Genomic DNA, 230,686 nt, shown 5'->3' on the forward strand with positions numbered 1-230,686 from the left:
TGTAACGGGGCTAAACACACCACCGAAGCTATGGCTTGCAACTATGTTGCAGGGGTAGGGGAGCGTTGTATGTAGGTTGAAGGTGTACCGTAAGGAGCGCTGGACAGCATACAAGTGAGAATGCCGGTATGAGTAACGAAAAGACAAGTGAGAATCTTGTCCGCCGAAAGCCTAAGGGTTCCTGAGGAAGGTTCGTCCGCTCAGGGTAAGTCGGGACCTAAGGCGAGGCCGAAAGGCGTAGTCGAAGGACAACAGGTTGAAATTCCTGTACCACCGTAAGCCGTTATGAGCAATGGGGTGACGCAGCAGGGTAGTGACGCGAGCTGATGGATGCTCGTCCAAGCAGTGAGGCTGATGTGTAGGCAAATCCGCACATCGATAAGGCTGGGCTGTGATGGGGAGGGAAAATTATAGTACCGAAGGTCATGATCTCACACTGCCAAGAAAAGCCTCTAGCCAGGTGATGGTGCCCGTACCGCAAACCGACACAGGTAGGCGAGAAGAGAATTCTAAGGCGCGCGGAAGAACTCTCGTTAAGGAACTCGGCAAAATGACCCCGTAACTTCGGGAGAAGGGGTGCCCCGGTAGTGTGAATAGCACGAGGGGGCCGCAGTGAAAAGGCCCAAGCGACTGTTTAGCAAAAACACAGGTCTGTGCGAAGCCGTAAGGCGAAGTATACGGGCTGACGCCTGCCCGGTGCTGGAAGGTTAAGGGGAGTGGTTAGGGAGTAATCCCGAAGCTGTGAACCGAAGCCCCAGTAAACGGCGGCCGTAACTATAACGGTCCTAAGGTAGCGAAATTCCTTGTCAGGTAAATTCTGACCCGCACGAATGGCGTAACGACTTGGGCGCTGTCTCAACGAGAGATCCGGTGAAATTTTAATACCTGTGAAGATGCAGGTTACCCGCGACAAGACGGAAAGACCCCATGGAGCTTTACTGCAGCTTGATATTGGACTTTGGTACGATCTGTACAGGATAGGTGGGAGCCTTAGAAGCCTGAGCGCCAGCTTAGGTGGAGGCGCCGTTGGGATACCACCCTGATCGTATCGGAGTTCTAACCTAGGACCGTAACCCGGTTCGGGGACAGTGTCAGGTGGGCAGTTTGACTGGGGCGGTCGCCTCCTAAAGAGTAACGGAGGCGCCCCAAGGTTCCCTCAGAATGGTTGGAAATCATTCGAAGAGTGCAAAGGCATAAGGGAGCTTGACTGCGAGACATACAGGTCGAGCAGGGACGAAAGTCGGGCTTAGTGATCCGGTGGTACCGCATGGAAGGGCCATCGCTCAACGGATAAAAGCTACCCTGGGGATAACAGGCTTATCTCCCCCAAGAGTCCACATCGACGGGGAGGTTTGGCACCTCGATGTCGGCTCATCGCATCCTGGGGCTGAAGTAGGTCCCAAGGGTTGGGCTGTTCGCCCATTAAAGCGGTACGCGAGCTGGGTTCAGAACGTCGTGAGACAGTTCGGTCCCTATCTGTCGTGGGCGTAGGAAATTTGAGAGGAGCTGTCCTTAGTACGAGAGGACCGGGATGGACGTACCGCTGGTGTACCAGTTGTTCCGCCAGGAGCACCGCTGGGTAGCCAAGTACGGACGGGATAAGCGCTGAAAGCATCTAAGCGTGAAGCCCCCCTCAAGATGAGATTTCCCAATTAGTAAGACCCCTTGAAGACGACGAGGTTGATAGGTTGGAGGTGGAAGCGCAGCAATGTGTGGAGCTGACCAATACTAATCGGTCGAGGGCTTATCCTAAAATTAAAACGCAAATTATCTCGTATCTAGTTTTCAGAGATCAAAATTCTCTGAAAAAACATGTTGCATATTACAAGTTAATGTGATATGATATAAAAGTTGCTTCGAAAAAATGAGAAGCAGACAACATGAATAAATATTCCCTGATAGCTCAGTTGGTAGAGCACTCGACTGTTAATCGAGTTGTCACAGGTTCGAGTCCTGTTCGGGGAGCCATGTGGAGAGGTGTCCGAGTTGGCCGAAGGAGCACGATTGGAAATCGTGTAGGCGTCACAAGCGTCTCGAGGGTTCGAATCCCTCTCTCTCCGCCACTAATTATTACTTGCATGGCCCGTTGGTCAAGGGGTTAAGACACCTCCCTTTCACGGAGGTAACAGGGGTTCGAATCCCCTACGGGTCACCATTTAAAACTTCGTAACTGGTAAAAATTGATGGTTGCAAAGTCGATAGAACATCTGATACAATAATAGATGTCGCTGTAAAATGGAGGCTTAGCTCAGCTGGGAGAGCATCTGCCTTACAAGCAGAGGGTCAGCGGTTCGATCCCGTTAGCCTCCACCATAATATTTTTTGTTTGATGACGCGGGGTGGAGCAGCCCGGTAGCTCGTCGGGCTCATAACCCGAAGGCCGCAGGTTCAAATCCTGCCCCCGCAACCAACTCTTAATTGAGCCGATAATATGGAGCTGTGGTGTAGAGGCCTAACATGCCTGCCTGTCACGCAGGAGACCGCGGGTTCGAATCCCGTCAGCTCCGCCATCTAGAATACGAATAAGGCTCGGTAGCTCAGTCGGTAGAGCAGAGGACTGAAAATCCTCGTGTCGGCGGTTCGATTCCGTCCCGAGCCACCATGAAAATCTAATATGCCGTTGTAGCTCAACTGGTAGAGCAACTGACTTGTAATCAGTAGGTTGGGGGTTCAAGTCCTCTCGACGGCACCATGTAATACATTGTGGAGGCTTAGTGAAGTGGCTAAACACGGCAGACTGTAAATCTGCTCTCTCCGAGTTCGGTGGTTCGAATCCATCAGCCTCCACCACAATATAGGGGCATAGTTTAAAGGTAGAACAAAGGTCTCCAAAACCTTTGGTGTGGGTTCAATTCCTGCTGCCCCTGCCAAGAGCATTACAATTGGATAAATTTTAATTATGGCGGTCGTGGCGAAGGGGTTAACGCACCGGTCTGTGGCTCCGGCATTCGTGGGTTCAAGTCCCATCGATCGCCCCATTAATTAAAAACAAAGCACCAACAAAATTGTTGGGGATTAGCCAAGCGGTAAGGCAACGGACTTTGACTCCGTCATTCCAAGGTTCGAATCCTTGATCCCCAGCCATTTATGCGGACGTGGCTCAGCGGTAGAGCATCGCCTTGCCAAGGCGAGGGTCGCGGGTTCGATTCCCGTCGTCCGCTCCATTTATATTTTGGCGCCATAGCCAAGTGGTAAGGCAGAGCTCTGCAAAAGCTTTACCCCCAGTTCGAGTCTGGGTGGCGCCTCCACCATTTTCACTCCGTGCCGGAGTGGCGGAATCGGCAGACGCACAGGACTTAAAATCCTGCGGTAGGTGACTACCGTACCAGTTCAAGTCTGGTCTTCGGCACCATATTTACCATAATGATTGCGCCCTTAGCTCAGCTGGATAGAGCGTTTGACTACGAATCAAAAGGTCAGGAGTTCGAATCTCTTAGGGCGCGCCATTACAAACAAGAAGTTTAATAAGCCGGTGTGGCGGAATTGGCAGACGCGCGCGACTCAAAATCGTGAGGGAAACCGTGGGGGTTCGAGTCCCTTCACCGGCACCACTTCTTCAAATGAAAATGAAATGTCAAACACCTTAAGGATTATTCCTTAAGGTGTTTTTGCTATTACCTGTCATGATCAAAAGAAAAAGACGCAGCATATCATTGCTAACGTCCATATCCTACATATGTATACTTCATTTTCATTTACCTACGCAAGAACTTCTTCAATCTGAATTGAGCATTTGCTCAAATCCACGAATGCATCACCGACACGAACTAACGGATGAATCGGATCATGTGAATTGATCATGACGATAATCGCTCTACGGCCGTCCGTAAGGAGCACCTCGTTTCCTACAAGCGCTTGCATTAATCGGTCTAAGAAAAGACGTACAATCTTGGCATCCAGCTTGCCAAAAGCAAATTGATATAGTTCATTCAATAAGGTGTAGAAGGGGGCTGCATTGCGATAGACGCGCTCGGAGGACATAGCATGAAATACATCGGCAACCGCAACGATACGGGAATACAGGTCAATATTATCGCTACGAAGACCAAGAGGATATCCACTGCCATCCTGGCGCTCATGATGTTGCAGTGCAACGAGTGCTTGGCGCATGGTCGTTCCGGATGTTGCTTTGACCAATTCATAGCCATCCTTCGTATGCTGTTTGACGATTTCGAATTCTTCTGGTGATAGAGCTCCTGGTTTATTGAGTATTTCTAGAGGAATATTGATTTTGCCGACATCATGCAAGATAGCAGCCATCGTAAGATCTTGAAGTTCTGTTTCATTTAATTGAAGCCATTTGCCGATTAACGTGGAGAGGATGGAGACAGCTACCATGTGGCGATAGGTGTAGTCATCTGAAGTTTTGAGCCATGAGAGTAAGGTGAACAAGTCCGTATGATTGACGGTATGCTGGATAATCGGAAGAATATGCTTCTTGATATCCTGCAATGGAATGGCCCTCTTATAACTTGCTTGTTCATATAAATCCTGAATAATAAGTACGCTGCGGTCAATTAATTGACAACCATCCGTTCCTTCGGCAATGGTTATCTCTTCTAGATCATGAATCGAAATAGGAATGTGGTGCATGGATACAATCTGCAAATGCTCTTCGGTGATGACTGTTTTTGCCGGGATGATGAGAACTCCCGAATGGTTAAACAGATCGTGTTTTAATCGCTGACCTAATAGAATATTCGCGAAATGCGATTGAAGATTAAGCATACGATATTCCTCCCGAGCCATCTATATACAAAGGGTTTGCTTCTTCTATATATTCCCAAATTCAATTCCTTCTATATCTTACAATGAAAATCGGAATTATACAATTGATATGAGGAATTCATCCGTTCCTTAGGTCTGTGAAGGGACTGGACCAAGGTCTAGGATCAAAAACCGCCGGGGGTCCGTTTTGGAAAAGGTTCAAACCGCCTAAAATAAAGACATAAGCAAGAGAGAAACGAAAGGCGGTGAACGACGATGAATCGCAATAACAAAACAGGATTTGCAGCCTTGCTGATCGGACTCGGGGTTGTCATCCTACTTGGGAAGTTCGCATTTGGTTTCTTAAGCGGATTGATGGCTTACTTGATTCCAGTATTGATGATCGCCCTTGGGTATTATGGCGTGAAGAATGGCAGCCGGTATTTTGGATGGATCATTATGGTCCTCGGAGCCATTATCCTTTTCAGTAAGCTCGCTTGGATCTTCGGTTTGTTACTCGCTCTAGGGTTGATAGTGGTTGGCGTGTCGATGCTTAGTAACAAGCGAAACAATAGAACTTACTAACACGAAACATTAAACGAATAAGGAGGTTCGAGAGAATCATGAGTGTGATGAAAAGAGTACGTGATATTACGGCAGCAACATTGAATGACCGTTTGGAACGTTCTGAGGATCCGGTAAGATTAATCGATCAATTCCTCATGTCGACCAAACATGAAATTGTAGAATCAGAGAAATTGTATCAACAAGTACTTATGCACGCTAACCAGCTGAAGAATCAAGTACAACAAGCGGAGAGCATGCGAGACAAACGTGAGCAGCAAGCATTATTAGCACTCAAAGCAGATGAAGAGCATGTTGCGAAGATGGCGCTTCAAGAGAAGATGATCCACGAAGAGAAGGCAGCCCAATATGGGGAGCTCTACGAACAGAGCAAGAGCACGATCATTGAACTTGAAGAGCAGTTGAGTGCACTGAAGCTCGAGTATCAGACGGTATACGATAAGCGTCAATATTATGTGGCGCGAATGGAAAACATTCGGATTCAACAACGAATGAACCAACGGACACAAGCATACGGAGCGAATTCGATTCCACGCATGTTCAATCGTCTCGAAGATCGCGTTTCGGACCTCGAGCTCGAGACACGCAGTCTGCGTGATCTGAAGCGCATGGGTCAAGATATGATGTACCAGGCAGGCACACAAATTCAAGGTGTCTTAGATCGAGAACTCGATCGTCTGAAGCAGAAATTGGACAATGACAGAAAGGAGTAATAAAGGATGAATAAGCTGTATCGCTCAATCTATGACAAGAAGGTATCCGGGCTATGCGGTGGGATCGCGCAATACATGAATATCGATTCCACATTCCTACGCTTAGCGCTCATCATCGTAACGGTCTGCACCGGTGGAACTGCATTGTTCATCTACATTATCGCAAGCTTGGTTGTACCCAAAGAGCCGATCGATCCGTTGAACCCTTATCATCAAGGCCCAAGGTATGGACATGGATCAAGCTACGGTCATCAAGGACCAACTTATGGTTCAGGACCTTCCTATACATCCGGCGGATATACTGACACGAACAAATACGGTGCTCCTCCAAAAACGAGCACAACATCATCCACATCTTCGTTCGACTCCATGATGGAGGATATCGAGAAGAAAGCTATGCAAAAAGAATTAGAACAATTACGCGCCAAAGTTGCGCAATTCGAGAAGGGAGATAAGTAAAATGGGAGTATTTAAAAGAATTAAGGACATGACAAAGGCATCGGTACATGAGTTGTTGGATAAGGTTGAAGATCCAGTAGTAATGTTGAATCAATATCTTCGTGATATGGAAAGTGAAATTCATGAAGCAGAGGTTACAGTAGCAAAGCAAATGGCGAACGAGCGCCGCGTGAAGCAGCGTCTTGAAGAATCCATCCGTCTAAGCGGCGAGCGTGAACGTCAAGCGGAGCATGCACTTCGTAACGGTCAAGAGGAAGTTGCTCGTAAATTGCTCGAAGAGAAATTGTACCACGATCAGAAAGTAACGGAATACACAGATCTGCATACGCAATCCAGCGAACAAGCGAAAGACTTGATGCAACAGCTTCATGAGATGAAGGATGAATTCTACAAATTGCGTAATAAGCGTAACGAGCTTGCATCCCGTGCTCAAATGGCTAAAGCGAAGAAACAAATGGCTACAATCAGCAGCCTGCATACGATCGAAGGCGGTAACGCATCCCGCGGATTCCACCGTATGGAAGAGAAAATTATGCAATTGGAAGCTGAAGCAGATGTAATGCGTGTACCGGGCGGCGCAGTAGGACGTTATCAAGCGCCGGTCGATCCAAGTAAAGAGCTTCAAGTGGATGAGCAGCTTCAAGCGCTTAAGAACAAATTGAATCAAAATTAGTATTTCGAAATAATGTCGAATTGTGATATGCTATGAAAGGTTAAGCCATACGACGCAAGGTTTGCGTTGTCATGGCTTTTCCATCCTTATACCAACAAGAGAGGAGGGCGGCACATGAAAGACAGGAATCGCAATATCGCATTTATTATGATCGGTATAGGTCTGTTTATGTTATTAGGCGATTGGATCAGCTTCTTCACGATTGCCGCACTCATTCTATTTTTCATAGGCGTAGATCAAATTCGTAAACGGGGAAATACACGCAGGGGCTATATGCTCTTTGTCATTGGCGGCATTCTGCTCTTGCTTGACCATTTTACACTATTACTCGGCGTCATCTTAATTTCGCTTGGTCTATTCTATGCCAAATCGAAGAAAGAGCAGCGGGATGAGCGATATATCCAGAAGCAGAATCTCATGAGCAGCATGAAATGGGATCGTGAACCTTGGGTATTGCGGAATATGAGCCTCTGGCATGTTGTCGGAGAAGTGAATATGGATCTCTCGCTTGCTATAATGGAGGAGAAAGAGTGTACTGTCATACTCCAAGGTGCCCTTGGGGATATTGATATATCAATTCCAGACGATATCGGTCTAGAACTCGAGACGAATGTCGTTTTGGGTCAGATTAATTTCAACCATGAAAAAGACGCGGGGTTTATGAACAAACGGGTGTGGAAGTCGCCCCATTATGATCTGTGTGATCAAAAAGTGAAACTCGTCATTTCCTATATCGTAGGAGATATTGATATTCGAATTAATTAACAGGAAGGGGATCGGTGCCATGGAAACGACCAAAACGACCAATATGGTGATGCGCAGTATGGGCCAGACGATCCTCTTCTCCATGTTGTTATTCGGAGCGTCGATCTATTTCTTACAATCTTATGGCTATATGAAACCGCTCAACACATGGTTGCAGGGTGTATGGATTAGTCTCACGGGCGTATCGATCTCCATAGGGCTTGGGGCCGTATTCGGGTTCTATCAGAGTTATCACGTACGTAAAAGATTGGAGACGCTCAGAGACTCCGTCCTCCAGATGGAGAAGGGGAATCTATCCAGACCGCTGCCGGATCTTGGTGAAGACGAAGTAGGACGGCTGGCCGAGCAGTTAGGCCGGATGAGTAAGAAGTGGGAAGAGCAGGTCAGCTCGCTGCAACGATTATCGACGAACAACGCGCAGTTGGCAGAGAAAGCACGATACACGGCGATCATTGAAGAGCGCCAGCGGCTAGCTAGGGAGCTTCATGATGCGGTAAGTCAGCAGCTCTTCGCTATTTCGATGACGGCAACCGCTGTAGGGCGAACACTCGAGAAGGAAGATTTCGACCGTGCGCTGCGGCAAGTGAACTTGATCGAAGAAATGGCCTCCGTTGCGCAATCGGAGATGAGAGCGCTGCTGCTTCATTTGAGGCCCGTACACCTCGAAGGCAAACCGCTAACTGAAGGGCTTAAAGAGCTGCTGCACGAGATGAAGGCGAAAGTTCCGATGGAGATTATGTACGAGATGGATGAGGACATCGCCTTGATGAAAGGCATTGAGAACCATCTCTTCCGAATCGTACAGGAAGCGCTATCGAATACATTAAGGCATTCGAAGGCTACGAAGATGGAGATTAAGCTGCATCAGCGTCAAGACGGCGTTCGCTTGTTGATGCGGGATAACGGGGTAGGGTTCGAGCTCGATGTGAAGAAGCAAACCTCTTATGGGTTATCGACAATGCAGGAGCGTGTAAATGAAATTGGTGGTTCATTGCAGTTAATAACTGCGCCAGGTAAAGGGACAAGAATAGAGATTCGTATTCCGGTATTAAACGAGGAAAGTGGATGGGGTGAAGGGATTGGAGACGCCGATTAAAGTATTGCTCGTGGATGATCATGAAATGGTTCGTATCGGTCTTGCCGCAGTTCTAGGTACAGAGGATGGCATCGAAGTTGTTGGTGAGGCCAGCAATGGGATCGAAGGCATTCGTCTTGCCCAAGAATACCGACCAAATGTCGTACTAATGGATTTGGTGATGGAAGGCATGGATGGAATCGAGACAACACGCAAGCTGCTTGAATTGTACCCAGAATGTAAGGTCATTGTGCTTACGAGCTTCTTGGATGATGAGAAGATGTATCCAGTGATTGAAGCGGGGGCGTTCAGCTATCTCTTGAAAACATCCCGTGCGACCGAGATTGCCGATGCGATTCGAGCGGCAGCTCGAGGGCAATCCGTACTGGAATCTCAGGTTGCATCGAAGATGATGAATCGTCTTCGTCAACCGAAGCAGCATGCGGCTGCACATGAAGATTTAACCGAACGTGAGATGGATGTGCTTCGTCTACTCGCGGAAGGCAAATCGAATCAAGATATTGCCGATGCGTTATTCATTGGGATTAAGACTGTGAAATTCCATGTCACGAATATTCTGGCGAAGCTTGGTGTGGACGATCGCACGCAAGCCGCCATTTATGCTTATAAGAACGGATTAGCTGAATAATAGACCAGAACATAGGAAGAACCCGAAATGCTCCTGTCGTGAGCATTTCGGGTTCTTTTGTGTTTGTTCTTACAGTACGAGCAAGAAGAGCAGGGAGATGAGAGAAAGATCGATTTCGAAAAATCTGCGACGATCGATGCCGGAGTTCGGTATGAATCCGGACGTTTTGACATTACGGCAGGAACATTTTTTGTGGCGCTTGTGTTTTTTATGCTTGTTGGGTTTGTGATCGCAGTGTTGTTTTTTGCGTTTCTTATGGTGTTTTTTATGTTTCTCATGATGCTCTTCTTCATGTTTAGAATGTTCATGATGATGTTCATGGTGCTCATGGTGATGTTCATGTGATGGGCTAAATGAATCATCTTCGTCATACAGCACAAGCTTGCCATTCCGACAGCCAGCGACCCGACCAATAAAACGCTGGCCATGGCATGTTACCACGCACACCATCCGATCTGTTAAATGACCGATACGTTCTTCAGTGACAGGATAAACCCGAATCATAAGGTTCAACACCTCCTATAATTAACGATCCGCTTCAAGTGAATACGGCATTTGTCTGTTGGTTCACAATAATCTATTCAGACAAGGATAATCGTGTATGGTTACTTACCTAGCGGTGATGTGCCTATTTTTACTGGGGACGTATAAGGAAGGGGGCGTGAGGATATCCTATTTACTAGATTCATAGAATCGAAAAAGTGAATGGGGGATCTGGTGATGATGCGGAAGTGGATGGTGGGTTGTGTATGTATGTGTCTTGTATGGCTTAGTGCCACGATATTAACCGGATTCATGCAGCGCAACGAAGATGCCACTGCAGAACACCGTCTCACTCAGTTATGGAAGTTAAGTGAATCGATGCAAGCGAAGCCGTCACACTTTGTTGTGAAGTTGAACGGTGAGCAAAAATTTACAGGCCATCAGTCGTTGCAAGTTCAAGTTACGGCGTGGAGCAAGGTGCTCCTAGGCGGAATCAAAAGCGAAGTAAAGACGAAGGATGGCAAAATTGTTGTGAGCGCGAATTGGCAAGCAAACGGTATGAATGTGCATTGGATGGCGGTGGAGCGAGAAGGAAATAAATTTTTCTGGGTCTATCAGATCGATGCGAACCGTGTGTCAGATGATACACAAGCCGTGATGAATTTATATACAGAAGTCCAGACAACGCAAGCGACGTTCGTGCGTCAATTGCATGAAATGGGATTAACGTATAACTGGAATGGCACCGTACAAGGTGAGAAAAAGCGACAAGAGCTGGGAACAGCCCAACAGACCGTTGAGCAGCTGCGGCAAAAAATCGCAAAGACGATGAAGCTTACCCCGATGGAAAATTATACAGACGGCGGGACTTATAGTGAATCTTATTCAGCGCCAGAACTGGGTCAGGGAATCGTAAGCGGTACACATACGCTGCATCTTCAAATGGCAGTTCATCAAATCAGCGGCACAGATCAAGAGCGTGTGTCGATCGGCTTGCCCCTTATCACCACAGAGTATTAGGCAACATTTCGTCAATAAATATATGTATAAATGTACAAAATTTTGGTCGTCTGAGAATAGCAACAACGAGACGGTTATGATAAAATGGCATAAGATACAGATGTGCAACACTAGGATGATGGGAGTCAATTTTTTGTATAAAAATACATAAGGAAGAGAATGAGGAGCCATGAACGAAATAGAGAACAACCTAATGAGTTTAGCATCTGGCGCTGTCTTTTTTATTTTTGGAGCGACAGGAGATTTGGCGCGCCGTAAGTTGTATCCAGCCATCTATAGTTTGTACCGTGAAGGCAAGCTGGGCAAGCGGTTTGCGGTCATCGGCGTTGCTCGTCGTCCGCGCACGAATGAACAATTCCGCGAGGATATTATTCAATCCATTAAGGAATTCTGCCGTTACAAGCCGGATGCGAATACGGATTGGAATGACTTTGTAAGACATTTTGAATATAAATCACTAGATATTAATAATGTAGATGGTTTCCGAGAACTTGATCAGCAGACGCGTGTACTCGAGCAAGAGTTCAATATCGAGGGCAACCGTCTATTCTATCTTGCGCTTGCGCCGGAGTTGTTCAGCGGTGTATCGCAGAACCTGCGTAAAGGCGGCATGCTCGACTCGCCAGGTTGGCATCGTCTCGTGATCGAGAAGCCATTCGGGTATGATCTGAAATCAGCGGAAGAGCTCAACAAGCAAATCAACGAAGTATTCCGTGAAGAAGAGATCTACCGTATCGATCACTATCTTGGCAAAGAGATGGTTCAGAACATCGAAGTCATTCGATTCGCGAACTCCTTCTTCGAGCCGTTATGGAACAACAAGCATATTGCCAATATCCAGATTACGCTTGGCGAGACGGTCGGCGTCGAAGAACGCGGCGGATACTACGATCATGCCGGTGCCCTGCGCGATATGGGGCAGAACCACATGCTGCAGCTGCTCACGATGATCGCAATGGAACCGCCTAGCCGGCTTGTTGCAGAGGATATTCGCGACGAGAAGGTGAAGGTGCTTCGTTCCTTGCGTGCGTATACGTCGAAGGAAGAAGTCGCAGCGAACGTCGTCCGTGGGCAATATACGAGCGGGTCGCTCAAAGGCAAAGACTTGCCTGGGTATCGGGAAGAGGAGTCCGTTAATCCGGAGTCCAATACCGAGACGTATTTCGCAGCCAAAGTATTCGTCGATAATTTCCGCTGGGCAGGCGTTCCGTTCTATATTCGTACGGGCAAACGTCTACCGGTGAAGACAACGGAAGTGGTCGTTGAATTCAAACGGATGCCGACGAATGTCTACCTCGGGCAGAAGCACAACCTGGAACCGAACTTGCTCGTCATTCGGGTGAATCCGATGGAAGGCATCTACGTGAAGATCAATGCAAAGAGACCGGGCTCGGAATCCGATATTCAACCGCTCGCTATGGACTTCTGTCAGAGCTGCCTAGTCGGCATTAACTCACCAGAAGCTTATGAACGTCTCATTTTCGATGCAGCACGAGGCGATTCAACGTATTTCACCCGCTGGGATGAGGTGTCCTCGGCTTGGGCATTCGTTGACCGCATTGCTGAAGCGTGGGCTGCGGATCCATCTGCAATCGAGTTCTATCCTGCAGGCTCATGGGGACCGGAGAAAGTAGATGAGCTGCTGGCTAAGGACGGGTTCCACTGGTGGCCTGTCAATGGACAAGATGAAGACGAAGTCATATGGAAAAATTCATAATTGATAGACATGAACGAGGCTCACTGAACCGCTCAGTGGGCCTTTACCCTTGTAGAATAAGGAAGAAGTTGAATTCCTACCTGTAAACTCGGAAAAAATAGTTGCTTTATGAAAAGATACTGGTATACTAGTTTTAATCAGAGACAATATTCGACACGATTTTACAGGGGGTAAAAGAAACATGAAGCGTAGAAATATGTGGATTGCTGCGATAATGGCACTCGTGATCCTAACGATGAGTGCATGCGGTAGTGCTTCAAGCGACAAGAAAGCAGAAGATCAAGGATCGACAGCACCAGCTGGAACAGCGAAAAATGGGGGAAGTCTCGTAATTGCCGTTCAAGATGATCCAAAAGTATTGAATCCAATCTATGCAGGGGATCGCGTAACATTAACGATCGACCAAGCGCTATACGCACCGCTCTTCAATGTGAATGGCGACAAGAAGACATTCGTATTGGCAGAGAGCTTGACGCCATCCACTGATAACTTGACGTATACGTTGAAATTGCGTGAAGGTTTAACTTGGCACGATGGGAAGCCTTTGACGGCTGACGATATTATTTTTACGATGAACAGTATTCTAGATGAGAAACAGCACAGCTTCTTCCGCGGTTCATTCGTCTATGACGGTAAGCCGTTAACGATGAAGAAAGTGGATGACCGTACGGTAGACTTCATTCTTCCGAAAGTATCCGCAGCATTCGAAGGCATGCTCGTTCAAATCTTCCCAATTCCGAAGCACATCTTCGAAGGGGAAGCGGATATCGAGAAGAGCCCTAAGAACAGCAATCCAATCGGTTCCGGTCCATTCAAATTCAAAGAGTACCGCGCCGGGGAATACGTAACACTAGAGCGCTTTGACCAATATGTTGGTGGCGCACCGAAATTGGATTCCGTAACCTACCGTGTTGCGAAAGATCCAAATGCAGCGAATCTTGCCCTTCAGAACGGTGAAATTCAAATGCGCATGATCGATACGCAAGATGTAAATACACTTAAGAATACAGGCAATTTCAACATCCTGACTTACCTAGAGGGCCGCTTGTCCTACATGGTATTCAACTTGAATGTGGATGTTATGAAGAAGAAGGAAGTTCGCCAAGCAATCGCTTATGCGCTCGATAAGAACGAAATGATTACAGCAGCTTACACGTCAGGTGAGTATGCAGAGCCAGCGGCATCGATCCTTACGCCAGATACGTTGTACCAGACAAATGATGTTGAGAAGTATGACTACAACCTGGATAAGGCCAAAGAATTGCTCGCACAAGCTGGCGTATCGAATTTGAAATTGAAACTTGCTTATACGAACTCGAACAAACCGCAGACAAGCCTAGCGCTGTATGTGCAGCAGAAGTTGAAAGAAATCGGTATCGAAGTTGAATTGATGCCGCTTGATGTTACGGCTTTCGGTAACAAATCCTTGGATATGAACAACAAAGAGTATGATCTCTCCTTCGGTGGGTATATCATGGGCTTTGAGCCGGATGCATACCGTACGCTCTACATGAGCAATGAAGCGTACAACTACTCGCATTATAAAAATGCAGACTTCGATAAATTATGGGATCAAGCAGCGGTTGAGACAGATGCAACCAAACGCGGTGAACTATACAAGCAAATTCAGCAAACGGTAGCGAATGAAATGACGGTCTTCCCAATCGCTTATACGAAAGGTGTTGTAGCTCTCGATAAACGCTATGGCGGTGTAGAGGAAGCTGTTACGAAACCGGTTGTTATGCTTGAAGATCTATCGAAATTGTATGTAACTGAATAGAACATTTCACGGGCACTCGGCGGCAACGCCGAGTGTTCAGTTCGGAGGGGACACCTTTGAAAAAAAACATCTTGCGACGGGTTCTTCAATCGATCCCGTTGCTTTGGTTTATCTCCCTCGTGTCATTCGCATTAATTAAGCTCGCACCGGGGGATCCGGTGAAGTCATTCGTCACACCGAATATGAGCGCGGAAGACGTCGAGAGAATTCGGCATAGTCTGGGTCTCGACCAGCCAGTCATTATGCAATATTTCATTTGGTTGAAGAACGTACTGCAAGGCAATTTCGGCTACTCTTTAACGAATCATCGTCCGGTGCTGGAACTCATTCTAGAGCGCCTGCCGGCAACAATTGGTCTGATGGGGTCAGCCTTATTCTTGTCATTAATTATTGCTATTCCACTTAGCATCGTTGCAGCCTCTCGTAAAAATAAGCTGCTCGATCGCGGGATTGGCATGATCTCGTATATCGGGATTTCGATTCCAAGTTTCTGGTTCGGTATTATGTTGATCTATATTTTCGCCGTAAAATTACACTGGTTGCCGAGTATGGGGATGCGGACGATCGGCGTGGACTCCTTCTGGGATATTGTGAAGCATGGCATCCTGCCATGTGCAGTCCTCACGTTCATCAATGTATCGATGTATTCGCGGTATATTCGCTCGCAAGCGATCAGTCAGTTGGAAGAAGATTATGTACAAATCCAGTATGCTTATGGTGCAACCAAACGCAGCGTTCTTTGGCGTCATGTCCTGAAGAATGTACTGCTTCCGATTATTACAATTCTGGGGATGTCCTTCGCTGATTTGATTGCAGGGGCTTTCATTACAGAGTCGGTATTCTCTTGGCCGGGCATGGGTTCCCTCGGGATCACTGCGGTATTCGGCCTGGATTACCCCGTCATTATGGGGATTACGATGTTCTCATCGTGTATGCTCGTGATAGGAAACTTGGTGGCGGATATCTTATATAGTGTCGTTGATCCGCGTATCAAGACGATGAGGTGATTAGACAGATGAATCGAATGAGATGGCGTAATGTAAAAGCACAATTCAAAGAGCAAAAGACGGGTATCGTAGCCCTTATTATTCTTACTATTTTCATCTTCGGGGCCGTGTTCGCGTTCTTATCCCCTTACGATCCGAACAAACTTGTCTCGGCAGAGCGGTTGCTGCCGCCTAGTGCGACGCATTGGTTCGGAACGGATGAACATGGACGGGATTACTTTGCGAGAGCACTATACGGGGGGCGTGTATCTTTAAGTGTCGGATTTATGGCGATGGCCATTTCCGTCATTGTAGGGACAGCCATTGGCGCGATCAGTGGTTATTTTGGCGGGTTCATTGATAACCTGTTAATGCGTATGGTCGATGTCCTGATGTCGATTCCGTCGTTCTTCTTAATGCTTATACTCAATGCTTATTTGAAACCAAGTATTCCGACGATTATCATCATTATTGGGCTGCTCAGCTGGATGAGTATTGCGCGGATTGTCCGTGCGGAGACACTGTCGGTGAAGGAGCGGGAATATGTGATGTATGCGCGTGTATCGGGTCAGAGCACGCTGCGAATTATTACGAAGCATATTGTACCAAGCATTCTGCCGACGATTATTGTATCGGCGTCCATTAATATCGCATCCGCGATTCTGATGGAGTCGTCACTCAGCTTCTTGGGCCTTGGTGTGCAGCAGCCGGACTCTTCGTGGGGCAGCATGCTGAATGATGCGCAGGGCTTTATCGGGGAAGCGCCGTATATGGCGATAATCCCAGGGATCTTTATTCTATTAACAGTACTTTCATTTAATTTTCTCGGGGATGTATTCCGCGTCGCATTCGAGCCTAAGGTGAATCGGCGTTAACCGTGAATTATGACTTAACGGAGTGAGACGTATGACACAATTATTATCCGTGCAAAATTTAAAAACGTCTTTTATGACGCGTGATGGCGAGGTTGAATCGGTCCGCGGGGTTAGCTTTGACGTGCAGCAAGGCGAGGTAATCGGCACTGTTGGCGAGTCAGGAAGCGGGAAGAGTATTACCGCAAAATCCATCTTGGGGCTAATTCCGCCTCCAGGTGTCATTAAAGACGGCAAGGTTCTCTTTCACGGCCAAGATATACGCCAGATGTCGGATCCCGAGCTGCGTCAAATTCGCGGGAACAGAATCGCGATGATCTTCCAAGATCCAATGACTTCGCTCAATCCGGTGAAGCGCGTGGGATCACAAATGATTGAAGTGATTCGTCGGCATCAGAAATTGAGTAAAGCTGAGAGCCGCCAGCGTGCGATTGAGCTGCTGCGTGAAGTTGGGATTCCTTCGCCGGAGCAACGGATTGATCAATATCCGCATGAGTTCAGCGGCGGGATGCGCCAGCGCGTTATGATCGCGATGGCCCTATCCTGTAAGCCTGAGCTCCTCATCGCCGATGAGCCGACGACGGCGCTCGACGTGACGATCCAAGCGCAAATTCTGGCTCTGATGAAAGATTTACGTGATAAGACCAAGACATCGATTTTGCTCATTACGCACGATCTGGGCGTCGTTGCTCAAGTATGTACACGTGTGATTGTCATGTACGGAGGCATGATTATGGAAGAGGGCACCGTGGAAGACATCTTCGAACGTCCAAGCCACCCGTATACACAAGGCTTGCTGCGTTCGATCCCACGGGTGAAGGAAGGACAGCGTGAGCGTCTCGTCTCGATCGAAGGAACGCCGCCGAACCTGCTTCATCCGCCGTCAGGCTGCCCCTTCATGGAACGTTGTCCGCATGCGATGGACAAATGCCGCGAGATGCCGCCATATTTCGTACCCGAAGAAGGGCATCGTTCTCTATGCTGGTTGCTCTCCGATGATATGCAGCATGAGGCTAAGGGCCGAGGGGAGGAAGTACAATGAGTAAGAAAGACGATGTGCTGCTCGATGTCCGACATCTGAAGAAATATTTCCCGGTAGGTTCAGGCGGCTTCGGACGCGATAAAAAGGTGCTTAAGGCCGTTGATAATATCAGCTTTCATATTAACCGAGGCGAGACCTTCGGTCTTGTCGGCGAATCCGGTTGCGGAAAGTCGACGACGGGCCGAAGCATTGTGCGGCTTCATGAGGTAACGGACGGCGAGATCTGGTTCGACGGCAAAGATGTCGCGAAGATGAAGGAGAAGGAGCTTAAGCCGTTCCGCAAACGGATGCAGGCGATCTTCCAAGATCCTTACTCTTCGCTGAATCCAAGCATGAACGTCTCGCAAATCATCAATGAACCGATGGAGATCCACGGATTCGGCAGCCGCAAGGAACGCGATGAGCGTGTTCTCGAGTTGCTGAATAAAGTAGGCCTGAAATCAGAACATATCGACCGCTATCCGCACGAATTCAGCGGCGGGCAGCGTCAGCGGATTAGTATCGCAAGGGCTTTGTCCGTGAACCCGGAATTCATTCTATGTGATGAGCCGATCTCGGCACTCGACGTATCCGTGCAGGCGCAGGTCGTGAATATGCTGGAAGATTTACAGGGCGAATTCGGCTTAACGTATCTGTTCATCGCCCATGATTTGTCGATGGTCCGCCATATTTCGAACCGGATCGGGGTTATGTATCTGGGCAAGCTGGTTGAACTCGCGCCGAGCGATGAGTTGTACACCCATCCGGCACACCCGTATACGCAAGCGTTGCTATCCGCAATTCCTGTACCGGATCCGAAAGCAGCTGCGGCGCCGTCGGAGTTATTGAAGGGGGATTTACCGAGCCCGCTGAACGATATGCAAGGTTGTAAGTTCGCCTCCCGGTGTCCCTTTGCGACAGATCATTGCCGTGCCGTGGAACCGGAATGGAAAGAAATATCGCCAGGCCATTATACCGCCTGTCATTTATATTAAGTGAAACTTGAATTATGGTGAAGGGATGTGCAAGGTATGAGTGCTATCGTAAAAATCTCGCAGAATACGGCGATTATGATGGAGCGGGCTCGCCGCTTCGGGATTACCGATGACGTGCTGCTTAACGTCGTTCTTACAGGCGATTTGTCGCCGCTCAAAGTCGCTGAAGAAGAGTATTATAGCTACGATGATTTCCTCTCTTATGCGGAGGAGAACGGCGAGCCGCTGGAACAAGCGATTCGTGACGGCTATAAGATTACCTTCAATACGAACAATGGGCTGAAAATCTGGCTCCGTGAGCGATTTGGCGTTGAAGCAGATCGTGACTTCAAGGCCAGCGAAGGACGAGTGGATGCGCTTCGTCTCTCCGTGGCGGATGTGGAAGCTTTAAAATCGGCACTTGCTGCGAACTGGGTCGTCATTGAACATGAACATCAAGGTGAAGATCAAGTCATTTCAGTTGTCATTCGTGCATTAGCAGCGCAATAAGGGATTCATAGAGACGCTTTCCTGCCAGCAAGGCAGACGAAGGCGTCTTTCTTTATGAAATGGGTGCGATCGCTTCCAATTCGAATACATTTTCACGCTTCAATATGTTACAATATAAGTTATGATTTTGTAGATGAAGGGACATGGGGCATGAGCAAAACATTAGCCGAAGAATTACAGATTGAAGTCAATAAACGACGCACGTTCGCGATCATTTCTCACCCGGATGCTGGTAAAACAACATTGACGGAGAAATTGCTCTTATTCGGGGGCGCGATTCGTGAAGCGGGATCGGTCAAAGCACGTAAGGCAAGCAAGCATGCAACATCAGACTGGATGGAGATCGAGAAGCAGCGCGGGATCTCGGTTACGTCATCTGTGATGCAATTTGATTATAAAGGTCATCGGATTAACATTCTGGATACACCGGGTCACCAAGACTTCAGTGAAGATACGTACCGTACGCTCACTGCTGCGGATAGCGCCGTCATGTTGATCGACGTTGCCAAAGGGGTCGAGGCGCAGACGGTGAAGCTATTCCAAGTCTGTGCGAAGCGCGGGATTCCGATCTTCACGTTCATTAACAAATTGGACCGTGAGGGCCGCAGCCCGTTCGAATTGATGGAAGAGTTGGAAGAAGTACTTGGCATCCGCTCGGTGCCAATGAACTGGCCAATCGGCACAGGCCGTGATCTCTGCGGCGTCTATGACCGTGTCCATAACCAAGTGGAATTGTTCCAAGGGAATGATCATTCCGAGATTCAGGTTCGTAAGGTAGAGAACTATGAAGATCCCATTATTCGTGAGATGGCAGGCGAGTTCCTGCATGATCAATTATGCCAGGAGCTTGAGCTGTTAGATGTTGCAGGCGATCCATTTGATCTGGAGAAAGTTAAACGCGGCGAATTAACGCCTGTCTTCTTCGGCAGTGCGATCAATAACTTTGGGGTGCAGACCTTCTTGGAGAACTTCCTTGAACTTGCACCAAAACCGACACCGCGCAACAGTACGGCAGGTCCGATCGATCCGCTTGAGAACGAGAAGTTCACGGGATACATTTTCAAAATCCAGGCCAATATGAATCCGGCTCACCGTGACCGGATTGCTTTCCTCCGTATCTGCTCCGGTAAGTTCCAGCGTGGGATGAGCGTTAAGCACGTGCGTGCAGGAAAAGAAATTAAGCTATCGCAGCCGCAGCAGTTCCTCGCGCAAGATCGGGATATTGTTGAATATGCGTACCCCGGGGATATTATCGGATTGTTCGATCCAGGGATCTTCCGTATCGGCGATTCACTTAGTCAGAGCAGTGAAGTCGTATTCGATGAGCTGCCGACGTTCTCGCCAGAGATCTTTGCCAAAGTGACCGTGAAAAATGCGCTTAAGCATAAGCAATATCAGAAGGGTGTCGATCAGCTGACAGAGGAAGGGACCATTCAGGTCTTCCAATCGGCCAGCGGCTTCGACGAGACAATCCTAGGCGTTGTTGGACAACTCCAATTCGAAGTATTCGAATACCGGATGAAGGGTGAATATGGCGTCGACGTGCAATTACAGCGAATGTCCTATCAATTTGCTCGTTGGATCGTGGATGAAGAGAACAAAATCGACCCAAGTAAGTTCCGTATCAATTCCCAGCTCGTAACGGATAAGAAGGGCAATTATGTTGTCCTCTTCGAGAACGAATATGCGATGCGGACGGCTATGGACAAGAACCCGACAGCCAAATTCCTTGAAACAGCACCGTAACAAAACGTTCATCAAAACTTAAGGTTATCGATTAGCTCTGGCTATCGATAACCTTGTTTTTTTATGATAAACTGTATCTAATTACCAATTGGAAGCGCATCCAAATAAAGAGGGTGAGGCAAAATCAGCGTAACAGCAGGTTCTTAGGATTGTAGCTAAGGGGGGATTTCGATGTATCGGTTATTCATCGTAAGTGATGAACCAGAGGAGTATGATAGGTTAGAGGAGCTCATTACTCGGTGTCTGCCGGGGATATTCCAGCTCTTTCACATAGAAAGTGAAGAAATGATGAAACGGTATATCGAGCAGAAAGGGGCAGATGTTCTAATATTCGGCTGCTCAGATACGATACGCTCTTACACGGTGAGGCAGCTTCACCCGAGATGCAGAATCGTGTATGTCATCCCCGGCGATCCATGCTCGAATGAAGATCTGCTAATGGCACTTCGTAGACAGGTGCAGGAATTAGATCTAGGGCAAATGAAGCGGATAGCACACCGCATTGAACTGAATAAGACGAAATCGATTATCCCAATGACCGAGAATCTACTGGCCATTCTGCTAATGATGGAGTCGATACCCGATGCGAAGTTTCAACAACTGACGGATATTCTCGGTCTTCCGTGGCATACAGGATATGCGATGATGATCGCTTTTCCCCAAATCGAAGGGATTAGCCCAACGGAGAATCATATGCGCTTAACCAGGTATTATGATGCTGTAAATCATTTTACGAAGCAGCTGGGACCATGCGTTACGAGTCCTATGATGAATCGATACATGACCGTGTTCTTCGTCGTAGAGGACGATTGGGATGTGTTAGGTAAAGCAGCATTATTACGTGCAGAACGACTGTATAAGCTGCTAGATTACGTATTTGGAACAAATATTACCCTGGGCATAGGTACGGTTAAACCCGTTCTAGAGCTCCGCCAATCGTATCGTCAGGCAGCGATCTCTGCGGCCTACGGGGAAGCACATGCGATCCCGATGGCAACCATTGAGGATGTACAGCGCAGCGCGGCAAGAAGGAATACAGCTTGGTTGAAACGGGACACGTCCATTGAATTCCAATTGCGTCCGGAACTCGGTACGATGGCGTATGAGCTGGAGCAACAGCATAATGAAGCACTTATGAAGCTGATGGGAGAGAGGGGGCCGTCGGCGGATTCGATTCAATTTGGATAGGCAGATATCAGTTTCTGTCACATCTTCTTCAAATGGGCATAGAGTAGGATGGAACAAGAAGAGGTGATTGAATATGCACTGGGTATCTGTCATAATGTTTGCCATTGCTTCGAATTTAGATAATTTGGGAATTGGCTTGTCCTTTGGCATGAAGCGAACGAGAATACCGTGGCTGCCGAATATCCTCATTGCGTGCATAACGATGATTGGTACGTATTTCTCGATGCGGATGGGGGAATGGCTCGTTCAGTTCGTCTCCAGTGCCCTGGCGAATTGGTTAGGAGCGATTGTCATTATTCTGATTGGTGTATGGACGTTATGGGGGAGTCTGCGATCCCCAGACGTGAAGGAGGAGCTTGAAGCTCCTACTTTATCTGAGGTGCTGCGAGATCCGATCCATGCGGATCAGGATCACAATCAAGTGATCTCTTGGAGAGAATCCTTAGCGCTGGGTATGGCCTTAACGCTGAATAATATTGCGACCGGCATCGGCGCCGGCGCGACAGGAATATCTGCTCTATGGACGACGGTCATCACTGGCGTACTGTCCGTCCTATTCATCGGCGTAGGCTCTGCTGTCGGCAGTAGAATCGCTAGAACATGGTTCGGGCGGTATTCGAGTGTAGTGGCAGGCGTCCTGCTGTGCCTCATCGGCCTGTATGAAATATTAATATAATAACGGTTAGTCCTCCGAATTATTTACTGCAATACGACGGTGTCTTTCTCCTTCAAGCCTTCCATTACTTCCGTCTTATCTGGTGTCTCAAGACCAATCTTAATATATTTCTTCTCTACGCCGTTGGCTGATTTCAACATCACATAATATTGATCTTTTTCCCGTTGTACGGCAATGGTCGGAATGACCAATACATCGGGTTTATTCGCAACCTCAATGGAACCGGTTAAGCTGAGACCCGCAATGAGGTTATCGTTTTTGGACAGACTGATATTGACTTGGAACTGAGCGGATTGGGAAGCATTCTGCTCGGTTCCCGTCTTCGCGAACTTCGATACGCTGACGACTTTCCCAGTAAGAACGACATTTTTGAGCGCATTGATTTTCACTTTGACAGGCATGCCTTCCTTGATCTGAAAGACGTCTTGTTCACCCACATACGATACGAGCTGAAGCTTATCGAGGTCAACGATTTTGCCGATTCGATCATTCTCGCGCACCGATTTTGGAATCGCGTTCGCGTCATCGAATAAGAAGATTCCAGAAGCTGGCGTCTTGAAATCCGCTTGCTGCAGCTTCTTCCGCTTCGAATCCAGCTCTGTCTTGCTGATCTGGTCATTCACTTGATTCAGCTCATTCATGATCTTATTCTTTTCGCGTTCGACGAATCCGCGCTTTGCATCCGCTTCGGACAGGCTTAATGTGGCATCTGCTTCCGCTGCATTGGCTTGTAGGTCGCTAAGTCTGGTTTCCAGCGCCGATTTTTGCAACTGTGCTTCGATCTGAGCGATTTCGTTATGTAATTTGGTCTGATCGAGGGAGAACAAAGTCGTTCCTTGCTTGATCTGCATGCCGTCTTTGACGTTCCACTTGAGGATAGATGCGTCATATGGAGCGTATATTACCGTCTCGTTCAGATAGGATGACTTGCCCTTTACGTCAATCGTCTTGGATAAGTCTTCTTTCGTTACTTCGAATTGCAATGCCGAGTCCAGGCTGTCTGCGACAACCGGCGGTTTCGGTGTACTTATGCTATAGAGACCGAAGCTGATCCCAATAATGATGAGGGCTGCGATCCCAAGCCATATTTTCTTCTTCATGATCGATTTCACTCTCCTGTATTCGTTCGTATTCTAGTCTCGTTTGATGGCTGTTAGAGCATCCGTTCTCGATGCGCTGATCGCAGGATAAATCCCCGATAAGACACCGGTTAGGACAGCGAAGAATATACCGACGCCCAGAATCCATGTGGAGATAAACAGGATGCTCCGGTCTCCGCCTTCGGTTGCCATGAGGAGCGCATTAATTCCCCAGACGACCCAATAGGAAAATAGAATGCCGAACACGCCGCCTACAAGGCCGAGGAGTGCTGATTCTACGATAAACATGTTGCGAATCTGCGCGAGGTTCGCCCCAAGCACCTTCATAATCCCGATTTGTCTGCGCCGCTGATAGGTCGACATGGTCATGGCTACGACAATGGATATCGATGCAATGAACAAGACGAATAACCCGACACCAAGCGCAACCGTACGTACAATGGCGAATTGTTCAGCGAGTCGATCCTGCTGATGCAAGTTGTTCTGCGGCGATAACCTTAATTTCTTGATGGTCTTATCGAGCGACTCGACATTTTTAATATCATCGACTTTGACGACGGCTTTGTTGAATTCCACGCTTAGCTCTGGAGGAAGTCCAGTACTAGGACGTGCTGCTTTCATTAAATCCGTAATCTGATCCGCTAGTGCATGCGAGATATAAGCATCCTTCATCCAGGAGACTTGGTTATCCGATACGCCAGACGGCTTATCAAGAACGCCAACGACCCGCAACGGGATTTCGACGATTTTGGGGTTATTGAGATCTTGGGTGACGTCGATCTTCAGTTTCAATTGCTTCTGGTAGAGCGGTGTCACAATTTTATCCATCTCACGGAACTGTTCCCAGAGCGCTTCATCATTCGGATTAGCCCGGATTTGCTTGTCCCGTGCTTCCATCGCTTCTTGATCCATCAGCCCCATCATCGCCCCATAACTAAGCACGACGGTATTTTCTTGTTCGGAGATGCCGCCTTGTTTGAACTTGTTATCGAACGCTTCGAGCGATTCCAGATTGGTCGCCGTTAATTCTAGACGCCCTTCTTTGTTCTCATCGACGCTGAATCCGAAATTACCGATGCTTTTATAGGTCCCAACGGCTTTGACATGCGGAAGCTGCGCAATAATATTGAGCTTTTGCTTCGTGATGACGCCACGGTCTGATTCGGAAGAACTGCTGTCTTGCGACTTGGAGTCCGTCTCATTCATGATCGTTATCTCATCGATCTTGAGAAAAGAATTCACCTGCTCTTGCGCATACTGCTGCGCCGATTCCCCTAGGGACAGGGCGACGATAATCGCAGCCGAACCGATGGCGATCCCGATGGTACACATCGCCGTAACGACCTTTCTTCGTTTGAGCTGATCCCAACCAATGCTAATATAATCGCGAATTCTCATGATGTGACTTGACCTCCCGTCTCCACCGACTGGTCGATCAAATAGCCATCCCGCAATTGAATGATTCGTTTCGTCCGATCTGCTACTTCCTTCTCATGCGTAACGATGACGAAGGTCAGCTGCAGCGATTGATTCAATTCAACGAGCAGGTCGATGATCTCGTTCTCTGTCTTCGTATCCAAGTTCCCCGTAGGTTCGTCTGCGAATACGATCGATGGCATCGTAATTAACGAACGCGCGATACTTACACGCTGCTGCTGTCCGCCGGAGAGCTGGGAAGGGAACATCTCCGTCTTGTCTTTGAGTCCGACTTTCTCGAGCAGCGAGAGCGCTCTTTCTTTGCGGCTGTTAGGCTTGACCCCCTGGAATACAAGAGGAAGCTCCACATTTTCGCGTACGGTCATATGCGAGATTAGCTCATACGCTTGAAAAATAAAGCCAATGTTCGTCCGCCGGAATTCAGCGAGTTTATTTTCGTTCATTTTCTCGATGGCTTGCCCCGCAATCAAAATGGTACCTTCCGTCGGTTTCATCAGACCTGCCATCAAGTTGAGCAGCGTGGACTTACCAGAACCGGAACTGCCGAGCAATGCGACGATCTCGCCTTTATGTATGGTGAAATTAATGTCTCTGAGGACTGGTGTGTCTTCGCTTCCATTGCGAAAGACGTGGGATAAATGTTCTACACGCAGCAAGATGCAGCCTCCTTTCTAGTATGGTGCTATAGGGTTAGACGATGAGTCTACCAATATCCCCTTCATCCCCCTATAAGGTTGTTCACAGAAGTATCCGTTGAACGTATAACTTAAACACTATACTAGAACGTATCAGAACGCTTTTCGTTTCTCTTTTCTTCCAATTTGAATCATAGAATTGTGATAAACATGTGAAAAAACAAAACCTTTCCCATCAAGGGAAAGGTTCGTGATGATCTACGAGTGAGCAGGGGCGTCGGAGGAGAGCTTTTCTTGCAGCGCATGAATAAGCTCATCATGTGTCTTGTCGTCGACTTGTTTCCAGATCAGTTCGAATAACACGCCAAGCCCCGGAAGTGCCTTCTCGTCATAATCAATGGAATCCTCAATCATGTCGGCAATCTCGGCATCGGTCTTATTCTGTACTTTACGGAGAATCGCTTGTCGCAAATCCAGTGTTATACCCATGTACTTGCACCTCCAGAGTGGATTCTTGAGTACTATGCCCAAGCCGCTTATGAATGATTCCCTAAGAAATTGTACAATTTGAGGTAGTTCATAACATGTTGAAAAGTTGACTTTTTGAACCCATACTTTCATGCGTTCCGAGGTTGTGTGGTATAATAATCACTATTGAGATTTCAACGGGGAAGGTGACAGGCGTGGCGAAGAAACAATTTGCAGTCATTGGCATGGGGCGTTTCGGTTCAAGTGTGGCTCGTGCTATTAGCGATATGGGGTTTGAGGTTCTAGCAATTGATAGTGATGAAGGCCGTGTTCAGGATATCGTCAATATCGTGACACATGCCGTATCTGCCGACTCGACGGATGAAGAAGCGTTGAAAGCGCTCGGGATACGTAATTTCGATGTGGTCGTCGTCTCGATTGGACAAGATATCCAATCCAGCATCCTGACTACTTTGATTCTAAAAGATCTTGGTGTACCAAGAATTATTGTGAAGGCGCAGAATGAATTGCACGGGAAAGTACTCAATAAAATCGGAGCGGATAAAGTCATTTATCCGGAGCGGGATATGGGATTGCGCGTTGCGCATCATCTCGTCTCTCCGAACATTATGGATTTCATTGAATTGTCCAGCGATCATAGTATTATCGAGATGCAGGCGGTACCGCAAATGATCGGCAAGAACTTGAAGCAATTGGACGTTCGTGCCAAATTCGGCTGTAACGTGATGGCGATCAAGAACAACGGGAAAATGAATATTTCCCCCAATGCGGATGATAACATTAAATCCGATGACATCCTCATAATCGTTGGGGCGAACAAGGATCTCCAGAAGATGGAGATTCATTATGCGAATGGGTGAGGGGAACATGGAGATCACATCTGTACAGAATCCGCGTGTCAAGCAATGGGCGCAGCTTCTGGAGAAAAAAACACGAGATAAAGAACACAAATATATTATTGAAGGCATTCACTTAGTTCAGGAAGCACTGATCTCAGACGCCCCTGTGGAATGCATTGTCTACAGCATGGAGCAGGGCATGCCTGCGGACATCGAAAAGCTCACGGCATCGCATCTGGATGTGGAGTGGATTGGCGTGACGGAAGCGATCATCGCCAAATGCAGCTCGACGGAGACGCCACAACCCGTCTTCGCCATCGTACACAAGCAAAGCTCAGACATGGGTGCATTAATGGAACAAGAGCATGCGCTCGTTGTTGTCGTCGATGGTGTCCAAGATCCGGGCAATCTGGGCACGATCATTCGCAGCGCGGATGCCGTGCTCGCCGATGCGGTCATCCTTGGGAAAGGCACCGTTGACCTCTACAATCCGAAGACGATTCGGGCGACGATGGGCTCGATGTTCCATCTGCCGGTACTCGAAGGCAATCTGCACGAGCTATTGCCTGCCGCGAAGCGGAGCGGGGCACGGATTGTCAGCACGAGCTTGCAGGCGGAGCACACCTGTTATGCGTACGATTTCCGTCCGTCGACATGGTTGCTCGTCGGGAATGAAGGCAAGGGCGTATCGGCTGCGGTCGAGGCTTATGTCGACGACCGAATTATTATTCCGATGCCGGGTCGCGCGGAATCGCTGAATGTGGCGATGGCGACGTCGGTATTGCTGTATGAGGCGCTGAGACAACGTCGGTATACATAGCACTTTCATATTGTGATCTTATCCAAGAGCGCTGCTGCCAGCCGCGCTCTTCTTCATGTGATGAAGTATCATAACAACACACATGAGAAACATAGATTTGCACCTACGATCAGCGGCCGAATGTGCTACAATGGATGCACAATTGCAGGAGGTGGGCCGTGTGAAATCACGGATGGTAAATCCGTTGACCAAGATGAAAGTCAAATACCAGCTCATCTTATTATTCCTCGTCATGGTAGGTCCGATCTTCCTGCTGCATGCTTATGGCAACACGAAGGCCGAGCAGATTCTAAAGCGGCATGTGACCAATGCCTATATCGAGCTGAACAAGATGAATGTGATGCTTATTGACCGCAACATTGAAAGCGTTAACAAAATCACAACAACCATTATTCAGAATCCAATCACCCAGCGGCTTGTGCCGGATGCGAGAGATGCTGTCATCGCGCGTGTAAATCAATACGATGAGATGGTGAAGCTGCTCGCCAGTTATTCGCTCGGACAGAACGGGGGCAGCAATGTGAACTATTCGCTCTACGTATATGATCCGGAGGATTTGTATTTTTTTGCGCCGAAATTTCAATATACGCTTAGCGGTGTGTATTTCTTCTCTGATCAGGATGAACCGCCGTGGTTCCAAGAAGCGATTCAGAAAAAAGGAAAAGGTTATATGCGGATCGTTGACGCAACTGAAATGCTGCAGCCTCGCAAGACGCTCGCGTATGTCCGTGCGGTTAATATGGTTACGAACGGCAAGAAAGTGATCGGGGTACTCGTAGCGACCCAGATGGATCATGAAATTGGCGCATCGCTGCAATCCATTTCCTTGCCGGGCGGGGAAATCTACTACCTGAACCGGGATAATGAGGTACTCGCTTCGACGGTACCTAGCCAGTTCGGCCATGTCATTCACGTACCGGAGCCGACGGATGAGACGTTCGACGTGAGTGAGCATACATATCATTTCATTGATGATCAGTTTATCTATGTTGTCAAAATTAGCGATACACTCGGGCAGAAGCTGCTCTACAAGGTTCCGGTGAACCTGCTCTTGCAACAGCAGAGCGAATTGAAGCAACTCATTCAATACATGTCCATCACGTACACCGTCGTGGTTTGTATTTTCATGATGTATTTCTGGCGCTCGATTATGAGGCCGCTGCAGAAGCTGGCGATTTTCGTACGCCGATACGAGCCAGGCAAACTCATCCCGTCGACGCCGTTCCGCGAACGCAAGGATGAGGTCGGTGTCTTGGTCCATGCCATGTATGAGATGGCGAACCGATTGAATACGCTCATTACTTATAAATATCAGATGGAGATCAAGCAGAAGGAAGCGCAGTTGCAAATCCTCTATCAGCAGATCAATCCGCACCTGCTCTACAATACGCTGGAGAGCATCTATTGGAAGTGCACGATGGAAGGTAACGCTGAATCGGCTGAGATGATCAAGGAATTGTCGAAGCTGATGAAAATCGGCTTAAGCCGCGGCCGGGAGCTCATCCGGTTCGAGGAGGAACTAGAGCATGTGGCAGCCTATATTCGCTTGCAGCAGAAACGGTACGACGACCAGTTCCAAGTACGCTGGGACATCGAACCGGGGCTTGCGCACCACCTGATCCCCAAAATTACGCTGCAGCCTTTAGTAGAGAATGCGATGATTCATGGTGTTCGTCAGATGGAAGAAGACGGCGAGATTAACATCATAGCTCGCGCGGAAGCAGACTATGTGGAGATTCGAGTCGAAGACAATGGCTACAAGACGGTCGATTTCGATGCAATCACGAGGCTCTTAACGTCGGAAGAATCGAATCCGAAGCTGGGCTTCGGCATCCGCAATATCCATCAGCGCATCCAGCTTCATTTCGGCGCAGCTTACGGCATTCACTACCGCGCTAGAGAAGGCGGCGGGACGACCGTGACGATTCGCATTCCTCTGACCCCAATCGAGATGGATGGTTCGATAGACAAGCAAGCATAAGGGAGGAGTCATCATGTATAACGTATTGATTGTTGACGATGAACCATTGATTTGCAAAGGGCTTAGCGGCTTGCTAGCCTCTACGGGACTACCTATTCAGAGCATTTATACGGCACATAGCGGGCACGAGGCATTGGATTATTTGCGGATGGAGGAGATTCATCTCTTAATTACCGACATTCAGATGGGCGCAATGAGCGGGATCGAGCTGATGCATCAAGCCAAAATGCTCAATCCTGCGATTGAAGCGATCATTATATCAGCCCATGAGACGTTCCAATATGCGCAGCAGGCGATTCGACTCGGCGCGAAGGATTACCTGGTCAAGCCGCTCAATGAGAACTTGCTGCTTGATTCCGTCCGAGATGCGCTGTTGAAATCTTCGCACAGACGGCCTTCCTTGGACGAGACGTTCTCACTGCTCGCCGATTCCGACCATTTCCATATGGAGGAGCCGCTGCAGGATCGAATGTCTTTGCTGGCCGAATTGATTAAGGAGCCGTCTACCTTCATAGAACCATTGGCACAAACGCTGCAACTGGAGGAGCTCAAGCTCCGAGGGCCTTATTTTGCGATTCTCACGATCCGGTTGGATCTATCGAAGCGTAAGGCGGAGCGTGAAGTCACCCCGGCTGATCTCGGCCTGCTGCATTATGCTTCGTTGAATATGATCGAGGAGCTGATGCGGGACGATTGGCAGCATATCGCCTTCTATACGGAACAGGAGATTCATGTCATCGTGCAATGGGATGAAGAGGCCTATCAAGATACTGGCATCCCAAAAATTCATCATCTGGAGATGCTGGGGCGCACCATTCATGCCAGCATTCTAAAATATTTGGGCTTGTCTTGCGTCGTAGGCATCAGCCAGATTCTACGCGGTGTATCTTTCCTTGGGGTATTAAGCGAACAAGCGCACAAGGCCATTAGCTGGAATCAGCAGCACCGGGATCATTACGTGTTCTATTACGGAAATTTTCATTGGTCGCAGTATGATCGCGAAGAACCGACGGAGGATGAACTGCATCAGCAGAACAACAGCATCGTGGAACAAGCAAAAGCTTTCATTGACGGGAATTATGCGCAGAAGGGGCTTACGCTGCATGAGGTTGCGCAGAAGAACCACGTCAGTCCGAATTATCTCAGTTACCTGTATAAGAAGTTCACGGGCTACAATCTCTGGGAGTATGTCATTAAACTGCGGATGGAGGAGAGCAAGCGACTGCTGCTCCAGACGGATTTGCGAAGATATGAAATTTCGGAGCGGGTAGGCTACGAATCCCCTGAGCATTTCAGCAAAATATTCAAAAAATATTATGGCATGAGTCCAAGCGAAGTGAAGAAGTAATATCAGCCATCATCTGCATAGTTCTGCACCTATCCCCGGGTCCGCTTCTTTCCTACAATGAGTGAAACGACACTACACGTAAGGGAGGAAGGGGACCCGTATGCGATTCACTGGCATGCTGCGCAAACATTTCTGGGGATATGCGTTTCTACTCCCAGCGGTGCTCCTATTTATCATTTTTCTATGGGTACCAATTATCAAAGGATTTGTGTATAGCTTCTATCACGTTGATTTTGTGAAAGGGAACACCTACGTCGGCTTCGACAATTACAAGACAGTCTTCTCTGATCCAGACGTCGGCAAGGCGATCAAGAACAGCTTCTATTATATGGTCTTGTGCCTTCTCTTCGGTTTCTGGGTACCGATTGTTTTCTCAATTGCCATCTCGGAGCTTAAGAAATTTCAGGGCGCGGTTCGCGTAGCGGCTTATCTACCCTATGTCGTACCCATCGTCGTATTGTACGGGCTATGGCGCTGGATGTACGATCCGGTCGGTCCGATCAATGCGCTCTTAACGACGCTTGGTCTCGATCAAATTGCCTTCATGACAGATACCAAGTGGTCGATGATTTCCCTCGTACTGATGGAGACTTGGCAGCAATTCGGATCGGCGATGCTCATCTATCTCGCAGCGGTGCTCAGTATTCCGCGGGACTGGTACGAAGCAGCCGAGATCGACGGGGCAGGCGTCTGGGCCCGGATTCGGCACATTACATTGCCTTCGATGCGCAATTTGATTCTCTTGATGTTAGTCCTTCAGCTCATCGGAACCTCTCAAGGCTATCAATCGCAGCTTGCGATGCTGGATGGCGGGCCGAATAATGCGACATTAACGTATGCGCTGCTCATTGTTAAGTACGCCTTCAACAAGCTCGATTATGGGGTAGCGACGGCATTAGGCGTATTGATGTTTATCGTGTTAGGGCTGCTCGCGACGTTGCAGTTCCGATTGCAGAATAAGGAGGAGAACTAAGATGAAGCAGATGGAGCGCGGGATCTTATCCTCTTACGATTTTAAACGAACCTCTACCAAAATAGGCTACGCGATCATGGTGCTCATGCTTGTGGGGATGGCGTTTACGATGCTCTACCCGATTGCGGTGACGATGCTGAACGGGTTCAAGACGAACGCGGAAGTGAACTCCTTCCCGCCGAAGTTTCTCCCGACGACATGGGAATTCGACAACTTCTCGAAAGGATGGAACTATATCGATCTCACCGTTTTCCTGAAGAATACGTTATTCATTTTCATCGGCAATATGGTTGTCACGGTTTTCGTGCTTGGGCTCGCTTCTTATAGCTTGTCGCGGCTACGCGTGCCGTATCAGCGGTACATTCAGTTCTTCTTCATGGTGACGTTATTCATCCCGGCGGCAAGCTATATGATTCCGAGCTTCGTGAACTTAAAAGAACTTGGGCTGCTGAACAGCTATGCGGCATTCTGGCTGCCAGCGGGCGCGAATGCGTTCTTCCTTCTACTGCTCAAGAGCTTCTTCGACGGCGTTCATATGGAGCTGCTCGAAGCGGCGCGGATCGATGGTGCTTCGGAGGTAGGGACCTTCGTCCGCATAGCGCTTCCGTTATCGATTCCGATCTTCGCAACGCTGGCGATCTTCGTCTTCTCGACGGCATGGAATGACTGGTTCTGGCCATCGCTTGTCATGCATTCTGAAGATAAATATCCACTTGCGACGGCGATGTACAAATACGTCATTAATGTGCGGCGGCTGGATACGAATATTAAGTTCGCGATCCTCTTCATGGTCATGGTTCCGCCGATCATCGTGTTCCTCGTATTTCAGAAGTACATCATGCGGGGACTTCATTTAGGCGGTGTCAAAGGATAGGCGGGTGTGCGCAGCATCGTAGAGTTGCACATGAACCTTCATAAGATCACACATCGGCAGGTGCGATCAGCTCGATTATGATGAAGGTGTTAACAATATCCATATAGGAAAGAAGGGGCGTTCCCATGCGAAAGGTTTCGTTATTATTGATGTGTCTCTTAGTCGTAAGTACGATGTTGGCAGCTTGCGGCAGCGGCAGTTCCACCAAAGTAGAGAGTAAGGATCCGGGTACGGCTTCCAACAATACGACAACAACGGATACAACGAAGACAGAGGATCCGGCAGCGCAGAAAGTGACGATCAAGATCCATTATCCAACACCGGATTTGGTCGAGAAACGGGCAGCAGAAGATGAGAAGATCAAGCGATTCCAAGAGAAGTATCCCAATGTGGATATCGTGAAGGATGACTGGCAGTACAATGTCAGCGAGATCGGCGTCAAAATGGCGGCGAATGAAGCGCCAACGTTCTTCAATACGTACGCGACAGAAGCTAAGTTCTTAATTGAAAAGGGCTGGGCGGCAGATATTACCGAGCTCTATAACCAGTACGCCCATAAAGATGAGATTAACCCGATTCTTCAGAACCAATTCATTATCGATGGCAAAGTGTACGGTGTTGCACAGCAAGGATATGTGAACACCACGATGATCAACAAGAAGCTGCTTGACGACAAGAAAGTAGCAGTCCCTCCATTCGACTGGACTTGGGACGATATGCTGAACACAGCGAAGGGCGTCGCCGATCCGAAGAAAGGCATTTCCGGTATCGCGCCAATGGGCAAAGGTAACGAAGCGGGCTGGAACTGGACGAATTTCTTGTTCGAAGCCGGCGGCGAAATCCAGAACGTCGATTCGAAAGTCAATGCGACATTTAATTCTGAAGCAGGTCTGAAAGCATTAGAATTCTATAAAAAATTACGCTGGGAAGCGAACGCCATCCCACAAGACTGGGCACTCGGTTGGGGGGATGCTGTAGGGTCCTTCGCGCAAGGCAGAACGGCGATGGTGATGGCTGGTTCGGATGGCGTTGTCGATCAAGCGTTGAACCAAGGCGGTCTGAAGCCGGAGGACGTCTTGACGTATCCAATGCCTGCAGCGGAGAAAGGCGGCAAGCATACAGGCGTTCTTGGCGGTGATTATCTCGTCGTCAATCCAAATGCGAGCAAGGAAGAGCAAGAAGCAGCGTTCAATTATATTACCTTCGATTATTTCTCTGACAAAGGGCTAGAGGCGCTTGAAGCAGATATTCAAGCACGGAAAAAAGACAACAAATTCTTCGTACCGCCGCTTATTAACTACTATGCAGCAGAATCTGAATATGGCAAGAAGGTCAAAGCTATCTATGATAAGTACGATAACGTCTACCAATACAATCCTGATATTCTAAGCGTGTTGGACGGCAAACCTGAAGCGCAGTACAATACGCAGGATTACTACGCGACGATGACGAACGTGATTCAGCAGGTATTCTCGGATAAGAACACGGATCTGAAGGCACAGCTTGATACCGCGGCGAAGCTCGTACAAGAGAAATATTTCGATCCAATCAAAGTACAATAAGGCATGACAGAAAGACTGGATATGACCGGCACGCGCCGTTCGTTATCCAGTCTTTTTATTATCAATTCCCGCGGACACGGGGATCGTATCGCAGCGAGATGCGTTGCCACGATTCTTGCCCGGTGTCGTTGTCTTGCATCAACGAGCGGATCTTCTCATGCATGGCCTGCGGAGCCTCGCCGTTCCGTTCGATATGCAGATCGATGGCAACGAGCAAAATTTTGGCTAAGTCTAATGCATCAGCTTGGATGGAATGTATGTCCGAAGGGAAAAATTTCTCTAACATCTTGCTCGAAATGCGAGGAAGTCCGGTTCGCGGGATTTTCCCTGTGGCGCTTTTCACATTCGAAGTCATTGGGCGCGTAATCCATTCCACGGTCTCGAACCCTAATTGTTCATAAAAGGCAACTTGTTCTTTGACTGACTGGCACGGCAGAATCGGAATGATTCGATTCATGACATTCCACCTTTCCTCTTGCAGAAGATTTCGCGTATACTCCAATCGTACAACATTCATGCAAATGGTAAGGTTTGACGTAGGAATGGTGGTTGTTCGCGAGGAAAAGAACAGGAACCCGCTATATACTTTAATCCGAGGAGGGAATCCGCCATGGGATATTATTACGAATTTATTGAACATCAGGACGACCTGCCGATTCGGCTGTTCGTGAACAGTGTGGCGCATGTACTTTTTCATTGGCATAAAGAAATCGAAATTATCTATGTGCTGCAAGGCGCAGTGACGATCCATCTGGATCAACGGCAATACGTACTGAACCAAGACGATGTCATTGTCGTTAATAGCATGTCGGTACATCAAATTGAACGGACAAGCCAAGATAATGTCCTATTGACGCTGCAGTTCAATCCAGAGCTGATGGATGATCACGCGGTCATCGAATGTAACTCGCTGCATCAGACCCCCGAGAATCTTCGGCATTATGACCGTATCCGCAGCGCGCTTGCGCAGATGGCTTGGGAATCCAGCAAAAAAGCGCAGGGCAGCCGCAATTATTCACTTGGTCTACTTCAGATTCTGGCAGGTCATTTGCTGCGTTATTTCTCTACGCTGCGCAGTGATACTTCACGGGAAGATGTGAAGGCTTATGATTATCAACGGTTGAATCGTATTTTGCAGTATGTGGACAAGCATTATTCAGAGAAAATCACGCTGCAATCGATGGCGGATCATGAGCATTTAAGTCTGCATTATTTCTCGCATTTTTTCAGCGACAAGATCGGGATTCCTTTTCAGAAATATTTGACGCAGGTTCGTCTCGAGAAGGCCGTTGCCGAATTATCGGATACGCACAAGAAGCTGACAGAGATCGCGCTTGATTGCGGGTTCGCGAACGTGAAGCTGTTCAATAAATATTTTAAAGAGAAATATGATTGTACGCCGGGTGCGTTCCGAGAAGCATTGTCGACGTCCGAACAGCGGGAGGATTCGAACCGAAAACCGCTTACTTATGAGGAGTCCTCCAGCGGGGATTATTATGAGACGGACACGATTCAGGCGATGGCGTCGCTGTACCGCTATTTGGAGCGGAACGAAGAAGGCGCAACGATGTTGGACACGACCGATGTCGTTCACGAACAGATCGATATTCATGTTCAGCAGGAGAAGGCCGGCCGGCCTTACCCAAGGCCGTGGAGTCGGGTCACGACAGCCGGACGGGCCATCGAAGGACTACGGGTCGATTGGCAGACGCAATTTACAGAGCTTCAGCGTAAACTCGCCTTTAGCCATATTCGGTTCCATGGCATCTTCAACGATGAGATGATGATCTATCGGGAGACGGAAGCGGGCGAGCCGGTCTATAACTGGGCGTATGTGGATAAACTCTATGATTTCCTCTTGCAGTCGGGGATTCGTCCGTTCGTGGAACTTAGCTTCATGCCGACGCCCTTGCGCAGATCGCAAGAGACGATCTTCTGGTGGAAGGGCAATATATCACCACCTGCGGATCAGGATAAATGGAATGCGCTCGTGCGCGAGTTCATTTATCATTGCTTGAATCGTTATGGGATCGATGAAGTGCGGCAGTGGTATTTCGAGGTCTGGAACGAGCCGGATCTGTCAGGTGTCTGCTGGGCCGGGACGAAGGAAGAGTATTTCGAATTCTATGAGGCAACGGCTCGCACTGTAAAAGAGGTCGCAAGCGACCTACGGGTCGGAGGGCCAGCGCTCGGCTATGGTTCGCTCTGGAATGATACATGGGCGGATGAGTTCCTGACCTATTGCCGAACGCGAGAAGTGCCTATCGATTTCTTCTCGTTCCACGTCTATTCGGAATACCCGAATCTGAAGGCAGAGACGGACAAGCTGACGACGATGATGCCTCCGTCCTTCTACACCGATTCCGTTGAACGGGTACGTGCGCTGCTTCAAGATCATCGCATGTCTGACTTGGAACTGCACATGACGGAGTGGAATTTCTCGCTCTATGATCGCAATTATGTGCACGATACGATGTTTATGGCGCCGTTCGTCATCTTGCATGCGCTTCGGATGATGAATCAACTCACCTCGATCGCCTTCTGGTCGTTCACCGATGTATTCGAGGAGAGCCAACTGCCGGTTCCACCCTTCTACGGCGGATTTGGATTAATTAATCGGAATGGGCTGAAGAAACCAAGTTATTATGCGTTCGAGTTGTTGTCAAAGCTTGGTGAACAGCTGGTGGAGCAGGGGGATGGCTATGTCGTTACGCGCAGCGCAAGCGGTGATCTGCAAATCCTGATGTATCATTACGCGCATGTCGATCCGCTGTTCGCGAGCGGGGATTGGTCAGGATTCTCGGAGACGAACCGATACAGTATTTTCGAAGAGAAGGGGAGCAGGGCTTATCATGTGAGGGTTGAGCTGCAGTTTCCGATGAAGGTGATGACCTATCGCATGGACCGTGAGCATGGCTCCGTTTTCGATGAATGGGTAAGACTCGGTACGCCGGCCTATCCAACGGAAGAAGAAATGGAGTATTTGCACAAACGCAGCGGACCGGAAATTCGATTGGAGTTGATCGATCCGCAGCAGTCAAGCTTTGACTATGACCAGATGTATACCGTTCCGCCGCATGGTGTGCTGCTCGTGACGTTTCAGCGACAGTATGGCACAGGCATGTAATCGGCTGATACAACACCTCTATGGAAGGAGGTGTTTTTTTTGCTGTTTCAGTTCCGCAAGCAGAGGTCATTCTATGACAAGGGAGATCGAGAGGGCAAAAAACGATCCCATGGAAGGCAAGGAACAACAAGAAAGCGTTATCATCATCTTCTATACTGAGATTGTAGCTCAGACGAGCTGGAATATCCCTTGGGAGGAATGACTATGGATCGTCTAATGAAGTGGATGACAGAGAAGTTCGCGCCACGATTGGAAGCGATTACGAAGAATGTGTGGGTGGACTCCATTCAGGAAGCCATTATGGTCGCACTGCCGATGATTTTCATTGGTTCATTAATAACCTTGGTGTCGATACTCAAAGATTTTATTCCCGGCATGCCGGATTTGACGCCGATTTCAACGTTTAGCTTTGGTTTGTTAGGGGTATTTATTGCTTTCTTAACGCCATATATGGTCATGCAGAAGAAGGGACGCGACAAGATCAAGCTGATCGCAGGAGCGACAGGTTTATCTTTGTTCTTGATGCTGCTGAAACCAACGTTCCAGGATGATGGTTCTGTGCAGTTCATGATGGAACGTTTCGGCCCATCGGGGATGATCACCGCATTGCTGGTCGGGATTTTGGTTGCCTTGGTGATGACGGCGTTCCATAAGTTCTCTTGGTTCAAGAAGGACACCACGCTGCCTGAATTTATCGTTGATTGGTTCGATTTCCTCGTTCCGATCGCCGTCCTGTTAACCTTCGGGTGGGTGCTGATCTATCAGCTGCACTTCGATATTTTCGAGATGATCGTGGCGGTGTTCAAACCGCTCAATGCCATCAGCCAGACGCTGGCCGGCTTCGTATTATTCAACTTCATCGGCGTTGTGCTCTATTCCTTCGGCGTGAGCCCGTGGGTGATGACACCGATCTTTTATTCGATCTGGATTCCTGCAATTGAGCAGAATGCTTCGCTCGTGTCGCAAGGGTTGGACCCGGTGAACATCAACACGTTCGAGACGTTCTTCTCCGGTTGGGTAGGCGTTGGGGGACTTGGTGCGACGCTGCCGCTCGTGATCTGGTTCCTGTTCGCCAGATCGAAGAAACTGAAGTCCATCGGGCGAGCGACGATCGTGCCATCCTTGTTCAATATTAACGAGCCCGTCGTCTATGGCGCGCCGATTGCCTTTAACCCGATTCTGATGGTACCGATGTGGATCAACGGTTTGATCACGCCGATTCTTGTCTATTTGGTGCTGGATGCCGGCTGGGTCGCAATTCCGAGCAAGGTGTTCCAGCTGTGGTATACGCCAATCGGTTTATCGACCTTTATTTTGACAGGGTTCAAAGGATTGCTGCTGCTTGTCGTTGTGCTGCTCATCATATTCGTCGTATGGTTCCCGTTCTTCAAGGCCTATGACATGCAGGAGCTCAAGAAAGAACAATCCGCGGAGTAAAAAGAGGGAGGAAATCAACATGATGCAATCAACGGAGAAACTATTGGAGCGTATGACGCTGGAGGAGAAATCCACTTTTGTAGCGGGGTTAAATATGTGGATGACGAAAGGCTATGATCATCACGGCATTCCACCAATTCATATGTATGACGGAACGAACGGCATCCGGAAGACGAGCAGCGATGAGGAGATGGGCATTACAACGGAAAATATGCCTGCGACCTGTTATCCGACGGGGTCTGCCATCGGTTCCTCCTGGAATGTGGAGCTGCTCCATGAGATCGGGGTAGCGCTTGGCGTTGAGGGACGCGAGATGGGCGTGGAGCTGCTGCTCGGCCCTGGGATCAACATGAAAAGAACGCCGCTTGGCGGCCGTAACTTCGAATACTATTCGGAAGACCCTGTATTGTCAGGAGAACTGGGCGCGGCATTCATCAACGGCTTGCAGAGCCAAGGCGTCGGGGCGTCGGTGAAGCATTTTGCATGTAACAACCAAGAATACGAGAAGATGGTCACGAGTTCCGAAGTCGATGAGCGGACGCTGCGCGAGATTTATCTGGCGGCCTTCGAACGGATTGTGAAGAAGTCGAAGCCCTGGACGCTCATGTGCTCCTACAACTTGCTGAACGGTACGTATGCGAGTGAGAACGAGCATCTGCTCCATGATATTCTGCGCCGAGAATGGGGCTATGACGGCGTCGTCATTTCCGACTGGACGGCCGTCAATGACCGCATTCGCGGCTTGAAGGCAGGGCTCGATCTCGAGATGCCGGGGCCGGCTGCCTATAACGCAAAAGCAATTGTCGAGGCGGTGCAGAACGGCAGCTTGGAGGAGTCGACGCTGAATGCTTCCGTCGCACGATTGCTTGAGCTTGTGCGGAAGACGACAACGAATACGGAAGCCGTACAGGAGCAAGTGTCAATCGATTATCATGCATTAGCGCGCCGAGCCGCGGCAGAGAGTATCGTACTGCTCAAGAACGATAACCAAATATTGCCGATTCAGACGGAACAGGTGGGCAGCATGGCTGTCATCGGACGGTTTGCGAAGCAGCCGCGTATTCAAGGCGCAGGCAGTGCGGAAGTGACACCGACGCAGATCGATATTCCATGGGACGAGATGCAGAAGATCGCGGGCGGCGCTATCGAGATGACGTATGCGGAAGGCTATCCGCAGGATGATCGCATCGACGAGCAGATGATTCAAGAGAGTGTTGCGCTAGCGGCGAAGGCGGACCTCGCGGTCTTGTTCGTAGGGCAGCCTGCCTATGCCGAATCGGAAATGCATGATCTCGAAGGCATCGACCTGCCAGCGCACCAGGTGAAGCTGATCCAAGCCGTTGCAGCGGTACAGCCGCGCGTGATCGTGCTAACGAGCAGTGGTACGGCGCTTGCGATGCGTCCATGGGTACAACATGTGCCAGCGGTCGTTCACTACTGGCTTACAGGACAAGGCAGCGGCAGCGCGATAGCAGACATCCTGTTCGGACGCGTGAACCCATCCGGTAAATTGTCGGAGACGTTCCCTGTGAAGCTATCGGATAATCCGTCGCATATGCGTATTCGCGGTGAGAACGGTAAGCTGTATTATCGTGAAGGTTTGTTCGTTGGCTATCGCTATTACGATCGGAAGGAGCTTGCGCCGCAATTCCCATTCGGACATGGTCTTTCCTATACGACATTCAGTTATTCGGGGCTCAAGGCTGTGCAGCAAGTAGATGGGCAAGTGGCGGTCACTTTTACGATCGAGAATACGGGAACTGTTCATGGTCAAGAGGTTGTACAGGTGTATGTTCATGATGAGGAATGCAAATGGGTTCGTCCGGAAAAAGAACTGAAGGCTTTCGCTAAGATAGCGCTGGCGCCGGGTGAGAAGAAGGAAGTGTCCTTCTTGCTCGAAGAACGGGATTTCGCTTACTACAATACGAAATATAATCGTTGGGTCGCAGAGACAGGCTACTTCCAGATTCTAATCGGCAGCTCTTCACGTGACATCCGACTTCGTGAACGCTTGAATTGCGATTTCGGTATGGAAGAGGTATCGTTCCATAAATTCAGCCTCCTGAGCGATTGGATCAGCCACCCGATAGCCCGGGCGATTCTGGAGACGTGCCTTGCGGAGATGAATGAACACGTCACGGATAAAGTCATTCTCAACGAAGATTTTATCGGCTTCTGGGGGGATTTCCCGACGATCAAGATCTTCCAGATGTTCGGACAGACATGGCTAGTCGACAAGTCGCCAGATCAATTGATGGAAGAGCTGATTGCCCAGTTCGATGCTCAGCAGCAATAATGTAATGATGCCCCCTTACGGCGAACCGTAAGGGGGTTTTTGATAGGGGTGATGAACTGGCGGTAAGCGCATAAGCATCATTTTCGCAAGAATAAGCTTCTACGAATCGTTAGAGAGTGGACGTTCCCGCTAACGAATCGAGGTGAGCTTATTCGGCCGAAATGGCTTGCTTGGTTTCGAGTTCTAACGAATCGTGGGATCGTTATTTCGGCGAAATGTGCCTATTGGCAGGGCGAATAGCCAAAATAACATACTGTCGATCCGTTAGCCTCGCGCAAGCACGATTATCGCCAGAATAAGCTCTTACGATTCGTTAGAGAGCGCCCCCCGCTAACGAATCGAGGTGAGCTTATTCGGTCGAAATGGCGTGCTTTTAAGTTCTAACGAATCGTGAGTTCGTTATTGTGCCGAAATGCGCCTATTGGCAGGGCGAATAGCCCAAATAACGTACTGTCGATCCGTTAGCCTCGCGCAAGCACGATTATCGCCAGAATAAGCTCTCTACGAATCGTTAGAGAGTGGACGTTCCCGCTAACGAATCGAGGTGAGCATATTCGGTCGAAATGGCGTGCTTTTAAGTTCTAACGAATCGTGAGTTCGTTATTGTGCCGAAATGCGCCTATTGGCAGGGCGAATAGCCCAAATAACGTACTGTCGATCCGTTAGCCTCGCCCAAACATCATTTTCGCCAGAATAAGCTCTCTACGGTTCGTTAGAGAGCGGACGTTCCCGCTAACGAATCGAGGTGAGCTTATTCGGTCGAAATGGCTTGGTTTCGAGTTCTAATGAATCGTGAGTTCGTTATTGTGCCGAAATGCGCCTATTGGCAGGGCGAATAGCCCAAATAACGTACTGTCGATCCGTTAGCCTCGCCCAAACATCATTTTCGCTAGAATAAGCTTTCTACGGTTCGTTAACCAGCGGACGTTCCCGCTAACGAATCGAGGTGAGCTTATTCGGTCGAAATGGCTTGGTTTCGAGTTCTAACGAATCGTGAGATCGTTATTTCGGAGAAATGTGCCTATTGGCAGGGCGAATAGAGCAAATAACGTACTGTCGATCCGTTAGCCTCGCGCAAGCACGATTATCGCCAGAATAAGCTCTCTACGATTCGTTAGAGAGCACTCCCCGCTAACGAATCGAGATACTTCCAAAACTACGCACAGCCTGTTCTTCTTTTTATGGGCCATGCCGCATAAGCTGATAGAGTTAACGGTACGATGTGTCCCATAGGAGGAAGGCCTATGCTAATCAGGAAAGGGTGGCGAAGCAAGCCTACCCGTAAGCCCGGGAGCAAACGCAAACTGTTCTTTATTGCGCTGGTCGTATTTACACTTTTATCGCTGCAATCCTTGGTATTCTTGGAGAAAAACTTGAAGCCTCCGATTATGTCGCTTGCTAAAATCCGGATTAAGCAAATTGCAACGCAGGCGATTAACCAAGCGATCTCAGAGCAAATAGCCAGCGGCAGCAACTTCCAGAATCTGATTGATTGGAAAACGGATCGTGATGGCAAGGTCGCAGGATTTATGATGAATTACGCGGAGAATATGCGGATCACCTCACGAACCAAAGAAGTGGTCGAGGGGACCTTGAAGGACATGAAGGATCTCAATGAACATATTCCACTGGGGCAAGCGCTAGGCAGTGCCGTCATAGCTTCTTTCGGTCCGCAAATTCCAATCCGTCTAGAACCGCAAGGCGCTGTCAAAGTAGAGCTCAACACAAAGCAGCAGGATGCAGGCATCAATATGGTGCTGGTCGAGGTGTATATTCGAATTGTGGCGGAGGTCGCTATCATTATCCCATTCGATACGGAACCGGAAGTGGTCGAATCGAATATTCCAATCTCCTATATGATGGTGGTGGGCAATGTTCCGCAGTATTACTATGATAACAAAGGCAAAGCGATCGGAGATAACAGCGCGGGGGCTCCTAGTCTGGCGTTACCAAGTCTAAATACCCCTTCTTCGGAACAAGATGCGTCGAAAAAAGCCCAAGGCACGACGACGACGGTGATTACTGATCCACATGAACAATCCTCCGGGGTCTCGGTCGATGTGAACACGAATCATGAAGGCAAAAACTAAAAAAAGGCAAGCGACCTTACTGGTTGCCTGCCTTTTTTAATGCACGTCGTTCATCGTTCTCCCACTTGCGAAGGAGTGGATACGGGTCGAAGGACCATTCCGTCCATCCTCGATCACGGTAAATGCCATAATGCAGATGCGGAGGGAACTTCCCTTGCGTTCCAGGCTTCCCGTACCCTGAACTGCCCACCCAGCCGACAACCTGACCGGGCTTCACGAGATCTCCGACCTTCAGCGCTTTTTCGAATCCAGACAAATGCGCATAGTAGTGGTAATAATTACTCAGATCGCGAATGCCGACACGCCAGCCTCCGAAGGGGTTCCAGCCCTTCGTCTCGACGATGCCATAGCAAGTGCTGCGTACCGGCACGCCATATCTCGCGAAAATATCGGTGCCTTCATGGATTCGGTATCCTCCCCAGCTGCGTGAAGTACCCCATGTGCTGCGATACGAATAATCCGCATGCAGCGGGACAGGGAACGCATGCTCATCGAGGGCGCCATAGCCGAATGTCGCGTAAATGCTGGCGAATTGATTAATTCGCGTGACGGCATTTGAGTTATGGTAATAATTCCAGAGCCCGATGCTGAAATCGTCCGGTGACGTACCATAGCTGCTCACATAAGATGCAACGCTATAGAGAAGATCGAGATCATTGTTCGGATCCGCCAGTCCATCCCCAGACCCGTCCTTACCGATTCCGGAATAGATGGAGATCGATTTCGGATTCTGGTCTGCATAATCGGGATTGAGCCACCCACTCCAGGCAGGCTCTTGTACAGCGATGGCCGTAATGCGATTCGAAGCCTGTTGCTGGATCGCCGTCTCCGTCGATTTTGATTTTTTCTGAGTCTTAGCAATCGTACGTTCATATTGGTCAATGGCAGCCAATTGGTTCAAAGATAGACGTGTCTTGGCTTGAATATTGTCATAAATGATTTTTCGTTTACGGAGAATCTCTTCCTTCGATTCTGGCGGCGATGCTTGTTCAGCCCTGCCTTCAGCGTACGCTGATATGCGATGGGAAGTGATGTCGATGAAGACAATCGACAGACTGATTGCGGTTGTCGCAGCCAGACAACGTAAGCCGATCTGTATCGTTCGATGGTTCCAGAGCACAAACAGTTCCCTCCAATGTTTTTAACATATCATTAGGTTGAATCAAGGATGTTCATTTTATCCAAGCTAATTATGTGGTATAATTACGAAGGTGTGGGCGAAAGCAAATGTGAGTTAAATGAAAGAAGGTAGCAGCATGACAACGGAACAACGAGAACGTAAACCAGAGTGGATCAAAATAAAATTGACAACCGGTGAGAACTACACCGAGATTAAAAATATGATGCGTTCCAAAACGTTGCATACAGTATGTGAGGAAGCGCGTTGTCCTAATATTTATGAGTGCTGGGCGAATCGTACAGCGACATTCATGATTCTGGGGGATATTTGCACACGGGCTTGCCGTTTCTGTGCGGTGAACACGGGTATGCCTACAGAACTTGATTTGAAAGAGCCGGAGCGGGTTGCAGAATCTGCGGAACAGATGGGACTCAAACACTGTGTCGTTACCTCTGTTGCACGTGATGACTTGCAGGATGGCGGTGCGATGATCTTCGCAGAGACTGTGAAGGCGATCCGCCGTAGATTGCCGTTCTGTAGTGTCGAGGTATTGATTCCAGACTTTATGGGGAACGAAGATGCGTTGCGTGTCGTCATGGATGCGAAGCCAGACATTCTGAATCATAATGTCGAGACGGTTGAACGTCTATCGGATCGTGTACGTGCCAAAGCCAAATATGACCGTACGTTAGAGCTGCTTCGCCGTGCGAAAGAAATGCAGCCACAGATCCCGACAAAATCTAGCATCATGCTCGGTGTCGGCGAGGAATGGGATGAAATTCTTAAGACGATGGATGACTTGCGTGCCGTGGATTGCAACATCTTAACGATTGGTCAATATTTGCAGCCGACGAAGAAGCATTTGAATGTTGAGAAATACTACCATCCAGATGAGTTCGCGAAGCTAAAAGAAGAAGGCATGAAGCGTGGATTTAGCCACGTGGAGTCCGGTCCTCTCGTTCGTAGTTCGTATCATGCGCATGAGCAAGTACAGTCTGCAACGAAGGCGACTGCAGCACAACAAGCATAAGCTTAACGATATTGTTAATCAGTTCATAGGGTCGAGGAGAGGGTAGGCTTGATTCATATCACCGGCAAGACGTATGAGGTAATTACGGATCACAAGAACGGATGGAATCCAGAAGCGTTCAAAGATCGATACAGTGATGTGCTCGACCGTTACGATTATATCATTGGCGACTGGGGATACAATCAACTTAGACTTAAAGGCTTCTTCCGAGATAATAATTCCAAGGCAACTAAGGATACGACGATCGCGAGTATGGTCGATTACATTAATGAATACTGCAACTTTGGCTGCGCTTATTTCGTGGTTGAGAAGATACGCGAGCAGAAGCCAGAGAAATCCGACAAGCCGGAGAAAACGGAGAAATCCGAAAAGGCGGACAAGCCGGATAAAGCTGAAAAGCCAGAGAAGCAGGAGAAAGGGCAACAGGATGGCAGCAGCCAGCCAGCACCTAAGCAGCAAGCGAAGAAATCGCAGCAGAATCAGCAGAAGGCTGAGAAGGCGGATATCAAGGCTGACAAAACGGATAAAGGCGAAAAAAACAATAAAGCTCAGCAGCAGCCACCAACAGAGCAGCCTTCAACCATCAGGGAGACTTCCGAATAGGAAGTCTCATTTTTGTATCCTATGTGTGACGCGATTGCTCAGCAATGCCAACCCAAAATAAATCAACGACCGCTCTGGCGAGTTCTTCTTGCGTAGTGATCTGTTCAAGCGCGTTTTCACTATTTCCTAACATTACGAGCGAAGAGAAGGCATGCGCTAAGAATATGGCATTGCCTTGACGGATCTGTCCTTGGTTCATCGCCATTTGAAAATACTCTGCCAGTGAGATGTGAATATCCATCTCGGCTTGACGGATGCGCCCATATTGTTCGTCCGTCAAATGAGGCCTCGCTTCACGGAGCATCGTCTCCATATCGACATGTGACTTCATCATTTTCGCCTTGGCGACACGCTCGAGCCTAAGGCGAAAATCGTCTTTTTCTTCGAGAATGCGAAGGGTGCTACGCCGAGCGATTTGCAGCATGAATACAACCGCAGCGGTGAATAATTCGGCTTTACTCGTAAAGTAATAATAGATGCTTGCTTTTGTCACTTCGCAGACTTTGGCGATCTGTTGAAGAGAGATCGGCTCGTAACCGTTTTCCATAAATAAATTGGCGGCTGTTCGCAGAATATGTTCTTGAAGCGGGATGCTTTGCTCGGTTTGCTTAGGTCTGCCTGGTGCCCGTTGCGGTTTTATGTTCTTCATGAAGCCTCCTAAAAGGGGAAAATAAACGAAATCTCTTGCAATAATTAACCTTCCGGTATATATAATATTATAACACGAAATACCAAATTAATCATGTGGAGGCGTAAAGATGGGCATAAGAGGATTTATAGGATGGGTATCCGGTTCAAAAGGAAGATGGATCACGTTAATCTTATGGGTTATCGTTGTTGCGTTGCTAAGCTTCCTATGGCCGGCTGTTAATTCGAAGGAGGCTAACAATGCGCCTAATTTAGCGGATTCGAAGCCGTCTGTTCAAGCTCAGATGATTGCAGAGCGCGAGTTCCCTAGCGGAGCGGATATTCCAGCTCTTCTGGTCTGGCAACGTTCAGACGGTCTAACTCAGAAAGATCTATTGCAATTGCAGCAATTAACCAAACGTTGGGAATCGTCTCCTGTTCTCCACCAGACTTCCGTCATTCCACTACATAAGTTTCCATTGCCAGCCCTTCAATCGCTTTTGTCGGAAGATAAAACCACCATTGTAGTCTCTGTACTATTCGATAAAGCGGCGGATGCTGACCAACTCAAGGAAGGCGTAACGCAACTGAAAGAGCAGGCAACTGCGGAGTTTGGAATCAATCCGTTTAACGAAGCTAAGGATTCTGCATTATTAGCGAGAGTTACGGGTCCTGTAGGGATATCCATTGATGCCACGGGATTATTCAGTAACGCGGACGTATCCCTCCTTATTGCTACGGTACTGTTAGTGTTAATTATTCTGCTTGTCATCTATAGATCCCCTATTTTAGCACTAATTCCGATTATTGCTGTTGGCTTCGCGTACGGGGTAGCAAGTCCCATCTTAGGATTTATGGCGGCACAAGGTTGGATTACCGTTGACGCGCAAGCCATATCGATTATGACCGTCCTGCTCTTCGGAGCCGGAACAGATTATTGTCTATTCCTGATCTCTCACTACAGGCATTTGCTGCAAGAAGAACAAGACAAACGCAAGGCCTTGATCTGTGCACTAAAAGGTTCTTCTGGGGCCATTGCGATGAGCGGGTTTACCGTCGTATTATCACTTCTGGTCTTGCTGGTAGCAGAGTATGGTGCTTATCAACGGTTTGCAGTCCCTTTCAGCTTATCGATTCTCATTATGGGCATTTCGAGCGTCACATTGGTGCCTGCTTTACTTGCCATTTTCGGTCGCGCGTCATTCTATCCATTCGTCCCTCGCACGCCGGAGATGCAAGCAGAACTGGTTCGGAAAAAAGGAAGAGCGGTTCGGACTACCCCAAGAGCTTCAAAGAATCGAATCGGTCATGCGGTCATCAAGCGCCCATGGACGATTATAGCAGTAACGGTTATGGTGTTAGGCGGGTTAGCCGCCTATGCTTCTCAGATTACATTCACGTATGATATCCTCTCATCGTTCCCCTCGAAGATGGAATCGAGAGAAGGATTCGCGATCATCGGTGATAAATTTACCGAAGGGGAGCTAGCTCCGGTACAGGTGCTAGCAGATACAGAAGGCAAGACGACCACGTTGTATAAGGATCTTACGTCTCTGCCTTATGTTGATACGGTATCTGAAGCCAAACAAGGCAGGGAAAATAGGAACATCACAGCTTATGAGGTCACGTTGAAGATGAACCCGTACTCCTTAGAGGCGATGGAGCATATCCCAGATCTGCACGCGGTGGCCGAGCAATCCTTGGCAGCCGCAGGAATTGCTCAGACCGAAGAGAAAGTATGGATCGGTGGGCAGACGGCAACGCAATACGACACGAAAGTGACAGGAGACAGGGATACGGCCGTCGTGTTGCCGATTGTGATCGGATTGATTTCGATCCTGCTGCTTGTATACTTGCGATCCGTTACTGCAATGCTGTATCTGATCGCAACGGTTGTTTTATCCTATTTCTCGGCGCTTGGTTTAGGGTGGATCATCTTGCACGTTGGTTTTGGTGTAGATGCCATTCAAGGCGCTATTCCTTTGTACGCTTTTGTTTTCCTTGTCGCTTTAGGTGAGGATTACAATATTTTCATGGTATCGCGGATTTGGCAGAAGCGTCATAAGATGTCGCTTAAGCAGGCGATTGCAGAAGGCGTAGGTGAGACGGGTTCGGTCATAACTTCGGCAGGTTTGATTCTAGCAGGTACATTCGCTGTCTTGGCTACGCTACCGATTCAAGTTCTTGTACAATTCGGCACCGTTACGGCCGTAGGCGTTCTTTTGGATACCTTCATCGTTCGTCCGTTTTTAGTTCCGGCGATTACGGCGGTATTCGGTAAAGCAGCTTTCTGGCCAGCAAAATTGTCGGATGTGGAGATACGCACGGAGGATTTTGAAGCTGTAAATCAATCGTAAACGAGCAAAAAAACCAGCTCCGCAGTTTCCGGAGCTGGTTTTTTAATGAAAATCCTGTCCGATAAAGGCTTGTTTGACGCGATGCCAAAAAGGAAATGGACGAAAGCGAGCAAAGCTAACCTTCTGGGGCGATACGGCACAGCGGATGGATTGTAATTGATCAACCGCGATCGTTAAATGATCAAGTGATAACATAAGGCGCTGCGTTTTGCTGGAGTAAATATCGCAGTGATGATGTTTTGGCAGGATCAGAGACGAACCTAACGTGCGATAAACCCGATTGTTAATGGAGGCAATCTCTGCGATTTGCAGCGCTTCAATGCTCGGATGGATGAGAGCGCCGCCAACACTCTTGTTATAAGCTGTACTTCCAGATGGGGTAGAGATACAGATGCCGTCCCCCCGGAACATCTCGAATGGTTGATCATTGATGTCGATTTGGGCGACGAGTGTTCCGTCTACTCCCTTTAGCGTAAATTCATTTAAAACCTGATATTTCTGAGCGCCGTGTTCACTGACAATCTCCAGTTCGATGACCGGATATTGGACGATGCGAGGGGTAATGGAATCAGGCAGCTTCGTACCTGCCATTAAGTTCACGAGCTGCTCCAGTTCATTGGCCTGCCAGTCTGCATAGAAGCCCAAATGCCCGGTATGTACCCCGACAAATGCAATCCGATCCAATTGATCGCTGTATTTATGGAAAGCATGCAGCATCGTGCCATCGCCGCCGATAGATACGACAACTTCAGGGGACTCCTCATCAAATTGCATACCGAGCTCAGCAGCCATGCGATGGAAGTTCTCTGTTAGTTGGTTGGATACTTCATCACTTCGATTTTGCACATTGTATCTCAATGGAATAAGAGCTCCTTTGTCTTGTGAAAATAATATGCTTGCTCATTAGATCATAATCAATCTGCAGAGAGAATACAATGTTTGTTTGTCAGGATTTGTAGAATAAGAAGACAAAGATCATGGCGAGCACCCCGTGCGTGAATCGTGCGACGAAAAAAGGCCAATAACGCAAGTTCGTTGCGTTCAGAATACTTGCAACTTGGGCATGTACAGATAGCCCTCCCCAGGAGAGGACAAAGGCAGCAACGGCTAGCTTGGTCACGAGCGGAATATCGATTCCTGCCGTTCCGGCAGATTTTGCACCTAGCGTTACTTCGAAGATCCCGTTCATAATCGACTTCGACATTTCAGGCGGCATACCGAATAACCCTAAGATCGACTGAATCAGATTGTACATCCCATTCATGACATGCGCGGAGGTAAGTAATTCGAGAATGACAGAGAAAAAAACAACAAGCCCACCGACGACCATCATGAGTTTGAGCGAGGATTGGAGGGATTCACTCAATAGCTTTCCGAGATCTCGACCATCACGAAGTCGTGCCTGATGCATTGCGCGAATGGCTAGTCGGATTCGGCTTTCTCGCGCAGATCCGGTTGAAGATAAAATGGGCTTCGTTGCAGATGAGCGCGCGCCATGAAATCGCATGAGGAAGCCGATGAGGATTCCCGCCCCGTAGTGCGCAAGTGCAAGAATGGGAGCGACGCGTGCGTCTTGGAAAAACCCCACAGATACAGCACCAATCAGGAAGATGGGGTCTGATGTGGTCGTAAAGGCGACAAGCCGTTCCCCTTCTTCCCGATTGACTAACTTTTGGTCCCAGAGCTGAGCGGTTAATTTGGCGCCTACTGGGTAGCCGGAGGCGAAGCTGATCGCAACGACGAACCCGCCTGTCCCAGGAATGCGGAATATCGGGCGCATCAAGGGATCGAGCAGGGTACCTACAAAATGGACAATCCCGAAACCAAGCAGCATCTCAGAGATGACAAAAAAGGGGAAGAGTGCAGGAAATAGAACATCCCACCAAATCGCAAGGCCGCGAACAGAGGAATCTAAGGTTGCGTGCGGGAAAATGATCATACATACGGCAATTGCGCATGCTATCAAAGCTAAAATGGGGGTCATCGTTAATCGTAATCGCAAATGGGTAAGCCTCCTGCACATCAGAATGTTAGGGTCCTCCTAGCAAATATATGAAAAAAGCTGGACAATCATGACCTCTGGATCGGACAAGGGTGAAAAAATAGTTAAGAAAACGTTTACAAAACACGTTTAATTTTGCGTATCCTATGCTACAATAGAACTATATACGAAAAAAGAGGGGTCAACGGCAGAAATACATTTTTTAGAAAGTGGTGGATGAAGATGAGTCTTGTGGCGGGCATTCTCGTATGTGCTTTTGTTTATGTTATTAGAGCGTCTTTAACACCCGGCGAAGAAGAGTGGGATAGCTAGCTAGACCTTTAGAACCATGAGTTAGGCTGTTATCTGACTGCCCGAGGCTATGAGGAAATCCGTATCTCTGAGATACGGATTTCTTTGCGTCGTCTACCCGAGTAACATTTAGCAGATATGCAGCGCGGTTATTTTTGTTATAATAATGAGGCAACGAAGATAAAGAAAGGATGGGTGGAACGTGAGATCGTATAATACAATTTACGAAACTTTGGGTGGTGAGGATACTGTTCGTCGCTTGGTGGCAGCTTTCTATCCACGAGTACAGCGAAATGCTCTGCTCGGACCGCTGTTTCCAGAAGATATTATGCCTGTGCAAGAGAAGCAGTATATGTTCTTGAGCCAGTTTTTTGGTGGACCTTCTTTATACTCTGATCAGTACGGACACCCGATGATGCGGGCAAGACATATGCATTTTCCGGTGACGAAGGAGCATGCGGATGCTTGGCTCCAATGTATGAATGAAGCACTCCAGGAGATTGAGATCGAGGATAGCTTGCGGAATTTTGTAATCGAGAGATTATCGGGTCCAGCTTATCATTTTGTAAATACACCTTAGATTGATTTGGAGGCAAGACACATGGCGCTCGAACCGCTTTATCAAATTAAAGTGAAATGTATTTTCTGTGAAATGGAATTTCGTACTTCACGTGTACGCCAAAGTCTGAAGAAACCGTACAAGACCGATACCGACTTCTGCTCGCATTATAAGGAAGCGAATCCGGACTATTATGTCGTACGGGTCTGTCCGAATTGCGGCTATGCTTCGACGGAGAACTCTACAGAAAAATTATCCGATAAGCAGCGTACGGCATTTGCCAAGCAAATTCAGCCGCGTTGGGTCCAGCGTGATTATGGCGGAGAACGTACGTGGGAGAAAGCGCTGGAGACTTACCAGCTTGCGCTTTTATGTGCACAGGCCATCGAAGATTCTGAACGTCTCATCGCCAGCCTGCTGCAGCATATTGCTTGGCTCTTCCGGTATCAAGGAAACAGAGATCAAGAGCAGCGATTCTTGAATTTCTCGCTAGAAGCGTACATACGTGTCTATGAACTGGATGGCGTTGGGGCGAATAACGCGAGGCTGTTGTACCTCATCGGTGAATTGTATCGTCGTGTAGGCAATAATCATGAGGCAGTGAAATGGTTCTCTCGTGTAATCAACGACAAGAATATTATGGACTCTGCAATGATCCATGCGTCGCGTGAACAATGGAAGCTTCTACGTGAAGAGATGCAGGCGCAAGGCGAGCACTTGGAACTCACGGAAGAAATGAAAGAAGCGAAGTAACCAGCTGCTGGCATACATAATGGACGCAACAAAAAGCCGCATTTGCACCAAGATAATGGGATATCCGGGTTTGGATTGCGGCTTTGTTGTGTCTATATCTTGAATTCGTGTCTAACGGCGACCTCGTAACGGTTCCGATGCGAGCAGGTAGTCATGATCCGTATCGACCAAGGTTACGCGATGCGAGCAGCAGGGGAAGACGAGGAGCTTCTTCTTCCCGTCATGAATGTCTTGGAGTTCACTCGGTTTCAGAGGTAAGAGGACATTTTCCTTGCTGCAGAACGGGCATGCGTGGATATAAATGTCGTTCATGATCTGTTCATAAGGCCATGTATTTTCGAACGGTATCATTGCTTATCCTCTTTAGCCGGGGTTTCGTCAGCGGCGTCAGCTTTAGCAAGCTCAGCGATTTTCTGCATCAGAATATGTTGGGGCATATGCATTAAATGCTCAAGCGGAACACCCAGCTTCTTAGACAATGCGATAGCGGTTTCCGGCGATATTTGTAAAGGTTTCATATGGTTCCTCCTTCATGGGACAATCATTCGGATTGACTTCATGCAATGAAATGCAATTCCAGTATACCATTCATCAGAAATGGACAAAAGGACAGGTGAAAAATTCATGCAACAACCATTACAACAAACGTGGGATTTAGAATCCATCTTTGCAGGGGGTTCTTCTTCGGATGCGTTTTCCCAATTTCTAATTCAGATTGAAAGTGATATTAAATCACTGCAAGAACAGCTTACTTCTGGTGCTGGCTCTATGGATGTGAATATATTCAAAACTTCACTTCAATCCCTTCAAGATATTACACTGCGTGTTCGTGAGGCCGGATCCTTCACTTCATGTCTAACAGCAGAGAACCAGAAGGATAAAAAAGCGACGATGCTCGTAGGGCGCGTAACAACAATCAATGCGCAGCTACTGTCCGTCATGACGGTATTCGATGAGCAGATTCGTTCCTTGGATGATGCGGTATGGGGCGAGTGGCTGAAACAGCCGGAAATCGCTGAAGTTGCATTCAATTTGAACGAGCGCCGTGAGTGGGCCAAAGAAAAGCTCTCTCCTGAACTCGAAGCGCTCGCAGGAGATCTTGCGGTTTCCGGTTATCATGCCTGGGGAGAATTGTATAACACGATCGTCGGCAGCGTACAGATTCCTTGGCAGGAAGGCGAGAAGACATTGCAGTTGTCCGCAGGTCAGGCCTACAATAAATTGTCCGATGGCAGCAGCGAAGTTCGTGCCGAGATGTTCAAGAAATGGGAAGAGGCTTGGGGTGAGAAAGCAGACTTCTGCGGCGATGCATTAAACCACTTGGCAGGGTTCCGTCTGAAATTATATGAGAAACGCGGATGGGATTCGATTCTTAAGGAACCGCTTGCCATTAACCGCATGTCTGAAGAGACATTGAATGTCATGTGGGATGTCATCATTAAGAATAAGCCGGTTTTCGTCGAATATCTGAATCGCAAAGCAAAGCTTCTCGGTACGGAACGCCTTAGCTGGGTAGATGTCGAGGCGCCAGTTGGAGCATCGAGCCAATTGATCTCTTATGATGAGGGTGCGAAGATCATTGAAGAGCAGTTCCGTAAATTCAGTCCTAAATTGGCGGATTTCACCGTCCAAGCATTCGAGAAGCGTTGGATTGAAGCCGAAGACCGCGCAGGCAAACGCCCTGGCGGATTCTGTACTTCGCTGCCAGTAAGCAAAGAGACACGGATCTTCATGACGTATGCAGGAACACCATCGAATGTATCGACTTTAGCACATGAGCTAGGACATGCGTATCATCAATATGTGACGGATGGCTTGCCGGCGATGGCGCAAGAATACGCAATGAATGTAGCGGAGACGGCTTCAACGTTCGCAGAATTGATCGTATCTGATTCAGTTGTGAAGATGGCGAAGAATAGCGATGAGAAGCTGGCATTGCTCGAGAATAAAATCCAGAACTCCATCGCATTCTTCATGAATATTCATGCACGATTCCTGTTCGAGACACGTTTCTATGCGAAGCGTAAAGAGGGACTCGTCGGGGTAGAGGAATTGAATGAGCTGATGGTGACGGCTCAGAAGGAAGCTTATTGTGATGCGTTGTCCGAATACCATCCACATTTCTGGGCGTCGAAGCTTCATTTCTACATTACGGATGTGCCGTTCTATAACTTCCCGTACACGTTCGGATATTTGTTCAGCGCGGGAATCTATGCTCAAGCATTGCAAGAAGGCGCAGCATTCGAGCAGCGTTATATCGACTTGCTTCGTGACACAGCACGTATGACCGTTGAAGAATTGGCTCAGAAGCATCTCGGGGTTGATCTGACGAAGCCGGATTTTTGGCAAAAAGCAGTTGATCTCGCAATCGCCGATGTTCGTGAATTCATGGCCATGACGGAGTAATGAGATGGACCATTCGATTGAAGTGATTCATCAAGCACCAGAGGTTGAAGAATATATAGCACTTAGGGCCGCGACTGGGTTAAGTCCGAAGAGCACCGAAGGTGCAAAGATCGGGTTGCAACATTCGTTCTTTGCCGTCACCTTGAGAAATGCGGATAGACAGCTCGTTGGGATGGGAAGGATCATTGGCGATGGCGGTTGTTTCTATCAAATCGTCGATATTGCCGTGGACCTTGCATACCAAGGGAAAGGGTTCGGCAAGACCATTATGACTGAGCTTATGATGTATCTGGATCATCATGCACCAGAAGGCTCCTATGTAAGCCTGATCGCGGATGTTCCAGCCGATCAGCTGTATCAGAAGTATGGTTTTGCCCCGACAGCACCGCGCTCAGTGGGCATGTATAAGAAGTATTAATGGTTAACGCAAAAGGAGGCAGCGAACGCTGCCTCCTTTTCTTATTCTAGTGAGCTATTGGGCATCAGAAAAAGAAGGGAGGGAGCTCGTGGAGAAGCCTGCGTTCGTCGGACAAGAAGCGACCGGAAGGAGTCACTCACTTTCCATACCTCCCACCACATAGGAGAAGAAATTAAAAAGTCTGTGAGCTAAAAGGAGGGGGTGGGGTCACACGGAAGAGTTTACGTCCGATCTTTGGAAGCCCATTGCATCCAACCTGTCTAATCAAAGCAATGGGCGGACAAGAATCGGCTGAAGAGAGACCCCAGCTTCTCCCACCTATGCTCACAACTCTTACTTCCCACCCTCCCTTGGGAGAAGAATTTATTCCTAGTGAGCAAATTGGAGTGGGTGGGGTCACACGGAAGAGTTCTGATCTTTGGAAGCCCATTGCATCCAACCTGTCTAATCAAAGCAATGGGCGGACAAGAATCGGCTGAAGAGAGACCCCAGCTCCTCCCACCTATGCTCACAACTCTTACTTCCCACCCTCCCTTGGGAGAAGAATTTAATCCTAGTGAGCTATTGGGCATAAAAAGAAGGGAGGGAGCTCGTGGAGGAGCCTGCGTTCGCTCTTTGGTAGCCATTTCCCACCAACTATCTCATCAAAGGAAATGGCGGACAAGAAGCAACCGGAAGGAGTCACTCACTTTCCATACCTCCCCCCACATAGGAGAAGAAATTAAAAAGTCTGTGAGCTAAAAGGAGGGGGTGGGGTCACACGGAAGAGTTTACGTCCGATCTTTGGAAGCCCATTGCATCCAACCTGTCTAATCAAAGCAATGGGCGGACAAGAATCGGCTGAAGAGAGACCCCAGTTCCTCCCACCTATGCTCACCTTCACACACCAGCGATTTAAATTCGTCTCCCCACAATCACCAGATCACGCTCAATCCCATCCAGATTCGCTACTCGCGGCAAAGTCCCCCAAGCTTCAAAGCCGAATTTGCGAAGCAATGCCAGGCTCGGCTCATTATGTCCGAATACGAAACCTAGCAACGTGTGGATCTGAAGGCCGGGACATGCCTCTATGGCTCTTTCAATGAGGAGACTGCCGATGCCCTGTCCACGATATGCCTCATCAATATAGATGCTGATCTCTGCGGTGGCATTGTAAGCAGGACGGCCGTAAAAGGATTGGAAGCTTAACCAAGCTGCAATACGATCATCCTGTTTCAAGACCCATAATGGCCTGAAATCAGGTGAATGCTCATCGAACCACTTCATACGACTTTGCACCGTAACAGGCTCTAGATCCGCTGTTACCATACGTCCCGCAATGGTGGAATTATAAATTTCAACAATGCGATCCATATCGGCTGGGGTGGCGTTAACAATCTCAAAAGGTGTTTTCATCTAAGATGCCTCATTTCTGCAAAGGATTGGATAAATTATTGAAAAAACAGGACTGAAGTTCAGCCCTGTTCATTCGTATGTATTAATTATAGTTTAAAGACAGATATCGTACGTTGCAATTGTACAACGACCTGCTGCATTTTCTCGGTTTGTTCGACCATCGCAAGGACAGAATGGATCTGCTCATTCATGGATGCCGATACTTGCTCCGTTCCCGCGGCAGATTGCTGGGTAATGGCAGAAATATTCTCGATCGTGCTTGAGATGCGCTGTGCGCCTTCGAGCATAACGTCACTTTCTTTGGAGAAGTTGTAAATCTCTTCTGTTATGAAACGGACGCTGCTTACGATTTCGGAGAATACGCGCTCCGTCTCACGAATTAGCTCCGTTTGAATTTTAACGATATCCTCGTTCGTCTGAATGTTCGTAATCGCTTTCTTAATTCCTTGTTCAATACCGCGAACGAGCAGGAAGACCTCTTTGGTCGATGCGGACGATTCTTCCGCCAATTTACGAACTTCTTGGGCGACGACTGCAAAACCTTTGCCATGCTCGCCAGCACGCGCTGCTTCTATGGAAGCGTTCAAGGACAGCAAGTTCGTCTGTTCAGCAATCTCAGAGATCGTCTTCGTAATCTTCGTAATGCCGTCAGCTTGCTTCGCTAACTCTTCAATCGTCATCGCAACATTTGCTGTCGCTTCAATATTCTTCTCCATACCTTGACTTTGGCGTTCAACTGCGCTGCGACCTTTCTCGACGAGATCAATCGTCTGTTCCGAGCGATTATTCATTGCTTTGGTGGAGTGAGCATAGGATTCAACACGCGTCTCGATTTCTTTGATCGATTCCGACACAGAGGAGACGTCCTCTGAAATTTCCGAAGCGCCGGTTGCCAGCTCATTCGCGGACGAAGCAACCTGTTCCATGACCAGCTTCATGTTGTTGTTCTTATAGTAGATATCTCGACTCGCGTCTGCGACGAGCCGGGAAATATTCGATGTATCATTTAAGATTTCCTTTAACTTATCGATCATGCTGTTGAATGAATGGCCTAATTGTCCTAGTGCATCATTGGATGTTACGGTGATTTTGGTGGAGAAGTCCCCTTTGGAAATGTTCAATGCCACACGGGAGATGTTCACAATCGGTTCTGTTAATAACTGTTCCAGCCAATTGATAAGCGGATAGCTGGCTGCAACCAACACAACAATAACGATCAATCCGGGAATAAATGAACCGCCCGCTGTTAGAAGTAGGATAATTGTCGCAAGTGAGAAAATTCCTACAAGCGTATAACAGCCAATTAGCAATTTAAGCTTAAAAGATAATGAATGGAACCAGTTCATGTGAACGCTCCTTTATCGGAAGATTAATCCATATTATATCAGCCAATTCTGAAATGGTCTATAAGAACGACTTGCACAATTTAAATTATATTCCAATATTTTGTATTAAAATGTTGTAAAAAGGAAAATCCTTCCGTATAATGAGAAATAAGTCCTACATAATGTGACTTAAACCGACATTAGAAATGGAGGGAATTAATTGAATTTAGAACAAATTTCTCTTGCTAGACAGACAGACATGGTGTTTAAAGAACTAGGTGAGGAGTTAGGTACCTTAACTTCGGGAACATTATTCCTTCAGATTCGTAACAATACAATTGGGAAATTCGGCATACGTCATAATCCGATTGACTGTATCGAAAGTACTGGGAATACACCTGCTAAGGGCCTAAATGCATCGCAGCAGAGAGCTTTCCGCAATATGGCGATCGAAGCGTTGAACTTCAAGAAGGGCTGGACCCACGGAGAAATTTGTTTCGACTTTACCATTCGACAACAGATGCTTATTGCAAGCGCACAATTTGAATCCCACTACAACATGGCAAATGTCATGATTCGAATGAACCAACGAAATGCGAATGCGTATGTAGGAACGAATTTGGACTCATAATTTTTATCCTATCCATCTTTCTCATGCGTGCCCAAATGAAAACACCTCCAGAATCAAACTTTCATTCTGGAGGTGTTTATTTTATTCTTCAACAGGGATCACTTGGACATGTACATCTGCGAATAACCGCTCGACATCCGTCGGCTGTACAGAACCTGCCCCGATCATGAGTGCATTGGCGCTGCCGCATGCCGAACCCAAACGGAGAGTATCTTCAATATTATAACCCCGTTCGAAAGCAATGATCATCCCACTGACCATCGAATCACCGCTACCGACTGGATTCACAATTTCAAGCGGAGGGAAGGTAACACGGTATAGCTTACCTTGATAACCCGCAATTGCACCGTCTTTACCGAGCGATACAACGACACAAGCGATGCCTTCAGCCATCAGATTGCGAATGCATGCATGCAGTTCTTCTGGCGACTGGACGGTTTTGCCGACAAGTTTCTCGATCTCATGTTCATTCGGCTTAATGAGGAAAGGCTTGGCCTCAAGTCCTGCGACGAGCGCGTCGCCGCTTGCATCGAGCACGATCCGAAGATCGGGATTACTAAGCTTCACATCACGAATGAGCCTTGCATAAGTATCCGTAGGGCAACCCATTGGCAAGCTCCCGGAGAAAGCCATGCAAGTAGAAGTCTTGGCGAGTTCTTGTAATTTCAACGACAAGGCATCCATTGCCTCAGGCGTGATCCGTGGACCTGGCTCCAGCAGCTCGGTCTGTTCATTCGGTTTAGCAGGATCTAGGATGGTGATACACACCCGAGATTCACCCGGAACCTGAACGAAATCATGTGCAATGCCTTCTCGGTTCAATCCTTCGGTGATGAATCGCCCTTGAGAGCCTGCGACAAAGCCGGATACGATGACAGGTTGCTGTAAGATCGAAGCTACCCTCGCCACATTAATACCTTTCCCGCCAGCCGTCGCAACCATATCGTTCACGCGATAAGCATGATTCAGATCAAATTGCGGCACCGTGTAGGTCTTATCGATTGCAGCATTCAATGTCACGGTTACGATGCGGGAATCGACCTTCGGATTAGAGGTAGACATCTTTCGCCCGTCCCACACATCCTGTGAGCTGCATTTTCTCGAGAGCCAGCTTTTTCACAGCCTCTTTTGCCGGTACCATATATTTACGAGGATCATTTTCATTTGGATTTTGTTCGAAAATGTGTTTGATTGCATCAGAGAATGCAATACGCAGCTCGGTAGCGACATTCATTTTCCCCATACCAAGTGCGACACAGCGCTTCACTTGTTCAGCCGGAATACCTGAACCGCCATGCAGGACAAGAGGAACTTGGACAAGGTTATAAATTTGCTCTAACTTATGGAATGCAATATTAGGTTCGCCCTTATAAATCCCGTGTGCTGTACCAATCGCTGGCGCAAAGGTAGGTACGCCCGTCCGCTCAATAAATTCCACACATTCGTTAGGATCCGCTAGGCGCGCATCTTCTTCGCTCACGATAATGTCATCTTCAACGCCGCCTACTTTACCTAGCTCAGCTTCAACATTCACACCAGCTGCACGAGCAACACGAACGACTTCCGCTGTACGACGAACATTTTCTTCGAATGGATGCATGGATGCATCGATCATCACGGAAGTGTAACCCGCGCGAATACATTGGACAAGCAATTCATAGTCCGTACAATGGTCCAAATGCAGTGCAATCGGGATGGAAGCTTGCTTGGCAGCAACTTGCGCCGCAGCGACGATATATTCCGGCCCTAAATGTTTAACTGTTCCTACCGTTGTCTGAAGAATGAGCGGAGCTTGTGCTTCCTCAGCTGCATCGACGACGGCTTGCAGCATCTCCAATGTGTGGACATTGAAGGCTGTAACACCGTAACCATTCGCCCGTGCGACTTCCAGCATTCTTGTTGATGAGATCAAATGACCCATTTCCTAAACCCTCCCAATAAAATGATTGAAACAATCAAAAATATGATTTATAATTTCATTAACTCGATTATAAAGGAGGACTTTAACAGTGTCAATTGGTGCAGGTGAACTTACGTATACGGAAATTAGTGCTCAAGCCGAAGCTTTAAATGCAGCATGGGAACAATTGCAACAGCAAAAAGATTGGGTGGCCCAATATATAGGAAATGAAAAATATGAGGAAGTTATTTTTATCGGATCTGGATCGTCTTACTATCAAGCGCTTACAATGGCGGCAACGTATCGCAAATGGACCGGCCGCAGCGCAGCGGCTTATCCATCTTCGGACATTTTCTTATTCCGCGAGCAGACGCTTAATGTGAATAAGAAGCTTCTCATTGTAGGGGTATCTCGTTCTGGTGAATCGCATGAGGTGATTATCGCATTAGATTCATTCAAGGATGTGGCGAATTGGGATCATTGCGGTATCACATGTCATGAGACAAGTAAAATGGCAAAAATGACGGACTGCCTTCTATCGCCACTCGGCAAAGAGAAGAGCACTGTGATGACGAAATCGCTTAGCAGCATGACATTCATGATGCAAGCTGCGATTGCGCTTGCGGCAGGTAAACCGGAATTGACGGCAGAGCTTGAGCAAGTGTTGGCTCTAGATGCTGCGCTGGTGCAAGAAGCTGATAAAGTAATGAAAAATTGGGTTCAGACGAACGAATTCTCTCGTACGGTGTTCCTCGGTATGGGCGCATTTGGCGGATTAGCACTGGAAGCTTGCTTGAAATTGAAAGAGATGACTTGCACTTGGACAGAGGCTTACGGCACGCTTGAATTCCGTCACGGTCCTAAATCCATTATTGAACCAGGCTCCCAAGTTGTATTGATGTTGTCGGAGTCTGCTCGTGAATTCGAGCTTAAAGTCGCTCGCGAAATGAAAGGCTACGGCGCAACCGTTGTGATTATTACTGCTGCTGCAGGAAATGACACAGCTTTTGCGGATCTTGTCCTGGAAACGGGTGGACAATCCCTTAGCGATGAAGCAAGAAGTGTGCTATACTTACCATGGATTCAGTATAATGGTTACTATACAGCGATGAAATTAGGTCTTAATCCGGATGATCCGAGAAATCTTACGCAATTTGTAGAAATATAAATAGTAGGTGTGATAATTGATGGCAGGCTTGAACCCTTCCAAAGGCGAGCAACGAAGACAACAAATGTTGCAATTGTTGAAGCAACAAGGTCGTATCACGATTCAGGAAATAATTGATCAGTTCGATTGCTCGGAGGCAACGGCGCGTCGAGATCTCGATCTGCTTGATCGCAAAGGTGAAATTATTCGTACCATCGGTGGTGCACTATTTGATGGAATATCGCCGATCCGTGAGATGCCCTTTGCCGAGAAGAAGCAGCATCTGTGGCTTGAGAAGGAAGCGATTGCCCGTAAAGCGGTTGAGCTTATTGAAGAAGGAGACAGCATTTGTCTGACTGGCGGAACGACGACATTCCTCATCGCAAGGGAATTGAAGCAGCGTCATGGCGTAACCGTCGTCACGAATGCTGTCAACATCGCGATGGAGCTTGCGGATAGCGAAGGGATTCAGGTCGTTGTCGTCGGAGGTGTGATGCGGAACAAGAGCTTTGAGCTGTGCGGTCCGCTTGCCGAGAAGACGATTGCGCATTTGAATATCGAGAAATTATTCATCGGCGTAGACGGCATCTCTGCTGAGCAGGGAATTACGACGTATTCGGAGTTAGAGGCTCAGACAGGGCGCATGCTCATGAGCCGCGCGAAGCATACGATTGCGGTATTCGACCGGACCAAAGTGAACAAAGCTTCCCTATTCTCCATTGCACCTCTGGATCAATTGCACGCTTGCGTGACAGATGCTCCCCTCGAACCAGCGATGGATGCCGTGTTCGATTCGTTAGGTATTCAACGGATTTACGGGATGTAAGTCGGAGTAAAAAAAAGCAATGCCTTGGTTTTGCGCTTGATGAGCGTGAACGGAGGGCATTGCTTTTTTTGATGAACATTACGGATGTTCGATATCTAAGGTAATCGTAAGTTCAATTTGCTCCTGTGGCTGCATGTCGATTAGGCCTGTCACGTCACTGCCGAATTTGGAGTTAGGGGCATCGGTTAACCACGTGTAAGGTTCAAGACATATAAATTGATCGGCTTCGCCTTTGGTATACAATACCCAATGCTTGAAGTAAGGCTGGTTCGCGCTATATTTGATCTGAAGTCCGTCATTGCGGGTCAGTCTAGCGGTGAAGGGTTGATCTGGCACACCGCGGAATACCGTATCGAGGTTCACGCCCGATAAATTCAATCCATGAGGCAATTCGCTGAATTCCCCGAGGGATACGACTTCACCTGTCGTGATCAATTCCTCATCCAAGGCATAGATGGCATCAACAGGGACTTGGACATTCCATTGATCCGGAGCTCCATCGATCATGAACCATGTGTGAACGCCATATCCGAACGGCGCAGCTTGCTCGCCAAGATTCTGCACAAGCAAGGTTTGCTTCAACTCAGTGCCCCGAAGCTCAAGAACAACTTCCAACTTCAAAGGCGTCGGGTATTGACGGATCCAATTCGGATCATCTTTGGTGTAGAAGGTTGTCGTAATGGAACAGTAGTCATCCTGCTCCTGCAGGTCTGTGACCTTCCATGATTGGGTACGGTGCAGACCGTGAATATGATTGTTGTTCGCTGTATTTTGATCGAATTGGTATTGTACGCCAGCGTAATCGAATTTGCCGCGGCGAATTCGGCCTGGCGGGATTAGGATCGGAATACCAAAGTGATAGGGCTTCTGCATGTAGAATTCATAATCCGATTCTTCGGGTTTACGAAGCACGTCGCGCTCTAATACTTTGTCCCAAATTCGAATAACATTATTACCAAGCCCAGGCAGCAGCGTAACGGCAAGCTGATCACTATGCAAAATATATGTATCATGTCCGCTCCACTGGCCTTTTGTCACTTGATACATGGTTGCTCAACTCCTTTAATGATAAGATCCGACATCTCACTACTTCATCATACCAGATGTTCTGTACAAAGTCATAAGTTCAACGCCTGCCCTATCTAGATTGACATTTAAAGATCAGATTGTTATGATTAGCGCAAATATCCGATTAAAGTCATGATAGGGATAAGTAAGTTGATGGTAGGATACTACAGAAAGCCGGTGTTCGCTGCGAACCGGTGTATCTCATGAACCGAATGGACCCTGGAGCGCTGTGCGCAGAACGATTGCGGGCTTACATTGATGTAGGCGTGATCCAGTATGCCGGCCGTTTATTTCCACGTTACGGAATAACTAAGATTTGCTGCCGAGGAATCACTCGCGGCGAATAAATTAGGGTGGCACCACGGTCTCTCGTCCCTTACGGCGGGAGGCCTTTTTTGTATGGTTTGATGAGGAATGAAGGAGGATGTTGGGAATGAAAAAAGTATTATCAGGCATTCAGCCGAGCGGTCAGCTAACCCTCGGGAATTACATTGGCGCAATGCAGAATTTCGTGAAATTGCAAAATGACCATGAATGTTACTTCATGGTGGTGGATTTGCACGCGATTACCGTACCGCAAGATCCAGCCGCGCTGCGCGAACAGTCCGAGGCAGTCGCAACCTTGTACGTGGCTGCAGGAATTGATCCAGCGAAAGCGAATATCTTCATGCAATCTCATGTACGAGGACATGCAGAGCTAGGATGGTTGTTAACGACATTAAGCTATATGGGCGAACTAGAGCGTATGACGCAGTTCAAAGATAAATCTGCCGGTAAAGAATCGATTGGTACAGGATTGTTCGTCTATCCGGCACTTATGGCTGCAGATATTCTGATCTATAACGCAGACTTGGTACCCGTAGGAGATGACCAGAAGCAGCATTTGGAATTGACGCGCGACCTCGCAGGGCGATTCAACAGCCGTTATGGAGACTACTTCACAGTACCAGAGCCGTATATTCCGAAGATTGGTGCACGTGTCATGTCGCTTGACGATGCATCGAAAAAAATGAGTAAGAGCAATCCGAACCCTGGCAGCTTCATTGCGCTTCTAGACCCACCGGATGTCGTTCGGAAGAAAATTAGCCGCGCAACGACAGATTCCGGACGTGAAGTGAAATTCGATCCTGCGAACAAACCGGAAGTCAGCAACTTGTTAGGCATTTACTCCCATTGTGCGGGGCTCTCTATTGAAGAGATTGAAGCAAAATATGAGGGACAAGGCTACGGGGCGTTCAAAAAGGATTTGGCAGAGGTTGTTGTGTCGGTGCTTGAACCATTACAGCAGCGTTACCATGAGATTCGCGCGTCGGGCGAGATTCGTGACATTCTGCGTCAAGGTGCGGAGCGGGCTGCAGCGGTTGCTGATCAGACCGTTCGTGATGTGAAGGAACGGATGGGCTTCTTGCTTCCATAATCCTGGCAACTTCAAATTCTATCGTCATGCAAAAGCGGAGTGAATCACTCCGCTTTTCTGCGATCAAGCCTTGCTTTCATAGCGAAGCTGAATCCCATGAATCCAATGAGGCATACGGTGAATAACAGAACCAACCATATACTGATGGCAATGGAGATTGCGATAGCTAGCATGAACAAGATATTAATGACGGCAAATAAGAGCGATAACGGCTTTGTCATTTGGAAATACCCTCCATCAAATTTGGCTGAATATCTAAGAATAACATTCTAGAAGAAGGTCATAATAAGTTTGCAAGCTTGCAAGCAAACATATTTTAGAAGCAGGGTGAAAGGAGTTTTTACGAATGGCAAATGGACGTAACTCTTTAGTTGTACCTCAATCTTCAGCAGCTCTTGAGCAATTGAAAATGGAAGCTGCACAAGAATTAGGTGTCTCAATCCCTTCCAGTGGATACTATGGCGATGTAACTTCTCGTGAAGCAGGTTCCCTTGGTGGATATATCACGAAGCGCCTTGTGCAAATCGCTGAGCAGTCTCTTGCAGGCTCCTCATCGAACCGCATTCGCTAAGCATCCATAAGAGAGAGGCTCAGAGCAATTGCTCTGGGTCTTTCTTTTTGGAAAGGTCCATTCGAACATAATATTGACGCATTCGAACGAATGCGTCAATAGAGGGTGTGCTTTGTCTACACTAAGATATCAAGAGGCTCCATTTTTTCTCGATCTGACTATCGCTAATCCAGCCGACATAAGAATCAATCGTATTGAACTCACGATCCATCATCACAATCGCTACGAAAGGGTACTGTTTGCGGTGCCTATAGCGGACATCGGACCAGCGTACGATATAGCCTGCCCGGATCTCTCGAACCTCAGCACAAGCATAATTTGTGAGATACAGAAATGATTGAACGGTTGGATCTGCTTTGGAACCTTCGACTGCCGCATGATTCGAGCACTTGGCGGTCTCCATAAATCGAATTCCTGTACGGTCGTAGTGTCCGAGGACGAAGCTCCCATCCCGTCTCGTCTTGACGATATGCCAATGGGCTAATGACACGGTTGGGATGGCAATATACGTATCGCCTTGTTCATGATCTGGATCCATTCCTGCTAATCGGCGTTCAAGATTCCAGTGTACGATGGTTCGCCACACATAATATAGTGCGATGAATGTGTAGAGGATCGGGAAGATGACCTCAGGCTTTGCAATCCCAAGCGCCCATAACAGAATCGCGAGGACATGGGTTCCGAAGATTGTCGGATCAAAGATATGGATGATGTTCCACGAGATCCATCTGGCAGAGAAGGGCCTTGCTCCTTGCGTACCGTAGGTGTTAAATAGATCGGAGAAAACATGGTAACAAGTCGATAATAGCACCCAGAACCCGAGATGGAAGATTGCACTGCTTCCCCATGGGAATCCCCATAAGAAGGAGAATAGTCCCGTAATCAGTACCGTCCATAAAAGGAGGAAGGGGAGGGAATGCGTTATGCCGCGATGGTGACGTATATACAAGGTGTTGCTCTTGAGCCGAAGAAATCCATCGAAATCAGGCGCTTGCCCTGCAATGATTGCGCCAAAAAATACGGCAGTTGCTAGAGCAGGATCCGCTGCGACAGCTGGATCGATATAGGATAGGCCTGCAATGCCAAGGCCCATGACAAGATGTGTGCCTGTGTCCAAATTTTTCTCTCCTTCATGATGATGTCCTGTTCAACACTTCCATATTTAAACTTATTATGAACGTAAATACATATTAATATGAGCATAATTGCACAATACTTCCTAAATCCTATCAATGTATTGTCAAATTGATGAACTGTGACAGCGAACATTGTCAAACAACGAATGCATTTGATATGATAAATCTCACAGTAGTGTAATTGTCATTATTAGAGGAGGATCTTCAAACGTGGATAAACAGTTGAGTTACCAAGCTCCTTCTTCCGACTCGGCACCCCTTTCTCAAGTTTCGATACAAGCAGGCTCCTGGAAAGATTTCATTAATGTGATTAAGCCCGGGATATTACGTTCGAATTTGATTGCTGCATTCGGCGGTTTCTGGCTTGCATCCAAGTGGGATATTAATTTTGTCAGTCTTGTCTGGATGCTGCTTGGTACAACGCTTGTTATGGCTTCTTCTTGTGCTTTTAACAATTATTACGATCGTGAAATGGATATGAAAATGACGCGTACGCGTGATCGCGCGCTTCCAACAGGCCGATTAACACCGACCGTTGTATTATGGTATTCCATTATCCTTGGAGTTCTCGGTCTTGCCGTACTCTTCGTATTCACGAACGTATTAGCAGGTGTGCTTGGTCTTGTCGGAATGCTTGTTTATGGTGGGATCTATACGTTATGGCTCAAACGTACTTCGACATGGAGTACATCTGTGGGCGCAATTTCGGGTGCGATGCCGCCTGTGATTGGGTATGTTGCAGTAACGAACGCAATTGACATGGGTGCGATTCTGTTATTCGCGCTGTTGTTCTTATGGCAGCCGCCGCATTTTTGGGCACTTGGCATTCGCAGAGTAGAAGAATATCGGGCAGCGGGCTTTCCATTACTGCCGGTAGTCAAAGGCATTCGACGCACGAAATTTCAGATGATTCCTTATGTCGCGTTGCTTGTGCTTGTATCCGTCTTGTTCTATGTATATGGATATGTTGGCTGGATCTTTTTGTGCGTCGCAACATTACTTTCCGCGGCATGGTTATTCATGACATTCAGCGGATTTAAGGCAAAGGTCGACGAAATATGGGCGAAGAAACATTTCTTCATGTCGATCAACTATCTCATGGTCGTATTCTTCATTATGATCATCGATACGGCGCATAAGTAAGGTTAGATTATAACTAAAAATAAGTGTTTTAAATCGTCTGGTTTTAGAACCGAGAAGGTTGGGCGAAACTAGAAAATGAGTAACGGAATTTTCGGTTGAAGTCCAAGATTCGATGTCGAATCGGCTTCTTGAGGATCTTCGTTATCAAAGCTGATGATTTAAAATTTCCTAAAATAAGAATTTAAAATATTCCGCGATAAGAACCGAGAAGGTTGGATGAAACTAGGGAATGAGGAAACGGAGCGTAGGCGAGACTACGTGAGTAACGGAATTCCTGGTTGAATTCAAGATTCGATGTCGAACTACTTCCTGAGTTCCTTCGTTATGATCGTGGGATATTTTAAAAACATTAACTAGAGCGGGGTTGGGTCGGGGTATTGTATATACTCCTCCAACCCCGCCTTTTCTAATTGCTGAATAATATATTCATCAGGTGTACCTTCAACCCCTGCATATCCCCGCCGAGTATAAATTTGTTCCGCATCAGGGAACGCGTCACGCAGGATGGCACGTATTTTTTTTCCAGATGCATCATTATCCATGAACAAATAGACCGCCTCATCGCGGACTTTGCGCTTCAGCTCCTCTAGTCGATCTGTGCTTAAGGTCCCATAGGTGCAGAGTATCGTAATGTCAGGCGACAATAACCGCTTCAGACGGCTGCGATCGTTCTTTCCTTCGACGATGATAATCGGATCCATGTATATCCCTCGATTCAAATAGTTATCTATGATGGACTGTATATATTCCCCGGGAAATGTCGATATTTAACAATCTACTCACGAGTTTTGTACCTTTAGTGTACAGCGTTAGACAAGCATTATGCAAAAGTATCCACAAAGTTACAGGAACACAAAAAAAAGGCCCGCACATAGCGAGCCCAAGGGTAGAGGAAAGAATCGCAAGTTCGCAAAATCGAGGAGTCACAAGACTATAAGCGTGTAGCGCGAAGAATAATAACGAGCAAGATGAACAGTACCAAGATCACACCGGTTGTCGTTCCGAATCCGCCACCGCATCCGACGCCGCCTACTACAGGACCAGGACCACAAGGAACGATTGGGGACACTACGCCGCAATTATCGAAACCCATTCAAAGTCACCTCTCTTTCAAGCTCTTGTTAGAGACAATGTTATAGTATGAATGGAGAGGGCTAACGTACTGTGCGAATACCTATGCCTAAAAAATTGGGTGAGTCCCTATTCATGCAGGGTTGGCGTTAATTGCGTGCGTGTTCGATGGTGTGCAGGCAGAATCACAAGGGCGGTCATCAGGATAAAGAAGGCAATGAAGTAAGGAGAGACGAAGGTGCGTAAATGCCCAGCTAACAACGGGCCAAAGAAATACCCAATCGACGATGCAATCGACATGGTGGAGAACATTTGTCCATACCGGGTACCGCCGCTTAGTTCAATGAGATAAGAGGACATCGCTGGGAAGATAATTCCTTTCGACATCCCGACAATGAAGAGCAGCACAATTAGAGGAAATGGCGTCGGGATCGCAATGACGAAAAACGAAATGGCAAGGGAAAGACTGCCGATCCACGTTCTGACATAAGGTGAAAACCGATTCAAGAATAATAAACTGAGCGTAAGCAGCGCGCCGAGACTGATAACGGAGAAGAATACGCCTGCCTTCATAATGGATTCGAGCGCTTCTTTCATGAGTGGTAGCTCGAAGAACAAGATCCCTTGAGAACAAGAGATGGCTAGAGGCAAGAAGAAGAATCGCCACGGCATTTGAAGCGCAGGTGCAAGGACAGGTGAATTACTGGCATCTTGGTCAGCGGTCACTGTCGCAGGCCGATCATGAATCGCGAAGACAGCAATGGCTGCAACGCCGATTAAGACCCACCCTAGAACACTAAAGGCTTGCGAGAAGCCGATCTTTGCTACGAGGAGCGCACCCGCGGCTGGAGAGACGACGGAAGCTAGAGTATGGACCAGACCATTGCCAGCCATGAGTTTTCCTTGCGTGATATGATCTTGGGCAAGCCTTGCGAGTAGTGACATACAGGCCGGAGAGAGGAAGGCGAGCACGAACCCGCTAATGGAACGGAGCACGAGCAGCTGCCAAGGATTCGTCACATGAGCCTGGAACAGCAGAATGAGGCCCGCGCCAAATAAACTGCCGAGAATGAAGATACGGCTGCCGTATCGGTCGACACCAATTCCGGCAAGAAAGTTGCCAGGCAGATGCGTGAATGAGTAGATGCCCATCATCAGTCCGATAAAAGAAGGGGCAGCGCCGAGAGAGATTGCAAAAGGCGTTAATATAGGATACTGCGCATGCAGATCAAAAAAAGCGACAAATAAGAACAAGTACAACCATATAGCAATCTTCAAGCCACTCACTCCTTAAAGGTAATTCAAAAAGTCAATGATTTGTTTATCTCCTCTGCTATCTACTTGTACGCCTGGCGGGACGAACTTATGCCCTTATTTTAATTTTGGAGTAAGATTTACGAATAAAATGGCTATCATGTATAATGTGAAGATGTGGAAAGGAGGGAATATCATGAGTCAAGAAGTAATCATGAAGTTTCTCGAAGAAAATTGGATGCTGCTGGCTGTTGCCGTTGTTGTCCTATTCGTTGTCGTCAGCTTCCTGAAAACTGTATTGAAATGGGTGCTTGTGATTGGAATCATCCTGGGCGTAGCCATCTATAGTGGATATACGATTGATGATCTCAGTAAGGTGGTTACGACGGTCAAAGATGACGCCTTGCAGACACTCAAAGATCAAGCGATGAACGCCATGCTGAAAGAAGCGGAAAACGCTGAATTTAAACAGAATGATGACGGTACTTATAGCATAAAGACAGATAACCTCGAAATTACGGGGAAAGCGAAAGAAGATAAAGTTAAGGTGTCATTCCGTGGTGTGTCACTCGGCGAAATGAGTCTAAATGACGCGACGGTCAAAGCCTTTATGGAACAGGCAACCAAAAAATAATCCAAAGGTTACATAGGAAGCGCTTCGATCGATGATCGGGGCGTTTTTCTATGGGAAGAATCCAAGGAAAGATGCAAGAGAGGGTGAAAATATGGTACACTACTTCTGGTAGTTTTACGGACAATTGGTAAAAAGAAAGGAATAACGAAGTATGAGCAATCATTCGATGGATGACCAGCAAAAACGGGAAGTTGCGAATCGACGGAACTTCTCACTGCGGCTTAATATATTTTTCTTCATTTCATTCGTCGTCTTCTCGGTACTTATTGTGCGACTTGCGATATTGCAATTCGTCGAAGGCCCGGAGTTGAAGGCGCTGGCAGATCGTATGGGGTATAAGGAAGTATCCATTCCGCCGATTCGCGGTTCAATCTATGATTCGAACATGGAGCCGATCGCATATTCCACCTCAACACAGTCTTTATATTTTACATTAAATAAGAACTATACCAAGGATGAGAACAAAGCAGAATTGAACCAGATCATCGCTAGCTTAAAAAAGGTATTTGATAAATACGGTGATCCGAATGTGCCTCAGATGACGGAGGAAGACATCCGATACCAGATGGACGTTGAATCGCGGCTTAATTATGGTTACGTTCCTCGGCGCATTAAATCAGGACTTACGCAGAAGGAAATTGCTTACTTCATGCAGCATAAGGAAGAGTTCAAGGGTATTGACATCGTAGAAGAGAGTATTCGGAATTATGACCCAGATACGGTAGCTGTTCAGCTTGTCGGTTATCTGAAGAAATATAAGTCTGCGATCAATCCGGAGGGTGGTCTCGATTTCTACCGGAAAATTGAAGAAGATAGCAGCAGTCTGGATGCCAAATCTGATGAGAAATATTTGCAGAATGAAGATGTAGGGTTTGACGGATTGGAGCTATTGTTCCAAAAGGAGCTGCGTGGTAAGAACGGGATCAAGAAGTTCCCGGTGAACAACGCAGGTCGCATTATCGGGCCAATGGAGCTGACGAAGCCGGTCAAAGGAAATAATCTCGTGTTAACATTGAACAAGAACGTTCAATTGAAGACGGAGCAAGCGATCATGGATGGCATCAAGCGCATCAATGAGAGAGCGCACTTATCGAGAGGATTCAAACCGAATCCGCGCGCCGGTTATGCCGTTGCGATGGAAGTGAAGACTGGCAATGTCGTTGCGATGGCGAGTATGCCGGATTATGATCCGAACATCTGGCGCGGGGGCAAGATTAGTACAGATGATTATAACGAAATCGAGAGTCGTTATGTGAACGGTACGATTCGTGCCGTTTCGCAGAAATATAAGAGCCAGAAAGAGCAGAACCGACATCCATCCTCCATCGTACCGCTAGGATCGGTCGTTAAGCCGTTGACGGTATTGATTGGGCTACAGGAACAATTGTTCACTTCACGAACGGTATTTAATGACCCAGGGTTTTTCGCATACGGTGCGAAGGGACATGAGACAAGGGTTAGAAATGCTTCGAACAAAGCGAATGGGTCTATCACGGCATCCAGAGCCATTGAAAAATCATCGAACGCCTTCATGGCTAAAATGGTTGGTAATGGCTTGTATATGCGAGACGGCAATGATGGTGTAGAATTGTGGGATAAATACATGAGAGAATTCGGTCTCGGTGTGACGACGGAAAGCGGGTTGTTGAACGAGAGCGCCGGAACGGTCGATTACTTTAACGAGATGAAAAAAGCTAGTGCTCAATCGGCTCTTATATTCGCCTCATTCGGACAACAAGGTCGTTATACGACGCTCCAACTTGCCCAATATGTTACGATGCTTGCGAACCATGGCAAACGGATGAAACCGCAGTTCGTCAAAGAGATTCGTGATGCAGATAATAAAGTTGTTCAGACATTTAAGCCAGAGATATTAAATGAAGTTAATTTTAATGATTCCTATTGGAAAACGATTGAAGCAGGGATGTCCAAAGTTAGTGTGCAAGGTTTTGAAGGCTTCCCTTATTCCTTCAATCGTAAGACAGGTACATCACAACAAGATGTAGGCACAAGTGTGAAAGTCGAGAACGCGGTATTTATCGCCTATGCTCCAGCTGAGGATCCTGTGCTCGCAGTCGCTGTCGTTGTGCCGGAAGGCGGATACGGCGGACAGGGGGCAGCCCCGATCGCGCGTCAGATTTTCGATGCCTATGATGCAGAAGTTGGACTTAACGGCGTGCCGAAGAATCCAACGAAGAAAACGACGGATACAACGACGAATGGTACGACAGGTACAGCGAAAAAAGGAACGAATGATTCAACGAGCAATACTGGACAATAATGCTATGAACACGAACCTATTCTAAGATCAAGAAATCCCGAGTGTGGGGTTTCTTTTTGTTTTTGAATTTTTCAGGCAGGAAATTGATTGTTATTGTCAAATTAGGTTGATAATCAATTCATTTTGAAGTGGTATAGGGGAGGTACATCGCATGGTAGAAATTCGACAATTAGAATCCAAGCAGGAATGGAATGAGGCGATCGCGCTATCGGATGCAACATTTCGTGATCATGATCATCGCTCGATGGGTGAAGCATACCCTTTTGTATTCTCCAGCAGTTTGGGGCAGTCATATGGAGCATTTGTAGATGGACAATTAGTTTCATTTATGGGACTTGTCCCAGCAGTTATACGTATTGGTCCTGCATCATTGCAAGTGTATAGTCTGGGCTCTGTATGTACGCATCCCGATTATCGCGGTCAAGGGATCGCTGGTGATATACTGAATGAGATTTTCACGCATATCGATCGTGCGGAGGCCTCATTGCTGTTCGTGTCAGGGGGCCGTTCGCTGTATTCTCGGGCAGGTTGTTATCCATTCGGAAGCGTAGTTGGATATCGTTATGATGCATCTCGATTAGTGGGAACTGAATGTGGGGTGCTACATCATCAGCTCATCGTTCGTGAAATCCAATCCACCGATTGGTTCCAACTACATCATCTAACGCAGGCGGAATCCATTCGTTACGAACAGAGTGTATGGGACTTGGCGCAACTGATCGAGGCTGGTGCGGTAGCAAGCAATATGAAACAGACAATGCACTCTTTGGTTGCTGAACGTGAAGGGAAGATCCATGCTTTTATCGTGTACAGTGTCCCTTCAGCAATCTCCCAAGAGGGCGGACCAGTCGTCCACCACTATGCAGGTGACCGTGCGATGATCCAATTGCTATTCGAGCAGGCGATCCGAACGCACGTATTGAGCGAGCTGAACATTACCGTCCCAGCGCATGACCATTCGATGCAAGAACAACTGAAGGATGTCCCTCATGAAGACAGAAAATGCGGTGGTACCTTAAAGATGATTCGCTCGGAGCGGCTACTCGAACAGATTCGTCCGTATCTTGTAGAACGATCGCAAGAGATTGCAGCAGCGCTTACCGTATCATCGCAAGAGAATGGCAATACATTGATTGCCATTGGTGAACAAGCGGTAGAGGTCACACCCGAAGAACTGATGGATGTTCTGTTTGGTTCAACTGCAGCCATCTCCATGGAGGAGGAAGTTAGAACCCTTTTCAGCAACGTATTTCCTATTCCGCTCCCGTTTAATGGTGGACTGAATTTTATATAATGCGCATATATGTTGTGAAGGGGCTGTCCCAGAAGCCATGAAATGGCTGCTTGGGACGCCCCTTTTATTTTGCTAGAACCGGTTACTCCACAGTGAATTGTAGCTCCGGTTTATGCGGTTCATGCATCTCTGTTTCTGCATTCCCTTCGGAGGATGTTGGCTCGGTTGTTTCAACAGAGGGTTCCTCAGATGGTTTTTCAGGTTCAGGCTTTTGTTGGAGCACGGATTGTTCAAATGTGGCATTTGCTTCGTATATCCATTGCTTACCAAGCCAAGTGTTGATTTGATACCAGTCCCCTTTTTTGGCAAGGGTACGAACGCTGGCTTGCTTAATCGTTCCTTTGGCAGGTTTTAAAATACTAGGAATGTCATAGAATACTTTTGCGTCTTGTAACAAGAGGACCTCGTCCCATACTTCGACCGTATTGCTCGTATTGAATTGAGAATACGTTAATTTATAGGCTTCTTCTGCGAGCCAGACGCCTGCTTTATTGTTCTGATTCCAAATCCCTCCGAAGTGCTTGACAGGTACATGTTGATTATTGACGGCATTTCCTACCTCAGGGGTGAAACCTGGTTTCTTGAATGTACTGATGAACCAATCCGTGTACCCGCCACCCGAAGGATTGGGTGAGGGTTTTACGAGACTATAGCCTGTAAGCTGTGAATAGGTGGATGCGAGTCGTTTATCTCGCTCCAGATTAGCTGGATCGGTATGAAAGTTCCAGAATAGAATTTCACCTGAAGAATGATAGGATACGGCAATTTCAGGTTGAATGCGATAAGTGAATTCTACCATGGCTTTTGTTTCATTCGCGTACACAGGTTTGGGGCCTTTATAGTTCCACCAATAAGGTCGACCTGAATTATTCTTAATATTGGACCAATCGGCGTCATACTGCCGATTTAGATCAATTCCTTGTGCGTTCGCTTTCCAACGGGTGAAGTTCAAACTTCCATCATTCATCTGAATGAGTTGCGCACGATCTTGCTGTGGAAAAGCGGAGGAACCGAATTGTTGTAAAGTCACGCCATCGGGATTAACCATCGGAACGAACCAAATACTGACATGGTCTAGTAATTCTTTTGTATGATATCCATTATATTTCGTAGTATTGGTATACGATTGCGCATACGTTTCAATCATCTTCATATTTAAAATGGAGGTAATCCATTCTCTAGCATGATGTGATCCATTGATGAATATGGACTTCGTACCTTGTCCAACACGGACGGCCCAAATATCCCGTTGGTAAGCCGTTTTTCCAATCGATTCAAGATGAATTGCGTCAGGGTATGCTTTTTGTAGTTGTTGCAACTGTCTGGCCATCATGTCATACGTATACAAATTTGAATACTGTACGATATTGCTCGAGGTCGCATGTGCAGCGCCAGTCGTACTACCTATCAAAATCAAGACTACGAGCAAGAGTGAAAGAAATTTCTTCATTGAAGTCCCCTATTATGTATATTTTCATAGCTGTTTGATACCAATAGACATAGCAAATAAGTCCTATCAGAACAATTACGATCGCTAGAATAGGTATATACTACCATGAATTTCTAAGAATTAGGACATGAATCGACAAATTCTTCTAAAGATATTAAGAGAGATGGTAGATAAATCCTTCCATTTATTACAGCTTGTAACCACTGCTTTAGCGAATTCAATCCATTCTTGAACGGCAATTTTTCGTGCATGAATGAACGCGATACTGGCTATTGGCATGTCTTTTAGTTTCCTATAACCAACTTTTTTGGAGAGACGGAACAATCGAATAAGGTCCTGCATTTAATGAAGGAAGAGGGGACAAATTAACCCTTCGCGAGAGGAGGGATGGTACGATGCGTAAAGGGCGCAAATGGAGTTCTTCTCTGAAACGGTTCCTGATGACGCTTGTCTTTTTAACTTTTTAGGCTGATCTATGGTAAAATGTCGATATGCAGCAAATGCGGAATAAGAGATAGAGAATTGGAGGAGACAATGGGAAGCTATAAATTGCTGGCACTCGACATGGATGGTACCGTATTAAATGATGATCAGAAGATTACGCCGGAGACAGCGTATTGGATTCAGGAAGCTATAAAAGCCGGCATTACTGTCAGCTTCTCGACAGGGCGTGGATTCGATTCCGCTATGCCCTATGCGAAGCAGCTAGGACTGGAATCGCCCATGATTACAGTGAATGGAGGCGAGGTATGGTCAGCGCCTTATCAGCTGCATCGCAGACATCTGATGGAAGCGAGCGTGATGAAGGAGCTGTTCAGCATCGCTAAGCGATATGATGTATGGTTCTGGGCCTATTCGGTGGGTCAAATTTATCTCCAATCGAGCTGGGATAACGAGATTATCTTCGAGGATAAAGAGTGGCTCAAATTTGGATATACCGTTGAAGATGATGGGATGCGTCATGAGATTTTATCCCAGCTTCGAGCGATGGGCGGTTTGGAGATTACGAACTCTTCACCGACCAATATTGAATTGAACCCAAAGGGTGTTTCTAAGGCATCAGGTCTTCTGGACGTATGTGATCTGCTCGGGATTGGAATGCATGAAGTGGTCGCCGTTGGCGATAGTATTAACGATCTTGCAGCCATTCAAGCCGTTGGTCTTGGGGTTGCCATGGGTAATGCGCAGGATACGGTAAAGGAAGCCGCTGATCAGATCGTAGCCTCGAATGAGGAAGATGGCGTTGCTGAAGTGATCCGTAAATTTTTGTTAAAATAGGAGGAGTTCGAGATGGCTATAGAGATCATCGGTTGGATCTTGGTTGTCGTCTTATTCGCGGTAGGCATGGCTGGCACGATTTACCCGATTCTTCCAGGGGCTGTGGCTATCTATGCAGCATACTTCGTTTACGGACTATGTATTAGCTTCGAGCCGTTCGGCGTATGGTTCTGGAGCATCCAGACGGCTATCGTCGTCGTGCTGTTCATTGCCGATTATGTGGTGAGCGCCTGGGGCGTCAAGAAATATGGCGGTTCACGCGCATCCATTATTGGGAGTACGATCGGGATTATTATTGGGCCATTTGTGATTCCGGTTGCAGGTCTATTGCTCGGGCCGCTGCTCGGCGCGATGATCGGGGAGATGATGACGGGCTCCGATATGAATCGGGCAATTAAGGTTGGTTTTGGCTCATTAGTGGGCTTATTTACAAGTACCCTCGTGAAGATTGTGTTGCAGCTTGCCATGATCGTCATCTTCATCATCTGGGTTGTAAATGCGTAAGTAGAGGAGAAGGGAAGATTGTTGTCGTGGCAAAAGAATCATTTATTAAAGGGACGCTCATCCTCGCAGCGGCGGCGCTGATTGCGCGCGTACTCGGTGTCGTGCAGCGGGTACCTCTAGAGCATCTGCTCGGAGTAAGCGGTGGCGCGTCCTTTGCACTAGCATCGAATGTGTATTTAATGCTGCTGACGTTCGCGACAGCTGGCATTCCGAGTACACTCGGGAAAATGGTGTCTGAGAAATATGCGCTGAATCGCCCGGAAGAAGCGCAGCGGATTTATTTTGCAGCTATCATATTCGGTTTAGGGATGGGGATACTCATTACTGCGCTGCTCTATATTTTCGCGCCGTACTACGCCGAGATGAGTTCCGTTCCAGAAGCGACGCTTGCCATTCGGGCACTTGCTCCAGCTCTTATTCTGTTCCCGGTTATTGCGATGATGCGTGGATATTTCCAGGGGCGTAATCAGATGGCACCTGGCGGTATATCGCAGATCATTGAGCAAATACTACGCGTGGTCACCGCTGTTGGTCTCGCTTATGTGTTCATGACATGGGGGTATAGTGAAGAAAAGATGGCCGCAGGCGCATCCTTTGGCGGTGTGCTAGGCAGTATCGGTGCCTTCCTCGTGATGCTGTATTATGCGCGGAAGCTGAAGAAGGCAGACCGTGAAGCAGGATTAGCCCGGAGCGGACAGCAGGGTGCCGTGACACCGCTGGGTCAGATCTATAAAGATATCTTCAAGCTATCGATTCCAATCGTGATTACATCGTTAGCTGTATCCATCATTTATTTCATTGATTCGAGTATCATCGTTCCGATCTTGAAGGGACAAATTGGTGAGCCTTTAGCCAAAGAAACACTGAAGATTTTAGGGATGAATGCGCAATCCATTGCAGGGATTCCGCCTATTCTGGCGATTGCACTAAGTACATCGATTATTCCGGTTATTTCAAGCGCATTTGCTCGTCAAGAGATGGATCATGTGAAGAAGCAGATTACACTGGCGCTTCGGATTGCGCTGCTCTCGGGGATGCCTATTGTGCTTATTCTGTGCACAGCAGCATACTCCGTGAACGGTCTGTTGTTCAGCAGCACGAACGGCAGTGAAATTATTTCGCTGTTAACCTTCTGTACCATTTTCCAGATTATTATGATGGTATCGGGTTCGATCCTCTTCGGCATGGGACGTCCGAAGACGCCTATGTTCCACGTTATGATCGGAATCGCCGTGAAGTTAGTTGGCAGCTTCACATTGGGATACGCTTTTGGCATCTATGGTATTGTCGGTTCGACGATGCTGTGCTTTGCGGTAACGATGGTATTGAATATACGTTCGCTGAAGCAAATCGTCGATTTCCAAATCCTTGGTTTACGTTGGACAGGCTTCTTGACATCTGTGATTGTACTGACCGGCATCGGCTATTTGATTGAATGGGCAGGCAATCAACTAACGCACGTCATGCATGCGCGTATTGCTTATTTTATTTCGTCCAGCCTCGTAGGCTTGGTCTTGATCGTGCTCTATCCGGTGCTGTTAATCGTATTCCGTGTGGTGACGCAGCAAGAGCTTAGCAGTTATCCGCGTCCACTTCGCAAGGTATTTCAGCCGCTCATGCGATTGCAGCGTGGACAAGCCGTTCAATCATCCGATTCATAATTCGGTATTCTAATTTCCTAGATAAGGAGTGTTCATCATGGAGAAATTATCGTCAGAAGCGCAATTCAACGAGGTGATCGCCTCATCAAAACCAACCATCGGCGTATTTAAAGCGGTATGGTGCAAAGACTGTCATTTTATCGATCCATTCATGCCGGAGGTTGAAGCGAAATATGCGGACCAACTCACTTTTGTCCATATTGACCGCGATGAGCTGCCGGACTTGTGCGAGCGGTATAACATTCTTGGGATCCCAAGCTTTATCGCCTATTCGAACGGCCAAGAGTTAATTCGGTTTGTTAGTAAGCTGCGCAAGTCGCGTGAAGAGATCGAAGAGTTCCTGGATCGTGCGATCGCGGTTGCAGAGACCATGAAGAAATCCGAATAAGTTAGAACAAGCCATGTCATCGGGATGATGATATGGCTTTTGTTTTCGTGCTTTTTGTCCAATTACAATGTGTTTTGTCACAATTCCGCCTTCGTTTTCATCATGAAATCAGTTATAATGAGAAATGGTGAAATTTAACTTCCTGAGAGAGTAAGTGGGTGAAGGATTGAGAGCGAATACATTAAAGTGGCTTGCATATATCACTTGTGTCGGAATGATGCTGGTTCTCTTGAATGGCGCATTAGTGACGAAGACGGGTTCTGGCCAAGGATGTGGGGCAGAATGGCCGCTATGCAATGGCAAATTTGTGCCTGCCTATACGATCGCTTCGATGATTGAATATTCGCACCGTGCGGTGAGCGGGCTTGTAGGAATTCTTGTCCTTGTCTTGTTCATTGCGGTATGGCGTCATGTGAAAGAACGCAAAGATGCTTGGTGGTATGCTTTTATTGCTTTTATATTTACATTTATTCAAGCGATTATGGGTGCGCTTGCAGTCGTGCTCGGGCAAGCTCCAGCCGTTATGGCGCTGCATTACGGGTTTTCGCTTATTGCTTTTGCAGGAACACTGCTGCTCTCGATTGTCTTGAACAAGTGGAGTCGCGGCCTGGATGACAACGCGCCGGCTGGCGTATTCGTATCCGAAAGATTCCGTACTGCAACGTGGATTGTGACGCTCTATGCTTATGTTGTTGTCTACGTAGGCGCATTCGTTCGGCATACTGAAGCCTATGGAGGCTGCCAAGGCTGGCCGCTCTGTAACGGAGCAATCATACCGGAGCTTCATGGTACCACCCTAATTGCATTTATCCATCGTGTCGCAGCACTCGTCCTATTCATCGCGGTTGCGGTGCTTGCGCATTTCGCTTATCACGGTCATAAGCAAATTCGTGAATTACGAATTATTGGGGTCTGTGCCTTAATATTATGTACTGCCCAGATCTTGAGCGGGGCATGGGTTGTCTTTACGTTAGGCGACGAGAATGCGGGCTTGTTCGCAGGATTATTCCATACGGTACTCATTGCTGGCTTATTCGGAGTCTTATGCTATATGAGTGTCAGGGTATGGCAAATGAGCAAACGATAAAATCGGATATACTAAAATGAACCGAAAGTTGTCGAGCATGTGAAGTTCGAGAACTTTTTGTTTTACCCCGGGTACATAGCACCGTCTTCATCAACATCAAAGGAGTGTGAACGATATGCTGAGAATCTTGTTAGGTCTGCCTCCTCGCGCGGAGCTCGGGGAAATGCAAGATGCTGTGGATGCCATGCAGTGTGTACTGCATCAGCTTCAGAGTCGTATTTCTAAGGGACATGATCCTGAACATATTTGGCGCAAACATGAGGTTTGGACGAAAGGTCTTATCGTCTCCTTGGATGAACTGGAGCAGAGCGTATTCTTATCAGGCCACTTTGCGGATCGCGTTCGCAAGACGTACCAAGAAGAAATGTCTCAGCAAGAGAATGCGAATTATCACCGTCATATCTACTTCTACAAAAATGGATTTATTCGGGTATTCTCTATTCTAGACAAACTTGGGACCCTCATGAATGATCTCTTTGAGCTTCATACGGAACGGGCAAAAGCCCATTTTTCTTTTTTTACGGTCTTGCGGCAATTTCGTTATTTAGGTGTACATCTGGCACTTATGGATAAGTTAAATACTTTGAAGGAACAATATAATGAGCCGCTTCGCCATCTTCGCAAATGGCGTAATATCGAAATTCACTACATGAACATGGAGATGCAGGATGATCTCTCACAGCGTGATCAGACATTGGATGGCAAGATTAAGCTAGAGGATATCCAGGAACGCCAGAAAGACCTGGAGCTTGGTTATCGAATGGCCTGTGAAACCTTGCAAGCTTCGTTTGAGTATATCGAGTTGATGCTTCGTAATAAATATCATCGATAAGATGTAAAATATTTCTATTTGACTTTTGGTATTATCAACACTATACTCAATTTAAATTTAATACAAACGATACTTTCTTATCGAGAGCGGCGGAGGGACAGGCCCTGTGAAGCCCGGCAACCGATTCCTGATCCAGCGTAATATGGACATGGAGTGTCATGGTGCTAAATCCTTCAGAATTCATGTTAGAATTCTGGTAGATGAGAAGAGGACTATAATGATGACTTGTTAGCCCTTTTCCGTTGTGCCGGAAAAGGGCTTTTCTATAGCTCGATTAGAAACGAGAGGGGACAATCATGATACAGCTTAAACAATTGTCGAAGACCTACGGCAATAAGCATAAACAGACCGTCGCGCTGACGGATATCGATGTAACCATTGACCGCGGCGAAATCTTCGGAATAATAGGACATTCGGGGGCCGGCAAGAGTACATTGCTGCGCAGCATCAACCTGCTGGAACGTCCCACGACAGGGGAAGTATGGATTGGGGACACGAATCTTACAGCACTGTCCGAGGTTGAACTGCAAGGTCAACGCCGCAAGATCGGAATGATCTTTCAGCATTTCAACCTATTATCGTCCGCGACGATTTTCGATAACATCGCATTTCCGCTGCGCTTAGTGAAGACGCCGAAAGCCGAAATCGAACAGAAAGTGGATAAACTTCTGAAGCTGGTTGGACTCGAAGAGCATCGTAACAAATACCCGTCTCAATTGTCCGGCGGTCAGAAACAACGTGTAGGCATCGCGCGTGCGTTGGCGAATGATCCAGAGGTGCTCTTATGCGATGAAGCGACATCTGCGCTGGATCCTCAGACGACGCAATCGATACTTCGATTGCTGCTGGATATCAACAAGCAATTCGGGATTACGATCGTGCTCATAACGCATGAGATGCATGTGATCCAGACGATATGCGATACGGTAGCCGTAATCCATGATGGACGTATTGTAGAGCAAGGTCCTGTAACCGAGGTATTCCTCAAGCCGCAGCATATTGTGACGCGGGAATTTATTCGGGAAGAGAATGAGAGCGCAGAACTGCTGGATCGAATCATCACCTCGCTGCCGTCGAATGATCATTCGGAGGTTGTGAAAATTAACTTCCTAGGAACAACGACATATCAGCCGATCCTGTCTGAGGCCGTTCAGTCGACAGGCGTAACCTTTGCAATTCTGCAAGGGACGATCGCGACGATGAAGGACATCCCCTATGGCCAACTCATCGTGCGGTTTGAAGGGAATAAAGAAGCGATTGTGAAGACGTGTGAAATGCTGCGTGCACATGTGCATGAATTGGAGGTGATCGGATGATTCTCCTATCTACGGGGTTTGATTTCTCAAAAATTTATTGGTCCGAAATTTGGACAGCAACGTGGGATACGCTGCGTATGTTGCTCTTCTCAGGACTATTCACATTTATTATCGGACTTCCGATTGGTATCTTGCTGTTTATGACAGCAAGAGGGAATTCAGCTTGGAGCCGGATGCTTTATCGGGTGATCTCGTTCATCGTCAATATTTTGCGCTCGGTACCGTTCGTCATTCTGATGATCTCGATTATTCCACTGACGAAAATAATTGTTGGGGTATCAATCGGCGTACTGGGCTCCATACCGCCGCTTGTACTCGCAGCGGCACCGTTCTTCGCTAGACTCGTGGAGACCTCGCTTCGTGAGGTGGACCGAGGCGTTATCGAAGCAGCTGAGGCAATGGGGGCTACGAAAGGCCAGATCGTCAGCCGGGTGTTGCTGCCCGAATCGATGCCAAGCCTAATTGCAGGCATCACCATTACGATTGTAACACTGGTCTCTTATACGGCGATGTCCGGGTTGATTGGCGGCGGCGGTCTAGGGGATCTAGCCATTCGATATGGCTACCAACGGTATGAGATCGAAGTGATGGTCGTAGCCGTGATCTTAATGATTGTGATCGTGCAGCTGATCCAGGTGCTTGGCGATCGTCTTGTTCATCGGTTTTCTAGAAAATAAATATAGATACTCAAAAAACAATGGATTATTGGAGGGGACTTACAATGAAAAAATGGTTGATTACATTAACAGCAGTACTCGCTTTTGCGGTTATCGCGGCAGGATGCGGCGGCAAGAATGAGACAAGCAGTGGTGAAGAGAGCAGTGGAAGCAAGCAAGAAACAACGACGTTAACGGTCGGCGCAACTGCCGTACCTCATGCAGAAATTCTGAACTTCTTGAAGCCAATGCTTGAGAAGGAAGGCGTTAAGCTGGAAGTGAAAGAATTTACAGATTACGTACAACCGAACGTACAAGTATTTGAGAAGCAGCTTGATGCGAACTTCTTCCAACATCAGCCGTATTTGGATCAAATGAATAAGGATCGCAGCATGGATCTAGTTAGCGTCGTAGGCGTTCACCTTGAGCCGATTGCAGCATACTCCAAGAAGATCAAATCCGCTGACGAATTGAAAGATGGCGCATCAATTGCTATCCCGAACGATCCATCGAATGGTGCTCGCGCATTGTTGCTTCTGCAAAAGCAAGGGCTCATTGAGCTGGCAGAAGGCAAAGTGGCGGACGCAACGATTCGCGATATTACAAAAAACCCGAAAAACTTGAAAATTCAAGAGCTTGAAGCAGCGATGCTGCCACGCGTTCTTGATGAGTTCGATGCTGCTATTATTAATACGAACTATGCATTGCAAGCTGAGTTGTCGCCTACGAAAGATTCGTTGTTCATCGAGGGAAGCGATTCTCCGTATACGAACATCCTTGTTTCCCGTCCGGACAACAAAGACTCTGACGCCATGAAGAAGCTCGCTGCAGCGCTTCATTCGCCAGAATTGAAGAAATTTATTGAAGAGAAATACGGTGAAGCGATATTGCCGGCATTTTAATTAAATAGAGCGAAAATGAAAAAGCTGATATCTGTCCTGACAGATATCAGCTTCTTTATTATGATGCTAGTATCAGGTTGTTCTATAATAATTACTGCATAACACCACTATCCAACATTTCGGTTTTTACAGAGAGGCGTATATCGGCTTCTGACAACGCATCTCCCCAATGATCTTTCGCTTTCTTCCATGCTTGGTACTGGTAGGCTTGCGCGAGAATTCCGAGCCCGATGGGATCAATGCGATTTTTCTGTATTTTATGGATCAGTGCCATCAGATCTCGCTGCAAGAGAGAATCCAACTGTTTCTGCAATTGTTGCTTATGCAGAGTCAGATTGAACGGGAATGTTCGCTCTGTAACGCGGGTTATCATCTTATAGTGAATGTCGAATCCGAATCGCCCTTGCTTGTAGGATGTTCGTATACGTGCAGATATCTTCACGATGTCAACGCTTAGCTTGTTCTTAACAATCGGATTAGGCTGACCTGTCGGCAGGTCAGTTACATTGGCCGTATAGGATCCGATCCCTGATAGATCCCGTTGAAGAATGCGAAGAAGTGTAGTTTCTTGCAGATTAAGGTTTGTGACGTATTTGCCCTGTTCACTCAGCAGAGCCGCGCCTTCGGCAACGATATCTTTATTCTTCCGAAGCAATGGCAACGCAGGCGTCATGGCCTGGTCGTACATTTGCCGGTGGAATTCTTGAAGCGTCGTATCCAGTGTTGCGTTTTTCTTAGCTGAAGAGCTGATTAATTTGGGGAGAAGCATTGTAAGCGGCGGCTTGCCATCAGACTGGTAATAAATAATCTCAGAGACAGGACCGTTTACTACAGCCACGTTTGCGTTAACCGTAGACTCTGCATTTCGGAACAGTGTATCCAGCATGGAGAACCAATTCTCCTGCTCGAGTAGCTTTTTCCCTATAAGAATGGTCTGGATTTTACCGGCACTCGGAATTCCCGAAGACATCGTGTCGAAATTGTTCTTGCTATGCCGGACAGAGACGGGTTTGTCGTCATAGAATTCTTCGGTTTTCTTCTTCGCATCCTTATTGAATACAGGACTCGAGCTGTAGACGATAAATTGATCCTCTTCCATATCGAATCCGAGAGCAAGGATGAGCGTGGCATCTTCCAAATACATTTTATCGTAGCATCCAGGCAGCAGTCCTAAGAGAAGCACGATCATACATAGCTTGAACCAATGCTTCATGATGAATTCCCTCCCTGGTTGCGGCGAATGCCTTCGAGCAGTTTCACATAACACCACAAACACAATGGCAGTACATACGCGATCATAAACCCGATATAACTTAATGTTCTCGTCATTTGAGTTACCTGGCTCTGGGAGAGGGCCAAGAAGATGGATAGAGCTAGCGTGATCAGGAGAATTGCCACGGTTGTGATGCTGGGCTTCGATTTTGGCAACACTTGTCTCATCCCGAAGACGGCTAAACTCATATATACTATCCAGGTTACGGAGATGACTACCATATACATCGCCAGGAAGATGACATCCCACCGATCCAAGAATTGTACCCGAATGACTTTCAACAGGCTGAGTGTCGGCCAGGTATATTGAAGAATCTCGAGCGAGCTGAAGTAAGAGAAGCAGACCAAGGTCGTTAAGATGTAGAAGAACATCGTCAGTGTATTCGCAACGATCACGGCGGAGGTCGCCTTCTTCTTTAGCATTAGGAACGGATAGAGAATGAATGTAATCTCAAATCCCAAATAGGATAGAATCGTTAGCTTCGTAGCGGATATGACGGGCATCCAGCCTTCTTTGATGAACGGTAGTAGATACAACCAGCGGCTATGATTCACGGGAAAGGCAAGCAGTAAAATGATCCAGAGTGAGAAATAGAAGATTAGCTCGGCATACCGTCCGATCATCTTAATCCCGTGATGCACGATCATATATGTCGGGATGGATAACAGTAGGATGAACATAAAATTCGGCGTTTTTGGCATGAGCCATATTCTAAGGATGGATACGATGGAGAACAAGACAGCTAGGGAACATCCGATTAAATATAACAGAAGGACGACGGAAGCTGGTTTTCCGATCCATTTGCCAAAGAAGAGGGAGAACAAATCAAATAATGTTGCATTAGGGTGTCTCTTCATTGCGTGAATGATGAATAGATTCGCTGTTACAGACAGCGCCCATCCAAAAAGAATGGATATCCAGCCATCCGACCCGGCGACTTGTGCCAGCTCACGCGGAAGCGTCAGGAAGCCGACGCCGACTTGCGTGCCATGAATCAGAAGTACAAATTGTAGCCACGTAATTTGAATGGATGGAGTATTCTGCATCAAGTGTTCTCCTCAGGTTGTGTGGGACCTTGCCGTTGTAGTTGAACCGGCACAGAACTCACTGGCCTTTTCTTCATGATCCATAACGGCGCTCTGATGAAAGTATCTTTCCAATCGACAAAACGAACAGGCGCGAGCGGACTGCCGTAAGGTGTATCGAGCGATTTGAGCGTGATCAGATGGATGATCAATGTCATTAACCCAACAGCGATCCCAACGATCCCGAAGATGGAGGCGATGATCATCATAGGGAATCGGAGGAAGCGAACCGCAGCCCCCATATCGTAATTCGGTAGAATGAAGGAGGCGATCGCTGTCGATGCGACGACAATGACCATGATATTGCTCACGATTCCAGCTTGCACGGCGGCTTGGCCAATGACAATCCCACCTACAATGCCTACCGTCTGTCCGATCGGTGCAGGCAATCGAATTCCTGCTTCACGCAGCATCTCGAGCGTAATCTCCATCAAAATCGCTTCGGCAAAAGGCGGAAAGGGTACGCGTTCTCTCGATTCACCAATTGAAATGATCAATTTGATCGGGATGACGACATAGTTGTAAGAGATGAGCGCGATATAGATGGCTGGAAGGAAGAGGGCAATAAAAAAAGCAAAATAACGCGTGACGCGAATAAAAGAAGCGATAAGCCACCGTGTGCTGTAATCGTCAATACTCTGGAAGAAAGAGACGAAGGTTGTCGGACCGATTAACACATTCGGCGAGCCATCTACGATCATGACAAAGCGTCCTTGCAAAAGTTGCGAGGCAGCAGAATCTGGCCGTTCTGTCGAAATGAACTGTGGGAATGGGGAAAAGGGGTTATCCTCGATGAACTCCCCAAGTTCTCCGGCATTAATAATCGCGTCCACATCAATCTTCCGGATCCGCTTCTCCAGCTCCTCTAATATTTTTGGTTGTGCAATATCCCCTAAGTACATAAGCGATACCGTGGTATTCCCGCGAGCCCCGACAGTGATCTCCTTGATCTTCAGATCAACGGTTGGGATGTAACGGCGAATGAGCGCTATATTCTGACTCCCTGTCTCTACAAAGCCTTGATGAGCTCCCTTGAGGGATGCTTCGATCTGCGGATCCTCAATGGAACGCTGTGGCCAACCTTGTGTATCCAAGATGGATGCTTCCGTATGTCCATTGACGAATAACACGCTGTTGCCTCCGAGGATCGCTGCCGTCAATGCATCCCAAGTATTCTCCGAAATAAAATGGCTAATCGATACCGTAGGGTTGATATTTAATTGGAACAGCAGGGGCTCAAGCACATTGTTGTTCACGGAATTCTTATCCGTAAGCCCGCCGAGGTAGACGAGTGCCGCGGCTTTGCGGGTCGATTGGATGGTGAACTCACGAATGACGAGATCAGGAAATCCCTCGAAAAGGGACGTAATCTGCATCAGATTGTCCGCTAAATTACTGCTAATGGTGGGCAGCTGCTTGGCTTCTTGTAATTGTTGTTCCTCTTGTGATGACATAGTGATCCTTCCTATATATCCATTTGGTGCACATAGTATTTCCTGTAGGATTTACTTTATTCTGGAATAAGAGGAAGCCCGCATACGCACAAAAAAAAGCAGCCAATCCGAGAGGATTGACTGCTTCACATTCAGCTTACTGGGCTTGTCATCGTATTCTTAGAATACTTGGACAACTTCTTGAACGCCTTCAACTTCTTCCACCAAAGCGCGCTCAATCCCTGCTTTCAACGTAATTGTGGAACTTGGGCAGCTGCCGCAAGCACCCATCAATTTTAATTTTACGATACCGTCTTCCACATCAACGAGCTCAACGTCGCCGCCGTCACGTTGTAGGAAAGGACGAAGTTTATCTAGAACTTCTAGAACTTCATCATACATTTGAGTTGTATTTTCACTCATTTGCTTCAACTCCTTTCTCACCTTATTATAGTATAAAGATGTTTAAATTAAAATGGCTCAAAGAAACGACTTCAGTAAAAGCGGGTGAATCACATGCGACCGATAATCGAGTTCTGCGTTAGTAATATGCACCACGGGACAGACCGGGTGATGAAGAAGCTGCAGCAGAATCCAGCCTATGATGTCATCGAATATGGCTGCCTAGGGAATTGCGGTGAATGCTACCTCTTCCCATTCGCCTATGTGAACGGCGACATTGTAGCAGCAGCGACCATCGATGAGTTAGAAGACAAAATAATACAAGAGATTCGCGCCGTCGAAGCCTTAGAGAGCAGCGGCTAGGATCAACCGAAATGATGCTTGGATCTCCACAGGACGCCCATCTTCAAGACACGCGGGACGCGTCCCATCATCGTTCGATTCCCTAATAATCCGAATCCGCTCTTCTTCCCTAAGGAACCAAGCACGCCTTTAAGTTTGATTTTACCCAGCTTCGGCTCTTCGCCCTTCCATGACGCTTGTATGACATCTGCAACTTGTTCTCCTTGTGCTCCGGCTGCTTGCGCGCTTGGAGAGAAGGAGAGGGAAGCGCAGTCCCCTACCACGAAGACGTCCTCATGGCCTGGAATTTGATAATGGAGGTTAAGCAGTACACGCCCTTGTGGATCCTTTGGAACGTCAAGATCCTGAACTGGTTTGACAGGTTGAATGCCTGCGGTCCATACCGTTACGTCGCTATAGATAACCCCATTCTGATGGATAATGCCGCCTTGCTCTAATTGTGTCGTTGAAATGTGAGAGCTTAAGTCCACATGATGCTCGTGGAACCATTCGGAGACGAACGCAGACAGCTTCTCTGGAAAAGCCGAGAGAACGCGTGGTCCACGGTCAATGATCCGAATGTTCAAGTCGGGCCGACTCTCACGGAGCTCTGCTGCGACTTCGACACCACTTAGGCCGCCGCCCATAATATTGACTTGGCCGTAGGGCTTCACATCATTCAGCGCTTGATAGGTGCGTCGTGTTCGTGATAAGGATTGAATGCTCTCTGCATATTGTTCTGCGCCGAGAATACCATGAAATTTATCTGTACATCCCAGTGCAATCACAAGTTGATCATAAGGAATAACTTCTTCTGCATTTAAGTAGACATGTTTGGCCTGCAAATCGATACGTGTAATGTCTCCGTATTTCAGTTCAATTCGCGGGTCTGTCGGAAAGGCAACGCGGATTTGAAGATCAGATGCTGTACCAGCTGCTAGTGCATAATATTCCGTCTTAAGTCCTTGATATGGCTGGCGATCAATTAACATCACCGATGTATCTACCGGGATTTCTCCTTCTAATAATCTATTCGCAACTGCAAGTCCACCATAGCCTCCGCCCAGGATGACCAATTTTTTCATGTGTAGCTCTCTCCCCGTATGCCTCGAATAATTGTGCTTCATTCAAAGATGATTCAATTATGATTCATAGACCTTCACTTCGTTATAGAAAGTATCGCGTTCTACAGGAATTCGTCCCGCGCCTTTAATGAGCCAGATTAGCTCTGCACGAGTTAAGCCTTCAGGTGTTAGAGCGCCCGCAGCATGGCTGATTCGCTCCTTCACGATGGTTCCGTGCGCATCGGATGCGCCGAAGGTTAATGCCATTTGTGTTAATTGTGTCCCAATATTAATAAAATAAGCTTTGATATGCTGAATATTGTCGAGCATCAAGCGGCTGATCGCGATGGTCTTAAGGTCTTCGTAAGCCGAGTTGCGGCGGCGAATATCAGCGGATTTGCTCTTCGGCTGCATGGACAATGGAATGAATACCATGAAACCATTCGTCTCATCTTGGAGCTCGCGAATTTGCAGCATATGGCGAATGCGATCTTCATGGCTCTCAATCGAACCATAGAGCATGGTTGTATGTGTGCGCAAACCAAGCTCATGAGCAACACGGTGTACTTCGAGATAACGATCCACATTCGCTTTATCTACATGCATTTTCTCACGATATTGATCGGATAGAATTTCAGCACCGCCCCCAGTTAGGGTCTTAAGTCCAGCTTTCATCAGTTCTTGAAGGACTTCGGCAATACTCAATCCACTAATCCGTGTGAAGAAATCAATTTCAGCGGCGGTGTAGGCCTTTAAGGTAATATCTGGATATTTCTCATGCAATGCACGAAGGGAATCTACGTAATATTGGAATGGAACATGCTGGTTATGTCCACCTACGATATGAAATTCACGCACACCTGGATTGATATGCTGTTCGACAAATTCGATCATTTCTGCGCCAGAGAGGGTATAGGCTCCTTCGTCGCCTTCATCCTTACGGAAGTTACAGAACGCACAGCGAGATTCACAGACGTTCGTGAAATAGAGGCTCATGTTCTCAATGAAATAGACTTTCTTCCCATTCTTCTTGAGGTTAACCTCATTCGCTAATTGACCGATGGTTAATATGTCGTCGCTTTGGTACAGATAGACGCCGTCTTCAAGGGTAAGACGTTCTCCTCGCTGTACTTTTTCGATGATTTCTGCCATCCGAGAGTCCGTGTGGCTTGTCACAAGTGTTGTCATGTCAGGCTCGTTCCTCCTTTGTAATTAGAGTTCCATTCGGGAACGCTTCATATTGCTTATTTGTATGTGAAATTTCTTACAAGATAAAACGATGAATAACAAAAAACTCATGAAAAAATGACCAATCAAACTCGGTCGTATCCCCATTATAAACCTCGTTGTGATGAGGAGCAATAGAATGTGACAAAAAAGGTAAACCTTTTGTTTCCACCGAGCTAGGTTCTTACACTTGTGACAAAATACATCGTTCATGTATACTGAAGATATAGTAACAGAAGGAGGGATTCAGATGATCAATATTACAGATGCAGCGATTGCTAAGATACAAGAAATGCTCGCCCAAGAGGAAATTCCAAACATGTTCTTGCGTTTAGGAGTTCAAGCCGGCGGATGCAGCGGGTTTCAATACGGCATGGGATTCGATGATGAGCAGCATTTCAATGATAAAGTATTTGATGTGAAAGGCCTTAAGGTTGTCGTTGAAGAAGACAGCATTAAATATTTGAATGGGCTTATTATTGACTTCAAAGAATCCGGTATGTCGGGTGGATTCACGATCGACAACCCAAATGCAAGCGCAACTTGCGGATGCGGTTCGTCTTTCCGAACGGCGACAGATGCAGGCACGCCTGCGCCAGAGCAATGCTAATTCACGAATGGCGCTGCCATTAGAAATGCTAAACCCCCTGGAGGAAGAATCCAGGGGGTTTTTTGGCGTATATGTACGCGAATGGTCTACAAGAACTTTAGATTGAGCATGACCGCGATCATCCCTGTTGCGATGATGGAGAAGGCAACAAAGGCACTGCCGATCCCGCGCTTGCGATCAATGAACATTTTGATCCCGACGACGAAGATGCAGAGGGTCACGAGGACAAGAATAACAGCCATCGCATAATAGCTGAGGGTATATAAATTCTGAACGAGTTGTTCCAAAGGAAGGCTCCTCCTTGCTTCAATTTGGTTGTTATCTTTCTATAATATATCGAATTCTTACAATTATCTATCCAAATTCAGGCATTTACCGGGGACAATGATACAGGAGGTTCTCCCTCTACTTGAGTATGTATAAGTATACTCTTAGAAAGGGGATGGCGGAATGGCTGGAAGACAACTGGCTAACAAATGGGTTAAGACCGCAGTATTACTGTCCAACGATAAAATCGTAGCCCACATTCCTCAGACCAAGAAATATAATGCTGCAAACCTACACTCCATGTTGTCCACATATGGTATGGTCGTAATTAAACCGGTTGTTGGTGGCGGAGGTTATGGCGTCATCAAGGTAACCAAGGAAGGGGAGACCTATTCCTATACAGCCATGGCGAAGCACCGGTCGTTCGGGAGTTTCGATAGTTTGTTTCGCTCCCTCAGCACTGTGAAGAAAAGACGCAGTTATATTATTCAACGTGGAATTCATTTGGCTCGAATAGATGGCCGACCGATCGATTATCGTGTCAAAGTCGTGAAGGTTGGTGCGTATTGGGAAATTCGTGCGATGGTCGGCCGATTGGCGCGGCGAGGGTTGTTCGTGACGAATTTGTGCAAAGGCGGGGCTAAGTTGTCAGCGTCTCAAGGAATTAGAAGATCATTTTCAGCGGGACAGGTAGCATCGAAGAAAAGTGAAATGCGCAGTTTGACGGTGTTGTCTACGACGATATTGGAGCGAAGATTTCCGGGAATAGGGCAGCTTGGATTTGACTATGGTATCGACACGAGTGGGAAGATTTGGATTTTTGAGGTGAATACTCGTCCGCAATAGAGAGGGGAAGATTCATCTTTTCTCTTTCTATTTCTATTTTATGATAGTTTTGATTTTTGGTGATAGGCAATGTAATAGAATTTTTTTATACAGCATTCCGGTTATTAGCCTGTGAATAACTATTATCCACATGTTATAGGGCGTAATCACGCTTAATTTGGGAGTTATTAACAATTAAATCACAGGATTTCCACAGCAAGTTGTGGATAACCGGAACGCTTGTTCTGTTTGAGGGGGCGTGATATAGTAAAATTCAAGTACAGGAAATAAAAGGGAAGGAAGTATGTGTGATGTCTATTCTATCCGATGAGCTATTGGTAGAATCGTATTATAAGGCGATAGAGTTGAAGTTAGAGGGAGAGTTTATCCGTCTGCTCTTAGCCGAGATACGATTGCGTCAGCTTCCGCTGCTGTAATTTTTACCTTTTATTCACCCAATGAAGGTCCCCATTCGATCACTTGGAGCGGGGATGATCGCTGACAAGCTTCACAGTAGAGAAGATGTGTACAGACCGGTGCACCTTGTTCATTGTGATTCATCGAGGAGAGCTCTGCATAGGTGGTATAATCTGCATATGGGCTATAGGGTCCCTCGTAATCCTCTAATTTGCCGTAGTCTGACGCGAGCTGGTGACAAGCTGGACAAGTCACATGGGGAGCGATGAAACCGTTACATAGCGGGCAGCGATAAGACAAGGGTATCCTCCTTTCAGATTTAAGTTCTGAGCGTAGGATACCCTTTATTGTTCTAACATATAATAAGAAACGTGGACTATACCTTCATGCTGCTGCTGTGGCCTGGGGACAGCTTCGCGCTAGGATCAACATAGACCTTCGCATTATTGATCGCCGTTGGCGCCTCACCAAAACCAACTGCAATCAGTTTCAATTTACCAGGGTATGTCGTGATATCGCCTGCAGCGAAAATACCTGGGATATTCGTCTCCATCCGTGTGTCAACAACGATCGAGCCGCCTTCAATGTTAATGCCCCAATCTGCAATGGGACCGAGTGAAGAGACAAAACCGAAAGTAACGATAACTGCATCGACGTCGATTTTCGTCTGTTCTTTGGATTTCACGTCTTGGATCGTAACTTGCTCGATAAGATCTTCACCGTGTAGGCTAATGATCTCTGTAGGTGTAATGACTTTGACTTTCGAAGCCATAAGACGCTCAACACTATGCTCGTGTGCACGGAACTTATCACGGCGATGGATAAGCGTAACTTCTTCAGCGATTGGCTCAAGCATAAGCGCCCAGTCAAGAGCAGAGTCGCCGCCGCCGCTGATCAATACTTTTTTACCTGCATATTGCTGTAGGTCGCTAACGAAGTACTTTAAGTTCTTCTTCTCGTACTGAGCAGCTTCAGGGAGTTCAAGACGGCGTGGTTCAAATGCGCCAACACCTGCGGTAATAATAATTGCTTTGGCATAATGAACGCCTTTATCTGTAGTGACTTCGAAGAGGCGCTCGTCTTTCTTCACGACATCGATAACTTTCTCTTCGAGTCGTACATCTGTCTGGAACATTTCCATCTGTTTGCTCAAGTTGTCGACGAGCTCTTGTGCAGTAACCTTCGGGAAGCCAGCGACATCATAAATGTATTTTTCAGGATATAATGCTGCCAATTGTCCGCCTAATTGTGGCATACTCTCGATCAATTTAACGGACGCTTGACGCATACCACCGTAAAATGCTGCAAACATACCGGCAGGTCCGCCACCGATGATCAGGATATCAGCGGGCTCTTGAGTCGTTAGATTTTGTTGGTCCACAGGGGCACCTCCGAAATTCAATATTATTTAATATACATCCTTATTTATTATAAGCTTCTCGGCAAGGGAATGAAACCTATTTTCATTTTTGATGCAACAAATAAAGTTAATCGGGATGCAAAGAAAATAAAATAAAAAATGTCGAATCTTTTTTGAATAAATGCTTGCTATTCTTGAGAAAAATCAGTATGATTTCATTTGGGTTAATAAACCAGTTGTCGAATCGTGCACAATTCTGCTACAGTTTGTTCATGAAATGTTCATCGAATTTCACATAGAGCATGTCTAATCACCATTTTTTTATTTTGTAAGTGTAATTTTTCACATATTGAAGTTTTATACTATATAATAAATCACAAGAAGGATTGGAAGGGATCAACCATGAGTAATATTCCTAAAATTGTTATCCTAGGTGCGGGATATGGCGGTATTCTAACAGCACAACGCCTGCAGAAAGAATTGAACTATAACGAAGCGGATGTCACGCTTGTGAATAAACATGATTACCATTATTTCACAACACATTTGCATATGCCTGCTGCAGGTACAGATCAAATGGAGAACGCGCGCGTAGCGATTTCTAAATTGATCGATGAGTTCAAAATTGATTTTGTGAAAGCAACTGTACAACAAATTCGTACGCAAGAGAAGAAAGTTCTTCTTGAAGACGGAAGTGCGCTTTCTTATGATTACCTGATCATTTCGGTGGGTGGCGAGACAGAAACATTCGGAATCCCAGGTATGAAAGAATATGCAATGAGCATTCGCAGTATTAACTCGGTTCGTATGATTCGTCAACACATCGAGTACCAATTTGCAGCATACAAACAGGATGAGACGCGTCTTGACCGTCTTACATTCGTCGTTGGTGGCGCAGGATTCACAGGGATCGAGTTCGTATCCGAGCTTGCAGACCGTATTCCTGAACTATGCAAACAATATGACGTAGATCCTTCCCTTGTGAAAATCTACAATGTTGAAGCAGCGCCTTCGGCATTGCCAGGCTTCGATCCTGAGCTTGTCGAGTATGCGATGAACGTGCTTCAGAACAAAGGTGTTACATTCAAAATCGGAACACCAATCAAAGAAGCGACACCAGAGGGTGTTATCGTTGGCGAAGGCGAATTGATTAAATCGGCTACGGTTGTATGGGCTGCCGGGGTTCGCGGTAACCGTATGATTGAAGAAGCTGGCATTGAGACGATGCGCGGCCGTGTGAAAGTAGATGAATTTTTGCGCGTTCCTGGCCAAGAGAATATCTTCGTTATTGGAGATAACTCCTTGATGTTCAACCCAGAAGGTCGTCCTTATCCGCCAACAGCACAAATTGCAATGCAACAAGGTGTGACTTGTGCGAACAACATCGTTGCAGCAATCCGTAACCAACAGCCTACGAAATTCGTATTCAGCAACAAAGGTACTGTGGCATCCCTTGGTAAAGGCGAAGCGATCGGTATCGTGGGTACGAAGAAATTGAAAGGTTTCACAGCTGCACAGTTGAAGAAAATTATCGATATTCGTTACCTGTTCATTATTGGCGGATTGTCGCTCGTATTGAAAAAAGGTAAATTCCTATAAGATGCGGCATTGCAGCGTTCAAGTTCGCGGGCTCTTAACCCGGGATGAATTGGATCGGTACAATGCGCTGATGGAAGTTGGTTCTTATCTTGAGTCGCAGACACGATATGACCTTGCCTACACCGTGCAGCGGGAAGTGGATCTCTTGATCCAGCCTGCGATTGAGCGGTTGAAGGATAAAGGGCGTGCACGTGATCGGGCGACGGAAGAGTTCCTAGAATCGATCAAACAATTGGATGATGAAGAGTAAAATGAGATCCGCTAAGCGATTTGCTTAGCGGGTTTTTTTGTGTTGATGGGGTTTGGGGCGAGGCGAGAGTGAGGGAATAAGTGCAAAAAGTCAGTTAATTGGGGCGAAGTGAGGTGGAACGGTGGGAATAAATGCAAAAAAGCAGTTAATTGGCTCGGATTGAGGCGGAACCGGCAGAATAACTGCAAAAAGGCAGTTAATTGGGGCGAAGTGAGGTGGAACGGGCGGAATAAGTGCAAAAAAGCAGTTAATTAGCTCGAAGTGAGATGGAACGAGCGAAATAACTGCAAAAAGGCAGTTATTTGGTGCGGAGTGATGTGGAACGAGTGAAATAACTGCAAAAAGGCAGTTATTTGGTGCGGAGTGAGGTGGAACGGGCTGGAATAAGTGCAAAAAGTTTATTGGCTTGATGTGAGGTGGTCTGAGGAAAATTGTAAAAATATCCAACGAAAGTTGTCATTTCTAAGCGAGAATGGTTAGGGAGGATCATTTTACAGAGCTCAGACTTGCCAAGGATGTACGAGAAGGGAAAATAAGGTAAAATAGAAAAGTGTCAAATTTTAGCGAGAGGATTCGATTGGTATGAAAATTTCTATTATTGCAGGCAGTAATCGAAAAGGTGCGTCCAGTACCCAAGTGGCCAAGGTTCTGGCTAGAACGATACAAGAGCAAGGTCATGAAGTCATTTTCATTGATCTCTATGAAAAGACGCTGCCCTTATACTCACCGGATTTATCTTATGCGAACGATACGAACGTCAGCGATATGAAAAAAGCCGTCTTGTCTTCCCAGGCTGTCGTGCTTGCAACGCCGGAATACCATGGGAGTGTGAGCGGTGTGCTGAAGAATGCCCTGGATTTTATGAACAAGGATCATTTCAGTATGAAGCCGGTTTTGGCTGTCAGCTCATCAGGCGGTGATGTTGGCGTAAGCTCGCTCCAGCAGATTCAGGCGATCGTACGGAATCTGCACGGCATTAATTGTCCGGAATGGCTATCTGTCGGCGGCGCACAGCGCAGCGTATTCGAACAGCCGCAGCTTGATCCTGAACATGAGATGAGCAAGCGTATTGCGCGTGTACTTGGTACATTCCTGGCTCTTGCTGATCAGCTATCATCGAAATCATGTGCACATTCTTAAATCGTATGTACAGAAATCCCCCCAGTGATGACGTCATCACTGGGGGGATTTCTGTTAGGAAGAAGAAGGGGGATCGAACTTCTTACGCAATCGCTCGACCGTCTCATCAGGGATATCCTGATCGCTATATCTTGACGCATTGTAGGCATCGGCTAAATCCGTGAAGTCGCTGGAGGAATCGTGCTGTTCCCATTCCTTGACCTTCATAAGTATTTCAGCAGGCGTTGCGCTCTCCTGTACAATGAAGCCCTTACGCATCGCTCGTTTCATTTTGAACCGGTACCAGTAGCGGACGCGATCTCGGTTATTCGTTAATTCGGCATATGCCGCTTCTTTTTGTCCGAACCGTGCCAAGATCTTCTCCCATGGCTGGGTGACGCGCTGGCGCAGCTTGTCCCACTCGAAGAGATTGGTTCGCTCATCGGAGTAGCTGGCTGCAGGGGTGTACTCTTGTTTTTGTGCGAAGAATCGTAATAGCGCCGCCCAGAACTTCGGGAAGAGTTTCTTGATCAGATACCTCAGTCCAATCCATAACAAGATGACCACCGCGATGATCATCGCACTCCAGAACAAGATTATTACGATCTGCTCCAACGCTTTCATGAAAGCGCTAGGTTCGCCAGGCTCGAGTCCCTCCATCGGCATCTGTGGCGTTACTGTGGGCTCTGCTCGCGGAGGCTCAACTTCAGTAGTCCGATTGTTGAACAACCAGGCCATAACCTGGCGGAACCATCCCATGAGGATATCCATCAGATTGCCGAAGATCATCGCTGCGAAGAGCAGTGTGATGCCGATTAGCGCGAATACATACTTCAGATTTTGACGGAGGATGCCAGCCGGCAGCTTCGTCGTCGTATCACGGGTCATATTCGCACGATGCAGAATATTCTGATTCATCATCATGAGCGTTGTAACGATCATCCATACCCCGCCGATGAAGAGTGGCAACTGGTATGCTTTCATTTCAGGCAAAAAATTCGTAAGCGCATAGATGACAAAATATACTGCAAGCGCACCCCAATACCAAGTGACCGAACCCCACATCGGCACTCCTCTTGAAGCCATGCGTACACCACGTGCAAATAAGGAGAAGCTGATCAATGGCGGAATGAAATGGGTTAGGGTTATCTGCCCTGTGATCACGACAACCGTCATGGTTAGGAAGAGCCCGCCAGTCAGCCATAAGGTATCCCGCTGCCAACGAATCCATGATTTGGCCTGCTGACCGCCCCAGTGACAGACAGGGTAGACAAGACTGAGCAAGATCGTGTGCGATGGCGACTCCGGAATGAGATAAATATGGAGCAGCAGGACGATCGGAAGCACCATGGCATATTCGGTCAAGCTGCGTATGATTCCGATGGGACGAAGGTAACGGCTAAGCATAGATCGTGTCCTCCTCTCCTGCATAACCCGATGTACTTGTACGCTGAAGCTCGACAACTTCAATCCCATTCCCCCGCAAGCGTATGCGAGATAACAACGGCTCCATATCGGTGAGCGGAATGGCCGATAGGATAATGAAATCCGTGCCTGACGCATCCTCCCAGTTCTCCATAAAGGTACGGAAGGATGCAGATAGCTCAAGTTCAAGCTTCGCCATATGCTCGAATAGATCGGTGAGATGATGCGTGCCCGCTGCGGGAGGGAGGACGACGGGCTGCCCTTTTGCGAGCGATTTCATCGTTCCATTGCAGGCGAAGCCTGTCTCAATGCCTTGCGGGATGGTCGTGTTAGCGATCGAAGCGGCATAAGATATCGCTTGTTCGATGATTTCCGGATGTGTGACTTTGGACCACATGCCCTTCGTTGTCTCGAAGTTCACGAGCATCATCAATTTACGGTCAGCGGTAAAATCGAGCTGATGCACTTGAAGCTGGTTCGTGCGTGCGGTCGCTTTCCAATGCACATTCTTCAGTGGATCGCCTGGTTGATAAGCTCGTACCCCGGATTTCCAGAACGGATCTTCAAGAATCCAGCGTCGCACCGTCATATCGCCTATCCAGCTCTTATTGGAGAACGGAATATCCTGCAATGGCACGATCTCCGGATAGACGATCAATTCCAGATCGAGAGGGATGGTGCGCACGGCATCGAACATGCCGAATAGATCACCAGCGGTCATCGTCGCACTGTTCAATCGGAAGACGCCGCGACGTGTGCACGTAATCTGATGCCTACGTACAATTTGCGTATAGGATTTCAAAGTGAACAAGCTTCGATGGTTCTGAAGCAGTTCTCCGGAATTGATCTCCAAGTTCGTCTGATTCCCAAAATGGAGCGAGCTGGGGAGCATCGATTCGAGACGCACCCACGGGAGCGGCAGCAGCTTATCATTGCGAATCGTCTCTGTCATCTCCACTTGATCTTTAACAAATAGGTGGTGCTTCGTAAATGTTCTAGTATAGCCTAGCTTGGATAATGCACGCAGCTTGAAGAGAAGGGCTTGCAGCCCGAGAATGATCACAGCAAATAATATGAACCAATGCAGCGGCATCGCGATTACCCCTTCATCAGCGGCTCGGAAGGTACAGGAACTTGATTCAGAATATGTCCCAGTACGTTCTCGGCTTGCTGGTCTCGAAGCTGCGAGGCATTCCGGAATAGCAGGCGATGCGCAAGGACAGGGATAGCCATCGCTTTCACATCATCGGGTGATACGAATTCTCGGCCGCGAATAACGGCATACGCTTGAACAGCGCGCAGTAGAGCTTGGCTCGCACGAGGGCTGGCACCGAGTGCAATATCTGGATGTTTGCGTGTCTGCTCCACGATTCGCAGTAGGTATTCCAGCATATCGTCGCTTATATGCACTTTGGTATAATCCGCTCGCGCTTGCATGATGTCGGCTTTGGAGGCGACAGGTTCCAGCTGTTCGAGCGGCTGCTGTTCCCGGAAACGGGACAATACGAGCAGTCCTTCCTCGAAGGTCGGGTAGCCCAGCTTCAGCTTCAGCATGAATCGATCGAGCTGCGCTTCGGGGAGCGGGAACGTCCCATAGTTATCTAGTGGATTCTGTGTTGCGAGCACGATAAAAGGTTCTTCCAGCAGCATTGTCTCACCGTCGATACTAACTTGGCGCTCCTCCATGCATTCGAGCAGACTGGATTGAGTTCTCGGTGTCGCCCGATTGATCTCGTCCGCGAGCAGCAGGTTTGTGAATAGGGGTCCCGAGCGGAATTGGAACTCGCTTGTCTTTTGATTATAAATATTCATGCCGCTTAGATCGGTAGGGAGTAAATCGGGCGTAAACTGAATGCGTTTGCAATTTCCATCGATGGATCGTGCGAGCGCCTTGGCGAGCAGGGTTTTGCCGGTGCCAGGCACGTCTTCGAGAAGCACATGTCCGCCTGTAAAAAGAGCGACGAAAATACGGTCGATCGTCTCTTCCTTGCCGACAATGACTTTCTGTACATTGTGCTTGATCTCTTGGGCTAGGTTATAGATTCGCTTTAATTCATTCACAGTAGAACACCTCGTTTCGATAGATGGGCTGGAACAATGATTCTTTGTTCTTCGACAAGGAGGGGGTGAATCCCTCTTGGTGCCTGTTCGAAAAGGAGTTCATGGGCGATGTATTTTATAACTTGCCCGCTTGAATGGTCAGCCATTGAGGGAGAGCTGCGAGGGGATTGTACTCCCAGTTGCATAATTGATGGAGCTCCCTCTCTGTCATCGTATCACCTTCATTCTGAGAGTCGTCTACCCAGAATAAACCGTCTTCCGCATACATTTCCTCTACCTGTCTGACATACAATCCGGATCTGATCATCGCATTCATGAGATCTTGGATTCGCCACTTGTACCGAGGTATTTCGCCGAAAGGACCGGTGAGATGATAGGGATGTACGATATGGATTTCTTTTCTCGCTTGAATCCCGAAAGGCCGCAAAAAGGGGTGAATATCGAACATCATATATATGCCTCTACGATCGAGTATGCGGTGTACATGATCATACATGGACTGTAAATTATTGATCCACACATGAACACCATTGGAGGTGTATACGAAATCATAGGCATTGTTGTGTAGTTTGTTAAGCTCCATGGTATCATCCCAGATGAATTCAATATCCCAGCCGTGTCGGTGAGCGATATTCGAGGCATGCTCTAACTGTCTCTCTGAGATATCGCATGAAGTTACGATGGCCCCCATCAGATGAAAGGCAAATACAGCATGGTTATCTCCGCTAGAAGGGACACAGATCCGTTTCCCTTCTAAACTTGGGAAGGCTTCTCGGATCATCGCATACGTCGTCTTATGAAAGGCGGATTCCGGTTCGGTGATGAGCTTCGCAATACGATCAGGCGACCGATATTTGGCAAAGTCTGTGTCTGACCATCGGTTCCAAGCTTCTTGAACATCTTTGATCTTGTTCATGTCTATACCTCATTTCTTAGTAACGGGATTAACCAAGAATAACAAGGAGAGAAGAACATACATACATCAAGAATTATTTTAAAAATTTTCATACCAAAAAGTCACGCTGGACAAAATGCCAACGTGACTCAATTAGGCTTTATTTGTTGGAATAAATGATTCTCCGGATACTATCATAGGAAAGGCTATATCGATCGGAGAGCTCATCGATTGAGGTCCCGTTAGCGTATTGAAGACGAATTTCTTCATTTCGGAGACGCAGATAGGTTCGGCTCCCTGAATTCTCTCCCCATTTCGTACGAGTTCCATTAGGCTTTGGAATGTAGACCAACCCACCTTGGACATATTTCTGAATTTCAATTAACAACTCTTCAGGAAATACAAGATCTGCTTTGACATATTTCATGGATACTCTACTCCTTAAAATGAATGATTTAAGGAAGCAAAGTCTATACGCCATGCACGAAAAAAGACGGTAGGGTAATACTCGCTCTATGCAAACAACCGCCGTTGTTTATGGTGTAGACTTTGCATAGAGCAAAATGAGATCGAGATACACGCTGGAGTCCTCCTTTCACTGCGTATCTATTTTATATAAATTATTGCATAACTTGATTCGTGTGTCATTGGTTCGAACAACATCGGAAACACCAAAAAACACCCCCGCCATTGGCAAGGGTGTTCCTTCTAACCACTTATAGTGCAAGCATCGCTTGGAATTTGTCCGCGTCGAGCAGGTTGCCCACGTAGAAGGAGCCAAATTCGCCGAAGCGCGCGCTCACTTCATCAAACCGCATTTCATAGACAAGCTTCTTGAACTGAAGCGCATCGTCGGAGAAGAGCGTTACGCCCCATTCCCAATCGTCCAGGCCAACGGAGCCGCAGATGATCTGTTTGACTTTGCCTGCATATTGGCGGCCGATCATGCCGTGGCTGCGCATCATGCCTTTGCGCTCGTCCATCGACAACATGTACCAGTTGTCCGCTAGATCACGTTTCTTGTTCATCGGGTAGAAGCAGATATGCTTGCTCTTCGGAAGCGTCGGCTTCAGTCTCGCCATCACCTCAGGACTCGCATACGGATCTCCACCGCCAGCCAAGTAGTTGCTAAGCTCTACGACGCTGACATAAGAGTAGACAGGAATCGTGAATTGCGCGAAAGATGTTTTGTTAAATGCGTTCTCAAGTTCATTCAATTCTTCGAGCGTCTCACGTAAATGCATGAAGACGAAGTCAGCCTTCTGTCCCACGATGGAGTAGACTGCCGTACTGCCTTGCTTGTAAGCTTCCACCGTCGCCCATTGCTGCAAAAATGTATGTAGCTCGTCCAGCGCTGCTGCACGTTCTGCTTCTGTTGCGCGTTTCCAGCTGTGCCAATCGACGGCTCTGAAATCATGCAATGAATACCAACCTTCTAAAGTAAGAGCTGCTTCGCTCATCATAATCACTCCTTCATCAATTTACCACCTACTTCCTTCATTGTACCCGAAAAGAGCCGCGCAGAACAAATGGAGAAGGTGTGACAATCCTCACATAAAACGTCACGGAAAGTTCGTTGCTTCCACCACATTTTTCTAGTACACTACAAGAAAAGACGCAAGGCACAAGCTGCAGGTTGTACATATAGGAGGTCGTTCAAGGCATGGATGGTGTGGTAGGTTCTATCATTCCGATCATTTTGTTCGTATTGTTTTTTGTCATGATGTTTGGGATCGGGTTTATTTTAAATATGCTAATGAAAACAACATGGTTCCCCGCGTATTTGTTCGTGATTGTCATTGTACCTGCGGTGATCATTTCCTATTGGAAGAAGGATCTATCGTTCTTTGGCAATATTGAAGCGTATAGTCTTGTCGATTTGCTCACAGCATGTGCAGGACTGGTCGGTGCGATCATCAGCGGTACCACGATTCGTATGCTTCGTCGCAGCGGATTCAAGATGTTCTAATGGAAGGGCAATACACATATTTATGTGTGTTGCCTTTTTTACGTCCATGGAATTGGGGAAGATTGACAACGATGAAAGTCCAACGGTATACTTTATTTAGATATTTGTCTAACAATTAAATTCTATATTATTTGTTTGGAGAGGAGTTCGGAATCATATGAAAAAAATGATCAGTGTGTTAACGATCGCAGGCTTGCTCTCAAGCGGTGCACAAGCTGTATTCGCAGAAGGGGCAAGCACGTCATCACCGGGGGGAGCGACAGCGGGGAATGGCATTGAACTTCGGCAAGCGGCCGAGTGGGTTGGTGCTTCTGTGAAATGGGACGCAGCGAAGCGGGCAGCCGTCGTGAAGTACGGAACGATCGAATGGGTGATTCAAGCAGGGCAGAGTCAATCGCTATTGAATGGTCAATCTTATGCACTGCAATCCGCAGCCATGACGAATGCAGCGCATCATCTGCAAGTCTCGATCGATGACGTGAATAAGGTATTGCAAGTCCAACTGTCAGTAGGCGAACAGGGGGAGATCGTGATCGATCAAGCGGATTTGAAGAGCCGAGCGACGCATCTATTGAAGCAGATCATCACGGGGCAATTCGATGATGTGCATGCATCGATGAGTGAAGGGCTGCAGGCGGCACTTCCTGTACCTGCACTGCAGATGCTGCAGCAGCAGCTTCTTGCGATGTACGGCAAACTAGTTAACGTTCAACAGGTCACGTTGACGACAAACGCCGTGCACCAAAACGTGCGCGTGACGTATGAAGGTCCGCAGGGCGCACCGGTAGCCGTTGATGTGCGATTTGATCTGAAGGGCAAGTTAGATGATTTCTTCTTCCCACCGTCGCTTGTTAATAATTATCAAGCGCCTTCTTATGATCACCCAGACCGTTACAAGGTTGAGGAAGTGAAGATCGGGGAAGGCAACACAGCGCTGCCAGGTACCTTAACCATACCGCAAGGGAATGGACCTTTTCCGGTTGTGGTTCTTGTTCACGGCTCCGGGATGAATGACCGGGACGAATCCATTGGCGGCAGTAAGTTCTTCCGTGATGTAGCGGTAGGTCTCGCGAATGAAGGTGTGGCGGTACTCCGCTATGACAAACGGACCTACGAGCATCTGTTCAAATCGCAATCGCCGTCGTTTACGGTGAAGGAAGAGACCAATGATGATGCCATTGCGGCGGTACAATTGCTGTCGCAGGATAAGCGATTCGATCCGAAGCAGATCTATGTGCTCGGGCATAGTCAAGGCGCGATGCTCGTACCGCGCATCATTGCGCAGGATACAAAGCAACAGATCGCTGGGGCAATGGTCTTCGCGGGACCTTCCAAGCCACTTGAAGATATATTGCTCTGGCAGTACCAGCAAGCGTTGGAACGTGCGAAGAAGGGCGGAGCTCCGAAAGAAGTGTTAGCGCAGGTTGAGGCGCAGCTCCATGTATGGGAGCAGAGCATGGCGCTGCTGAAGGATCCGAAATACTCCGTGACGAATTTGCCGAAGGCGTTCCCGGCTGGCCAAGCGGCATGGTGGTTCGATCTTCGGAACTATCGCGGCCAAGAGGTTGCGAAGTCGCAGAACGTGCCGTTGTTCATTGCCCAAGGGGATAATGACATACAGGTAGAGCCATCGAACCTAGACGGTTGGAAGTCCAGTCTTACTTCACGAACAAACGTGACGTATAAGCTGTATCCGAAGCTTAACCATGTGTTCGTCTCTTACGACAAGCCTTCAACAGGCCAAGAATATCTTCTTCCTGGGAATACGCCGCAAGAAGTAATCACCGATATTGCGAAATGGATGAAGGGTTCGAAATAAGAATGAAGAAGCTCATTGTAGTGATGATGGCGCTCATGCTGGGTATAGTAGGCTCGCCTCCAGCCTCTGCGGCAGGTGTGAAAGTTACGGATCGGCTGTCCGAAGCTAAACTCACCTTTGCTTATGCAGACTCGACAGGCACGCGATTACTTGGGTTCGATCAAGCGCATCCGAAGCAATACACACAGGCGATTGCTGCCCCTGGAAGAAGTCATCCCATTCAATATGGGAAGCACCAGAAGCTCTCTGAGAAGAGTAACGGGCGCAATAATATGTACAATTTCGATAACGATGAAGGTGAGATTTACAAGGTATTGAAAGGCAAAGTATCGCAAGACGAGGCCGTTGTGCTGGCGACGAAGGATGCTTTTCAAGGCCATACGTTTCTCGCTTATCGTTCGGTGAAGATCAAAGGCTTGGATAAGAAGACGGTGCAAGCGATCGAGAAGACGAAGAAGCGGAAGGTGCTGAAGCATTGGCAAATCGGCGAAGTGCCTTCGGAAGTGCAAGTGGGCATCATACAATTCGAGAACGTGAAGGGGAAGAAGCCGCTTGCGAGCTTCGTGCTCGTGACGAAGAATGGCGTGGTCTTCCAGGATTTCGAAGGGAACGATGATCCTGATCAATATTCGGTATGGCGCGTCGATGACGGCGGAGAAATGGACCCCTCCTTATTCCGAATCATGTTCTTAACTCGCTCTGCCTCGGGTTATGCCGTCGGATACGAGTGGTATGGTTCCGAGAGCAATGGATTATATGTATTGCAGCAGAAAGGGAAGAACCTGCTCGAGGTCGAGCATTCGTCTCGTTATATCGCCCCTCTGTGAAGCGATAGCGTTGATCAAGCGAGAGGTCCGTAGTTCCTAGGAACAGCGGGCCTTTCGCCATGTGATGGAAAAATGAGACGGTTTCCCGTCAGCATACGTAGTATGGTATAGTTGTAATAGATATCTATCGGACATGTGGGGGAGGTGAGACAATGGAAATATCGGTAGATTATGGCATGCTGCTATGGTCGATGATCGCGGTCGCCGCGGTATTGGTTGGTTACTTCTACCTGCAGTCGCCGGTCGGTGTTCCGATTCGCACGGCAGTGATCGCGTCGCTGCAACCGCATAGGGACGACGAACCGTCATATGCGCAGAGCATGGTGCTGCGATTAGGATGCATACGCCGCAAAATACCAAGCCGCAAGCCAAGAAAGAAGCCAACCGATGATGAAGCGCAATCCGCTGTAGGTGTACAACGTAGAACCGAACGAACACCTATAGGAGGAATCATCAATGATCTCATGGCTATCGCCTATCGTATCCGTATTCAACACATTGCTCACCGAACTCTTTCAACTTACGCATGATTGGGGCCTTGCGATTATCGTATTGACCTTGATCGTGAGATTCCTGCTAACGGGATTGAATCTGATGAATTATCGGCAAATGGTACGCCAGAAGGCCGTGCAGCCTATTCTTCAGCAAGTCCGTGAGAAATATAAAGACAAGCAGGAGCGTATGATCGAAGAGACGCTTCGTATTAATAAAGAACATGGCATTAAGCCGTTCAATATGTTATTGATTAGCTTCGCGCAAATTCCGATCTTTATGAGCCTGTTCGGCTTGTTCCGGACGCATGGCGGCGAGATGAGCTCGACGATTGTATCTTGGGTGGATACGTTGTCCCAAGCCGACCCGCTGCATGTACTGCCGATCCTGAGCACATTGCTGACACTGGTCGCTGCACTGATCCCTATTACGATGGAGCTCACGATTCTGCAGGCGGCCAAGAAGCAAGCGGGCCTGTCCATCGTGATGAATTTGTTCTATCTCTTCGTGCTATGGCGGTCTCCGATCGCAATCGGTTTATATTATACGTCGAGCGCCGTATTCGCCTTGATGGAGAAGCTCGTGTATCGTACGAGATGGGGGCAGAAGCTGCTCTACCGTGGTATGCAAATCCCTGTGGAGACAGCGGCCTAGCGCCTCGCATATGAATAAAATCCCCCATTCCTTGGCGATCGGCCATCGAATGGGGGATTTGTTTTTAGGTCTGTATTAACAATAAGATAATTGAAGATAATCCGAAGCATGTACCAATGAGACATAGGAACATGACCACTTGCTTGTGACTTAGACCGGAACGAAGCAGTCGGTAATGCGCTTGGCTGGCGTCGGCCTGATATATCGGCTTGCCTTGAATCATACGCTTCAATACGACGAAGATATTATCGAAGATCGGTACGCCGAGCGCAAGAATCGGAATGAAGAGCGATAAGATTGTCGCCTGCTTGAACGCGCCATCTAACGCGATTACGCCTAGGATGAACCCGATGAAGGTTGCGCCAGCGTCGCCCATGAATATTTTCGCCGGCGGCTTGTTGTATCGTAGATAGGCCACCGTCACACCAATCAAGATGATCGCCATCATCGCGGAGTTGGTCTGACCTTTCGTGAGCGCTACGATAAATAGAGTTACCGCGGAGATCGTTGCTAAGCCGCCTGCAAGACCATCCATCCCGTCGGAGAAGTTAATCACCGTCGTAACGCCGAAGATCCATAGAATCGTTAGTATAAATTGCAGCCACACAGGCAGCAGCACATATTCATTACTTAAGGGGTTATAGAACCCTGTAAAAGCGTTGCCCGAAAAAAAGACGAGCGCGGCTGCAGAGAGCTGAATAACCATTTTGGGTAATGCCGGGAAATCTTTCCCTTTCGTCTTATACCAATCATCAATGGTCCCGATCGTAAGTAAGAGAACACCGCCGATGAAGAGCGCCCCTGTCTCCCAATTGAATTCTCGAGTGACGAGCAAGTATGTAACGAAAAATCCGATGAAAATCGCGTAACTGGCTGTCAGTGGAATGGGCTCACGATGGATCTTGCGCTCCGTGTCTTTCCGAGGCTTGTCCACAAAGTCGATGCGGAATGCCATTTTGCCAAGTGGCGGAATGAGTACATACACAATAAGAAACGAAATGATAAATGAGAGCGCGTATAACAAAACGATCACCATCCATTAGTTTGTTGTCCAATACGTATTATACGCAATATGGATATCTCTGTCGAATTTCGGATAGAGGAAACTGTCGAGAAATTGATAATCTTCATGGTAGAGTTCACCAGGAACAGACTTGGCTCTTATTTTATGATAGAATAAAAGGATGCATGAAGAACGGATTTTTTGGACAAATGGGGTGTATGAGAAGGGTGCGTATTTCAAATCTATTGCAGTTTACCGAACATCATCGGTATTGTACGTTCAGGGACTTCTCGCTTAGCGGGATGGATTCGAAAATGCTCTCTTATATTTATCAGCCGATGGTTGGCGGGCTTGCCATTAGCTTCTATCATTTTCTCTATCAACATATTTCGAGTGATCGTGTCGGATATTCGCGTATTGAGCAGCAGCGCCGGCTTTTCCTTACCTTAGGCATCGACCCGAGTGAGAAGGGGCGTAAGCAGCTGATCGAGATTGCATCGAAGCTGGAAGCGGTAGGGTTACTGCATTCGTCGCGGATCTACATACCCGAACAGGATGATAGTATCTATGAATATGAGCTGTATGCGCCGTTGTCGCCGAATGAATTTTTCAAGACCCAGCACCTCACGCTGCTATTACGGGATAAGGTTGGGAAGTTCACGGTCCTATCGCTGCGCGAAGAATTCTGTACAGAAGAGCCCGCTGAGATCATTCACAAGGCGGTTCACAAAGAGGATCTGTCGATCCCCTTCTACGAGCTGTTCCAATTGAACACGCATGTCATTGATTATGAGCTGGAGCAGGCCCTATCCGAAGTGGCGCCATCAAGGCATCCAGGGTATCAAGCAGCGAGCGCAGAAGAGATGCTGAACTATGCGGATATTATTTCTCGGTTCCCGCGTATCTCGAAGAATCGCGCATTCGTCGAGCGGCTTCGATACGAGCATGAGCAAATGGGCATGATTAATTACATCGTTCGCAAATATCAGTTAAGTCTGCAAGATATCTGCGGACTTCTCGATGAAGAAGGCGTATTTTCGGATCAAGGCGAAATTCTGCTCGATGAGCTACAGCATCGTGCAAACTTGCAGTTCCGACAAGGAAAGAAACGAAGCGAGACGAGTGATCGCTATGCGAAGAAGGTCATCGCGCTTCGTGATTCAGTAGATAACGATCATGAGGACCAGGCACGCGAGGAATACCCTGTGGAGATGGAATTCTATCTGGACGTGCCGCCGCAATTCCAAGGCAAATGCGATATCCATCAATATAATATGATGCTGCGCAATGAACCTTATACGATGATGCTGAAGAAGTTTTTCCCAGGCTCCGTGCCAGATAATATGATGGACATGTTCGAGAAAATCGATTTGAACTATAAATTGCCGGAAGAGGTCATCAATGTCTTAATCCACTATCTGATGTCGCTGCTCGTATCGGGCACGGATCAACGCCTGAATCGGAATTTCGTGGATTCCATTGCATCGACGATGCTCATGAAGCAGATTACCAGCTATGAACAAGCGGTTCAGCATATCCGTGACCAGAGTCAATTCAAGCAGCGGCTCGAACAAGAGCGTGTGAGCAAGGCCGGCGCATCGGGTTCGCGTGGACGCAGCGGATCAGGGTACACAAGAGGTGGTACTGCTAAGCAGAAGCCAAGCATACCGATTATTCAAGATGTGCCGCAAGGCATGGCCGTCACGCCGGAAGAATTAGAAGAGATGCGCAAAGTCGCGCGGAAACTGGATGGCAAATCCTAAGACGAGAGGAGATGTAAAGTGTCATGGAATCACTCGGAGATCTACTAAAACGAATTCCAAGTCAAGATATGTGGCAGAGGGTGGAACAGAAGAAGGCTGAGCTGATCGCGAATCCGCTCATTGTGAAGCTGCGCGCCAAATACCCGGAGATGACGGATCAGGTCATTCAGCAGAACATGAATCGTTTGTACCAATATGTGACCGAGTACAACAATTGCTCGAACTGCCCAGGGCTCGATCAATGTCCGAATGATATGCAAGGGCACTATTCCAAAATCTCCTGCGATACCGTCAACGGATTGACCCAAGTCTATGATAGCAAAGTATCTTGCAAGAAATTCCTTGGACAACAGCGGCAAGATCAAATTCGAGATCGGATTCGTAGCTTCTACGTGGATGACCGAGCGTTGAAAGAAGGCTATTCAGCAGATGAAATCCTCGTCAAGGACTTGGAGCGGGCTTCCGCTGCGAACCAAGTGTTGACTTATATTTTGCGGACGAAGGAAGAGGGGCTTCAGACGAATGGTCTGTACTTGGTCGGTAAATTCGGAACAGGGAAGACTTTCTTGATGTGTTACTTGCTGTACGAGCTTGCGAAGGAAGGATTCACCGGTGCGATCGTCTATATGCCCGAATTCGTCGAGGATTTGAAATCGATGATGCTGGACGGGGCCAAATTGAAGGAGACGATGGAGGCCTTGAAGGAGACGGATATTCTGATCTTCGATGATGTAGGTGCGGAGAACATGAATCCTTGGGCGCGTGACCATGTGCTTGGCTCGATTCTGAACTATCGCATGAACCGCAAGCCGACATTCTATACCTCAAATTATGAGCTCGACGCACTCGAGAAGCACTTCAGCTTCACGAGCAAAGATGGCGAAGAAGCTTATAAAGGACAACGGCTTATGGACCGCATACGTCCGTTCGTCGATGTCATCGTGGTCAATGGCGAGAACAAACGGGGACGCCAGAAGAACTAATCGATAGATGGCAAGCCAGCCGGATTCCTACTCGGAATCTGCTGGCTTTTTTTGTTATTTCCATTTAAAAATAAAGATTGACATTTATCTGGGCAGTTGGTATATTACGATTAAACCGAGTAATTAAATAGGAATTATAAGTTTTCGACCGGACAGCCGGAGGAGACGAAGCGATTCGAAAAGGGATTGTAGCACCTTACAACCTTTATTTGCTCATCGCATTCGTTTCTTCCCGCTGTCCTTTTTTATTTTGCAATCTGCATATTGAGAGGGGAAAACCGTATGAAGAAGAGAGTAACCACCATCGTCGTCTTATTATTGTTAGCCGTGACTGCGGCTGCGTGCGGATCCAAAACGGCCGAAGCACCGAAGACGGAACCAGCCAAAGAAACAACAAGCCAGACAACGACAGAAGCGAAAAAGGAGCCGAGCAAAGAACCGGTCGAGCTGCTCAATGTCTCTTATGACCCGACACGTGAATTATATGCAGCTTATAACAAAGTATTCAGTGACTATTGGCAGAAAAAAACGGGTCAGACCGTAACGATTAAGCAATCGCATGGCGGTTCAGGGAAGCAGAGTCTCTCGGTCGTGAATGGGCTCAAGGCGGATGTGGTGACCCTCGCACTCGGTTATGATGTGGATGCGATTCAGAAGGCGGGCCTTATTCAAGAGGGGTGGCAGAAGAAATTCGAAGATAACAGTGCGCCATATACTTCAACGATTGTCTTCTTGGTGCGAAAAGGAAATCCCAAAGGTATTCATGATTGGAGCGATCTCGTTAAAGACGGCGTAGGCGTCATTACACCGAACCCGAAAACGTCCGGCGGCGCACGATGGAACTACCTTGCAGCATGGGGCTACGCGCTCGAACAGAACAGCGGCGATGAGAATAAAGCGAAAGAGTTCGTCTCGAAATTGTTCAAAAATGTACCGGTATTAGATTCAGGCGCACGGGGCTCGACGACGACTTTCGTGGAACGCGGCATCGGTGATGTACTGTTAGCTTGGGAGAACGAAGCCTTACTCTCAACGAACGAACTCGGAAAAGATAAGTTCGAAATCGTCTATCCATCTTTAAGCATTTTGGCTGAACCGCCAGTGGCTGTTGTCGATAAAGTCGTGGATGAGCGCGGCACGCGCGAAGTCGCGGAGGAATATCTGAAGTATCTCTACACCCCGGAAGCGCAAGACCTCGTTGCGAAGAATTTCTATCGTCCTATTCTGAAGGATGTAGCTGACAAGTATAAAGATCAATTCCCATCCCTCAAACTGCTTACGATCGATAAAGATTTCGGCGGCTGGACCGCGGCGCAAGAGAAGCATTTCGCTGATGGTGGATTGTTCGATCAAATTTATGCAGCGGGTAAATAACGATGACGCACATCAAGTCCAAACGTGTAAAAGTGCTGCCGGGATTCGGACTTACCCTTGGCTACGCCATCTTCTATTTAAGCATTATTGTCCTGATTCCGCTGGCGAGCCTGTTCGTCGAGACGGCGGGTGCGAGTTGGGATAAAATCTGGCAGACGATATCCGATCCACGTGTTATATCTTCCTACCGGGTTACATTTTTATCTGCCTTCTATGCGGCGGTCATTAATGTTATTTTCGGTCTCTTGCTTGCTTGGGTTCTCGTCCGATACAAGTTCCCAGGCAAAAAGCTGATCGATGGCATTATTGATCTTCCATTTGCCCTGCCGACGGCGGTAGCGGGGATCGCATTGACTGCGATCTATGCCGAGAATGGGATCATGGGGAAGCTGTTCGCACCGCTCGGGATCAAAATCGCTTATACTCAAATCGGGATTACGATTGCGCTTATATTTATCGGGCTCCCCTTCGTCGTAAGGACGGTTCAACCCGTCCTTCAGGAGCTGGACCGCGAGATTGAGGAAGCGGCGGTGACGCTTGGCGCTTATCGCTGGAGGACCTTCCGGAGCGTCATCTTGCCGGAGCTAACGCCTGCCTTGTGGACGGGATTCGCGCTAGCCTTCGCCAGAGCCATCGGCGAATATGGCTCCGTGGTTTTCATCGCCGGCAATATGCCGTTCAAGACGGAAATCACGCCGCTCCTGATTATGACGAAGCTGGAGCAATTCGATTATGTAGGCGCGACGGCCATTGCACTCGTGATGCTGCTCAGCTCATTTGTCATGCTACTAGTGATTAACTTCTTGCAATGGCGCAGTCAACATCGAGCTATTGCAGAATAGAGGAGGGGTGAAGTGTGGCAGGAACAGTTGCGATGAACAGCGCATCGGGTAACTCAGAAGTGAGGCCTAGGCATGCGACGGAGTCGCTGCCTTTTCGATGGCTGTGGATTACAATTGCTTTATTATTCATCGGGTTAGTGCTCATCTTGCCGTTAGTGACCGTCATCTATGAAGGGTTGAAGAAAGGCGTGGAGTTGTATCTAACGGCATTGATCGAACCCGATGCGATAGCGGCACTGCAATTAACGCTACTCGTTGCACTTATCGCAGTGCCGCTGAATACCCTATTTGGCATAGCGGCCGCGTGGGCGATCACGAAGTTCCAATTCCGCGGCAAGAATATATTGCTCACGCTGATCGATTTGCCTTTTGCCGTGTCGCCCGTGATCTCAGGGCTTGTGTTCGTATTACTATTCGGAGCAAGGGGGTGGTTCGGTCCATTCCTGGAAGCGAATCATCTGCAGATCGTCTATGCCGTTCCGGGAATTATCCTCGCGACGACCTTCGTAACATTCCCCTTCGTCGCGCGCGAGCTGATTCCGCTCATGCAAGCGCAAGGCAAGCAGGAGGAAGAAGCGGCCGCAAGTCTTGGGGCACGAGGATGGCATATCTTCTGGCATGTGACGATGCCGAATATCAAATGGGGACTGCTCTACGGCATCATTCTCTGCAACGCGCGAGCGATCGGCGAATTTGGTGCCGTCTCCGTCGTATCGGGACATATCCGCGGAGAGACGAACACGCTACCGCTTCATATCGAAATTCTGTATAACGAATATCAATTCTCCGCTGCGTTTGCCGTTGCTTCACTGCTCGTGGTCTTAGCGCTCGTGACGTTAGTCGCGAAGAGCCTGATTGAACGAAGGCAGCGGCATCTCGCTTCTCGCAATATGACCAATTGACGAGTCGCGAGCAAGGTGATATGATAATAATTACCAATTCATAGTAAATAGGTCGGAATGAAATGAATTTTCTTTCTTGGTGAATAAGGAGGATGAGTATGGGGAGAGCGTTGGAAATCGATGAGCGTTGGCGTGATCAGATTGTTGCGTTATTGAATGGCATGGAGTTTGGTTCCGTGCTGATTACAGTTCATGATGGCAAGATTGTGCAGATGGAGCGCACGGAGCGCAAGCGGTTTGAGCTGAATTATTCTCCCCCTCCGACTTCTTCTGAACGATTAACTTCGAATTAATCCGTAAATAATAAAAAAAGTCTGAACCCCATTGTCAGTGCAGACGGGTGGTTCAGACTTTATTCGTTTCTTGAATAAGGCTTGTATTAGCTTGCTAAGAACTTGATGATCACCATACCGAAGAATACAACAAACATGAATAAGAACATGAATGTAAATCCATTGAAGACGTCGGAGAAGTCGTTGCGGATCTCTTCATTTACATGTAGTGTTGGATCGTTCGTCGATAACTTGATGGTATCTTCCATCATGATCTGCCCCCTGACAATCGGTTCCGTCATTGCAATGATAAGCATCACAAATCACGAATCCAAATATTACTATTAGTATAACGAAAGAATCGTTTATTTGTAAAGTCGCCTAAAGTGACAAACTTTAGTCATATTTCACAAAATGAAGTTGGTTGTGGTATACTTTCAATTGATGAGTATCTAAAAAAAATTGGTTCTATATAAAGGAGGACATTGTCATGGCAATTGTAAACGTAACCGATCAATCATTCACAACTGAGGTCGAAGGTCAAGGCGTCGTTCTAGTTGATTTCTGGGCACCTTGGTGTGGTCCTTGTAAACGTCTTGCTCCAGAATTGGAAGCACTTGATGCAGAAATCGGCGATTCCCTCAAAATCGCAAAAGTGAACGTGGATGAGAACCCTGAGACGGCTTCCCGTTTCGGTGTAATGAGCATCCCAACGCTAATCGTATTCAAAGACGGTCAACCGGTGGATAAAGTGGTTGGTCTGAATTCGAAAGATGCGCTGAAAAGCATGGTTGGCAAACACCAATAAGATGCATGAAAGAGAAGCCTTTCCCGTGAGAACGGGAGGGCTTTTTTTGTTGTCTGGTAAGATTTTGAAACATTTTGGGCTGTCATCCGTCTATATCTATGATTAACATGATATGGAAAGAGGAGTGCAGAAATTTGCTACATACGAAATGGAAACAGGTATTGGTTGGCGGAATCGCGTTAACGTTGTGGGCCGGAACATTCGGCACGGCGCTAGCCGCAGGAACGGCGGGTCAGGTGGAGAAGCCCGTCATCTCGGAGAACGTGATGCAGAATAGTAGAGTCATGGGACAAGTGTCGGAGCTAAAGCCGGCATGGACATTTGCGGTCGATCGCAATGAAAATAGGCAGGCGATTACGACGGCGCAAGCGGTAGGGAATCAAGTATTCGCATTGAAGGATAAGAAGTTGGTGTCGATCGATGTAACGACGGGGAAGAAGCAGTGGACATATGGACAGAACCTGACTTCGACCATTAAAGTGAACCAAGGCGTTGTCTATGGCGTCTCTCAAGCAGGCCAAGTCTATGCCGTGAGCGCGGGCCAAGGCAAGACTAAATGGACGGCGAAATATACGGAAGTCGTGAACGTGATTCCGCAAGGGGATCGTGTCTACGTACTGCATCATGAGCGTAAAATCGATGCGTTGTCAGCTTCAACGGGGAAACTGTTATGGAGCACGGAGGAACCGGGTGCCATTTATGCCTTGGATGTGATGGAGGCGGACGGTGTTCTGTTAGCGACATTCACCGTCCAAGGCGCGCTGACCACCGTTCAATTGGATGCGTTCGACCTAAAGACGGGCAAGAAGAAATGGGGCCAATCTCGGCAGGATATGCCGATCCTCTTGAAGAACGGCATGGCTTTTTCGAAGACCGATGAGTTAAATATGGACGATGCGGTGGCGGATCGCGAGCTTACGATTCTAGGTTTGGATCTGCAGACGGGTAAAGCTCGCGAGACGAGAACCTATAGCTATAAGATGGCTGGACAGCCGCCGTATAGCCCTGGAAACGGTCGTATTTTGCTGGATGGCAACAATCTCTATATGGCCCAAGGGCAGCGGATTGCACAGTATGATTTCTCTTCGGAAGCTGGCGCGAGCAAACCGGTTAAGACATGGGCCGTCATGTACCCAGACGTGAGCTTCTTAGGCGCGATGCACCAAGGGAAGTTCTTGTTCCAAGATCGCAATACGCAAGAAATCAAAGGCATTAAGATGTCGGGCGGCCAAGAGATGGCTTGGACCGGTGACAATCCTGCGGCCCAAGTGGAGATTTACGGTAGCGTGATGTACCGTGCGCAGACCGATGGCGTCCTGTATGGGCTGGATGTCGATACGACGAAGGCACTGTTCAAGGTTCGCACGAATGCCCATTTCTACGGGCCGACCTTGAAGGCAGGCCGGACGGTCATCATTCAAGCGGAAGACCGGCTCATCGGTGTACGATTGCCAGCATCTGTGAAGTGAAATCTGTGATCCCGCATAGGCATGAAGCAACAGGTTTGATATAATGGATATCGAACTTATGTTTTCATATTGGGAGTTGAATACAGATGACGGAGCATCCGGATGATTACGAGAAAGCAATGGAGAATATACGCAACAAATTAGCACTTCTTCCGGACCAACCGGGATGTTATCTGATGAAGAACAGTGAAGGCACGATTATCTATGTCGGTAAGGCGAAGGTGCTTAAGAATCGTGTTCGATCCTATTTCACGGGTAGTCATGACGGCAAGACGCAGCGCCTGGTCGCGGATATCCGCGATTTCGAATATATCGTGACGGCGAGCAACATGGAGGCACTCATTCTGGAGTGCAACCTGATTAAGACGCATTATCCAAGATACAACGTTCTCTTGAAAGACGATAAGACTTATCCATATATCAAAATTACAAATGATACGCATCCGCGACTGGAAGTCACACGCCGTGTCCTTAAGGATAAAGCAAAATACTTTGGTCCTTATCCGAATGCCTTCGCGGCACAGCAGACGAAGAAGCTGCTCGATCGAATGTATCCCTTGCGCAAATGCGTGAACATTCCGAACCAAGCCTGCCTGTATTATCATATCGGCCAATGTCTTGGCCCTTGTGTGGAGGAAGTGACCGCAGCTCAGAATGAGGGGATGATCCAAGAGATTACGCGGTTTCTGAATGGCGGTCATGAAGAGATTAAGCGGGATTTGCAGCAGCGTATGGGTGAGGCGGCGGAAGCGCTGGAATTCGAGCGGGCGAAGGAGCTTCGCGATCAGATCCTAAGCATCGATGCATTAATGGAGAAGCAGAACATTACGACTGCCGATAACATGGACCGAGATGTCTTCGGTTATGCCGTCGACAAGGGCTGGATGTCCGTGCAGATTCTCTATATGCGCCAAGGCAAAATGATACAGCGGAACTCTTCGACGTTCCCTTACTATGGAACGGCATACGATGACTTCATGTCCTTCGTCAGTCAATATTATAGCGAGAACAGTGCTTTACCGCGTGAAATCTATTTGCCGGATGACGATGCTGCCGATCAAGCTGCTGAAGTGTCTGCAGAAAACGGTGCAGATGCATTAGAGGGCTGGCTCAAAGTGAAGGTGAACATTCCGAAGCGCGGATCGAAGAAGAAGCTCGTCGAGATGGCGATGCAGAACGCGAAGATCGCGCTCGATGAGAAGTTCAAATTGATCGAACGGGATGAGGAACGCAGCGTAAAGGCAGCGCAGAATCTTGGCGAATGGATCGGCCTTGACAGCCTGCATCGGATTGAAGCCTTCGATAACTCGAACATTCAAGGAACGGACCCGGTATCCGCGATGGTCGTGTTCATCGACGGGAAGCCTGCGCGGAAGGAATACCGCAAGTACAAGATTAAGACGGTCGTCGGCCCTGATGATTACGGTACGATGCGTGAGGTGATTCGCCGTCGTTATGAGCGGGTGCTCAAAGAGAACTTACCGATGCCTGATCTCGTCGTCGTCGATGGCGGACGGGGACAAATCTCCGCGGCCGTGGATGTGCTTGAGAATGAACTGGGTCTATTTATTCCGGTATGCGGCCTTGTGAAGGACGAGAAACACCGGACGGCGCAGCTGATGGTAGGTGATCCGGCAGAGGTGGTTCCGCTCAAGCGGGATAGCCAAGAATTCTATCTTTTGCAACGGATTCAGGATGAGGTCCATCGCTTCGCGATTACATTCCACCGGGAGCAACGGGGCAAGTCGATGATTACATCGAAATTGGATTCGATTCCGGGGATTGGCGAGAAGCGCCGAAAGGCCTTGCTGAAGCATTTTGGTTCCCTGAAAAAAATCAAAGAGGCCTCCATCGAAGATTTCAGGCCTCTGTCGATTGGCGAGAAGCTCGCCTCACAAATTATACAAGCGCTTCAGGAGGAGTCGTAATTTACGACTCCTTTTCTTGTGGCTGAATAGGTTCCTCAGGCTCTTGAGGATCATGCGGATACCTCATGCGGTAGAACCAGCGAATGACCCATGCGACGATGGCCGGTAAGATCATGTAGCCAAGTCCGATCAACGTGTAAGCCGCTCCATTCTTCATTAAGATGACGCTCATCCCCATGCCAATACTGTCGAAGATGACGTGAGCGAAGACCGCTGTAATGAATCCATACCGGAAGAAGATCCAAGAGAAGCCGAGGCCTAAGAAAATAAGCTCAATGGGACGCGAATACGTTGGATAGATCGGATATAACGTATGACCGAACGCCCAGATTAACGTGGAGATTAAGCATGCAATAAACGTGTTGCGAACAATTTTCTTCAACATGACAATGCCGAACAATCGGTAAGTCGCTTCCTCGCCGATTCCTGCAACCCAAGCCATAAGTGGGAAGAGCAGCGGATAGATCATGTTGTAGGTCGATTGGGTTGCATCGGTTGTCGACCATGTGCCGATCGTCAAGGATAGGACGATATAGATAATCACCTGCAATCCCAGAAGGATAAAGGCTGTAATATAGCCGACCCCCATGCTTCTAAATACATAATCGCCGTAGCCTGGTTCCCGGAAACGTGGCCAAGGATTCAATCCGCGTTCCCGCCAGAGTCCATCGCCGCCGACGAAAGAGAAGTAGGTTGCAATCCCCATTAGCACGGTGACAATACATTGAAAAATGGCTGAAGCGATGAGCAGCGTCTCATCGATGGGCATATCGCCAGACATGGCTCGCATGGCCGGCATGATATTGAAGAATGAGAAGATACTAAGGCCGGTATAGAGCATTGTAAGGAAGATACCGCGTTTGAATGACGTGTGGCGGCGTTTCAGAATACTGTAGATGACGGCTAAGACAGCAAGGACGAAGGTAAGCAGATAGTAACCGAGACCTGTCATCCAGTTGGCATTTCGCTGTTGCTGCTGCACGTAGAGCATGTGCGATTCCGGTACAGAGAACGCTGGCGTCACGGATGAAATCTCATCTTGAATGAACTGGACCGTGATCAGTAATCTGGCGTCGCCGATTTTACGAGTTGTATCTTCCAGAATAATGTTTTTGTGATTCGGATAATTCTGCTCTGAAGTCGTCTTGTTCACCGTTAGCATATTGATGTCATAGCCGGTTTGCGCTAAATGCTGTTTCGCTGCATCGATTAATTCATCGGTTGTACGAAGAGACGGCGTATCCTCTGGTGTGAACATTTTCCATGAGACGATGTCGCCAGATTGCATGTTTACATAGACGTAATAGGCTTTGCTCGGGACACCACGTTCCGGCAGCTCAACTCGATAATATTCATAAGGATATTTTTGGATGAACGATTTGTGATATTTATCTAATAGCTTGTTGGCAACAAGATAACCATAAAGGTTAGAATTGGTCGCGTATGATACATTACGATTCGTTACATCCGGTGTTGCTTGCGGCCAGTTTTTCTTCACGAATGCAAGCGCTTTGTCTGTCGCAGCTTCTTTGGAGATGGCGGCCTGCTCAGGCGCATCACTTGCTTGCGGCGAGAAGAACGCGGGCAGTACTTGCAGGAGTAAGAAGATGATGAGTCCGATGCTTCCTGCTGTCAGTAGTATTTTACGGTTGAATTGTAGTCGAAGGCGGTTGCCAAGATGATTCATTACATTCCTCCTAAACGTTTCAAAATGGATGATGTGTGCCGAAATTTGAGATCCACAGGATGATATTAGTAAAAATATCATAGTTCATTGGTATCGTACCAGCGTATGATCGAAACTGCCCTAAAAACATTGTATGACAAAACGATGGAGATCAAGTATACTTGCTTTGGTATTTTAGTGAAGGGAAGGGTAATTTTGAAGAAAAGATTTTTTAGGCTAACGCCTCCGCGTATCTTATCCCTTGGGTTCGCCTGCATTATCCTGTTGGGCGCTCTCCTGTTAATGCTCCCGATATCCAATAAAGATGGTGCGGAGCTGGATTTCATCGACGCCTTGTTCACGGCAACCTCAGCCACATGTGTTACGGGATTAGTCGTTGTGGATACGGGCACCCACTTCACCGTCTTTGGGCAGATTGTTCTTATGTGTCTCATCCAAATCGGCGGGTTAGGCTTCATGACGATGGCTACGTTATTCGCCCTTGTACTCAAGAAGAGAATCTCTTTATCTGAGCGATTAATTCTTCAAGAAGCGATGAACCAATCGAGTATGGAAGGCATTGTGCGATTAATTCGGCGGGTTCTTCTCTACTCGATCACGATTGAAGCTGTAGCAGCGGCGTTGTTCACAATCCGATGGTCCTTCGATATGCCGTTTACCCGTGCCCTCTACTTCGGGATATTCCATGCGGTATCCTTTTTCAACAATGCAGGGTTTGACCTATTCGGTCACTTCACAAGTTTAACGGCCTATGTTAGCGACCCACTTGTGAATATTGTCGCCATGCTCCTTATTATCTTCGGTGGGATCGGATTTATTGTCATGGCGGATGTGGTGGATTATAGAAATCGGAGAAAATTCTCTTTACATACGAAAGTTGTGTTATCCATGACCAGCTTCTTGATTGTGTTCGGGGCGATTGTTATTTTTGTCTTTGAATTTACGAATAATAAGACACTCGCTTCGCTGGATTGGCCCGGTAAAATACTCGCCTCCTTCTTCCAGTCCGTATCTCCGCGTACAGCGGGAGCGAACACCATTGATATCGGAAGCATGCGTCAAGCATCACAGTTCTTTACCATTATATTGATGTTTATCGGGGCCTCTCCCGGCTCGACCGGTGGCGGGATCAAGACGACGACCTTTACGATTCTGCTCGGGGCTGTCATATCCATGATTCGCGGTAAAGAAGATGTCGTTATGTTCCGTTATCGTCTTGCGAAGGAACGCATCTTCAAAGCATTAACGATCACCTTCCTTGCACTCATGCTGGTTGTAGTGGTCTCGATGCTGCTCTCGACGACGGAGGATCACAACTTCTTGATGATCCTGTTCGAGACGACGTCGGCTTTTGGTACCGTCGGATTAACGATGGGTCTAACTGCGCAATTGACGGTATTCGGTAAAATTATGATTAGCTTGATGATGTTCATCGGAAGGCTCGGACCATTGACTTTAGCTTATGCGATTGGACCGAAGACCGAAAAAGAGTTGTATCGTCATCCGGAAGGTAAAATGATTATTGGATAGGAGATCGAAAGAAAGACATGAAAACAGAACAATTTGCAGTGGTCGGATTAGGACGGTTTGGTTCAAGTCTTGCGAAGGAATTGATCGAACTTGGACATGAAGTGTTAGGGATTGATAAGGATGAAGAGGTTGTTGATGCGATGAATGGCAAGCTGACACATGCCGTCGTCGCGGATGCGACCGATGTGGACACCTTGCGCTCGCTGGGCGTTCGCAACTTCGATTGCGGCGTCGTCGCCATTGGGGATGATATTCAGACGAGCATACTGGCCACGATTCAGCTGAAGGAGCTAGGTGTGAAGAAAGTTGTCGCCAAAGCGATTACGGAGCTGCATGGCCGCGTATTGGAGCGGATCGGTGTAGACCGTGTGATATTCCCTGAGCGTGATATGGGGATTCGGGTGGCGCATCAGCTGGTGTCGCCGAATCTGCTCGACTATATTGAACTGTCCAAAGATTATTCGATTGCGGAGTTGACCGTTCCTAGCTGTCTTGACGGTGTCTCGCTCAAGGAGCTTAGCCCGCGATCGCGATTCGGCTGCAGCATTGTTGCGATCAACAAGAAGGAAGGGGTTATCGTTGTTCCGACAGCGGAACAAGTGCTCTCGGAGAAAGATATTATGGTCATTATCGGAACCAATGAGCAAATTGATGCCTTCGAAGAGCGGATGACCGACGGCGAAGTGTTGTCGTAATACAGCAGTGAATTGATCATTCAAGGATGTGATAGCTTGGGAACAGCAACGGGAGAAATTATTCAGCATTTGCTCGTTTTACTGGTATTAATCTTCGTAGCCGGCATGGCAGCTGGCAAAATCGCTTCATGGCTGAAGCTCCCGGATGTCGTTGTCTTTATTCTGATCGGTATGGTGCTCGGACAAGGATTGCACTGGATTCATGAGACGAGCAGTTCCGTACTGAATCAGACCATTCTAACAGCGGGTTCAACCTTAATTCTATTCGACGGCGGACGGAATATCGGTCTTCATGGGCTGCGCAAGGTTTGGGTCACCGTCTCCTTATTAAGCGTACCCGGTGTCTTGATTACAGTCGGTGTTGTGGGTGCAGCGGCGCATTATCTGTTCGGGCTTGAATGGATTCTATCGTTGTTAGTCGGTGCGGTGATTGCATCGACAGACCCAGCATCGATCATCCCCGTGTTCAGGCAGGTCAAGATTCAGGATAAGGTCCGTGAGACGGTGGAGAGCGAGTCGGCGTTTAACGATGCGACAGGGTCTATTATTACGTTTACCCTGCTTGCGGTGGTGTTAGGTCAAGGAAGCTTGGAAGCGGGACCGATGGTTGTCGATTTCTTAAAGACGGCGGTCGGCGGCATCTTGGTGGGTGTATTAGTCGCGTTTCCGTTTACGTATTTAACTGGGCATGCTCGATTCGCAATCTTGCGTGAATATACGACCATCGCGATGATCGTCGTTGCTCTTGCCGCATATTTAGTTGGTGATCTGCTCCACGTCAGCGGGTTCATGGCGACTTTCGTCGCAGGATTGATCTGGGGTAACGAGAAAACATTCGGTTTATCGATGCATGAGAAGCGGCAAGAGATGGATCATTTTGCTGATAATATCACGGTATTGATGCGGATGCTCATCTTCATTCTGCTCGGCAGCCAGGTGAATTTCAGCGTCTTGATCGAATATTTCTGGCCAAGCTTGATCGTGGTGCTTGTGCTGATGTTCATCGCGAGACCGCTCACGGTGATCGCATGTGCGCTACCTGACCGTAAGGCGAAATGGACGTGGCGAGAAATGGCGTTTATGGTCTGGGTGCGTGAGACCGGGGTTATCCCGGCTGCATTATCCGGGATGATTGCCGCTTCTGGCGTAGAGCATGCCGATATCATTGCGTCCGTGACCTTCATGGCCATTATGCTCACGATATTGGTGCAGGCTAGCTCTACAGCTTGGATGGCGAGGAAGCTAGGGCTTGAGGTACACCCCAATAAATAGGAAATAAGCAAAGACAAAGAGCCAAGGATTAATATCCATGGCTCTTTGCTTTCGCGGTGAAAGACTGCAGCTTGGCATAGGCAGCTGCTTCTTGGATAAGCATTTGCGCTGAACTGCTGAGCGAAGCGGGATCGGAATAGATCAATGATGTGGTGCGCTTGGTCTGCTCCAATTCGCGTAAGTGAACGACGGTGAGCTCGTTATCTGCGAGCAACTGAGGCCGTAAATAAGAGTGCGGGAGCAGCGTTGCCGATTTGCCTGTTGCCAGCAGCCGAATGATCGCTTCGAAGGAGTCGATCTCCATCCGAACATCCGGAATGACCCGGCAGCGATGGAACAGATCATCGGTCAAGATCCGGTACCATGTCCCTCTTGAGAACAGGATCATCGGAAGCCCGTTCAAGTCTTGAATATCGATCGATTTCTTGGCATGCAGGACATGATGCTTCGGCAATACGAGATCCAGGTGGTCCTCGAATAGCGGAAGGCACTGGAGTGGCGGTTCATTAATTAGGGAAGCAACAAGACCGATATCGACCTTCTTCTCCCGTACGAGCGTGACGATTTCATGGGTTTTGCCTGTGATCGCCTTCATCTCGGTCTCCGGATGCTTGGCCAAGAAGACATGAATAAGATCTGGCAGCGTAGATTGCAAGGTCGTCAGACTGGCGCCGATTGTAATCATACTCTTGTCCGTTGCTTTATATTCAGCGATCGTCTGCAATAAATCGCGTTCAATCTGGCGCATTTCGAGTGCGAATTCGTAGGTAAGCTGACCGATTCTCGTCAATTCGAGCTTTTTGCCAATTCGCGTGAAGAGCTGGACACCGAGCTGGTCTTCCAATTTGGTAATTTTCCGAGAAAGGGCTGGTTGTGATAAATTCAACAGCTGAGAAGCTTTGTTCAGACTTGACTGTTCGACGACAGCTGCAAAATATTGCATCATTTCCAACATTTCGACACCTCTTATGCGAATAAGTTATAAAAACTAATAAAAAATACGCATTTCCATTATAAGCGAAAAAGGAGTAACATGGTAGGTGATATAAACCATTCACAAGTTGTTCACATGAAAAATGGAAACCAATCTAGGCAATGATTGAAAGGGGAAACGCTTACTTATGAAAGGGACTTCTTTTTACTCACGGAAGTTGCACTCGCTACTCGGGATTATTCCGCTGGGCTTGTTTATCCTGGAGCACATGTTGACGAACTACTCCGCGTTCGAAGGAGGCAAAGAAGGGTTTAACAGCAGCGTTAAATTTCTGAATGATCTTCCATTAGTCATCTTCTTAGAAATTTTCGGTATCTTCTTGCCGCTGCTCTATCACGGCGTATACGGTCTCTATATTGCCTATCAAGCAAGAAATAACGTCAGCAATTACAGCTATGGTCGAAACATCATGTTCATGCTGCAGCGGGTAACGGGTGTAATTACATTTGTGTTCGTCGTATGGCATCTATACACGACACGTTTCCAAGTTACGCTTGGTAATTTGACGCATGAAGAATTGGGTCAGCATATGAATGAAATTTTATCACAACCGATCTACTTTATCATTTATGTCATTGGGGTCGTAGCAGCGGTATTCCACTTCAGCAACGGGCTATGGTCGTTCCTCGTGAGCTGGGGAATTACGGTTGGACCTCGTGCGCAACGCGTCTCTTCTTATATTTGCATGGGCTTATTCGTTCTAGTATCGCTCTTGTTCATTCTGTCACTGGTCGCATTCACAGGCAGTGAGTTTGAAGCAGCAGGGCTTGTAAACTTGATTAACGGTTAAGGGGTGGAATGAAATGTCGAAATCTAAAATCATCGTCGTCGGCGGCGGACTAGCAGGTCTGATGGCCACGATCAAAGCAGCAGAAGCAGATGTGCATGTTGAATTATTCTCACTCGTACCGGTTAAACGTTCTCACTCCGTATGTGCACAGGGCGGAATTAACGGTGCCGTCAATACGAAGGGTGAAGGCGACTCGACATGGGAGCACTTCGACGATACGGTATATGGGGGAGACTTCTTAGCGAATCAGCCTCCGATCAAAGCGATGTGTGATGCGGCGCCAGGGATTATCCATTTGATGGACCGGATGGGCGTTATGTTCAACCGTACACCGGAGGGATTACTCGACTTCCGCCGGTTCGGCGGAACGAAATACAGCCGTACAGCATTTGCCGGAGCAACAACGGGACAGCAGCTCTTGTACGCACTTGACGAGCAAGTTCGCCGTCATGAGGCAGCAGGTCTAGTCACGAAACGCGAGCATTGGGAATTCCTATCGGCCGTCATTGATGATGAAGGTGTCTGCCGCGGGATTACGGCGCAAGATCTACGTACGATGGAAGTCGTTACATTTGCAGCGGATGCGGTTATCTTGGCAACAGGCGGCCCTGGTATTATTTTCGGTAAAACAACGAACTCGGTTATTAATACAGGTACGGCAGCGAGCGCAGTTTACCAGCAAGGCGTTCACTATGCGAACGGAGAGTTCATTCAGATTCACCCGACAGCCATCCCTGGGGACGATAAGCTTCGGTTGATGTCGGAATCTGCTCGCGGTGAAGGCGGACGGATCTGGACATACAAAGACGGTAAGCCATGGTACTTCCTCGAAGAGAAATATCCGGCATATGGTAACCTTGTGCCACGGGATATCGCAACGCGCGAGATCTTCAGTGTCTGTGTGGATCAGAAGCTCGGCATCAATGGCGAGAACATGGTCTACCTTGACCTGTCGCACAAAGATCCGAAGGTCCTCGATGTGAAGCTCGGCGGTATCATTGAGATCTATGAGAAATTTATGGGTGACGATCCCCGTAAAATTCCAATGAAGATCTTCCCGGCTGTTCACTATTCGATGGGCGGCATGTGGGTTGACTACAATCAAATGACGAACATTCCTGGGCTATTCGCAGCCGGCGAATGTGAATATCAATATCATGGTGCGAATCGTCTGGGCGCGAATTCGCTCTTGTCCGCGATCTACGGCGGGATGGTATCTGGACCAAAAGCAGTGGAGTATATCCGCGGCCTGAAGAAATCGGCTGAAGACATTTCCTCTTCCGTGTTCGATCGCGAGAGCAAGAAGCAGACGAACAAGTATGAGAGCTTGCTTAAAATGGAAGGCAAAGAAAATGCGTATGTCCTCCACAAGGAACTCGGCGAATGGATGACGAATAACATGACGGTTGTTCGTTATAACAAGAAGCTCGAAGAGACGATTGGCAAGATCAAGGAATTGAAGCAGCGTTATCAGAACATTAACATGACCGATACAGCGCGTTGGAACAACCAAGGGGTAGCATTCACCCGCCAGCTATGGAATATGTTAGAGCTATCCGAAGCGATGACACTTGGCGCATTAATGCGTAACGAGAGCCGCGGTGCGCACTATAAACCGGAATTCCCGGATCGTAATGATGAAGATTTCTTGAAGACGACGAAAGCGGCTTGGACGCCGGATGGCCCGACCATTTCGTACGAAGAGGTAGATGTATCGCTTATTAAGCCGCGTAAACGCGACTACTCGACAGATAAGAAGAAAGGAGAATAACGATGGCGGAGACTACAGTAACATCCAAAACCGTTAAATTCATCGTCACGCGTCAGGACAAACCGGATGCGAAGTCTTATACAGAAGAATTCGAAGTGCCATACCGTCCAGGGATGAACGTGATCAGTGCGCTGATGGAAATCCAGCGGAACCCGAAGAACGCGAGTGGTCAAGCAACATCGCCGGTATGCTGGGAGTCCAACTGCTTGGAGGAAGTGTGCGGCGCATGTTCGATGGTCATCAATGGCAAACCGCGTCAAGCTTGCTCTGCGCTCGTCGATAAGCTCGAGCAGCCCGTTCGTATTGCGCCAATGAGTACTTTCCCTGTCGTTCGCGACCTTGTCATCGACCGCAGCCGGATGTTCAATGCTTTGAAGAAAGTGAAGGCATGGATTCCAATTGACGGGACGTACGATCTTGGTCCTGGACCGCGGATGGCAGAATCCAAACGTCAATGGGCTTATGAATTGTCGAAGTGTATGACATGCGGCGTCTGCTTAGAAGCTTGTCCGAATGTGAACGAGAAAACAAGCTTTATCGGTCCTGCGCCGATCTCGCAAGTCCGCTTGTTCAATGCGCATCCAACAGGTGAGATGAACAAGGATGAGCGTCTTGATGCGCTGATGGAAGAGGGGGGCATCGAGGGCTGCGGTAACTCGCAGAACTGCGTACGTTCCTGTCCGAAGGGCATTCCGCTTACAACATCGATCGCTGAGATGAATAAGGCGACAACGAAGCATATGTTCAAGAAATGGCTAGGCGTATAACACAACTTTAGCAAAAGTGAAATGAGCAAAAGCTGTGTTAAGAGCCGCGATATAATCAAAAGGCATACCATGAAGCACGGGATCGGTTGTTGATCAACCACCTATTGCTTCGAGGTATGCCTTTTCTTTTAGGTATAGAATTTATCGGAGTCCCCGCTAAGTACCTGAATCGCTTCGAGGTCAAAGCATCACTTTGTGGGGGGTTATTTATGCGTTGAACAATCCGGAAGACTTGACGCGGTGCCAGAAATCGTGGAATTGTTCGATATTAAGCTGCTGCTGCGCATCGGATAGTGCGGTTGCCGGGTCAGGATGAACCTCAACCATAATGCCGTCCGCCCCTGCTGCAAGAGCTGCCTTCGCGCAAGGAACGAGAATATCTTTGCGTCCTGTCGAGTGCGTGACGTCGACGAGCACAGGTAAATGCGTCTCTTGCTTCAAAATCGGAACAGCGGAGATATCAAGCGTATTCCGAGTCCATTTCTCATAGGTGCGAATTCCGCGTTCGATCAGAATAACATTCGGATTGCCCCCTGCGACGATGTATTCTGCACCGAGGATGAATTCTTCGATCGTGGCTGCTAATCCGCGCTTAAGGACGACGGGAACGCCGACTTGGCCAGCGGCCTTGAGGAGTTCGAAATTCTGCATATTCCGCGCGCCGATCTGAATGATGTCGATATAATTCGCTGCGAGTTCAATGTGTCCCGGATGTACAATTTCGCTGATCGTCACCATATCAAGCTCATCCGCTACTTGCTTGAGCAGCTTCAAGCCCTCAATGCCTAGACCTTGGAAGTCGTATGGGGATGTGCGTGGCTTAAAGGCGCCGCCGCGGAGGACCCGAATACCGGATTCTTTTAACGCCGTAGCAACGGTCTTAAGCTGATCGTAAGATTCCACGGAGCATGGCCCGGCAATCATCACTTGCGCAGAACCGCCAATCGGAACCCCTTTTACGTTAACGACCGTATTCTCTTGCTGCTTTTTGCGGCTGACGAGCAGAATTTTCTTATGGTCATCCTGCTGGAGATCAAGCGAAGCTTTGAAGATTTGTTTGAATAAATGCTTAATTGTTGCATCCTCGAAAGGACCATCGTTGCGTGCAACGAGCTCTTCGAGCATTTCACGTTCTCGTACTGGATCATATTTGGGAATCCCTTGTTTCTGCTTCACGATGCCGATTTCTTGGGCGATGACCGCGCGCTCGCTTAATAGGGATAATAATTTTAGGTTAATTTCATCTAATTGATTACGTAACTGGTCTAAATCTCTGTTCTGGCTCATCTCAAATCGCTCCTTTTATTCTCTACTCAGATTATCGCCGAATTCCATGCTCCTGTATTCTAGGGCCCTTAGAACGCAAAAAGACTGCCTAATCAAGGGACGGTGAAACTCCGTGGTACCACCCTTGTTAGACAGCCGTAAAATTCAGCTTTCTCGCTCAATGCATGGTAACGTCATGCGGACGGACCTCCCTACTGAAGGATGAGGGTATTCTTCCTCTCTTCCTCGTTCAGGTGTCAACTCTGGAGTGAACTTCAGCAAATCATGTCCTTCCGTGTGCTCTCAGTCGGGTCGGCACACAGTCCCTGTAAGGCTGTCTTTCGCTTACTTTTCTCCGTCATCGTCGTTCATAAGTATCATATTCCTCAAATTCAAACCGGTTAATAGAGATTGTAATCCCATGATTTGAAATTTGCAATAGACTCAGGTGAAGCTTTAACGATTTATCTTGATAAAGCGCGAAATTTCCCTTATTAGAAGCTATATTGCTCTATAAGTAAGGCAAATGCACGCATTTTACGTGGTCTACGAGCAGCAAATTGGATTCCCCATTCGCTTGAATCAACTCGATAAAACCCTCGTCCACGGATAGAAGCTGTCCAATTTTGTTATGGTTTTCACCGAGATCAAAGACAACAAACGATCCTTCGAATTTTTTGAGTTGCTGCTCAAACGTCCGGGCCATGGCCATATTCGTCGGCTGCAGTGGAAACTTATCAACGGTAAGGCGGTAAGGTGTCTCGTTGGAATTATAGGGTATTAAATATTTTAAATGCTGAAGCGGTATGAGGATCGTATGGAAAGCAGGAGAGAAGAATACAAAAAAATCATTCATAATGTTGGTGACATAGCCGTGAAGAGACTGGCTACCAGTAATATAAACCTCGGAGAAAGCCCCTTTTGCGAGCATCAATATTTTACGGTATGAGATTCGTTCTTTATGGTGATCGAGTAAGGGTGCCTCTGCTTGTACCGCATTGTCATCTGTTGTCGATAAGGGCATTAACATGTTCTGTAAATGGATCAGAGGGATGTAGAGGTGCTGATTGTTACGCTGAATAACGAGCACATCACTGCCATAGTCTACAAGAACTCCACGTAGGGGAGTACTTAATTCCGAAATTAGCAGCTGAACTTTTTTTCCTACAAATTTTTGTAACTCGCTCATTCTAACAACTCCTTTCAATGGGAGTGGAGGTACTCAAACCTATGAAGAGATTCGTACCCTATTTATATGTATCTCGCTACCGATTGGCACTGGATGAAGAACTATTTACGGATTAAATAGGTCAAATAGGGTTCCATGGACAAATGAAAACCGTACAAATCACATGACGGGACAAATTCAATAATTGGATGAATCTACTAGGACAAATATCGTGCCACATAAGAGAGGGCCCTAATATATTGTACTATCTTAACTGAAAGGGGCAGAGCCAATTGAGAAATATGAATGAAGCTTGCCATGAGAAATGTGCAGAAGAGGCAATGTTTGAATTCAAACTAGAACCACAATACGGTCAAGGCTTCTATATAAATGAGAACCCTCTAGGGTTAAACGCGCTCGTGATCGTAAAAAATGAAAGCAACAGCCCGGTTCGTCTAGATATTACGCGATACAATCGACCGACATCTAATTTCATAATCCTCGCAGGTGATGAATTTGGTGTGGAACTGGACAATATTCAAACTGTAGGGATTTTTAACCGTGGCCAAAAAGTGGCTAAAGGAAAAATCATCATTATCCCGAATTTCAGTTGCATCAACAAATGTTAGTAGAGTGAAAACGCAAAACGAGCCCCTAGAATTGTTCTAGAGGCTCGTTGTTTTTATTCGCTCTGCGTTTAGATCAATAGAATGATTACAGCAGTTTCTACTGGGAGGATTCGTAGTTTTCCTTAAGCTGCATTAAGTTAGACCACAACAGCAATATTAAGGGTGCCGCAAATCGGTCCATCAATCGCTAATAATCCAATCGTTAGCGTATTTTCGATTCTGGCAATAAAAGATTGACCTTTTTGGATGATGAAGACATGGGTTCCAGAGAGTGATGTTATAACGAGTTCAACAGGATTTCTCCCTGTATTAATAACCTCTGTTGCTGTGTTTGTCGCTGGAGTCGAACTGAAATATCCTTCTCCGACACCGGCATTTTGCTGGAAATGAATGCTTGGGAATAAAACTGCCATGAAAAATACCTCCCTTCTGACTCTTATGCTATATTCTATTGAAAAAGGAGATAACTGGAACGGTATAAGCACATAGACTAACATATATTTCTGAATAGATTCGGATAGTTAGAAGACTAGGATTATAGCAGCCTAGTAATTACATTGCTACGTTCTTTGAATTTGTGCCAGAGCCTACTTTTTTCCTTTGTATGGATGTAAATGATATAATGCTAGATTATGGAGCCTATTGTTTACATGAGGAGGTAGAATGAAGAACAAGCGCAAAATGACACGGCGAGCATTCTTGAAGCGGAGTGTGTTAACGCTCCTTGGGGTTGCGGTGGCCGGGGGTGCATATACACGATACATTGAACCAAATTGGTTAGAATGGAAGCGAATAATTCATCAGAGCACGCGTCTGCCGGAGGCATTTCATAACTTGCGGATCATTCATTTTAGCGATCTTCATTTTGGATATCATATGAATGCGGAGAGACTGGCAAGCATCGTGGAAAAGATGAATGGGGAGCGAGCGGATCTAATCCTGTTCACAGGTGATCTGATCGATAACGGGCTCGCGGATGTGGATCAGGTTATTCCGGAACTGAGGAAGCTTCATGCCCCATTAGGGAAGTTCGCGGTACTCGGGAATCACGATTTCCGCCATGCGCCTGAGTCCAAGTCGACAAATGCCTTAGAGCAAGCAGGATTTCGGGTGCTTAAAAATCAGCATGTCGAACTGGCGCGCGGTGATGCCCGCATCGCGGTTGCCGGACTTGAAGATTGGTTCGGCGGATTTCCGAATGTGAGGGAGACCGTGTCGGGGCTACCGACGGACCGTTATACGATATTGCTGGCGCATGAGCCCGATCTAGCGGATGAGGCGATGAACTATGCGATCGATCTACAGTTATCTGGGCATAGTCATGGGGGGCAAGTACGTATACCTGGTCTTCCTGTGAGGTGGAATCCAGAGATGGGGCAGAAGTATCCGGATGGACTCTACACGTTCCCGAATACCGAATTCAAACTATATACGAACCGCGGATTGGGAATGACCTTTCTTCCTGTTCGCTTCTTATGTCGACCGGAGATTACGGTCCATACGATACGACGTCAAGCTATCTCGACGTAAGCAGTAATCAAGGAGGACTTATCGTGCAACGAATCGCAATAATATCAGATATACATGGCAATATGCCTGCACTGGAAGCTGTGCTCGCAGATATTGATAAACGGGGGATTAACCGGATTATTTGTTTAGGTGACTTGGTAGGCAAAGGGCCTAATCCAGTTGAAGCCGTCGATCGGATTCGGGAACGCTGCGAGATTGTTATTCGAGGCAATTGGGATGAACTTATTGGGCGTCAGTTGACGGACAAAGAGATCTTTACGTGGCATGAGGAACGGCTCGGAACGGACAGGCTGCACTATTTGGCGACGCTCCCGTTCAGCTACGACATGGAGATGAGCGGGAAGCGAATTCGGCTTGTCCACGCTTCACCGCAGAGCGTCTACCATCGTGTGCAGCCCTGGGACAGCGAGGAGAGAAAACTCGGTATGTTCGCAAATACGCCCGAGACAGGCAAATCGGAGGAAGATCCGAAGCCGGAAGTGGTCGGCTATGGGGATGTTCATAATGTCTTTGTGCAGCATATGGAACGTCGAATGTTGTTCAATGTGGGGAGCGTCGGGAACGCGCTCGATATGATCCAAGCTTCTTACGCGATTATGGAAGGCGTGGAGGGTGGAAGCGCACTCGAATCGTTCTCCATTCAGCTCGTGCGCGTCCCTTATGATATTGAACTCGCGGCACAGCATGCCCTTGAAGCGAATGTGCCCGAAATGGAGATGTACATTCGAGAACTGCGGACGGGTGTCTACCGTGGACTACAACAATAGACTGAAAAATAATAGTTGATGATCATGCCGATTAGGAGCATAATGGGATACGTGTGTCTAGAAGTATAAGTTGAACAACCTCTAATGACACACCATGGATTAATTCAAAAAGGTGGCATACATCCTGTGAAAGCTAAAAGTTGGTTTACGCATCCCGTCGGCATTATCGTCAGCTCTGTTGCTGCAACATTACTGTGGGGTAGCGCTGTACCCTTTGTAAAATTAAGTTATGTAGAGCTTCAAATTTCGAAGCAAGATGTGTTCGAGCAGCTTATCTTCGCCGGCTATCGATTCGCTCTCGCAGGTTTTTTATTATATGTGCTGCTGAAGCTGGCAGCTCTAGGGAAGTCGTCAGGCAATCAGCAAGCAAATGAATATACCGGGAAGTTAAGTGTGTGGCGCCTCTCGCGTCTTGCCCTCGTACAGACCTTCTTGCAGTATTTATTTTTCTATATTGGTCTGATGCATTCGTCAGGCATTCAAGGCGCGATTATCTCTGGATCCGCATCCTTCTTCCAGATGTTATTTGCGCAGACGATGTATCGCAATGAGCCGTTTACAATGGCGAAAATTACAGGGCTGTTCCTAGGCTTCTTAGGCGTATTTGCCGTCGGTTTCACGCAGAGCGGATTGCATTTCCAATTCGGATTCGGTGAGATATGCTTGCTGTTGTCCGCAGCCTTTGGTGCCTTCGGGAATGTGCTTGCACGCCATGAATCCGGCAAAGTATCCGTCCTTGAGCTTACCGCTAAGCAAATGCTGATCGGGGGACTAGGCCTCGCAGCCATCGGTGTTGTACGTCGAGGTTTCATGCCATTCCATTTCGATGCGAAGACAGCAATTATCTTCGTCTATCTTGCATTCGTATCGGCTGCGGCCTTCGGACTCTGGAATTTGGTGATGAAGTACAATAAAGTCGGGAAGGTCTCGATGTATCTCTTCCTGATCCCTGTATTCGGCGTAATTCTGTCATCCATCATTCTTGGCGAGACAATTCACATTTGGGTTGTGCTGGCGCTGGCTAGTGTGGTCTCCGGCATTATTATTGTGAACCGATCACATGCGTCCACCAAGGCGGTCAAAGAAACAAGCCTGGAAGCAGCGCAATAATGCGGCATAAATCATAGGGTTACATGTTTTCGTCATTTGTTACACAAATGAAATAGTTCTGTGATGCGTTCATAATGTTAAGGGGGTATGATGTACTCAAGACCCCCTTTTAATAAATAAACTTAAGGACCTACCAACGTGGTAGGTCCTCTTTTTTTATTATTACGTCTTTAGGTTTCCTGAAAAGTACCTGAATCGCTTCTTTGCCAAAACACCACTTTATGGGGAATTTTAGAGCTGTACGATTTGCTTGTTCTTCTGTTTGTAATACACCCAGGACGTAAATCCAATTTCCTTCAGACGGTCGCGAACTTGTTCCCACTCATCGCCAACTCGGCTTGGGATATGTGCATCGGAACCGAAGGTAACGTCCACATGATGGAAGAGGGCTCGTTCCAGAATGTCATCCGATGGATACCAACCGCCACTCAGTTTCGTTTTTCCCGATGTATTAATCTCGATTGCAATGCCGCTTTCGCCGATCACGCGCAAGGTCTCGTCAATGGCCTCATGGGCTTGAATGGTAGAGAATTCAGGATAATTGCCTTTCATCGCATCAATATGCCCAAGAATTTGGAACATGCCGCTTGTTGCGGAGTCTCGGATCATCCCGTAATAAATGTTCTTCGCCTGAATCATCTGAGCGGACGTCAGACCTTTCCAACGCGATTTGTTGAAGATGCTTACGCCTTCCGTCTGATGAACCGAGCCGATTACATAGTCGAAGGGGTACTGCGCATATATTTGATGATAGAGGGAGGCATGTTCCGGGAAGAAATCCGACTCCACGCCGAGCAGAACATCGATCTGCCCCTCGTATTTTGCTTGCAGACGCAGCACTTCTTGAATATAGTTTGCAAATTCGCTCTTTGCCATCGCAATGCGAGGCTGAGCTTGATCTTCGGGGCTGCCGAAGTAAGGCGAGTGATCGGAAATGCCAATGACCTGAAGACCAGCCTGAATACCGGCCTTAATATAATCTTCAATGTTGCCGTCGGCATGTCCGCAGCGAAAATGATGTGTATGCAAATCAAATTTCGTGGTCATCTGGTAACAACTCCTTACTCTGAACTGATAAATTGGGTCTCAGGCATGCCTTTTAAGTCGCTTAAAAATTGCTGCATGGCTGAATTTAAGTATTTGCCGGATTTATAGACGACACCGACAGGGTGGGCGGTCTCGAATTCACTGACTTTGATCATTTTTAAGGTTCCGCGGCGCAGTTCATTGCCGATCGATAGCTTCGAGATCACGGCAGCACCAAGATTCAGCTCCACCATCCGTTTAATTTCCTCGCTACTGGACAATTCCATCACAATATGAGGTTCAATATTATATGTCTTGAACACTTGATCCGAGAATCTTCGGCCGACCGTATCAGGGGATAAGACGATGAACGGGACATCACGCAGCGCTTCAACCGTCGTGTGCTTTAGTGTACCCAAGGGGTGGCTGGGCGAAACGACAAGTTCGAAGGTGTCATAGTACAATACGCTGGACTCCAAATTCGGTGTACTCTCCGATAAGTAACCGATGCCAATATCGACGGTGCCATTCTCTACTTGCGCCATAATCTGGGCCGAAGACATCGTTAGGATGGAAGTTTTGATAAGCGGGTATTGGTTCTGAAAATACGAGAGAACGCGCGGTAAAATTTGAATCGCGATGGAGGTTGTGGTGCCGATCGTAATATGACCTTGTGGAATGTTGCTGAGGTCACTTAAGCGCTGCTTCAGTTCTGCGACGATCTTCAGAATTCGCTCTGCATGGTCAAGAAAGACATGGCCCTGATCCGTGAGCGTGACAGGCTGGTTCCGATCGATTAACACGGTCTTGAATTCATCTTCTAAGCTTTTGATTTGGGCGGACACAGCGGGCTGCGTTAAGTTCAGCATTTCCCCTGCTTTTCGAAAGCTCGTCGTCTTGGAAATGGTAATGAGTGTCTCAAGTTGACTGATGTTCACAGAATCCCTCCTTGGCTGAAAATTTATGTTCAACATTAGACGATCTAATAAAAGGTTTATCTCACATTATAGGTGAACTTTCAGCAATGATCAATATTTGGCGTGTCAACAAGGAGGAAAGTGAGGTATATTTGTCGAAAAAAAGTAGGTTTATGTTCCATGGCAGTGGAGGTACACATTTCAAAAGGAGGGTTCTTATTTGAATCGAAAAATGGTGCGCAGTTGGATGATGTATGATTGGGCGAATTCCGCATTTGCGACGACCATGATGGCCGCGGTGCTGCCGATCTATTATTTGACGGTCGCGGCTAGCAATCTGCCGGAACATCTTGCAACAAGCTATTGGGGCTTCACGCAGACGATTGCCATGATCATTGTAGCTGTCATCTCACCAATTCTTGGCGCGATTGCAGATTCCTCTCGCAGCAAGGCTAGGTTCCTGCGTGTATTCGCCTACATGGGCGTATTGGCATGTTTATTGATGGCTTTTACGGGAGAAGGGACGTATCTCTTCGTGTCGTTCTGCTATGTTCTCGGGGTGATCGGATTCTCTGGCGGGAATACGTTCTATGATTCGATCTTGACGGATGTCGCTCCGCTGGAACAGCGCGATGAAATTTCCGCAAAAGGCTATATGTTCGGATATATTGGAGGCGGCGTTCTGCTCGCCGTGAATATCGTCATGCTCGAGATGTGGGACAAAGTCGGCTTTCCCAATAAACTCGTGGCTACGCAAGCGGTGTTCGTAACGGTAGCACTCTGGTGGTTCCTATTCTCGCTGCCGATCTTCCGCCATGTAAAGGATCGAGGAGCGGAGCGGAAGCAGCCGGTCAGCTTCTACGCGAAGGAAGGGTTCCGCCGCGTATTTACGACGTTTCGTCACATTCGGCAGTACCCGGAGCTGCTCAAATATTTAGTTGCGTTCTGGTTCTTCAATGACGGGATCTCGACCATTATTAGCATGGCGACGATTTACGGCAAGACGATCGGCATCGGCACAAGTCATTTGATCATTGCGCTGTTGATCACGCAATTTGTAGGGATTCCGTTTACGTTCTTATTCGGAAAAATCGCCTCGAAGATTGGTTCGAAGCGCGCGTTATACACGTCCTTATGTATCTATGTGTTGGTTGTGTTCTTGGGGTATTTCATGACGAGTGCGATTCATTTCTACGCACTTGCCTTCGTCGTCGGGATGGTGCAAGGTGGAAGCCAGTCTATCGCGCGATCGATTTACAGTAAACTGGTACCCGCAGGTCGTACCTCGGAGTTCTTCGGTTTCCTGAGCCTCTCTGACAAAGTATCCGCATCACTCGGGCCTGCGCTGTTCGGGCTTGTTACCTTGCTGACAGGCTCTGCGCGGCTCGCGATCTTGTCCCTGCTCGTATTCTTCCTCGTCGGCATCATTATGCTGACGCGGGTGAATCTGGCGAAGGGGATTAACGAAGCCAAGGCGTAAGATGAAGGGCTGCCTCCGATCGGAGGCAGCCCTTGGCTTGTCGCAGCAGCGCACCATCATGCGGCTGCATGGAGGGCGCATCGAGGTCGCGAGCCGTTTGTGCGAGGGCACCGAGTAGTATTGAGCTCGGATTGGGTGCTTCGCACTAAAATAACTGCAAAAAAGCAGTTAATGAGCTCGGATTGGGTGCTTCGCACTAAAATAACTGCAAAAAAGCAGTTAATGAGCTCGAATTGGCAGCGTCGTGCCAAAATAACTGCAAAAAAGCAGTTAATGAGCTCGGATTGGGTGCTTCGCACTAAAATATCTGCAAAAAAGCAGTAATTGAGCTCGGATCAGCTGCGTAGCGCCAAAATAACTGCAAAAAAGCAGTTATTGAGCCCGGATCGGCAACGTAGCGCCAAAATAACAGCAAAAAAGCAGATAATGAGCTCGGAACGGCAGCGTAGCACGAAAATAACTGCAAAAAAGCAGTTAATGAGCTCGGATCAGGCTGCGTCGCACCAAAATAACTGCAAAAAAGCAGTTAATGATCTCGAATCGGCAGCGTCGCGCGAAAATAACTGCAAAAAAGCAGTTAATGAGCTCGGATTGATCTGCATAGCGCCAAAATAACTGCAAAAAAGCAGTTATTGAGCTCAAATTGGCAGCGTAGCGCCAAAATAACAGCAAAAAAGCAGTTAATGAGCTCGGATTGATCTGCAAAGCGCCAAAATAACTGCAAAAAAGCAGTAATTGAGCTCAATCGGCAGCGTAGCGCCAAAATAACTGCAAAAAAGCAGTAATTGAGCTCGGATCGGCAGCGTAGCGCCAAAATAACTGCAAAAAAGCAGTTATTGAACTAAGAATCGGCAGCGTCGCACGAAAATAACTGCAAAAAAGCAGTTAATGAGCTCGGATCAGGTTGCGTAGCGCCAAAATAACTGCAAAAAAGCAGTTATTGGCTCGGATCAGGCTGCGTCGCGCCAAACTAACTGCAAAAAAGCAGTTAATGAGCTCGGATCAGGTTGCTTAGCGCCAAAATAACTGCAAAAAAGCAGTTATTGTGCCTGAATTGGTTGCGTCGCGCCAAAATAACTGCAAAAAAGCAGTTATTGTGCTCGGATCAGCTGCTTCGCGCCAAAATAACTGCAAAAAAGCAGTTATTGAGCTCGAATTGGCAGCGTCGCGCGAAAATAACTGCAAAAAAGCAGTTAATGAGCTCGGATCGGCAGCGTCGCGCTGAAATAACTGCAAAAAAGCAGTTAATGAGCTCGAATTGGCAGCGTCGCGCCAAAATAACTGCAAAAAAGCAGTTAATGAGCTCGGATTAGCTGCTTCGCATTAAAATAACTGCAAAAAAGCAGTTAATGAGCTAGAATTGAGCTGCATCCCACTCAACGCCCCCGCCACCTTCGCCTCCGCGAGGGTGGTTACACGCGCTCACGCATTCGCCCCACCCCATCAGATGATGGGGTCTGCCACAATAATCTGCAAGCCGCTGTCGCACGGCTCGCCATGTTCATAAGAGCGGTTGGCCACGACGTCGGCCAATCGCTCTCGCGTTTGCGCCGCAGCTGCGCTCGCGGCGCCACCTTCGCGCACAGCCGCCCAGTAGGCGGCGGCAGCGCCAACCACAGCCGCCGCGTCTTCGCGTGCGGCGGCCCACATGTCCCAGACGCTCGTCGTATACGAGGCGTCACGGCCTGTGGGGTCGCGCCATGGCTTGCGCGACTCGTTCAAGATATCAAGCGGCTTGCTTGGCCGCTTGAAGACGAAGGGCTCAATCTGACCGAAGGTCAGCAGTCGTTTGAGCCCGGTTGGGTCATGGAAGAGCCGCTGCGCCGCTGTCATATGGCGATTGGCTTCTTCCCAGGCGTCGCGGCGAACGCGCATCGCGAGCTCGGGATAATAACGCTGCGTCACTTGTTCGAACAAGTCGACGATGCCGTCCGGGAACTTCCCTCCCGTCTCGAATTCCTTCCAGACGGGTGTCCGCCATGTCTCAAGTCCCAGCTTCTGCTGTACTATTACAGTATCCATCCAAATCTCGAACCGCTGGTGGTCCCATTTTTTGAACCCCGAACGATAGAAGACGTACGGGTGCATGTTCCGATCAAGTACGTGATGCAGGACGAAACCGAGCACGTAGATCACGGCAGGGTCTTGCAGCTCGCGATGAGCGACACCATCGATCAAGTCCATCAGGACGGGGCCGCAATGCTCGTTATGCATCGCGGAGCCGACATCATTCATCGTCTTATCCTTCTGCCACGGTAGGAAATGATGATAGAACAGGAAATCTGGACCCTGGCAGCCCATCCGGAACATCCGTAAATCCTCCGGTCGTGTGATCATCGCCGTCAGGTCGGCAGCTTGCAATACTTCTTCCCCAAAAATAAAATGAGTCCAAATGTTAGGCACGTTATCGCACATCCTTCTGAACAAATGTTACGCGATGAAACTTTCTTCCTAAGTATAAAATTATTGTACCGAATACCGATATAATCGTATAGAACTAGTTGAAATTGTGCGTATATCGGCCCAATTGACTAGGATACAAAGGAGGAATCGTTCGGAAATACCAAAATTAGTCTATTTTTGAGGTGATTTTTTAATACGCATGAAGTATAATGAATTCAAATTCGTAATCGTAGAATTATAATGAATAATGTCGAATGTAACAAATATATGTCGAACTATAGAGGAGAATCTATTCATGAAAGCGGAATATATTAATCCGTTTTTGGATGCAGCTCGGAATGTAATTGAACAATTGATACAGATTCGCCCCACGACTGGTCAGCTTCAGATTAAAGAGGTCCAATTTATCGATCAATATATATGGATTGAAATCGGGATGACAGGACAGATGAATGGGAATATCGTCTTTGGTCTACATGAGTCTGTAGCCCTGAAGATCGTCTCCGCAATGATGGGTGGCTTCGTCTTGACAGAATTGGATGAGATGGGACATAGTGCGATCTCTGAATTAGGGAACATGATTAGCGGTAATGCAAGTACGATCCTATTTAATCAAGGCGTGAAGGTTGATATTACCCCGCCGAAAGTGGTACAATCAGCTGCAGGACAGTTCAATGCCAAGCAAGCTTTAACGGTTCCGCTCATGATGGAAGGAATCGGGCATTTAGATATTCAGGTACTTGTCGGATAATACGAACAGCAGCTTACAATGGCTTCGTGCATACATAAGGAATTCGAATCGATATAGCTCCGCTTACGGGGCTATTCTTTTTTCGTAAAGACAGTTCGGGGGCCCCCGCGAAGTACTTGAATGGCTTCGAAGTCAAATCTTCACTTTGTAGGGATTTTGTATACCTCAATGCGGCATAGAAGGAGAGGGTGACGGTGTATTCATTCCAAGATAAAGTGGTGCTCATTACGGGTGCTTCGAGCGGCATCGGCGCATTAACGGCTCAGAAGCTAGCGGATCTCGGGGCCATTCCGGTGATAACGGCACGTTCAACAGAGCGACTCATGGCTGTGCAATCGGACATATTAGGACAATGCCATGTGATCTCGATGGATGTAACGAATGAGCAGCAGGTGAATGAGGCGGTAGCATCGATCATGGAGAAGTACGGACGCATTGATATTCTGATTAATAATGCGGGATACGGGGTGTTCCAATCTTTCCTGGATACGGATACGTCGGAGTTCGATGCGATGATGGATGTCAATTATATGGGGATCGTACGCTGCACCAAAGCTGTTCTGCCTCATATGCTGGCCGCCGGACAAGGTCATATTGTGAACATCGCCTCCCTGGCAGGCAAGATTGGTACGGCCAAATCCAGCGCTTATAATGCAACAAAGCATGCGGTGCTTGGGCTAACTAATGCGCTGCGTCAGGAAATGGTTGGCACCAATATCGGCGTGACCGCTATTAACCCGGGACCGATTGATACGCCTTTTTTTGAGAAGGCAGACCCGAGCGGCGCCTATGTCAATAATGTTAAAATGTTCTTGTTAAAACCGGAGCAAGTGGTGAACACAATAATAACAGCGATCGTGAAGCGTAAAGCAGAAGTGAATTTACCCTTCGCCGCAGCTATCGGTATTAAGTTGTATCAGTTGTTCCCTAGGCTCGCGGATAAACTGGCTTACCGGTTAATCAATAAGAAATAATACGTAGAAGCAGAAGCCTTAAGGCTCCTGCTTTGGTTTCGCGTTTGCACGGTGCGCCTCATTGCGCTGCTTGACTTCTTCGAAGAGTGCGCGAACGGCTGCTTTGGCCTCTGGATGGTTCGCTGTCCAGTGTTGTGTAAGGTTCGGCATCGTCTTATGCATATGATTGTAGAGGGCCCAAATTTTAATCTTCTCCACCTGCTCTGGTGAGTCATCACCCACAAGGAGTTCTGCATATTTCTCAAGCAGGCCATCGAATTGTTCCATAAAGGCTTGATCCATCGATTGAATCCCCTTTCCAATAAATGTTCATCACTGCATCTCAGTGTACCATACAAATGCCCAATGGGTCTAAAGAAAGGAAATGCTAGACCATGACAACTTCATTTACAGATTTACATATTGACGCGGAGCTCGTCGAGCGATTACGTGCAGAACGAATCGAGACGCCTTCGTCTATTCAGGAAGCCGCCATACCTGTCGTTCTTACGGGGAAGGATTTGATTGCCCAATCCCAGACAGGCACAGGGAAGACACTTGCTTATTTGCTGCCGATGCTGCAGCGGATTAATCCATCACTCAAGCAGGTACAAGCGCTCGTGCTGGCGCCAACACAAGAGCTGGCGATGCAAATTTTCCGCGAAGCCGAGATGTACGGGGAGCCGCTGGGCATCACCGTTCAATCACTTATAGGTGGCGCAGCGAGCAAGAGACAGATTGAGAAATTAAGACTGCATCCACAATTGATCGTTGGAACGCCTGGACGCGTGCTTGAGCTGATCGGGCTCCGCAAGCTGAAAATGCATGAAGTGCGTACGATTACTGTCGATGAAGTAGACCAGATGTTCAAGCTTGGGGCTGCGGGTGATACCGAAGCCATATTCAAGTCTGCTCTTCGCGATCGACAATTGCTGTTCTTCTCAGCTACGATGCCCGAAGAAGTGCGCAATATTGCCGATGCATGGATGAACGAACCCGTAGAGATCGGGATTCAACCGGAGCAGAAGACGTCGTCGACGTTATCCCATGTGTATTTTGAGACAGAAGAGCGGAATAAAATTGATACGCTTCGCCGGATTATTCGGTCCTATAAACCGAAATCTGCCATTGTATTCGTGAACGATATCGAATCGATTGCGGAATGGGTGGCGAAGCTTCAATTTGTTGGTTTGTCCGTTGAGCCGTTATACGGGGAAGCGAACAAGCAAGAACGTATGAATGTGCTGCGTCGATTCCGCGAAGGACGTATTCAGCTGCTGCTCGCAACGGATGTAGCGGCACGAGGGCTGGATATTAAAGAGCTGCCGATGGTTATTAACTTTGACCTGCCGATTAGCAGTGAGCACTATGTTCATCGTGCGGGCCGCACCGGGCGGATGGGCCGCAAGGGTCTGGCTGTTTCCATCGTTACACCGAGAGAGAAGTTTATTATCGATAAATTTATGCGTCAATTGGATATTGTGATTGAGCCACAAGCCATGTATCAAGGGAAAGTATTTAATCCTGAATCTGCGCGTTCTGCTGACGAATCGAATCGCCAAAATCAGGGAGCGAGAGCGAAGTCGCCTGTGAAAAAGGCTGGGCCGAAATCGCCTGCTAAGCCGCAACCGTCTAAACCCAAACGCGATCGGGACCGCGATCGTAAAAATGCAGGAGCGCCGAAATGGCTTAAGGCAAAATCGGATTCGAAATAATATTTCATTGACGAGGTAGTAGGAGCGCACTACAATGAGGACTAATAAACGATGATCGAAAAAGGGTGAAGGAAAAATGAGCGAATCAGCCGCATACCTTATTCAACGGGTGATTAGTAACAATGCCATATTGGTATCCATAGAGAAATCCGATAATGAGCTCGTCCTCATGGGCAAAGGGCTTGGATTTGGTGCAAAAGCCGGCATGTCAGTGCTTCCTTCAGACCCTCGCATCGAGAAGAAATTTAATCTCGCCGGTTCGGATTCACGCAATCAATTCAAAGCGTTGACAGAACAAGTCGATCCTAAAGTACTAGATGTGTCACAGGAAATCATCTCCATGATCGGCGATGAATTCGACACAGCCTTGAATGAACAGATCTTCATCGCGCTGCCAAGTCATATTCAATTTGCGCTGTATCGACTTGAGAATCAAATTGATATTGCCAATCCATTCATCTACGAGATTCAAGCGCTCCACTCGCGGGAATTTGCCTTGGCGAAGAAAGCAGCGGGCTTGATTGAGAAGAAATTCAATATCGACATTCCGGAGACGGAAGTTGGATTTCTAGCCATGCATATTCAGTCGGCGGTATGTCATATATCAGTCGGGAATATCGTCAAATGGACTCATTTGATTCAAGAAGCTGTTGCCATGATTGAAGCGGATCGTGGATTTAAGGTACCGCGGGATAGTCTCGATTACATAAGACTGATTACCCATCTGCGCTTTGCGATTGAACGGTTAACCGAAGGGCAGAAGTCACCTAATCCATTTGTTACACAACTTCGGGATACGTTGAAGGAAGAGTATGCCTTAGGCAAGAAAATTGCAGTCATGATGGAAACAAATCTAGGTGTAACGGTATCAGAGGATGAGATTGGATATTTAGTGATGCATTTGTATCGATTATTTCAGCATTATGGGAATCCGATTCAACAGTAATTCACACGGTTTATGTCGATTTGTGACAGTTTGTCACGAAATGTTAGATTTTGGACAGGATATTGTCGTTGACGTATATACTAAGCTGTCCTATAATACAGACTATAAACAAGAAGTAAGCGGAATCATCTGAATTCTTTGCATCTTACTTCCCAAGTCCATAATATTGTGTTATTTAGCGTGCGACTAGTGATAGGCATGAGCTAAGTGAGACGAGAGTGTTGTAATACCCTCTTTCTCCTTAACTCATGCTTTTTTTTGTGCTCTTTTTGGGGCATGCTACACATGGACCTAAATTATCTTAAGAGGTGGATTTTATGTTTTTCAAAAAGAAAAAAACAGTTGTATCTTTGGTAGCTCCTTTAACAGGAACATCGGTGTCACTAAGTGAAGTGCCGGATCCGGCATTTGCAGAAGCGCTTCTCGGTGACGGCGTTGCTATAAAACCAACAAATGGTGTTCTCGTTGCGCCATGTGACGGTATTGTTGCGCATTTGATCGATACGCATCATGCTTGCATCATCGGACATGATTCGGGTGTTGAAGTGCTCATGCACATTGGCGTTAATACGGTTCAATTGAAAGGCGAAGGATTTAAGCCATTAATTAAGACAGGAGATGCTGTGAAGCAAGGACAGCCTTTGATCGAGTTCGATATGGCATTCATTGAATCCAAAGGGTATCCCGTGATCACGCCTGTCATTATGGCAAATGGGGAAGTGGTTGAGCAATTAACTAAGCACACGGGGGAAGTTACAGCAGGCAATAACACAGTTCTCGATGTAGAAGTAAAGAAGTAACCCAAGCACTGCCTTAAAACTAATTTTCAGGAGGTTAGGTTTCATGCTTGCATTCTTGCAAAGAATTGGTAAGTCCTTAATGCTTCCGGTGGCTACGCTTCCAGCCGCAGCGATTCTGCTCCGATTTGGTAATGTCGATTACATTAAAGATTTCCATATGGGAGATTCGGTTGGTGGATTCATTAACCAATACATTGCTCCCTTCCTCGCGGCCGGCGGCTCAGCGATTTTCGATAACTTGCCGCTCATCTTCGCGATCGGGGTCGCGATCGGATTCGCAGGCGACGCGGTAGCTGCGCTCGCTGCGGTGATTTCGCACCTTGTACTTACGAATGTCCTCACTAAAATGCCAGGCGCATTTGAGTTTATCGGTAAAGACACCAAGCTTGATATGGGGGTTATTGGAGGGATTATCGCCGGGGGTATCGCCGCGTTCTTCTATAATAAATACCATAATATCAAATTACCGGATTGGTTAGGATTCTTCAGCGGTAAGCGGTTCGTACCAATTATTACATCACTTACGATGGTTATCGTGGGTATTGCATTTGGTCTGATCTGGGGACCTGTACAGCTTGCTCTTGATGATTTTGGTCGTTGGATCGTTAGCCTTGGAGCAACAGGCGCGGGCGTGTATGGGGTTGCGAACCGTTTGCTCGTACCGTTCGGATTACACCATATTATCAACTCCATCGTATGGTTCCAGATCGGTGACTTTACGAATGCCGCAGGTGAAGTTGTTCGTGGTGACTTGCACCGCTTCTTCGCAGGGGACAAAACAGCAGGGATGTTCATGACAGGCTTCTTCCCAATCATGATGTTCGCGCTTCCGGGTGCTGCCCTAGCGTTCATTCACACAGCAAAACCGGAGAAAAGAAAACTCGTTGCTTCCACATTCGTAGGTCTTGCTTTTGCTTCGTTCTTGACAGGGATTACGGAGCCGATTGAGTTCGCATTTATGTTCATTGCGCCAGTTCTATATGTTGTACACGCCATCTTATCCGGTGTAGCCGGTGTCGTCATGTACATGCTTGACGTGAAGCTTGGATTCGGTTTCTCAGCCGGATTGATCGACTACTTGGTTAACTACCAGTTGTCCACGAATCCATTGCTCTTGATTCCAGTCGGTATTGTATTCTTCGTGGTCTACTACTTCTTGTTCCGCATCTTGATCGTGAAATTGAACTTGAAGACACCTGGTCGTGAAGATGACGATGGAACAGAAGAAGCAGGAGATGCGGATGCACCAGCAGGCGGCAAGACTCCACTTTCTGACAAGGCTGTAAAAGTGCTTAGCAATCTTGGCGGTAAAGAGAACATTGTCAGCACGGATGCATGTATCACGCGTCTACGTCTTGTCGTAAAAGATGACAAACAAGTGAACGATGCTGAACTGAAGAAATTAGGAGCAGCAGGAGTTATGCGTCTTGGCGGCGGTGCCGTTCAGGTTGTATTCGGGACTCAGTCCGAAATGTTGAAAGATGAAATCAATAAATTGTAGAATAGTGAAAAAGCCACAATAGAGAAACCATACAATAGGATAAATCATGGGTGATTCCGTTAGCTTCCGGGCTAGCTGATCACCCTTGGTTGTTATAAGAAAGAGAAAACATCATGTGGACTTAAACATAAAAGGAGTGGAACAATATGCAACAACAAACATTCACAATCAAAAATCCTACAGGTGTTCACGCGAGACCCGCTGGCGCGATTTTGAAGAAAGCAAGCCAATTTGCTTGTAAAGTGGAAATCGAGAAAGCGGACGGAACACGCGTAAGCGCAAAAGGGATGGTAGGACTCCTCAAATTGGGTCTTAAACAAAACGATCAAGTAACCGTAATTACCGATGGAGACGGCGAAGTTGAAGCATTGCAAGCTGTCGGTGAAGTGCTCGAGACTGTTTTTGAATAAGCCTGAAAAGGGGAAATCGCAATGAATTTAAAAGGTATTGCTGCGGCACCTGGTTACGCGATTGGACCTGCATTCGTCATGAAAGACACGCATGTCAAAGTCGAGCGTAAGACATTATCGGCAGCAGAAGCAAAGGCAGAAGTTGTACGTTTCTCAGAAATTGTTAAACAAGCGATCGAACAAGTCAAAGAAATTCAAGAGCAAGCACGTATCAAGATGGGTGATGAGCAAGCCGAAATTTTCGAATCGCATATTCTTGTCCTGCATGATGATGAATTTGTAGGTCGTACCAAAGAAGTGATCGAAGAAAAATCGATGAATGCGGAAGCGGCTCTTGATGAAGTAACAGAAGAGCTCGTAACCTTCTTTGAAAGTATGGACAATGAATATATGAATGAACGTGCAGCGGATTTCCGTGATCTTAGCAAACGTCTGCATAATCTGTTAACGGGTGTGAAACAGACTTCGTTATCGGATTTCGAGAAGCCTGTTGTTCTCATTACGGATGACCTCACGCCTTCCGATTCGGCGCAATTGGATCGTGACCGCGTTGCAGGTTTCGCAACGAATATCGGTGGGAGAACATCACATTCCGCGATTATGGCGAGATCAATGGAGATCCCTGCGGTGGTTGGCTTGAAGGATGTTACGGAACGTCTTCAAGACGGTGATATGGTCATTCTTGACGGTACAACTGGTGAAATGATCGTGAAGCCGTCTGCGGAGCAAATCGCGGAGTACGAAGCAAAGAAAGTTAGCTTCGAGAAGCGTAAATCCGAATTTAAGAAGTATCTGAACGCATCTTCGGTAACGGCTGACGGCCATCAAGTTGAGGTCGTTGCGAACATCGGAAATCCAGGGGATGCACACAATGCACATAAGAACGGCGCAGAAGGCATCGGCTTGTTCCGTACAGAGTTCTTGTACATGGGACGAACGAACTTCCCAACAGAAGAAGAGCAGTTCGCAGCTTACAAGGAGGTCGCTGAGACATTCGGCAAGGACCATCCGATTGTCATTCGTACGCTCGATATCGGTGGCGATAAAGAGCTGGATTACCTGGAGTTGCCGAAGGAAATGAACCCCTTCCTCGGTTACCGTGCGATTCGTTTATGTCTTGATGAGCAAGAGATGTTCAAGACGCAGCTTCGCGCCATTCTTCGTGCGAGTGCTTTCGGTAACGTGAAGATTATGTACCCAATGATCGCGACGATTGTTGAACTTCGGGCAGCAAATGCGATTCTGGCTGAAGTGAAGGCAGAGCTTGATGCAGCGGGCATCGCTTATCATAAAGAACTTGAAGTAGGCATCATGATTGAAATTCCTGCTGCCGTGCTCGTATCGGATCAACTCGCGAAGGAAGCGGATTTCTTCAGTATCGGAACGAACGACCTCGTACAATATACGATGGCGGCTGACCGGATGAACGAGAAAGTATCGCATTTGACACAGCCGATGAATCCTTCGGTGCTTCGTCTTATTCGTATGGTGATCGAGAATGCACACCGTGAAGGGAAATGGGTCGGCATGTGCGGCGAGATGGCTGGAAACCCGATAGCGGTTCCGCTCTTGCTCGGACTTGGACTGGATGAGTTCTCGATGAGTGCAAGCTCCGTATTGCCTGCACGTGTATTGATGAGCAAGATTTCCTTGGCGGATGCGAAGGAAGTCGCTGCGAAAGCGCTAGATATGCAGACAGCAGAAGAGATTGAACGCTACGTACAAGAATCCTTCCCGCAAATTGCGGAAGTACTATAAAAGATCACGATCTATTAAAAGGACATGTTGCATGCAACATGTCCTTTTTTTATGCTCTTGGATATCCACGCACAGGTACCCGGTTTCGATCCAAAATCCCACTTGGCAGGGTTATTTTGTTATACTAATGAAATGAAAAGTAACAGTAAGAGTGGAGAGGATCGTTCGTCATGAATCATTCGATATTCATTATGGAAGATGATCAAGCCATTGTGGAAATGGTGGAAAGTTATTTAACTAAAGAAGGGTACGCGGTGACCGTCGCTTCGGATGGAGAAGAGGGACTACGAAAGTTCGAGCAGGCGGAAGGGAAATTCGATCTGGTACTCGTCGATCTGATGATGCCGAAGGTGGATGGGATGGAAGTAATCCGTCGCATTCGGGCTTACAGCCATGTACCAATCTTGATTATGTCCGCGAAGGACGGCGACATCGATAAGGCGTTAGGCCTGGGGTTCGGTGCTGATGACTACATCGCGAAACCTTTCTCGATGATCGAATTGTCTGCGAGACTAAAGGCGATCATTCGGCGTGCGACGCAGTATGCGCCTATCGAGATGAAGGCTGCGCCGGAGCAGCATATGCTAAGAATGGGCGATTTGCGAATTGATCTGGATAATTTCGCTGTCTTCAAGCATGAGGAGCCTGTTAAACTGACATCCAAAGAATTCGAGATTCTGAGACTGTTCGCAGCGCATCCGAATCGTGTCTATACGAAGGCCCAGATCTATAGCCAAGTATGGAATGACGACTATTACGGAGACGAGAATGTCATTAATGTTCATATGAGCAGGCTGCGGGACAAGATAGAAGATAATCCGTCAGAGCCGCGATATATTAAGACGCTGTGGGGCATTGGCTACAAGTGGGAAGGCGGTTAATATGACGATAATCTTATCTATGATTATCGTGATTCTCGTAGGGATGATTATCGTTCAGGCCCTCAATCGCCGCAGCCATCGGATGCAACTGCGACACTTGCGATCGGAGGTCGAGCGAATTTCTTCTCTGGCTACTCATGAGAAGCTATTGCTTATGACGGATGACCGGGAGCTCCAATCGCTGCTGATGGAAATCAACCGGCTCTTAGGGGCGCAGCACCAGATGTACTCGGATTATGCCAAAATGGAAATGTCGATGAAGAAGATGGTATCGAATATTTCACATGATCTGAAGACGCCATTAACAGTCGTGCTAGGTTACATCGAGATGCTGCATCTTGATCCGGCGATGCATGCAGATGAGCGCGAGCGGGTGCTGGGCAAAGTATATGCCAAGACTCAAGAGACGTTAGCGCTCATCCATGACTTTTTCGACTTGGCCAAACTGGAATCCGGGGATCGCGATATACCGATGACTCGAATTCTCATGAATGAACGTTGCAGCACGACGATACTGGATTATTACGACATCCTTACGGAGAAGGGGTACCTCGTCCATATTGAGATTCCGGAGCATCCGATTTATGGCTTCGGCAATGATGAGGCGCTGCACCGCGTATTGAACAATCTGATCTCGAACAGCATTCAATACGGCAGTCATGGCAAGCAGCTCGGCCTGACGCTCCGAGAAGATGAATCTTCTGTCTATGTGGATATATGGGATCGAGGGAAAGGCATTGATGCGATGCATATTGATCATGTCTTTGAACGTATGTACACGCTGGAGGATTCACGGAATAAATCGTATCAGGGCAGTGGACTGGGGCTTACGATTACGAAGCGGCTGGTTGAGAGTATGGGCGGATCCATTCATCTTCGCAGCAACCCATATGAGCTTACGGTGTTTACCGTACAATTGAAAAAAGTGCAGTACTAACTCATGGAATGGTGATCGCTCACATTTCATGAGTTTTTTCTTGAGAAGCGGGTGTACGGAATTTGCTTAAGAAATTCGTAAGATTGAAGTAAGAAAAAAGAAAATGACGTCTAGTAAGATAGAGATATGAGAGAGCGAGAGGGGAAAGAGAGTATGGAGCATATTGTACGAACGAATCGATTGACCAAAACTTTTCAAGGGCAAGAAGTCGTCTCGAATGTCAGCATGAATATTAAGCAAGGCGAAATCTACGGGTTTCTCGGTCCCAATGGTGCAGGGAAGACTACGGTAATGAAGATGATCACGAATCTCGTGAAGCCGACGAGCGGCGAGATCGAGATTTTCGGAGAGAAGTTAACGCCGGATTCTTATCGCCTTTTGGGGCGGATGGGGACCATCATTGAATATCCAGTGTTCTATGATAAGCTGACAGCCCGCGAGAATCTGGAGCTGCATTGCGAATATATGGGTTACTACAATAAGAAAGCGATTGATGAAGCGCTAGAGCTCGTGAATTTAATCGATACGGGCAAGAAGAAAGTGAAGACCTTCTCGCTTGGGATGAAACAGCGTCTCGGTATTGCTCGCGCTATTACGACAAAGCCAGAGCTGCTTATTTTCGATGAGCCGATTAATGGATTGGACCCGCTTGGAATCAAAGAGTTAAGAGATGTGTTCCGCATGCTGTGCAAGGAATATGGAACGACGCTATTGATCTCCAGCCACATTCTAGGCGAGATCGAACAAATTGCGGATACGATTGGCGTCATTCAAGGCGGACGATTGCTGCGGGAGATTACGATGGCCGAAATACGCGGCGAGACGACGAATTATATTGAGATCATGACGAACGATTGCAGCAAAGCAGCCTACGTCTTAACGGACAAACTTCAATTGAACAATATTCGGGTGATTGATAATCAGTTCATACGCATCTATGACCAGCATATCGCACAAAGCGAAATTACCAAAACATTGATCATGAATGATGTGGTTATTGATTCGATTCATAAGCAAAGCAGCTCGTTAGAGGATTATTTCTTGCAAGTGTTGAACGGAGGCGGAGTACGTGCTTAATTTGATGAAGTTAGAGTTAAGAAAATTTAAAATCATGGGATATATTCGCGGTGCTGCGATCGCTAATGTGATCATCTTTGGGTTCATGATGCTGATGAGCTATACGCCAGAGATAGATGGTACGACCCTTTTTGGAGATTATAATATGATATTTTCCATGATCGATGTATTTGCGAGGGGGACGTTTATTATTTTTGCCTCCGTCTTGCTGGGGCGATTCGTCATCGACGAATTCAATAGTAAGACCATTACCGTCTTGTTTATGTACCCGATCAAACGTCACAAAATCATTGCTGCCAAACTTCTGGTCGTTATTATTTTTACCTTCCTATGCATCGTAGCTTCAATGGTATTTTTGAGTACATTGTACTTTATCGTCAACTCGTTTACGCATTTCGTATCGGATGAACTGACGATGACGCTCGTGTTGCAGCAGGCTGTTAAATTAGGCTTTAATGCGCTAGCAGCAAGCTTTATGGCACTGATTCCTCTTTACTTCGGCATGCGTAAATATTCTCTGCCGACGACCATTGTATCTTCTGTCATCATCGTATTGTTGACCTGCTCGAACAATGGCGGGTTTAACTTGAATGACATTATTATCGTACCGATTTTGCTAGGCGCCATCGGTGCAGCGATTGGATATGCGGCGATTCGCAAAATCGATCAAATTGATATCAACTAACTAGGGAAAGGGAGGAATGGAATAACGATGGAGACGTCAAATGGGAAGGTTGTCGCGCAGTCGATGTGGATGGTCTGGGAGAGTATATTTGATATTGTCACCCGGTTTCGGAGTGAGTCGATCTGGCGGTTCGGCATATGCAAACTCGTCATTCGCAGGCACTACGGCAAACGGATCGTGTGCCATGACGGCAGCCAGATTGCGGCGGGGGATTGGATCGGAGAGCTTCATTTAGATAATCAACAGGTGATTGAACTGACACGTGCCGTTGGCGCAGACCGAGCGGGGATCATGACAGCACGCATGCTGCGCCGCGGCATGAAGCAGATCAGCCAGGCGATGAGAACCGCGCCGGAACTGACCAAGGTGCAGGCCATCACCGGGATCACACTGCTCCATCGTGGGATTATTCATGGATTGGGATTTGAGCAGCATCCGATCGCGTCCAAATGGGCCAAGGGATTCTCGAAGGTCTACCTTCGGTACCTGCTCCGGATCTTGCATCCTGAAGGGAAACAGCGGGTGAAGCAAGCGGGGGAGAAGCTGGAGCCCAGGATGCTCGTCATCTCGAGGCAGGCTTTACTCGAGCGATTCACAAAGAAAGATAAGGATAAAGATAAGGACAAGGAACCGCGAATGATTTACATGTAAGTGTCATTCGCGGCAGGAGGAGAGAGCACATCATGTTCGTGACGGCTTTGCAATTTGTCATTCTATTTATACTACTCTATATGCTGGTTCCGTTCGTCATTACCCGCATATGCGGACTTGTCGTTGTGCGCCGAGGAAAAGCGACGAACCAAGTGGCGATTACCTTTGATGACGGGCCGAACCCGACTTATACGCCTATTCTGCTGGATATGCTGCGCACGCATGAGGTTAAAGCGACCTTCTTCGTACTCGGCAGCGAGGCCGAGAAATATCCGGACATCATTCGCCGTATGCATCGGGAAGGACATCAAATCGGCATCCACAATTATACGCATACCCCGAATTGGGCCATGACGCCGGGTGAAGTACTGCGGGAGCAGGTGGAAATGTCGGCTGACATCGTTGAGCGGATTACGGGCGAACGCCCTACGTGCTATCGACCGCCATGGGGGATACTGAATTTAGGGGATCTCTTCAACTTCCGTAAGCGAAGCGGCTATCGCATCGTGTTGTGGTCGGTCATGGTCGGCGATTGGAAGCGATCCACGACAGCAGAAAGGTTGAGAAACAAGCTGATGCGACGGATCACACCAGGCGCTATCGTGGTGTTGCATGATTCAGGCGAGACATTTGGTGCTGATGCGGATGCGCCGCTGCAGATGATTGCAGGTCTGGATGCCGTGCTGAAGGAGGTTCTGCAGCAGGGGTATGCCTGCGTCAGAGTAGATGAGATGGTGGATCCATACTGGCGTACAAGGTATCAGGTCAAGCCTAGGGCGACGATGATGAAGAAGTCTTATAAATCTACCATACATTAACAGAGACATATGACAATGTCTCTGTTTTTTTATTGAAAAAAGTAAGATAGAATGTGCAGGGGGTATCGAATTGAGGTGCGTCTATATAAACAGGAGGGGGGAGAGTCACATCGAAGATGAAGAACTCGTGGCGCGAATTCGGCGCGGCGAATCAGCTGCATTCCGTCAGTTGATCGACCGATTTCACGGACATATATTCCAAGTCGCGTATTCGGTTGTCCGTGATCGCACGGATGCAGAAGATATCGCGCAGAATGTATTCATTCAGATCCACCGGTCTCTCCCCCAGTATGAGTCCAAAGGATTGAAGACATGGATATCCCGAATTGCGCTTAATAAAGCAATTGATTATAAACGGAAGCTAAACCGAAGGCGTGAAGAGGTTGTGGAAGATGTAGAGGTGGCGGAAGGAAATCGTCCGTTCGTCGCCAGCAGCATCGAGAACGACGTGCTTACGGAAGTGATTCATCGCGATCGTCAGGCACGCATCCGTGCGCAGCTCGATCTCATTCCCGAGCTTCACCGTCAAATGATTGAATCGTACTATTTGGAGGAGAAGTCATACGACCAAATTGCGACGGAATGCAACATCTCGTTAAAGACGGTAGAATCCCGATTGTATCGCGCGAGACAATGGCTTAGGACCCACTGGAAGGAGGAGGATTGGCGATGAAGAAGTACAGCTTAGAAGATTGGGTGGCATACATGCGAGGAACGCTGGATGAACAGGTACAGCTTGACATGGAAGAGCTGCTGCTACACTCTGAAGAGGCGATGGCGGAGTACATGCTTGCCCTTGACGCGGTTGAAGGGGAGCTTCCCGAACCTGAGGACCATGATGTGTTCGCCGATCGCATGATGCAGCAATTGTACGGTAAGTCGGCTCGGTCATCTGGGCGGGCAAGCGAGAAACTGAGACATCGACATTGGTACGAGCATCCGATGTTCCACTATACGATTGCGGCGTCCATCACCTTCGTCCTGCTGATTAGTGGCGTATTCAACAATATGTCGGGTGGGCCCCATGCCTTGCTCGATCAACCAAGCGGTTCCATGACGGAATCCATTATTCAGAAAGCTTTTAGTTGGCTAGATGCCTTGAAATGATACGACAAAAACCGTGCAAAGGAGTGGATAGGTCTTGCAACCTTATCGAAGCAAAGGCGTCGCGTTTTTCGCGAGCTTCATCCCAGGATTGGGACATTATTATGTAGGCAAAAAGGTTAGAGCGGTCTTGTATGCGATGTGTTTCTTCGGCGCGCTCGGTCTTGGCGTGTTGGGATCTATAGCGACGAGCGATGACGCACCGTTCGCCATGGGCGTCGTTGCAGCATTCATCGTCGGCTGCATCAACATGCTGGATATGATCATCTATCTGATCCGTACACCGTATATCCCGAATACGTACGGTGAACAGTTCCTGCAAGAGGCAGGACTTGGCCCATATGGTCCATATGGTCCTTACGGACATGTGCCGCCGACCCCAAGGCAGGATTCGGAGCGATTCTTCACGATTCTCTTATCCTTCGTTCCCGGGCTGGGTCATTTCTATCTCGGACTGATGCACCGCGGGTTGTCCTTCCTGATTGCCTTCTTCGGCTTAGGGACCATGCTCGTCTTCGTGGCAGCTGTGACGAACCAAGGCGGGTTTGCTGTTTTCTTAGGATTATTGCCGATTATATGGCTGTATTGCATGTTCGATGCGGTGCAGGCTGCCCATCGGAAGCAGCAAGGAGATTTGTTATTGGATCGTACACTATTCGATGATTTCGATTCGTTCCGGGAAGACGGCAGACGCAGCAAGATGCTAGCGATGGTCTTATCGCTCCTGCCGGGAGCCGGGCATATGTATCTTGGATTACAGCGGCGCGGGTTACAACTGATGGTTGGGTTTCTCGGCTCCATTTATATTCTTGATTTCATGCGACTGTCGTTGTTCTTCTTCTTCATCCCGCTGATCTGGTGCTTCAGCTTCTTTGATACGCTGCAGCAGCTCAGCCGCTATAGCCGCGGCGATTTGTTAAGCGATACGCCTGTAGTCAGATGGCTTCCATCGCATAATCGATGGCTTGGATTCGGGTTAATTCTGATCGGAGCCTACTATATGTTTGATCAGATCGCGCTTCCGATGCTCGAGAACTACTTCCCGAATAGAATCATTCGTTATCAAGTACAGCAATATTTCCAGACGCTCGTTATTGCACTCTTGTTCATTGGAGGCGGCGTGAAGCTGTTGTTCGGCAGCCGACGTCAGCGAAGCATCGAAGAGGTGCTGGAGGAAGATTTCGATCCGAGACCTTGATCGGTTAAAGAGAAATACTTGAAACATTTGGCAGGGTATTGTATTGTGTAACTATTGCAATAAATGAACCGAATATGAGATACGGGGGCTTGAGGAGTCAGGCTGAGATTGTAGTCGTTCACCACCGCTACTGACCGTTAATCTGATCTGGATAATGCCAGCGGAGAGAATCTAATCGATGTATATGGAGCTTCATTCCTTTGAATAGATTGAATGACATGTTTCGATGTAACGAAACGTATCATTCTATGGAGTGACCTGTCTTTGCTTACGAAGTGAACGTAAGTGGAACGCATGCTCATATATCGAACCAACAACGATCAAGACTGATCTCACCGTCTGCGCATGCCGCCAGGCGGTTTTTTTGTTGCGCTAGATATCATTTCGGTTGGAGGAGTTGATAGGTATGCAAGGCAATTTGAGATTGAAGTTTTCAGACATTCTCATCACGATTTTACTCGCATTGGTGTTCGGGGTGATCTATAAGCTGTGGGGGAGCGTCTATGATGTATTCAAGCCGTTCTTCTTCCAGGCGGATGAGCTGGTATACGGTATGTGGTTCATCGCAGCGACCGTCGCGTTCCTGCTGATTCGTAAACCCGGCGTGGCGTTGCTCGCTGAGCTCGCTGCGGCCCATGTATCCTTATTATTCGGGGCAGAGTGGGGGATTCAGCTGTTCTTGTATGGTCTTGTACAGGGACTATGTGCGGAGATTATTTTCGCGTTATTCCGTTACCGCAGTTACCGTGCTGGTACAGCCGCACTTGCGGGTGTCGCCGTAGCGATTGGCTCCATGGTCGTCGACTATGCGTATGGATACATTGCAGATTATGAGCCATGGATGTTCTTCGTGAAGTATGGCCTGCGCTGCGTGAGCGGCATCGTCATTACCGGATTATTCGCGTATTACTTGGTCAAGGCGCTTGAAGCGACTGGGGTGACGAACCTCGTTAGACCGGTATCGAAATCCGAATATGACGCGTTGAACAAATAGCATATGTTGTGAAAAAAGGAGAGAGACAGATGATAGATCAGGCGGAGGCAGCAGAAGTTCTTGGGGTGACAGGACTGCGATTGAAATTCCCAGGAGAGCCGAATCTACAATTCAGGGATCTCTCTTTCTCTGTGAAAAAGGGGCAGAACGTGCTGCTGCTTGGTCCGAGTGGATGCGGGAAATCGACGCTCTTGCAAGTGTTATGCGGCATTATTCCGACGTCCATTGAAGTGCCGATGCAAGCCGAATCCTTGCGGATGCCTGCTTCTTGGGGGATGGTATTTCAAGATCCGGATACCCAATTCGGGATGCTGTATGTTGATGAAGAGTTAGCCTTTGTGATGGAAAATCAATGCGTTCCGCGCGAGGAGATGGAGTCACGAATGAAGCGGGTGCTGAAGCAAGTTGGCCTCCTTCTTCCTGACCTCCATACTCCGATTCAGAGCTTGTCCCAAGGGATGAAGCAGCGTCTGGCGCTTGCAGCGGTATTGCTCATGGAACCGGAGGTGCTGCTGCTTGACGAACCCTCTGCGCTGCTCGATCCAGAGGGCACCGTGTGCATCTGGGAGGCCATCGATCGTATCGCGGCCGATCGGACGCTTATCATCGTAGAGCACAAGTTGGATCATGTGTTGAAGCTTGTGGACCGGGTTGTCATGTTCAACGATCAGGGACAGATCATCGCTGATGGTGCGCCTGAGTCTTTGTTCAGGGAAGAGAAGCAGCGGTTGATCGAATATGGCGTCTGGTATCCAGGTGTATGGGACGAATATGTTGCCTCTCCGCGTTTCCTGCAACTCATACATGAAGATGATCCGAACCCCGTAGGGTCGGATGTGGCGCCATTGGTCGAATTGCGAAATTTCCAGGGGAAGCGGGGCAAGGAGGTTCGGATTACGATCCAACAGGCAGAGATCCGTCCTGGGGAGTGGATCGCGCTGCTCGGCGAGAATGGCGTGGGCAAGAGCACACTGCTGCTCTCTATGATGCAATTGCTGAAGACGGCGGGTATCTATCGCTTGCAGGGGCAGGACATCGTCTTGCGCAGGGGGGAAGTGCTATCGGATCGGATCGCTTTCGTGTTCCAGAATCCGGAGCTGCAATTCGTGACGAATTCGGTTCAGGAAGAGCTTAGCTTATCGCTTGGTCGAACCAAGTCAGACGCTGTGAAGGCTGCAGATGATCCTCGGGTGAACGAGATGCTGCGAGAGATTCGACTCGAGGTCGAAAGGCATCGTCACCCTTATCAGCTGTCGACGGGCCAGAAGCGTCGGCTCAGCGTGGCGACGGCGCTCATTCATCAGCGTCCGCTGCTGCTGCTGGATGAACCCACGTTCGGATTGGATGCGCGCAGCACATTTGCGTTGCTCGAGCTGGTCGAATCGTGGCGCCAGCGCGGGATCGCCATTGTAATGGTCACGCATGACCCGTGGATCGCAGAGCATTTTGCAACAGGAATCTGGCGCATGACGGAAGGACTTGGCGTTGTGACGTCATCAACGACCCGGATGCGGAGAGAGCTGGTGGTCAGCAGATGAACAAGTGGTTCACGCCGAGACGGGAGACATGGATGCACCATGTGAATCCTGCGATCAAGTTTGTCGCATGTATCGGGCTTTTCGTCATTATTTTATTTACGCACCGGCTTGATTTTATCGTCTATCAGTTTATTGGATATACCACCTTGCTGTTCCTGAGCAGCGGATACTCGTTACGTAAGTTAATACTGCTAACACTACCGTTCATCGTGATTTTCGTATCGTCTTCGATGACAATGATTTTATTCGGCAAAGGGGAGACTACGTGGTGGTCATGGGGACTCTTCCGCATCACCGAAGAGAGCTTCTACCGCGGCATCCATATCGGGTTCAAGACGTTAAGCTGCGCGGCGACGGGCTTGTTATTCGCGTTAACAACGCGTCCCACCCTGCTGTTCTATGCGATGATGCAGCAATTGCGCTTACCGCCGAAATACGCTTATGCTTTTATGGCTTCCTTCCGGATGCTGCCGATTCTGTGGGAGGAGCTCCAGATCCGGCAGCAAGCGCTGGCGGTGCGCGGTGTGCGTACGGGACATTCCGTGCTCGGCTGGAAGGAACGGCTGCTGAACTATGCGGTGCCGCTTCTCGCACAGAGCATTCGCCGTGCGCAGCGCATCGCTGTCGCGATGGAAGCGAAGCGGTTCGCAGCGCAAGCCGGCACCTCGATGCGAACCTATTATTACAAGACTTCAGTTACAAGCCGCGATGGCGTGTTCTTGATCGTCATCCTGCTGCTGGTGTCGGGCGCTTACGTAGCCTCGCACGGTGTGCCGCTGTTCCATGTCGGGGATGTCAGAAGTTGAAGCGGATGTTTGCTATCGGATTTGTTGGATCGGCTATTCGCAACTTGCCCATTGCTTCGCTATAATAAGGGGTAGAGGTGAGACAGGCCATGAAGACGATATTGCAGGTCAATCAATTAACGGGCGGCTATAGCACGGGTAAGCCGGTGCTCCATGATGTGAATTTTGATGTCAATGCAGGCGAGATGGTCGGCCTGATCGGATTGAACGGCGCGGGCAAGAGTACGACGATGAAGCATATTCTGGGCCTTATGCAGCCGCATAAGGGCGAAGTGACGCTCCAAGAGAAGACGCTGGCCGAAGCGCCTGAAGTGTATCGCGGTTCCCTGGCCTTCGTGCCGGAGACGCCGATGCTCTATGAGGAACTGACCGTGAAGGAGCATCTTGAACTGGCAGCAATGGCTTACGGAGTAGAGGAGAAGGACTATGAAGAACGCGTAGATCATCTGTTGTCCCTGTTCCAAATGAAGGATAAATACAATACCTTCTCTATGCATCTATCCAAGGGGATGAAGCAGAAGGTGATGATTATGAGTGCATTTCTCGTTCATCCGCCGCTCTATATGATCGACGAGCCATTTTTAGGACTTGATCCGCTCGGAATCCGGAACCTGCTGGATTTCATGGTAGAGCTGAAGTCACGCGGCGCTTCCATCCTATTAAGCTCTCATATTCTCTCCACGATCGAGAACTACTGTGATCGATTCATTGTCCTGCACCATGGGCGGGTTATTGCGCAAGGAACGCTGGAGCAGCTTAGGCAGCAGCATGCATCGCGCGGCGATGAATCGCTCGAGAACATCTTCTATCAGCTCGTTAAAGGCGGGGCGTAGATGATGGATCTTCAATCGTTATGGCGACGGCGAAAAAGCGCCTTCTGGCAGGAAGTATTCCCATACTTCCGTTATGTGGGACAGAGCGGATTCTTATTGTTTCTAGGATTTATCTTTATCGGTGGTGCTGCGGGGTATGTTGGATTTCTAGGACGGATTCCGGTGGACTTCCCGATTCGAACGGTGAGTCTGATCGTATTACTGCCGTTTGTCTTGTGGAGCAGCTTTCGGACCTTCCTTCAGCCTGCAGATGTGGTCTATTTGCTGCGAGTAGAGCCGAGGATGAAGGAGTATTTTCGAAAAAGTATAGGGTATAGCATCAAGCCGAAGCTGATCATTCTAAGCATCGTATACGGCATTCTATGGCTGCTCTACGTTCGAGCGGATCAAGATCCGAAGCCATTCCTGCTGTTATGGGGCGTGTTGTTATCACTTAATTTATTGAATGGTTATGGCAGCTGGCAGGAACGTCGGATGAGTCAGCTGGGTGTGCGCATAAGCTACCGGCTCATACGGTGGGTGATTTCGATCGTGCTGCTCGCAGTATGGCTGTGGCAGCCGACATGGAAAGCGGTGGTCTTCAGCGTCATCGTCGTCGTAACTTACATACTCGCACTTCGCGTGCCTCGGAAGCATGCGGTGCCGTGGGAATTGCTCATTGCGACAGAGCGGGAGCAGCGCGGGCGGTTCATGATCTTCTTGAACTGGTTCGTCGATGTGCCGTCGATGCCGCAGAAGGTGTACAAACGCACGTGGTTGAATGCCATAGGTCAGCGGGTGAGATTCAAGCAGACATCGGCGTACGAGTATTTATATTTGAAAACACTGCTGCGCAGCGATGTGCTAGGCATGGTGATACGGCTGACGCTGCTTGGCTTGCTGATCCTCTATTGGATCCGAAGCTCGAATTGGGCGCTGCCGGTGTATGGGTTCATGCTGTTGATCATCGGAACGCAATTGACGGCCATCAGACGGTTCCACCGATATTCGTTCTGGGCGTCTATCTATCCGATTCCGTATCCATACCGCAAGAAGGCGATCGTGAAGGTCGCACGGCGGACGCACCTGATTCTCGCGCTGATATTATGGCTGCCTTTGCTGCTTACGAGCGGTGCTTGGACGATGGTCTTCGCGGCCCTCGTAGGCGGGATTGCGTTCGTGGTTTTCTTCCAGTGGGCGTGGTCCAGGAAGAAGTGGATGGAGCATGAGGATGATGAGGATTTATAGGTGAGACATACTCTATTCATAGCGAAATCGCTTTTCGTTCCCGATTGTATGGGAAGGAGGAGCGATTTTTTTCGTTCATGATAAGATTTTGAATGACCCGCACAAAAATATTAGGCCTGGTCAGAGCCTCGCGAACGTGATGTAATCGACTTGGACAGGCTCTGCCGAATCGAGCCGAAGTGCCCGGTTGATCTGTCCCCGGTGATATTGCCCATGTAAGAGAACCTGCAACAGGATGTCCCGGATGGACGTTCGGAACGGAACCCCGCTCTGGTTCGCATAGTCGATCATCTCGTCCAACTCGGATTCCTCGAGCCCCTCGATATAGACGCGATATTGCTCGGCGTTTTCTTCGAACATCGTCCGGATCGCCGTCAGGTCTTCCGCTTCCTCCCACAACGAATATTGCGCGCTGCCTTTCCCCTGCAATCGGGACAGCCAGACTCGTTCCGCGACCGCGACGTGCCGAACCAGCTTCAGCAGGTCCTTGTTCTTAATCTCACTCGCCTCGAGCGTGTCCAAGATACGTCCGTCCGCCCAGTACAGGTGGTCCATCATGCACTTGATCGTCTTCATTTCGGTTTCCCCCTCTTTTTGGGTGTACCCCGATATTTTTAAGGATATCCGTTCGACGTTTGTCTGATCTAAAAAAACCGCGATTTTCGCGGCTAGCTTGAAACCCAATTCGTATTAATAATTTGGTCTAACAACTTCATTGATCTCATACTAATTTTTCAATCGTTATGAACGTATACATCATAAAATTTTTGATCATCTTTAATTTTTCTTATTTTTATTTGTAATTGACCGTTTTCGAATTTGGCTCTGCAATCTCGAGACTTCACCAATACTGGAAGCTTAATAATATAAGGCTGGTTTTCTGAAAGCCCCTCGATCTTTATTTGGTTTGAACTTGAAGAGATATACAAATCCCCGATATTTATACTGTCAGGAATATTGATTTTGATAAATACAAAATTATGAGTTTGAAAAATTTCATGTCTTAGCAGATTATTTTTTTTTAATCCTATAGGAATATTACTTAGGATATCTTGTACATAGTTTTCAACCCAATTCCCCGTAGGAATATTATTTTCCATTTGCATTGGGAATTTACCACCGAAGAACTTTTCAAAAGCTTTCCAATCAAATGTATTATTCGATGTTTCGCTCAACCTTGTCACCCCACGAATCAAATTTCTATATTGTATGTAAGTTACGACTTTAGGTGTTCATCTAATGTTGCAGTAACAAATAGGCATTTGCCTTCATACGATGTGTTATAAATACGTATCTCGGAGAGCAATTAGGGTGGTATCGTATGAATCTTATTGTCCACCAAAGTATTTCAATACAGAACTTACATGTAAATTCAATATCAAATTCTTCGATATTGCAGATTGGCAGTACGGGTGCGATGAATCCACTATCGAATTCGTACAACACAGCTGGTTCGCCTCAGGCTGAGCAGAACAGTTCTAGCGCACCTCTAGTTCCTTTACCGCCTGTTGATAAATAACAAATTTTTGATAGGAGGAATTGGCGATGATTCAGGCTTCAAATGGATACAACAGTCATTTGCAGCAACTTCATTCTTATATCAGCTGGCAAGCAGATAAGATAAATAAATTAGAAACCAATGTTGAAGAAATAAAAAAAGAACTGACAGATTTCAGAAATCAAAAACAAATTTCAGTCGATAAAATCGAATATCGATTTGACTTGCTAAAAGTAGAAAATTTAAATGGTACATTAGTCATAGGTGTTACACCAGATGGAGCAAAGTCTATTGAGGAGATGGCAAAAAACGGTTACAGTGTGGTGCACAGTTCGAAGGATAAACATTCCGAACTTTATGATTCAACGTCTAACACGATGGAACATTATTTAAAGAGCGAAGTCCCGGGGAAAATTGATTCCATTTCAAAACAATTCCAATTGAATGTCGATCATGAATATCGACAGCGAATGACGAATGATTTAAAAAAACAATTACATGACAGAATCCATCATTATATGAACCAGGTTGATCATGATAAAGATTTGTCAACTTCTAAACAATTTATATTGGATCATGTAAAAAGAGACATTCAAATAGCAATTGAGCAGCATCTCGAATCGATTCAAAACCATAAGAAAGGAGTTCAAACTCATGATTCAAATGACAGTCGTAAATAAAGAAATTAATGTAAATTCAATTCGTGTTATAAGTGTATCTGGTTCTTCTATAATGATGGTCGGTGATACGAAAGATATTAAATGTTCATCCCTGTCTGATACTCCCCCTGAATCGTTGAACATTGTTCCAGCGACTCGATGATCAGCACGATAATAAAATGGTAAGAATCTCATCCGTTAAACTGATGCAGGTTGACAGCATCTCGTCGAGTGCAATTCTAATTGTTGGAGATGCCCTAAGATTGAACCCTGATTCAAAAGCTCTTATATTTCAACAAGAGACTCCAACCTATATAGAAACCGATGGGGATTTTAACAAATATTCAATTTTCTCGAAAGAAATTCCCGAACCGACAGAACTGATTCCTGTTCAGATGAACATTGTTAACGAATCGAAATTTATAAACGTAAGTGAATTACAAATAACGGGAGTCGATACTTCTTCGATCGTTCAAATTGGTTCAAATTGTTCAATAGAGAGTGAATCAAGATCCAAACAAATTCGTCAACTAAACTTGGTTGCCAATAGAGGTGGTATGAATGTATGCCTTCCATAGTTGGTGCAATAAAAATCAATAGCGTAGCATCTGGTGGAATCGTGCAGATTGGTGATGCAATACAATTATCACCTGAAAGTACCTCTAAATCCTATGCGGGTCCGGGGTCATTTAATATTGGCGATTTTATGACTAATAATAGCGGTTTGAGTGCTACAAATACATGGGATCCTGATGTGAATGATTCGAATAATGTCTAATAGAAAATGATATCAATAAGGCTGTTGGCTCAAAAGGCTGCCTATCTGTCGGTAGCCATTTTTCGTTGTACAAGCCTGTCCTTCCCCCGCTTAATTCCGAAATCCCTCATATCGTATATTATTGTGAATATAGAGCTTTACCCGCTACCAGTATTGGCATGTTTGAAAAATAATGTCCCTTTTCTCCATACGCTTCCATTATTTTTGAATATTGTAATGTTAGATGCTATCAAAGAAGGGGTGGGGAGCGATGACATTATTAGAACCGATAAAATATTTGGAGACGCTGTCTGGAAAAGCTGCACATTTGTTGTTATTTAATGATGGAAACCGTTATGCGGTCAAATGTAAAAATAATTTCCACGGAACAAGGGAACTGGTAAATGAATTCGTAATCGCCAGATTAGGGCAACACCTTTCTTTGCCTGCTTTGCCTGAAGCCCTTATTGAAGAAGTGATTCGGGAAATTCCTAGTAATTGGAGTGTGCCGATGCAAGACAGAGAGGCCCTTGTTACTTATCTCATATTACGTAAAAAAACATTTGCTGATTCGGTGTATCAATTTGCAAAAAAATATGGAAGGGGCTCGGCAGCAGCGTTTTAGTTTTTATGCCCTATCATTAAAAAACGTTTTGTTGTATCATCAATCGGATCAAAAGGCTTACCATCCCATGTGGTCATTTCGATTCTATCAAATCCAGCAGCTATGAATAACTCTCTCGTACAATGGGTGCTTACGGTTTGTGAATGAATATATTTAATCGTAATCTCATCCGTCATTGTATTTATATATGTTTCTTCGTGCTCAATTGTTGATGTTGCATGATTATATTCGTGGCGTATGAGCGTATATATTCCATTCTCTAGTGACCAAGTCTTATTGAAAGTATATCGGTGTTTAAGCTTTCCAAAGTTTTCATTCCACATCTCATATATGAACATGCCTCCACTTCTTAATAATTGAAATATGTTTCTAACTGGTTTGGCTGTGATTTCGATTGGATCAATCCATGTAGCAATATCAAATTGATTGTTATTGTTTATATGATTGATGTCTTGAACGATATAATTCGAGTTCGGATAATCACGGTTATTATGCTTAGACTGTTCAATAAACGTTTTAGATACATCGATACCGGTTACATGATATCCATTTTGCAGCCATATTTTATGATATCTAGACAAGCCGCATGCAATGTCAATAATGTCGCTACCTTGTTGCTCAAAGATCGACAGCATTTGTGTTGCTATAAATAGTTGTTCCTCCTCATCGTCAAATCCCCAATTCATATAATCTTTATCGAAATCTTCATTACCATAGCGAAGCATACACTCTCTATTCATTTTCATTTTTTTATCCCTCATCATTAGATTTGTAGATATGCAGGGTATTCGCGAAACTTTTGAGCTATCCTGCTCGTTAGCTTAACGACTCTTTGCGTATGTAGACAAGCCCGCCGAATTCTTCCTCACCTCCAGAAAGTCAAAATTTTACACAACCTTGTCAGAATCATCTACTACGTCGCCTATCAAATTTCACTACAGTTAAAGGTGCAGCACGCATGACGCGGACGGGCGATCATTCTGGAATTACGAACGTAAAGAAGTCTTAGCGGGTTAGCTGCTTCATTACCATCTGTTTTAGGACAGGTAGGTCCTGTCACTGAAGAACAACTTGATATATACTATATTTACCATGCCGATTGTCATCATGCAGCTGCCTATGAATAACTAGAATCCATCATAAATCGTTTGGGGGGAATGGCGAAATGTTCAAAATCATGCTCATTGACGATGATGTACCGATGTTAAAGGTTCTTCAGCAGATGATGGATTGGGAGCAGCTGTCGCTCTCCTTAATCGGAAGCGCTTACTCCAGCGTGAAGGCGCTGCAGATGTTCAAGGAGCTGCTGCCGGATATCGTCATAACGGATATCGGAATGCCGCAGATGGACGGCCTGCAATTAAGCGCCGAATTCAAGAAAATCAAACCGAATGTCCGCATTATTTTCTTGATGTGCCATGAAGACTTCCATTATGCGAAACAGGTGCTCGCGATGAATGCGGATGGCTATTTGATCAAAGATGAATTAACGGCGATGCAGTTGGAGAAGAGTCTGATGAAGTCAATTCAATCCATTCAAGCCATGGTGGCCATGTCGGAGCAAAACTCCTACCGGGAGCAGTTCAAACGCAATATTGATGTATTCAAGCAATCCTTCTATCAACGGCTTCTTGCGGGTAACCCGGCCCAACTGCTCCTGCAATACGCGAAGCAGTTGGAGATTCGTTGGGACTATCCGATGTTCATGATCGCGTCAGGTTCGATTTCGCTGACAGGGACCTTGCAGAGATATTCGTATCACGATATTTCGACGCTTCGATACGGGATCTATAATATCGCCCAGGAGTTATCCAGAACGTATGACGGCATCACTGTATTTACGGATCAAGCTGAATGGGCTTTTGTCTTGAATTATCGGCAAAGCCTGACGTTCAATGCGCAGCAATATCTACACCGCTATCTGGAGAAGCTGTCGGAGAATTGCGAGCAGTATCTCAAGGTGAAGCTGCGTTATGTGCTGTACACGAACAAATTGGAGATCGAGCAATTAGGCGGGACACTCCGTCAGATGCAGAAAGAGAAATACTATGCCTATTACGCGGATGAAGCGATCATGACCTGGGAAATGGCCAAGTTGAAGCCGAAATATGGGGATGCGAAAATTATGCTGCAGCAGGAGCGAGATGAACTGATTCGCGCGGTTCAAGCACTGCAGACGGATCAATCAATCGCATCGCTTGAGAAGCTGTTCCAGAAAGCAAAAACCGAACAGCTCGACCCGATGGAACTGGTTCAGGAGTGCTCTCGGACGATGCGATTGATCGAGATGCAATCGACAAAGGCGATGATCGATAATCGGTATTATACATATCTGGATGCCACCATGCATGCCGAGGATACGAAGATGATGATGGCGATGAAGCTGTATGCGTTGCTCGGGAATACGAAATTGCAGGCCAGTACCAAGGCCAAGAACATGAAGCTGCAAGAAATCGATCAATATTTACTTGCGCATCTATCCGAGAATGTCACTTCGGTTGATGTAGCACAGCATCTGTATTTGAATCCGAGTTACTTCTCCAGATATTTCAAACGGATGACTGACGAGAATTTCACGGATTATGTTCATCGCTTTAAGATGAAGGCAGCTATGCGAATGCTGGAATACCCGGATGAGACGATTGAGATGATCTCGCTGAAGCTGGGGTATTCCGACCGAACTTATTTTACGAAAGTGTTCAAGAAATATATTGATATGACACCTGGGGAGTACAAATCTAAAATGAGCAGCGGCCTATAGAGCCCAAAAGTTCAGGAAAGAGGCGACAAGATGAGCGCAGGGGAGACGATTCATCAGAATCGAATGCAAGTGGAAGTAGAAGAACTGGATACGGTGCAAGCAATGTTCGCGGCTGGAGATGAAGCAGCTGCTTATGAGGCGCTGCATCGCCACTATCTTGATCGGAGCGAGCCGAGGCTGTATTGGGAAGAATCCGATCTGCCGCAGTTGAAGTCCTATGTGCTGGAGCATTGTTCGCACGAGCTTCAATTGATTCGTAAGACCGCAGACGAGGTCGCACGCAATATATTCGTCTTTCAATTCCCATGGGATATGGAGCGGACGAACATTCCCGTAACTTTCAACGGGCCGATTGATTGGAATTATATCCCCGCAGAGGATCCGGAATGGACCTATATGCTGAATCGGCATCGGTACTGGATTGCGCTGGGCCAAGCCTATGTCTTGACGGGGGATGAGACCTATGCGGAGACATTCTGTTTGCAGCTCGAAGATTGGATCGATCGGAACCCTGTTCCTGAACCGGGGGCGCCGCCAGGGCTAACGTGGCGATCGATTGAGGCGGGTCTGCGCTGCGAGAATTGGATTAAAGCTTTCGCTTATATGAAGCGTTCACCTCATTTCACGCCAGCCCTGCTCGGCAAGATGCTCACATCACTCTATGAACATGCGGAATATATAGGAGCCACGATTTGTGAAGGAGCCAAGCGGATCAGCAACTGGAGCGTGCTCGAGAACCATGGATTATTCGAAGTGTCGATTTTCATGAAAGAATGGAAATCGTCTGCGGTTTGGCGAGAGATCAGCGAGCGACGGCTTTTAGAGACATCTAGGCTGCAAGTCCTGAAGGATGGACTGCATTGGGAGCAATCGCCGATGTATCACAATGAGGTGCTGCATTGCTACTTGGATTATTGTCTGCTCTCACGGAATAATGGGCTTACGCCTGAGCCTGAGATCGTGGCGGTGGTTCGGAAGATGGCCTATGCCGATCTCTACATTGCGAAGCCGAACCATCATCAACCGCTGCAAGGTGATAGCGATAATAATGATCTGCGGGATTTCATCTCCGCAGGGGCGCTATATTTCGAAGACGAGACGTTAAAATACGGCGGATTCGCTAAGCTCGATTTTGAGAATGCTTGGACCTTCGGTTGGAAGGGCATTCAGACCTATGATCAGTTAGGCGTGTCTGAACCGGATATGACCTCGGTTGCCTTCCGTCATACAGGGAACTATGTCATGCGCTCCGGGTGGTCCGAGCAGGATGCGTATGCGTATTTCCACTGTGGGTTTATGGGTGGAGGCCACGGCCATGCGGATATGCTTCATCTGGACATACATGCCTATGGCCGCGATCTGTTAACAGATGCGGGACGTTATAATTACGGGGACCACACGCCTATTAGGCGCTTGCTGAAGCAATGCGATTCGCATAACACGACGACGGTGGACGGCATGGACTTCTCGACATATGACAGCTCCTGGTCTTATGGCCGAATTGCTGATCCAGTGGGTGTGCAATGGATATCGGAGCCTGCATTCGATTATGCGGAAGGAAGCCACACGGGGTACCGTCATTTGGCTGATCCCGTCTATCCATTGCGCCGCATTATTTTCGTGAAGCCGGGGTACTGGGTGCTCGCGGATAGCTTCGATTGCAAGGCTGAGCATACCTTCGAACAGCATTTCCATTTCATGCCGGGCGAAGTGATCTTCGATGAATCGAGCAAGGTCAGCTGTACGGTATCACCCGATGAGGCGAACCTTCGCATCATTCCCGTACATCCGGAACGATTAACCGTTACGGTGCGTGATAGCGTCATATCAAGAGAATACAACGTCATCGAAGATAATCTAGCTGTCACGTATCAGAGCCGAGCGACAGGATTCACGTCGATGGTCCACGTTCTGTTCCCGCAGCCAGCAGGATCGCTTCATGCGCCGGAAGTAGAAGCGGTCGAAGTCTACAATTATTTAGGACAGCCCGTATCGTCGAGTGAAGCGGAAGCGGTTCGGCTGACCTTTGGAGAGCATACGGCGTTCGCAGGTGAGGAGCACATCGTGCTGATCTGCCACAAGGTGCCTGGTTATCATATCGATTCGTATATCGTAGACGGAACGCAAGTATTCGGTGAGGTTATCTTACTCAGACGCAAGCAAGGGCAAGAGGAAGTTATCGTAATCAAATAGGATCCATACTAACGCGATGGGGTGATGAGCAATGTGGCAAACAGCGATTGAAGCGGCCATGAAGACGATTCGGCAAAATATTGAGAAGCATCCGGGATTACTCCCTCATATTACAGAGAATCAGCGGTATGATTGGGGCGCAAACGATGATTGGATCGAAGGGTTCTATATCGGCATGATGTGGCTGGCGTATGAATATAGCGGAGATGAGTTTTTCAAGAAATCCGCTTCGAATTATTTAAGCAATTTCGAAGATCGACTCGTGCGTCACCATGTGCTGGATCATCATGATATCGGATTTTTATATTCGTTGTCTGCCGTAGCAGAATGGCGTATCACCGGAAATCCGGGGGCGAAGGAGCTTGCATTACAAGCGGCCGATAAGCTTGTCGCGCGTTACCGTCCGAATTTCGGCGCGATTCAAGCATGGGGCGTCGAAGGGGATCCGGAGAACGGCGGGCGCATCATCATCGACTGTTTGTTGAATCTTCCGCTGCTCTATTGGGCGTATGAACAGACGGAGGATCGCCGCTATTATGATATCGCTGTGAAGCACGCGGATAAGAGTCTGCGCTTCCTTGTGCGGGGAGATGGCTCGTCCTATCATACGTTCTATTTCAATCAAGAGAATGGCAATGCGATTCGAGGCGGCACGCACCAAGGGTATCAGGACGGTTCGACTTGGACCCGCGGCCAGTCTTGGGGCGTGTACGGCTTCGCGCTAAGTTACCGATACACGAAGGATCCGGTCTATTTGGATGCTTCTAAGCGTTTGGCCAAATATTTCATCGCACATCTACCGGAAGACCATGTGGCGTATTGGGATTTCGATGTCGAGGTGGTGGCAGGCACGCCGCGTGACAGCTCGGCATCCGCGATTACGGCGTGCGGTATTCTGGAACTGCTCGAATGGCTGGAGCCGAACGATCCTGATCGGGAACTGTTCCAGACGGCGCTCGACAACATGATGCGCTCGCTTGTCGTGAACTATTCGACGAAGGATTTGCCGGCTGCCGAAGGATTGATCCAGCATGGTTCTTACCATGTGCGGGGCAATCGTGGTCCGGATGATTATATGATCTGGGGCGACTACTATTATCTTGAAGCGCTTGTGCGGATGGAGAAGGGGATTCGAGGATACTGGTAGAAGCGAGGCACCATATCGACTGAAATGAAGAGCGCCCTAGGGAGTGTTGTCACTCCTTAGGGCGCTCTATTCATGTTCCGACTATCGAATGGTTAATGTGCCATTCGCATGTCCAACGATCAATTGGCTCGTCAATCCGACGAACAATCCGTTCTCGACGACACCCGGAATCAGATTTAACTGGGTATGCAGTGTCACAGGATCCGTGATCGAACCAAAGCGGCAATCTGCGATGAGGTTGCCATTGTCCGTGATGTAGTTCGATCCGTCCTTTTGACGGATCGTCAGCTCACAGCCAAGGGCTTGCAGCTTGCGAACCGTCAATTCGTACGCGAAGGGCACGATCTCAACAGGGAGCGGGAAGGCGCCGAGCGAGTCTACGACCTTGGACTCGTCCACGATGACGATGAAGCGCCGGCTGTTCGCAGCGAGCAGCTTCTCGCGGAGCAGTGCGCCGCCGCCGCCCTTGGTCAATTGTAGGTTGGCATCCACTTCATCGGCTCCGTCAATCGTCAGGTCGATGACTTCGACGTCAGCGAAGGGGATGATGGGAATGCCAAGGTCATGGGCTAGCGATTCAGAGACGGTCGAGCTCGCGACAGCTTGAATCTTCAGTCCTTCACGTACGCGCTCGCCGATCTTTTGAATGGCGAAGTAAGCGGTGGAGCCAGTCCCCAGCCCGACAATCATGCCGTCCTCAATGGATTCGACGGCTTTTTCTGCTGCAATTTGCTTCGGATTAATACGCATGTAAGATCACCTCGGGTTGTAATCCTCTAAGTATACAACTTCACGGTGTTGTTATACAAAATCGATGCGGCATCCGTGACCGGAATCGACTTCAAGTCCGCAATCACTCGGATCACATCGAGCACCATCTTCGGATGCGTCTGCTGCCCCATGAAAGGACCTTCGAACGGCCAAGGGCCATCCGTCTCGACCATCAATTGTTCGATGGGGTAAGCACGTACCAAATCTTGAATTTCGGATTCGTAGCATACATCCGGCGTAATGGAGATGAAGTAACCATTTCGAATCATTCGATCAACTGTATGTGGCGCACCCTTGAACCAATGAAAATGGGCGCGGGTGACTTGATGTTTCTCTAGCAGATCGCAAGCAATATCCGCGTCCTCATAGACCGCGTGCAGCACGATTGGACGATCTAGTTCATGCGCCAATTGCACGAATCGATCGAGAAGCTTAATGTAGCCTTCCAGCTCGAAAGACTGTCCTGTCGCTTCCGCTTCGATACGGTTGTAGTAAGGGAGACCGACTTCACCGATAGCGAACCGCTCGTCCTGATGTTCCCGTATCCAATGCAGAAGCTCAGCGATCGATTCTTCCGAGGGGAGCGGTTGCTCTGGATGGAAGCCATAGGCCGGAATGACTTGCTCGGGGTAAGCCTGCGCAAGGGCATGCGTCGCTAGCGTGGAATCATAGCGCATGGAGACTGCAACGACCTGGCTTACGCCTGCTGCTGCCGCTTCGGACAACAGCTTCTGCTGATCTTCCGGGGTGTATTGATCAAGATGGATATGCGCATCCATGGCACGTATGAAATTATTGTGCATGCTGAACACTTCCTGTCTGCAATAATTGATAGATATCCCGCTTCATACGGATGAAAGATTCGCTGTTGATGATTGCTTCGTCGCGCGGGCGAGCGAACGGCACTTCGAATTCTGCGATCGTCTGCGCCGGAGCGGCGGACAATACATAGATGCGATCAGACAAGTAGATCGCTTCCTCGATGCTGTGCGTGACGAGCAGCACAGAGCGGCGATGCTCCTCCCAGATGCTGAGCAGCCACTGCTGCATCTGCAATCGAGTGAGCGCGTCGAGCGCGCCGAACGGCTCATCGAGCAGGATCAGCTCCTGTGGGCTCAGCATCGCACGCACGAACGAGGCGCGCTGCTGCATGCCGCCGGAGAGCACTTGAGGATACTGATCCTCGTATCCTCCCAGCCCTGCACGCGCGAGCCAAGTACGTGCCAGCTCGCGCCGCGATTCCCGCGAAGCGGCGGTGCGAGTGCCCTCCGCACGGCCGCCGCGCTTCATGGCGTTCGATGCTGCGATATCGAGTGCCATGAGCACATTCTGTTCCAGCGTGTACCACGGGAACAGCGCTGGTTGCTGCGGCATGTAGCTGATGAGGCCCTTGCTGCCGGTGACGCGCTGGCCATCCATCCGAATCTCGCCGCCGTCAGGTTGGAGGAGCCCGCCAATGAGTTGGAGGAGGGTGCTCTTCCCGCTGCCGGAAGGCCCGATGATCGAGACGAATTCGCCCGGATGTACGGCGAGGGTCAAGTTCTTCAATACGGTATGCTGCTGTCGATCACGTTCGAACGATTTATCGATCTGTAACACTTCAAGTTTAGGAATTTCTTGCGCTCCATCCATTAGAATTGAATTCATGCCGATCATCGACCTCCGTTCTTGATTTTCCAGCGCACCGCCCACTTCGCGAGCAGGGCGAAGATCCCGAATAAAGACAAGCTCACTGCTACGATAACGACGATCGTCGCGAAGACTTGCGCCGTCATGAAGCCATTCGCCGATAGTTTGATATACGTCCCGAGCCCTTCCTTGGCACCGAGCCACTCCGCTGCAACCGCCGTAATGACGCTATAGGAAGCCGCGAGCTTCATGCCCGAGAAAAGATATGGTAGTGCATTCGGCAGCTCTAGCTTCCATAGCATTTGCCGCTTCGTCGCACCGATCATCTGCATATAATTCAAGTATTGCGGGTCTGGCTGCGAGAGTCCAGTCAACGTCGACACGACGACAGGGAAGAAGCAGACGAGCATAATGAGGACAACCTTCGGTGCAATCCCGTATCCCAACCAGATGATGAGGAGCGGCCCCGTCGCGACGATCGGCACGTTCTGCGTTAAGATGAGCAGCGGGTAAATCCCGGATCGAAGAAACGGGATGATGTGCAAGAGGACGGCTAGTACGATACCCAGTCCAATCCCGCTTCCTAAACCGAGCAGCGTAATGCGAATCGTCGAAGCGGCATGCATCCATAACCGTGCACGCACATCTGCCTGAGTGAATACTTCTAGGATGCGCAGCGGACTCGGCAGCAAAAATTCCTCGATATGCCCCCAGGTCACCGCACATTGCCAGATCACAAGAAAAGAGAAGAGGACGGCCACGGGCGGCCATCCTGCTTGGAACCAACGTTTATTCCTCATCTTCTCCAACATCCTTAATCATATTTTTTCGTTAACTTCTCCATGGATGCGCCATGGGTTGGGTTGTAGAAAATCTTGACCTGCGAGATTACGGCTGGACAACCATCGTCGATCATCGCTTCATTCATAACCTTCACGATGTCGAGCAGGTCGCTGAGTTCGCCTTCCATCGTCGTCTCGAGCGGTGCGACGCGATATTTCACGCCGGCGTTATTGATCACCGCAATTGCACGATCCACGTAAGGAATGACATCCTCGTAGTTTAATGTTTTCGGAATAATTTGAATGCTTAGTAATGCGTTAGCCATGCTGCATGCCTCACTCTCATTTTAGAGGTTGTTCAAAAAGTAATCATTTGTCCACATCAGAAAGTGACGTTCTTTCTGATTGGCGTCTAAACCTACATTACGATCGCGGTCGCTCACCCTAGGATTTGCTTCGATAAAGGTTTATACATCACGAAGTAGTTCAGGAAGCATACTCGACATCGAATCTTGCATTCACCTTCGAAGAGCATATGCTTACGAAGTATGTTTCCTTTGGAAACATTTTAGGTACTCATTTAGGTTTTGCCTAAACTCCGTTCCTCCTGAAAGTTATTCGAAGAAAAACTCGCTACGGAAGCATTATCCAAAGATTCACGCAACCCAAGTATCGCTTACGATGCCAGTTTTCTACGAAAACTTTCAGGTGCTGAAATGCCAACTTTTTGAACTCTCATTTTATTGTTTCGGTAAAAAATCATTCGTAAACGCTTTGTCCGGTTCAAATGTGCCTGTCAGCAATTTATGCTCCGTCATCCAATCCGCATAGTTGACCCACACGTCACGCTTCTGCACACCCCAAGCTGCCGCATCATCCTGATAACGCGGGCTAAGCCATTTCTGACTTGCGCGTACAAGGTCGGCGTTGAGGTCTGGTTCTGCCTTAATGAGAATATCCGCTGCCTCATCCGGATGCTGAATCGCGAACGTGTAACCTTCTGCAGCACCTTTCACGAAGGCACGAACAAGGTCCGGTTTCTCGGCGATCATTTTCTCGCTCGTCGCTAGCACCGGTGTATAGTAGTCTAATTTGGAACTGTAATCTTTCAAATAAATCATGTTCATTGGCTCTTTGCGCAGCTCGGCTTCAACGCCCGTCCACGCATAGTAGATCCATGCAAAGTCGATATTGCTCTTCGTCGCCGTGAAATAATCCGCGCTGCCGATGCTTACATTGTTCACTTTTTTCACATCTGCTTTCTCGGTCTCCATTAAGGATTGCAGCATCGCTTCCTCATTCGGGGAACCCCAGCCGCCGTAGGTTTTGCCTTCAAAATCTTTAGGCGTCTTAATGTTCTTGTCTACCGGGGATGCGAATCCCGATGTGTTATGTTGAATCACCGCTGCGAGGGAGACGATCGGCACGTTCTGTGTACGTCCAAGGGTAATGTTCTCTTGGTAACTAACGCCAAACTCCGCATTTCCCGCTGCGACCATCATATCTGCGCCGCCTTCACCCGGTTGAACGATCTCCACATTGAGGCCATTCTCCTTGAAAAACCCTTTGTCTCGCGCAACATATAACCCGGTATGATTCGTATTCGGCGTCCAGTCGAGCACGACCTTGACCTTCGTCAGTTCCTTCGGCGCTTCCTGCTGAGCCGCTTCACCGCTAGGTTCCGCCGTTTTGGCAGGTTCGGTTTTGCCGCCGCAGCCTGCGATGACGATGAACAGTGTAAGACAGATGAGCCATAGTGATTTTTTCATGATGACAGTTCTCCCCTTTTTTTCTATCATTCGTCTGACAAATAAAAAAAACGCCCCCAACCGGAGACGTTAGCATAAGCGAATATCACAAAAAATAAACTTCGTTCCTACGCTGGCATTATCCAGATCAGGTATAAGGGTCAGTGTCATATGGGACACAATCTCAGCCGGCCATTCCAGCACCCCTGGGGTCGTATTCAATTCATCAAGCGTCCTCATTATATCACTAAACGCGAAGAATGCATACAAGATTTAGGGATTATAATAAGGTTTTTAAAAGTTAGCATTTCAGCACCGAGAAGGTTGCGTGAACCTGAAGAAGGAGGAACGGAGTTTAGGGAAACCTAAATGAGTACCGGATTTCGAGGGTGAACGCAAGATTCGATGTTGAATTTCTTCAAGATATACTTCGTGATCAAAGGATAACTTTTAAACTTCCTATTAAATGACTTGACCTAAATAGGCGTCCAATTGCGGTTTGCTCGGCATGTAGTGGATCGAGCGTAAGTATCGAATCGTACGCGTCTCGGCGCGCATCACGATGGAGTGCGTCTCCGCTTGGTCGCCTGCGAGGAACTTCACGCCGCCGACGAAGTCGCCTTGCGTAATACCGGTCGCTGCGAAGATCACGTCGCCTTTGCCGACCATGCGCTCCATTGTCAGCACATCATGCGGATTCATAATATTCATCGCATAGCAGCGATTTAATTCTTCTTCGTTCATTGGCATCAATCGGCCTTGGATCTCGCCTCTTAAGCAGGTCAACGCTGCCGCGGCCAATACGCCTTCCGGCGCACCGCCGGATCCGATGTAGAGATCAACGCCCGACTCGGGAAAAGAAGGTGCCATAGCGCCCGCGACATCTCCGGCATTCAGCAATCGAATTCTGACGCCCGCTTCGCGAAGAATGCAAAGCTGCTTGGCATGACGCTCGCGATCCAGAATGGAGACCGTCAGCTCCGAACGTTTCTTGCCAAGCCCAAAAGCGGCTTTCTGCAGCGTCAGTTCGAGCGGATCGTTCAGGCTCAGCTTGCCAGCGAGCGCAGGTCCGCAGGCTAGCTTCTCCATATACATATCCGGCGCATGAAGGAGCTGGCCACGTTCGGCGATTGCCATGACGGCGAGTGCGCCATTCAAGCCTTTCGCCACGAGCTCTGTGCCTTCCACGGGATCTACCGCGATATCGATCGCTTCGCCCTCCCCATTGCCGACTTCTTCCCCGATATACAGCATTGGCGCTTCATCCATCTCGCCTTCGCCAATAACGACTTTACCGTGAATCGGCACATTTTTGAACATGCTCCGCATAGCTGTTGTCGCTGCATCATCCGCTTCATTTTTCATGCCTCTACCGGTCCACTGCGCAGCCGCGATGGCTGCCGCTTCCGTAACTCGCACCATTTCTAGCGATAATAGTCTTTGCATTATGGGGCCTCCATCTCTATTTATGATGTATTAATGGGCTTTACATTCTCTATTTATTATGACACAATAAATCATATGATGTACATCTTATTTTTGCAACAACTTTTATCTATCCACATAAAAAGGGCGTAATAAGTACAATATAACCCACATACACTTTTCAATAGCGAATGAACTCTTGCGTTCTGATGCCATAAGATTGTGACATCATATATATCAGACTTATTTCATAATGAAAAGGGGATGGAACAGCATGAATGAAGCAATGAACGAATTGAGATGGGGCGTTGTGCTCTGCTCGCGCTGCAACAGCATTATCGATATGGTCGAGACGGAGAAGCCGTCCGTTTATTATAGCCAGTGCAGAAGTGGACAATGTTCTGCGGAACCTAGCGTTGTGAGCGATGTTTCTTATGATCCGTACAACGGTTAAGGACATGGACGAATAGGTGCAGATACGATATGATGAGGATAATTGTAAGATGAACCGAATTCAGTAAGAACTAAGGAGTGAAGGGTCATACAGCTATCGTCGCGGCAATATGAAATTCTACAACTTGTACAAGATCATGCTCCAATTACCGGGGAACAGATTGCGGAACAGCTTGGCGTCAGCCGGCCGACCATTCGATCGGATTTGTCCATTCTCGTGATGCTGGGTCACCTGGATGCGAAACCGAAGGTCGGCTATTTCCTTGGCAAGCAGAATCGTAATGAAAACATGGTAACGCCAGACGTACTGGTGCGAGATGTGCAGATGCCGCCGATTATTGTGCGCGAGACCGCCACGGTAAGCGATGCGGCTGTTGCGCTGTTCCTTGGCAATACGGGGGTACTCATTGTGACGGACGAAGATGGGGTACTGCTCGGTGTTATTTCCAGCAAGGATCTGCTGAAGGTGACGATTGGCAACCCAAGTGCAGCTACTTTGCCGGTTGGCGTCGTCATGACACGGATGCCGAATATTGTGACGGCCTCCCCAGAGGATCATTTACTGGATGTTGCCCGGAAAATGGATGATCATCATATCAGCACCTTACCTGTCGTTATCCCATATGGAGAGAGCAAATCGCCAGAGAGATGGGAAGTCGTCGGACGCATTTCGAAGACGACCGTGAATAAAGTAATTTTAAAACTCGCGAAATAACTGGATTGGACTTGAGCCATATTGGAAAAAGGGGAGAAGGATGAATGGGGCAGGAGCCACAGCAGATGATCACCATATGCTCGGACTCCGTCGGTGAGACGGCGGAGAGTGTCGTTCGGGCGACGATGAAGCAGTTCGCCGGACAAGACGTACAATTGCGCAGAATCGGGCAAATCAAGCATGAAGATGATATACGCGCCATTATGGAAGATGTCAGTCGGATCGGCGGTTTTGTCGCCTATACGCTCGTCCAGCCTGAACTTCGAGAAATGATGCGGTCCGAAGCAATTCGACTCGGCATACGCGCTGTCGATATTATGGGACCGATGATGCAAGCCTATATTGACACGTTCCATGATGCGCCGAGCCGCAAGCCGGGATTGCTGCATCAATTGGACGAACATTATTTTCGCCGGATGGAAGCGATCGAATATTCCGTGCAATATGATCATAGCCAGGATGTGAAGACACTGCCTGATGCGGACATTGTACTGCTCGGCGTGTCGCGGACCTCCAAGACGCCACTCAGCATTTTCCTCGGCCATAAAGGCTACAAGACGGCGAACGTACTCGTCGTACCGGAGATGAAGCCGCCAAAAGAGCTGTTCCAGCTCACGACGCAGCGTGTCGTGCTCCTGACCATGGATCCAGAGCAGATGCTCAAGATTCGTACAGAGCGATTGAAGACACTTGGGCTGCCTGCGGGAGCAAGTTATACAACCCGGGAGCGGATCCAAGAAGAGCTCGATTATGCGCATGCGCTAGCCGAGCAGCTGCAATGTCCGGTCATCGACGTGACAGATAAAGCGATCGAGGAGACGGCGGGATTGATCCTCGGGAATATATAGGAGAAGCCAGACCTGTGAGGGTCTGGCTTTTTGCTGCTCGACTGGTGGGGGGATGAATGTTGTGGAAGGGGAGGGAGATGCGAATCCCACTTTCGCATCTGCGCGACTGCCTGCTAACGAATCGAGCAATGCTTATTTGCCCCAAATCCGGCGTGTTGCAATTGTAACGAATCACAGCGACGCTATTCCCCATGATTTAACGGTAATTATTCCAAAAAACATGCATTAGCGTTGCTAGGATTCGTTAGCCTGCGCAAAAGCACTGTTTTCGCGCAATAAGCATATTAGGATTCGTTAGCCGCCGCCATTCGATGGATCCACAGGGCTCTTTTGGCCGTTCAACGGCCATTCTCTTGCCCCGCCTACGCCAGCACATTCAACACATCATCGATCTTTTTGTTATTCGAGATCACGCCGTAGTTCATCCACGTCAGGAAATCCACCTCATACACGCATTGATTCTGGACGGCGGGGAGCGCAAGCCACGCAGAGGAATGAAGCACGCCGCGTTCCTCGCCATCGACAACGGATTCCGATTTGTCGAACGTGATAAAGAGATGGTCAGCGTCCAGCCGCGCAAGCCATTCCGGCGCTAGCTCGATTCGTCGCATGTGATGGGCTAATCGCAGAACGAGCGGATGCGGCGTCAAGCCAAGATCCTTGTATAGGATTGGCCCCGTGAAGCCCTGCTCCGGGCCGGCGTAGAGGAATATTCGACGTGCCGTGATGCGAAGGCATGCGACGGTCTGCCCGCGAACGGAGCGGCGCAGCATCTTCTGAGCCGCATGGGCTTTGCGCTCATATTGAGCAATAATGTCTTGAACGTGCTCGGGCTTCCCGAGCAGATCAGCCGTTGTGTGCAGGGTCAAGCGCCAATTCTCAGCAAGATGCGAGACCATATACAAGGGAGCAAGGCCTTCCAATTGTGTAAGCAGCCGCCAGCGCTCGAAATCATCGCCAATCATAATAAATTCAGGCTTATGGTGAGACAAGGCACCGACATCTTCTGCCGCGAGATTCATCGTTGGTACATCCTGCAGTCCGAGATAATCCTGCGTGCCCCATTTGTCATGGGTGCATTGCACGACGGGTGTAATGCCCAGCGCCACGAGAAAATCTTCGAAGAAGGGGGCGAATACGCGAACGCTATCCTGGTGATTGCGCCGATATCGACCGGGAGAGATCCCGACCGTCTGCTTGAAGCGGCGGCTGAAATAATATTCATTGTTAAACCCGACATGATGGGCAATATCATATAAACGGTCATGGGTTGAGCGCAGCAGCTGCTTGGAACGCTCGATCCGGATTTCGTTCAAATAATCCAGAGGCACTTGCCCTGTAATTTCTTTGAATAGGGGCGTGTAGTGCCAACGGGCGACTTTGGCCCAATCGGCTAATTGATCGACCGTCCACTGGGCTTGATAGTGCTGCTTCATGTGCTCGATCGAATGTTTGACGGCTTCATGGACGCTGCGCTCATCAGGTAGAGTGGCATTCTGCTCCAACACCATACGCATTAACGCTTGGAATTGCTCATGTTGATAGAACGCACCGAGCTCGTGATTCGTGCTGCGATGTAAGGTGATCGATTCCAGATATGCGATGCACTGGGAGAAGGGACTGCATATCAACTCGCCTGGGGAGGGGAGGCCGCCGTGAGAAGATGAGCATGGGACGAAGTGGTCCCCTTCGTAAGTCCAGGGTTCGAACGAGAGCCAGTAGAGCTTCAAGCCATCTTCAAAAGCGGCCAACCTCGACGTGGTACCGGCTGCCATGAAATAGCTCTTGCCACACCCTAGATTGTAGCTCATGCCGTCGATCGACAACTGCCCCGAGCCACCTGTGATGAACAGCAGGGAAGGGGCTTGATGACGCTGATCATCCTGCTGCCAATTCGGAGCATGTATGTCATGCCGTATGTTATGTAATAGATAGATTAAAGTTCGGTGAACGCGTTGTTCCGTTGAATTCGTCATACCATCGCCCTTGATTGAGAATTATTATCAATTGTAGTATAAAGAAAAAAAGAAAGCTCATCAACTGTTGATTGAAGAGCTTTCTTCTTTTCTACTTCGTAGATTTATTTGACGAACCACTTCAATAAATCGTCCATCTTCATCATATTTGCTGTAATCGCGCCCGATTGCCAATGTGATCTCTCCGCAATGTGGACATGTCCGTTCTTCACGGCAGGCATCGACTTCCATAACGAGTTCTCCAAATATTTGATCGACTCTTGATTTTCCTCAGAGGTCCAAGAACCGTTCGATGGGAAGAGAATGATATGATCCGCATTCACATCAGGGATCTTCTCTTCGGATAGAACCGCATGGTTTTCCGCCATATCTCGTGCATAAGGGTGAGGCGTGAGCCCCAATTCCGTATAGATATTGCCGATATACCGATTCTTCACGCTAAATAGTGCGAGCGTTTTCTCGCCGATGTTCAACCGGACGACGGCAACCGTCTGATTCCCGACCGCTTCATGCAGCTTGGCTTTGACATCGGCAATCTTTTGTTCGTATGCCTTAAGCACGCTATCGGCTTTCTCCGGCATGCCGGTAATGTCAGCGATCGTCTTTAGAATGTCAGGCGGGCTGTCCAGGATACGCTCAGGCAAACGGTACGTTGGAGCGATTTTGGAATATAGCTCGTATTTGGCAGCATCGACCGCGCCATCCACGATAATCAGATCTGGTTTCTTATCGAGCAATGCCTCGAGGCTTCCTGTCGTATCAAATGTTGGGACATCTAGCGCGAGATAGTCCTGCTTGCCCCAGCTCGGATGGTACCATTGCACGACGGGTGTTATGCCCAGTGCCTTCAAATAATCCTCCAGATAAATCCCTGCGACCCGCTTCGGATGCACCGGAATCGTAACGTCACCGAATTCATCTTTCACGACTCTTGTCTCACCCGAAGCTTCATCCGTTTTCGTAGATGCTTCGGTTGTATTGGCTGCGGTCGGCTGCTGATCTGCGCTCTCCGCGGTTTCCCCCTTGCTCGTACATCCTGCTAACCCGATCGTAAGGACAAGCATGAGCGCGAGCCATACGACCATGTTGCGACGTGACTTTGGCATATCTTACTCCCCCCCTATGTAGATTGTTAAACGAAAAAGAGAGGTATTTATCAGTGATAATCATTCTCATTTCGTCGAACTTAGTGTAACCTACCGGATGGGATCCGACAATGCACAATTTCAAATCGTTTTTTATACAATCTCAAGAGGATGATCATCCTCCTTCGGCTCGCAATACTCGCAATCGCGCTGCTATATATTGAGGGGATGTCACGGTCTACGTTTAGCGTGTATTGTCACAGGCTGCTTCATCCTTGAAATGAATCGTGGGCCGAACCGGAAGCTGCGCGAACTCGCTGCTCAATAACATGGCAACGGCTTGTTCGCCGATATCAGCTAGGTGATAATCCACGCTGGGGAATCCTAGGATGTCACTTAGAGGCGTATTCTCCTCGCCGACGATCTCGAAATCTTGTGGATAATGATAGCCGTGTGATTTCGCCGAAGCGATAATCCCGGCAGCGACCTCATCGCCATTCGCGAAGATGGCATCTGGGACAACGCGCTGATTGAACATCCGATCGCCGACGCGCTTGCCGTCCTCATAGGTGAAGCACTGATCATAATGCCGGTCTACATAATCTGAGGAGATGATCTCCTGATAAACCTGAATGCCAAGACGCGTACTGGGGCTAGCCTGAGCATCTCGGGCAGAAGTGAAATAGATGCGCTGGTAGCCTTTGTTTCTCAGATACGTGAAGACGTCGACAAAAGCTGCATATCGATCGGGGTACACGGATGGGATGGTAGGCACAGGGCAAGCCTCGCAGCATACGATTTTCCCCCATTCGGACAGGGATTGGATTTGTTCTTGGTCTAGGGTACGCGAAGTGAGCAGGATGCCATCTATCATTTTCTTTTGCAATAACGTCAGATAACTGCTCTCGATGTCGTTCTCATAATACGTAGGTAACAAAAGGACTTGATAGTGGAGTTCATGCGCCTTCCTCAGCATGCCGTTAATGAGCGCATCGAAGCAGGAATTGTTGTTATACGGCACGATGACGCCAATGGTATTCGTCTTTCCTCGGCTCAGCTTCACCGCGTTGCCATTCACCGAATAATTCAATTCCTTCATGACAGCCATCACCTTTTCTTGCTTGTCCTTCGTGACATAAGGATGCTGATTAAGAACACGGGATACGGTCGCGATCGAGACACCTGCCATTCTAGCGACATCTTTAATATTCGCCATCATAGGCTCCCCCTTTTCTGTACATTCGGACTCATTGTAACATGTCGATTTCTTTTTTAGAAATATGGAAATGCATGCTTGACTTGAAACGCATTTCATTCTTTACAATGAACAACATCAGCAGGTATATCTCTAATTCTACAAGGAGGTTAAGGCATGAGAACCTTTGCGATTGCATCGTATTCATTGTATTTTCTAGCAGGGTTGGTTATCACAACGATCGGTTCTGTGATGCCGCAATTGCTCGCCCACTATGAACAATCCTATACGGTTGGCGGTCAGATGGTCTTCGTGAGTGCAGTCGGTTTTATTGCAGGCGTACCGATTTCCGCATGGCTTATGAAAGGGTTGAAAAAAGAGAAGTACGTCCTCGCGCTCTCTGCGGTTATTATTGCGATCGCACAGTTCAGTATCTGGTCGCTTCCGCCGTTCGGTTGGGTTGTTGCGCTCAATTTCATGAATAGTGTCGGTGCCGCAGCGATCGAATGTGTCGTGGCAACGCTCATGATGGAAGTGTTCGTGGGTCGTCGTGCGGTCGTCATGAGTTATCTTGAAGTATCATTTGGTATCGGTGCGCTCTGTATGCCGGTGATCGCCAGCGTGTTGATTGCGAACCAGGTCTGGCAGTATTCCTTTTTCGTAACGGCTTGTCTTGGATTGATAATGGCCATGGCATGGTGCTTCATATCCTTTGTGAAGGAGCGGGTCGAAGCAGCAGAGACGCTCGATGCGCGTATTGCACCGCCGCCAATATTCAAGACCAAGCGGATGAAACGATACATTCTCTTCGCCTTCGTCTTCTTGATTTTCATGTATAGCGGGATTGAAGGGAGTCTGAATCATTTCATGTCTTCCATCTTCCTGACTCATTTAGAGGTCACACCCTATTACGCTTCGCTTAGCATTGGGCTATTCTGGATGGCGATGGTCATAGGCCGAGCGGCCACAGGGTGGATTATTCGAAAAGTAAACTATGCCCAGTATTTGCGCTGGAATATGTTCGGCACGCTCGTCATGATCGTCTTGTTTGCATTGTGGAGAGAGGCTGTGGTTGGCTTTATGGTGGTCATCATGATGGGGCTAACGATGTCTGGCGTATATTCGATTACGATGGTGTATGCGAATCATACGTTTCCTGGAATGGCTCGGCTCGTGACGAGTCTGGTTACCGCATTTGCGGGGTTCGGCGCAGCGGTGTTTCCCGCACTGATAGGCTATGCGATGGATCATTCCGGCACGGTGTCTGCACTATGGTATATCGCTGGCTTCGCGGTGATCTATTTGATGGTACTGTTGCTCGGCATTGGTAGATTTTATCGTAATCAAGCTAGTGCGGTGTTGAATTCATGAAAATAGGGGGAACTCCAAATGAGTATTCAGATGATTGCGGTGGACATGGATGGCACGTTTCTAAATGATCGAAAGGACTATAATCGAGATCGTTTTCGGGCGCAGTATGCGGAAATGAAAAGAAAAGGGATACGTTTTGTTGTCGCTAGCGGCAATCAATATTATCAGCTGCGATCATTTTTTCCTGACATCGCGGACGAGATCGCTTTTGTTGCGGAGAACGGTGCGTTTATCGTTGATGGGAATGAAGAAGTATTCACAGGTCACATGTCCGATGAGACCATTGCGAAGACGCTGGAGATTCTGCAGCAGTACCCTTCCTCGAATGTTGCGATCTGCGGCAAACAAAGTGCCTACATGCGCCATGATGAATCCGACGACTACTATGACTATGCCATTCAATACTACCATCGCTTAAAAAGAGTAGAAGATTTCACCCGTATTGAGGATCAATTGTTTAAATTCGCCCTTCGTTTTCCGCTCGAGGACCTGGATCAAGCGATTGTGAACTTGAAGCGTGAACTGGGAGAGGAAGTTACACCTGTAGCCTGTGGCCACGGGGATGTAGATATTATTGTAACGGGTATTCACAAGGCGCATGGCATCAAGCTGCTTCAGCACAGATGGCAGATTCCGGACGATATGACGGCGGCTTTTGGCGATAGTGGTAATGATGTTGAAATGCTAAGGCATGTACATTACAGCTATGCGATGGAACATGCGAGTGACATCGCGAAGAGGGCGGCGAAGTATCGCATCGGTTCGAATAATATTGAAGCTGTGTTGGACACGATAGACAACCTCTTATAAACAATGCAAGGAAGCCATTCCGATTAGGAATAGGCTTCTTTTTGACGTTATAGGGTACATTCACACGGAAAAATAATGAAGTGTTAACTATTGACATCTGCGATGTATTACAGGCATAATACACTCATGAAGTGTATGAACTACATAGTACACACACTTGCTATGAAGACGAGGGGTGAGCATGAAGATGAATGAAGGGTGGACGAGTGTTGTTTTTAATAACCGGGACCCAGTCTATTTGCAAGTCGTTAGGCATTTCAAGGAGCAGATCGCAACAGGCCGATTGAAGGCAGGGCAGGTTATTCCTTCCCGCAGAGAACTCGGAGCATTGCTCAAAATAAATCCAAACACGGCGCAGAAAGCGTATAAGGAAATGGAGGAGCAGCGGTTGATTACTACAGAAGGGAACTCGCCAAGTCGGATCACCGAGGAGGCTGAAATATTGCGAGCCATTCGTTCGGAACTTATAGAAGGTGCAGTGGAAGCATTTGTCGTGTCAGTACGGAGAATTGATGTGCCTGTCGATGAATTATTGGAGCTTGTCCGGACGAAGTATGTGGAGGAACGTTCCCGTACGAGTCAAGAAGGAGGCAGTTCCCATGATTGAAGTGATAGATCTGCACAAGCGCTATCGTGGTCGCAAAGTGCTTAACGGTGTGTCCTTCACCGCAGAGAAAGGGCAGATTACATGTCTGATCGGAATCAATGGAGCGGGTAAATCAACGATTCTGAAAGCTATCATGGGACTTACCCCGCTGAAGAGCGGTCTGATTCGAATTGATGATGCCAAGGTTGGGTCGGCGATGTACGAGAGGGTCGCTTTTGTACCCGATCATCTAACGACGCCAACCGGGATGAGACTGTCGGAGGGAATCCAGTTCATGAAGGATTTCTATCGGAATTGGAATGATGCGCGCGCGAAGGATCTACTCGAGTTCTTCAAGCTGGATCGGTCGGAACGTGTGGGTAACCTGTCCAAAGGGACGGCGGCAAAGTACAGTCTGTTACTCGGGTTGTCACAAGACACGGACTACATCTTAATGGATGAGCCGTTCTCGGGGATCGACATGTTCAGTCGCGAGATTATCGCCGAAGTGTTCACGACGGACCTCATTGAGGATCGCGGAGTGCTGCTAACAACGCATGAAATCGAGGATATGGAGCATTTGATCGACCAAGCAGTTCTGCTTCAGAATGGAAAGGTTCAAATTGCCTTTGATTGCGAAGAAATGCGTACGACGGAAGGGAAGTCCGTCATTGATGTGATGAGGGAGGTGTATGCGGGATGAATCGGTTTTTGAAATTGGTCAATATGGAAATTCATCGTTTCCGTTATATACTCTTCTCTCTGATGGCGGTGACACTGTTATCTCAGTGTGGTTTGTTAATCTGGACGGTACAGCGCGTCGTATCCGCCAAGGAGCAAGGACTGACCCAAGCAGAGGTTGGCTATGCAATCCCTAAAGTTCTCTCGTTCCCCTGGGCTATCGTAAACGCAAAAGAGTGGTTTATCCTGCCGATTTTTCTGAGCATCACGGTGCTTGTCTTGTATTCCATCATCATCTGGTACCGAGATTGGTTCGGTCGGTCTACGTTCATTTATCGGCTGCTTATGCTGCCGTCGGCGAGATGGATGCTTTATGTATCCAAGCTGTCAGCTATTTTATTATTCGTATTTTGTATGCTTGCGTTTCAATTGCTGCTGCTCGTTGGGGAGAATATGCTCTTTCAATGGATCGTGCCGGTGGATATGCGAACGGATTCGACCTTTGTTGAGGCGGTCACGATGAATTATGCGCTGGAAATCCTGCTGCCGAAGCAATTCGAGCAATTTATCTATTCGTATGGACTAGGGATTATCGGTATTCTCGTCATCTTCACAGCGGTACTCATCGAGCGAAGCTATCGGCGATGGGGGATCCTCTATGGCATTTTTTATACTGCTGCATGCGTGGCCACGATTGTATCCCCGATGGTGCTGCTCGGTCTAGATCGTTCGTCAGGTTATTGGTATCCGAATGAAATATACATGATGGAATTAGCCGTGTGTCTGCTCGTTCCTGTGATCTCGATAGGTCTTGGATTCTGGCTTCTTCGCAAGAAGATCACGGTGTAAAGGAGGGATTGCGATGAAACGTTATCTATTATCGATCATTCTAGGTGTCTGTGCGCTTGGTATATTGTGTACATATTATGTTTACGGATCAGCCGATCATTTGCCTGAATATAAGCTGACGACGATTCAAGGCGATCCGCAAGAGGGAGCTGGAATCGAGCTTTCTGGCCATTATAGTGGGAGAATGCGTTCGGAGCAGATCGAAGTAAATGGGGCTGGCAGCCACTATCGAAGTCGAGAGACGCTGCGCGATGATGTTCTGGGTGCACGCTCATGGATATATAACTATGGGGAAATGGCGCGATGGATTCGTGAACATCGTCAGTTCATGCGAGGCAAAGATCAACTCGAAGGATTCTACGAGGATAAGGAATGGTTGATTTATGCGACGGGTGCCTCTCGATCGGAATTATCGGTGGAACGATTGCATCTTGGAACCGGTGAGGTGAAGGAATATACCACGAAACTACCCGTTCAGACGGATTACGATTATATCAACGTTGCAGATGTGCAGCGGATCAATGACCAGCTTCATGTCCTTGTTAGGCAAAACGCAAAAGGGTCGTCTTCTCTTCAATATTTTCATTATGTGTTGAACTTTGATAGTGGTGTGTTGATACGGAGCGAACAAATCACGCATTGGAAGAAGACGAAAAAGGATGTTGAAATAGAAGATTATCATTTGTATAATTCCGAGTCGTCTAACGGTTATGCCGTATTTATGGTTCGAGAGAATAAGATCTTATCGAAATCCGAAAACTCGTATTCCAGTGAGCAGATCGCTGCCCACCTCTATATGTATTCCTATCAGACGGGCAAGTTGACTGCCTTACCGGATCCCAAGCAGCAATTTGATCCGAACGTTAATTACTATCAAGAAGGCGAACAGGTCATCTACCAAACAATGGATAAAAATACGCTGACACTATCCCGTTACAATTTGGCTACAGGTACGGAAGAACGGGATTATGTATCGATTAAGGCTTCGGAATTCGGAGCAGAGGAGATTCAATCTGCGATCCTATCCGATCATCGGGTGTACGTGCATATGAGAAAGGGCACTACCTATTTGGTTGCTACGTTAGATCTATCCGATGGGAGAGCGCTCTATGTGGGTGAAGTATCGTATGAAGGACCTGAAGCGGAGCGTGAGAAGGAAATGAAGTTGCTTCAGCTCTATAACCTGAACATCAATAAGCGTGTTTCTTAGAAAAGAGGTACAGCCCGATGGATCGAACGATGAGCTTTGGGCATCAGTTGGAAATATTAAGAGGTTTAGAGACCTATGGGTACCAGGTTGCACACTATCTGCTGCAGGAAGACGATCTTGCGTTAGATGCCGTGAAATTAGCCCTGCTGGAGGTTAGTGCGAAGGAGGATTTTTTCAAGGAAGAAATCCTATCGCAACGCGCCGAGTGGCGCAGAACGGTGATGCGTCATGCGATCCAGTTGAAGCAAAAATGGTTAATCGCCAAGCAGAAGAATCCTATTCTGAATTAGGGTGATTTTTAACCCTTGGTAAGTTGGCTGTGAGAGAGACGCTGAAAAAGAAGTTAAAAATGGCTACTAAAGTCTATAGTTCCCGCCTGTCTGAGGATAGGCGGGTTTTTATATAATGGAAGAGAAATGTAAGCGATATCTTCGCTTAGAAATAGAGCAGGAGGGATCAGGGATGCCCGATCTTAAGCAATCATCGACAACCGAACAGGATACCATTCAGTACGTCACGAATAACGGTGGCCCGACACTCGGCTACTCGACGGATTCAGGTGTATCCATCTTAGAACAAGATGGACTTTTCTTCAAAGATTTAAGCAAAGACGGCAAGCTCGATAAATATGAAGATTGGCGGTTATCCGCAGATGAACGGGCGCAAGATCTCGCATCGAAGATGACAATTGAGCAAATCGCAGGACTGATGTTATATAGCCGACATCAAGCGATCCCAGCCGTGAGTACGGGATGGTTCGCTAGCACGTATAACGGTAAAAAGTATGAGGAGAGCGGCGCGAAGCCGTGGGATTTGACGGATGAGCAGATCGGATTCTTAGCCAAGGACCATCTGAGACACGTGCTCGTGACGAGCGTGGAGAGTCCGGAGGTCGCGGCGCGTTGGAGCAATAAAGTGCAGGCGTTTGCGGAGTCGACGGACTATGGTATTCCAGCAAATAACAGCTCAGATCCAAGGCATAGCTCGGATGCGAATTCCGAATTCAATGCCGGCGCAGGCGGACATATCTCGATGTGGCCGGAGACGCTAGGGCTTGCTGCTTCCTTCACGCCGGAGGTTACGCGTCAATTCGGTGACATCGCGGCAAAGGAATATCGCGCGCTTGGACTTGCGACAGCACTCTCGCCGCAAATCGATATTGCGACAGACCCGCGTTGGTTCCGCTTCACAGGCACGTTCGGGGAAGATTCGAAGCTAACGACGGATCTGGCGCGCGCTTATGTTGACGGGTTCCAGAATTCGGACGGCAATCAAGAGATTGCAGGCGGCTGGGGCTATAACAGTGTCAATGCGATGGTGAAGCACTGGCCAGGAGGCGGTTCCGGCGAAGCGGGTCGGGATGCGCATTACGCTTGCGGGAAATATGCGGTGTATCCTGGTAATAACTTCGATGAACATCTGCTTCCTTTTACAGAGGGGGCATTCAAGCTCGATGGGAAGACAGGGACGGCTTCTGCCGTAATGCCTTATTACACGGTGTCCATGGATCAAGATCCAGTATATGGCGAGAATGTCGGGAACTCTTACAGCAAGTATCTCGTGACGGATTTGCTCCGGGAGAAATATGGCTATGACGGGGTCGTCTGCACGGATTGGCTGATCACGGCGGATGAGTCCGGCAGCAAGGATTCGTTCCTCACCGGGAAACCGTGGGGCGTGGAACAGTTAAGCATCGCGGAGCGCCACTATAAACTGCTCATGGCCGGTGTGGATCAGTTCGGGGGCAACAATGAGATCGAGCCTGTGCTGGAAGCCTATCAGATGGGCGTAGCTGAGCATGGCGAGGAAGTTATGCGCAGTCGATTTGAAAAGTCGGCGGTCCGGCTGCTCCGCAATATGTTCCAATTGGGATTGTTCGAGAATCCGTATTTGGATGCGGAAGAGAGCGCGCGGGTCGTAGGCAATCCGGAATTCATGCGTGCAGGGTATGAAGCGCAGTTGAAATCGATTGTGATGCTGAAGAATAAGAATCAAGTCCTTCCGATGCAGCCGAAGAGCAAGGTCTATATTCCGAAGCGGTATTTGCCAGCGGGGAAGGATTGGTTCGGGTTCCCGACGCCGGAGTCGCATAAACATCCTGTGAATATGGACATCGTGGCCAAGTACTTCGATGTGACGGACAATCCGGATGAAGCGGATTTCGCGATCGTGTTCATCAGCACCCCGAACTCGGGTACGGGGTATAGTCAGGAAGATGCGGATCAAGGCGGGAACGGTTATGTGCCGCTGAGTTTGCAGTATCGGACGTACACGGCGGAGCATGCCCGCGCGCACAGTCTGGCTGGCGATCCGCGCGGCAGTGATGTGCTCGACCGCTCCTACCTCGGCAAGAGCGTTACGCCGCACAATACGACGGATCTGGATAGCGTGCTCGAGACGAGAGCGAAGATGCAAGGCAAGCCGGTCGTCGTATCGATGACGCTCACGAATCCGACGATCGTCGCGGAATTCGAGTCGGAGGTGGACGCGATCATCGCGAACTTCGGCGTGCAGGATCAGGCGATCATGGAGATCTTGTCCGGCAGCGTCGAGCCTTCCGCGCTGCTGCCGATGCAGATGCCCGCGAACATGCGGACGGTCGAGGAGCAGCTCGAGGATGTCGTGCATGACATGGAGTGCCATGTGGACTCGGAGCATCATGTGTATGACTTCGCGTTCGGCATGAACTGGAGCGGCGTGATCGAGGATGCGCGGACGGCGAAGTATAAGAAAGTGAAGTAATTGAATTGAAAAGGCCCTTATTCCGTGATGGGATAGGGGCCTTTTTGTGCGTGGTGTGCTGGGATGGGGGGCGCGGAGGGATTAACTGCTATTTAGCAGTTAACTTAGGCGAATTGAGGTGGCGTGGAGTAAATAACTGACTTTTTGCAGTTATTTCGCTTATAGTAACGGCCAAGTCGCCCAAATAACTGACAAAAAGCAGTTAATTTAGGCAGAGCGAGCTAATTTAGCGCAAATAACTGACTTTTTGCAGTTATTTCACCTATAGTAGCGGCCAAGTTGCCCAAATAACTGACAAAAAGCAGTTAATTTAGGCAGAGCGAGCTAATTTAGCGCAAATAACTGACTTTTTGCAGTTATTTCGCCTATAGTAGCGGCTAAGTTGCCCAAATAACTGACAAAAGGCAGTTATTTCTCTCTTTTAGCTAGAAAGTAGGTCAATTAACTGCAAAAAAGCAGTTAATTTAGACGAGATGAGGTGGCGCGAAGTAAATAACTGACTTTTTGCAGTTATTTCACCTATAGTGGGGCCAAATCGCCCAAACAACTGACAAAAAGCAGTTATTTCTCTATTTAAGCCAGAAAGTCGCTCAAATAACTGCAAAAAAGCATTTAATTTAGGCAGAGCGAGCTAATTTAGCGTAAATAACTGACTTTTTGCAGTTATTTCGCCAATAGTAGCGGCCAAGTTACCCAAATAACTGCTAAAGGGCAGTTAATTCTCTATTTGAGCCGGAAGTTCTCTCAAATAACTGCCTTTTAGCAGTTATTCTCCGATAATGGCACATTCCTAAGGTTCAAAGTGTTTTCAATCTTTTTCACATCCGTTTACAGGAACTAGAGGGAATATGAGGAATTAAGTAAGAATATGACTGAAATTTGCGCTACTAAAAGGTAGGAGAAGGAGTGTGCAGCAATGATCATGACCAAATCGAACCAAGCACTACAAGGCATTCGCCCATTCATTGAAGAGCAGATGAAAATATGGAACGTCCCCGGCCTTGCGGTCGCAGTGATCCGTGATCAAGAGATCATCATGGCGGAAGGCTTCGGCTATCGGGATGTAGAAGCAGGTCTCGAAGTGACGCCGGAGACGTTATTCGCTATTGGTTCGACGACCAAAGCTTTTACGGCAACGACTGCGGGGATTCTCGTAGATGAAGGAAAAATAGACTTAGATATGCCCGTTAAGAGCTATTTGCCACACTTTAAAATGTATGATTCGCTCGCAACCGAACGGGTTACGCTTCGAGATATGTTATGTCATCGTACAGGGCTGCCAAGACATGACCTGATGTGGTACAATTCGTCTCTTTCGCGGGAAGACATCATTGAACGAATTCAGTATTTAGAGCCGAATCAAGATTTTCGTTCTTCCTGGCAGTATCAGAATATTATGTATATGGTTGCTGGCTTCATCGTCGGCCAGCAGCTAGGCACGTCTTGGGAGCAAGTAGTGAAGGATAAGATTTTTGCCCCGCTTCAGATGAATGCAAGTAATCTTTCGGTGGATGTCTCCCAAAAACAATCGAATTACGCTTTACCGTATATGGATCAAGGAGATAAGCTACAACGTATTCCATTCCGGAACATTGATTTGATTAGTCCCGCAGGTTCAATTAATTCGAACCTTCTGGATATGGCGAAATGGGTCATGCTTCTTCTCAATAAAGGCGTGCATCAGGGACAACGGATTATTTCTGAAAAAATTTTAGCAGAAGTGTTCAAGCCTCATATGCCTACAGACTCGTGGATCACACAAGAAACGCCGATGTGCTGCTATAGTCTTGGTTGGTGTATTGAGCCTTATCGTGGTTACCAAATGATTCATCACAATGGAGGAATTGATGGTTTTACGGCGGAGGTAGCTTTTTCACCAGATGAGAATCTAGGTGTTGTCATATTCGCTAATAAAAATGGAAGCTCGCTTCCAAGGATCGTACGCCATAACTTGTTCGATCGGTTGTTTGGGCTTGATGAGATCGATTGGAGTGGCAGAATACGCGGTACGGGGAAAGAAACTGAGAATCAAGATAAAACGCTCCAGCCTGAAGAATCGAAGGACCAGGAAATAACCAAAGAACCAGAGATACCGCCAACGCATCAACTTGCTGCGTATACAGGAACTTACGAACATCCGGGTTATGGAGAACTCGTTATTGATACAACCGAGAGTAATCTTCAAGTCACATTTAATTCAATCCAACTGCCGCTTCATCGTATTAACAATCATGCATTCGAATTAGAGTACACGCCATTTCAGGTTAAGACGCCCGCTACCTTCCACATCGATGCGAGCAATAATATTGATCGGGTAACTGTTAAAATGCTTTTCGAACCCGGCACCAAAGACATTGAGTTCGTGAAGAAGTAGCGTAGGAATAATGTACAGATTGCGAGGAGGGCCATTCATATGCTCGAAATATCAGCTATCCCTTACGAGGACAAGACGCTCCTCCATCAGCTTATTCAATTCTATCGGTATGATTCGAGTGAGTTTGATGGACATGCCTTGACCTCACACGGGCTGTATCTTTATAAATATTTGGATCATCAATGGACAGACAACTATCGTCGTCCACTGATTTTTAGAGTAGATAGAGAATTAGCGGGTTTCGCTTTGGTCGCTCTAGGCGTACCTAAGGAATTCGTAAAGTTAAGTGAAGCAGAATTGACGAACACGATCAACGATTTTTTCATCATGCGGAAGTTCAGAGGACAAGGTTATGGCAGACAAGCGGCATGCGCGATCTTCGATCAATTTCCAGGTGCGTGGGAAGTTCGTCAGACGGCAGCCAATATTCCTGCGAACCGATTCTGGAATCGCGTTATCGGTGATTATACGAACGGGGTGTATATCGAAAAAGTACTGCAAGAGGATATATGGCACGGGCCGGTGCAGATTTTTGCGTCAAAGACATAAGCGAGAGGAGTAGTCTTAAGCAATGAAAGAACGTCATTCAACCTATCATGTTCAGCATGCAAGCATCGGGATCGAAGCCGAGGTCAATCGGTTAAAAACGCAAGCTCAGATGGGGTGGGAGAAGGAATTTCGGAATTTACAATGGTACGGACTTCAAGATGGTATGAAGGTGCTAGAAGTTGCTTGTGGTCCAGGGTTCATGACAGAGAAGCTCGTAGAGAATCTACCCAATAGCCAGATTACAGCAATCGATATCGATCAAGGTCTATTAGACCGAGCGAAAGGTCGATTGGAGCATGTTCCAGCTAAACGTGTTCAGTTCGTGCAAGCATCCGCATATCAGATGGACCTGCCGGAAAATGAATTCGATTTTGCGATCGCGCGCTTATTATTTCTGCATCTGCATGACCCGCTTCAAGCCGCACAAGAGATCATGCGCGTCCTGAAACCCGGTGGTAAGCTTGTGATTATCGATATCGATGATGGCATATTTGGCGCTATTGAACCGGAAATGGAGATCCTACCGCTGATTCTGAAAAAAATAGCGGAATCCCAAGCGGCGAATGGGGGGAATCGGCATATCGGAAGAAGCTTGCCACGTCTACTAGCCAGTGCAGGGTATCAACATATTGATATGGATGCGGTTATTCAACATAGTGATTTTCAGGGTATAGATGGATTTAAACAGCAGTTTGATAGTGAACGATTCGCGGGATTCCATCAGCGTGGAACGATCAGTTCAATCGAATTCGAGCAATTGAAGCGATCGTATGAGACATTTAGTACCGATGAGAGTGCTTGTGCCATGATGGTGTTCTTGATGGCGTGCGGGACGAAACCGAAATCAAAGGTATTAACAGAAGGTTAAGCAAGCTTGATTATTTACGAAGGATTTGTTATTTTTATCGGACAATTCATGATGTAACAGGATGGTGAATCACATGTCTGAACAGGTGCGTTTAGTCAAACCAACAGTAACGTTAGAGCAAGCCTATGTAGATTTTTATCAGGATTGGATCGCAAGTGGAGAGGATATCGTTCCATGGGTAGTGAGCAAGGATCCAGCCGATTTCGAAGCACTCGTGAAGTTCCAGACGGAGCGGGAGCGCGGGGAGAACATCCCAGAGAACTGGGTTCCTGATTCCACGTATTGGCTCGTATCGGAGCAGGATAAGGTGATCGGCGCGGTGAACATTCGCCATGAATTGAACGACAAGTTGTTCCAATCCGGCGGCCATATTGGGTATGGGATTCGACCTTCGGAACGGCAAAAGGGATATGCGACCAAGCTATTAGCTCTCGCGCTTCACAAAACCAAGGAGCTCGGGATCTCGAAAGCCCTTGTGGTCTGCGATGCGACCAATATTGGATCGGAACGCACGATTCGCAATAATGGCGGGGTCGAAGATACGGATTTCATCGAAGAAGACGGCAATGTGTTGAAAAGATTCTGGATCACCAACTAGTTCCATGATCGGAGGGACACCGCATGAATCTAGCGAATAAAATTACGATAGCAAGAATCGGGCTCATTCCTTTATTTATGCTGACGCTTCAGCATTATCCGGCATGGATGGTGGAGGGGATGCCTTGGCTAAGTCAAGTGAATCAGTATGGATCTAGTCTAGCGGTATTGATCTTCCTCCTAGCTTCAACGACGGATAAGCTCGATGGCTATATCGCGCGCAAATACAATCAAGTGACGCCGCTTGGCAAGCTGCTCGATCCGCTCGCAGACAAGCTGTTAATCTCAGCCGCACTATTGATGATGGTGGAGCAGAGCATGATTCCGGCGTGGATGGCCGTTGTCATTATTGGCAGAGAAGTCGTAATTACAGGGATTCGAGTCCTCGCAGCAGCCAAAGGCATAGCGCTGGCGGCAGACAGACACGGCAAACTTAAAATGGTCCTCCAAGTTGTTGCGATTGCCGCTGTGTTACTGCGAAATTATCCATTTGCATGGATGACTTCGCTGCCGATCGATTATATGCTGATGCTCGTCGCCGTAGTCTTAACCGTCTACTCTGGCTATAAATACATCGCGAACAATTATCAGGCGCTCCAGCTGCATAAGAACTAACCGAACGCATCATCATCCATAGATGGAATACCTCATTCCCTCCAGTGAAATAATACCTAATATTTCCTGTGAGGGGTTGAGTGAAATGATGAGCATCAAGCCAAAGATCCTGATTGCATCCGTTGCGGGGCTGCTCGTGATGTCCGGTTCGATCTATGCAGCGGTGAAAAATCCTCGGATTTTTATCAACGGGGTTGAGTTTGCGAGCAGTGCATTGAACCTTAAGATGGAGAACGGGACCGCGATGGTCTCCTTGAAGTCGATCGTCGATGAACTTCGAGGCAAGGTCGTCTACAAAGACAATGTATTCTATATTACGATGCCTGAAGCATCGGAGCTGCAAATGCAGATCACGAGTCTCGAATATGGGCTGCAGGCTTATACGCCAGAGGATGCGGTGCAGACTTGGATTCGGGGGGTACAGCGGCGAAGCGGCGGCATGCAATATGCGGTCTTATCACCGAAACTTCGCGATCAGACGAAGCAGGAATTCATAGCGAACTTCTGGGTGACAGGCGTCTCCAGCCCGCATATGGGCAAAGTGGATGCGCTTCAGACGAAGACGATATCGCCGGATCAAGTTCAAATCTCATTTAACTATCCGCTCGTCGCGCAGGATCAAGTGATCGGAACGGGTAGTGCTGTACTCACGGTCGACAAAATCAAGCGAGAATCCTTCGCGTATTGGGCGATCTCTCGGATTGCTCTGAAGGACCCGGGAGATACGGGTGTTATGATCGGAGCCGTGAAATTGGAGTGAATGGAGATGGTGTTAAGGGCATGCTGGATACGAATCCAGCTAATGAATCGGTAGAGAAAGAGTGTTTGCTGATTGATTGATAAGGGTTTTAAGTGAGTGGTTATGATGAATGGGGACGCGAGCGATTTCGCGTCCCCATTTTATTGTGACTAAGGAAGCTGGATATTTATCCGAAGATCAACGAGCAAATCGCTAACGACAAAAGTCAAAATTTTACCCGCACATGGTCATAATCCATCCTTTGTTCTCCCTAGTCTGACGCTTATGATGAAATCAACAAGATTATAAGTTGGGGAGAGGAGATATACATCGTGGAAGAGACAAAAGCAAGTTATCAGCTCTCGAAGCACGCAGGGAAGAAATTTTGGACGCCTCAGAGAAAGGAAGCATTAGTTGGCTGGCTGTTTCTAGCGCCGGAGATTATCGGCATGCTGCTGCTTAATGTATTTGCCCTAGGGTTCTCATTGTACTTAAGTTTTACAGATTGGGATCTATTATCTGGAGTATCAGGTATTAAATTTGCCGGGTTCGAGAACTATGTTCATTTATTTGAAGACCCGACGATATGGAAAGCCTTGCGCAACAACATCCTGTACACGATATTAACCGTGCCTGTGCCGATTATCATTGCTCTTGTGCTTGCGGTCGTTATCCATAGCAAAGTTTATTTTAAAGATTATTTCAAAGTTGTATTCTTCATACCGTACATTTCTTCGATTATCGCTATTGCAGCGGTGTGGAGCGCATTGTTCCATCCTTCGCTAGGTCCGATCAACCAATTCCTAATGGATCTTGGCATATCGAATCCTCCGAAATGGCTCGTTGATCCGAAAACATCACTCATCGCCATTGCCATTATTACTTCGTGGGCAGGGCTCGGTTATACGATCATTATCTACATGGCGGGACTGTCCGGTATTTCCAACGAGTTATATGAAGCGGCGGAAATTGATGGGGCGACAGGGATGAAGAAGTTCCTCAAGATCACGGTCCCACTGCTAAGACCAACGACATTTTTCTTGTTTATTACGATGCTGATTGGTTCATTTAAAGTGTTCGATATTATTTCGTACTTGACCGAAGGTGGTCCTGATAATTCATCAACGGTCATTGTATTCCGTATCTATCAAGAAGGTTTTGTCAACTACAATATGGGTTACGCATCGGCGATATCTTGGCTGTTGTTTGCAATCATCGGTCTGATTACAGCGGCAACGTGGAAGATGCGTCAAGATGATTCATTTTAACGGAAAGGGAGAGTATGATGCAAAGCTTACGTAAAAATATTTCTAAAATTATCGCTACAGTGTTCATGGGAGCATTGTCCATTTTCTTTATTATTCCGTTACTATGGATGGTATCGTCGGCGTTTAAATTCGAAAAAGATGTTATGCGCTTTCCGATTGAATGGATTCCATCATCCATCAACGTTGTCAACAACTTTAAGGCCGTATGGATGAATAAAGTACCATTTGCCCAAATTTATTTCAATTCATTTAAGGTAGCAATTATTGTGACTGTCGTGTCACTCATCGTATCGACGATGGCAGCTTATGCATTTACGAAACTAAAATTCCGCGGTCGTAACTTCGTATTTGCGATACTCCTGTCATTGATGATTATTCCTGATCAAGCGACGCTTATTCCGCGTTTTATGCTTATTCGCTGGATGGGGTTGTATGACACGCATGCAGCGATTATATTGATGAGTATGTTTTCGATTTATTTTACTTTTATGTTACGTCAGTTTATGGCCGGAATTAATGATGAGTATTTGGAAGCTGCTAGAATCGACGGTGCAGGACAAATACGTACCTTCACTTCGATTATGATTCCGCTCTGTCGTCCCGTAATCGCGACCGTTGCGATTATTAAGTTCATTTGGTCCTGGAATGATTACCAAAATCCGCTAATCTTCTTGCAAACGAAATCATTGTATACTATTCCATTAGGGATGACATTGTTTAGAGATGATTACACGACCAACGATGCAATCATGATGATGGCGGCATTATCAGCGATTATTCCGCTGCTGATTGTATTTGTTGTTCTGCAGAGACAAGTTATTGATGGGATTGCCCTTGGTGGTGTGAAAGGGTAAGCAATACGGACTCACGATCCATCCGTAGACATCCTTGGCGTTTGCGAATAGGTCAAAATCATTAACATACAAGCACAAAATTGTACACGCAAGCAAATTACAAACGTTATATACTGTGCCTGTAAGCGCTAACAGGCGTCTTAATTAAGACAATACATTTAGGGGGAATTCGCACATGGCAAGAAAAGCTAAACGTAATTTTCTTATTTCCACATGTATACTGCTAACATTAACGATGTTTGCAAGCGCTTGTGGAAACAAAGAGGCTGACGCACCAGCACAATCGACAGGTACGGATAAGAAAGAAGTGACGATCAAGTACTATAACTGGGATAATGAAGCTCAAGAAGCAGCTACAGATGGAATGCTGCGTGAGTTTGAAGCAGCTAACCCTGGTATTAAAGTTGAGCATGTCGTGCTCGTTCCAGGTAATTCAACAGAAATGTTGAAGAAACTAGACTTCCTCATTTCGTCAGGTGATGAAGTTGACGTTGTTCAAATGCCAAGTACAGGAGCAGTCATTGAAAGAGCCACTCGCGGTGCATTTATGCCACTTAATGACCTCTATGATAAAGAAGGTTTGAAAGCAGAAGATGAGTATTCTGTTAATCCGGCAGTAGACGGCAAATATTACGGGATGCAATATACATCAGGCTATACCTATGTATTACTTAATAAGAATGCTTTGGATGAAGCTGGGTTACCCGTTCCTAAATTCGGTTGGACATGGGATGACTACCGTGAATATGCGAAGAAGCTAACGAAAGGTGAAGGCGTAGACAAACGATACGGAACATACTTCCACACTTGGGAGTTGTATATGAATGGTCCAGCGCAAACGGTAATGAAAGATCCATACCGCTATCAGGATGGCAGTACAATTCTTTCTGACCCAACTTACCCGTACTTCTTCCAACTTCGCAAAGACATGGAGAATGTTGATAAGTCAGCGAAACCATATGCGGATGTGTTAGCATCTAAGCTTAACTATCGCAGTGAATTTTTCGGCGGAGATGCAGCGATGATTATGACAGGCAGCTTCACGATTCCTGATGCAGGTAATCTTGAGCAGTATCCACATGATTTTGTGACTGCTTTCGCACCAGTTCCTTTGCCACCGAAGAATGCTTTGCCTAAAGAATATGAGGATGGTAAATACTTTGTTGGCGGTGGACATTTAACAATGGGTTCAACGACAAAGCACAAGGATGAGGCGTTTAAGCTTATGCGCTTTATGACTACAACAGATTCAAAGAATAGACAAGAGTTTTCTGGTTGGAAGAAAGCAGACCAAACAGCACTGCTCGATCGCATGATCGGCCAAAATAAAGATAAGTACGATGTAGAGTCGTTGAAATACACGCTGTTTGGCGATGACATTAAGTATTTGGATGCTTCCAAGGTGCTTACAGTTTCGGGTTCTGATTTAACAAAAGTGATCGATGACGGCTTCAGCAAATTTATGCTTAGCAACGAGCCAATTGACAAGGTACAAGCATGGATGGTTGATGAAGCAACGAAGATTATTAATGAGAAAGAGAAAAAGTAACGATTCGCAAGTAACGTATTGAATAGCAATCAGCTGTACCAAGGCGTCTCTATACTCCATGCTAAGTGAAGTGCATTAGTGGGTAAAGGGACGCCTTTTCAGTAAGGTAATCATGGGATGGAGGGGAGAACGTTGAAAAGAATACTTCGTTTGTTACTCGTAGGTACGATTATGGTCACGTTGCTGCCTGTTGGTACGGGTATGGCGATGTCATCAGAAGATGGTCATTGGCAGCAAGATATGAATGTGTTATTAGCTGGAGAGATCGATAACAACACTAGCAGTGTAGATGAAAATGAAAGCGTTGCCAGCGACGTTTATGGTACCGGTGAAAGCGAAAGTATCATACACCCGCTGCTAGCAGATGCTTCTCCCCAAGCGATCGCCGATGCCAATCTATTTCCAAATGGCGATTTCGAAGCGACTGCAGTGCCGAGCGGCACTTGGACGCAATATACGGATACGAACCCAGTACCTGTGAATTGGGACACATGGATCCCGGTAGGTTCTGGTAAACCAACGGGTAGAACAGTAAGTGTAACGGTCGATACCTATACATATTATAGGGGTCAGAAATCGTTGTTGATTGATGCTTCCAAAACAAGCCGCGTATCCATTAATGCAAAGGCACCCGTTGAGGCAGGTAAATCGTACCGCTTGCGCGTATGGTATAAAACCGAAAATATTGCAGGCGGAAGCGGCGTTTATTATCGCACCTCTGTGCAGAATGCTTCTAACACAAAATTAATAGATGGACCTAGTTCAGTGAAGGTGTATGGTACGAACGATTGGACAATGCAGCAAGTTTTTATAACGGTGCCGGCGGGTGGTTCCAAATTTTTTGTTGAACTATTTTTAGAAAATAGCACCGGCAAAGTGTGGTTCGATAACATTCAGCTGGAGGAGTATGACGGCATAACGGGGTTAACGCTTGAACCGACGGCAAGGATGATGACGGTTGGGGAGACGAAGCCTCTAACATTAACCGTCACTCCGAATAACCTACCATCTCCCAAAGTCATATGGCGTACTAGCGATGAGAACGTAGCTACCATTGATCAAGATGGTCATGTAACAGCCGTTGCTGCGGGTGTAGCAACAATCACGGTTACAACAGAAGACCAGACGATAATGGCACAAAGTAACATTGGTGTAGACTCCACAGAAACAGCAGCTGCTTACGATCAACTGCGTACACGCTGGAAGCAGAAGTTAGTTGGAGGAGATAACCTTGCTGCTGATTCCGATATTCAGGAACTCGTAACGGCGCTCGATAATAACGTATCCAATGACACAAAGAGCGGTTATCTTGATACACTTAGTCCTAATGACAGCGGTCGCAAATATTTATGGTCGGATCTTACGGATAGCGCCGATACGAAGGAGCAGCATGCCAACAATATCGTTAGCGAGTTTACTCGTATTAAAACAATGGCAACCGCTTACAATACGGAATCCTCCCGTTTCTATCACGATCCACAGTTGCGAGATGCCATTATAGGTGCCTTGGATTGGATGTATGCTAAGCGTTATAACGAACGTTTATCTTATAGTACCGCTAGCAGCTGGTGGGGATTTGAAATCGGTGCACCGCAGCTGTTAAATGATTGTTTGATCCTGATGTATGATGCGTTGAACGATCAACAAATAGGCAACTTCATGCGGACAATGGATAAGTATTGTCCTAACCCAACAAAGCGGGTGCAAAATAGCTCTGTGATCGAGACCGGTGGCAATTTGCTGGACAAAGCGCTTGTTGTAACGCTTCGCGGCGTAATTGGAAGAAATAGCGCTAAAATTACGCAAGGACGGGATTCGATTGGTTCAGAGTTTAACTATGTCACAAATGGTGATGGCGTATATGAAGATGGCTCACTGGTGCAGCATGCGAACATCGCGTACACAGCTGGCTATGGTGCAGTCTGGCTCAGCCGTACGGCGGACATCACTTATTTGCTCAACACCTCACCATGGCCAGTGACTGATCCACGGGTGGCTAACATTTACAAGTGGGTAAGTGATACGTTTGAACCAGTTATTTACAAAGGGCTGTACATGGATATGGTTAACGGGCGGGGGATTTCCAGAAGCGAATCGGGTACGGCTCGCAGTACGATTGTAGCCTTAGCAAGTTTAGCAGAGGGTGCACCGCCAGAGATTAGCGCTACTATTCGCAGTATGGTTAAGGAATGGGTAAGCAAGGATACCACCTTTAATAATTACTATAAAGGCTTGCCGATTTATAGTGTCATGTTGCTGAAGAAAGTAATGAACGATGATACGGTCACACCGCGTGGTGAGCTGTCGCGCAGTTATATGTTCAACGGGATGGCCCGTGTCGCGCATCATCGTCCCAACTACGCTTTTGGGCTAAGTATGTTCTCAGACCGCATTTCCGACTTTGAAATGGGCAATAAAGAAAATTTAAAAGGTTGGGATACCGGTCTTGGCATGACCTATATCTATAACGAAGACTTATTGCAATATCGCGATGGATTCTGGGCAACGGTTAATAGTTTCCGCTTGCCAGGTACGACGACAGACGGTTCCGGAGAAGGTAAGATGCCGGGCGAATGGGCGTACTATTATAATACGAAAAGCCATGTTGGCGGTGCAACACTAGATCATCTATATAGCGCAAGCGGCATGGATTTCTCATTATCGAAAGTAACGGGCAGTGATTTAAGTGGGAAGAAATCATGGTTTATGTTCGATGATGAAATTGTTGCCCTCGGTACAGATATTCATAAAACATCGGCCGTAACAAAACCGGTAGAAACGATTGTTGATAATCGTAAGTTGAATAGCAGCGGTAATAATGCATTTGTGATTAACGGTGTACAGGTGCCTACTGCACTAGATTATGCAGGAGATATTGACGCTGTAGATTGGGCGCACCTAGCGGGCAATGGTGCAGGTTCTGGTGCGGATATGGGCTATTACTTCCCAACTGCACCCACACTGCATGTCGTACGTGAGGCGAGAACAGGCTCGTGGTCTGAGATTAACAACGGTCAATCGAAAGATCAGCTGACGCGCAACTATGCCAGCATCGCCTTTGAACATGGAAATAATCCACAAGCAGCTAGTTACGAATATGTGCTGCTTCCAGGCAAGACAGCGGCACAAACACAAGCTTATAGTGAACATCCAGCAGTAGAAGTGCTGAGCAACACATCAACGGTACAGGCTGTTAGTAATATGCAGCTTGGCATCACCGCGGCGAATTTCTGGAGTGCGGATACTGCGGGAAGCATCCAAGCTAAATCCGCAGCTACAGTTTTAATGAAAGAAGACAGCGGTGAAATGACCATTGCGATATCCGATCCAACGCAAAAGCAGAACACAGTGACGATTGAAGTCCATCAACCGAACTTGACATTGCTAACAGCAGATACGGGGATGAAAGTCTCACCGATACAAGATGGAGTTAGCATTGAAGTCAACACTTCGGGATCGCTTGGCAAGACGTATACGGCAACATTTGATCTCGGAAAGACCTACACCGTAACCGTGGAAGGTGTAACAGCAGATAAACAGATTGCTAAGAAAGGTGAGTCCGTAACGGTAACTCTGGATACGCCTGAGGGTAAAACGTTCGACAAGTGGATCGTAACGCCAGCAAGCTTGACGTTAACCCAAGATACAACGAGCACCAACATGTATACGTTCATCATGCCTGGTGAAGCAGTTCATGTAACAGCAACGTATAAAGACGATAGACCGGTAGATAAAACCGCACCTACATGGCCTACGGGTGCACAATTATTAGCATCAAGTGTTGATAAAAAGAGTCTAATGCTCTCTTGGACAGCAGCAACGGATGATATCGGTGTAATAAGCTATAAGATTTACAAGAATGGTATGGAGCTCATTCAATTACCAGGTAACATCACTAGCTATTCAGTCAGTGGTCTTTCACCAAATACAAGCTATAACTTTGAGATTAAAGCAGGCGACGCAGCTGGAAAATGGAGTGATGGTCTATATGTAAATGTAAGGACTGGACCTAACGCTTCAGGTGGCGGATCGACGCCATCACCGGCTCCAACACCAACAGCGCCAACAATGCCAACACCTAGACCAACTGAACCAATCGAACCCGTGAAACCTACTGATCCAGCAACTCCTCAAGTAGATTTGTCTGATATCGCAGATCATTGGGCTAAGGCTTCCATTGAAAAATCCGTTGAACTTGGTATTGTAAGTGGCTATGAGGATGGAACGTTCAGGCCGAATGGTACGATAACTCGCGGTGAGATTTCAGTAATGCTAGCAAGAGCGCTGAAATTGGAGCAAGTGAATACAGCATTTGGTTTTGCGGATCAAGGTCAAACACCAGTATGGGCACAGCCATTCATTCAAGCACTTGTTAGAGCGGGATATATTTCAGGCTATGAAGATGGTACATTCCGTGCGAATAAAGAAATCACCAGAAGTGAAATCGTTGTTATCATTGTTCGTGCACTGGGTCTTGAAGTACATCCAAATGTAACGCTGACCTTTGATGATACAGATCAGATGCCAGGTTGGGCTAAACCCTATATCGCAGTGGCCGCAGAAGCAGGTCTGATAAAGGGGAATGGGGATGGTAAATTTAATCCTAATGCTTCTATTACTAGAGCTGATGCGGTTACTCTGATTCTAGCAATGCTAAGTACTAGTAACTCATAGATATACCCTCGCTAGTATTCTTTAAGATGTAAGCCAAGGTCCGATTTTAAGGATCTTGGCTTTCGATGTTAAGGTCAAAATATTGCATATTTATAAAAAAATAATGCGTGTTTCTACATATCTTTGATTTGCTATTATTAACCTAAGTTCGGTTTTTAATTTCTATATTGATACGTATTTTATTTTTTTATATCTTTCAATAGGTTGCAAAGGAAAAATGAGAGGGGGGTTCAATGGTGATTAACAGCAGTGGAGTTATGAGAACAGACCAAGTTAAGGCGGCTGCGTTGGTGCGACCGTCGGAGCGGCAGTTGGTGATACAAGAGATGGGATTTTATGCTTTTGTGCATTTTACGGTAAATACGTTTATGGATCAGGAATGGGGAAGTGGGCAGGAGCAGCCGGATATCTTTCATCCGACGCAGTTGGATGCACGGCAGTGGGTGCGTGCTTGTAAGGCTGCAGGGATGAAGGGGTTGATTCTGACCTGTAAGCATCACGATGGGTTTTGTTTGTGGCCGAGTAAGTATACAGAGCATTCGGTGAAGAATAGCCCGTGGAAAGATGGCAAGGGTGATGTTGTTCGTGAGGTGGCGGATGCTTGTCGTGAAGGCGGGTTGAAGTTTGGGATTTATTTATCGCCTTGGGACCGGCATGAGGCTTGTTATGGAGATTCGCCAGCTTATAATGAATACTTCAAGAATCAATTGCGCGAGCTGTTGACGGGGTATGGGGATATTTTCTGTGTATGGTTTGATGGGGCTTGTGGTGAAGGTCCTAACGGCAAACGTCAGGTATATGATTGGAATGGCTATTATGCACTGATTCGTGAATTGCAGCCAGAGGCGAGTATTTCGGTTTGTGGACCGGATGTGCGCTGGTGTGGCAATGAGGCGGGGCATTGTCGTAAGTCAGAGTGGAGCGTCGTACCTGCGCAGCTGCAGGATAAGGAGAGAATTCAGGAACATTCACAGCAGGAAGATGATGCTGAATTCGCCAAGCGTTTCACTTCAGAAGATGAAGACTTGGGCAGCCGTGACATTATTGCTAAAGTATCGGAGCTTGTCTGGTATCCAGCAGAAGTGGATACGTCGATTCGTCCAGGATGGTTCTATCATGCGAGTCAAGATGATCAAGTCAAGTCGCTGGATGAGCTGCGTAACGTGTACTACGGTTCAGTTGGAGGCAATGCGATGCTCTTGCTTAATATTCCTGCTGATACGCGCGGCCTGTTCCACGAGAATGATGTACAGCGGTTAGAGGAATTGGGGGCTTGGATAAGGAATACGTTTGAGACGAATGTGGCAAGCGGTGCGGCTGCTACAGCTAGTGAATCGATGACTGGGCATGAAGCGGCTAATGTATTGGATGGCAATCGAGATACATTTTGGGCCCCTGAGCAAGGTACAGAAGCGGCGAGTATCACGGTAGACTTCGGAACGGAGCAAACGTTCGATCATGTTGTTCTCCAGGAGTATCGCTATACACAGCGAATTGAGCGTTTCAGTCTGGCGTATTGGCAAGCCGATGCTGCTGCAGGCACAGGGGAGTGGCGGCCAATTCTGGATGGTACGATTATCGGTCACAAGCGAATTTGTCATTTCCCAGCCATTTGCAGCAGTCGCTTGCGTCTTACGATCACCAGCTCACGCTGGTGGCCCAATTTGGCCACATTCGAAGTTTACAATAGTCAGGATCAGGATTAGTCATAGTAAGCCTTTATGTAGTTGCCAGCCATGGATGTGTAGTCTGAATGTTCATGGCTGGCAATTTTTATCTAGCTATTTATTTTTTTAGAAGAAATGAGGGGAGCTATCATGAACCGTATAAGAAGTGAAATGAATGCATGTATCCGCCATAAAGGGAACAGATTGTATTTGCTTGAGCATACAGCGGCCAGCAAATGGACAGAAGCATTTCCAATCGGTAACGGGCGCTTAGGGGGCGTTGTATTTGGTGGTGTACAGCGTGAGCGGATTCAATTGAATGAAGATTCGGTTTGGTATGGTGGTGCAAGGGATAACGATAATAGGGCTGCGCGAGCGACGTTGCCGGAAATCCAAAACCTGCTGCTGCAAGGTAATGTGCGCAAGGCGGAGAAGTTAGTATTGACGCGTATGACGAACGTTCCGCAATATTTCAGCCCTTATCAGACATTAGGTAACTTGTTTTTGGATTTTGATAAGAATACAGAAGCTAATGGTATCCATCATTATTGTCGTGAACTAGATTTGGATGATGCGTTGGTTAAGGTGAATTACGAATTAGCAGCAGGTGAAGTTCAGAAAGATGCCATTCAGTACAGCCGCGAGATATTTGCAAGTAGCGCTGACCAAGTGCTGGTTATTCGGATGACAACAACCGACGCAGCAGGCTTAACATTTACAGCTAAAATCGACCGTAGACCGTTCAACGGTGAATTTGTCCACACCGATGATGAACAGGCTATCGCTATGCAAGGACAATTGGGAGCAGATGGCGTACGTTATGCCGTTGTGCTTAGAGCAGTCGTTGAAGGTGGACAGTGTCAGATGGCGGGCAATTATCTTGATATTCGTGAGGCTAGTGCAGTTACGTTGATTGTAGCCGCGCAGACTTCATTTCGCTGTGCTGATGCTTATGCTGTTGCTTGGCAACAAGCGAAGCAAGCTGCGAAGGTGCCCTATATGACATTGAAGCAGCGGCACTTGGATGATTATAAGCCGCTGTTTAACCGTGTGACGCTTGATCTGGATCCAGAAGTAGGGGCTGAGCCACAGCAGCAGTTGCATAGCGAGCAATGCTTGTCCACGTCACAGCGACTAGAACGGTATCGGCAAGGTGCAGCTGATAATAAGTTGGAGGCTCTGTTCTATCAGTACGGACGTTATTTGCTGCTTGCCAGTTCCAGACCGGGAACGCTACCAGCGAACCTGCAAGGGATTTGGAACGATAGCTTTACTCCTCCGTGGGAATCGGATTATCATCTTAACATCAACTTGCAAATGAACTACTGGCTTGCCGAGACGGCTAATTTAGCGGAATGTCATTTGCCGTTATTTGATTTTATTGAACGCTTAGTCATCAATGGGCGCAAAACAGCGCGCAACATCTACGGTGCACGCGGATTTGTTGCCCACACGAGCAGCAATCTATGGGCGGATACAGGTCTTTACGGTGAATACGTGAGCGCCAATATGTGGCCGATGGGTGGTGCTTGGATTGCGCTGCATATGTGGGAGCATTATTGTTATAACGGCTCGCTTTCGTTCTTGCGTGAGCGTGCGTACCCCGTGTTGAAAGAAGCGGCACTATTTTTCTTAGACTTCTTAGTGGAATTGCCATCAGGACAGCTTGTGACCGTACCATCCCTATCACCAGAAAATTCATATCGCAGTGAACAGGGTGAAGTCGGAGCGCTATGCTATGGTCCGTCGATGGACTCGCAAATTTTGCATGCGCTGTTTACGGCATGTATTCGTGCGAGTGACCTGTTGCAACTGGGTGTAGAAGAGATGGCACAATGGCAGCATGCGCGCAGTAAGTTACCACAGCCGCAAATCGGCCGCCATGGACAAATTATGGAGTGGGCGGTTGATTATGATGAAGTCGAGCTGGGACATCGCCATATTTCTCATCTATTCGCTTTGCATCCAGGAGAACAGATCATTCCTCATCGCAGCCCCGAACTTGGACAAGCTGCTAAATTCACGTTGCAGCGGCGCTTAGTCTATGGCGGTGGACATACGGGTTGGAGTCAAGCGTGGATCGCCAACTTCTGGTCAAGGCTAGATGAAGGAGATCAGGCGCATCTGAGTCTACGACATTTATTAAGCAAAGCAGTACATCCGAACTTGTTCGGTGACCATCCTCCATTCCAAATTGATGCCAACTTTGGCGGAGCAGCAGCGATACAAGAGATGCTATTGCAATCGCATGGGGATGAAATCCGGTTGCTGCCAGCTTTGCCGCTTGCATGGCAGCAGGGTCATGTTACGGGCTTACGTGCTCGAGGTGGCTTTACCATTGATATGGCATGGCAGGCAGGCAAGCTGCTACAGGCGCAGATAACGTCTACGCTTGGCAAGCCTTGTGTAATATATAGCACGGTTCCGCTTGCCTTTAGTAGTGACTGTACACAACCCGCGCCACATACGTATCAGCTGGATATTTCGCTTGGAGTTACAGTTATAGTAAACTTAGCTTAGGTTAATAGATGGAAAGAGAATACGAGATCAAAAGGTAAAAATTGTGCACATATCAGCAAAATAAAACGCTTTCTTTATGTGGCCCGTATCCACTATATTAAGTGTGAGCATGAAGTTATTTATTGAGAGGACTGAAATGCAGGTGTCTACAAAAGGAATGCAAACAACGGTAATGCAACCAAATAAACTTTACACACAAGCGATTGAGGACATTCTATCGAAAACGCTAAACAATATTGACAAGTTTGGAACTCAGTTTCCGCATGTTAGCTTGAATGGCAAATATAACTTGAACGGTAACGACGATTGGACAGATGGCTTCTGGTCGGGCATATTGTGGTTGTGCTATGAATATTCACAAGATGAACGCTATCGGCAGGCAGCAGAAGCTACGGTGGCTAGCTTTCGCCAGCGGCTTGAGCAACATGTTGTCTTGGATCATCATGATATTGGATTCCTATACAGCTTATCTGCCAAAGCGCAGTGGATGATCACGGGCGATGAGAGTGCTCGTGAGCTGGCACTGGCTGCAGCCGACGTATTAATGCGACGCTGGCGGAACACGAGCGATGGCAGCGGCTATATTCAAGCTTGGGGAGCGCAAGATAACGAGCAAGAAGCGGGTCGAATTATTATCGATTGCTTGCTTAATTTGCCATTGTTATATTGGGCAAGCGAGCAGACGGATGATCCTACGTATCGTGAAGCGGCAGCAATCCAAGCCGAGAAAACACGGCGCTATATCGTTAGAGGGGATGATAGCTCGTATCATACTTTTTTCTTCGATACCAAGACGGGTGTTCCGATCGGCGGTGCCACGCATCAAGGCTATAGCAACGGTTCGACGTGGACGCGGGGACAAGCTTGGGGCGTATATGGATTTGCACTTTCCTACCGCTATACGGGAAATCGGGCATTTCTGGAGACTTCTAAGCGTATGGCTCGCTACTTTCTTGAGCATTTACCTGAGGATAGCGTTGCTTATTGGGATTTCAATGCGCCTGTAGCTGCTGATACCTACCGTGATAGTTCAGCATCAGCGATTGTAGCAGCCGGACTGGTGGAGCTTATCTCCCATTTGGATGGTGCTGACCCAGATCGTCTCTATTTCGAACAGATGCTGGCCAAGAGTATGCAGTCGCTGATTAACAACTATGCTACAATCGGTGACGATGCAGCAGAAGGGTTACTTAAGCATGGCTCATACTATGTCCATGGTGGTTTGTCTCCTGATGATTATATGATTTGGGGCGATTATTACTATTTGGAAGCGCTGATGCGTCTTGTACGCGGTATTCCTGGCTATTGGTATGAGCGCAAGTAGAAATGCGAAGATAAAGTGAAGGGAAGCGACATTAACATCATGTTCAATCTAACCTATTACAAACGAATGTTGCTTTCCTTCATGCTTTTTATTATCGTGCCGATTGGTTCCATATCGGTGCTTTCTTTTTATGTAGTGAAGGAAACGATGATGGATAAGTTTCAAGCAACGAACGAAAATATGTTGAACGTCATCGGTACAGAATTTAGCAAAACGATCGATGATTCTACGTTCGCTTCCCAATTTATTGTGAACGATGCAGGCTTCAATAATTACTTACGTCAATTTGCTGATACGAAGCGCTTAAGCAGCTATGAGGATTATGAAAATTTCATGCAAATCAAAGCCGTATTTTCGCTTATAAATTCTACAACGCTGACTCCGTCGGCACAGATGTACTTAATTAATCGCCAGCAGTTTATTATTCCTTCAGGAGAGGATACGCCGGATAAAGTAGCAGCACATCTACCTGAGTTGTATAGCAAAATTAATTTACAGCAGCCAGAACGGTTGCAGTGGTTAGGACTATTCGGCGATGAAAAAGCAAGTAAATATTATATCGCTCGCGTCATACAAGATCACGTCAGTAAACAGTATATGGCCGTGCTATTGATTGGGATTGAACAGTCTTATTTCCAAAATGTATTAAAGTCCGTTCAGTTTGGGGATGTTGCCCTCTTGGATGTTAACGGTAACAGGCTAGCTGGTTCAACCCAATTGCATGCAGCAGGGACAAATCAGACGGACAATCCATTGCGTTCGGAAGTCGTGCTGAACAAGTACGGGTGGAAGCTTGTGTACGAGATGAGCAACAACGTGTTTATGGGTATCATTTTAAGGACATTTTATTTGGGTCTTGCTGAAGTCATACTCGTTGTCTTTGTATTTTCTTTGTTTGCACTGCTGATCTCCAAACGATTGCATCGCCCAATTGGGCAATTACAACAGGTTACAAGACAATTTGGTAACGGTAAGCTAGATGTCAGGCTGCAAGTGAAGGGAAAGGATGAGCTTGCTGCGGTTAGCAAGACGATTAACTTGATGTTAGATCGGCTAGAGCAGTCCATTTATGAGATGGAGCAGCAACAAGAGAAGAAACGCGTGATGGAGCTGGAGGCGTTGTTTATGCAAATTCGGCCCCACTTTCTGCTCAATACACTCAATTCGATCAAGTGCAGCTTAATGCTGAAGCATGATCGATTGCATAGTGGCATGATCGACTCGTTAATGAGCCTATTACGTGCCTATATGAAATTCAATACACCAGCAACACTACAAGAAGAATGTAAGTTAATGACTCACTATATTGATATTATGAAAATGCGTAGTGATATTTCGATACAACTGCAAATCGATGTAGAGCCACCATTACAATCCCTTAAGTTTCCCAAGTTATTACTGCAACCGTTAGTTGAAAATGCCATTATTCATGGTTTTGTTGACGCTGATGCTGATATAGATATAGATACAGTTATAGATTTAGAGGGCAATGATATTAGGCGCCAGCAATCTCAAATTTGGATTTCAGTCTTTCAAGACTCGGATCAAATCGTCATTGAGGTTGCCGATAACGGAGTAGGTATGGATGAGTCCATGTTGCAACGGCTGAATGAAAATGTGTTAAATTGCAGTGATGAACCAGATCCGAATTATAAACGGGTCGGATTGATTAATGTAGCTCAACGCTTGAAACTATCATTCGGTTTAGAGGCTAAGCTTTCTTTTGCTCATAACAGTTATGGCGGTGTAACTGCACGGATGCAGATTCCAGTGACAGCAAGTGAGGTGACAATCAGTGGTATACAAAGTGATGCTTATTGATGATGATGTGCCAATGCTCAAATTATTGCGGCAGATGATTGATTGGGAACAATTACAGCTAAAAGTTGTAGCTTCCACCTATTCTAGTGAAAAAGCGCTATACCTGTTTCAGCAGACCGCTCCAGATATTGTCGTGACGGATATTGGCCTACCGCAGATGAATGGAATTGAGCTCGCAGAACAGTTTCGCCGCATCAAACCCGATGTGCGCATCATCTTCATTACCTGTCATGAAGATTTCAACTACGCGCAGCAGGCACTTAAGCTTCAGGCTGACGATTATTTAATTAAAGATCAGTTAACATCAGAGCAGTTGCAACAAAGTTTGTTGAAGTTGGTACGTTCACTGCAACAACAATCATCGTCTGTAAGTACACAACCTTCAAGCTACAATCATCAGCTGTTCAAACAAGGTTTATTACAGCGTGTGCTTGATGGCATTAACGTTGACGAGATGCTTAAATATGCTGCCGGTATTGGCGTGGGTTGGAACTATCCTTGGTTTAGGCTCAGTCTTGTGCATGTGCAATATGCTAGTTACGTTGAACATTACCCACAGCAATCGTTATCGTTAATTTGCTACGCCGTTTACAATATTGCAGAAGAGTTAGCGAAAACGTACGAAGGGATCACACCGTTTTTGCAGCAACAGCATCTTGTGATTGTGTATAACTATCGCGATAATTTTGCGGATAACAACGTATTACACTTCAATAGTTATTTGCTCAAATTGAGAGAACAGGTTGCGCAATTTATGAGATTACAGCTGGTAAACGTCACGGTTCGTGACAAGCTGCAACTGAAGCAGCTTGGTGCGTGGTATCACTCACTACTGCGCCATAAATATGAGTTTTATGTTGGGGAGTCAATGCTGATTGGCGATCGTCAGCAGGGGATGCAACCAACGTGGTTGCCCTTGCGCACAGGGGAGTTCGACCACTATAAAGCTGAACTAAAGCAGGCACTAGATATTCGCGATATGGATGGCATGAAGCGTGTACTTGCGGATATCAAGGACAATTTTGGAGCGAGATCGATTGAGCCTACTTCATTGATGCATGAGCTGAAAGTTTGTTTACGCGAGTTGGCATTTGCAGCGTCTGTTAGACTGGATGAAGCTGAAGCAATCTACGAATATATTGAGCAGGCACGAACCTTTGACGATGTGCTTGCATTAACGGAACGTCTGATCATCGCGATGGCTATGCTTCACGATAAGCAGGAAAAGAAACAAGGGCGAGGCACATTAGCTGGTAGCAGTGAGCCTAAGTTACATCAAATTCAACATTTTATCGAACAACATTTAGCCGATAGTATTACTTCCATTGATATTGCGCGTTATCTGTATTTGAATCCAAGTTACTTCTCACGCTATTTCAAACGTATGACCGGGAGCAATTTCACAGATTATGTGCATCAGTATAAAATGAACATTGCTTCTAAAATGTTGAAAACATCTGGGCAAACGCTGGAAGAGATAGCACTGGCACTAGGCTACTCAGACCGTACCTATTTCTCTAAAGTGTTCAAGAAGTATATGGGCGTAACACCGAGTGAACACAAGAACAGGTGCTCGTAAATCAATCCCAAAAACAAACGAGGAAAGAGGTAATCACCGTATGACACCACTAACTCAGCTTACGATTGAAATTCACGATATGAATAATAACGTATTGGCAATGGACTCTGATCAGGGGCAAGCCCAGCTTGTATATCATCATCCTTATCAAGAGGGTGACCAAATTGTTGTTAAGAGCGAGCATCCCCACCAGTATTTATGTTTGCAGCTTGATGATGCCATGCCGGAAGCGTTCGTATATTTAGCGACAACGAGCTATCGGTTTACAATTCCGTTTGGAGAGAAGAAAATTTCCTATTCCCCTAAATCGTTCAGTGGTGGCATCCATGCCATTAGCGTGCGCTTAGCGACTGCAGCGGAAATCTCCAGTTATAAAAATGTAGCCCTTAATCCGTTCGACCAACATGAGAATAACAGTTGTTACCCGCATGCGCTTGCGAATGTGGAAACCCGCGGTGAGTCCGTGTTTGCTGCTCGCAATGCCATTGATGGCAATTGCTTTAATGCCGGTCACGGGGCATGGCCATTTGAGTCGTGGGGCATTAACCAACAAGATGACGCAGAAATGAGTGTGCAATTTGGGCGTACCGTAGAAATCGACTGTCTCGCACTTACATTGCGTGCTGACTTTCCTCACGATAACTATTGGAAGCAAGTAACTGTCTGCTTCTCCAATGGTGATTGTATAACGATTCATTTAACGAAAACGAATTTAAAGCAGGTCATTAAGCTTGAGCCGCGTCGGGTAGAATCACTGACATTGAAGAACTTAATCAAGTCAGATGACCCGTCGCCGTTCCCTGCATTAACGCAAATTGAAGTTTATGGCAATGAAGTAAAGTGAGAGAATAGTTTTGTTTGAAAGCGCATGGAGTTAGAACTCTCGTAATCCGGGGGTTCTTTTTTTTATCTTTTTACATCCCTCGAATTCAGCAAATTTATCCCTTCTCGGACGGCGTTGATCATCGTACGATGAAGAAGCAATCATTCGGATGTATATTCCATGGATAAGGGACGGCGGTAGGATGAAGCTCTGGACGGAAGGGAAACTCTATCATCAAGGCTATCAGATTGGCATGACCTATGAGCAAGCAAGTAGGGGGGAGGACGAGCCGCTTGAACTTGCATCGGTATTTCGGATCTTCTTAATTCGCGAAGGGACGGGGGTGCTTCAGATTGCAGATCGACGTTATCCGATTTTTGCGCCAGGGGTGTGTTGTTTTCAGGGGGGCGAGCAAGTACGATTCTTGGCTCAAGCACCGCTCCGAATGAAGCGCTTGAACTTTATGCCAAGCGTATTGAATGCGCGGCTCGAAGCATTGCTGAACGGTTCTGGCGAAGGGGGGACGTCTGATTATCAGGATTTATGGGTACTAGAGTCCTTCACAGATCGTTCCGATTCTTATTATGGCGCATTGCCGCTGGACCCTGCCGTCGTGAAACGTGCCGAGGAGATGATGGAGGCGATAGGCTGGAATCTCGCGGAGCAGCCGGATACCTATTGGCCATGCCGCAGCCGCTCGTATTTGATGGAGCTCCTATTTCTCATTCGTCAGGTGTATCAGGAGACGGATTTGACCCCGTATCCACTCCCGCACGCGGTCTCGGAATCCATTAAACCAGTCGTTACTTATCTGCATACGCATTATCAAGAGAAGATTCGATTAGAGCATCTAACCGAGTTGTTCCTTGTCAATAAGACGACGCTCAATGAGGCGTTCAAAAAATCCACGGGTTACTCTGTCATCTCCTACTTGAATCATATTCGGATGCGAATGGCCGATGCCATGCTTCGGAACACGACACTGCCCACAACGGAGATCATGGAGTTGATCGGCATTCAGGATGACGCGCATTTCATTCGTAATTTCCGCAAGCATTCCGGATATTCACCGGCAGAATATCGCAACCAATATTGCTGGATGCTTCATCAATCATAGCTTAACAGCGCTCCGAGAAGGGGTGCTTTTTTTTATTAGATAAATGCTGTCGATTTGCAGGAACATCCTGCGGATAATCAGTACCATCCGGGGTGCCGTCCTGATAAGCTTCTCCATAGATCGATTTTGAAATCTAGAAGAGGAGATGGAAGGATGAAATGGTTCAAAGTTCTATGTGCAGTCGTGCTTAGCTTCTCATTAAGTCAGGCGGCCGTCTTAGCCGCCCCGCAGCAGCCTCATGCGTCTTCGACAACGTTGAAGGCCGTCTTCTACAGCGAGTCCTTGCAGAAAGAAATGAATGTCAATGTCTATTTACCGCCTAACTATGGTGCGCAGGACAAATACCCCGTGCTCTATGTGCTGCATTCCTACAAATTGAACGAGGATCATTGGTTTAAGGCACTACAGGTCGTGAAAAAGGCGGATGAATTGATCAGCAGCGGGAAGATCGAGCCGATGATCATCGTCGCTCCGAAAATCGATAACAGCTTCGGTGTCAATTCCGCGGACCGCACAGGATATATGGAAGGAAGCGGCAAGCCAGGGGATGAAGGGGTGCTTCAGACCGGCAAATACGAGGATTATTTGACGAAAGACGTCGTGAACTTCGTGGATACCCATTTCAACACGATGAAGTCGCGGACGGGCAGATATATTGGCGGGACGTCCATGGGGGGATTCGCGGCGCTGCATATCGGGCTTAGGCACCCGAACCTGTATAGTAAAATCGGGGGCCACGCGCCCGCTTTATTCGTAGGCCCGATGTGGGACGTGCTTGAGAAGATGATCTACCCGACCGATGCGACTCGGCAAGAAAATGATCCACTTGCGCTCGCGGCCAGCCAGAAACTGAATAAGGTCAGTATATACCTCGATTGCGGCGAACAGGATGATTTTAAGGAGGCAACGAAAAAGCTGAGGGATACTCTAAACGTCCAGAAAACGAAGTCTTTCGAGTTCCATTCTACGCCGGGTGGGAAACATGATGATGCTTATTGGAGCAGTCAGATGGAGAACTATCTCTTATTTTATGGGGGAATGGACCGGGAGTAGAGCGGATGCTATCGCTTGTGGAAGAAAGGCCTGCCTTGTGCGGGTCTTTTTTGGCATGATGATTCTCTACCTAATCAATGTTAAAATAGGGACAAACAACCATGAAAGTAGGGTTTCTCCATGAAAGATACAGCAGCGATCATGGGAATACAATTCCCGAAGCGGACGTTAGAGGAATCTGTTGATCTTCTACGTCAAGTGGTCGAAGAGCCTCGGTCAGAATTGTTCCATGTCGTCACCGTGAATCCTGAGATTACGATGGCTTGCCAGAAAAATAGCGAACTGCGTTCTATTGTTGAGGAAGCGGGGATGATTACGGCGGATGGGATTGGTATCGTGATGGTGTCACGTATCAAGGGCGACCATCTTCCGGAACGCGTGACAGGATACGATATGCTCCTTCAGCTGCTGGCTGCAGGGAATGAGAAGGGGTGGTCCTTTTACTTCCTTGGGGCGGATCCTGTAACGAATCCCAAGGCTTGCGAAGTTATCCGCTCCACCTATCCGAATCTTAAGATATGTGGGAATCAGCATGGCTTCTTCAAGCCGGAGGATGAGGAACGTATCATAACTGAGATTAGTTCGGCTAGACCGGATTTCTTAATTGTCGCGTTAGGTGCGCCTTATGCGGAGCGATGGATTCATCAATACAAGGACAAGCTCCAGGCGAAAATTGCCATCGGTGTCGGGGGCAGCCTCGATGTCATTGCGGGTAAAGTGAAGCAGACACCTGAAGTGTGGAAGCGTTGGAATGTAGAGTGGTTATATCGTCTCATTCAACAGCCGCATCGATGGCGCAGACAGTTGATCTTGCCGCAGTTTGCAATTCGGGCGATTTTGTATCGTGAGGGTAGAAAATAGAACGACCTCGGTAAGGCAGCATTTCATCACTGCCTTGCCGAGGTCGTTCGTGTTACATCGAGATTGTCTGTTTCGCTGCAGATTTGCGGCGCGTCCAGATCACCACAGGGATAAGCAGCAGGGAGAGAAACCCGCCTGCGTAAGACAATACAGCATAGCTGCTGGATGCCACGACCATGCCGGAGAGGGCGCCGCCTGATGCTCCCGCTAAGGCGGTAAGCACATCCAGGGTGCCTTGCGTTTTGGCGCGTGTTGCTGGGGAGGTTCCATCCACGATGAGTGCTGTGCCGCTAATAAAGCCAAGATTCCATCCCAGGCCGAGAAGTGCAAGCGCGACGATTAAGAGAATGAGCGAGTCTCCTGGGGCGAGTGCAGCCAGTAATCCGGCAGCGAGCAGCGTGACGCCTGAACTGTAAGCCATCGTGGTTCGACCGATCCGATCGACGAGCATGCCCGTAAATAGAGACGGGAGATACATGGCGCCGACATGAATGCCAATCACCAGTCCCACTTCGCCAAGTCCATGCCCATGGTGCTTCATATGGATCGGCGTCATGGTCATGATAGCCACCATGACGAGCTGGGTTAAGACCATGACCGTTGTGCCGACAATGAGGCCGTGATTGTGATGGACAGAGCTGTGCGCTGCCAGTGAATCCGCTCCGGCAGATTTCTTCGTCTGTTGTCTGTCCCAAGCCTTCGCGATCAATAACGGATCTGGCCGCAGGAATACGAGCAGCACAAGTCCTGCAAGGATAAATGCAGCGGCCCCGAGCATGAAAGGACCTGCCAGCGCTGGAGCGCCCACCGAGAGCGCAAATCGTCCCATCGGCTCGACGACATTTGGACCCGCTACGGCGCCAAAGGTCGTTGAGACCATCGCAATGCTTATGGCGGTTGCCCGCTGAGTCGGCCCAGCTAGATCTGTCCCTGCATATCGTGCTTGCAGGTTCGTAGCGGTCCCCGCCCCGTAGATACATAGTGAGACGAACAACAAGTAGACGTTGCTGAGGATCGCGACCATGACCACGCCAATCGCGCCGATGCCGCCGACAAGAAATCCAACACCAAGTCCCAGCCGCCGCCCAGATCGCTCAGAGAATCGGCCGATCAGGAATGCGGAGAGTGCAGAACCTAATGTGAGCAGGGCTGCAGGAATGCCGGCATAACGATCAGTTCCGAGCATTTCCTGGGCTAACAATGCCCCGACCGTTACCCCCGCAGCGAGACCGGCGCCCCCGAAAATTTGAGAAATGACGACGATAAATAATGTGCGTTTATAGAGTCTTTGCTGCTCCGCAGGAGAGTGTATGTAGTTTTCTGCTTCGTTTGATTTCTTCTGGAGAGTGGATACACGTTCGTGTTTAAGCTCCATACTTAGATCACCTCCATCTAACAATACCATATGGTTCCATGATGTCATATCCCACTTATATGGGATATGGAGCAGCATGATGATCATTTTTGGATTTCACGATCAGCTGTGCACGCGGCAAAAAAGAGCGCTCTAATCAAAAGCGCTCTTCACATTTAGCTTATTCTATTAGGATTCGTTATTTTTTACTTTCATCCGCACAGGATCCGGTGCATTGATTCTGGAGCGAAACGCTAGAATAAATCCTAGGAATAGGATAAGCGCCGCTGAGATGTACGGGAAGTTCAAGTTCATGTCGAACAACACACCGGCGACGGCAGGTCCGACGATATTGCCAAGACTCGTGAATGCGGAGTTCAGTCCAGCGATATATCCTTGTTGATCCTCGGCCACCTTGGACATTTGCGTACCAAGCGCAGGCCGCAGGATATCGATCGACAGGAATAGGATGAACGTCACGACAATAATGAGCCAGAAGGTATGAACGGCAAGGGTTAACATCACGAAGATGCTCGCGATGATCAGACAGGTGCTGATGACCTTCTTCTCGCCGAATTTATTAAGCAGCCATCCGAAGATTGTCACTTGGACCACAGCGCCTGCGATGGAACCGAATGTAATAATGAAGGCAATATCTTTCGCTGTGAACCCGAATTTGTGATCCACGAAGAGGCCGAAGACCGTCTCATAATTGGCAAGACCAAAAGAACAAACGAATACAATCACCAGACTGATGAAGTATGGCTCGCGGTACGATTGCAGCACCTGCTTGATCAGAGGCTGCTTCTTCATTGGCTCGGCAGAATCTGCTGTACGCTTCGCTACAGGCCGCGATTCCGGGAGAATGAGGAAGGTTAGGATAGCTGCGACAACGCCGGCTACTGCTGCTGAGTAGAACGGTACGCGGATACCGAAATCGGCGACATATCCGCCAATGCCGGGACCAATAATGAATCCGGTGGTAATGGCTGCGTTGATGAGTCCCATCCCTTTGGCGCGTTCTTCAACAGAGGTCATATCGGCAGTATACGCCATGACGGCAGGCATAATGAGCGCCGCACCGATTCCGCCGAGCATCCGAGAGATGAATAGGAGCGTAGGGGCATTCGCAATCCCGAACAACCATTCCGAGATGGCGAACACGATGAGTCCGGCAATGATCGATTTTTTACGACCGATCGTATCGGACAGACGTCCAGCAATCGGAGAACAGACGAGCTGCGTCACGGAGAAGGCTGCAACGAGCAGACCTACGATGCTTCCCGAGATGTGAAGCTCGTTCATATAGGTTGGCATGATCGGAATGACTAGGCCAATACCTGTAAAGACTAGAAATAGATTTAACATCAGGAGCAGCAACGCTCCTCGATTGCGTAGTAATAGTGACATAATAATCTCCTCAACTTATGAAAAAATAGATTAATACTGAATGTTCAGTCTGGATTCTATGGAAATAATCGACCCTATCTTTTGCTAGAGAGGGCCGCTGGATGTTAAGCCTTGCTAAGGCTCTGTTGCAATGCCGCGCAGGACGACTTGAATAGCCATTCGATAGAGACCAAGTTTCTCCTCGAGCGTGGATTTCCGAGACATTTGATTCAGTCCGTAGGTTAGACTTTCCAAAATGAGCGCCATGTATTCCACGTTCAGCGACTTGAATTCCCCTTGCTGGATTCCTTCTTGCACTAGCTCCTGATAGAACAGCAAGTGGCGCGCAACCATCTCTGCGATACGCTCTTCCGCTTCGGGCGTAATCTCTTCGGTGTTGAAGAATTCATCCGCAGCCTTCGTGAGCGGGTGATTCAGGTCATCGAGGACCAGATCCTCCGCAATCGAGAACAGCTTCTCCGTCGTTGTATTGTACTGCGACGCCTTCTGCTTCCATTTCACTTCCCATTCTTGATCCCATTCATCGACCAAGTGGAGGAACAACCCTTCTTTGCTCTTGAAATGATAATAAATATTTCCCTTGCTGCTGCCCGTCGCTTCGACGATATCTTCAATCGATGTGGCTTTATATCCCTTCTGTGTAAACAGGGCTCTTGCCGCATCAGCTACTCGTTTCCTGGTCTGTTCACTTTGGATTTGCTTCTTATTCATTAGAATCCCCTCAATCGTTATGACGGATCATATTCCCAAAATCATGCATACTGAACGCTCGTTCAGTATCTTATCACAGGCAGCGAATGGTTTCAAGTCATAAGACGAGATGAATGGGGCATAGGCTACTTGGTGACGGATCATGTTGCGCGGAATCGAATCCATAGGAGAGGAGTGTGTCTGATGGAGCATCGTCAGAGAACGACAACGGGGGATGGCGTAAGGAATGGGAACATTCCGCAGCCAATACGGCGTGAGGACGGAGCGGGCGCTACCGATCTTGGACCTCGCGACGTGATGCGGGATTGTGAGAATCCGAATATGCTCGTCCCGCCAATAACGGACAACGGCCTCATTCCGAATATGAAATTCTCATTCTCGGATACACATATGCAGCTCAATCAAGGCGGATGGTCGCGGGAGATTACCGTGAGAGAGCTGCCGATCGCAACGACGCTTGCAGGTGTCAATATGCGGTTGACGCCAGGGGGCGTCAGGGAACTCCATTGGCATCAGCAGGCCGAGTGGGCGTTTATGATTATGGGCAAGGCGCGGATCACGTCCGTGGACGCTGAAGGACGAAATTTTATTGCGGATGTCGAGCACGGGGATTTGTGGTATTTTCCGCCAGGGCTACCGCATTCGATTCAAGGGCTCGAGGATGGCTGCGAATTTCTATTGGTATTCGACGACGGTCATTTTTCCGATTTAAATACCTTATCGATTTCCGATTGGTTCGCGCATACGCCGCGCGATGTGCTGGCAGCGAATTTCGGGGTTCCAGAAAAAGCGTTCGAGGATATTCCGAAGGGGCAGGTCTATATTTTTCAGGATCAGGTGCCAGGTCCGATCGACAGCCAGAAGGTACAGTCGCCGTATGGGACGATTCCGCTGAGCTTCAAGCATCGATTGCTCGCCCAGAAGCCGCTCATTACGCCGGGTGGCAGCGTGCGGATTGTGGATTCGTCGAATTTCCCGATCTCGAAGACCGTCGCAGCTGCGCTTGTTGAGATTTTGCCGGGCGGCATGCGTGAGCTGCATTGGCATCCGAACAATGACGAGTGGCAGTATTATTTGACCGGACAGGGCCGGATGACCGTCTTCGGAGGAAATGGAGCGGCACGCACCTTCGACTACCGGGCTGGCGATGTCGGGTACGTGCCGTTTGCGTTCGGGCATTATATTCAGAATACAGGCACGGATACGCTATGGTTCCTCGAAATGTTCAAGAGCGACCGGTTCGCTGATATTTCCCTAAATCAATGGATGGCGCTAACCCCAAGGGATCTCGTGCGAGATAACCTCCATGTTGGTGATGAGCTGTTAAACGCGCTCCGCAAGGAGAAATGGCCGGTCGTGCGTTATCCGAACACGCCGTGAAACCTATACTTGCAATTGTTGTACAAAAGGCAAGAGGCGTTCGCGCAGTGCGGGGCTGATCGGGAGCATCGGCAAACGCAGCGTGCCATGCTCGATGATGCCTTGCTCGTGGAGCAGCCATTTGAGCGGAGCCGGATTCGGCTCGGCGAACGCCAGGCGAATGAGCGGCAGCAGCGCGTTGAATTGCGCCTCCGCATCGGCGTGCTGACCAGATGTAAATGCTTGATAGAACGCGACGAACCGATCGGTGTGCACATTTGCGGTGGCGGACATCATGCCTTTCGCGCCGGCTGTTAGCGACGGGTAGAGCAGCGTATCTTCACCGCATAGAATCGGTTTGGTCTGACCACCTTGTACAAGGGCTGTGACGAGATCGGTGTTCGGCGTACTATCTTTCATCCCGATGACGCCATCGATGTCGAGAATCTGACGAACGGTATCATGTTCGAGCTTCAGCCCTGTGCGGTGCGGGATTTCATAGAGAATAACCGGCACGCCGACCTGCGCCGCTTTGCGGAAATGCTCGATTACTCCTTGCTGTGATGGACGGTTGTAATATGGGACGACAACCAACACGGCCTCTGCGCCGAGTGCGCCAGCCTGTTCGATACGGGATACCGTCGAGCGGGTGTCGTTACTGCCTGCGCCTAGGACAAGCGGGATGTTCGTTCCGGCCAATGCGCGTTGCACGGTCGCCATCATCTGTTCGATCTCTTCCTTAGAGGTCGAAGGCGATTCGCCGGTCGTGCCGTTCAGCACGATGCCCTGGACATCGTTCTTCGCAATGGTTGCGACAAGCTGATGCAGCGATTCCAGGTCGAGATTTTCTTGCGCATCGAATGGCGTCACGACAGGGACGTAGACGCCGTGTAATTGTTGTTCAGTTAGCATGAATAGGAGTCCTCCTTCAAATGAATGGGGCATAGATTCGTTTCTTTCACCTTATCATGGAATTATCTATCGGAGTTATCTATAATAAATGATCATAGGTATCGAAATTACTGATAATTTATATAAGAGGTGGACAGGCCATGGATATGACGACGTTTCAGACATTCCGGGAAGTGGCACGACGGGGCAGCTTCACCCGTGCAGCGGAAGCATTAGGCTACGCGCAATCGAGCATTACGGCGCAAATCCAGAAGCTGGAGCAAGCGTATGGGGTTACGCTGTTCGAGCGGGCAGGCAGACAGATGCGGTTGACGCCGCCCGGGGAGGAGCTGTTGAAGTTCGTCCTGCCGATGCTGGACTTGTACGCCGAGTCGATGGAGAAAATCTCGCAGCAGATGGGCGGCACGCTGACGATCGGCACGATCGATTCGCTCGCGGCCTATGTCCTGCCTGCGTATTTGCAGCAGTTGCGTGCGGAGATGCCGGGGCTATCCGTCCATCTCTTCCCGGACCGAGAGGATGTGCTGCTCGCGAAGGTGAAAGAAGGCGATTACGACATCGGTCTGCTGCTCGATCGGATTCCGGCCGACCCAGGCTTGCAATGCCAAGTCGTGCGGGAAGAGCCGCTCGTCCTCGTCGCCGAACCGGGCCATGTGCTGTCGCTGCGGGAGCAGGTTGAAGTTGCCGATCTGGAGGATTGCGAATTTATCTTGACCGAAGGGAGCTGCCTTTACCGCAGCATGTTCGAGCTATTACTCAAGGATCAACAGATCAAATACCGCACGGTGTTCGAGCTGGGGAACTTGGAGGCGGTCAAGCACTGCGTGATGAAGGGGCTCGGGATTGCGCTGCTGCCGCGCGTCGTCGCAGAGGAAGAGATCCAGCGCGGGACACTCGCAGTCATTCCGTTCCATCATCCGGACCTTCGGATCTATCTGCAATGGGTGATGCATCCGAAGAAGTGGCGATCCGCGGCGCTGGATCATTTTATCGGCATGATGGATCAGGCTGGGGTTTAATCAACTAATATATCTATAATATTTCATATCTATACAATGTCGTATATATATAATATACTACTAGATCAGGGGAATGGACGATTTCAATTCGATCCTGATTTGACGGTTGTTCTTGATCGGAGGTGAGCTGAATTGAAAGACGATGTGGATCTGTCTACTCGTGACAAAATCATGCAAATGCTCAAAACGAATGGTGGATTGAGCGCAAAAGCCATTACAGATCAATTAGGCATTACCGGTATGGCTGTTCGAAGGCATCTTTCTGTCCTTGAGAAGGAAGATCTAATCGAATATACCACCGTAAGGCAAACAATGGGACGTCCTATGGCAGTTTATCGTTTGACAGAAAAAGCGGAGGGATTCTTCCCGAATAAATACCATACCGTGGCATTAGAGCTTCTGTCCGAGCTTGAGGGAGAGTCTGGTGTAAGAGAAGTCAATCACTTGTTTGAACTTAGGCAAATTTCATTGCAAAAACGTCATCAACAGCATTTAGAGGGTAAGGATTTGGAGAGCAAGATCGCCGCTCTAGCCGAAATTCAATCCAATAACGGATATATGGCCACATGGGAAAAACGTACGGATGGCGTATTCGAAATGACGGAATACAATTGTCCCATTTACCAAATTGCGAGCAAATATACGCATGCTTGTACCTGTGAGACCCGTCTTTTTGAATCATTACTCCATGCAAAGGTAGAACAAACAGAATGTTTGGCCAAAAACGGAAAAAAATGCGTTTATCGAATACGTCCAAAAGCTAACGATACGAACACTCATCCCAATTGAGGTGAGCTTTATTTGAAGGTATTGAATTTATAAGTTTCGGGGTCCCCGCAAAGTACCTGAATCAGCTTCGAAGCAAAGCCCCACTTTGTGGGGTTATTTTGAGTTTACTTTTTATATATTTGCATTTATTATGTTTCATAATGAAGTTCATAGGAATTGCTTGATCATCTATTTATGAGGAGTGTTGTATAGTGTCTAGTCAAAAACCGTTCCGTATTTTACTTTATTATAAATATGTCTCCATCGAAGATTACGAAGCCTTTGCCGCAGAACATCTGGCGTACTGCAAAGAGCTTGGCGTCAAAGGAAGAATTCTGATCGCTGCTGAAGGGATTAACGGTACCATCTCCGGAACGTGGGAGCAGACAGAGGCCTACATGTCGTATATGCATCAGCACCCTTTGTTTACCGATCTCCTGTTCAAAATCGATGAGGCGGTGACCCATGCATTCAAAAAGCTGTTTGTTCGGCCTAAGAAGGAGCTAGTCACGTTACGGTACGAAACCCCTCTAGATCCGAATACCATCAGCGGCAAACGTTTATCGCCTCAGCAATTTTATGAGCAGCTTCAACGGGACGATGTTATCGTTCTAGATGGCAGGAACGGATATGAATTCGATCTTGGACATTTTCGTAATGCCATTCGACCGGATATCGACTCTTTTCGTGAATTTCCGGAGTGGATTCGAACGCATCTGTCCGATGTGAAGGACAAGCCGATCATCACTTATTGCACAGGTGGTATACGATGTGAGACATTAACGGGTGTACTTCTAAATGAAGGCTTTAGCGATGTTTCCCAGCTGGATGGGGGAATCACGACATATGGAAAAGATCCCGAAGTCCAGGGTCGGTTATTCGATGGGAAAATGTATGTATTCGATGAACGTATTGCCGTACGGGTTAATCAAACGGATGAAGACGTGACGGTTGGCAAGTGTCATCACTGCGGTAACCCGACAGACATCATGTTGAATTGCGCAGATGATTTTTGTCATAAGCAGCATCTTTGCTGCGACGATTGTCTCGAAATTCATGAGGGCTATTGCTCAGATGCTTGTAAACCGGAGAGCGAGGCAAGCGAGCTTACATCGAGCCTATAAGTTGCGATAATCATGAGACACCAATGGAAAAGCGTAGTGCGTGAAGAACACGTATTACGCTTTTTCTCATGTCTGCGAATAAAACGTGATCTTCATCATATCCAACTAGTTATTAAACATTTTAACTTAAAAAGTATATATTGACTTCGAGAAAGGATGTGGATATATTGAAAATATACATAGTATACTATTATGTATATTAAATGAAAGTTGAGATGAGGTGGCAACGTGATTGAAATGAGCGATCTAGCTTCTGCTCAAATTAAGGAGATGCTTCACAACCAGCATGCCGATAATCTGTTCTTGCGCGTAGGTGTTGTTGATGGAGGCTGCAGCGGCTTATCTTATGATATGAAATTCGATGATATTCAAGCGAAGGATGATCTAGCTTTCGAGATGAAGGGGTTCCAGCTGGTCATCGATTCGAAGAGCATGGCGTTTCTAGAAGGCCTCAAAATTGACTATGTAGCCCAGGGGATGACAGGCGGGTTCACGATGGATAATCCGAATGTCAAAGCGAGCTGTGGCTGTGGTGCGAGCTTCCGAACGGCAACATACCGAGGATCCGCGAAGAAATGTTAAAGGTCCGCAATGATGTTTAAACAAGAATGGCTTGCTTGGCATTGCTCCTATCAAATCGGTGGTGTAACCCATTTTTTTGCTGCACCAGGTTCGTATGATGAATTGATTACCGTGATACAACAATGCAAAGTAAAAGGTCTTCATTACTTCATTTTCGGATTGGGTTCCAATGTGCTTTTTCCGGATGATCTGCGAGACGATCAAGCATTTATTTCTTTAAAAAGGCTCGTTTATTGGGAAAACAGGACCACCCGTTGGTTTGTCTCAGCAGGCGTCCCGATGTCCATGTTAGCGATAGCAGGACTTCTCCATAACATCACCGATTTCGAGTTAACCTATCTGCTGCCTGGGAGTCTTGGCGCTGGAATATATATGAATGCGAAATATAACCAACTTCAGATCAGTGAGATTATAGAGCGAGTTTATTACATCGATCTGGACCGCGATGATCTATTCATTCAAAGTATCAGCGTTAGCGAATGTCAATATGGTTATAAAAAATCGATTTTTCAAAAGCATAACTGGCTAATTCTTGGGGCTGATATGAAGGTCATTCCTAGCGGAGATCAAGATTATGAATTGCAAATGGTATTGAGACGGTGGTTAGATCTTCAGGACCCATCGCATCTGGGTACGTTTTATACATTTTTTGCACAAGAACTTCAGTTGCTAGCAGACAAAGGGAGGATCATTCCCGAAACATTGAAAAGTATTGAGCGATACCGAATGAGCAAATATCATTTTACATATCCCTCATCGGGTTCTGTATTTAAAAACAATTATGATGTTGGAACGCCGATAGGTGCTTTGGTTGATCAATTGAATTTAAAAGGTTTAACGCAGGGCGGCGCGATGATTTCACCGCACCATGGCAATATTATTATTAACGTGAACCGCGCAAGCGCTCGCGATATTGAATATTTGATGCAAGTCATCATGAATGAAATCCATATACATTTTGGCTTTGTTCCAGAACTGGAAGTTGTGCAAATATA

221 protein-coding genes, 17 tRNA genes, 1 rRNA gene, 3 riboswitches and 2 other annotated features (2 of these 244 only partly in view) are annotated in these 230,686 nt (G+C 47.7%); of the genes, 172 read left to right on the forward strand and 67 right to left on the reverse strand.

Annotated elements, in window-relative coordinates:
• From GCU39_RS29560 to GCU39_RS29645, 18 genes are all read left to right on the forward strand, one after another.
• Positions 1-1,752: ribosomal RNA gene (locus GCU39_RS29560) — 23S ribosomal RNA — on the forward strand (it extends 1,178 nt beyond the left edge of the window).
• 140 nt (positions 1,753-1,892) lie between these two features.
• Positions 1,893-1,968 (forward strand) — tRNA-Asn (locus tag GCU39_RS29565).
• Between the two features lie 3 nt (positions 1,969-1,971).
• A tRNA-Ser gene (locus GCU39_RS29570) sits at positions 1,972-2,063 on the forward strand.
• A 17-nt stretch (positions 2,064-2,080) separates the two neighbouring features.
• Positions 2,081-2,155: transfer RNA gene (locus GCU39_RS29575), tRNA-Glu, on the forward strand.
• 82 nt (positions 2,156-2,237) lie between these two features.
• Positions 2,238-2,313 (forward strand) — tRNA-Val (locus tag GCU39_RS29580).
• A 20-nt stretch (positions 2,314-2,333) separates the two neighbouring features.
• Positions 2,334-2,410: transfer RNA gene (locus GCU39_RS29585), tRNA-Met, on the forward strand.
• 23 nt (positions 2,411-2,433) lie between these two features.
• Positions 2,434-2,510 (forward strand) — tRNA-Asp (locus tag GCU39_RS29590).
• A 16-nt stretch (positions 2,511-2,526) separates the two neighbouring features.
• Positions 2,527-2,602, forward strand: a tRNA-Phe gene (locus GCU39_RS29595).
• 14 nt (positions 2,603-2,616) lie between these two features.
• Positions 2,617-2,692 (forward strand) — tRNA-Thr (locus GCU39_RS29600).
• Between the two features lie 13 nt (positions 2,693-2,705).
• Positions 2,706-2,790 (forward strand) — tRNA-Tyr (locus GCU39_RS29605).
• Positions 2,791-2,796: 6 nt separating this feature from the next.
• Positions 2,797-2,870 (forward strand) — tRNA-Trp (locus tag GCU39_RS29610).
• Between the two features lie 32 nt (positions 2,871-2,902).
• Positions 2,903-2,978, forward strand: a tRNA-His gene (locus tag GCU39_RS29615).
• Positions 2,979-3,009: 31 nt separating this feature from the next.
• Positions 3,010-3,084 (forward strand) — tRNA-Gln (locus GCU39_RS29620).
• A gap of 5 nt (positions 3,085-3,089) precedes the next feature.
• Positions 3,090-3,164 (forward strand) — tRNA-Gly (locus GCU39_RS29625).
• 10 nt (positions 3,165-3,174) lie between these two features.
• Positions 3,175-3,248 (forward strand) — tRNA-Cys (locus GCU39_RS29630).
• Positions 3,249-3,263: 15 nt separating this feature from the next.
• Positions 3,264-3,352 (forward strand) — tRNA-Leu (locus GCU39_RS29635).
• A 17-nt stretch (positions 3,353-3,369) separates the two neighbouring features.
• A tRNA-Arg gene (locus GCU39_RS29640) sits at positions 3,370-3,446 on the forward strand.
• Between the two features lie 22 nt (positions 3,447-3,468).
• Positions 3,469-3,551 (forward strand) — tRNA-Leu (locus tag GCU39_RS29645).
• Positions 3,552-3,699: 148 nt separating this feature from the next.
• Here the strand turns inward: GCU39_RS29645 and GCU39_RS29650 are convergent.
• Entirely contained in the window at positions 3,700-4,728 is a 1,029-nt protein-coding gene (locus tag GCU39_RS29650) for an HD-GYP domain-containing protein (protein ID WP_152396751.1), read from the reverse strand.
• Between the two features lie 255 nt (positions 4,729-4,983).
• On the opposite strand from GCU39_RS29650, the gene GCU39_RS29655 reads away from it, so the two are divergent.
• The 7 genes from GCU39_RS29655 to GCU39_RS29685 all read left to right on the forward strand — a co-directional run bounded on the left by GCU39_RS29655 (position 4,984) and on the right by GCU39_RS29685 (position 9,626).
• Positions 4,984-5,292, forward strand: a complete 309-nt coding sequence (locus GCU39_RS29655; RefSeq protein WP_152396752.1) for a LiaF transmembrane domain-containing protein — start codon at positions 4,984-4,986, stop codon at positions 5,290-5,292.
• A gap of 38 nt (positions 5,293-5,330) precedes the next feature.
• Positions 5,331-6,005 carry a PspA/IM30 family protein gene (locus GCU39_RS29660; protein WP_152396753.1) on the forward strand — a complete coding sequence of 225 codons (675 nt, stop codon included), beginning with the start codon at positions 5,331-5,333 and terminating at the stop codon, positions 6,003-6,005.
• 6 nt (positions 6,006-6,011) lie between these two features.
• A complete protein-coding gene (locus GCU39_RS29665) occupies positions 6,012-6,464 on the forward strand; it encodes a PspC domain-containing protein (RefSeq protein WP_152396754.1) in 453 nt (150 codons plus the stop codon).
• A gap of 1 nt (position 6,465) precedes the next feature.
• Positions 6,466-7,137: a PspA/IM30 family protein gene (locus tag GCU39_RS29670; protein WP_152396755.1), complete on the forward strand. Its 672-nt coding sequence runs from the start codon at positions 6,466-6,468 to the stop codon at positions 7,135-7,137.
• Positions 7,138-7,251: 114 nt separating this feature from the next.
• Entirely contained in the window at positions 7,252-7,902 is a 651-nt protein-coding gene (gene liaF, locus GCU39_RS29675; RefSeq protein WP_152396756.1) for a cell wall-active antibiotics response protein LiaF, read from the forward strand.
• A 19-nt stretch (positions 7,903-7,921) separates the two neighbouring features.
• Positions 7,922-8,998, forward strand: a complete 1,077-nt coding sequence (locus GCU39_RS29680; protein ID WP_152396757.1) for a sensor histidine kinase — start codon at positions 7,922-7,924, stop codon at positions 8,996-8,998.
• The gene (locus GCU39_RS29685; RefSeq protein WP_152397494.1) at positions 8,982-9,626 is read left to right on the forward strand and encodes a response regulator transcription factor; all 645 of its coding nucleotides are present in this window, start codon (positions 8,982-8,984) and stop codon (positions 9,624-9,626) included. The genes GCU39_RS29680 and GCU39_RS29685 overlap by 17 nt, the downstream gene beginning before the upstream one ends.
• A gap of 69 nt (positions 9,627-9,695) precedes the next feature.
• On the opposite strand, the gene GCU39_RS29690 is transcribed toward GCU39_RS29685, so the two are convergent.
• On the reverse strand, positions 9,696-10,130 hold the full coding sequence (locus GCU39_RS29690) for a hypothetical protein (protein WP_152396758.1): 435 nt from the start codon (positions 10,128-10,130) through the stop codon (positions 9,696-9,698).
• 216 nt (positions 10,131-10,346) lie between these two features.
• Here GCU39_RS29690 and GCU39_RS29695 point away from each other — a divergent pair, with 216 nt between their 5' ends.
• The 11 genes from GCU39_RS29695 to ytaF all read left to right on the forward strand — a co-directional run bounded on the left by GCU39_RS29695 (position 10,347) and on the right by ytaF (position 22,599).
• On the forward strand, positions 10,347-11,129 hold the full coding sequence (locus GCU39_RS29695) for a YwmB family TATA-box binding protein (protein WP_193726683.1): 783 nt from the start codon (positions 10,347-10,349) through the stop codon (positions 11,127-11,129).
• A gap of 193 nt (positions 11,130-11,322) precedes the next feature.
• Complete coding sequence (zwf, locus tag GCU39_RS29700; RefSeq protein WP_227793375.1) at positions 11,323-12,846, forward strand: glucose-6-phosphate dehydrogenase; 1,524 nt, start codon at positions 11,323-11,325, stop codon at positions 12,844-12,846.
• A 181-nt stretch (positions 12,847-13,027) separates the two neighbouring features.
• Positions 13,028-14,626, forward strand: coding sequence for an ABC transporter substrate-binding protein (locus GCU39_RS29705; protein ID WP_152396761.1), 1,599 nt, complete (start codon positions 13,028-13,030; stop codon positions 14,624-14,626).
• 56 nt (positions 14,627-14,682) lie between these two features.
• Entirely contained in the window at positions 14,683-15,633 is a 951-nt protein-coding gene (locus GCU39_RS29710; protein ID WP_152396762.1) for an ABC transporter permease, read from the forward strand.
• A gap of 8 nt (positions 15,634-15,641) precedes the next feature.
• A complete protein-coding gene (locus tag GCU39_RS29715) occupies positions 15,642-16,487 on the forward strand; it encodes an ABC transporter permease (RefSeq protein ID WP_152396763.1) in 846 nt (281 codons plus the stop codon).
• Positions 16,488-16,518: 31 nt separating this feature from the next.
• Entirely contained in the window at positions 16,519-17,526 is a 1,008-nt protein-coding gene (locus GCU39_RS29720; RefSeq protein WP_152396764.1) for an ABC transporter ATP-binding protein, read from the forward strand.
• A complete protein-coding gene (locus GCU39_RS29725) occupies positions 17,523-18,500 on the forward strand; it encodes an ABC transporter ATP-binding protein (protein WP_152396765.1) in 978 nt (325 codons plus the stop codon). The genes GCU39_RS29720 and GCU39_RS29725 overlap by 4 nt, the downstream gene beginning before the upstream one ends.
• Before the next feature lie 36 nt (positions 18,501-18,536).
• A complete protein-coding gene (locus tag GCU39_RS29730; protein ID WP_152396766.1) occupies positions 18,537-18,989 on the forward strand; it encodes a hypothetical protein in 453 nt (150 codons plus the stop codon).
• A 150-nt stretch (positions 18,990-19,139) separates the two neighbouring features.
• Positions 19,140-20,735 carry a peptide chain release factor 3 gene (locus GCU39_RS29735; protein ID WP_152396767.1) on the forward strand — a complete coding sequence of 532 codons (1,596 nt, stop codon included), beginning with the start codon at positions 19,140-19,142 and terminating at the stop codon, positions 20,733-20,735.
• 171 nt (positions 20,736-20,906) lie between these two features.
• Entirely contained in the window at positions 20,907-21,923 is a 1,017-nt protein-coding gene (locus GCU39_RS29740) for a CdaR family protein (RefSeq protein WP_152396768.1), read from the forward strand.
• Between the two features lie 73 nt (positions 21,924-21,996).
• Positions 21,997-22,599, forward strand: a complete 603-nt coding sequence (gene ytaF, locus GCU39_RS29745) for a sporulation membrane protein YtaF (protein WP_152396769.1) — start codon at positions 21,997-21,999, stop codon at positions 22,597-22,599.
• A gap of 23 nt (positions 22,600-22,622) precedes the next feature.
• Here ytaF and GCU39_RS29750 read toward each other — a convergent pair whose 3' ends face one another.
• The 4 genes from GCU39_RS29750 to sspI all read right to left on the reverse strand — a co-directional run bounded on the left by GCU39_RS29750 (position 22,623) and on the right by sspI (position 26,260).
• Positions 22,623-23,699, reverse strand: coding sequence for an efflux RND transporter periplasmic adaptor subunit (locus GCU39_RS29750; RefSeq protein WP_152396770.1), 1,077 nt, complete (start codon positions 23,697-23,699; stop codon positions 22,623-22,625).
• A 33-nt stretch (positions 23,700-23,732) separates the two neighbouring features.
• Positions 23,733-25,097, reverse strand: a complete 1,365-nt coding sequence (locus tag GCU39_RS29755; RefSeq protein ID WP_152396771.1) for an ABC transporter permease — start codon at positions 25,095-25,097, stop codon at positions 23,733-23,735.
• Positions 25,094-25,792 carry an ABC transporter ATP-binding protein gene (locus GCU39_RS29760; protein ID WP_152396772.1) on the reverse strand — a complete coding sequence of 233 codons (699 nt, stop codon included), beginning with the start codon at positions 25,790-25,792 and terminating at the stop codon, positions 25,094-25,096. The genes GCU39_RS29755 and GCU39_RS29760 overlap by 4 nt, the downstream gene beginning before the upstream one ends.
• 237 nt (positions 25,793-26,029) lie before the next feature.
• Positions 26,030-26,260 carry a small acid-soluble spore protein SspI gene (gene sspI, locus GCU39_RS29765; RefSeq protein WP_152396773.1) on the reverse strand — a complete coding sequence of 77 codons (231 nt, stop codon included), beginning with the start codon at positions 26,258-26,260 and terminating at the stop codon, positions 26,030-26,032.
• Between the two features lie 194 nt (positions 26,261-26,454).
• Here sspI and GCU39_RS29770 point away from each other — a divergent pair, with 194 nt between their 5' ends.
• From GCU39_RS29770 to GCU39_RS29800, 7 genes are all read left to right on the forward strand, one after another.
• Positions 26,455-27,120 (forward strand): potassium channel family protein, encoded by a 666-nt coding sequence (locus tag GCU39_RS29770; protein WP_152396774.1) that lies wholly within the window; start codon positions 26,455-26,457, stop codon positions 27,118-27,120.
• Positions 27,121-27,127: 7 nt separating this feature from the next.
• On the forward strand, positions 27,128-27,919 hold the full coding sequence (locus GCU39_RS29775; protein WP_152396775.1) for a TrmH family RNA methyltransferase: 792 nt from the start codon (positions 27,128-27,130) through the stop codon (positions 27,917-27,919).
• Positions 27,920-28,079: 160 nt separating this feature from the next.
• Positions 28,080-29,900, forward strand: a complete 1,821-nt coding sequence (locus tag GCU39_RS29780) for a cache domain-containing sensor histidine kinase (protein WP_152396776.1) — start codon at positions 28,080-28,082, stop codon at positions 29,898-29,900.
• Positions 29,901-29,913: 13 nt separating this feature from the next.
• On the forward strand, positions 29,914-31,248 hold the full coding sequence (locus GCU39_RS29785; protein WP_152396777.1) for a response regulator: 1,335 nt from the start codon (positions 29,914-29,916) through the stop codon (positions 31,246-31,248).
• Between the two features lie 115 nt (positions 31,249-31,363).
• Positions 31,364-32,221: a carbohydrate ABC transporter permease gene (locus tag GCU39_RS29790; protein WP_321575613.1), complete on the forward strand. Its 858-nt coding sequence runs from the start codon at positions 31,364-31,366 to the stop codon at positions 32,219-32,221.
• A gap of 1 nt (position 32,222) precedes the next feature.
• A complete protein-coding gene (locus GCU39_RS29795) occupies positions 32,223-33,095 on the forward strand; it encodes a carbohydrate ABC transporter permease (protein WP_152396779.1) in 873 nt (290 codons plus the stop codon).
• Between the two features lie 125 nt (positions 33,096-33,220).
• Positions 33,221-34,657, forward strand: coding sequence for an ABC transporter substrate-binding protein (locus GCU39_RS29800; protein ID WP_152396780.1), 1,437 nt, complete (start codon positions 33,221-33,223; stop codon positions 34,655-34,657).
• 61 nt (positions 34,658-34,718) lie between these two features.
• On the opposite strand, the gene GCU39_RS29805 is transcribed toward GCU39_RS29800, so the two are convergent.
• Positions 34,719-35,114 carry a DUF8817 family protein gene (locus tag GCU39_RS29805; RefSeq protein ID WP_152396781.1) on the reverse strand — a complete coding sequence of 132 codons (396 nt, stop codon included), beginning with the start codon at positions 35,112-35,114 and terminating at the stop codon, positions 34,719-34,721.
• 153 nt (positions 35,115-35,267) lie between these two features.
• Between GCU39_RS29805 and GCU39_RS29810 the strand changes: the two genes are divergently transcribed.
• The 4 genes from GCU39_RS29810 to yunB all read left to right on the forward strand — a co-directional run bounded on the left by GCU39_RS29810 (position 35,268) and on the right by yunB (position 43,607).
• Positions 35,268-37,784 (forward strand): GH39 family glycosyl hydrolase, encoded by a 2,517-nt coding sequence (locus GCU39_RS29810; RefSeq protein WP_152396782.1) that lies wholly within the window; start codon positions 35,268-35,270, stop codon positions 37,782-37,784.
• A 204-nt stretch (positions 37,785-37,988) separates the two neighbouring features.
• Entirely contained in the window at positions 37,989-39,221 is a 1,233-nt protein-coding gene (locus tag GCU39_RS29815) for a PTS sugar transporter subunit IIC (protein WP_152396783.1), read from the forward strand.
• A 19-nt stretch (positions 39,222-39,240) separates the two neighbouring features.
• A complete protein-coding gene (locus GCU39_RS29820; protein WP_152396784.1) occupies positions 39,241-41,517 on the forward strand; it encodes a beta-glucosidase in 2,277 nt (758 codons plus the stop codon).
• Positions 41,518-42,761: 1,244 nt separating this feature from the next.
• Positions 42,762-43,607: a sporulation protein YunB gene (gene yunB, locus GCU39_RS29825; RefSeq protein ID WP_152396785.1), complete on the forward strand. Its 846-nt coding sequence runs from the start codon at positions 42,762-42,764 to the stop codon at positions 43,605-43,607.
• 16 nt (positions 43,608-43,623) lie between these two features.
• Here yunB and GCU39_RS29830 read toward each other — a convergent pair whose 3' ends face one another.
• The gene (locus GCU39_RS29830; protein ID WP_152396786.1) at positions 43,624-44,727 is read right to left on the reverse strand and encodes a M23 family metallopeptidase; all 1,104 of its coding nucleotides are present in this window, start codon (positions 44,725-44,727) and stop codon (positions 43,624-43,626) included.
• A 136-nt stretch (positions 44,728-44,863) separates the two neighbouring features.
• Here GCU39_RS29830 and lipA point away from each other — a divergent pair, with 136 nt between their 5' ends.
• Positions 44,864-45,757, forward strand: coding sequence for a lipoyl synthase (gene lipA / locus GCU39_RS29835; protein WP_152396787.1), 894 nt, complete (start codon positions 44,864-44,866; stop codon positions 45,755-45,757).
• A 48-nt stretch (positions 45,758-45,805) separates the two neighbouring features.
• A complete protein-coding gene (locus GCU39_RS29840) occupies positions 45,806-46,360 on the forward strand; it encodes a YutD-like domain-containing protein (protein WP_152396788.1) in 555 nt (184 codons plus the stop codon).
• A gap of 19 nt (positions 46,361-46,379) precedes the next feature.
• Here GCU39_RS29840 and GCU39_RS29845 read toward each other — a convergent pair whose 3' ends face one another.
• A complete protein-coding gene (locus tag GCU39_RS29845) occupies positions 46,380-47,009 on the reverse strand; it encodes a TetR/AcrR family transcriptional regulator (protein ID WP_152396789.1) in 630 nt (209 codons plus the stop codon).
• Between the two features lie 109 nt (positions 47,010-47,118).
• Between GCU39_RS29845 and GCU39_RS29850 the strand changes: the two genes are divergently transcribed.
• A complete protein-coding gene (locus GCU39_RS29850) occupies positions 47,119-49,344 on the forward strand; it encodes an MMPL family transporter (RefSeq protein ID WP_152396790.1) in 2,226 nt (741 codons plus the stop codon).
• A gap of 42 nt (positions 49,345-49,386) precedes the next feature.
• Here GCU39_RS29850 and GCU39_RS29855 read toward each other — a convergent pair whose 3' ends face one another.
• Together GCU39_RS29855 and ylbJ are read right to left on the reverse strand one after the other, a co-directional pair.
• On the reverse strand, positions 49,387-50,202 hold the full coding sequence (locus tag GCU39_RS29855; protein ID WP_152396791.1) for an NAD kinase: 816 nt from the start codon (positions 50,200-50,202) through the stop codon (positions 49,387-49,389).
• An 88-nt stretch (positions 50,203-50,290) separates the two neighbouring features.
• On the reverse strand, positions 50,291-51,328 hold the full coding sequence (gene ylbJ / locus GCU39_RS29860) for a sporulation integral membrane protein YlbJ (RefSeq protein ID WP_152397495.1): 1,038 nt from the start codon (positions 51,326-51,328) through the stop codon (positions 50,291-50,293).
• Between the two features lie 511 nt (positions 51,329-51,839).
• On the opposite strand from ylbJ, the gene GCU39_RS29865 reads away from it, so the two are divergent.
• Positions 51,840-52,217, forward strand: coding sequence for a globin domain-containing protein (locus GCU39_RS29865; protein WP_152396792.1), 378 nt, complete (start codon positions 51,840-51,842; stop codon positions 52,215-52,217).
• 21 nt (positions 52,218-52,238) lie between these two features.
• Positions 52,239-52,949: a DUF2225 domain-containing protein gene (locus GCU39_RS29870; RefSeq protein WP_152396793.1), complete on the forward strand. Its 711-nt coding sequence runs from the start codon at positions 52,239-52,241 to the stop codon at positions 52,947-52,949.
• Between the two features lie 111 nt (positions 52,950-53,060).
• Here GCU39_RS29870 and GCU39_RS29875 read toward each other — a convergent pair whose 3' ends face one another.
• Together GCU39_RS29875 and GCU39_RS29880 are read right to left on the reverse strand one after the other, a co-directional pair.
• Complete coding sequence (locus GCU39_RS29875; RefSeq protein ID WP_152396794.1) at positions 53,061-53,300, reverse strand: hypothetical protein; 240 nt, start codon at positions 53,298-53,300, stop codon at positions 53,061-53,063.
• Positions 53,297-53,467, reverse strand: a complete 171-nt coding sequence (locus tag GCU39_RS29880; protein ID WP_152396795.1) for a YycC family protein — start codon at positions 53,465-53,467, stop codon at positions 53,297-53,299. Before GCU39_RS29880 ends, GCU39_RS29875 begins: the two co-directional genes overlap by 4 nt.
• Before the next feature lie 106 nt (positions 53,468-53,573).
• Between GCU39_RS29880 and GCU39_RS29885 the strand changes: the two genes are divergently transcribed.
• Both GCU39_RS29885 and GCU39_RS29890 read left to right on the forward strand, forming a co-directional pair.
• The gene (locus GCU39_RS29885) at positions 53,574-55,355 is read left to right on the forward strand and encodes a M3 family oligoendopeptidase (RefSeq protein WP_152396796.1); all 1,782 of its coding nucleotides are present in this window, start codon (positions 53,574-53,576) and stop codon (positions 55,353-55,355) included.
• Positions 55,356-55,359: 4 nt separating this feature from the next.
• Positions 55,360-55,773: a GNAT family N-acetyltransferase gene (locus tag GCU39_RS29890; RefSeq protein WP_152396797.1), complete on the forward strand. Its 414-nt coding sequence runs from the start codon at positions 55,360-55,362 to the stop codon at positions 55,771-55,773.
• Between the two features lie 894 nt (positions 55,774-56,667).
• Here GCU39_RS29890 and GCU39_RS29895 read toward each other — a convergent pair.
• Both GCU39_RS29895 and GCU39_RS29900 read right to left on the reverse strand, forming a co-directional pair.
• The gene (locus GCU39_RS29895; RefSeq protein WP_152396798.1) at positions 56,668-57,168 is read right to left on the reverse strand and encodes a GNAT family N-acetyltransferase; all 501 of its coding nucleotides are present in this window, start codon (positions 57,166-57,168) and stop codon (positions 56,668-56,670) included.
• Between the two features lie 86 nt (positions 57,169-57,254).
• Entirely contained in the window at positions 57,255-58,514 is a 1,260-nt protein-coding gene (locus GCU39_RS29900; RefSeq protein WP_152396799.1) for a methyl-accepting chemotaxis protein, read from the reverse strand.
• A 199-nt stretch (positions 58,515-58,713) separates the two neighbouring features.
• On the opposite strand from GCU39_RS29900, the gene GCU39_RS29905 reads away from it, so the two are divergent.
• The gene (locus GCU39_RS29905; protein ID WP_227793376.1) at positions 58,714-59,124 is read left to right on the forward strand and encodes an O-methyltransferase; all 411 of its coding nucleotides are present in this window, start codon (positions 58,714-58,716) and stop codon (positions 59,122-59,124) included.
• An 81-nt stretch (positions 59,125-59,205) separates the two neighbouring features.
• On the opposite strand, the gene pfkB is transcribed toward GCU39_RS29905, so the two are convergent.
• On the reverse strand, positions 59,206-60,186 hold the full coding sequence (gene pfkB / locus GCU39_RS29910) for a 1-phosphofructokinase (protein ID WP_152396800.1): 981 nt from the start codon (positions 60,184-60,186) through the stop codon (positions 59,206-59,208).
• Positions 60,173-61,045: a class II fructose-bisphosphate aldolase gene (locus GCU39_RS29915; RefSeq protein WP_152396801.1), complete on the reverse strand. Its 873-nt coding sequence runs from the start codon at positions 61,043-61,045 to the stop codon at positions 60,173-60,175. Before GCU39_RS29915 ends, pfkB begins: the two co-directional genes overlap by 14 nt.
• A gap of 88 nt (positions 61,046-61,133) precedes the next feature.
• Between GCU39_RS29915 and GCU39_RS29920 the strand changes: the two genes are divergently transcribed.
• Together GCU39_RS29920 and GCU39_RS29925 are read left to right on the forward strand one after the other, a co-directional pair.
• Positions 61,134-62,192 carry an SIS domain-containing protein gene (locus tag GCU39_RS29920; RefSeq protein ID WP_152396802.1) on the forward strand — a complete coding sequence of 353 codons (1,059 nt, stop codon included), beginning with the start codon at positions 61,134-61,136 and terminating at the stop codon, positions 62,190-62,192.
• Positions 62,193-62,211: 19 nt separating this feature from the next.
• Positions 62,212-62,997 carry a DeoR/GlpR family DNA-binding transcription regulator gene (locus tag GCU39_RS29925; protein ID WP_152396803.1) on the forward strand — a complete coding sequence of 262 codons (786 nt, stop codon included), beginning with the start codon at positions 62,212-62,214 and terminating at the stop codon, positions 62,995-62,997.
• Positions 62,998-63,075: 78 nt separating this feature from the next.
• Here GCU39_RS29925 and GCU39_RS29930 read toward each other — a convergent pair whose 3' ends face one another.
• The gene (locus tag GCU39_RS29930) at positions 63,076-64,044 is read right to left on the reverse strand and encodes an aldose 1-epimerase (protein WP_152396804.1); all 969 of its coding nucleotides are present in this window, start codon (positions 64,042-64,044) and stop codon (positions 63,076-63,078) included.
• Between the two features lie 144 nt (positions 64,045-64,188).
• Positions 64,189-64,445, forward strand: a binding site (T-box leader).
• Between the two features lie 53 nt (positions 64,446-64,498).
• Here GCU39_RS29930 and trpS point away from each other — a divergent pair.
• On the forward strand, positions 64,499-65,482 hold the full coding sequence (gene trpS, locus GCU39_RS29935; RefSeq protein WP_152396805.1) for a tryptophan--tRNA ligase: 984 nt from the start codon (positions 64,499-64,501) through the stop codon (positions 65,480-65,482).
• Between the two features lie 44 nt (positions 65,483-65,526).
• On the opposite strand, the gene GCU39_RS31690 is transcribed toward trpS, so the two are convergent.
• Positions 65,527-65,703 (reverse strand): DUF5325 family protein, encoded by a 177-nt coding sequence (locus GCU39_RS31690; RefSeq protein ID WP_193726684.1) that lies wholly within the window; start codon positions 65,701-65,703, stop codon positions 65,527-65,529.
• 125 nt (positions 65,704-65,828) lie between these two features.
• On the opposite strand from GCU39_RS31690, the gene GCU39_RS29940 reads away from it, so the two are divergent.
• Positions 65,829-66,053, forward strand: coding sequence for an alpha/beta-type small acid-soluble spore protein (locus tag GCU39_RS29940; RefSeq protein WP_152396806.1), 225 nt, complete (start codon positions 65,829-65,831; stop codon positions 66,051-66,053).
• Between the two features lie 121 nt (positions 66,054-66,174).
• On the opposite strand, the gene GCU39_RS29945 is transcribed toward GCU39_RS29940, so the two are convergent.
• Positions 66,175-67,170 (reverse strand): metal-dependent hydrolase, encoded by a 996-nt coding sequence (locus GCU39_RS29945; protein WP_152396807.1) that lies wholly within the window; start codon positions 67,168-67,170, stop codon positions 66,175-66,177.
• A 229-nt stretch (positions 67,171-67,399) separates the two neighbouring features.
• Between GCU39_RS29945 and cyoE the strand changes: the two genes are divergently transcribed.
• Positions 67,400-68,332: a heme o synthase gene (cyoE, locus tag GCU39_RS29950; RefSeq protein ID WP_152396808.1), complete on the forward strand. Its 933-nt coding sequence runs from the start codon at positions 67,400-67,402 to the stop codon at positions 68,330-68,332.
• A gap of 353 nt (positions 68,333-68,685) precedes the next feature.
• On the opposite strand, the gene GCU39_RS29955 is transcribed toward cyoE, so the two are convergent.
• The 3 genes from GCU39_RS29955 to GCU39_RS29965 all read right to left on the reverse strand — a co-directional run bounded on the left by GCU39_RS29955 (position 68,686) and on the right by GCU39_RS29965 (position 70,681).
• Complete coding sequence (locus tag GCU39_RS29955; protein ID WP_152396809.1) at positions 68,686-69,033, reverse strand: toprim domain-containing protein; 348 nt, start codon at positions 69,031-69,033, stop codon at positions 68,686-68,688.
• A 230-nt stretch (positions 69,034-69,263) separates the two neighbouring features.
• The gene (locus tag GCU39_RS29960; RefSeq protein WP_152397497.1) at positions 69,264-69,392 is read right to left on the reverse strand and encodes a sporulation protein YjcZ; all 129 of its coding nucleotides are present in this window, start codon (positions 69,390-69,392) and stop codon (positions 69,264-69,266) included.
• Between the two features lie 140 nt (positions 69,393-69,532).
• Positions 69,533-70,681, reverse strand: coding sequence for an MFS transporter (locus tag GCU39_RS29965; RefSeq protein ID WP_152396810.1), 1,149 nt, complete (start codon positions 70,679-70,681; stop codon positions 69,533-69,535).
• Between the two features lie 172 nt (positions 70,682-70,853).
• On the opposite strand from GCU39_RS29965, the gene GCU39_RS29970 reads away from it, so the two are divergent.
• The 3 genes from GCU39_RS29970 to GCU39_RS29980 all read left to right on the forward strand — a co-directional run bounded on the left by GCU39_RS29970 (position 70,854) and on the right by GCU39_RS29980 (position 74,866).
• A complete protein-coding gene (locus tag GCU39_RS29970; RefSeq protein ID WP_152396811.1) occupies positions 70,854-71,291 on the forward strand; it encodes a hypothetical protein in 438 nt (145 codons plus the stop codon).
• 166 nt (positions 71,292-71,457) lie between these two features.
• The gene (locus tag GCU39_RS29975; RefSeq protein WP_227793377.1) at positions 71,458-73,572 is read left to right on the forward strand and encodes a peptidoglycan D,D-transpeptidase FtsI family protein; all 2,115 of its coding nucleotides are present in this window, start codon (positions 71,458-71,460) and stop codon (positions 73,570-73,572) included.
• Between the two features lie 151 nt (positions 73,573-73,723).
• Positions 73,724-74,866, forward strand: a complete 1,143-nt coding sequence (locus GCU39_RS29980; RefSeq protein WP_152396813.1) for a GNAT family N-acetyltransferase — start codon at positions 73,724-73,726, stop codon at positions 74,864-74,866.
• Positions 74,867-74,948: 82 nt separating this feature from the next.
• On the opposite strand, the gene GCU39_RS29985 is transcribed toward GCU39_RS29980, so the two are convergent.
• Positions 74,949-76,316 (reverse strand): M14 family metallopeptidase, encoded by a 1,368-nt coding sequence (locus tag GCU39_RS29985; protein WP_152396814.1) that lies wholly within the window; start codon positions 76,314-76,316, stop codon positions 74,949-74,951.
• Between the two features lie 534 nt (positions 76,317-76,850).
• Here GCU39_RS29985 and GCU39_RS29990 point away from each other — a divergent pair.
• The 9 genes from GCU39_RS29990 (at position 76,851) to GCU39_RS30030 (ending at position 84,940) form a co-directional block, all read left to right on the forward strand.
• Entirely contained in the window at positions 76,851-77,594 is a 744-nt protein-coding gene (locus GCU39_RS29990) for a Cof-type HAD-IIB family hydrolase (protein ID WP_152396815.1), read from the forward strand.
• 12 nt (positions 77,595-77,606) lie between these two features.
• A complete protein-coding gene (locus tag GCU39_RS29995; protein ID WP_407671612.1) occupies positions 77,607-78,098 on the forward strand; it encodes a DUF456 domain-containing protein in 492 nt (163 codons plus the stop codon).
• Positions 78,099-78,124: 26 nt separating this feature from the next.
• Positions 78,125-79,759 carry a putative polysaccharide biosynthesis protein gene (locus GCU39_RS30000; protein ID WP_193726685.1) on the forward strand — a complete coding sequence of 545 codons (1,635 nt, stop codon included), beginning with the start codon at positions 78,125-78,127 and terminating at the stop codon, positions 79,757-79,759.
• A 37-nt stretch (positions 79,760-79,796) separates the two neighbouring features.
• Positions 79,797-80,147 carry a thioredoxin family protein gene (locus GCU39_RS30005; RefSeq protein ID WP_152396817.1) on the forward strand — a complete coding sequence of 117 codons (351 nt, stop codon included), beginning with the start codon at positions 79,797-79,799 and terminating at the stop codon, positions 80,145-80,147.
• Positions 80,148-80,313: 166 nt separating this feature from the next.
• Positions 80,314-81,234 carry a COX15/CtaA family protein gene (locus tag GCU39_RS30010; protein ID WP_152396818.1) on the forward strand — a complete coding sequence of 307 codons (921 nt, stop codon included), beginning with the start codon at positions 80,314-80,316 and terminating at the stop codon, positions 81,232-81,234.
• A gap of 115 nt (positions 81,235-81,349) precedes the next feature.
• Positions 81,350-82,066 (forward strand): Cthe_2314 family HEPN domain-containing protein, encoded by a 717-nt coding sequence (locus tag GCU39_RS30015; RefSeq protein WP_152396819.1) that lies wholly within the window; start codon positions 81,350-81,352, stop codon positions 82,064-82,066.
• 74 nt (positions 82,067-82,140) lie between these two features.
• A riboswitch (SAM riboswitch) is annotated at positions 82,141-82,273 on the forward strand.
• A gap of 89 nt (positions 82,274-82,362) precedes the next feature.
• Entirely contained in the window at positions 82,363-83,382 is a 1,020-nt protein-coding gene (locus GCU39_RS30020; protein WP_152396820.1) for a methionine ABC transporter ATP-binding protein, read from the forward strand.
• Positions 83,379-84,059 (forward strand): methionine ABC transporter permease, encoded by a 681-nt coding sequence (locus GCU39_RS30025; protein ID WP_152396821.1) that lies wholly within the window; start codon positions 83,379-83,381, stop codon positions 84,057-84,059. The genes GCU39_RS30020 and GCU39_RS30025 overlap by 4 nt, the downstream gene beginning before the upstream one ends.
• 44 nt (positions 84,060-84,103) lie before the next feature.
• Entirely contained in the window at positions 84,104-84,940 is an 837-nt protein-coding gene (locus GCU39_RS30030) for a MetQ/NlpA family ABC transporter substrate-binding protein (RefSeq protein WP_152396822.1), read from the forward strand.
• A gap of 91 nt (positions 84,941-85,031) precedes the next feature.
• Here the strand turns inward: GCU39_RS30030 and GCU39_RS30035 are convergent, their stop codons facing one another.
• The 4 genes from GCU39_RS30035 to GCU39_RS30050 all read right to left on the reverse strand — a co-directional run bounded on the left by GCU39_RS30035 (position 85,032) and on the right by GCU39_RS30050 (position 89,154).
• Positions 85,032-86,153, reverse strand: coding sequence for a Ger(x)C family spore germination protein (locus tag GCU39_RS30035; RefSeq protein WP_152396823.1), 1,122 nt, complete (start codon positions 86,151-86,153; stop codon positions 85,032-85,034).
• Positions 86,150-87,259, reverse strand: coding sequence for a GerAB/ArcD/ProY family transporter (locus GCU39_RS30040; protein ID WP_152396824.1), 1,110 nt, complete (start codon positions 87,257-87,259; stop codon positions 86,150-86,152). The genes GCU39_RS30035 and GCU39_RS30040 overlap by 4 nt, the downstream gene beginning before the upstream one ends.
• Positions 87,259-88,752: a spore germination protein gene (locus tag GCU39_RS30045; RefSeq protein ID WP_152396825.1), complete on the reverse strand. Its 1,494-nt coding sequence runs from the start codon at positions 88,750-88,752 to the stop codon at positions 87,259-87,261. Before GCU39_RS30045 ends, GCU39_RS30040 begins: the two co-directional genes overlap by 1 nt.
• A 159-nt stretch (positions 88,753-88,911) precedes the next feature.
• The gene (locus tag GCU39_RS30050) at positions 88,912-89,154 is read right to left on the reverse strand and encodes a NifU family protein (protein WP_152396826.1); all 243 of its coding nucleotides are present in this window, start codon (positions 89,152-89,154) and stop codon (positions 88,912-88,914) included.
• Between the two features lie 93 nt (positions 89,155-89,247).
• Here GCU39_RS30050 and GCU39_RS30055 point away from each other — a divergent pair, with 93 nt between their 5' ends.
• Positions 89,248-89,496 (forward strand): YuzB family protein, encoded by a 249-nt coding sequence (locus GCU39_RS30055; protein WP_152396827.1) that lies wholly within the window; start codon positions 89,248-89,250, stop codon positions 89,494-89,496.
• A gap of 2 nt (positions 89,497-89,498) precedes the next feature.
• On the opposite strand, the gene GCU39_RS30060 is transcribed toward GCU39_RS30055, so the two are convergent.
• Together GCU39_RS30060 and mqnE are read right to left on the reverse strand one after the other, a co-directional pair.
• Entirely contained in the window at positions 89,499-90,560 is a 1,062-nt protein-coding gene (locus GCU39_RS30060) for an NAD(P)/FAD-dependent oxidoreductase (RefSeq protein WP_152396828.1), read from the reverse strand.
• 57 nt (positions 90,561-90,617) lie between these two features.
• Positions 90,618-91,727, reverse strand: coding sequence for an aminofutalosine synthase MqnE (gene mqnE / locus GCU39_RS30065; protein ID WP_152396829.1), 1,110 nt, complete (start codon positions 91,725-91,727; stop codon positions 90,618-90,620).
• A gap of 289 nt (positions 91,728-92,016) precedes the next feature.
• On the opposite strand from mqnE, the gene GCU39_RS30070 reads away from it, so the two are divergent.
• Entirely contained in the window at positions 92,017-92,376 is a 360-nt protein-coding gene (locus GCU39_RS30070; protein WP_152396830.1) for a HesB/IscA family protein, read from the forward strand.
• 86 nt (positions 92,377-92,462) lie between these two features.
• Here GCU39_RS30070 and GCU39_RS30075 read toward each other — a convergent pair whose 3' ends face one another.
• Positions 92,463-92,663, reverse strand: coding sequence for a hypothetical protein (locus tag GCU39_RS30075; protein ID WP_152396831.1), 201 nt, complete (start codon positions 92,661-92,663; stop codon positions 92,463-92,465).
• A gap of 163 nt (positions 92,664-92,826) precedes the next feature.
• Between GCU39_RS30075 and GCU39_RS30080 the strand changes: the two genes are divergently transcribed.
• Positions 92,827-93,489, forward strand: a complete 663-nt coding sequence (locus tag GCU39_RS30080; RefSeq protein ID WP_152396832.1) for a YheC/YheD family protein — start codon at positions 92,827-92,829, stop codon at positions 93,487-93,489.
• A gap of 290 nt (positions 93,490-93,779) precedes the next feature.
• On the forward strand, positions 93,780-93,905 hold the full coding sequence (gene sda / locus GCU39_RS30085) for a sporulation histidine kinase inhibitor Sda (protein WP_152396833.1): 126 nt from the start codon (positions 93,780-93,782) through the stop codon (positions 93,903-93,905).
• A 10-nt stretch (positions 93,906-93,915) separates the two neighbouring features.
• Here the strand turns inward: sda and GCU39_RS30090 are convergent, their stop codons facing one another.
• Both GCU39_RS30090 and GCU39_RS30095 read right to left on the reverse strand, forming a co-directional pair.
• On the reverse strand, positions 93,916-94,185 hold the full coding sequence (locus GCU39_RS30090; RefSeq protein WP_152396834.1) for a hypothetical protein: 270 nt from the start codon (positions 94,183-94,185) through the stop codon (positions 93,916-93,918).
• A 76-nt stretch (positions 94,186-94,261) separates the two neighbouring features.
• Positions 94,262-95,197, reverse strand: coding sequence for an NAD(P)/FAD-dependent oxidoreductase (locus tag GCU39_RS30095; protein WP_265333558.1), 936 nt, complete (start codon positions 95,195-95,197; stop codon positions 94,262-94,264).
• Positions 95,198-95,647: 450 nt separating this feature from the next.
• Here GCU39_RS30095 and GCU39_RS30100 point away from each other — a divergent pair, with 450 nt between their 5' ends.
• The 3 genes from GCU39_RS30100 to GCU39_RS30110 all read left to right on the forward strand — a co-directional run bounded on the left by GCU39_RS30100 (position 95,648) and on the right by GCU39_RS30110 (position 98,234).
• On the forward strand, positions 95,648-96,844 hold the full coding sequence (locus GCU39_RS30100; RefSeq protein WP_152396836.1) for an NAD(P)/FAD-dependent oxidoreductase: 1,197 nt from the start codon (positions 95,648-95,650) through the stop codon (positions 96,842-96,844).
• A gap of 1 nt (position 96,845) precedes the next feature.
• Positions 96,846-97,094, forward strand: a complete 249-nt coding sequence (locus GCU39_RS30105) for a hypothetical protein (protein WP_152396837.1) — start codon at positions 96,846-96,848, stop codon at positions 97,092-97,094.
• Between the two features lie 582 nt (positions 97,095-97,676).
• Complete coding sequence (locus tag GCU39_RS30110) at positions 97,677-98,234, forward strand: NADPH-dependent FMN reductase (RefSeq protein WP_152396838.1); 558 nt, start codon at positions 97,677-97,679, stop codon at positions 98,232-98,234.
• A gap of 54 nt (positions 98,235-98,288) precedes the next feature.
• Here GCU39_RS30110 and GCU39_RS30115 read toward each other — a convergent pair whose 3' ends face one another.
• From GCU39_RS30115 to hemQ, 6 genes are all read right to left on the reverse strand, one after another.
• Complete coding sequence (locus tag GCU39_RS30115) at positions 98,289-99,620, reverse strand: DUF4129 domain-containing protein (RefSeq protein ID WP_152396839.1); 1,332 nt, start codon at positions 99,618-99,620, stop codon at positions 98,289-98,291.
• Positions 99,613-100,731 (reverse strand): DUF58 domain-containing protein, encoded by a 1,119-nt coding sequence (locus GCU39_RS30120; RefSeq protein WP_152396840.1) that lies wholly within the window; start codon positions 100,729-100,731, stop codon positions 99,613-99,615. The genes GCU39_RS30115 and GCU39_RS30120 overlap by 8 nt, the downstream gene beginning before the upstream one ends.
• 5 nt (positions 100,732-100,736) lie before the next feature.
• Positions 100,737-101,699 carry an AAA family ATPase gene (locus GCU39_RS30125; RefSeq protein WP_152396841.1) on the reverse strand — a complete coding sequence of 321 codons (963 nt, stop codon included), beginning with the start codon at positions 101,697-101,699 and terminating at the stop codon, positions 100,737-100,739.
• A gap of 115 nt (positions 101,700-101,814) precedes the next feature.
• Positions 101,815-102,615 carry a class I SAM-dependent methyltransferase gene (locus GCU39_RS30130; protein WP_152396842.1) on the reverse strand — a complete coding sequence of 267 codons (801 nt, stop codon included), beginning with the start codon at positions 102,613-102,615 and terminating at the stop codon, positions 101,815-101,817.
• Between the two features lie 139 nt (positions 102,616-102,754).
• Positions 102,755-103,021 (reverse strand): CD3324 family protein, encoded by a 267-nt coding sequence (locus GCU39_RS30135; protein ID WP_152396843.1) that lies wholly within the window; start codon positions 103,019-103,021, stop codon positions 102,755-102,757.
• Between the two features lie 289 nt (positions 103,022-103,310).
• Positions 103,311-104,054 (reverse strand): hydrogen peroxide-dependent heme synthase, encoded by a 744-nt coding sequence (gene hemQ, locus GCU39_RS30140; protein WP_152397499.1) that lies wholly within the window; start codon positions 104,052-104,054, stop codon positions 103,311-103,313.
• Positions 104,055-104,257: 203 nt separating this feature from the next.
• Here hemQ and GCU39_RS30145 point away from each other — a divergent pair, with 203 nt between their 5' ends.
• The 5 genes from GCU39_RS30145 to GCU39_RS30165 all read left to right on the forward strand — a co-directional run bounded on the left by GCU39_RS30145 (position 104,258) and on the right by GCU39_RS30165 (position 108,355).
• A complete protein-coding gene (locus tag GCU39_RS30145; protein WP_152396844.1) occupies positions 104,258-104,563 on the forward strand; it encodes a YuiB family protein in 306 nt (101 codons plus the stop codon).
• A 157-nt stretch (positions 104,564-104,720) separates the two neighbouring features.
• Positions 104,721-106,382: an alpha/beta hydrolase family protein gene (locus GCU39_RS30150; RefSeq protein WP_152396845.1), complete on the forward strand. Its 1,662-nt coding sequence runs from the start codon at positions 104,721-104,723 to the stop codon at positions 106,380-106,382.
• A gap of 2 nt (positions 106,383-106,384) precedes the next feature.
• Positions 106,385-107,209, forward strand: a complete 825-nt coding sequence (locus GCU39_RS30155) for a hypothetical protein (RefSeq protein WP_152396846.1) — start codon at positions 106,385-106,387, stop codon at positions 107,207-107,209.
• Between the two features lie 152 nt (positions 107,210-107,361).
• Complete coding sequence (locus GCU39_RS30160) at positions 107,362-107,739, forward strand: hypothetical protein (protein WP_152396847.1); 378 nt, start codon at positions 107,362-107,364, stop codon at positions 107,737-107,739.
• Positions 107,666-108,355, forward strand: a complete 690-nt coding sequence (locus tag GCU39_RS30165) for a YidC/Oxa1 family membrane protein insertase (RefSeq protein WP_152396848.1) — start codon at positions 107,666-107,668, stop codon at positions 108,353-108,355. Before GCU39_RS30160 ends, GCU39_RS30165 begins: the two co-directional genes overlap by 74 nt.
• Before the next feature lie 64 nt (positions 108,356-108,419).
• On the opposite strand, the gene GCU39_RS30170 is transcribed toward GCU39_RS30165, so the two are convergent.
• Positions 108,420-109,391 (reverse strand): MraY family glycosyltransferase, encoded by a 972-nt coding sequence (locus tag GCU39_RS30170; protein ID WP_152396849.1) that lies wholly within the window; start codon positions 109,389-109,391, stop codon positions 108,420-108,422.
• A 194-nt stretch (positions 109,392-109,585) separates the two neighbouring features.
• Between GCU39_RS30170 and GCU39_RS30175 the strand changes: the two genes are divergently transcribed.
• The 6 genes from GCU39_RS30175 to GCU39_RS30200 all read left to right on the forward strand — a co-directional run bounded on the left by GCU39_RS30175 (position 109,586) and on the right by GCU39_RS30200 (position 115,515).
• The gene (locus GCU39_RS30175; protein WP_152397500.1) at positions 109,586-111,121 is read left to right on the forward strand and encodes a DnaD domain protein; all 1,536 of its coding nucleotides are present in this window, start codon (positions 109,586-109,588) and stop codon (positions 111,119-111,121) included.
• A 23-nt stretch (positions 111,122-111,144) separates the two neighbouring features.
• Positions 111,145-112,104 carry a primosomal protein DnaI gene (gene dnaI, locus GCU39_RS30180; protein WP_152396850.1) on the forward strand — a complete coding sequence of 320 codons (960 nt, stop codon included), beginning with the start codon at positions 111,145-111,147 and terminating at the stop codon, positions 112,102-112,104.
• 282 nt (positions 112,105-112,386) lie between these two features.
• Positions 112,387-113,478 carry a sulfate ABC transporter substrate-binding protein gene (locus tag GCU39_RS30185; RefSeq protein WP_152396851.1) on the forward strand — a complete coding sequence of 364 codons (1,092 nt, stop codon included), beginning with the start codon at positions 112,387-112,389 and terminating at the stop codon, positions 113,476-113,478.
• A gap of 2 nt (positions 113,479-113,480) precedes the next feature.
• Positions 113,481-114,320, forward strand: a complete 840-nt coding sequence (gene cysT, locus GCU39_RS30190; RefSeq protein WP_152396852.1) for a sulfate ABC transporter permease subunit CysT — start codon at positions 113,481-113,483, stop codon at positions 114,318-114,320.
• A 14-nt stretch (positions 114,321-114,334) separates the two neighbouring features.
• Positions 114,335-115,222, forward strand: a complete 888-nt coding sequence (gene cysW / locus GCU39_RS30195) for a sulfate ABC transporter permease subunit CysW (RefSeq protein ID WP_152396853.1) — start codon at positions 114,335-114,337, stop codon at positions 115,220-115,222.
• A 98-nt stretch (positions 115,223-115,320) separates the two neighbouring features.
• Positions 115,321-115,515: a YezD family protein gene (locus tag GCU39_RS30200; RefSeq protein WP_152396854.1), complete on the forward strand. Its 195-nt coding sequence runs from the start codon at positions 115,321-115,323 to the stop codon at positions 115,513-115,515.
• 86 nt (positions 115,516-115,601) lie between these two features.
• Here GCU39_RS30200 and GCU39_RS30205 read toward each other — a convergent pair whose 3' ends face one another.
• The gene (locus tag GCU39_RS30205; protein ID WP_152396855.1) at positions 115,602-115,766 is read right to left on the reverse strand and encodes a YqzM family protein; all 165 of its coding nucleotides are present in this window, start codon (positions 115,764-115,766) and stop codon (positions 115,602-115,604) included.
• Between the two features lie 218 nt (positions 115,767-115,984).
• Here GCU39_RS30205 and trxA point away from each other — a divergent pair, with 218 nt between their 5' ends.
• The 3 genes from trxA (at position 115,985) to uvrC (ending at position 119,699) form a co-directional block, all read left to right on the forward strand.
• Positions 115,985-116,302 carry a thioredoxin gene (gene trxA / locus GCU39_RS30210; RefSeq protein ID WP_152396856.1) on the forward strand — a complete coding sequence of 106 codons (318 nt, stop codon included), beginning with the start codon at positions 115,985-115,987 and terminating at the stop codon, positions 116,300-116,302.
• A 134-nt stretch (positions 116,303-116,436) separates the two neighbouring features.
• A complete protein-coding gene (locus tag GCU39_RS30215) occupies positions 116,437-117,771 on the forward strand; it encodes an outer membrane protein assembly factor BamB (RefSeq protein ID WP_193726686.1) in 1,335 nt (444 codons plus the stop codon).
• A gap of 86 nt (positions 117,772-117,857) precedes the next feature.
• Entirely contained in the window at positions 117,858-119,699 is a 1,842-nt protein-coding gene (gene uvrC, locus GCU39_RS30220; protein ID WP_152396858.1) for an excinuclease ABC subunit UvrC, read from the forward strand.
• A gap of 1 nt (position 119,700) precedes the next feature.
• Here the strand turns inward: uvrC and GCU39_RS30225 are convergent, their stop codons facing one another.
• Complete coding sequence (locus GCU39_RS30225; protein ID WP_193726687.1) at positions 119,701-121,386, reverse strand: CPBP family glutamic-type intramembrane protease; 1,686 nt, start codon at positions 121,384-121,386, stop codon at positions 119,701-119,703.
• 105 nt (positions 121,387-121,491) lie between these two features.
• On the opposite strand from GCU39_RS30225, the gene GCU39_RS30230 reads away from it, so the two are divergent.
• From GCU39_RS30230 to GCU39_RS30240, 3 genes are read left to right on the forward strand one after another with little or no spacing between them, the layout of a single operon-like run.
• A complete protein-coding gene (locus GCU39_RS30230) occupies positions 121,492-122,916 on the forward strand; it encodes a TrkH family potassium uptake protein (protein ID WP_227793378.1) in 1,425 nt (474 codons plus the stop codon).
• Positions 122,917-122,933: 17 nt separating this feature from the next.
• Positions 122,934-123,611 (forward strand): potassium channel family protein, encoded by a 678-nt coding sequence (locus tag GCU39_RS30235; RefSeq protein WP_152396860.1) that lies wholly within the window; start codon positions 122,934-122,936, stop codon positions 123,609-123,611.
• A gap of 36 nt (positions 123,612-123,647) precedes the next feature.
• Positions 123,648-124,883 (forward strand): cation:proton antiporter, encoded by a 1,236-nt coding sequence (locus GCU39_RS30240; protein ID WP_152396861.1) that lies wholly within the window; start codon positions 123,648-123,650, stop codon positions 124,881-124,883.
• Positions 124,884-124,911: 28 nt separating this feature from the next.
• Here the strand turns inward: GCU39_RS30240 and GCU39_RS30245 are convergent, their stop codons facing one another.
• Positions 124,912-125,838: a LysR family transcriptional regulator gene (locus GCU39_RS30245; protein ID WP_152396862.1), complete on the reverse strand. Its 927-nt coding sequence runs from the start codon at positions 125,836-125,838 to the stop codon at positions 124,912-124,914.
• 166 nt (positions 125,839-126,004) lie between these two features.
• Here GCU39_RS30245 and GCU39_RS30250 point away from each other — a divergent pair, with 166 nt between their 5' ends.
• From GCU39_RS30250 to sdhB, 3 genes are read left to right on the forward strand one after another with little or no spacing between them, the layout of a single operon-like run.
• A complete protein-coding gene (locus tag GCU39_RS30250) occupies positions 126,005-126,667 on the forward strand; it encodes a succinate dehydrogenase cytochrome b558 subunit (RefSeq protein WP_152396863.1) in 663 nt (220 codons plus the stop codon).
• 13 nt (positions 126,668-126,680) lie between these two features.
• On the forward strand, positions 126,681-128,438 hold the full coding sequence (sdhA, locus tag GCU39_RS30255; protein ID WP_152396864.1) for a succinate dehydrogenase flavoprotein subunit: 1,758 nt from the start codon (positions 126,681-126,683) through the stop codon (positions 128,436-128,438).
• 2 nt (positions 128,439-128,440) lie between these two features.
• Entirely contained in the window at positions 128,441-129,205 is a 765-nt protein-coding gene (sdhB, locus tag GCU39_RS30260) for a succinate dehydrogenase iron-sulfur subunit (RefSeq protein WP_152396865.1), read from the forward strand.
• 207 nt (positions 129,206-129,412) lie between these two features.
• Here the strand turns inward: sdhB and GCU39_RS30265 are convergent, their stop codons facing one another.
• Together GCU39_RS30265 and GCU39_RS30270 are read right to left on the reverse strand one after the other, a co-directional pair.
• The gene (locus GCU39_RS30265) at positions 129,413-130,492 is read right to left on the reverse strand and encodes a bifunctional 3-deoxy-7-phosphoheptulonate synthase/chorismate mutase (RefSeq protein ID WP_152396866.1); all 1,080 of its coding nucleotides are present in this window, start codon (positions 130,490-130,492) and stop codon (positions 129,413-129,415) included.
• 92 nt (positions 130,493-130,584) lie between these two features.
• Positions 130,585-130,842, reverse strand: a binding site (T-box leader).
• A gap of 140 nt (positions 130,843-130,982) precedes the next feature.
• The gene (locus GCU39_RS30270) at positions 130,983-131,660 is read right to left on the reverse strand and encodes a DUF2642 domain-containing protein (protein WP_152396867.1); all 678 of its coding nucleotides are present in this window, start codon (positions 131,658-131,660) and stop codon (positions 130,983-130,985) included.
• 272 nt (positions 131,661-131,932) lie between these two features.
• On the opposite strand from GCU39_RS30270, the gene GCU39_RS30275 reads away from it, so the two are divergent.
• Positions 131,933-132,268: a hypothetical protein gene (locus GCU39_RS30275; protein WP_152396868.1), complete on the forward strand. Its 336-nt coding sequence runs from the start codon at positions 131,933-131,935 to the stop codon at positions 132,266-132,268.
• A 137-nt stretch (positions 132,269-132,405) separates the two neighbouring features.
• On the opposite strand, the gene GCU39_RS30280 is transcribed toward GCU39_RS30275, so the two are convergent.
• Positions 132,406-132,681 (reverse strand): hypothetical protein, encoded by a 276-nt coding sequence (locus GCU39_RS30280; RefSeq protein ID WP_152396869.1) that lies wholly within the window; start codon positions 132,679-132,681, stop codon positions 132,406-132,408.
• 250 nt (positions 132,682-132,931) lie between these two features.
• On the opposite strand from GCU39_RS30280, the gene GCU39_RS30285 reads away from it, so the two are divergent.
• The 3 genes from GCU39_RS30285 to GCU39_RS30295 all read left to right on the forward strand — a co-directional run bounded on the left by GCU39_RS30285 (position 132,932) and on the right by GCU39_RS30295 (position 135,675).
• Complete coding sequence (locus tag GCU39_RS30285) at positions 132,932-133,798, forward strand: metallophosphoesterase (RefSeq protein ID WP_152396870.1); 867 nt, start codon at positions 132,932-132,934, stop codon at positions 133,796-133,798.
• Between the two features lie 23 nt (positions 133,799-133,821).
• A complete protein-coding gene (locus tag GCU39_RS30290; RefSeq protein ID WP_152396871.1) occupies positions 133,822-134,565 on the forward strand; it encodes a metallophosphoesterase family protein in 744 nt (247 codons plus the stop codon).
• Between the two features lie 126 nt (positions 134,566-134,691).
• Positions 134,692-135,675, forward strand: a complete 984-nt coding sequence (locus tag GCU39_RS30295; RefSeq protein WP_152396872.1) for a DMT family transporter — start codon at positions 134,692-134,694, stop codon at positions 135,673-135,675.
• A 231-nt stretch (positions 135,676-135,906) separates the two neighbouring features.
• Here the strand turns inward: GCU39_RS30295 and GCU39_RS30300 are convergent, their stop codons facing one another.
• Entirely contained in the window at positions 135,907-136,722 is an 816-nt protein-coding gene (locus GCU39_RS30300) for a histidinol-phosphatase (protein WP_152396873.1), read from the reverse strand.
• A gap of 14 nt (positions 136,723-136,736) precedes the next feature.
• Positions 136,737-137,639, reverse strand: coding sequence for a LysR family transcriptional regulator (locus GCU39_RS30305; protein ID WP_152396874.1), 903 nt, complete (start codon positions 137,637-137,639; stop codon positions 136,737-136,739).
• Between the two features lie 199 nt (positions 137,640-137,838).
• On the opposite strand from GCU39_RS30305, the gene GCU39_RS30310 reads away from it, so the two are divergent.
• The 3 genes from GCU39_RS30310 (at position 137,839) to GCU39_RS30320 (ending at position 140,411) form a co-directional block, all read left to right on the forward strand.
• Positions 137,839-139,098 carry an MFS transporter gene (locus tag GCU39_RS30310; RefSeq protein ID WP_152396875.1) on the forward strand — a complete coding sequence of 420 codons (1,260 nt, stop codon included), beginning with the start codon at positions 137,839-137,841 and terminating at the stop codon, positions 139,096-139,098.
• A 324-nt stretch (positions 139,099-139,422) separates the two neighbouring features.
• Positions 139,423-139,713 carry a hypothetical protein gene (locus GCU39_RS30315; RefSeq protein WP_152396876.1) on the forward strand — a complete coding sequence of 97 codons (291 nt, stop codon included), beginning with the start codon at positions 139,423-139,425 and terminating at the stop codon, positions 139,711-139,713.
• A gap of 392 nt (positions 139,714-140,105) precedes the next feature.
• Positions 140,106-140,411, forward strand: a complete 306-nt coding sequence (locus GCU39_RS30320; RefSeq protein ID WP_152396877.1) for a hypothetical protein — start codon at positions 140,106-140,108, stop codon at positions 140,409-140,411.
• A gap of 130 nt (positions 140,412-140,541) precedes the next feature.
• On the opposite strand, the gene GCU39_RS30325 is transcribed toward GCU39_RS30320, so the two are convergent.
• Positions 140,542-141,501, reverse strand: coding sequence for a zinc dependent phospholipase C family protein (locus GCU39_RS30325; protein WP_152396878.1), 960 nt, complete (start codon positions 141,499-141,501; stop codon positions 140,542-140,544).
• A 295-nt stretch (positions 141,502-141,796) separates the two neighbouring features.
• Here GCU39_RS30325 and GCU39_RS30330 point away from each other — a divergent pair, with 295 nt between their 5' ends.
• Together GCU39_RS30330 and GCU39_RS30335 are read left to right on the forward strand one after the other, a co-directional pair.
• Positions 141,797-142,252 carry a chemotaxis protein CheX gene (locus tag GCU39_RS30330; RefSeq protein WP_152396879.1) on the forward strand — a complete coding sequence of 152 codons (456 nt, stop codon included), beginning with the start codon at positions 141,797-141,799 and terminating at the stop codon, positions 142,250-142,252.
• Positions 142,253-142,446: 194 nt separating this feature from the next.
• The gene (locus GCU39_RS30335; protein WP_152396880.1) at positions 142,447-143,226 is read left to right on the forward strand and encodes an SDR family NAD(P)-dependent oxidoreductase; all 780 of its coding nucleotides are present in this window, start codon (positions 142,447-142,449) and stop codon (positions 143,224-143,226) included.
• 18 nt (positions 143,227-143,244) lie between these two features.
• Here GCU39_RS30335 and GCU39_RS30340 read toward each other — a convergent pair whose 3' ends face one another.
• Positions 143,245-143,508 carry a YusU family protein gene (locus GCU39_RS30340; protein ID WP_152396881.1) on the reverse strand — a complete coding sequence of 88 codons (264 nt, stop codon included), beginning with the start codon at positions 143,506-143,508 and terminating at the stop codon, positions 143,245-143,247.
• 92 nt (positions 143,509-143,600) lie between these two features.
• Between GCU39_RS30340 and GCU39_RS30345 the strand changes: the two genes are divergently transcribed.
• From GCU39_RS30345 to GCU39_RS30440, 20 genes are all read left to right on the forward strand, one after another.
• Positions 143,601-144,920, forward strand: coding sequence for a DEAD/DEAH box helicase (locus GCU39_RS30345; RefSeq protein ID WP_152396882.1), 1,320 nt, complete (start codon positions 143,601-143,603; stop codon positions 144,918-144,920).
• 109 nt (positions 144,921-145,029) lie between these two features.
• Positions 145,030-145,866, forward strand: coding sequence for a BglG family transcription antiterminator (locus GCU39_RS30350; RefSeq protein ID WP_265333422.1), 837 nt, complete (start codon positions 145,030-145,032; stop codon positions 145,864-145,866).
• A gap of 317 nt (positions 145,867-146,183) precedes the next feature.
• Positions 146,184-146,666, forward strand: a complete 483-nt coding sequence (locus GCU39_RS30355) for a PTS sugar transporter subunit IIA (protein ID WP_152396884.1) — start codon at positions 146,184-146,186, stop codon at positions 146,664-146,666.
• 43 nt (positions 146,667-146,709) lie between these two features.
• Positions 146,710-148,167 (forward strand): N-acetylglucosamine-specific PTS transporter subunit IIBC, encoded by a 1,458-nt coding sequence (gene nagE, locus GCU39_RS30360; protein WP_152396885.1) that lies wholly within the window; start codon positions 146,710-146,712, stop codon positions 148,165-148,167.
• A 146-nt stretch (positions 148,168-148,313) separates the two neighbouring features.
• Positions 148,314-148,577 (forward strand): HPr family phosphocarrier protein, encoded by a 264-nt coding sequence (locus tag GCU39_RS30365; RefSeq protein WP_152396886.1) that lies wholly within the window; start codon positions 148,314-148,316, stop codon positions 148,575-148,577.
• 15 nt (positions 148,578-148,592) lie between these two features.
• On the forward strand, positions 148,593-150,335 hold the full coding sequence (gene ptsP / locus GCU39_RS30370) for a phosphoenolpyruvate--protein phosphotransferase (protein ID WP_193727015.1): 1,743 nt from the start codon (positions 148,593-148,595) through the stop codon (positions 150,333-150,335).
• A 170-nt stretch (positions 150,336-150,505) separates the two neighbouring features.
• Positions 150,506-151,216, forward strand: coding sequence for a response regulator transcription factor (locus GCU39_RS30375; RefSeq protein WP_152396888.1), 711 nt, complete (start codon positions 150,506-150,508; stop codon positions 151,214-151,216).
• A gap of 1 nt (position 151,217) precedes the next feature.
• Positions 151,218-152,153, forward strand: a complete 936-nt coding sequence (locus GCU39_RS30380; protein ID WP_152396889.1) for a sensor histidine kinase — start codon at positions 151,218-151,220, stop codon at positions 152,151-152,153.
• Positions 152,154-152,306: 153 nt separating this feature from the next.
• Positions 152,307-153,230: an ABC transporter ATP-binding protein gene (locus GCU39_RS30385; RefSeq protein WP_152397502.1), complete on the forward strand. Its 924-nt coding sequence runs from the start codon at positions 152,307-152,309 to the stop codon at positions 153,228-153,230.
• Positions 153,223-153,915 (forward strand): ABC transporter permease, encoded by a 693-nt coding sequence (locus GCU39_RS30390; RefSeq protein WP_152396890.1) that lies wholly within the window; start codon positions 153,223-153,225, stop codon positions 153,913-153,915. The genes GCU39_RS30385 and GCU39_RS30390 overlap by 8 nt, the downstream gene beginning before the upstream one ends.
• 27 nt (positions 153,916-153,942) lie before the next feature.
• Positions 153,943-154,566 carry a YkoP family protein gene (locus tag GCU39_RS30395; RefSeq protein ID WP_152396891.1) on the forward strand — a complete coding sequence of 208 codons (624 nt, stop codon included), beginning with the start codon at positions 153,943-153,945 and terminating at the stop codon, positions 154,564-154,566.
• Positions 154,567-154,598: 32 nt separating this feature from the next.
• Positions 154,599-155,384 carry a polysaccharide deacetylase family protein gene (locus tag GCU39_RS30400; RefSeq protein WP_152396892.1) on the forward strand — a complete coding sequence of 262 codons (786 nt, stop codon included), beginning with the start codon at positions 154,599-154,601 and terminating at the stop codon, positions 155,382-155,384.
• A 127-nt stretch (positions 155,385-155,511) separates the two neighbouring features.
• Positions 155,512-156,057, forward strand: a complete 546-nt coding sequence (locus GCU39_RS30405; RefSeq protein WP_152396893.1) for an RNA polymerase sigma factor — start codon at positions 155,512-155,514, stop codon at positions 156,055-156,057.
• Complete coding sequence (locus GCU39_RS30410; protein WP_152396894.1) at positions 156,054-156,491, forward strand: hypothetical protein; 438 nt, start codon at positions 156,054-156,056, stop codon at positions 156,489-156,491. Before GCU39_RS30405 ends, GCU39_RS30410 begins: the two co-directional genes overlap by 4 nt.
• 34 nt (positions 156,492-156,525) lie before the next feature.
• The gene (locus GCU39_RS30415) at positions 156,526-157,686 is read left to right on the forward strand and encodes a hypothetical protein (RefSeq protein WP_152396895.1); all 1,161 of its coding nucleotides are present in this window, start codon (positions 156,526-156,528) and stop codon (positions 157,684-157,686) included.
• Between the two features lie 71 nt (positions 157,687-157,757).
• Positions 157,758-157,872, forward strand: a riboswitch (TPP riboswitch).
• A gap of 220 nt (positions 157,873-158,092) precedes the next feature.
• Positions 158,093-158,680, forward strand: a complete 588-nt coding sequence (locus GCU39_RS30420; RefSeq protein WP_193726688.1) for an ECF transporter S component — start codon at positions 158,093-158,095, stop codon at positions 158,678-158,680.
• A 29-nt stretch (positions 158,681-158,709) separates the two neighbouring features.
• Positions 158,710-160,218 (forward strand): ABC transporter ATP-binding protein, encoded by a 1,509-nt coding sequence (locus GCU39_RS30425; protein WP_152396897.1) that lies wholly within the window; start codon positions 158,710-158,712, stop codon positions 160,216-160,218.
• The gene (locus GCU39_RS30430) at positions 160,215-161,024 is read left to right on the forward strand and encodes an energy-coupling factor transporter transmembrane component T family protein (protein ID WP_152396898.1); all 810 of its coding nucleotides are present in this window, start codon (positions 160,215-160,217) and stop codon (positions 161,022-161,024) included. Before GCU39_RS30425 ends, GCU39_RS30430 begins: the two co-directional genes overlap by 4 nt.
• An 89-nt stretch (positions 161,025-161,113) precedes the next feature.
• On the forward strand, positions 161,114-161,857 hold the full coding sequence (locus tag GCU39_RS30435; protein ID WP_152396899.1) for an ABC transporter ATP-binding protein: 744 nt from the start codon (positions 161,114-161,116) through the stop codon (positions 161,855-161,857).
• Positions 161,858-163,084: an ABC transporter permease gene (locus GCU39_RS30440; RefSeq protein ID WP_152396900.1), complete on the forward strand. Its 1,227-nt coding sequence runs from the start codon at positions 161,858-161,860 to the stop codon at positions 163,082-163,084.
• A gap of 120 nt (positions 163,085-163,204) precedes the next feature.
• On the opposite strand, the gene GCU39_RS30445 is transcribed toward GCU39_RS30440, so the two are convergent.
• Positions 163,205-163,660: a DinB family protein gene (locus GCU39_RS30445; protein WP_152396901.1), complete on the reverse strand. Its 456-nt coding sequence runs from the start codon at positions 163,658-163,660 to the stop codon at positions 163,205-163,207.
• A gap of 158 nt (positions 163,661-163,818) precedes the next feature.
• Positions 163,819-164,259 carry an Hsp20/alpha crystallin family protein gene (locus tag GCU39_RS30450; RefSeq protein WP_152396902.1) on the reverse strand — a complete coding sequence of 147 codons (441 nt, stop codon included), beginning with the start codon at positions 164,257-164,259 and terminating at the stop codon, positions 163,819-163,821.
• Between the two features lie 146 nt (positions 164,260-164,405).
• Between GCU39_RS30450 and GCU39_RS30455 the strand changes: the two genes are divergently transcribed.
• The 5 genes from GCU39_RS30455 to GCU39_RS30480 all read left to right on the forward strand — a co-directional run bounded on the left by GCU39_RS30455 (position 164,406) and on the right by GCU39_RS30480 (position 166,623).
• Positions 164,406-164,603: a spore germination protein GerPB gene (locus GCU39_RS30455; RefSeq protein WP_152396903.1), complete on the forward strand. Its 198-nt coding sequence runs from the start codon at positions 164,406-164,408 to the stop codon at positions 164,601-164,603.
• Positions 164,604-164,629: 26 nt separating this feature from the next.
• Positions 164,630-165,262, forward strand: a complete 633-nt coding sequence (gene gerPC / locus GCU39_RS30460; protein WP_152396904.1) for a spore germination protein GerPC — start codon at positions 164,630-164,632, stop codon at positions 165,260-165,262.
• A gap of 185 nt (positions 165,263-165,447) precedes the next feature.
• Positions 165,448-165,819: a spore germination protein GerPE gene (locus tag GCU39_RS30470; protein WP_193726689.1), complete on the forward strand. Its 372-nt coding sequence runs from the start codon at positions 165,448-165,450 to the stop codon at positions 165,817-165,819.
• On the forward strand, positions 165,807-166,019 hold the full coding sequence (locus GCU39_RS30475) for a spore germination protein (protein WP_152396906.1): 213 nt from the start codon (positions 165,807-165,809) through the stop codon (positions 166,017-166,019). The genes GCU39_RS30470 and GCU39_RS30475 overlap by 13 nt, the downstream gene beginning before the upstream one ends.
• Before the next feature lie 250 nt (positions 166,020-166,269).
• Positions 166,270-166,623 carry a hypothetical protein gene (locus tag GCU39_RS30480; RefSeq protein WP_152396907.1) on the forward strand — a complete coding sequence of 118 codons (354 nt, stop codon included), beginning with the start codon at positions 166,270-166,272 and terminating at the stop codon, positions 166,621-166,623.
• Here GCU39_RS30480 and GCU39_RS30485 read toward each other — a convergent pair.
• Positions 166,620-167,369 (reverse strand): class I SAM-dependent methyltransferase, encoded by a 750-nt coding sequence (locus GCU39_RS30485; protein WP_193726690.1) that lies wholly within the window; start codon positions 167,367-167,369, stop codon positions 166,620-166,622. The two genes, GCU39_RS30480 and GCU39_RS30485, sit on opposite strands and share 4 nt — an antisense overlap.
• A 419-nt stretch (positions 167,370-167,788) precedes the next feature.
• Between GCU39_RS30485 and GCU39_RS30490 the strand changes: the two genes are divergently transcribed.
• Genes GCU39_RS30490 through GCU39_RS30500 form a run of 3 tightly spaced genes read left to right on the forward strand, consistent with a single transcriptional unit; the run spans position 167,789 to position 172,724 of the window.
• On the forward strand, positions 167,789-169,384 hold the full coding sequence (locus tag GCU39_RS30490; RefSeq protein ID WP_152396909.1) for a response regulator transcription factor: 1,596 nt from the start codon (positions 167,789-167,791) through the stop codon (positions 169,382-169,384).
• A gap of 30 nt (positions 169,385-169,414) precedes the next feature.
• On the forward strand, positions 169,415-171,577 hold the full coding sequence (locus GCU39_RS30495; protein ID WP_152396910.1) for an alginate lyase family protein: 2,163 nt from the start codon (positions 169,415-169,417) through the stop codon (positions 171,575-171,577).
• Positions 171,578-171,608: 31 nt separating this feature from the next.
• Positions 171,609-172,724: a glycoside hydrolase family 88 protein gene (locus GCU39_RS30500; protein ID WP_152396911.1), complete on the forward strand. Its 1,116-nt coding sequence runs from the start codon at positions 171,609-171,611 to the stop codon at positions 172,722-172,724.
• 81 nt (positions 172,725-172,805) lie between these two features.
• On the opposite strand, the gene rpiA is transcribed toward GCU39_RS30500, so the two are convergent.
• The 7 genes from rpiA to glpX form a co-directional block, all read right to left on the reverse strand.
• Positions 172,806-173,468, reverse strand: a complete 663-nt coding sequence (rpiA, locus tag GCU39_RS30505; protein ID WP_152397504.1) for a ribose-5-phosphate isomerase RpiA — start codon at positions 173,466-173,468, stop codon at positions 172,806-172,808.
• A 32-nt stretch (positions 173,469-173,500) separates the two neighbouring features.
• Positions 173,501-174,298 carry a TatD family hydrolase gene (locus GCU39_RS30510; RefSeq protein WP_152396912.1) on the reverse strand — a complete coding sequence of 266 codons (798 nt, stop codon included), beginning with the start codon at positions 174,296-174,298 and terminating at the stop codon, positions 173,501-173,503.
• Positions 174,288-175,142, reverse strand: a complete 855-nt coding sequence (locus GCU39_RS30515) for an ABC transporter ATP-binding protein (RefSeq protein ID WP_407671617.1) — start codon at positions 175,140-175,142, stop codon at positions 174,288-174,290. Before GCU39_RS30515 ends, GCU39_RS30510 begins: the two co-directional genes overlap by 11 nt.
• Positions 175,143-175,147: 5 nt before the next feature.
• Positions 175,148-175,924, reverse strand: a complete 777-nt coding sequence (locus tag GCU39_RS30520; RefSeq protein ID WP_152396913.1) for an ABC transporter permease — start codon at positions 175,922-175,924, stop codon at positions 175,148-175,150.
• Between the two features lie 14 nt (positions 175,925-175,938).
• Positions 175,939-176,232 carry a thiamine-binding protein gene (locus GCU39_RS30525; protein ID WP_152396914.1) on the reverse strand — a complete coding sequence of 98 codons (294 nt, stop codon included), beginning with the start codon at positions 176,230-176,232 and terminating at the stop codon, positions 175,939-175,941.
• A gap of 414 nt (positions 176,233-176,646) precedes the next feature.
• The gene (locus GCU39_RS30530) at positions 176,647-177,675 is read right to left on the reverse strand and encodes an ABC transporter substrate-binding protein (protein ID WP_152396915.1); all 1,029 of its coding nucleotides are present in this window, start codon (positions 177,673-177,675) and stop codon (positions 176,647-176,649) included.
• A gap of 86 nt (positions 177,676-177,761) precedes the next feature.
• Positions 177,762-177,872, reverse strand: a riboswitch (TPP riboswitch).
• A 244-nt stretch (positions 177,873-178,116) separates the two neighbouring features.
• The gene (glpX, locus tag GCU39_RS30535; RefSeq protein ID WP_152396916.1) at positions 178,117-179,100 is read right to left on the reverse strand and encodes a class II fructose-bisphosphatase; all 984 of its coding nucleotides are present in this window, start codon (positions 179,098-179,100) and stop codon (positions 178,117-178,119) included.
• A gap of 253 nt (positions 179,101-179,353) precedes the next feature.
• Between glpX and GCU39_RS30540 the strand changes: the two genes are divergently transcribed.
• From GCU39_RS30540 to GCU39_RS30550, 3 genes are all read left to right on the forward strand, one after another.
• On the forward strand, positions 179,354-179,533 hold the full coding sequence (locus tag GCU39_RS30540; protein ID WP_193726691.1) for a GapA-binding peptide SR1P: 180 nt from the start codon (positions 179,354-179,356) through the stop codon (positions 179,531-179,533).
• Between the two features lie 144 nt (positions 179,534-179,677).
• Positions 179,678-180,247, forward strand: coding sequence for a CBS domain-containing protein (locus tag GCU39_RS30545; protein WP_321575648.1), 570 nt, complete (start codon positions 179,678-179,680; stop codon positions 180,245-180,247).
• Positions 180,248-180,291: 44 nt separating this feature from the next.
• The gene (locus GCU39_RS30550) at positions 180,292-181,095 is read left to right on the forward strand and encodes a pyruvate, water dikinase regulatory protein (RefSeq protein WP_152396919.1); all 804 of its coding nucleotides are present in this window, start codon (positions 180,292-180,294) and stop codon (positions 181,093-181,095) included.
• 362 nt (positions 181,096-181,457) lie between these two features.
• Here GCU39_RS30550 and GCU39_RS30555 read toward each other — a convergent pair whose 3' ends face one another.
• The 3 genes from GCU39_RS30555 to GCU39_RS30565 all read right to left on the reverse strand — a co-directional run bounded on the left by GCU39_RS30555 (position 181,458) and on the right by GCU39_RS30565 (position 185,375).
• The gene (locus tag GCU39_RS30555) at positions 181,458-183,071 is read right to left on the reverse strand and encodes a helix-turn-helix domain-containing protein (protein WP_227793379.1); all 1,614 of its coding nucleotides are present in this window, start codon (positions 183,069-183,071) and stop codon (positions 181,458-181,460) included.
• 104 nt (positions 183,072-183,175) lie between these two features.
• Positions 183,176-184,177, reverse strand: coding sequence for an ABC transporter substrate-binding protein (locus tag GCU39_RS30560; RefSeq protein ID WP_152396920.1), 1,002 nt, complete (start codon positions 184,175-184,177; stop codon positions 183,176-183,178).
• Between the two features lie 223 nt (positions 184,178-184,400).
• Positions 184,401-185,375, reverse strand: a complete 975-nt coding sequence (locus GCU39_RS30565; protein ID WP_193726692.1) for a LacI family DNA-binding transcriptional regulator — start codon at positions 185,373-185,375, stop codon at positions 184,401-184,403.
• Between the two features lie 153 nt (positions 185,376-185,528).
• Here GCU39_RS30565 and GCU39_RS30570 point away from each other — a divergent pair, with 153 nt between their 5' ends.
• From GCU39_RS30570 to GCU39_RS30700, 27 genes are all read left to right on the forward strand, one after another.
• Positions 185,529-186,722 carry an MFS transporter gene (locus GCU39_RS30570; RefSeq protein WP_152396922.1) on the forward strand — a complete coding sequence of 398 codons (1,194 nt, stop codon included), beginning with the start codon at positions 185,529-185,531 and terminating at the stop codon, positions 186,720-186,722.
• An 18-nt stretch (positions 186,723-186,740) separates the two neighbouring features.
• A complete protein-coding gene (locus GCU39_RS30575; protein ID WP_152396923.1) occupies positions 186,741-187,532 on the forward strand; it encodes a Cof-type HAD-IIB family hydrolase in 792 nt (263 codons plus the stop codon).
• Positions 187,533-187,713: 181 nt separating this feature from the next.
• A complete protein-coding gene (locus GCU39_RS30580; protein ID WP_227793380.1) occupies positions 187,714-188,139 on the forward strand; it encodes a GntR family transcriptional regulator in 426 nt (141 codons plus the stop codon).
• Entirely contained in the window at positions 188,132-188,821 is a 690-nt protein-coding gene (locus GCU39_RS30585) for an ATP-binding cassette domain-containing protein (protein ID WP_152396924.1), read from the forward strand. The genes GCU39_RS30580 and GCU39_RS30585 overlap by 8 nt, the downstream gene beginning before the upstream one ends.
• Positions 188,818-189,648, forward strand: coding sequence for a hypothetical protein (locus GCU39_RS30590; RefSeq protein WP_152396925.1), 831 nt, complete (start codon positions 188,818-188,820; stop codon positions 189,646-189,648). The genes GCU39_RS30585 and GCU39_RS30590 overlap by 4 nt, the downstream gene beginning before the upstream one ends.
• A gap of 13 nt (positions 189,649-189,661) precedes the next feature.
• Positions 189,662-190,858: a hypothetical protein gene (locus GCU39_RS30595; protein WP_152396926.1), complete on the forward strand. Its 1,197-nt coding sequence runs from the start codon at positions 189,662-189,664 to the stop codon at positions 190,856-190,858.
• A 17-nt stretch (positions 190,859-190,875) separates the two neighbouring features.
• Positions 190,876-191,148: a hypothetical protein gene (locus tag GCU39_RS30600; protein ID WP_152396927.1), complete on the forward strand. Its 273-nt coding sequence runs from the start codon at positions 190,876-190,878 to the stop codon at positions 191,146-191,148.
• Between the two features lie 172 nt (positions 191,149-191,320).
• Positions 191,321-193,600, forward strand: a complete 2,280-nt coding sequence (locus GCU39_RS30605) for a glycoside hydrolase family 3 protein (protein WP_152396928.1) — start codon at positions 191,321-191,323, stop codon at positions 193,598-193,600.
• 916 nt (positions 193,601-194,516) lie between these two features.
• On the forward strand, positions 194,517-195,974 hold the full coding sequence (locus GCU39_RS30610; protein ID WP_152396929.1) for a serine hydrolase: 1,458 nt from the start codon (positions 194,517-194,519) through the stop codon (positions 195,972-195,974).
• A 39-nt stretch (positions 195,975-196,013) separates the two neighbouring features.
• Positions 196,014-196,523, forward strand: a complete 510-nt coding sequence (locus tag GCU39_RS30615) for a GNAT family N-acetyltransferase (protein WP_152396930.1) — start codon at positions 196,014-196,016, stop codon at positions 196,521-196,523.
• A gap of 22 nt (positions 196,524-196,545) precedes the next feature.
• On the forward strand, positions 196,546-197,391 hold the full coding sequence (locus GCU39_RS30620) for a class I SAM-dependent methyltransferase (RefSeq protein ID WP_152396931.1): 846 nt from the start codon (positions 196,546-196,548) through the stop codon (positions 197,389-197,391).
• A gap of 73 nt (positions 197,392-197,464) precedes the next feature.
• Positions 197,465-197,989 carry a GNAT family N-acetyltransferase gene (locus tag GCU39_RS30625; RefSeq protein WP_152396932.1) on the forward strand — a complete coding sequence of 175 codons (525 nt, stop codon included), beginning with the start codon at positions 197,465-197,467 and terminating at the stop codon, positions 197,987-197,989.
• 23 nt (positions 197,990-198,012) lie between these two features.
• Positions 198,013-198,603, forward strand: coding sequence for a CDP-diacylglycerol--glycerol-3-phosphate 3-phosphatidyltransferase (pgsA, locus tag GCU39_RS30630; RefSeq protein ID WP_152396933.1), 591 nt, complete (start codon positions 198,013-198,015; stop codon positions 198,601-198,603).
• A gap of 85 nt (positions 198,604-198,688) precedes the next feature.
• A complete protein-coding gene (locus tag GCU39_RS30635; protein WP_152396934.1) occupies positions 198,689-199,363 on the forward strand; it encodes a hypothetical protein in 675 nt (224 codons plus the stop codon).
• 311 nt (positions 199,364-199,674) lie between these two features.
• A complete protein-coding gene (locus GCU39_RS30640; protein ID WP_152396935.1) occupies positions 199,675-200,610 on the forward strand; it encodes a carbohydrate ABC transporter permease in 936 nt (311 codons plus the stop codon).
• A gap of 17 nt (positions 200,611-200,627) precedes the next feature.
• Entirely contained in the window at positions 200,628-201,464 is an 837-nt protein-coding gene (locus GCU39_RS30645; protein WP_152397508.1) for a carbohydrate ABC transporter permease, read from the forward strand.
• Between the two features lie 175 nt (positions 201,465-201,639).
• On the forward strand, positions 201,640-203,013 hold the full coding sequence (locus tag GCU39_RS30650; protein WP_152396936.1) for an ABC transporter substrate-binding protein: 1,374 nt from the start codon (positions 201,640-201,642) through the stop codon (positions 203,011-203,013).
• 132 nt (positions 203,014-203,145) lie between these two features.
• Positions 203,146-207,687: a polysaccharide lyase family 8 super-sandwich domain-containing protein gene (locus tag GCU39_RS30655; RefSeq protein ID WP_193726693.1), complete on the forward strand. Its 4,542-nt coding sequence runs from the start codon at positions 203,146-203,148 to the stop codon at positions 207,685-207,687.
• A gap of 257 nt (positions 207,688-207,944) precedes the next feature.
• Positions 207,945-209,393 (forward strand): alpha-L-fucosidase, encoded by a 1,449-nt coding sequence (locus GCU39_RS30660; RefSeq protein ID WP_227793381.1) that lies wholly within the window; start codon positions 207,945-207,947, stop codon positions 209,391-209,393.
• A 111-nt stretch (positions 209,394-209,504) separates the two neighbouring features.
• Positions 209,505-211,874 (forward strand): glycoside hydrolase family 95 protein, encoded by a 2,370-nt coding sequence (locus GCU39_RS30665; protein WP_227793382.1) that lies wholly within the window; start codon positions 209,505-209,507, stop codon positions 211,872-211,874.
• 172 nt (positions 211,875-212,046) lie between these two features.
• Positions 212,047-213,198, forward strand: coding sequence for a glycoside hydrolase family 88 protein (locus GCU39_RS30670; protein ID WP_227793383.1), 1,152 nt, complete (start codon positions 212,047-212,049; stop codon positions 213,196-213,198).
• Between the two features lie 39 nt (positions 213,199-213,237).
• Complete coding sequence (locus GCU39_RS30675) at positions 213,238-215,019, forward strand: sensor histidine kinase (RefSeq protein ID WP_152396940.1); 1,782 nt, start codon at positions 213,238-213,240, stop codon at positions 215,017-215,019.
• Entirely contained in the window at positions 215,009-216,598 is a 1,590-nt protein-coding gene (locus GCU39_RS30680) for a response regulator (RefSeq protein ID WP_227793384.1), read from the forward strand. Before GCU39_RS30675 ends, GCU39_RS30680 begins: the two co-directional genes overlap by 11 nt.
• 40 nt (positions 216,599-216,638) lie before the next feature.
• Positions 216,639-217,442 (forward strand): carbohydrate-binding protein, encoded by an 804-nt coding sequence (locus GCU39_RS30685; RefSeq protein WP_152396942.1) that lies wholly within the window; start codon positions 216,639-216,641, stop codon positions 217,440-217,442.
• 181 nt (positions 217,443-217,623) lie between these two features.
• Positions 217,624-218,538, forward strand: coding sequence for a helix-turn-helix transcriptional regulator (locus GCU39_RS30690; RefSeq protein WP_193726694.1), 915 nt, complete (start codon positions 217,624-217,626; stop codon positions 218,536-218,538).
• Between the two features lie 153 nt (positions 218,539-218,691).
• Positions 218,692-219,591, forward strand: a complete 900-nt coding sequence (locus GCU39_RS30695; protein ID WP_152396944.1) for an alpha/beta hydrolase — start codon at positions 218,692-218,694, stop codon at positions 219,589-219,591.
• A 120-nt stretch (positions 219,592-219,711) separates the two neighbouring features.
• The gene (locus GCU39_RS30700; protein ID WP_152396945.1) at positions 219,712-220,452 is read left to right on the forward strand and encodes a WecB/TagA/CpsF family glycosyltransferase; all 741 of its coding nucleotides are present in this window, start codon (positions 219,712-219,714) and stop codon (positions 220,450-220,452) included.
• A gap of 52 nt (positions 220,453-220,504) precedes the next feature.
• Here GCU39_RS30700 and GCU39_RS30705 read toward each other — a convergent pair whose 3' ends face one another.
• From GCU39_RS30705 to GCU39_RS30715, 3 genes are all read right to left on the reverse strand, one after another.
• Complete coding sequence (locus tag GCU39_RS30705; protein ID WP_152396946.1) at positions 220,505-221,827, reverse strand: MFS transporter; 1,323 nt, start codon at positions 221,825-221,827, stop codon at positions 220,505-220,507.
• 168 nt (positions 221,828-221,995) lie between these two features.
• Entirely contained in the window at positions 221,996-223,216 is a 1,221-nt protein-coding gene (locus tag GCU39_RS30710; protein WP_152396947.1) for an MFS transporter, read from the reverse strand.
• 114 nt (positions 223,217-223,330) lie between these two features.
• The gene (locus GCU39_RS30715; protein WP_152396948.1) at positions 223,331-223,927 is read right to left on the reverse strand and encodes a TetR/AcrR family transcriptional regulator; all 597 of its coding nucleotides are present in this window, start codon (positions 223,925-223,927) and stop codon (positions 223,331-223,333) included.
• A 183-nt stretch (positions 223,928-224,110) separates the two neighbouring features.
• On the opposite strand from GCU39_RS30715, the gene GCU39_RS30720 reads away from it, so the two are divergent.
• Positions 224,111-225,307, forward strand: coding sequence for an oxalate decarboxylase family bicupin (locus GCU39_RS30720; RefSeq protein ID WP_152396949.1), 1,197 nt, complete (start codon positions 224,111-224,113; stop codon positions 225,305-225,307).
• A gap of 3 nt (positions 225,308-225,310) precedes the next feature.
• Here the strand turns inward: GCU39_RS30720 and dapA are convergent, their stop codons facing one another.
• Positions 225,311-226,198 carry a 4-hydroxy-tetrahydrodipicolinate synthase gene (gene dapA / locus GCU39_RS30725; RefSeq protein ID WP_152396950.1) on the reverse strand — a complete coding sequence of 296 codons (888 nt, stop codon included), beginning with the start codon at positions 226,196-226,198 and terminating at the stop codon, positions 225,311-225,313.
• A 140-nt stretch (positions 226,199-226,338) separates the two neighbouring features.
• Here dapA and GCU39_RS30730 point away from each other — a divergent pair, with 140 nt between their 5' ends.
• The 5 genes from GCU39_RS30730 to GCU39_RS30750 all read left to right on the forward strand — a co-directional run.
• Positions 226,339-227,217: a LysR family transcriptional regulator gene (locus GCU39_RS30730; protein ID WP_152396951.1), complete on the forward strand. Its 879-nt coding sequence runs from the start codon at positions 226,339-226,341 to the stop codon at positions 227,215-227,217.
• A gap of 132 nt (positions 227,218-227,349) precedes the next feature.
• Entirely contained in the window at positions 227,350-228,006 is a 657-nt protein-coding gene (locus GCU39_RS30735) for a helix-turn-helix transcriptional regulator (protein WP_152396952.1), read from the forward strand.
• Positions 228,007-228,197: 191 nt separating this feature from the next.
• On the forward strand, positions 228,198-229,109 hold the full coding sequence (gene trhO / locus GCU39_RS30740; protein ID WP_152396953.1) for an oxygen-dependent tRNA uridine(34) hydroxylase TrhO: 912 nt from the start codon (positions 228,198-228,200) through the stop codon (positions 229,107-229,109).
• A 237-nt stretch (positions 229,110-229,346) separates the two neighbouring features.
• Complete coding sequence (locus GCU39_RS30745) at positions 229,347-229,691, forward strand: HesB/IscA family protein (protein ID WP_321575649.1); 345 nt, start codon at positions 229,347-229,349, stop codon at positions 229,689-229,691.
• 9 nt (positions 229,692-229,700) lie between these two features.
• Positions 229,701-230,686 carry the 5' portion of a UDP-N-acetylmuramate dehydrogenase gene (locus GCU39_RS30750; protein WP_227793385.1) on the forward strand. The gene runs 1 nt beyond the window's last position, so the window shows 986 of its 987 coding nt (coding positions 1-986); its start codon is at positions 229,701-229,703; the stop codon is cut by the window's right edge — 2 of its three bases fall inside, at positions 230,685-230,686.

The organism is Paenibacillus guangzhouensis (assembly GCF_009363075.1).
GTDB lineage: Bacteria > Bacillota > Bacilli > Paenibacillales > Paenibacillaceae > Paenibacillus_K > Paenibacillus_K guangzhouensis.

Bases quoted from the DNA above. Each gene is read 5' to 3' on its own strand.
- GCU39_RS29750 (WP_152396770.1), bottom strand. From the start codon at position 23,699: ATGAAGAAGAAAATATGGCTTGGGATCGCAGCCCTCATCATTATTGGG.
- GCU39_RS30265 (WP_152396866.1), bottom strand. From the start codon at position 130,492: ATGAGCCAGAACAGAGATTTAGACCAGTTACGTAATCAATTAGATGAA.
- GCU39_RS30205 (WP_152396855.1), bottom strand. From the start codon at position 115,766: ATGATGGAAGATACCATCAAGTTATCGACGAACGATCCAACACTACAT.
- GCU39_RS30100 (WP_152396836.1), top strand. From the start codon at position 95,648: ATGAGTAATATTCCTAAAATTGTTATCCTAGGTGCGGGATATGGCGGT.
- GCU39_RS30045 (WP_152396825.1), bottom strand. From the start codon at position 88,752: ATGTCATCACAAGAGGAACAACAATTACAAGAAGCCAAGCAGCTGCCC.
- dapA (WP_152396950.1), bottom strand. From the start codon at position 226,198: ATGCTAACTGAACAACAATTACACGGCGTCTACGTCCCTGTCGTGACG.
- GCU39_RS30700 (WP_152396945.1), top strand. From the start codon at position 219,712: ATGAAAGATACAGCAGCGATCATGGGAATACAATTCCCGAAGCGGACG.
- GCU39_RS30565 (WP_193726692.1), bottom strand. From the start codon at position 185,375: ATGATGGCGAATATTAAAGATGTCGCTAGAATGGCAGGTGTCTCGATC.
- GCU39_RS30420 (WP_193726688.1), top strand. From the start codon at position 158,093: ATGCAAGGCAATTTGAGATTGAAGTTTTCAGACATTCTCATCACGATT.
- GCU39_RS29925 (WP_152396803.1), top strand. From the start codon at position 62,212: ATGGCAGGCTTGAACCCTTCCAAAGGCGAGCAACGAAGACAACAAATG.
- GCU39_RS30235 (WP_152396860.1), top strand. From the start codon at position 122,934: ATGAAAACAGAACAATTTGCAGTGGTCGGATTAGGACGGTTTGGTTCA.
- GCU39_RS30685 (WP_152396942.1), top strand. From the start codon at position 216,639: ATGACACCACTAACTCAGCTTACGATTGAAATTCACGATATGAATAAT.
- GCU39_RS30300 (WP_152396873.1), bottom strand. From the start codon at position 136,722: ATGACCACGAAATTTGATTTGCATACACATCATTTTCGCTGCGGACAT.
- GCU39_RS30515 (WP_407671617.1), bottom strand. From the start codon at position 175,142: ATGAATTCAATTCTAATGGATGGAGCGCAAGAAATTCCTAAACTTGAA.
- GCU39_RS30400 (WP_152396892.1), top strand. From the start codon at position 154,599: ATGTTCGTGACGGCTTTGCAATTTGTCATTCTATTTATACTACTCTAT.
- GCU39_RS29990 (WP_152396815.1), top strand. From the start codon at position 76,851: ATGGGAAGCTATAAATTGCTGGCACTCGACATGGATGGTACCGTATTA.
- GCU39_RS30510 (WP_152396912.1), bottom strand. From the start codon at position 174,298: ATGCACAATAATTTCATACGTGCCATGGATGCGCATATCCATCTTGAT.
- GCU39_RS29870 (WP_152396793.1), top strand. From the start codon at position 52,239: ATGGCGCTCGAACCGCTTTATCAAATTAAAGTGAAATGTATTTTCTGT.
- GCU39_RS30115 (WP_152396839.1), bottom strand. From the start codon at position 99,620: ATGCTTAGCCGTTACCTTCGTCCCATCGGAATCATACGCAGCTTGACC.
- GCU39_RS30060 (WP_152396828.1), bottom strand. From the start codon at position 90,560: ATGAAAAAATTGGTCATCCTGGGCGGAGGCTATGGTGGACTTGCAGTT.
- GCU39_RS30550 (WP_152396919.1), top strand. From the start codon at position 180,292: ATGGGGCAGGAGCCACAGCAGATGATCACCATATGCTCGGACTCCGTC.
- GCU39_RS29900 (WP_152396799.1), bottom strand. From the start codon at position 58,514: ATGAACTGGTTCCATTCATTATCTTTTAAGCTTAAATTGCTAATTGGC.
- GCU39_RS30615 (WP_152396930.1), top strand. From the start codon at position 196,014: ATGCTCGAAATATCAGCTATCCCTTACGAGGACAAGACGCTCCTCCAT.
- GCU39_RS29730 (WP_152396766.1), top strand. From the start codon at position 18,537: ATGAGTGCTATCGTAAAAATCTCGCAGAATACGGCGATTATGATGGAG.
- GCU39_RS29810 (WP_152396782.1), top strand. From the start codon at position 35,268: ATGGGATATTATTACGAATTTATTGAACATCAGGACGACCTGCCGATT.
- GCU39_RS29930 (WP_152396804.1), bottom strand. From the start codon at position 64,044: ATGTATCAAGTGACAAAAGGCCAGTGGAGCGGACATGATACATATATT.
- GCU39_RS30035 (WP_152396823.1), bottom strand. From the start codon at position 86,153: ATGAAGCATTGGTTCAAGCTATGTATGATCGTGCTTCTCTTAGGACTG.
- GCU39_RS29650 (WP_152396751.1), bottom strand. From the start codon at position 4,728: ATGCTTAATCTTCAATCGCATTTCGCGAATATTCTATTAGGTCAGCGA.
- GCU39_RS30285 (WP_152396870.1), top strand. From the start codon at position 132,932: ATGAAGAACAAGCGCAAAATGACACGGCGAGCATTCTTGAAGCGGAGT.
- GCU39_RS30030 (WP_152396822.1), top strand. From the start codon at position 84,104: ATGAAAAAATGGTTGATTACATTAACAGCAGTACTCGCTTTTGCGGTT.
- GCU39_RS30430 (WP_152396898.1), top strand. From the start codon at position 160,215: ATGAACAAGTGGTTCACGCCGAGACGGGAGACATGGATGCACCATGTG.
- GCU39_RS29970 (WP_152396811.1), top strand. From the start codon at position 70,854: ATGAGTCAAGAAGTAATCATGAAGTTTCTCGAAGAAAATTGGATGCTG.
- GCU39_RS29670 (WP_152396755.1), top strand. From the start codon at position 6,466: ATGGGAGTATTTAAAAGAATTAAGGACATGACAAAGGCATCGGTACAT.
- GCU39_RS30440 (WP_152396900.1), top strand. From the start codon at position 161,858: ATGATGGATCTTCAATCGTTATGGCGACGGCGAAAAAGCGCCTTCTGG.
- GCU39_RS30355 (WP_152396884.1), top strand. From the start codon at position 146,184: ATGTTTTTCAAAAAGAAAAAAACAGTTGTATCTTTGGTAGCTCCTTTA.
- GCU39_RS30340 (WP_152396881.1), bottom strand. From the start codon at position 143,508: ATGGATCAAGCCTTTATGGAACAATTCGATGGCCTGCTTGAGAAATAT.
- GCU39_RS30050 (WP_152396826.1), bottom strand. From the start codon at position 89,154: ATGAGTGAAAATACAACTCAAATGTATGATGAAGTTCTAGAAGTTCTA.
- GCU39_RS30395 (WP_152396891.1), top strand. From the start codon at position 153,943: ATGGAGACGTCAAATGGGAAGGTTGTCGCGCAGTCGATGTGGATGGTC.
- GCU39_RS30410 (WP_152396894.1), top strand. From the start codon at position 156,054: ATGAAGAAGTACAGCTTAGAAGATTGGGTGGCATACATGCGAGGAACG.
- GCU39_RS30610 (WP_152396929.1), top strand. From the start codon at position 194,517: ATGATCATGACCAAATCGAACCAAGCACTACAAGGCATTCGCCCATTC.
- GCU39_RS30105 (WP_152396837.1), top strand. From the start codon at position 96,846: ATGCGGCATTGCAGCGTTCAAGTTCGCGGGCTCTTAACCCGGGATGAA.
- GCU39_RS29715 (WP_152396763.1), top strand. From the start codon at position 15,642: ATGAATCGAATGAGATGGCGTAATGTAAAAGCACAATTCAAAGAGCAA.
- GCU39_RS30160 (WP_152396847.1), top strand. From the start codon at position 107,362: ATGGAAATATCGGTAGATTATGGCATGCTGCTATGGTCGATGATCGCG.
- nagE (WP_152396885.1), top strand. From the start codon at position 146,710: ATGCTTGCATTCTTGCAAAGAATTGGTAAGTCCTTAATGCTTCCGGTG.
- GCU39_RS29665 (WP_152396754.1), top strand. From the start codon at position 6,012: ATGAATAAGCTGTATCGCTCAATCTATGACAAGAAGGTATCCGGGCTA.
- GCU39_RS30080 (WP_152396832.1), top strand. From the start codon at position 92,827: ATGGCTGGAAGACAACTGGCTAACAAATGGGTTAAGACCGCAGTATTA.
- sdhA (WP_152396864.1), top strand. From the start codon at position 126,681: ATGTCGAAATCTAAAATCATCGTCGTCGGCGGCGGACTAGCAGGTCTG.
- GCU39_RS30480 (WP_152396907.1), top strand. From the start codon at position 166,270: ATGACATTATTAGAACCGATAAAATATTTGGAGACGCTGTCTGGAAAA.
- GCU39_RS30120 (WP_152396840.1), bottom strand. From the start codon at position 100,731: ATGCCGCTGCATTGGTTCATATTATTTGCTGTGATCATTCTCGGGCTG.
- GCU39_RS30710 (WP_152396947.1), bottom strand. From the start codon at position 223,216: ATGTCACTATTACTACGCAATCGAGGAGCGTTGCTGCTCCTGATGTTA.
- GCU39_RS30375 (WP_152396888.1), top strand. From the start codon at position 150,506: ATGAATCATTCGATATTCATTATGGAAGATGATCAAGCCATTGTGGAA.
- GCU39_RS29995 (WP_407671612.1), top strand. From the start codon at position 77,607: ATGGCTATAGAGATCATCGGTTGGATCTTGGTTGTCGTCTTATTCGCG.
- glpX (WP_152396916.1), bottom strand. From the start codon at position 179,100: ATGCAAAGACTATTATCGCTAGAAATGGTGCGAGTTACGGAAGCGGCA.
- GCU39_RS30015 (WP_152396819.1), top strand. From the start codon at position 81,350: ATGCTGAGAATCTTGTTAGGTCTGCCTCCTCGCGCGGAGCTCGGGGAA.
- GCU39_RS30245 (WP_152396862.1), bottom strand. From the start codon at position 125,838: ATGTTGGAAATGATGCAATATTTTGCAGCTGTCGTCGAACAGTCAAGT.
- GCU39_RS30500 (WP_152396911.1), top strand. From the start codon at position 171,609: ATGTGGCAAACAGCGATTGAAGCGGCCATGAAGACGATTCGGCAAAAT.
- GCU39_RS29795 (WP_152396779.1), top strand. From the start codon at position 32,223: ATGAAGCAGATGGAGCGCGGGATCTTATCCTCTTACGATTTTAAACGA.
- GCU39_RS30555 (WP_227793379.1), bottom strand. From the start codon at position 183,071: ATGACGAATTCAACGGAACAACGCGTTCACCGAACTTTAATCTATCTA.
- GCU39_RS30110 (WP_152396838.1), top strand. From the start codon at position 97,677: ATGAAAATTTCTATTATTGCAGGCAGTAATCGAAAAGGTGCGTCCAGT.
- GCU39_RS30005 (WP_152396817.1), top strand. From the start codon at position 79,797: ATGGAGAAATTATCGTCAGAAGCGCAATTCAACGAGGTGATCGCCTCA.
- GCU39_RS30525 (WP_152396914.1), bottom strand. From the start codon at position 176,232: ATGGCTAACGCATTACTAAGCATTCAAATTATTCCGAAAACATTAAAC.
- GCU39_RS29880 (WP_152396795.1), bottom strand. From the start codon at position 53,467: ATGAAACCTTTACAAATATCGCCGGAAACCGCTATCGCATTGTCTAAG.
- GCU39_RS30635 (WP_152396934.1), top strand. From the start codon at position 198,689: ATGATGAGCATCAAGCCAAAGATCCTGATTGCATCCGTTGCGGGGCTG.
- GCU39_RS30705 (WP_152396946.1), bottom strand. From the start codon at position 221,827: ATGGAGCTTAAACACGAACGTGTATCCACTCTCCAGAAGAAATCAAAC.
- GCU39_RS30470 (WP_193726689.1), top strand. From the start codon at position 165,448: ATGCAGGTTGACAGCATCTCGTCGAGTGCAATTCTAATTGTTGGAGAT.
- GCU39_RS29740 (WP_152396768.1), top strand. From the start codon at position 20,907: ATGTATCGGTTATTCATCGTAAGTGATGAACCAGAGGAGTATGATAGG.
- GCU39_RS30660 (WP_227793381.1), top strand. From the start codon at position 207,945: ATGAGAACAGACCAAGTTAAGGCGGCTGCGTTGGTGCGACCGTCGGAG.
- GCU39_RS30095 (WP_265333558.1), bottom strand. From the start codon at position 95,197: ATGTTTGCAGCATTTTACGGTGGTATGCGTCAAGCGTCCGTTAAATTG.
- GCU39_RS30665 (WP_227793382.1), top strand. From the start codon at position 209,505: ATGAACCGTATAAGAAGTGAAATGAATGCATGTATCCGCCATAAAGGG.
- GCU39_RS29875 (WP_152396794.1), bottom strand. From the start codon at position 53,300: ATGATACCGTTCGAAAATACATGGCCTTATGAACAGATCATGAACGAC.
- GCU39_RS30425 (WP_152396897.1), top strand. From the start codon at position 158,710: ATGATAGATCAGGCGGAGGCAGCAGAAGTTCTTGGGGTGACAGGACTG.
- GCU39_RS29895 (WP_152396798.1), bottom strand. From the start codon at position 57,168: ATGAAAACACCTTTTGAGATTGTTAACGCCACCCCAGCCGATATGGAT.
- GCU39_RS29985 (WP_152396814.1), bottom strand. From the start codon at position 76,316: ATGAAGAAATTTCTTTCACTCTTGCTCGTAGTCTTGATTTTGATAGGT.
- GCU39_RS30650 (WP_152396936.1), top strand. From the start codon at position 201,640: ATGGCAAGAAAAGCTAAACGTAATTTTCTTATTTCCACATGTATACTG.
- GCU39_RS30575 (WP_152396923.1), top strand. From the start codon at position 186,741: ATGAGTATTCAGATGATTGCGGTGGACATGGATGGCACGTTTCTAAAT.
- GCU39_RS30170 (WP_152396849.1), bottom strand. From the start codon at position 109,391: ATGGTGATCGTTTTGTTATACGCGCTCTCATTTATCATTTCGTTTCTT.
- GCU39_RS30330 (WP_152396879.1), top strand. From the start codon at position 141,797: ATGAAAGCGGAATATATTAATCCGTTTTTGGATGCAGCTCGGAATGTA.
- GCU39_RS30185 (WP_152396851.1), top strand. From the start codon at position 112,387: ATGAAGAAGAGAGTAACCACCATCGTCGTCTTATTATTGTTAGCCGTG.
- GCU39_RS30345 (WP_152396882.1), top strand. From the start codon at position 143,601: ATGACAACTTCATTTACAGATTTACATATTGACGCGGAGCTCGTCGAG.
- trpS (WP_152396805.1), top strand. From the start codon at position 64,499: ATGAAAAAAGTATTATCAGGCATTCAGCCGAGCGGTCAGCTAACCCTC.
- GCU39_RS29725 (WP_152396765.1), top strand. From the start codon at position 17,523: ATGAGTAAGAAAGACGATGTGCTGCTCGATGTCCGACATCTGAAGAAA.
- GCU39_RS29915 (WP_152396801.1), bottom strand. From the start codon at position 61,045: ATGGGTCATTTGATCTCATCAACAAGAATGCTGGAAGTCGCACGGGCG.
- hemQ (WP_152397499.1), bottom strand. From the start codon at position 104,054: ATGAGCGAAGCAGCTCTTACTTTAGAAGGTTGGTATTCATTGCATGAT.
- mqnE (WP_152396829.1), bottom strand. From the start codon at position 91,727: ATGACAACACTTGTGACAAGCCACACGGACTCTCGGATGGCAGAAATC.
- zwf (WP_227793375.1), top strand. From the start codon at position 11,323: ATGAGTTTAGCATCTGGCGCTGTCTTTTTTATTTTTGGAGCGACAGGA.
- GCU39_RS29820 (WP_152396784.1), top strand. From the start codon at position 39,241: ATGATGCAATCAACGGAGAAACTATTGGAGCGTATGACGCTGGAGGAG.
- GCU39_RS30620 (WP_152396931.1), top strand. From the start codon at position 196,546: ATGAAAGAACGTCATTCAACCTATCATGTTCAGCATGCAAGCATCGGG.
- lipA (WP_152396787.1), top strand. From the start codon at position 44,864: ATGACAACGGAACAACGAGAACGTAAACCAGAGTGGATCAAAATAAAA.
- GCU39_RS30040 (WP_152396824.1), bottom strand. From the start codon at position 87,259: ATGCAGAATACTCCATCCATTCAAATTACGTGGCTACAATTTGTACTT.
- GCU39_RS30270 (WP_152396867.1), bottom strand. From the start codon at position 131,660: ATGAGCGAGTTACAAAAATTTGTAGGAAAAAAAGTTCAGCTGCTAATT.
- GCU39_RS29980 (WP_152396813.1), top strand. From the start codon at position 73,724: ATGGTAGAAATTCGACAATTAGAATCCAAGCAGGAATGGAATGAGGCG.
- GCU39_RS30475 (WP_152396906.1), top strand. From the start codon at position 165,807: ATGCCTTCCATAGTTGGTGCAATAAAAATCAATAGCGTAGCATCTGGT.
- GCU39_RS30560 (WP_152396920.1), bottom strand. From the start codon at position 184,177: ATGCCAAAGTCACGTCGCAACATGGTCGTATGGCTCGCGCTCATGCTT.
- GCU39_RS30385 (WP_152397502.1), top strand. From the start codon at position 152,307: ATGGAGCATATTGTACGAACGAATCGATTGACCAAAACTTTTCAAGGG.
- GCU39_RS30690 (WP_193726694.1), top strand. From the start codon at position 217,624: ATGAAGCTCTGGACGGAAGGGAAACTCTATCATCAAGGCTATCAGATT.
- GCU39_RS30155 (WP_152396846.1), top strand. From the start codon at position 106,385: ATGAAGAAGCTCATTGTAGTGATGATGGCGCTCATGCTGGGTATAGTA.
- GCU39_RS30670 (WP_227793383.1), top strand. From the start codon at position 212,047: ATGCAACCAAATAAACTTTACACACAAGCGATTGAGGACATTCTATCG.
- GCU39_RS30730 (WP_152396951.1), top strand. From the start codon at position 226,339: ATGGATATGACGACGTTTCAGACATTCCGGGAAGTGGCACGACGGGGC.
- GCU39_RS30455 (WP_152396903.1), top strand. From the start codon at position 164,406: ATGAATCTTATTGTCCACCAAAGTATTTCAATACAGAACTTACATGTA.
- GCU39_RS30145 (WP_152396844.1), top strand. From the start codon at position 104,258: ATGGATGGTGTGGTAGGTTCTATCATTCCGATCATTTTGTTCGTATTG.
- GCU39_RS29805 (WP_152396781.1), bottom strand. From the start codon at position 35,114: ATGAATCGAATCATTCCGATTCTGCCGTGCCAGTCAGTCAAAGAACAA.
- GCU39_RS30230 (WP_227793378.1), top strand. From the start codon at position 121,492: ATGATCGAAACTGCCCTAAAAACATTGTATGACAAAACGATGGAGATC.
- GCU39_RS30020 (WP_152396820.1), top strand. From the start codon at position 82,363: ATGATACAGCTTAAACAATTGTCGAAGACCTACGGCAATAAGCATAAA.
- GCU39_RS30570 (WP_152396922.1), top strand. From the start codon at position 185,529: ATGAGAACCTTTGCGATTGCATCGTATTCATTGTATTTTCTAGCAGGG.
- GCU39_RS30055 (WP_152396827.1), top strand. From the start codon at position 89,248: ATGCGACCGATAATCGAGTTCTGCGTTAGTAATATGCACCACGGGACA.
- GCU39_RS30745 (WP_321575649.1), top strand. From the start codon at position 229,347: ATGAGCGATCTAGCTTCTGCTCAAATTAAGGAGATGCTTCACAACCAG.
- GCU39_RS30645 (WP_152397508.1), top strand. From the start codon at position 200,628: ATGCAAAGCTTACGTAAAAATATTTCTAAAATTATCGCTACAGTGTTC.
- sdhB (WP_152396865.1), top strand. From the start codon at position 128,441: ATGGCGGAGACTACAGTAACATCCAAAACCGTTAAATTCATCGTCACG.
- GCU39_RS30495 (WP_152396910.1), top strand. From the start codon at position 169,415: ATGAGCGCAGGGGAGACGATTCATCAGAATCGAATGCAAGTGGAAGTA.
- GCU39_RS30600 (WP_152396927.1), top strand. From the start codon at position 190,876: ATGGATCGAACGATGAGCTTTGGGCATCAGTTGGAAATATTAAGAGGT.
- GCU39_RS30720 (WP_152396949.1), top strand. From the start codon at position 224,111: ATGGAGCATCGTCAGAGAACGACAACGGGGGATGGCGTAAGGAATGGG.
- sda (WP_152396833.1), top strand. From the start codon at position 93,780: ATGTCTATTCTATCCGATGAGCTATTGGTAGAATCGTATTATAAGGCG.
- cysT (WP_152396852.1), top strand. From the start codon at position 113,481: ATGACGCACATCAAGTCCAAACGTGTAAAAGTGCTGCCGGGATTCGGA.
- GCU39_RS30200 (WP_152396854.1), top strand. From the start codon at position 115,321: ATGGGGAGAGCGTTGGAAATCGATGAGCGTTGGCGTGATCAGATTGTT.
- GCU39_RS31690 (WP_193726684.1), bottom strand. From the start codon at position 65,703: ATGACAAAGCCGTTATCGCTCTTATTTGCCGTCATTAATATCTTGTTC.
- GCU39_RS30490 (WP_152396909.1), top strand. From the start codon at position 167,789: ATGTTCAAAATCATGCTCATTGACGATGATGTACCGATGTTAAAGGTT.
- sspI (WP_152396773.1), bottom strand. From the start codon at position 26,260: ATGGGTATAACACTGGATTTGCGACAAGCGATTCTCCGTAAAGTACAG.
- GCU39_RS29890 (WP_152396797.1), top strand. From the start codon at position 55,360: ATGGACCATTCGATTGAAGTGATTCATCAAGCACCAGAGGTTGAAGAA.
- GCU39_RS29845 (WP_152396789.1), bottom strand. From the start codon at position 47,009: ATGAAGAACATAAAACCGCAACGGGCACCAGGCAGACCTAAGCAAACC.
- uvrC (WP_152396858.1), top strand. From the start codon at position 117,858: ATGACGGAGCATCCGGATGATTACGAGAAAGCAATGGAGAATATACGC.
- GCU39_RS30715 (WP_152396948.1), bottom strand. From the start codon at position 223,927: ATGAATAAGAAGCAAATCCAAAGTGAACAGACCAGGAAACGAGTAGCT.
- GCU39_RS29660 (WP_152396753.1), top strand. From the start codon at position 5,331: ATGAGTGTGATGAAAAGAGTACGTGATATTACGGCAGCAACATTGAAT.
- GCU39_RS30520 (WP_152396913.1), bottom strand. From the start codon at position 175,924: ATGAGGAATAAACGTTGGTTCCAAGCAGGATGGCCGCCCGTGGCCGTC.
- GCU39_RS30250 (WP_152396863.1), top strand. From the start codon at position 126,005: ATGAAAGGGACTTCTTTTTACTCACGGAAGTTGCACTCGCTACTCGGG.
- GCU39_RS29735 (WP_152396767.1), top strand. From the start codon at position 19,140: ATGAGCAAAACATTAGCCGAAGAATTACAGATTGAAGTCAATAAACGA.
- GCU39_RS30580 (WP_227793380.1), top strand. From the start codon at position 187,714: ATGAAGATGAATGAAGGGTGGACGAGTGTTGTTTTTAATAACCGGGAC.
- GCU39_RS30680 (WP_227793384.1), top strand. From the start codon at position 215,009: ATGCTTATTGATGATGATGTGCCAATGCTCAAATTATTGCGGCAGATG.
- gerPC (WP_152396904.1), top strand. From the start codon at position 164,630: ATGATTCAGGCTTCAAATGGATACAACAGTCATTTGCAGCAACTTCAT.
- GCU39_RS29695 (WP_193726683.1), top strand. From the start codon at position 10,347: ATGATGCGGAAGTGGATGGTGGGTTGTGTATGTATGTGTCTTGTATGG.
- GCU39_RS30380 (WP_152396889.1), top strand. From the start codon at position 151,218: ATGACGATAATCTTATCTATGATTATCGTGATTCTCGTAGGGATGATT.
- GCU39_RS29850 (WP_152396790.1), top strand. From the start codon at position 47,119: ATGGGCATAAGAGGATTTATAGGATGGGTATCCGGTTCAAAAGGAAGA.
- GCU39_RS30540 (WP_193726691.1), top strand. From the start codon at position 179,354: ATGAATGAAGCAATGAACGAATTGAGATGGGGCGTTGTGCTCTGCTCG.
- GCU39_RS30585 (WP_152396924.1), top strand. From the start codon at position 188,132: ATGATTGAAGTGATAGATCTGCACAAGCGCTATCGTGGTCGCAAAGTG.
- GCU39_RS30675 (WP_152396940.1), top strand. From the start codon at position 213,238: ATGTTCAATCTAACCTATTACAAACGAATGTTGCTTTCCTTCATGCTT.
- ytaF (WP_152396769.1), top strand. From the start codon at position 21,997: ATGCACTGGGTATCTGTCATAATGTTTGCCATTGCTTCGAATTTAGAT.
- GCU39_RS29955 (WP_152396809.1), bottom strand. From the start codon at position 69,033: ATGGATCCGATTATCATCGTCGAAGGAAAGAACGATCGCAGCCGTCTG.
- GCU39_RS30025 (WP_152396821.1), top strand. From the start codon at position 83,379: ATGATTCTCCTATCTACGGGGTTTGATTTCTCAAAAATTTATTGGTCC.
- liaF (WP_152396756.1), top strand. From the start codon at position 7,252: ATGAAAGACAGGAATCGCAATATCGCATTTATTATGATCGGTATAGGT.
- GCU39_RS30625 (WP_152396932.1), top strand. From the start codon at position 197,465: ATGTCTGAACAGGTGCGTTTAGTCAAACCAACAGTAACGTTAGAGCAA.
- GCU39_RS29975 (WP_227793377.1), top strand. From the start codon at position 71,458: ATGGATGACCAGCAAAAACGGGAAGTTGCGAATCGACGGAACTTCTCA.
- GCU39_RS30590 (WP_152396925.1), top strand. From the start codon at position 188,818: ATGAATCGGTTTTTGAAATTGGTCAATATGGAAATTCATCGTTTCCGT.
- pgsA (WP_152396933.1), top strand. From the start codon at position 198,013: ATGAATCTAGCGAATAAAATTACGATAGCAAGAATCGGGCTCATTCCT.
- pfkB (WP_152396800.1), bottom strand. From the start codon at position 60,186: ATGTCTACCTCTAATCCGAAGGTCGATTCCCGCATCGTAACCGTGACA.
- GCU39_RS30695 (WP_152396944.1), top strand. From the start codon at position 218,692: ATGAAATGGTTCAAAGTTCTATGTGCAGTCGTGCTTAGCTTCTCATTA.
- GCU39_RS29785 (WP_152396777.1), top strand. From the start codon at position 29,914: ATGTATAACGTATTGATTGTTGACGATGAACCATTGATTTGCAAAGGG.
- GCU39_RS30530 (WP_152396915.1), bottom strand. From the start codon at position 177,675: ATGAAAAAATCACTATGGCTCATCTGTCTTACACTGTTCATCGTCATC.
- trxA (WP_152396856.1), top strand. From the start codon at position 115,985: ATGGCAATTGTAAACGTAACCGATCAATCATTCACAACTGAGGTCGAA.
- GCU39_RS29720 (WP_152396764.1), top strand. From the start codon at position 16,519: ATGACACAATTATTATCCGTGCAAAATTTAAAAACGTCTTTTATGACG.
- GCU39_RS30280 (WP_152396869.1), bottom strand. From the start codon at position 132,681: ATGGCAGTTTTATTCCCAAGCATTCATTTCCAGCAAAATGCCGGTGTC.
- GCU39_RS30150 (WP_152396845.1), top strand. From the start codon at position 104,721: ATGAAAAAAATGATCAGTGTGTTAACGATCGCAGGCTTGCTCTCAAGC.
- GCU39_RS29705 (WP_152396761.1), top strand. From the start codon at position 13,028: ATGAAGCGTAGAAATATGTGGATTGCTGCGATAATGGCACTCGTGATC.
- GCU39_RS30435 (WP_152396899.1), top strand. From the start codon at position 161,114: ATGAAGACGATATTGCAGGTCAATCAATTAACGGGCGGCTATAGCACG.
- GCU39_RS30485 (WP_193726690.1), bottom strand. From the start codon at position 167,369: ATGAAAATGAATAGAGAGTGTATGCTTCGCTATGGTAATGAAGATTTC.
- GCU39_RS30070 (WP_152396830.1), top strand. From the start codon at position 92,017: ATGATCAATATTACAGATGCAGCGATTGCTAAGATACAAGAAATGCTC.
- ylbJ (WP_152397495.1), bottom strand. From the start codon at position 51,328: ATGACCCCCATTTTAGCTTTGATAGCATGCGCAATTGCCGTATGTATG.
- GCU39_RS30165 (WP_152396848.1), top strand. From the start codon at position 107,666: ATGATCTCATGGCTATCGCCTATCGTATCCGTATTCAACACATTGCTC.
- GCU39_RS30130 (WP_152396842.1), bottom strand. From the start codon at position 102,615: ATGAACAAGATCAAAGATGTTCAAGAAGCTTGGAACCGATGGTCAGAC.
- GCU39_RS30595 (WP_152396926.1), top strand. From the start codon at position 189,662: ATGAAACGTTATCTATTATCGATCATTCTAGGTGTCTGTGCGCTTGGT.
- GCU39_RS30445 (WP_152396901.1), bottom strand. From the start codon at position 163,660: ATGAAGACGATCAAGTGCATGATGGACCACCTGTACTGGGCGGACGGA.
- GCU39_RS29815 (WP_152396783.1), top strand. From the start codon at position 37,989: ATGGATCGTCTAATGAAGTGGATGACAGAGAAGTTCGCGCCACGATTG.
- GCU39_RS29940 (WP_152396806.1), top strand. From the start codon at position 65,829: ATGGCAAATGGACGTAACTCTTTAGTTGTACCTCAATCTTCAGCAGCT.
- GCU39_RS30225 (WP_193726687.1), bottom strand. From the start codon at position 121,386: ATGAATCATCTTGGCAACCGCCTTCGACTACAATTCAACCGTAAAATA.
- GCU39_RS29680 (WP_152396757.1), top strand. From the start codon at position 7,922: ATGGAAACGACCAAAACGACCAATATGGTGATGCGCAGTATGGGCCAG.
- GCU39_RS29755 (WP_152396771.1), bottom strand. From the start codon at position 25,097: ATGAGAATTCGCGATTATATTAGCATTGGTTGGGATCAGCTCAAACGA.
- GCU39_RS29800 (WP_152396780.1), top strand. From the start codon at position 33,221: ATGCGAAAGGTTTCGTTATTATTGATGTGTCTCTTAGTCGTAAGTACG.
- GCU39_RS29775 (WP_152396775.1), top strand. From the start codon at position 27,128: ATGGAGATCACATCTGTACAGAATCCGCGTGTCAAGCAATGGGCGCAG.
- yunB (WP_152396785.1), top strand. From the start codon at position 42,762: ATGCTAATCAGGAAAGGGTGGCGAAGCAAGCCTACCCGTAAGCCCGGG.
- GCU39_RS30135 (WP_152396843.1), bottom strand. From the start codon at position 103,021: ATGAAATATGTCAAAGCAGATCTTGTATTTCCTGAAGAGTTGTTAATT.
- GCU39_RS30605 (WP_152396928.1), top strand. From the start codon at position 191,321: ATGCCCGATCTTAAGCAATCATCGACAACCGAACAGGATACCATTCAG.
- GCU39_RS29790 (WP_321575613.1), top strand. From the start codon at position 31,364: ATGCTGCGCAAACATTTCTGGGGATATGCGTTTCTACTCCCAGCGGTG.
- GCU39_RS29655 (WP_152396752.1), top strand. From the start codon at position 4,984: ATGAATCGCAATAACAAAACAGGATTTGCAGCCTTGCTGATCGGACTC.
- GCU39_RS29690 (WP_152396758.1), bottom strand. From the start codon at position 10,130: ATGATTCGGGTTTATCCTGTCACTGAAGAACGTATCGGTCATTTAACA.
- GCU39_RS29885 (WP_152396796.1), top strand. From the start codon at position 53,574: ATGCAACAACCATTACAACAAACGTGGGATTTAGAATCCATCTTTGCA.
- GCU39_RS30365 (WP_152396886.1), top strand. From the start codon at position 148,314: ATGCAACAACAAACATTCACAATCAAAAATCCTACAGGTGTTCACGCG.
- dnaI (WP_152396850.1), top strand. From the start codon at position 111,145: ATGGAATCACTCGGAGATCTACTAAAACGAATTCCAAGTCAAGATATG.